The sequence below is a fragment of the Agathobaculum sp. NTUH-O15-33 genome (assembly GCF_033193315.1).
In the GTDB taxonomy this organism is placed as follows: domain Bacteria; phylum Bacillota; class Clostridia; order Oscillospirales; family Butyricicoccaceae; genus Agathobaculum; species Agathobaculum faecihominis_A.
On the sequence record NZ_CP136187.1, the window covers coordinates 1,080,487 to 1,303,777 of the forward strand.

248 protein-coding genes, 1 tRNA gene, 1 other RNA gene, 3 pseudogenes and 1 other annotated feature (2 of these 254 running past the window's edge) are annotated in these 223,291 nt (G+C 56.4%); of the genes and pseudogenes, 180 read left to right on the plus strand and 73 right to left on the minus strand.

Annotated features, from left to right (window positions below; genetic code table 11):
* From RWV98_RS05545 to RWV98_RS05560, 4 genes are all read left to right on the plus strand, one after another.
* Nucleotides 1-191, plus strand: partial view of a hypothetical protein gene (locus RWV98_RS05545; protein ID WP_317864336.1) — the 3' portion only. 142 nt of this gene lie to the left of the window's left edge; only the last 191 of its 333 coding nucleotides appear in the window; its start codon lies off the left edge, out of view; it ends in the stop codon at nt 189-191.
* Between the two features lie 32 nt (nt 192-223).
* Nucleotides 224-487, plus strand: coding sequence for a hypothetical protein (locus tag RWV98_RS05550; protein WP_317864338.1), 264 nt, complete (start codon nt 224-226; stop codon nt 485-487).
* Nucleotides 463-690 carry a hypothetical protein gene (locus tag RWV98_RS05555; RefSeq protein ID WP_317864340.1) on the plus strand — a complete coding sequence of 76 codons (228 nt, stop codon included), beginning with the start codon at nt 463-465 and terminating at the stop codon, nt 688-690. Before RWV98_RS05550 ends, RWV98_RS05555 begins: the two co-directional genes overlap by 25 nt.
* A 278-nt stretch (nt 691-968) precedes the next feature.
* Nucleotides 969-1,259, plus strand: a complete 291-nt coding sequence (locus tag RWV98_RS05560; protein ID WP_317864342.1) for a hypothetical protein — start codon at nt 969-971, stop codon at nt 1,257-1,259.
* A gap of 596 nt (nt 1,260-1,855) precedes the next feature.
* Here the strand turns inward: RWV98_RS05560 and RWV98_RS05565 are convergent.
* Nucleotides 1,856-3,010: an AbiH family protein gene (locus RWV98_RS05565; RefSeq protein WP_317864343.1), complete on the minus strand. Its 1,155-nt coding sequence runs from the start codon at nt 3,008-3,010 to the stop codon at nt 1,856-1,858.
* 111 nt (nt 3,011-3,121) lie between these two features.
* Between RWV98_RS05565 and RWV98_RS05570 the strand changes: the two genes are divergently transcribed.
* From RWV98_RS05570 to RWV98_RS05640, 15 genes are all read left to right on the plus strand, one after another.
* Nucleotides 3,122-3,916 carry a rolling circle replication-associated protein gene (locus RWV98_RS05570; RefSeq protein WP_317864345.1) on the plus strand — a complete coding sequence of 265 codons (795 nt, stop codon included), beginning with the start codon at nt 3,122-3,124 and terminating at the stop codon, nt 3,914-3,916.
* A 324-nt stretch (nt 3,917-4,240) separates the two neighbouring features.
* Complete coding sequence (locus tag RWV98_RS05575; RefSeq protein ID WP_317864347.1) at nt 4,241-4,639, plus strand: hypothetical protein; 399 nt, start codon at nt 4,241-4,243, stop codon at nt 4,637-4,639.
* A 193-nt stretch (nt 4,640-4,832) separates the two neighbouring features.
* Nucleotides 4,833-5,441 (plus strand): recombinase family protein, encoded by a 609-nt coding sequence (locus RWV98_RS05580; protein WP_317864349.1) that lies wholly within the window; start codon nt 4,833-4,835, stop codon nt 5,439-5,441.
* A gap of 120 nt (nt 5,442-5,561) precedes the next feature.
* Entirely contained in the window at nt 5,562-6,059 is a 498-nt protein-coding gene (locus RWV98_RS05585; protein ID WP_317864351.1) for a helix-turn-helix domain-containing protein, read from the plus strand.
* Complete coding sequence (locus RWV98_RS05590) at nt 6,059-7,408, plus strand: phage terminase large subunit (RefSeq protein WP_317864353.1); 1,350 nt, start codon at nt 6,059-6,061, stop codon at nt 7,406-7,408. Before RWV98_RS05585 ends, RWV98_RS05590 begins: the two co-directional genes overlap by 1 nt.
* 4 nt (nt 7,409-7,412) lie before the next feature.
* Nucleotides 7,413-7,655: a hypothetical protein gene (locus tag RWV98_RS05595; RefSeq protein ID WP_317864354.1), complete on the plus strand. Its 243-nt coding sequence runs from the start codon at nt 7,413-7,415 to the stop codon at nt 7,653-7,655.
* The gene (locus RWV98_RS05600) at nt 7,652-9,328 is read left to right on the plus strand and encodes a hypothetical protein (protein WP_317864355.1); all 1,677 of its coding nucleotides are present in this window, start codon (nt 7,652-7,654) and stop codon (nt 9,326-9,328) included. The genes RWV98_RS05595 and RWV98_RS05600 overlap by 4 nt, the downstream gene beginning before the upstream one ends.
* Before the next feature lie 132 nt (nt 9,329-9,460).
* On the plus strand, nt 9,461-10,420 hold the full coding sequence (locus RWV98_RS05605; protein ID WP_317864357.1) for a hypothetical protein: 960 nt from the start codon (nt 9,461-9,463) through the stop codon (nt 10,418-10,420).
* A 54-nt stretch (nt 10,421-10,474) separates the two neighbouring features.
* Entirely contained in the window at nt 10,475-11,557 is a 1,083-nt protein-coding gene (locus tag RWV98_RS05610; RefSeq protein WP_317864359.1) for an FN3 associated domain-containing protein, read from the plus strand.
* A 56-nt stretch (nt 11,558-11,613) separates the two neighbouring features.
* The gene (locus RWV98_RS05615; protein WP_317864361.1) at nt 11,614-12,015 is read left to right on the plus strand and encodes a hypothetical protein; all 402 of its coding nucleotides are present in this window, start codon (nt 11,614-11,616) and stop codon (nt 12,013-12,015) included.
* A 3-nt stretch (nt 12,016-12,018) separates the two neighbouring features.
* On the plus strand, nt 12,019-13,854 hold the full coding sequence (locus RWV98_RS05620) for a hypothetical protein (protein ID WP_317864363.1): 1,836 nt from the start codon (nt 12,019-12,021) through the stop codon (nt 13,852-13,854).
* Between the two features lie 27 nt (nt 13,855-13,881).
* Nucleotides 13,882-16,353: a hypothetical protein gene (locus RWV98_RS05625; protein WP_317864365.1), complete on the plus strand. Its 2,472-nt coding sequence runs from the start codon at nt 13,882-13,884 to the stop codon at nt 16,351-16,353.
* A 17-nt stretch (nt 16,354-16,370) separates the two neighbouring features.
* Nucleotides 16,371-16,979 carry a DUF4376 domain-containing protein gene (locus RWV98_RS05630; protein ID WP_317864367.1) on the plus strand — a complete coding sequence of 203 codons (609 nt, stop codon included), beginning with the start codon at nt 16,371-16,373 and terminating at the stop codon, nt 16,977-16,979.
* Between the two features lie 88 nt (nt 16,980-17,067).
* Nucleotides 17,068-17,376: a putative ABC transporter permease gene (locus tag RWV98_RS05635; protein ID WP_317864369.1), complete on the plus strand. Its 309-nt coding sequence runs from the start codon at nt 17,068-17,070 to the stop codon at nt 17,374-17,376.
* Between the two features lie 3 nt (nt 17,377-17,379).
* Nucleotides 17,380-18,795 carry a hypothetical protein gene (locus RWV98_RS05640; protein ID WP_317864371.1) on the plus strand — a complete coding sequence of 472 codons (1,416 nt, stop codon included), beginning with the start codon at nt 17,380-17,382 and terminating at the stop codon, nt 18,793-18,795.
* On the opposite strand, the gene RWV98_RS05645 is transcribed toward RWV98_RS05640, so the two are convergent.
* Nucleotides 18,777-18,977, minus strand: a complete 201-nt coding sequence (locus RWV98_RS05645) for a hypothetical protein (protein ID WP_317864373.1) — start codon at nt 18,975-18,977, stop codon at nt 18,777-18,779. The two genes, RWV98_RS05640 and RWV98_RS05645, sit on opposite strands and share 19 nt — an antisense overlap.
* A gap of 885 nt (nt 18,978-19,862) precedes the next feature.
* Entirely contained in the window at nt 19,863-20,126 is a 264-nt protein-coding gene (locus RWV98_RS05650; protein WP_317864375.1) for a hypothetical protein, read from the minus strand.
* A 22-nt stretch (nt 20,127-20,148) separates the two neighbouring features.
* Here RWV98_RS05650 and RWV98_RS05655 point away from each other — a divergent pair, with 22 nt between their 5' ends.
* Genes RWV98_RS05655 through RWV98_RS05665 form a run of 3 tightly spaced genes read left to right on the plus strand, consistent with a single transcriptional unit; the run spans nt 20,149 to nt 25,669 of the window.
* On the plus strand, nt 20,149-24,423 hold the full coding sequence (locus RWV98_RS05655) for a M23 family metallopeptidase (protein WP_317864377.1): 4,275 nt from the start codon (nt 20,149-20,151) through the stop codon (nt 24,421-24,423).
* Between the two features lie 16 nt (nt 24,424-24,439).
* Nucleotides 24,440-24,892, plus strand: coding sequence for a phage holin family protein (locus RWV98_RS05660; RefSeq protein ID WP_317864379.1), 453 nt, complete (start codon nt 24,440-24,442; stop codon nt 24,890-24,892).
* A 3-nt stretch (nt 24,893-24,895) separates the two neighbouring features.
* Nucleotides 24,896-25,669: an N-acetylmuramoyl-L-alanine amidase gene (locus tag RWV98_RS05665; protein WP_317864381.1), complete on the plus strand. Its 774-nt coding sequence runs from the start codon at nt 24,896-24,898 to the stop codon at nt 25,667-25,669.
* Nucleotides 25,670-25,771: 102 nt separating this feature from the next.
* On the opposite strand, the pseudogene RWV98_RS05670 reads toward RWV98_RS05665, so the two are convergent.
* The 4 genes and pseudogenes from RWV98_RS05670 to RWV98_RS05685 all read right to left on the minus strand — a co-directional run.
* Nucleotides 25,772-25,906, minus strand: a pseudogene (locus tag RWV98_RS05670) (manganese catalase family protein); the annotation flags it as partial.
* Nucleotides 25,907-25,922: 16 nt separating this feature from the next.
* The gene (locus tag RWV98_RS05675) at nt 25,923-27,380 is read right to left on the minus strand and encodes a recombinase family protein (RefSeq protein ID WP_317864383.1); all 1,458 of its coding nucleotides are present in this window, start codon (nt 27,378-27,380) and stop codon (nt 25,923-25,925) included.
* A 51-nt stretch (nt 27,381-27,431) separates the two neighbouring features.
* On the minus strand, nt 27,432-27,968 hold the full coding sequence (locus RWV98_RS05680) for a hypothetical protein (RefSeq protein WP_317864385.1): 537 nt from the start codon (nt 27,966-27,968) through the stop codon (nt 27,432-27,434).
* Nucleotides 27,969-27,994: 26 nt separating this feature from the next.
* Entirely contained in the window at nt 27,995-28,486 is a 492-nt protein-coding gene (locus RWV98_RS05685) for a hypothetical protein (protein ID WP_317864387.1), read from the minus strand.
* Between the two features lie 144 nt (nt 28,487-28,630).
* Here RWV98_RS05685 and RWV98_RS05690 point away from each other — a divergent pair, with 144 nt between their 5' ends.
* Nucleotides 28,631-28,819, plus strand: a complete 189-nt coding sequence (locus RWV98_RS05690; RefSeq protein WP_317864389.1) for a helix-turn-helix transcriptional regulator — start codon at nt 28,631-28,633, stop codon at nt 28,817-28,819.
* 157 nt (nt 28,820-28,976) lie between these two features.
* Here RWV98_RS05690 and RWV98_RS05695 read toward each other — a convergent pair whose 3' ends face one another.
* A complete protein-coding gene (locus RWV98_RS05695) occupies nt 28,977-29,333 on the minus strand; it encodes a helix-turn-helix domain-containing protein (RefSeq protein ID WP_317864391.1) in 357 nt (118 codons plus the stop codon).
* A gap of 145 nt (nt 29,334-29,478) precedes the next feature.
* On the opposite strand from RWV98_RS05695, the gene RWV98_RS05700 reads away from it, so the two are divergent.
* From RWV98_RS05700 to RWV98_RS05885, 39 genes and pseudogenes are all read left to right on the plus strand, one after another.
* On the plus strand, nt 29,479-29,682 hold the full coding sequence (locus tag RWV98_RS05700) for a helix-turn-helix transcriptional regulator (RefSeq protein ID WP_317864393.1): 204 nt from the start codon (nt 29,479-29,481) through the stop codon (nt 29,680-29,682).
* A gap of 54 nt (nt 29,683-29,736) precedes the next feature.
* Entirely contained in the window at nt 29,737-30,192 is a 456-nt protein-coding gene (locus tag RWV98_RS05705; protein WP_317864394.1) for a helix-turn-helix domain-containing protein, read from the plus strand.
* A 39-nt stretch (nt 30,193-30,231) separates the two neighbouring features.
* Nucleotides 30,232-30,510 carry a hypothetical protein gene (locus RWV98_RS05710; RefSeq protein WP_317864396.1) on the plus strand — a complete coding sequence of 93 codons (279 nt, stop codon included), beginning with the start codon at nt 30,232-30,234 and terminating at the stop codon, nt 30,508-30,510.
* Nucleotides 30,511-30,668: 158 nt separating this feature from the next.
* Entirely contained in the window at nt 30,669-30,857 is a 189-nt protein-coding gene (locus tag RWV98_RS05715; RefSeq protein ID WP_317864398.1) for an ArsR family transcriptional regulator, read from the plus strand.
* Complete coding sequence (locus RWV98_RS05720; protein WP_317864400.1) at nt 30,854-31,675, plus strand: hypothetical protein; 822 nt, start codon at nt 30,854-30,856, stop codon at nt 31,673-31,675. Before RWV98_RS05715 ends, RWV98_RS05720 begins: the two co-directional genes overlap by 4 nt.
* Nucleotides 31,663-32,979, plus strand: coding sequence for a replicative DNA helicase (locus RWV98_RS05725; RefSeq protein ID WP_317864402.1), 1,317 nt, complete (start codon nt 31,663-31,665; stop codon nt 32,977-32,979). Before RWV98_RS05720 ends, RWV98_RS05725 begins: the two co-directional genes overlap by 13 nt.
* A 3-nt stretch (nt 32,980-32,982) precedes the next feature.
* Nucleotides 32,983-33,189, plus strand: coding sequence for a hypothetical protein (locus tag RWV98_RS05730; protein ID WP_317864404.1), 207 nt, complete (start codon nt 32,983-32,985; stop codon nt 33,187-33,189).
* Nucleotides 33,190-33,203: 14 nt separating this feature from the next.
* Nucleotides 33,204-33,647: pseudogene (locus tag RWV98_RS19400) on the plus strand (ParA family protein); the annotation flags it as partial.
* Nucleotides 33,648-33,732: 85 nt separating this feature from the next.
* Entirely contained in the window at nt 33,733-34,128 is a 396-nt protein-coding gene (locus RWV98_RS05735) for a hypothetical protein (RefSeq protein WP_317864405.1), read from the plus strand.
* The gene (locus tag RWV98_RS05740) at nt 34,125-34,322 is read left to right on the plus strand and encodes a hypothetical protein (RefSeq protein ID WP_317864406.1); all 198 of its coding nucleotides are present in this window, start codon (nt 34,125-34,127) and stop codon (nt 34,320-34,322) included. Before RWV98_RS05735 ends, RWV98_RS05740 begins: the two co-directional genes overlap by 4 nt.
* An 87-nt stretch (nt 34,323-34,409) precedes the next feature.
* Complete coding sequence (locus tag RWV98_RS05745; RefSeq protein WP_317864407.1) at nt 34,410-35,333, plus strand: hypothetical protein; 924 nt, start codon at nt 34,410-34,412, stop codon at nt 35,331-35,333.
* 129 nt (nt 35,334-35,462) lie between these two features.
* On the plus strand, nt 35,463-36,314 hold the full coding sequence (locus RWV98_RS05750) for a rolling circle replication-associated protein (RefSeq protein WP_317864408.1): 852 nt from the start codon (nt 35,463-35,465) through the stop codon (nt 36,312-36,314).
* Nucleotides 36,311-36,469 carry a hypothetical protein gene (locus RWV98_RS05755; RefSeq protein ID WP_317864409.1) on the plus strand — a complete coding sequence of 53 codons (159 nt, stop codon included), beginning with the start codon at nt 36,311-36,313 and terminating at the stop codon, nt 36,467-36,469. The genes RWV98_RS05750 and RWV98_RS05755 overlap by 4 nt, the downstream gene beginning before the upstream one ends.
* A 64-nt stretch (nt 36,470-36,533) precedes the next feature.
* Nucleotides 36,534-36,743, plus strand: a complete 210-nt coding sequence (locus tag RWV98_RS05760) for a hypothetical protein (RefSeq protein WP_317864411.1) — start codon at nt 36,534-36,536, stop codon at nt 36,741-36,743.
* A complete protein-coding gene (locus RWV98_RS05765) occupies nt 36,727-37,107 on the plus strand; it encodes an HNH endonuclease (RefSeq protein ID WP_317864412.1) in 381 nt (126 codons plus the stop codon). The genes RWV98_RS05760 and RWV98_RS05765 overlap by 17 nt, the downstream gene beginning before the upstream one ends.
* Before the next feature lie 129 nt (nt 37,108-37,236).
* Nucleotides 37,237-38,532: a site-specific DNA-methyltransferase gene (locus RWV98_RS05770; RefSeq protein ID WP_317864413.1), complete on the plus strand. Its 1,296-nt coding sequence runs from the start codon at nt 37,237-37,239 to the stop codon at nt 38,530-38,532.
* A 2-nt stretch (nt 38,533-38,534) separates the two neighbouring features.
* Entirely contained in the window at nt 38,535-39,050 is a 516-nt protein-coding gene (locus RWV98_RS05775) for a phage terminase small subunit P27 family (RefSeq protein WP_317864414.1), read from the plus strand.
* A gap of 159 nt (nt 39,051-39,209) precedes the next feature.
* Complete coding sequence (locus RWV98_RS05780; protein ID WP_317864416.1) at nt 39,210-39,584, plus strand: hypothetical protein; 375 nt, start codon at nt 39,210-39,212, stop codon at nt 39,582-39,584.
* A gap of 134 nt (nt 39,585-39,718) precedes the next feature.
* On the plus strand, nt 39,719-41,383 hold the full coding sequence (locus RWV98_RS05785; RefSeq protein ID WP_317864418.1) for a terminase large subunit: 1,665 nt from the start codon (nt 39,719-39,721) through the stop codon (nt 41,381-41,383).
* A 178-nt stretch (nt 41,384-41,561) separates the two neighbouring features.
* On the plus strand, nt 41,562-42,785 hold the full coding sequence (locus RWV98_RS05790) for a phage portal protein (RefSeq protein WP_317864420.1): 1,224 nt from the start codon (nt 41,562-41,564) through the stop codon (nt 42,783-42,785).
* Nucleotides 42,782-43,513: a Clp protease ClpP gene (locus RWV98_RS05795; RefSeq protein ID WP_317864422.1), complete on the plus strand. Its 732-nt coding sequence runs from the start codon at nt 42,782-42,784 to the stop codon at nt 43,511-43,513. The genes RWV98_RS05790 and RWV98_RS05795 overlap by 4 nt, the downstream gene beginning before the upstream one ends.
* Nucleotides 43,514-43,552: 39 nt before the next feature.
* Nucleotides 43,553-44,824 carry a phage major capsid protein gene (locus tag RWV98_RS05800; RefSeq protein ID WP_317864424.1) on the plus strand — a complete coding sequence of 424 codons (1,272 nt, stop codon included), beginning with the start codon at nt 43,553-43,555 and terminating at the stop codon, nt 44,822-44,824.
* A gap of 16 nt (nt 44,825-44,840) precedes the next feature.
* Nucleotides 44,841-45,251 (plus strand): hypothetical protein, encoded by a 411-nt coding sequence (locus RWV98_RS05805; RefSeq protein ID WP_317864426.1) that lies wholly within the window; start codon nt 44,841-44,843, stop codon nt 45,249-45,251.
* Nucleotides 45,248-45,580 carry a head-tail connector protein gene (locus RWV98_RS05810; RefSeq protein WP_317864428.1) on the plus strand — a complete coding sequence of 111 codons (333 nt, stop codon included), beginning with the start codon at nt 45,248-45,250 and terminating at the stop codon, nt 45,578-45,580. Before RWV98_RS05805 ends, RWV98_RS05810 begins: the two co-directional genes overlap by 4 nt.
* Entirely contained in the window at nt 45,564-46,184 is a 621-nt protein-coding gene (locus RWV98_RS05815) for a hypothetical protein (RefSeq protein WP_317864430.1), read from the plus strand. The genes RWV98_RS05810 and RWV98_RS05815 overlap by 17 nt, the downstream gene beginning before the upstream one ends.
* The gene (locus tag RWV98_RS05820) at nt 46,184-46,642 is read left to right on the plus strand and encodes a hypothetical protein (RefSeq protein ID WP_317864432.1); all 459 of its coding nucleotides are present in this window, start codon (nt 46,184-46,186) and stop codon (nt 46,640-46,642) included. Before RWV98_RS05815 ends, RWV98_RS05820 begins: the two co-directional genes overlap by 1 nt.
* Nucleotides 46,643-46,645: 3 nt before the next feature.
* Nucleotides 46,646-47,104 (plus strand): phage tail terminator family protein, encoded by a 459-nt coding sequence (locus RWV98_RS05825; protein WP_317864434.1) that lies wholly within the window; start codon nt 46,646-46,648, stop codon nt 47,102-47,104.
* Between the two features lie 4 nt (nt 47,105-47,108).
* On the plus strand, nt 47,109-48,173 hold the full coding sequence (locus tag RWV98_RS05830) for a phage tail sheath subtilisin-like domain-containing protein (RefSeq protein WP_317864436.1): 1,065 nt from the start codon (nt 47,109-47,111) through the stop codon (nt 48,171-48,173).
* A gap of 15 nt (nt 48,174-48,188) precedes the next feature.
* Complete coding sequence (locus RWV98_RS05835; protein ID WP_317864438.1) at nt 48,189-48,632, plus strand: phage tail tube protein; 444 nt, start codon at nt 48,189-48,191, stop codon at nt 48,630-48,632.
* 18 nt (nt 48,633-48,650) lie between these two features.
* A complete protein-coding gene (locus tag RWV98_RS05840; RefSeq protein WP_317864440.1) occupies nt 48,651-49,055 on the plus strand; it encodes a phage tail assembly chaperone in 405 nt (134 codons plus the stop codon).
* Nucleotides 49,056-49,078: 23 nt separating this feature from the next.
* Nucleotides 49,079-49,258, plus strand: coding sequence for a hypothetical protein (locus RWV98_RS05845; protein ID WP_317864442.1), 180 nt, complete (start codon nt 49,079-49,081; stop codon nt 49,256-49,258).
* The gene (locus RWV98_RS05850) at nt 49,251-51,443 is read left to right on the plus strand and encodes a tape measure protein (protein ID WP_317864444.1); all 2,193 of its coding nucleotides are present in this window, start codon (nt 49,251-49,253) and stop codon (nt 51,441-51,443) included. The genes RWV98_RS05845 and RWV98_RS05850 overlap by 8 nt, the downstream gene beginning before the upstream one ends.
* A 372-nt stretch (nt 51,444-51,815) precedes the next feature.
* Nucleotides 51,816-52,487, plus strand: coding sequence for a LysM peptidoglycan-binding domain-containing protein (locus RWV98_RS05855; protein ID WP_317864446.1), 672 nt, complete (start codon nt 51,816-51,818; stop codon nt 52,485-52,487).
* Nucleotides 52,488-52,497: 10 nt separating this feature from the next.
* Nucleotides 52,498-53,502, plus strand: a complete 1,005-nt coding sequence (locus RWV98_RS05860; RefSeq protein ID WP_317864448.1) for an XkdQ/YqbQ family protein — start codon at nt 52,498-52,500, stop codon at nt 53,500-53,502.
* Nucleotides 53,502-53,768 carry a hypothetical protein gene (locus RWV98_RS05865; protein ID WP_317864450.1) on the plus strand — a complete coding sequence of 89 codons (267 nt, stop codon included), beginning with the start codon at nt 53,502-53,504 and terminating at the stop codon, nt 53,766-53,768. The genes RWV98_RS05860 and RWV98_RS05865 overlap by 1 nt, the downstream gene beginning before the upstream one ends.
* A gap of 3 nt (nt 53,769-53,771) precedes the next feature.
* A complete protein-coding gene (locus tag RWV98_RS05870; RefSeq protein ID WP_317864452.1) occupies nt 53,772-54,212 on the plus strand; it encodes a DUF2634 domain-containing protein in 441 nt (146 codons plus the stop codon).
* Complete coding sequence (locus tag RWV98_RS05875; RefSeq protein ID WP_317864454.1) at nt 54,202-55,344, plus strand: baseplate J/gp47 family protein; 1,143 nt, start codon at nt 54,202-54,204, stop codon at nt 55,342-55,344. Before RWV98_RS05870 ends, RWV98_RS05875 begins: the two co-directional genes overlap by 11 nt.
* Entirely contained in the window at nt 55,337-55,864 is a 528-nt protein-coding gene (locus tag RWV98_RS05880) for a putative phage tail protein (protein ID WP_317864456.1), read from the plus strand. Before RWV98_RS05875 ends, RWV98_RS05880 begins: the two co-directional genes overlap by 8 nt.
* Before the next feature lie 12 nt (nt 55,865-55,876).
* Entirely contained in the window at nt 55,877-56,782 is a 906-nt protein-coding gene (locus tag RWV98_RS05885; RefSeq protein WP_317864458.1) for a pyocin knob domain-containing protein, read from the plus strand.
* 4 nt (nt 56,783-56,786) lie between these two features.
* On the opposite strand, the gene RWV98_RS05890 is transcribed toward RWV98_RS05885, so the two are convergent.
* Together RWV98_RS05890 and RWV98_RS05895 are read right to left on the minus strand one after the other, a co-directional pair.
* On the minus strand, nt 56,787-57,377 hold the full coding sequence (locus tag RWV98_RS05890; RefSeq protein ID WP_317864460.1) for a hypothetical protein: 591 nt from the start codon (nt 57,375-57,377) through the stop codon (nt 56,787-56,789).
* 83 nt (nt 57,378-57,460) lie between these two features.
* Nucleotides 57,461-58,060 carry a hypothetical protein gene (locus RWV98_RS05895; RefSeq protein ID WP_317864462.1) on the minus strand — a complete coding sequence of 200 codons (600 nt, stop codon included), beginning with the start codon at nt 58,058-58,060 and terminating at the stop codon, nt 57,461-57,463.
* A gap of 69 nt (nt 58,061-58,129) precedes the next feature.
* On the opposite strand from RWV98_RS05895, the gene RWV98_RS05900 reads away from it, so the two are divergent.
* The 4 genes from RWV98_RS05900 (at nt 58,130) to RWV98_RS05915 (ending at nt 59,461) form a co-directional block, all read left to right on the plus strand.
* Entirely contained in the window at nt 58,130-58,522 is a 393-nt protein-coding gene (locus tag RWV98_RS05900; protein WP_317864464.1) for a hypothetical protein, read from the plus strand.
* Nucleotides 58,515-58,655 carry a hypothetical protein gene (locus RWV98_RS05905; RefSeq protein WP_317864465.1) on the plus strand — a complete coding sequence of 47 codons (141 nt, stop codon included), beginning with the start codon at nt 58,515-58,517 and terminating at the stop codon, nt 58,653-58,655. Before RWV98_RS05900 ends, RWV98_RS05905 begins: the two co-directional genes overlap by 8 nt.
* On the plus strand, nt 58,652-58,789 hold the full coding sequence (locus RWV98_RS05910; protein WP_317864467.1) for a hypothetical protein: 138 nt from the start codon (nt 58,652-58,654) through the stop codon (nt 58,787-58,789). The genes RWV98_RS05905 and RWV98_RS05910 overlap by 4 nt, the downstream gene beginning before the upstream one ends.
* Nucleotides 58,790-58,867: 78 nt before the next feature.
* A complete protein-coding gene (locus tag RWV98_RS05915; protein ID WP_317864469.1) occupies nt 58,868-59,461 on the plus strand; it encodes a hypothetical protein in 594 nt (197 codons plus the stop codon).
* A gap of 4 nt (nt 59,462-59,465) precedes the next feature.
* On the opposite strand, the gene RWV98_RS05920 is transcribed toward RWV98_RS05915, so the two are convergent.
* Nucleotides 59,466-60,005 (minus strand): pyocin knob domain-containing protein, encoded by a 540-nt coding sequence (locus RWV98_RS05920; RefSeq protein WP_317864471.1) that lies wholly within the window; start codon nt 60,003-60,005, stop codon nt 59,466-59,468.
* A 128-nt stretch (nt 60,006-60,133) separates the two neighbouring features.
* On the opposite strand from RWV98_RS05920, the gene RWV98_RS05925 reads away from it, so the two are divergent.
* The 4 genes from RWV98_RS05925 (at nt 60,134) to RWV98_RS05940 (ending at nt 62,630) form a co-directional block, all read left to right on the plus strand.
* Nucleotides 60,134-61,096, plus strand: a complete 963-nt coding sequence (locus RWV98_RS05925) for a tyrosine-type recombinase/integrase (RefSeq protein WP_317864473.1) — start codon at nt 60,134-60,136, stop codon at nt 61,094-61,096.
* Between the two features lie 96 nt (nt 61,097-61,192).
* Nucleotides 61,193-61,663, plus strand: coding sequence for a phage holin family protein (locus RWV98_RS05930; protein ID WP_317864475.1), 471 nt, complete (start codon nt 61,193-61,195; stop codon nt 61,661-61,663).
* The gene (locus RWV98_RS05935; protein WP_317864477.1) at nt 61,650-62,339 is read left to right on the plus strand and encodes a peptidoglycan recognition protein family protein; all 690 of its coding nucleotides are present in this window, start codon (nt 61,650-61,652) and stop codon (nt 62,337-62,339) included. The genes RWV98_RS05930 and RWV98_RS05935 overlap by 14 nt, the downstream gene beginning before the upstream one ends.
* A gap of 165 nt (nt 62,340-62,504) precedes the next feature.
* Complete coding sequence (locus RWV98_RS05940; RefSeq protein WP_317864479.1) at nt 62,505-62,630, plus strand: hypothetical protein; 126 nt, start codon at nt 62,505-62,507, stop codon at nt 62,628-62,630.
* Nucleotides 62,631-62,754: 124 nt separating this feature from the next.
* On the opposite strand, the gene RWV98_RS05945 is transcribed toward RWV98_RS05940, so the two are convergent.
* From RWV98_RS05945 to RWV98_RS05975, 7 genes are all read right to left on the minus strand, one after another.
* Nucleotides 62,755-63,096: a helix-turn-helix domain-containing protein gene (locus RWV98_RS05945; RefSeq protein WP_317864481.1), complete on the minus strand. Its 342-nt coding sequence runs from the start codon at nt 63,094-63,096 to the stop codon at nt 62,755-62,757.
* Nucleotides 63,097-63,130: 34 nt separating this feature from the next.
* Complete coding sequence (locus RWV98_RS05950; RefSeq protein WP_317864483.1) at nt 63,131-63,634, minus strand: hypothetical protein; 504 nt, start codon at nt 63,632-63,634, stop codon at nt 63,131-63,133.
* Nucleotides 63,603-64,022 carry a hypothetical protein gene (locus tag RWV98_RS05955; protein ID WP_317864484.1) on the minus strand — a complete coding sequence of 140 codons (420 nt, stop codon included), beginning with the start codon at nt 64,020-64,022 and terminating at the stop codon, nt 63,603-63,605. The genes RWV98_RS05950 and RWV98_RS05955 overlap by 32 nt, the downstream gene beginning before the upstream one ends.
* Nucleotides 64,023-64,156: 134 nt before the next feature.
* A complete protein-coding gene (locus tag RWV98_RS05960) occupies nt 64,157-64,321 on the minus strand; it encodes a hypothetical protein (protein ID WP_317864485.1) in 165 nt (54 codons plus the stop codon).
* A complete protein-coding gene (locus RWV98_RS05965; RefSeq protein ID WP_317864487.1) occupies nt 64,318-64,857 on the minus strand; it encodes a hypothetical protein in 540 nt (179 codons plus the stop codon). Before RWV98_RS05965 ends, RWV98_RS05960 begins: the two co-directional genes overlap by 4 nt.
* Before the next feature lie 263 nt (nt 64,858-65,120).
* A complete protein-coding gene (locus tag RWV98_RS05970; protein ID WP_317864488.1) occupies nt 65,121-65,465 on the minus strand; it encodes a hypothetical protein in 345 nt (114 codons plus the stop codon).
* 124 nt (nt 65,466-65,589) lie between these two features.
* Complete coding sequence (locus RWV98_RS05975) at nt 65,590-65,724, minus strand: hypothetical protein (protein ID WP_317864489.1); 135 nt, start codon at nt 65,722-65,724, stop codon at nt 65,590-65,592.
* Nucleotides 65,725-65,931: 207 nt separating this feature from the next.
* Here RWV98_RS05975 and RWV98_RS05980 point away from each other — a divergent pair, with 207 nt between their 5' ends.
* Nucleotides 65,932-66,138: a helix-turn-helix domain-containing protein gene (locus RWV98_RS05980; RefSeq protein WP_317865704.1), complete on the plus strand. Its 207-nt coding sequence runs from the start codon at nt 65,932-65,934 to the stop codon at nt 66,136-66,138.
* Nucleotides 66,128-66,361 (plus strand): hypothetical protein, encoded by a 234-nt coding sequence (locus RWV98_RS05985; protein ID WP_317864491.1) that lies wholly within the window; start codon nt 66,128-66,130, stop codon nt 66,359-66,361. Before RWV98_RS05980 ends, RWV98_RS05985 begins: the two co-directional genes overlap by 11 nt.
* A 55-nt stretch (nt 66,362-66,416) precedes the next feature.
* Here the strand turns inward: RWV98_RS05985 and RWV98_RS05990 are convergent.
* The 3 genes and pseudogenes from RWV98_RS05990 to RWV98_RS06000 form a co-directional block, all read right to left on the minus strand.
* A pseudogene (locus RWV98_RS05990) lies at nt 66,417-66,512 on the minus strand (manganese catalase family protein); the annotation flags it as partial.
* Nucleotides 66,512-66,769: a spore coat protein CotJB gene (locus RWV98_RS05995; RefSeq protein ID WP_280960964.1), complete on the minus strand. Its 258-nt coding sequence runs from the start codon at nt 66,767-66,769 to the stop codon at nt 66,512-66,514. The pseudogene RWV98_RS05990 and the gene RWV98_RS05995, both read right to left, overlap by 1 nt.
* Entirely contained in the window at nt 66,766-66,963 is a 198-nt protein-coding gene (locus tag RWV98_RS06000; protein WP_280960965.1) for a spore coat associated protein CotJA, read from the minus strand. Before RWV98_RS06000 ends, RWV98_RS05995 begins: the two co-directional genes overlap by 4 nt.
* A 139-nt stretch (nt 66,964-67,102) precedes the next feature.
* Between RWV98_RS06000 and RWV98_RS06005 the strand changes: the two genes are divergently transcribed.
* From RWV98_RS06005 to RWV98_RS06015, 3 genes are read left to right on the plus strand one after another with little or no spacing between them, the layout of a single operon-like run.
* Nucleotides 67,103-67,663, plus strand: coding sequence for a TIGR01440 family protein (locus RWV98_RS06005; RefSeq protein WP_317864493.1), 561 nt, complete (start codon nt 67,103-67,105; stop codon nt 67,661-67,663).
* A 7-nt stretch (nt 67,664-67,670) separates the two neighbouring features.
* On the plus strand, nt 67,671-68,375 hold the full coding sequence (locus RWV98_RS06010; RefSeq protein ID WP_280960967.1) for an HAD family hydrolase: 705 nt from the start codon (nt 67,671-67,673) through the stop codon (nt 68,373-68,375).
* A gap of 24 nt (nt 68,376-68,399) precedes the next feature.
* Entirely contained in the window at nt 68,400-68,654 is a 255-nt protein-coding gene (locus RWV98_RS06015) for a TIGR03905 family TSCPD domain-containing protein (RefSeq protein ID WP_280960968.1), read from the plus strand.
* Between the two features lie 56 nt (nt 68,655-68,710).
* Here the strand turns inward: RWV98_RS06015 and RWV98_RS06020 are convergent, their stop codons facing one another.
* Complete coding sequence (locus RWV98_RS06020; RefSeq protein WP_280961048.1) at nt 68,711-69,361, minus strand: 4'-phosphopantetheinyl transferase family protein; 651 nt, start codon at nt 69,359-69,361, stop codon at nt 68,711-68,713.
* 129 nt (nt 69,362-69,490) lie between these two features.
* Between RWV98_RS06020 and RWV98_RS06025 the strand changes: the two genes are divergently transcribed.
* Complete coding sequence (locus tag RWV98_RS06025; protein ID WP_317864495.1) at nt 69,491-71,290, plus strand: glycerophosphodiester phosphodiesterase; 1,800 nt, start codon at nt 69,491-69,493, stop codon at nt 71,288-71,290.
* On the opposite strand, the gene RWV98_RS06030 is transcribed toward RWV98_RS06025, so the two are convergent.
* The gene (locus tag RWV98_RS06030; RefSeq protein WP_317864497.1) at nt 71,283-72,740 is read right to left on the minus strand and encodes a GntR family transcriptional regulator; all 1,458 of its coding nucleotides are present in this window, start codon (nt 72,738-72,740) and stop codon (nt 71,283-71,285) included. The genes RWV98_RS06025 and RWV98_RS06030 overlap by 8 nt on opposite strands.
* 160 nt (nt 72,741-72,900) lie before the next feature.
* On the opposite strand from RWV98_RS06030, the gene RWV98_RS06035 reads away from it, so the two are divergent.
* On the plus strand, nt 72,901-75,291 hold the full coding sequence (locus RWV98_RS06035; RefSeq protein ID WP_317864499.1) for a hybrid sensor histidine kinase/response regulator: 2,391 nt from the start codon (nt 72,901-72,903) through the stop codon (nt 75,289-75,291).
* A 71-nt stretch (nt 75,292-75,362) separates the two neighbouring features.
* Here the strand turns inward: RWV98_RS06035 and RWV98_RS06040 are convergent, their stop codons facing one another.
* The 3 genes from RWV98_RS06040 to RWV98_RS06050 form a co-directional block, all read right to left on the minus strand.
* Nucleotides 75,363-75,572 (minus strand): tautomerase family protein, encoded by a 210-nt coding sequence (locus RWV98_RS06040; protein WP_317864501.1) that lies wholly within the window; start codon nt 75,570-75,572, stop codon nt 75,363-75,365.
* Between the two features lie 16 nt (nt 75,573-75,588).
* Complete coding sequence (locus RWV98_RS06045) at nt 75,589-75,990, minus strand: cupin domain-containing protein (protein ID WP_280960973.1); 402 nt, start codon at nt 75,988-75,990, stop codon at nt 75,589-75,591.
* 65 nt (nt 75,991-76,055) lie between these two features.
* Nucleotides 76,056-76,196: a hypothetical protein gene (locus RWV98_RS06050; protein WP_317864503.1), complete on the minus strand. Its 141-nt coding sequence runs from the start codon at nt 76,194-76,196 to the stop codon at nt 76,056-76,058.
* Between the two features lie 192 nt (nt 76,197-76,388).
* Here RWV98_RS06050 and RWV98_RS06055 point away from each other — a divergent pair, with 192 nt between their 5' ends.
* From RWV98_RS06055 to RWV98_RS06065, 3 genes are all read left to right on the plus strand, one after another.
* Nucleotides 76,389-77,717 (plus strand): ABC transporter substrate-binding protein, encoded by a 1,329-nt coding sequence (locus tag RWV98_RS06055; RefSeq protein WP_317864505.1) that lies wholly within the window; start codon nt 76,389-76,391, stop codon nt 77,715-77,717.
* 92 nt (nt 77,718-77,809) lie between these two features.
* Nucleotides 77,810-80,350 carry a transporter substrate-binding domain-containing protein gene (locus RWV98_RS06060; protein ID WP_317864507.1) on the plus strand — a complete coding sequence of 847 codons (2,541 nt, stop codon included), beginning with the start codon at nt 77,810-77,812 and terminating at the stop codon, nt 80,348-80,350.
* Entirely contained in the window at nt 80,325-80,603 is a 279-nt protein-coding gene (locus RWV98_RS06065) for a response regulator (protein ID WP_317864509.1), read from the plus strand. The genes RWV98_RS06060 and RWV98_RS06065 overlap by 26 nt, the downstream gene beginning before the upstream one ends.
* Nucleotides 80,604-80,728: 125 nt before the next feature.
* Here the strand turns inward: RWV98_RS06065 and RWV98_RS06070 are convergent.
* Nucleotides 80,729-80,804, minus strand: a tRNA-Arg gene (locus RWV98_RS06070).
* Nucleotides 80,805-81,106: 302 nt separating this feature from the next.
* On the opposite strand from RWV98_RS06070, the gene RWV98_RS06075 reads away from it, so the two are divergent.
* The 8 genes from RWV98_RS06075 (at nt 81,107) to RWV98_RS06110 (ending at nt 87,211) form a co-directional block, all read left to right on the plus strand.
* The gene (locus RWV98_RS06075) at nt 81,107-82,489 is read left to right on the plus strand and encodes a pyruvate carboxylase subunit B (RefSeq protein WP_317864510.1); all 1,383 of its coding nucleotides are present in this window, start codon (nt 81,107-81,109) and stop codon (nt 82,487-82,489) included.
* 3 nt (nt 82,490-82,492) lie between these two features.
* Nucleotides 82,493-82,825 (plus strand): OadG family transporter subunit, encoded by a 333-nt coding sequence (locus RWV98_RS06080; protein WP_280960978.1) that lies wholly within the window; start codon nt 82,493-82,495, stop codon nt 82,823-82,825.
* Nucleotides 82,826-82,840: 15 nt separating this feature from the next.
* Nucleotides 82,841-83,215, plus strand: coding sequence for a biotin/lipoyl-containing protein (locus RWV98_RS06085; RefSeq protein WP_317864513.1), 375 nt, complete (start codon nt 82,841-82,843; stop codon nt 83,213-83,215).
* 15 nt (nt 83,216-83,230) lie between these two features.
* Complete coding sequence (locus RWV98_RS06090) at nt 83,231-84,400, plus strand: sodium ion-translocating decarboxylase subunit beta (RefSeq protein ID WP_280960980.1); 1,170 nt, start codon at nt 83,231-83,233, stop codon at nt 84,398-84,400.
* 120 nt (nt 84,401-84,520) lie between these two features.
* Entirely contained in the window at nt 84,521-84,928 is a 408-nt protein-coding gene (locus RWV98_RS06095; protein ID WP_442872105.1) for a DUF3795 domain-containing protein, read from the plus strand.
* 91 nt (nt 84,929-85,019) lie between these two features.
* Nucleotides 85,020-85,595 (plus strand): hypothetical protein, encoded by a 576-nt coding sequence (locus RWV98_RS06100; protein ID WP_317864517.1) that lies wholly within the window; start codon nt 85,020-85,022, stop codon nt 85,593-85,595.
* Between the two features lie 130 nt (nt 85,596-85,725).
* Complete coding sequence (locus tag RWV98_RS06105; protein ID WP_280960983.1) at nt 85,726-86,304, plus strand: TetR/AcrR family transcriptional regulator; 579 nt, start codon at nt 85,726-85,728, stop codon at nt 86,302-86,304.
* 634 nt (nt 86,305-86,938) lie between these two features.
* Complete coding sequence (locus tag RWV98_RS06110; RefSeq protein WP_280960984.1) at nt 86,939-87,211, plus strand: sporulation transcriptional regulator SpoIIID; 273 nt, start codon at nt 86,939-86,941, stop codon at nt 87,209-87,211.
* A gap of 56 nt (nt 87,212-87,267) precedes the next feature.
* Here the strand turns inward: RWV98_RS06110 and RWV98_RS06115 are convergent, their stop codons facing one another.
* The gene (locus RWV98_RS06115) at nt 87,268-87,510 is read right to left on the minus strand and encodes an AbrB/MazE/SpoVT family DNA-binding domain-containing protein (RefSeq protein ID WP_280960985.1); all 243 of its coding nucleotides are present in this window, start codon (nt 87,508-87,510) and stop codon (nt 87,268-87,270) included.
* Between the two features lie 94 nt (nt 87,511-87,604).
* Between RWV98_RS06115 and RWV98_RS06120 the strand changes: the two genes are divergently transcribed.
* Nucleotides 87,605-88,198, plus strand: coding sequence for a nucleoside recognition domain-containing protein (locus tag RWV98_RS06120; RefSeq protein WP_280960986.1), 594 nt, complete (start codon nt 87,605-87,607; stop codon nt 88,196-88,198).
* A gap of 129 nt (nt 88,199-88,327) precedes the next feature.
* The gene (locus RWV98_RS06125; RefSeq protein WP_317864520.1) at nt 88,328-88,855 is read left to right on the plus strand and encodes a nucleoside recognition domain-containing protein; all 528 of its coding nucleotides are present in this window, start codon (nt 88,328-88,330) and stop codon (nt 88,853-88,855) included.
* 202 nt (nt 88,856-89,057) lie between these two features.
* Here RWV98_RS06125 and RWV98_RS06130 read toward each other — a convergent pair whose 3' ends face one another.
* The 10 genes from RWV98_RS06130 to RWV98_RS06175 all read right to left on the minus strand — a co-directional run bounded on the left by RWV98_RS06130 (nt 89,058) and on the right by RWV98_RS06175 (nt 99,979).
* Nucleotides 89,058-89,933: a 3-hydroxyacyl-CoA dehydrogenase family protein gene (locus RWV98_RS06130; protein ID WP_317865707.1), complete on the minus strand. Its 876-nt coding sequence runs from the start codon at nt 89,931-89,933 to the stop codon at nt 89,058-89,060.
* Nucleotides 89,934-89,996: 63 nt separating this feature from the next.
* The gene (locus tag RWV98_RS06135) at nt 89,997-90,812 is read right to left on the minus strand and encodes an enoyl-CoA hydratase-related protein (RefSeq protein WP_442872106.1); all 816 of its coding nucleotides are present in this window, start codon (nt 90,810-90,812) and stop codon (nt 89,997-89,999) included.
* 214 nt (nt 90,813-91,026) lie between these two features.
* A complete protein-coding gene (locus RWV98_RS06140) occupies nt 91,027-92,217 on the minus strand; it encodes an acetyl-CoA C-acetyltransferase (RefSeq protein ID WP_317864524.1) in 1,191 nt (396 codons plus the stop codon).
* 205 nt (nt 92,218-92,422) lie between these two features.
* On the minus strand, nt 92,423-93,979 hold the full coding sequence (locus tag RWV98_RS06145; protein WP_280960989.1) for an acyl CoA:acetate/3-ketoacid CoA transferase: 1,557 nt from the start codon (nt 93,977-93,979) through the stop codon (nt 92,423-92,425).
* 5 nt (nt 93,980-93,984) lie between these two features.
* Nucleotides 93,985-94,269 (minus strand): hypothetical protein, encoded by a 285-nt coding sequence (locus tag RWV98_RS06150; protein ID WP_280960990.1) that lies wholly within the window; start codon nt 94,267-94,269, stop codon nt 93,985-93,987.
* A 167-nt stretch (nt 94,270-94,436) separates the two neighbouring features.
* Complete coding sequence (locus RWV98_RS06155) at nt 94,437-95,882, minus strand: 4-hydroxyphenylacetate 3-hydroxylase family protein (RefSeq protein ID WP_317864528.1); 1,446 nt, start codon at nt 95,880-95,882, stop codon at nt 94,437-94,439.
* Between the two features lie 130 nt (nt 95,883-96,012).
* Nucleotides 96,013-97,194, minus strand: coding sequence for a 4-hydroxybutyrate dehydrogenase (locus RWV98_RS06160; RefSeq protein WP_280960992.1), 1,182 nt, complete (start codon nt 97,192-97,194; stop codon nt 96,013-96,015).
* A 290-nt stretch (nt 97,195-97,484) separates the two neighbouring features.
* A complete protein-coding gene (locus tag RWV98_RS06165) occupies nt 97,485-98,273 on the minus strand; it encodes an amino acid ABC transporter ATP-binding protein (RefSeq protein ID WP_317864530.1) in 789 nt (262 codons plus the stop codon).
* 12 nt (nt 98,274-98,285) lie between these two features.
* Nucleotides 98,286-98,972 (minus strand): amino acid ABC transporter permease, encoded by a 687-nt coding sequence (locus RWV98_RS06170; RefSeq protein WP_317864532.1) that lies wholly within the window; start codon nt 98,970-98,972, stop codon nt 98,286-98,288.
* 164 nt (nt 98,973-99,136) lie between these two features.
* Nucleotides 99,137-99,979 carry a transporter substrate-binding domain-containing protein gene (locus RWV98_RS06175; protein WP_317864534.1) on the minus strand — a complete coding sequence of 281 codons (843 nt, stop codon included), beginning with the start codon at nt 99,977-99,979 and terminating at the stop codon, nt 99,137-99,139.
* Nucleotides 99,980-100,397: 418 nt separating this feature from the next.
* Here RWV98_RS06175 and RWV98_RS06180 point away from each other — a divergent pair, with 418 nt between their 5' ends.
* The 3 genes from RWV98_RS06180 (at nt 100,398) to RWV98_RS06190 (ending at nt 103,047) form a co-directional block, all read left to right on the plus strand.
* Nucleotides 100,398-101,741, plus strand: coding sequence for a butyryl-CoA:acetate CoA-transferase (locus RWV98_RS06180; protein WP_280960995.1), 1,344 nt, complete (start codon nt 100,398-100,400; stop codon nt 101,739-101,741).
* A 335-nt stretch (nt 101,742-102,076) separates the two neighbouring features.
* Nucleotides 102,077-102,289: a helix-turn-helix domain-containing protein gene (locus RWV98_RS06185; RefSeq protein WP_280960997.1), complete on the plus strand. Its 213-nt coding sequence runs from the start codon at nt 102,077-102,079 to the stop codon at nt 102,287-102,289.
* A 206-nt stretch (nt 102,290-102,495) separates the two neighbouring features.
* Entirely contained in the window at nt 102,496-103,047 is a 552-nt protein-coding gene (locus tag RWV98_RS06190; RefSeq protein WP_317864537.1) for an ECF transporter S component, read from the plus strand.
* Between the two features lie 60 nt (nt 103,048-103,107).
* Here RWV98_RS06190 and RWV98_RS06195 read toward each other — a convergent pair whose 3' ends face one another.
* Nucleotides 103,108-104,418 (minus strand): peptidoglycan DD-metalloendopeptidase family protein, encoded by a 1,311-nt coding sequence (locus RWV98_RS06195; protein WP_317864538.1) that lies wholly within the window; start codon nt 104,416-104,418, stop codon nt 103,108-103,110.
* Between the two features lie 132 nt (nt 104,419-104,550).
* On the minus strand, nt 104,551-105,453 hold the full coding sequence (locus tag RWV98_RS06200) for a hypothetical protein (RefSeq protein WP_280961000.1): 903 nt from the start codon (nt 105,451-105,453) through the stop codon (nt 104,551-104,553).
* A 264-nt stretch (nt 105,454-105,717) separates the two neighbouring features.
* Here RWV98_RS06200 and ychF point away from each other — a divergent pair, with 264 nt between their 5' ends.
* The 3 genes from ychF (at nt 105,718) to RWV98_RS06215 (ending at nt 109,305) form a co-directional block, all read left to right on the plus strand.
* Nucleotides 105,718-106,821 carry a redox-regulated ATPase YchF gene (gene ychF, locus RWV98_RS06205; RefSeq protein WP_317864540.1) on the plus strand — a complete coding sequence of 368 codons (1,104 nt, stop codon included), beginning with the start codon at nt 105,718-105,720 and terminating at the stop codon, nt 106,819-106,821.
* A gap of 191 nt (nt 106,822-107,012) precedes the next feature.
* The gene (locus tag RWV98_RS06210) at nt 107,013-108,293 is read left to right on the plus strand and encodes a LysM peptidoglycan-binding domain-containing protein (RefSeq protein WP_317864541.1); all 1,281 of its coding nucleotides are present in this window, start codon (nt 107,013-107,015) and stop codon (nt 108,291-108,293) included.
* Between the two features lie 169 nt (nt 108,294-108,462).
* Nucleotides 108,463-109,305, plus strand: coding sequence for a CAP domain-containing protein (locus tag RWV98_RS06215; protein WP_317864543.1), 843 nt, complete (start codon nt 108,463-108,465; stop codon nt 109,303-109,305).
* Nucleotides 109,306-109,397: 92 nt separating this feature from the next.
* On the opposite strand, the gene RWV98_RS06220 is transcribed toward RWV98_RS06215, so the two are convergent.
* The 5 genes from RWV98_RS06220 to RWV98_RS06240 form a co-directional block, all read right to left on the minus strand.
* Nucleotides 109,398-110,435 (minus strand): hypothetical protein, encoded by a 1,038-nt coding sequence (locus RWV98_RS06220; RefSeq protein WP_317864545.1) that lies wholly within the window; start codon nt 110,433-110,435, stop codon nt 109,398-109,400.
* Nucleotides 110,432-110,914, minus strand: a complete 483-nt coding sequence (locus RWV98_RS06225) for a sigma-70 family RNA polymerase sigma factor (RefSeq protein ID WP_317864546.1) — start codon at nt 110,912-110,914, stop codon at nt 110,432-110,434. Before RWV98_RS06225 ends, RWV98_RS06220 begins: the two co-directional genes overlap by 4 nt.
* Nucleotides 110,915-111,238: 324 nt before the next feature.
* The gene (gene cysK / locus RWV98_RS06230) at nt 111,239-112,171 is read right to left on the minus strand and encodes a cysteine synthase A (protein ID WP_317864548.1); all 933 of its coding nucleotides are present in this window, start codon (nt 112,169-112,171) and stop codon (nt 111,239-111,241) included.
* Nucleotides 112,172-112,400: 229 nt separating this feature from the next.
* Nucleotides 112,401-113,006: a glycoside hydrolase family 3 N-terminal domain-containing protein gene (locus tag RWV98_RS06235; RefSeq protein ID WP_317864550.1), complete on the minus strand. Its 606-nt coding sequence runs from the start codon at nt 113,004-113,006 to the stop codon at nt 112,401-112,403.
* The gene (locus tag RWV98_RS06240) at nt 112,891-113,550 is read right to left on the minus strand and encodes a hypothetical protein (protein ID WP_317864552.1); all 660 of its coding nucleotides are present in this window, start codon (nt 113,548-113,550) and stop codon (nt 112,891-112,893) included. Before RWV98_RS06240 ends, RWV98_RS06235 begins: the two co-directional genes overlap by 116 nt.
* Before the next feature lie 110 nt (nt 113,551-113,660).
* On the opposite strand from RWV98_RS06240, the gene gluQRS reads away from it, so the two are divergent.
* The 5 genes from gluQRS to iolG all read left to right on the plus strand — a co-directional run bounded on the left by gluQRS (nt 113,661) and on the right by iolG (nt 118,338).
* Complete coding sequence (gene gluQRS, locus RWV98_RS06245; RefSeq protein ID WP_317864554.1) at nt 113,661-114,578, plus strand: tRNA glutamyl-Q(34) synthetase GluQRS; 918 nt, start codon at nt 113,661-113,663, stop codon at nt 114,576-114,578.
* A gap of 272 nt (nt 114,579-114,850) precedes the next feature.
* On the plus strand, nt 114,851-115,903 hold the full coding sequence (locus RWV98_RS06250; RefSeq protein ID WP_317864556.1) for a LacI family DNA-binding transcriptional regulator: 1,053 nt from the start codon (nt 114,851-114,853) through the stop codon (nt 115,901-115,903).
* Nucleotides 115,904-115,927: 24 nt separating this feature from the next.
* A complete protein-coding gene (locus tag RWV98_RS06255) occupies nt 115,928-116,131 on the plus strand; it encodes a hypothetical protein (protein WP_317864558.1) in 204 nt (67 codons plus the stop codon).
* 347 nt (nt 116,132-116,478) lie between these two features.
* Complete coding sequence (locus tag RWV98_RS06260; RefSeq protein ID WP_317864560.1) at nt 116,479-117,264, plus strand: TIM barrel protein; 786 nt, start codon at nt 116,479-116,481, stop codon at nt 117,262-117,264.
* A 63-nt stretch (nt 117,265-117,327) separates the two neighbouring features.
* Nucleotides 117,328-118,338 carry an inositol 2-dehydrogenase gene (gene iolG, locus RWV98_RS06265; RefSeq protein WP_280961013.1) on the plus strand — a complete coding sequence of 337 codons (1,011 nt, stop codon included), beginning with the start codon at nt 117,328-117,330 and terminating at the stop codon, nt 118,336-118,338.
* A 143-nt stretch (nt 118,339-118,481) separates the two neighbouring features.
* On the opposite strand, the gene RWV98_RS06270 is transcribed toward iolG, so the two are convergent.
* A complete protein-coding gene (locus RWV98_RS06270; protein ID WP_317864561.1) occupies nt 118,482-119,900 on the minus strand; it encodes a GntR family transcriptional regulator in 1,419 nt (472 codons plus the stop codon).
* A gap of 282 nt (nt 119,901-120,182) precedes the next feature.
* Between RWV98_RS06270 and RWV98_RS06275 the strand changes: the two genes are divergently transcribed.
* Together RWV98_RS06275 and RWV98_RS06280 are read left to right on the plus strand one after the other, a co-directional pair.
* Entirely contained in the window at nt 120,183-121,880 is a 1,698-nt protein-coding gene (locus RWV98_RS06275) for a methyl-accepting chemotaxis protein (RefSeq protein ID WP_317864563.1), read from the plus strand.
* An 83-nt stretch (nt 121,881-121,963) separates the two neighbouring features.
* The gene (locus tag RWV98_RS06280) at nt 121,964-123,784 is read left to right on the plus strand and encodes an ATP-binding protein (RefSeq protein ID WP_317864564.1); all 1,821 of its coding nucleotides are present in this window, start codon (nt 121,964-121,966) and stop codon (nt 123,782-123,784) included.
* Nucleotides 123,785-123,845: 61 nt separating this feature from the next.
* On the opposite strand, the gene RWV98_RS06285 is transcribed toward RWV98_RS06280, so the two are convergent.
* Together RWV98_RS06285 and RWV98_RS06290 are read right to left on the minus strand one after the other, a co-directional pair.
* Nucleotides 123,846-125,492 (minus strand): M56 family metallopeptidase, encoded by a 1,647-nt coding sequence (locus tag RWV98_RS06285; RefSeq protein WP_317864566.1) that lies wholly within the window; start codon nt 125,490-125,492, stop codon nt 123,846-123,848.
* Nucleotides 125,476-125,868: a BlaI/MecI/CopY family transcriptional regulator gene (locus RWV98_RS06290; protein ID WP_317864568.1), complete on the minus strand. Its 393-nt coding sequence runs from the start codon at nt 125,866-125,868 to the stop codon at nt 125,476-125,478. Before RWV98_RS06290 ends, RWV98_RS06285 begins: the two co-directional genes overlap by 17 nt.
* Nucleotides 125,869-126,803: 935 nt before the next feature.
* On the opposite strand from RWV98_RS06290, the gene RWV98_RS06295 reads away from it, so the two are divergent.
* From RWV98_RS06295 to RWV98_RS06310, 4 genes are all read left to right on the plus strand, one after another.
* A complete protein-coding gene (locus RWV98_RS06295; RefSeq protein ID WP_280961016.1) occupies nt 126,804-127,931 on the plus strand; it encodes a Gfo/Idh/MocA family protein in 1,128 nt (375 codons plus the stop codon).
* A 15-nt stretch (nt 127,932-127,946) separates the two neighbouring features.
* Nucleotides 127,947-128,825, plus strand: a complete 879-nt coding sequence (locus RWV98_RS06300) for a sugar phosphate isomerase/epimerase family protein (protein ID WP_280961017.1) — start codon at nt 127,947-127,949, stop codon at nt 128,823-128,825.
* 171 nt (nt 128,826-128,996) lie between these two features.
* Nucleotides 128,997-130,598 carry a solute:sodium symporter family transporter gene (locus tag RWV98_RS06305; protein ID WP_317864571.1) on the plus strand — a complete coding sequence of 534 codons (1,602 nt, stop codon included), beginning with the start codon at nt 128,997-128,999 and terminating at the stop codon, nt 130,596-130,598.
* 308 nt (nt 130,599-130,906) lie between these two features.
* Complete coding sequence (locus RWV98_RS06310) at nt 130,907-131,881, plus strand: sugar ABC transporter substrate-binding protein (protein ID WP_280961019.1); 975 nt, start codon at nt 130,907-130,909, stop codon at nt 131,879-131,881.
* Between the two features lie 1,010 nt (nt 131,882-132,891).
* Here the strand turns inward: RWV98_RS06310 and RWV98_RS06315 are convergent.
* Nucleotides 132,892-133,725 (minus strand): AraC family transcriptional regulator, encoded by an 834-nt coding sequence (locus RWV98_RS06315; RefSeq protein ID WP_280961020.1) that lies wholly within the window; start codon nt 133,723-133,725, stop codon nt 132,892-132,894.
* Nucleotides 133,726-133,804: 79 nt separating this feature from the next.
* Nucleotides 133,805-134,302 (minus strand): thiol peroxidase, encoded by a 498-nt coding sequence (tpx, locus tag RWV98_RS06320; RefSeq protein WP_317864573.1) that lies wholly within the window; start codon nt 134,300-134,302, stop codon nt 133,805-133,807.
* A 149-nt stretch (nt 134,303-134,451) separates the two neighbouring features.
* Between tpx and RWV98_RS06325 the strand changes: the two genes are divergently transcribed.
* From RWV98_RS06325 to RWV98_RS06370, 10 genes are all read left to right on the plus strand, one after another.
* Complete coding sequence (locus RWV98_RS06325) at nt 134,452-135,486, plus strand: SPFH domain-containing protein (RefSeq protein ID WP_317864575.1); 1,035 nt, start codon at nt 134,452-134,454, stop codon at nt 135,484-135,486.
* A gap of 36 nt (nt 135,487-135,522) precedes the next feature.
* A complete protein-coding gene (locus RWV98_RS06330; RefSeq protein ID WP_280961023.1) occupies nt 135,523-135,696 on the plus strand; it encodes a TA system antitoxin ParD family protein in 174 nt (57 codons plus the stop codon).
* A 112-nt stretch (nt 135,697-135,808) separates the two neighbouring features.
* Nucleotides 135,809-136,069, plus strand: a binding site (T-box leader).
* 60 nt (nt 136,070-136,129) lie between these two features.
* A complete protein-coding gene (locus tag RWV98_RS06335) occupies nt 136,130-137,590 on the plus strand; it encodes an anthranilate synthase component I family protein (protein WP_317864577.1) in 1,461 nt (486 codons plus the stop codon).
* Complete coding sequence (locus tag RWV98_RS06340) at nt 137,587-138,174, plus strand: anthranilate synthase component II (RefSeq protein ID WP_317864579.1); 588 nt, start codon at nt 137,587-137,589, stop codon at nt 138,172-138,174. Before RWV98_RS06335 ends, RWV98_RS06340 begins: the two co-directional genes overlap by 4 nt.
* The gene (gene trpD / locus RWV98_RS06345) at nt 138,174-139,190 is read left to right on the plus strand and encodes an anthranilate phosphoribosyltransferase (protein ID WP_317865709.1); all 1,017 of its coding nucleotides are present in this window, start codon (nt 138,174-138,176) and stop codon (nt 139,188-139,190) included. Before RWV98_RS06340 ends, trpD begins: the two co-directional genes overlap by 1 nt.
* Entirely contained in the window at nt 139,187-139,969 is a 783-nt protein-coding gene (trpC, locus tag RWV98_RS06350) for an indole-3-glycerol phosphate synthase TrpC (RefSeq protein WP_317864581.1), read from the plus strand. Before trpD ends, trpC begins: the two co-directional genes overlap by 4 nt.
* Nucleotides 139,966-140,577, plus strand: a complete 612-nt coding sequence (locus RWV98_RS06355; RefSeq protein WP_317864583.1) for a phosphoribosylanthranilate isomerase — start codon at nt 139,966-139,968, stop codon at nt 140,575-140,577. The genes trpC and RWV98_RS06355 overlap by 4 nt, the downstream gene beginning before the upstream one ends.
* A complete protein-coding gene (gene trpB, locus RWV98_RS06360) occupies nt 140,574-141,758 on the plus strand; it encodes a tryptophan synthase subunit beta (protein ID WP_317864585.1) in 1,185 nt (394 codons plus the stop codon). The genes RWV98_RS06355 and trpB overlap by 4 nt, the downstream gene beginning before the upstream one ends.
* On the plus strand, nt 141,751-142,530 hold the full coding sequence (trpA, locus tag RWV98_RS06365; RefSeq protein ID WP_317864587.1) for a tryptophan synthase subunit alpha: 780 nt from the start codon (nt 141,751-141,753) through the stop codon (nt 142,528-142,530). The genes trpB and trpA overlap by 8 nt, the downstream gene beginning before the upstream one ends.
* A gap of 1 nt (nt 142,531) precedes the next feature.
* Nucleotides 142,532-142,876 carry a cupin domain-containing protein gene (locus RWV98_RS06370; RefSeq protein ID WP_317864588.1) on the plus strand — a complete coding sequence of 115 codons (345 nt, stop codon included), beginning with the start codon at nt 142,532-142,534 and terminating at the stop codon, nt 142,874-142,876.
* Nucleotides 142,877-143,309: 433 nt separating this feature from the next.
* Here RWV98_RS06370 and RWV98_RS06375 read toward each other — a convergent pair whose 3' ends face one another.
* A complete protein-coding gene (locus RWV98_RS06375) occupies nt 143,310-143,987 on the minus strand; it encodes a TIGR00266 family protein (protein ID WP_317864590.1) in 678 nt (225 codons plus the stop codon).
* Between the two features lie 149 nt (nt 143,988-144,136).
* Between RWV98_RS06375 and RWV98_RS06380 the strand changes: the two genes are divergently transcribed.
* Nucleotides 144,137-144,685, plus strand: coding sequence for a GerMN domain-containing protein (locus RWV98_RS06380; protein WP_317864591.1), 549 nt, complete (start codon nt 144,137-144,139; stop codon nt 144,683-144,685).
* Nucleotides 144,686-144,867: 182 nt separating this feature from the next.
* Here RWV98_RS06380 and RWV98_RS06385 read toward each other — a convergent pair whose 3' ends face one another.
* The 5 genes from RWV98_RS06385 to RWV98_RS06405 are packed head-to-tail and all read right to left on the minus strand — an operon-like array spanning nt 144,868 to nt 147,516.
* On the minus strand, nt 144,868-145,125 hold the full coding sequence (locus RWV98_RS06385; RefSeq protein ID WP_317864593.1) for a TfoX/Sxy family protein: 258 nt from the start codon (nt 145,123-145,125) through the stop codon (nt 144,868-144,870).
* Nucleotides 145,118-145,762, minus strand: a complete 645-nt coding sequence (gene thiE, locus RWV98_RS06390; protein ID WP_442872107.1) for a thiamine phosphate synthase — start codon at nt 145,760-145,762, stop codon at nt 145,118-145,120. Before thiE ends, RWV98_RS06385 begins: the two co-directional genes overlap by 8 nt.
* A gap of 17 nt (nt 145,763-145,779) precedes the next feature.
* Entirely contained in the window at nt 145,780-146,502 is a 723-nt protein-coding gene (locus RWV98_RS06395) for a nitrilase-related carbon-nitrogen hydrolase (protein WP_317864596.1), read from the minus strand.
* Nucleotide 146,503: 1 nt separating this feature from the next.
* Entirely contained in the window at nt 146,504-146,974 is a 471-nt protein-coding gene (locus RWV98_RS06400; RefSeq protein WP_317864598.1) for a YbaK/EbsC family protein, read from the minus strand.
* A gap of 26 nt (nt 146,975-147,000) precedes the next feature.
* Complete coding sequence (locus RWV98_RS06405) at nt 147,001-147,516, minus strand: DUF1836 domain-containing protein (protein WP_317864600.1); 516 nt, start codon at nt 147,514-147,516, stop codon at nt 147,001-147,003.
* 159 nt (nt 147,517-147,675) lie between these two features.
* Between RWV98_RS06405 and RWV98_RS06410 the strand changes: the two genes are divergently transcribed.
* From RWV98_RS06410 to RWV98_RS06450, 9 genes are all read left to right on the plus strand, one after another.
* Nucleotides 147,676-148,911, plus strand: a complete 1,236-nt coding sequence (locus RWV98_RS06410) for a polysaccharide deacetylase family protein (protein ID WP_317864602.1) — start codon at nt 147,676-147,678, stop codon at nt 148,909-148,911.
* A gap of 166 nt (nt 148,912-149,077) precedes the next feature.
* On the plus strand, nt 149,078-149,734 hold the full coding sequence (gene trhA / locus RWV98_RS06415) for a PAQR family membrane homeostasis protein TrhA (RefSeq protein WP_317864604.1): 657 nt from the start codon (nt 149,078-149,080) through the stop codon (nt 149,732-149,734).
* A gap of 292 nt (nt 149,735-150,026) precedes the next feature.
* Entirely contained in the window at nt 150,027-150,620 is a 594-nt protein-coding gene (locus RWV98_RS06420) for a hypothetical protein (RefSeq protein WP_280961040.1), read from the plus strand.
* Between the two features lie 161 nt (nt 150,621-150,781).
* Nucleotides 150,782-151,360, plus strand: a complete 579-nt coding sequence (locus RWV98_RS06425) for a xanthine phosphoribosyltransferase (protein WP_280961041.1) — start codon at nt 150,782-150,784, stop codon at nt 151,358-151,360.
* Nucleotides 151,360-151,698 (plus strand): winged helix-turn-helix domain-containing protein, encoded by a 339-nt coding sequence (locus RWV98_RS06430; protein WP_317864606.1) that lies wholly within the window; start codon nt 151,360-151,362, stop codon nt 151,696-151,698. The genes RWV98_RS06425 and RWV98_RS06430 overlap by 1 nt, the downstream gene beginning before the upstream one ends.
* Before the next feature lie 535 nt (nt 151,699-152,233).
* The gene (locus tag RWV98_RS06435; protein WP_317864607.1) at nt 152,234-153,286 is read left to right on the plus strand and encodes an ABC transporter substrate-binding protein; all 1,053 of its coding nucleotides are present in this window, start codon (nt 152,234-152,236) and stop codon (nt 153,284-153,286) included.
* A gap of 19 nt (nt 153,287-153,305) precedes the next feature.
* Entirely contained in the window at nt 153,306-154,322 is a 1,017-nt protein-coding gene (locus RWV98_RS06440; RefSeq protein WP_317864608.1) for a FecCD family ABC transporter permease, read from the plus strand.
* Entirely contained in the window at nt 154,306-155,085 is a 780-nt protein-coding gene (locus RWV98_RS06445; protein ID WP_317864610.1) for an ABC transporter ATP-binding protein, read from the plus strand. The genes RWV98_RS06440 and RWV98_RS06445 overlap by 17 nt, the downstream gene beginning before the upstream one ends.
* Before the next feature lie 114 nt (nt 155,086-155,199).
* Nucleotides 155,200-156,606: a uracil-xanthine permease family protein gene (locus RWV98_RS06450; protein WP_317864612.1), complete on the plus strand. Its 1,407-nt coding sequence runs from the start codon at nt 155,200-155,202 to the stop codon at nt 156,604-156,606.
* A 684-nt stretch (nt 156,607-157,290) separates the two neighbouring features.
* Here RWV98_RS06450 and RWV98_RS06455 read toward each other — a convergent pair.
* Complete coding sequence (locus RWV98_RS06455) at nt 157,291-157,608, minus strand: helix-turn-helix domain-containing protein (protein ID WP_317864614.1); 318 nt, start codon at nt 157,606-157,608, stop codon at nt 157,291-157,293.
* A gap of 893 nt (nt 157,609-158,501) precedes the next feature.
* On the opposite strand from RWV98_RS06455, the gene RWV98_RS06460 reads away from it, so the two are divergent.
* The 15 genes from RWV98_RS06460 (at nt 158,502) to RWV98_RS06530 (ending at nt 174,629) form a co-directional block, all read left to right on the plus strand.
* On the plus strand, nt 158,502-159,293 hold the full coding sequence (locus RWV98_RS06460) for an FAD binding domain-containing protein (protein ID WP_317864616.1): 792 nt from the start codon (nt 158,502-158,504) through the stop codon (nt 159,291-159,293).
* Nucleotides 159,294-159,296: 3 nt separating this feature from the next.
* Nucleotides 159,297-159,755, plus strand: a complete 459-nt coding sequence (locus RWV98_RS06465) for a (2Fe-2S)-binding protein (protein WP_317864618.1) — start codon at nt 159,297-159,299, stop codon at nt 159,753-159,755.
* 5 nt (nt 159,756-159,760) lie between these two features.
* Nucleotides 159,761-162,058, plus strand: a complete 2,298-nt coding sequence (locus tag RWV98_RS06470; RefSeq protein ID WP_317864619.1) for a xanthine dehydrogenase family protein molybdopterin-binding subunit — start codon at nt 159,761-159,763, stop codon at nt 162,056-162,058.
* Entirely contained in the window at nt 162,051-162,638 is a 588-nt protein-coding gene (locus tag RWV98_RS06475; RefSeq protein WP_317864621.1) for a nucleotidyltransferase family protein, read from the plus strand. The genes RWV98_RS06470 and RWV98_RS06475 overlap by 8 nt, the downstream gene beginning before the upstream one ends.
* A gap of 119 nt (nt 162,639-162,757) precedes the next feature.
* Entirely contained in the window at nt 162,758-163,141 is a 384-nt protein-coding gene (locus tag RWV98_RS06480) for a Fur family transcriptional regulator (protein ID WP_317864623.1), read from the plus strand.
* Between the two features lie 65 nt (nt 163,142-163,206).
* A complete protein-coding gene (rbr, locus tag RWV98_RS06485) occupies nt 163,207-163,746 on the plus strand; it encodes a rubrerythrin (protein ID WP_317864624.1) in 540 nt (179 codons plus the stop codon).
* A 433-nt stretch (nt 163,747-164,179) separates the two neighbouring features.
* A complete protein-coding gene (locus RWV98_RS06490; protein ID WP_317864625.1) occupies nt 164,180-165,364 on the plus strand; it encodes a pyridoxal phosphate-dependent aminotransferase in 1,185 nt (394 codons plus the stop codon).
* A 484-nt stretch (nt 165,365-165,848) separates the two neighbouring features.
* A complete protein-coding gene (locus RWV98_RS06495; protein WP_317864627.1) occupies nt 165,849-166,769 on the plus strand; it encodes a DMT family transporter in 921 nt (306 codons plus the stop codon).
* Nucleotides 166,770-167,189: 420 nt separating this feature from the next.
* Nucleotides 167,190-168,047, plus strand: a complete 858-nt coding sequence (locus RWV98_RS06500) for an AraC family transcriptional regulator (RefSeq protein ID WP_317864629.1) — start codon at nt 167,190-167,192, stop codon at nt 168,045-168,047.
* A 403-nt stretch (nt 168,048-168,450) separates the two neighbouring features.
* Complete coding sequence (locus RWV98_RS06505; RefSeq protein ID WP_317864631.1) at nt 168,451-169,983, plus strand: sugar ABC transporter ATP-binding protein; 1,533 nt, start codon at nt 168,451-168,453, stop codon at nt 169,981-169,983.
* A complete protein-coding gene (locus RWV98_RS06510; RefSeq protein ID WP_317864633.1) occupies nt 169,970-170,971 on the plus strand; it encodes an ABC transporter permease in 1,002 nt (333 codons plus the stop codon). The genes RWV98_RS06505 and RWV98_RS06510 overlap by 14 nt, the downstream gene beginning before the upstream one ends.
* A 63-nt stretch (nt 170,972-171,034) precedes the next feature.
* Nucleotides 171,035-172,033, plus strand: a complete 999-nt coding sequence (locus RWV98_RS06515) for a sugar ABC transporter substrate-binding protein (RefSeq protein ID WP_317864635.1) — start codon at nt 171,035-171,037, stop codon at nt 172,031-172,033.
* Nucleotides 172,034-172,052: 19 nt separating this feature from the next.
* Entirely contained in the window at nt 172,053-172,925 is an 873-nt protein-coding gene (locus RWV98_RS06520; RefSeq protein ID WP_317864636.1) for a TIM barrel protein, read from the plus strand.
* 30 nt (nt 172,926-172,955) lie between these two features.
* Nucleotides 172,956-173,972 carry a Gfo/Idh/MocA family oxidoreductase gene (locus RWV98_RS06525; protein WP_317864638.1) on the plus strand — a complete coding sequence of 339 codons (1,017 nt, stop codon included), beginning with the start codon at nt 172,956-172,958 and terminating at the stop codon, nt 173,970-173,972.
* Between the two features lie 159 nt (nt 173,973-174,131).
* Nucleotides 174,132-174,629 carry a DUF6530 family protein gene (locus RWV98_RS06530; RefSeq protein ID WP_317864639.1) on the plus strand — a complete coding sequence of 166 codons (498 nt, stop codon included), beginning with the start codon at nt 174,132-174,134 and terminating at the stop codon, nt 174,627-174,629.
* Nucleotides 174,630-174,819: 190 nt separating this feature from the next.
* Here the strand turns inward: RWV98_RS06530 and RWV98_RS06535 are convergent, their stop codons facing one another.
* Nucleotides 174,820-175,632: an alpha/beta fold hydrolase gene (locus RWV98_RS06535; protein WP_280963102.1), complete on the minus strand. Its 813-nt coding sequence runs from the start codon at nt 175,630-175,632 to the stop codon at nt 174,820-174,822.
* Between the two features lie 114 nt (nt 175,633-175,746).
* On the opposite strand from RWV98_RS06535, the gene RWV98_RS06540 reads away from it, so the two are divergent.
* A complete protein-coding gene (locus tag RWV98_RS06540; protein WP_317864641.1) occupies nt 175,747-176,328 on the plus strand; it encodes a sugar O-acetyltransferase in 582 nt (193 codons plus the stop codon).
* Between the two features lie 7 nt (nt 176,329-176,335).
* Here RWV98_RS06540 and RWV98_RS06545 read toward each other — a convergent pair whose 3' ends face one another.
* A complete protein-coding gene (locus RWV98_RS06545) occupies nt 176,336-176,512 on the minus strand; it encodes a DUF6472 family protein (RefSeq protein ID WP_280963104.1) in 177 nt (58 codons plus the stop codon).
* Nucleotides 176,513-176,593: 81 nt separating this feature from the next.
* Here RWV98_RS06545 and RWV98_RS06550 point away from each other — a divergent pair, with 81 nt between their 5' ends.
* The 5 genes from RWV98_RS06550 (at nt 176,594) to RWV98_RS06570 (ending at nt 178,919) form a co-directional block, all read left to right on the plus strand.
* Nucleotides 176,594-176,809, plus strand: coding sequence for a hypothetical protein (locus tag RWV98_RS06550; RefSeq protein ID WP_280963105.1), 216 nt, complete (start codon nt 176,594-176,596; stop codon nt 176,807-176,809).
* A 392-nt stretch (nt 176,810-177,201) separates the two neighbouring features.
* Nucleotides 177,202-177,483 carry a hypothetical protein gene (locus RWV98_RS06555; protein WP_317865821.1) on the plus strand — a complete coding sequence of 94 codons (282 nt, stop codon included), beginning with the start codon at nt 177,202-177,204 and terminating at the stop codon, nt 177,481-177,483.
* Nucleotides 177,428-177,622 carry a TIGR04076 family protein gene (locus RWV98_RS06560; RefSeq protein ID WP_317865711.1) on the plus strand — a complete coding sequence of 65 codons (195 nt, stop codon included), beginning with the start codon at nt 177,428-177,430 and terminating at the stop codon, nt 177,620-177,622. Before RWV98_RS06555 ends, RWV98_RS06560 begins: the two co-directional genes overlap by 56 nt.
* Before the next feature lie 83 nt (nt 177,623-177,705).
* The gene (locus tag RWV98_RS06565; protein WP_317864642.1) at nt 177,706-178,191 is read left to right on the plus strand and encodes a hypothetical protein; all 486 of its coding nucleotides are present in this window, start codon (nt 177,706-177,708) and stop codon (nt 178,189-178,191) included.
* A 218-nt stretch (nt 178,192-178,409) separates the two neighbouring features.
* Nucleotides 178,410-178,919 carry a helix-turn-helix domain-containing protein gene (locus RWV98_RS06570; RefSeq protein WP_317864644.1) on the plus strand — a complete coding sequence of 170 codons (510 nt, stop codon included), beginning with the start codon at nt 178,410-178,412 and terminating at the stop codon, nt 178,917-178,919.
* 914 nt (nt 178,920-179,833) lie between these two features.
* On the opposite strand, the gene RWV98_RS06575 is transcribed toward RWV98_RS06570, so the two are convergent.
* Nucleotides 179,834-180,028 carry a ribbon-helix-helix protein, CopG family gene (locus RWV98_RS06575; RefSeq protein WP_317864646.1) on the minus strand — a complete coding sequence of 65 codons (195 nt, stop codon included), beginning with the start codon at nt 180,026-180,028 and terminating at the stop codon, nt 179,834-179,836.
* Between the two features lie 207 nt (nt 180,029-180,235).
* Between RWV98_RS06575 and RWV98_RS06580 the strand changes: the two genes are divergently transcribed.
* Nucleotides 180,236-181,336 carry a hypothetical protein gene (locus RWV98_RS06580; protein ID WP_317864647.1) on the plus strand — a complete coding sequence of 367 codons (1,101 nt, stop codon included), beginning with the start codon at nt 180,236-180,238 and terminating at the stop codon, nt 181,334-181,336.
* Between the two features lie 177 nt (nt 181,337-181,513).
* Nucleotides 181,514-182,401, plus strand: a complete 888-nt coding sequence (locus tag RWV98_RS06585) for a fumarylacetoacetate hydrolase family protein (protein WP_317864648.1) — start codon at nt 181,514-181,516, stop codon at nt 182,399-182,401.
* Between the two features lie 64 nt (nt 182,402-182,465).
* Here RWV98_RS06585 and trxB read toward each other — a convergent pair whose 3' ends face one another.
* Nucleotides 182,466-183,377: a thioredoxin-disulfide reductase gene (gene trxB, locus RWV98_RS06590; RefSeq protein ID WP_317864649.1), complete on the minus strand. Its 912-nt coding sequence runs from the start codon at nt 183,375-183,377 to the stop codon at nt 182,466-182,468.
* A 207-nt stretch (nt 183,378-183,584) separates the two neighbouring features.
* Between trxB and smpB the strand changes: the two genes are divergently transcribed.
* The 4 genes from smpB (at nt 183,585) to RWV98_RS06610 (ending at nt 186,980) form a co-directional block, all read left to right on the plus strand.
* Nucleotides 183,585-184,052, plus strand: a complete 468-nt coding sequence (gene smpB / locus RWV98_RS06595) for an SsrA-binding protein SmpB (RefSeq protein ID WP_280963115.1) — start codon at nt 183,585-183,587, stop codon at nt 184,050-184,052.
* Between the two features lie 52 nt (nt 184,053-184,104).
* Nucleotides 184,105-184,463, plus strand: a transfer-messenger RNA (tmRNA) gene (gene ssrA, locus RWV98_RS06600).
* Nucleotides 184,464-184,662: 199 nt separating this feature from the next.
* The gene (locus RWV98_RS06605) at nt 184,663-185,484 is read left to right on the plus strand and encodes a DNA adenine methylase (protein ID WP_317864650.1); all 822 of its coding nucleotides are present in this window, start codon (nt 184,663-184,665) and stop codon (nt 185,482-185,484) included.
* 89 nt (nt 185,485-185,573) lie between these two features.
* Nucleotides 185,574-186,980, plus strand: a complete 1,407-nt coding sequence (locus RWV98_RS06610; protein ID WP_317864652.1) for a hypothetical protein — start codon at nt 185,574-185,576, stop codon at nt 186,978-186,980.
* A 67-nt stretch (nt 186,981-187,047) separates the two neighbouring features.
* Here the strand turns inward: RWV98_RS06610 and RWV98_RS06615 are convergent, their stop codons facing one another.
* The 4 genes from RWV98_RS06615 to RWV98_RS06630 form a co-directional block, all read right to left on the minus strand.
* Nucleotides 187,048-187,698 (minus strand): S-layer homology domain-containing protein, encoded by a 651-nt coding sequence (locus RWV98_RS06615; protein ID WP_317864653.1) that lies wholly within the window; start codon nt 187,696-187,698, stop codon nt 187,048-187,050.
* Between the two features lie 13 nt (nt 187,699-187,711).
* The gene (locus RWV98_RS06620; protein WP_317864655.1) at nt 187,712-188,644 is read right to left on the minus strand and encodes a WG repeat-containing protein; all 933 of its coding nucleotides are present in this window, start codon (nt 188,642-188,644) and stop codon (nt 187,712-187,714) included.
* 151 nt (nt 188,645-188,795) lie between these two features.
* Nucleotides 188,796-188,978 carry a hypothetical protein gene (locus RWV98_RS06625; protein ID WP_317864656.1) on the minus strand — a complete coding sequence of 61 codons (183 nt, stop codon included), beginning with the start codon at nt 188,976-188,978 and terminating at the stop codon, nt 188,796-188,798.
* Nucleotides 188,979-188,994: 16 nt separating this feature from the next.
* Complete coding sequence (locus RWV98_RS06630) at nt 188,995-189,900, minus strand: SHOCT domain-containing protein (RefSeq protein ID WP_317864658.1); 906 nt, start codon at nt 189,898-189,900, stop codon at nt 188,995-188,997.
* A 123-nt stretch (nt 189,901-190,023) separates the two neighbouring features.
* On the opposite strand from RWV98_RS06630, the gene RWV98_RS06635 reads away from it, so the two are divergent.
* Nucleotides 190,024-190,254 (plus strand): helix-turn-helix domain-containing protein, encoded by a 231-nt coding sequence (locus tag RWV98_RS06635; RefSeq protein WP_317864659.1) that lies wholly within the window; start codon nt 190,024-190,026, stop codon nt 190,252-190,254.
* Between the two features lie 47 nt (nt 190,255-190,301).
* Here the strand turns inward: RWV98_RS06635 and RWV98_RS06640 are convergent, their stop codons facing one another.
* The 3 genes from RWV98_RS06640 to RWV98_RS06650 all read right to left on the minus strand — a co-directional run bounded on the left by RWV98_RS06640 (nt 190,302) and on the right by RWV98_RS06650 (nt 193,180).
* A complete protein-coding gene (locus RWV98_RS06640) occupies nt 190,302-191,285 on the minus strand; it encodes a replication protein (protein WP_317864660.1) in 984 nt (327 codons plus the stop codon).
* Nucleotides 191,286-191,410: 125 nt separating this feature from the next.
* A complete protein-coding gene (locus RWV98_RS06645) occupies nt 191,411-192,592 on the minus strand; it encodes a type IV secretory system conjugative DNA transfer family protein (protein ID WP_317864661.1) in 1,182 nt (393 codons plus the stop codon).
* Nucleotides 192,593-192,802: 210 nt separating this feature from the next.
* Complete coding sequence (locus RWV98_RS06650) at nt 192,803-193,180, minus strand: hypothetical protein (protein WP_317864663.1); 378 nt, start codon at nt 193,178-193,180, stop codon at nt 192,803-192,805.
* A gap of 522 nt (nt 193,181-193,702) precedes the next feature.
* Here RWV98_RS06650 and RWV98_RS06655 point away from each other — a divergent pair.
* The 3 genes from RWV98_RS06655 (at nt 193,703) to RWV98_RS06665 (ending at nt 196,313) form a co-directional block, all read left to right on the plus strand.
* Nucleotides 193,703-194,248 (plus strand): helix-turn-helix domain-containing protein, encoded by a 546-nt coding sequence (locus tag RWV98_RS06655; RefSeq protein ID WP_317864664.1) that lies wholly within the window; start codon nt 193,703-193,705, stop codon nt 194,246-194,248.
* Nucleotides 194,245-195,798, plus strand: coding sequence for a recombinase family protein (locus RWV98_RS06660; protein ID WP_317864666.1), 1,554 nt, complete (start codon nt 194,245-194,247; stop codon nt 195,796-195,798). The genes RWV98_RS06655 and RWV98_RS06660 overlap by 4 nt, the downstream gene beginning before the upstream one ends.
* Nucleotides 195,799-195,992: 194 nt before the next feature.
* The gene (locus RWV98_RS06665; RefSeq protein WP_317864668.1) at nt 195,993-196,313 is read left to right on the plus strand and encodes a DUF6291 domain-containing protein; all 321 of its coding nucleotides are present in this window, start codon (nt 195,993-195,995) and stop codon (nt 196,311-196,313) included.
* Nucleotides 196,314-196,814: 501 nt separating this feature from the next.
* Here the strand turns inward: RWV98_RS06665 and RWV98_RS06670 are convergent.
* Nucleotides 196,815-197,027, minus strand: a complete 213-nt coding sequence (locus RWV98_RS06670) for a cold-shock protein (RefSeq protein WP_280963144.1) — start codon at nt 197,025-197,027, stop codon at nt 196,815-196,817.
* A 660-nt stretch (nt 197,028-197,687) separates the two neighbouring features.
* Here RWV98_RS06670 and RWV98_RS06675 point away from each other — a divergent pair.
* Nucleotides 197,688-198,005, plus strand: coding sequence for a helix-turn-helix domain-containing protein (locus RWV98_RS06675; protein ID WP_280963145.1), 318 nt, complete (start codon nt 197,688-197,690; stop codon nt 198,003-198,005).
* A 645-nt stretch (nt 198,006-198,650) separates the two neighbouring features.
* Nucleotides 198,651-198,860: a hypothetical protein gene (locus tag RWV98_RS06680; RefSeq protein WP_280963146.1), complete on the plus strand. Its 210-nt coding sequence runs from the start codon at nt 198,651-198,653 to the stop codon at nt 198,858-198,860.
* Between the two features lie 52 nt (nt 198,861-198,912).
* Here the strand turns inward: RWV98_RS06680 and RWV98_RS06685 are convergent, their stop codons facing one another.
* Complete coding sequence (locus RWV98_RS06685) at nt 198,913-199,620, minus strand: DUF305 domain-containing protein (RefSeq protein ID WP_317864670.1); 708 nt, start codon at nt 199,618-199,620, stop codon at nt 198,913-198,915.
* Between the two features lie 372 nt (nt 199,621-199,992).
* Here RWV98_RS06685 and RWV98_RS06690 point away from each other — a divergent pair, with 372 nt between their 5' ends.
* From RWV98_RS06690 to RWV98_RS06700, 3 genes are all read left to right on the plus strand, one after another.
* Nucleotides 199,993-200,712 (plus strand): hypothetical protein, encoded by a 720-nt coding sequence (locus tag RWV98_RS06690; protein WP_317864672.1) that lies wholly within the window; start codon nt 199,993-199,995, stop codon nt 200,710-200,712.
* 412 nt (nt 200,713-201,124) lie between these two features.
* Complete coding sequence (gene uppS / locus RWV98_RS06695) at nt 201,125-201,766, plus strand: polyprenyl diphosphate synthase (RefSeq protein WP_317864674.1); 642 nt, start codon at nt 201,125-201,127, stop codon at nt 201,764-201,766.
* Nucleotides 201,767-202,275: 509 nt separating this feature from the next.
* A complete protein-coding gene (locus tag RWV98_RS06700; protein ID WP_317864676.1) occupies nt 202,276-202,566 on the plus strand; it encodes a hypothetical protein in 291 nt (96 codons plus the stop codon).
* Nucleotides 202,567-202,612: 46 nt separating this feature from the next.
* Here RWV98_RS06700 and RWV98_RS06705 read toward each other — a convergent pair whose 3' ends face one another.
* Both RWV98_RS06705 and RWV98_RS06710 read right to left on the minus strand, forming a co-directional pair.
* The gene (locus tag RWV98_RS06705) at nt 202,613-202,855 is read right to left on the minus strand and encodes a hypothetical protein (RefSeq protein ID WP_317864678.1); all 243 of its coding nucleotides are present in this window, start codon (nt 202,853-202,855) and stop codon (nt 202,613-202,615) included.
* Nucleotides 202,852-204,804 (minus strand): sensor domain-containing diguanylate cyclase, encoded by a 1,953-nt coding sequence (locus RWV98_RS06710; RefSeq protein WP_317864680.1) that lies wholly within the window; start codon nt 204,802-204,804, stop codon nt 202,852-202,854. The genes RWV98_RS06705 and RWV98_RS06710 overlap by 4 nt, the downstream gene beginning before the upstream one ends.
* A gap of 236 nt (nt 204,805-205,040) precedes the next feature.
* Here RWV98_RS06710 and RWV98_RS06715 point away from each other — a divergent pair, with 236 nt between their 5' ends.
* From RWV98_RS06715 to RWV98_RS06740, 6 genes are all read left to right on the plus strand, one after another.
* Complete coding sequence (locus tag RWV98_RS06715; protein WP_317864682.1) at nt 205,041-205,667, plus strand: flavin reductase family protein; 627 nt, start codon at nt 205,041-205,043, stop codon at nt 205,665-205,667.
* Between the two features lie 127 nt (nt 205,668-205,794).
* Nucleotides 205,795-206,235, plus strand: coding sequence for a MarR family winged helix-turn-helix transcriptional regulator (locus tag RWV98_RS06720; protein WP_317864684.1), 441 nt, complete (start codon nt 205,795-205,797; stop codon nt 206,233-206,235).
* A 128-nt stretch (nt 206,236-206,363) separates the two neighbouring features.
* Complete coding sequence (locus RWV98_RS06725) at nt 206,364-207,695, plus strand: MATE family efflux transporter (protein ID WP_317864686.1); 1,332 nt, start codon at nt 206,364-206,366, stop codon at nt 207,693-207,695.
* A gap of 42 nt (nt 207,696-207,737) precedes the next feature.
* Nucleotides 207,738-208,148, plus strand: a complete 411-nt coding sequence (locus RWV98_RS06730; RefSeq protein WP_317864688.1) for a DUF3788 domain-containing protein — start codon at nt 207,738-207,740, stop codon at nt 208,146-208,148.
* A gap of 38 nt (nt 208,149-208,186) precedes the next feature.
* Entirely contained in the window at nt 208,187-208,393 is a 207-nt protein-coding gene (locus RWV98_RS06735; RefSeq protein WP_317864690.1) for a hypothetical protein, read from the plus strand.
* 281 nt (nt 208,394-208,674) lie between these two features.
* Nucleotides 208,675-209,997: an MATE family efflux transporter gene (locus RWV98_RS06740; RefSeq protein WP_317864692.1), complete on the plus strand. Its 1,323-nt coding sequence runs from the start codon at nt 208,675-208,677 to the stop codon at nt 209,995-209,997.
* A 97-nt stretch (nt 209,998-210,094) separates the two neighbouring features.
* Here the strand turns inward: RWV98_RS06740 and RWV98_RS06745 are convergent, their stop codons facing one another.
* On the minus strand, nt 210,095-211,840 hold the full coding sequence (locus tag RWV98_RS06745; RefSeq protein ID WP_317864694.1) for a sensor domain-containing diguanylate cyclase: 1,746 nt from the start codon (nt 211,838-211,840) through the stop codon (nt 210,095-210,097).
* A gap of 377 nt (nt 211,841-212,217) precedes the next feature.
* On the opposite strand from RWV98_RS06745, the gene RWV98_RS06750 reads away from it, so the two are divergent.
* The 11 genes from RWV98_RS06750 to RWV98_RS06800 all read left to right on the plus strand — a co-directional run.
* Nucleotides 212,218-212,478: a TfoX/Sxy family DNA transformation protein gene (locus RWV98_RS06750; protein WP_317864696.1), complete on the plus strand. Its 261-nt coding sequence runs from the start codon at nt 212,218-212,220 to the stop codon at nt 212,476-212,478.
* A 13-nt stretch (nt 212,479-212,491) separates the two neighbouring features.
* A complete protein-coding gene (locus RWV98_RS06755; RefSeq protein WP_317864697.1) occupies nt 212,492-213,241 on the plus strand; it encodes a GNAT family N-acetyltransferase in 750 nt (249 codons plus the stop codon).
* Nucleotides 213,242-213,299: 58 nt separating this feature from the next.
* Nucleotides 213,300-213,725: a VOC family protein gene (locus RWV98_RS06760; protein WP_317864699.1), complete on the plus strand. Its 426-nt coding sequence runs from the start codon at nt 213,300-213,302 to the stop codon at nt 213,723-213,725.
* Nucleotides 213,726-213,762: 37 nt separating this feature from the next.
* The gene (locus tag RWV98_RS06765; protein ID WP_280962793.1) at nt 213,763-214,347 is read left to right on the plus strand and encodes a sugar O-acetyltransferase; all 585 of its coding nucleotides are present in this window, start codon (nt 213,763-213,765) and stop codon (nt 214,345-214,347) included.
* 95 nt (nt 214,348-214,442) lie between these two features.
* Nucleotides 214,443-214,886 carry a GNAT family N-acetyltransferase gene (locus tag RWV98_RS06770; protein ID WP_317864701.1) on the plus strand — a complete coding sequence of 148 codons (444 nt, stop codon included), beginning with the start codon at nt 214,443-214,445 and terminating at the stop codon, nt 214,884-214,886.
* A 680-nt stretch (nt 214,887-215,566) separates the two neighbouring features.
* Nucleotides 215,567-217,318, plus strand: a complete 1,752-nt coding sequence (locus RWV98_RS06775; RefSeq protein ID WP_317864703.1) for a cache domain-containing sensor histidine kinase — start codon at nt 215,567-215,569, stop codon at nt 217,316-217,318.
* Entirely contained in the window at nt 217,315-218,262 is a 948-nt protein-coding gene (locus tag RWV98_RS06780) for a substrate-binding domain-containing protein (protein ID WP_317864705.1), read from the plus strand. Before RWV98_RS06775 ends, RWV98_RS06780 begins: the two co-directional genes overlap by 4 nt.
* Nucleotides 218,259-219,806 (plus strand): response regulator, encoded by a 1,548-nt coding sequence (locus RWV98_RS06785; protein WP_317864707.1) that lies wholly within the window; start codon nt 218,259-218,261, stop codon nt 219,804-219,806. The genes RWV98_RS06780 and RWV98_RS06785 overlap by 4 nt, the downstream gene beginning before the upstream one ends.
* 311 nt (nt 219,807-220,117) lie before the next feature.
* On the plus strand, nt 220,118-221,638 hold the full coding sequence (locus RWV98_RS06790; RefSeq protein ID WP_317864709.1) for a sugar ABC transporter ATP-binding protein: 1,521 nt from the start codon (nt 220,118-220,120) through the stop codon (nt 221,636-221,638).
* Entirely contained in the window at nt 221,631-222,620 is a 990-nt protein-coding gene (locus RWV98_RS06795; RefSeq protein WP_317864711.1) for an ABC transporter permease, read from the plus strand. Before RWV98_RS06790 ends, RWV98_RS06795 begins: the two co-directional genes overlap by 8 nt.
* Before the next feature lie 68 nt (nt 222,621-222,688).
* Nucleotides 222,689-223,291: the 5' portion of a sugar ABC transporter substrate-binding protein gene (locus RWV98_RS06800; RefSeq protein WP_280962786.1), read on the plus strand. The gene runs 348 nt beyond the window's last position; only the first 603 of its 951 coding nucleotides appear in the window; it begins with the start codon at nt 222,689-222,691; its stop codon lies beyond the right edge, outside the window.

Here is a 223,291-nt window from a genome sequence, read left to right on the forward strand (position 1 = left end):
AGATCAGCATTTGCGCAAGATTGCCGGGAGAAGAAACGGCCACATCTGACACCGCGAGCGGCGGCACAGAATGCACGTGGAGCGCCAGCGGAAACCAAGAAGCAGAAACGCGCGTGCGGCGGCTGGTGAACCTGCTGGAAGACGCTGTTTCAGCGGGTGTGCAGATCGGCCGCGACAGTATGCGCAAATGAGCCGGGCATGGGGCGGCGTGGAGGTGCGGCCGGTGAACCGACTGACACAATTCCCCCGCGTGAAGATCGACCGGGTACAGGTACGCTATTATGAAACCGTGCAGAATGAAGCATTTTTCGTTGTGGAAGGAAGCCGAACGGGCGATTCCGTTTGGTATCCGCTTTGCGAGCCGACCAAGGAGCGGCACACGGCATGGATGGAAAAAGAAGCGTTTGAACGCCTTTTTCGCGCGGAAAGAACAAAATTTCAGCATGAACAGGAGAAAACGAAGTGGGAAGAAAAATGCAGGCGGTAAGCTCGCTGGCCCTTGATGCGTATATTGCGAAAAAGCTTGGAATTTCCTACGGGGAATACTCGGCGGCGGTTACGCCAAAGGAGCGGCGCACGCTGGAGGAGAAGCACTGGCCCGCGTTCCGCAAGGCACAGGGGCGGGCGTACACCAAGGCAAAGCGCGAACAAAGTGCACTTGGAAAAGGGCAAATGAAAACCGGCCTATAGAAAGTGGGGCTTTCTATAGGCCGGAAAACGAGAATGTTTTGTGTGCTTATTATAGCACGGCGGCATGGAAACCGCAAGGAGGTTTTAAAACAAGGTGATGTATTACACGGCGTACGACCCTAAGACGGATTTCCCGGTTGCATGGGGGTTTGCCCGCGACTGCGCGCGGATGCTGGGCGTAACAGATCACACCTTTCGTATTATGTTGACCCGATACCGGGAGGGAGAATACAAGCGATACGAGTTTACACAGGAGCGCGTAAGCAAAGGAGAAGTAAATGCTTGATGGGATTGTAAGGAACTGCTGTCCGATATGCGGCGCGCCTATCACGGCGAGTTCGCTGTGCCAATATTCGCTTGACTACAAGATTTTAAAAAGTGGACGGATGTCGAAGCGGTACCGCAAAACGGATTGCAGTTCTATGGAGGTTTGGCTTGCCTGCTGTTCCGCACAATGTGGTGCAATATGGGAGGAAGGCGATTTCGCTTGGGACGGCCGCGACCGGTTTTTGGATATGAAATACACCGATGAACAGAACGGGACAAGCGTGAGGGAATATGACTATTAATGAGATTGTGCAACTTGCACCAGAAAACGAGTTAATCAGAAATACTTTAAAAAAGGCAAGCACAAAGCAGCCGCTCGGCCGGAACATAGAATTACGCTTTTATGGGGAATTAAAGCCTATCGTTGTCAATACGGAAAACTTCGGGTGCGCGGGGAAGACAAACACAAAATTGATTTTGCCGAAAAGGCTAAGGCGTGAAGAAGATGAATAAGGTGTTATGCGCGGCCTGTGCGCGGGAGCTGGGAGAGCAGCGGAAGGCGATCAAGCGATCAAAAAATAGTTTATGGCTTGTGTGCCAGCGGTGCGGGAAGCGCGGATTCTGCGCACGGTATGACGTAGGGCAGCGGAGACGTGCTTGATCTAGGTATTGTTTACTTGCGATTTTATCAAGCGTTCGGGCGGTTTCCCAGTGATGAAACAGGGAATCGGCTGCTCGTGGCGCTAAAAAACGGCGTGTATCCGTCAGAGATCGCAAACGTGATAACGGCGATGGGTCAAGAGGATGTAGCGCGGGCGGATGAAAAACTGTTACAGGAAGTAAGGCGGATATACCTTGTAAAGCAGGAGAAAAGGCAGGGCGCTAGGAGCGTCCTGCCTTAGAAACCTGAAATCATTTCTAATTCATGAAACGTAATGGTTTCGTTATAATATAGTTCTTCAAATGTGTCACGGGAAAGAACTTTTAAAAGATTGATTACTTTTTGCTCATAATCGGATTGCGAATAGTAGTAAATTTTTACGCTGTTGGTTGCTTTATTGCATATACATTCGCGCAAAATGTCTTGGTCTGTTGTATCAAGGGAATGCCCAATAATATAGAAATTGAGTGATTTTGCTGGTGATGGATCGTTGTATAGATTTGCTGCACGAAACCATTTTTTATATGTATTACCGGTGCGTTGTTGAATGCGCTGAAAATGCTTTTTAAAATAAATGATATCGTAGACATCTTCTCGATTAGTAAATGCATCTCGAATACCGAGCACTATATTATGACTGGGCTTCTCAGATTGAAAAACTGAGTGATGTCCATGAATATGATGAATACATTTAGAAGACAGATGAATTCCTGTTTCAGAGTATGTAGTGGTGTAATTAAAAGAGAGTATATTTGAGATTTCAAGATCATAAAGGCATTTCATTTTCTTTCTTATGGGGAGGTTGGAAACGAAATAAGTGAGATAATAATCCAAAGCGATAATAAGACCATTAAGGTCATCTTTTAAGACGTCAAAAAACGCAGTTTGTGAAAGAGATTCTCTACCGTTTAAAATACAATTTAATCTCGCAAACTTACCATCAATATCGCCTAAACGGCTCAAATTAAACGGAGAAGCGTCTTGGAAGTATTCAAACATTAATCCGATAAGCGATTCGATTTCTGCTTCAAAATCAATCCAGCCCTCTTTAGCGTATGGCGCTTCAAAAAAGTATTGTAGAAGAGCATTGTTATTCCTAAGAGAATCTAATTTTTTGTGAGCATTATAATATGGTTGCGCACCTTCTTTAGGAAAGCAATAATTAAAAAAATCCCGTACAGTTCGCTTGGACTTAGCAGGGTCTTCTTCCATGCTTTTATCTTTACTGATATATAATTTGGAAAAGGAAGAAGTGTTTATTTTTGAGGAATTGTGAGTACTGGAGTATTTGGGAAGGTATTTCATAAAAGTAATGAAATCGACATATCGAGTGGGTAGACCAAGAGCAAGATCAAATCCGTTTCCTATAATTAGAATATTCTGCTCACTCATTTTTATTATACCCCCAAAGTATCTTTGCATATAGGATACAGCAGATTGGAATGAAAAGCAATTAAAACTCGAATTATGTAATGTAAGCTAAGCAACGGGAGATTCAATAAGATGTCTAAAATTATGAAGGAACAGGCGTGCGGGATACTGTACGAAGCGAGCGCCTACACGCATACGATCATGCCGAACGACCCGCCAAAAGTGCGGGAGAAGAAACAGCAGGCGATCACCGCCGCAAAACGCGAGATCAACAAGCGGCAGGCGGAATTAACCATGATGCGGTACATCTGCCTAAACTATCGTGCCGGGCGGGACTGGTTTTTAGGGGTGGACATTGCTGGCCCGCCGCCCACGAGGGACGAAGTTAAGCAACATTTATCAAAATTTCTGCGCGATATGCGCAGGGAATACAAGCGGCATGGAAAAGAACTGAAATACATATGGGTGATCGAAGAACATGACCGCGAGGGCATAGGCGTGCGAATGCATGCGCATTTAATTATTAACGCGCTGGGATACGACGCGGACGGACGGCCGCTTGATCACGCCGCTTTCGCGAAATGCTGGACGGCGGGAGATTATACAGCGCGTCGGCTGGACGGGGCGGACGATGTGTTTCGCGATACATGCGAGTACATGTTAAAAACTTATAAGGACAAGCCCCACGGCGCGCGCTGCTGGTCACATTCCAAGAATTTGATCAAACCGGATAAGCCGGTACGCGAATGGGTGCCGGATACGGCGCGGCTTGAGGTACCGCCCGGCGTGAAGCTGATACGCAGGTTTGGCGACGAAAACCAATTTGGCGGATATGAGTACATGATCGGGCGCATTGTTGATATAAAAGCCTTTCGGCGGTATTGCAATAAGCGCGACCGGATGCGAAACAAGCGTCGCAACAGGTGAAGAAAGTTAATAAATGGATGCGGCGAAGGGGCCGCATTGTGGGCTTGGAAACGGTCTATCTTTCCGACAGGCAAAACGGCGCGAGACGGGACGATGCGGGACAGGGGTTGCAATAGGATTGCGGGGAGCGGGGGTGCGGGCGGGCGCTGGGGGCGCGCTGCGCGTGGAACTTCATGCGAAAAGGCCGGATGTGCGGCCGCGAGCACAAAACCGCTGTGCTGCATTTTGCTTTCTTCCTTTTGGGTGCTTGGATCAAGAAAACCAAGGAGTTTGGCAGTCGGTACAAAATGGCGGGATGCGTCCCGAAATCAGGAGGGCGAGAACGTGACGAAGGCAGAGCTGGAACAGTTTTTGAAACTGAAAAATGAAATACTCGTGCTGGAATATCAGCTTGCAAGCCTACGAGACAAGGCGGAAGAAGACAGCCGTATCTATGGGCTGTACTCGCTGACGGGCGACCCGGAAAGCGAGATCGAGCGCCGAGAAAACGAGCTGGAACAGATGAAAACCGAGTTTACGCGGCAGCTTCGCGCGGCAGAACGGTTTATAGACGGAATCGAGGAGAGCCGCACGAGAACCGTTTTTCGCCTACGCTACATGGAGGGCTGGCCGTGGCTTCCGATCGCGTTCCAGATCGGGTATAGCGATGAACAGCGGCCGCGCAAGATACACAATGGATATTTGATGCAGCAGGCGGACGAACAGAAGCGGGGAAGCGCTTAAAAGGGTGTTCGCAAAAGTGTACCTTTGCGGCGGGCGAAAAGCGCGGGCTATTTTTATGTCTGTGGCGTTCGTAAAGGTGCCAAAACTAAAAACGAACGTGCGCGAATGGGGCGCGGCTTTTACGAACACAAAACGCTGGGATTTAACCGTTTTTACCAAATGAAGCATTTTTGTAAACCGAGGAGGAAAGACAATGGAAAAGATTTACGGATATGCGCGCGTCAGCACGCGGGAACAGAACCTTGACCGGCAAATTTTGGCGCTGCGGCAATATGTGAAGGACGATCGCGACATCATTACGGACAAAGAAAGCGGCAAGAACTTTGACCGGCCGGGGTATCGGTCGTTACGCGATACACTGTTACGGGCGGGCGATACGCTCATTGTTAAATCACTCGACCGACTTGGCCGTAACAAAGAGCAAATGAAAAATGAAGTACAATGGTTTAATACGCATGACATCCGCCTAAAGGTGATCGATCTTCCCACGACCATGACCGACCTTCCCGACGATCAAAAATGGATTATCGAAATGGCGAACAATATTATGATCGAAGTACTGTCCAGCATTGCAGAACAGGAGCGCGAAACGATTCGGCAGCGTCAGGCCGAGGGGATAGAAGCCGCGCGCCAGAAAGGCAAACACTTGGGGAGAAACCCTGCGCAATACCCGGAACGATGGGCCGAGGTTTACAGCGCGTGGAATGCGGGCGGAATCACGGCAACGCAGGCCATGAAAACACTTGGGTTAAAACGAACGACGTTTTATAAGCTGGCGAAATGTATGGCGAAAAAAGATTAAGCATGAGGAAGCTCACTGGAAACGGTGGGCTTTTTCTCTTTTCTGCATTTAGGACGAAAAAGACGATTTTTTTATTTTACCCTAAAATACAGAAGAATCAATGAGAAGGGGGCGGCAACAGTGGCAAAAAAGGCACAGCATAGCGACGAAGAAAAACAGCGTGCGCTTGCCATGCTCGCCGCGAACGTGGGCGTAAGCGAAGTGGCGGCAAGGCTGGGTATTCCCAAACAAACAATTTCCCGGTGGAAGACCGAGGGGCAAAACGATGAAGCGTTTGCAGCACAGCAGCGCAAGAACAAGGCGCGGCTGGTTGACGCTTCGTGGGAAGCCATTCACGACGCGGCGGAAATTACCGTTCGGAGGCTGAAAGCGGCGCGCACGGATGAAAGCGCATTTATGACGCTGCTTGACCAGATCGAAGAAGACGAAGAAATAAGCGAAACCAAACGGGCCGAGTTGTACCGTAAATTCAAAAAGCTTTCCGTGGCCGATCTATCCGACCTTTCCAAGGTGATTTCGGTACTATACGACAAGCAGGCACTGGCGGCGGATGAAGCAACCGCGATCATGGGCGGCGAAGGAAAACTGGAAGTCTGTTTGAAGGTTGTGGAAGGGTAATGCAGCGAATCAATTTTGAAATATCGCCAAAGCAACGGCTTTTTATTGAAGCGGGCGCGGATGAAATCATGTTTGGCGGCGCGGCGGGCGGCGGAAAAACCTTCGTGCAGATCATCGACGCACTTTTGAAGGCGCTGCAATATCCGGGAAGCCGTCAACTACTGTTACGTAACGCATTCCCGGAACTGAAACGAACGGTCATTCCGCTTGCGCTGGCACTATATCCGCAAGAACTGGCGCGGTATAACAAGTCAGATCACATCTGGACATTTGTCAACGGTTCCACGATCGAGTTTAACTTTGTGACCAGCGCACAGGACGCAATGAAATTTAAGTCTGCGGAATTTGATATTATCCGGTTCGACGAACTGACACACTTTGATTTTGACAGCTATATTTACATGATGTCGCGTTTGCGCGGTGCGAACAATTACCCGAAGCAGCTTAAAAGCAGCACCAATCCGGGCGGCAAGGGGCATTACTGGGTAAAGGCCCGCTTTATCGATGTGGGCGCGCCGCTGGTGGAATACCCGGCATACAACGACGACGGCGAACATGTTTCAAACGTGCTGTTTATTCCCGCCAAGATCGACGACAACGTTTTTATCATGCGCACTGACCCGGACTATAAAAACAAGCGCATGAAGGCGCTTTCCAAGGATGACCGGCGCGCGCTGGGCGAGGGCGATTGGGACGTTTGGCAGGGGCAGTATTTCGGCGAGTTCCGGCGTGAAATTCACGTGTTAGAACCGTTTGTCATTCCGGGTCAGTGGCGGCGATACCGTGCGCTGGACTATGGCCTTGATATGCTGGCGTGCTACTGGGTTGCGGTTGACTTTTTGGGGAGGGCCTATGTATACCGCGAACTGTACGAAAGCGATTTAATCATTCCACAAGCAGCGGCGCGTATATTGGAGCTGACCGAGGACGGCGAAGAAATAGAAGACACGTTCGCCCCGAAAGACCTATGGAGCCGAACAAAGGACACGGGCGTTAGCATAGCCGAACAATTTGAAAACTGCGGCGTGAGGTTTACGAAGGTATCCAATCCGCGTGTGGCTGGGTGGTACGCGCTGAAAACGTGGTTAAAGCCGACGATAGATGAATTCGGAAAACCGGCCGCGAAGCTGCGCATTTTTTCCACCTGCGCCAACCTGATACGAACGCTTCCGGCGCTGACACACGATGAAAAGCATGTAAACGATGTGGCGACAGAGCCGCACGAACTGACGCACGCGCCCGACGCAATCCGGTACTTTATCGACGGACAGCCAGAACCGGCTTACATTCCGCCGCCGTACGAATCGGACGACGAAAGCGGCGTAAACTTTTGGGAGTATGGAGGTTGAGAACATGGAAAGCATGATAACCCTGTTTGCTTGCCTGTGCGGGTTTGCACTTGGATGGCTGGCATTTGGACGGCAACACCACGAGCGGGAGAAGCCGCGCCGCGTATGGCGCCGCCGCGAGCGGGTACGGGTGCGGGAGCCGACCGAAATGGGATACGCTTCGCAAGGCTTCACAAACGACGAATTTGAGCGCGAGCTTGCGGAACTAATGGCGTATGACGGCGACGCTGGGGAGGATAGCGAATGATTCAGATCAAAAAAGACCCGCGCGGCATCTGGCAGGAATACCAGCAGGGCGTACAGTATAACGATTCGCTGAACTGGTATGAACAGGTGAAGAAGAACGAGAACTTCTTTATCGGCCGCCAGTGGGAAGGCGTGAAGGCCAAACGGCTTGCAAAGCCGCAATTCAACATTCTGCGCCGCGTGGTCAATTATTTTGTATCCACGGTGGTTTCGGACAATATCGCGGCGAATATTCGGCCGTTCATCTCTGAGGACAGCGAACAAACCGCGATTTTTACGAAGATTATTTCCGCCGAATTTGACCGCATTTTTGAAATGTGCCAGATGAAAGACAAAAACCGCGTTTGGCTGCGCAATGCGGCGGTGCACGGCGATTCAACGGCGTATTTCTATTTCGACCCGGACGCGGAAAGCGGGCAGATCGCCGAAGGCCGGGTATGCTGTGAGATCATCGACACGACCGAGATCATACCGGCAAACCCATATTCGACGGACATTCAAAAGCAACGCTATTTATTGCTGCTTTCCCGCCGCGAGGTGGAGGACGTGCGCGAAGAAGCGCGGGCAAACGGCGTGCCGGAGGATGCGCTATCAACGATACAGGCGGACGTGAACCAAGAGGATAAAACATCCGTTGGCCTGCCGGATACCGACCGCGTGACCGTGGCAATAAAGCTTTGGAAGGAAAACGGCACGGTACACGCGCTGAAAACCACGCAAACCTGCATTATTATGCCGGAACGCGATACCGAGTACACGCTTTACCCTGTGGCTTTTCTGCAATGGGAGGCGGTGCGAAATCAATTTCATGGAGCGGGCGCAATCGCCGGAGAGATACCGAATCAAATCTTTATTAACAAGATGTATGCCTATACGATGGCCTGCTTGGAGCGGAACGCATTTCCCACGATCATTTACAGCAAAAAGGCGTTGCCGAAAGGACTTTCCGACGACCCTACAGAAATATACGGTGTGCCGGACGACCCGACAAAAGCGCTCTTTGTGCAAACCGGCGTGCAAAACATGTCTACACAGGTAGCGGAGTTTATCGACAAAACGATCGCTTACACGCGGGACACAATGGGCGCGAGCGACGCGGCGTTAGGCAACATCAAGCCGGACAATACTTCCGCGATCGTGGCGGTACAAAAGGCAAGCGCGGCACCGCTGGAATTGCAGCGGATGGCGTTCTACCAATTTATTGAGGATTACGTGCGGGTGATCATCGATATCATTTCCACTGACTACGGTACGCGACAGGTCAGCTATACGGATGAAAACGGTGAAGAAGTCATAACCGACTTTGACTTTTCACAGCTCAAGGGCATGCATTTGCGCGTGAATATCGATATTGGCAGCGCGGCTATGTGGTCAGAAGTAAGCCAGATGCAGACGATCGACAACTTGTTCAACAAGCAAATCATTTCTGACCCGATTTTGTATTTGGAATCCTTACCGGATGGTGTTTTGACGAACAAGGGCGATTTAATTGCCAACCTCAAGCAGCAGCGAGCCAAGGCGGAACAGCAAATGCAGATGCAGCAGGCCCAGCAAATGCAGCAGGGGGCAGCGGTGAACCCGGAAAACGTACTTGCACAGCTTTCGGAAGAGGAACGGGCGCAACTTGCCGAGCATCCCGAAATTGCCGAGCAGGTTTTGGGCGGTATGGCGTAGTAAAAACACCTTTCGGCGTTCTGACAAGCGGGTTTAGCCTGCCTGCTTGGTTTCACCTCCGGCAGGCGCGCCGCGCGAAACGGGGCGCGCTTGTCAGAGCGCCGAAGGGCTGAAAGAAAAGGAGAAAGAAGCATGAACAGAAACGAAACGGCAGGCGCGGAGGAACGCGCGCAAATCGGCATTCAGTTTTTCGCCGAGGGCGAGCCGGGCGGCATAGCCGACGCGGCCCCGATGGAAGGCGCGGGATTGGGCGGCGAGAGCGGCTCTGATGGCGACCGTGGAACGGAAGGCCCGGAGGGTATTCCCGGCGCGCCTTTGCCAGAAGGAATTGCGGCCGAATATGCGGCCGGCGACCCGTTAGAAGCTATTTTCGCGGGGGAGAGTGACGGAGAAGACGCATTCGGCGCAGAAGAGAGCGACGACGGCGAGCCGGTAGAGCCACAGCCGCCCGTCGCAGAGGAACAAACTTTCGCGGTACAGATCGGCGGAGAAACCGTGCAAATGACCGCCGCGCAGATGGCCGAACAGCTTGCGGCCGCACAGCCGCCGAGCCAAGAACAATTACAAGCAATCGTGCAGCAGCAGCTTGTACAGAACCCGGCAATGCAACTGATCGAGCGCAAGGCGGCAAATTCCGGCATGACCGTGGAACAGTACGTTGCCGCGATGGAACAGCAGGAACGAACCCGCGAGGTGCAGCAGATCATGCAGCAAACCGGGCTTTCGCAGGAAATGGCCAGCGAGCTGGCCGAAAGCCGCCGTTTCCGTCAGCAGATGGAAAACGAGCGGGCAGAACAAGCGGCACAGCAGCAGGCCAAAGAGACCCGGAACAGCATGTTCAGCAATTTTATGCAGTCATTCCCCGCCGTAAAGGCTGAAAACGTACCGAGCGAAGTATGGCAAAGCGTTGAAAATGGCATGGATTTAACCGCGGCATATGCGCTGCATCGTGTGGGCGAGTTGAAACGAGAAAACGCGGCGCTCAAGCAAAACGCGCATGCGCGGCAAAAAAGCATTGGCTCGGCTTCCGGCGTTGAGCAGACGGGCGGACGCGACCCTGTGCTCGACGGGCTGAACGGTATTTCGTATTGACCGGGGAAAAACTATATAAGTAAGAACACATAAAAGAAAGAGAGGAATTAAAAAATGCCAACTATTAACCTACATGTGAAGTATGCACCGGCGCTGGAAGGCGTGTTCTCTAAGGGCAGTTTTGTAAAGGGGAACACGAATAACCACGTGGATTTTACGGGCGCGAAAACCGTGAAGATATCCACCCTTCAGACGACAGAAATCAACGACTATAAGCGAAGCGGTACGAACCGATATGGTACGCCCGAAGAGATTGGCGAGGACGTACAGGAATTGACCATGACGCAGGATAAGTCTTTCACCGGCACGGTGGATAAAGGCAATGCATCCGATCAGGTGATAAAGAATAAGGCCGCGCTGTGGCTGCGCGAGGAAATTCGCGTCAAGGCAACACCCAAGGCGGACAAGTACGCTTTGGGTCAGTACGTCAGATATGCGCATATCGCGACGGTCTCGGAAAAGCCGACCAAGACCAACATCATTGAAGAGATCGCTAACGCAACGGAATATTTGGACGACCACCTTGTACCGGAAAGCGATCGCGTGCTTTATGTCACGGCTGAAATGTACAAGCTGATTCGATTGGCACCGGAATTCCTCGGTGTGGACAAGCTGGGAGAAGCGAGTCTTACCAAGGGCACGGTTGGCGAGTTGGGGCAGGGCATGAAGGTGATCAAGGTGCCTAGTTCCTACTTGCCTGCAAACTGCTATTTCCTTGTCACGCACAAGGAAAGCGTTATCTACCCGTACAAGCTGAACGAAAGCAAGGTACATACCGACCCGCCCGGCCTGTCCGGCGCTTTGGTCGAGGGGCGACAGTATTACGATGCGTTTGTCATGGCGGCCAAATGCGACGGCGTTTATGCGCTGGTCAAGGAATCGGAAAAGCTCGCCGCGCCGACGCTGGCGTGCGAAACGCCCGGCACGACACCGGTAACGATCACCTGCGAAGGTGCAAGCGAAATCCGGTACACGCTGGACGGAAGCGACCCGCGTTTCTCTGATAAGGCGGTTTCGGCGGCGACCATTCCGGCCGACAAGGTAGGCGCAGACGGAAAGCTCACGGTGCGCGCGGTGGCGTACGCGGATAATAAATTTACTTCGGATATCGCAGAACAGACCTTTACCAAGGCGTAACGGCTTGCGGGGCGGCAGCACGCCGCCCCGCGTTTTTTATTCAAGGAGGAACCCACATGGCGGAAGAAAAACGGACAGGAAACACGGTGAATGAAATCTACCAGACCGCGCTTTGCCTGATGTATGAGAACACCAAAAACACGAAGGACTACGACCCGTATTTATTCAGCGTAATCAATGTGCTGCTCGCTGAAAATTACGAGCTGAACAACACATACCGGGAAGCATACGGCATAAAACCGCTGGACGCAATGCCATATGTGACAGAGAAAAGCGACACAGTGCCATATGAACCGGTATTTTGCAGGCAGATAATCCCCTATGGGATGGCTTCGCATTTCTTTGTTGATGATTCCATGAACAAACACGCGGATTTTTACGCGCTGTACAATAATGCGCGCGTAGACGCGGAACGAGCGGTCATTACATCGTACCCCGCAGAGGATGAGGAGGAATAAGACGTGGGCCAAAAAATGAACATGCCCGCTTATGCCGATGAACCGATTTATGGATGGGCCTGCGAAGCGCTTTCGGGCGGGTTGAATCTCGCGGATTTGGAATACAAGTTAAGCGATAACCAATCTCCCAATGTGCTAAATATGTGGTACAAAAACCGGACGCTTTGTAAGCGAAACGGTCAGGCGTGGTATTCGGCGGCGCTGGGCGCTGATGTGCTCGCGGCCTATACGAAACTGTATAAGGGAATGTTCGTGGTACACGCGGGAACGAGAATTTTCACGGTGAGCCGTGACGGAAAAACGATCACCGAGCGTATGAACGGGTTGACGGCACAGGGAGGGTCGTTCCTGCTGTTTGCAAACAAGCTGTATTACCGCAACGGCGCGGAGTATGTCGTCTTTGACGGCAGCACCTGCGCGCGGGTCATGCCTACCGTGCCCAATGTGGTGATCAACCGTGCGCCGGATGGATCGAAGGGTGACGCAACAGACCCATATAATTTGATGGGTGCAGGGTTTTCAAACACCTTCAACGGCGACGGAACCACGACGGTTTACCAGCTTACGGACACCGGACTTGACGCGGCCACAGTGACCGCAACCGTAGGAACCGCGCATTACACCGAGGGCGACGGGAATTTCTCCGTTGATCGCGCGGCGGGAAAGGTGACGTTCTCCACCGCGCCGGGCGCGGGGCAAAACAACGTGTGCATTACGGCTTACAAAACCGCGCAGGACGAAATAAATAGTATTCTGCATTGCAGATACGCGGCGACTTACGGCGGGCAGAACAACAGCCGTATTGTCATAGGCGGTAACGGTACAAGCACGTTCTTTATCTCGGAACCGCTCGACCCTGCATATTTCCCGGCAAACAATGATTTTACCGTAGCGAATAACAGTGGCGATATTTACGGGTTCGGCGAGCAATACGACATTCTTTGTGTGTTCCTCGAACGGTCGATTTATGGGCTATCCTACGAATTCGCAGAGAGCAAGGGCATGTTCTCCACGGTATGCATTAACCCAAATGTGGGATGCGACATGCCGGGCAGTATTCAGCTTGTAGAAAACCGGCTTGTGTGGTGCAACAGCTATGCGGGCGTGCATACGCTGGTTTCGACACAGATCGAAAACGAACGCAATGTGCAGCCGATCAGCCGAAATATAAACGGCAATGTGGCGCGGCCGGGACTGTTACAGGAGCAGGGGCTTGTAACGGCGATATCGTGCGATTTTGACGGGCGGTATTGGCTATGTGTCGGCGGGTATGCGTATGTGTGGGATTACGGCGTTTCTCCCTATAGTTATTCAGGAGACACGGACGCGGACGCGCTGCGCCTATCGTGGTGGCGGTTTGACAATATCGTAGGGCGAGCGCTATGCGAAGACGATGGAACGCTTTATATATGGCGGCAAAACCGCATGGTGCGGTTCCAAAATGATTTTGAAGATTTCGGCGGCGCGATACATGGCATTTATCAAATGCCGTTACGAAACTTTGGACAAAACGACTATTTGAAAACCGTTATAGAATGCTGGATAACCGTGCGCGCGGACACGGCAAGCCGCATACGGCTAAAGTACATTACGGAGAACGACCCGAACGGTGAATATGATACGGAGGATATCATTGTACCAAGTAAGATGTGGAAGGGGTTTCTATGGAATGCGTTTCAGTGGACGGTGATCAACTTTGCAAAATCATTTCGCAGAAAGCCCAACAAGAAAAAAGTATTTTTATTCGGTATTTTGCTTGAAAACAACGAAGAAAGCCGCGATCTAAGTATTTCGGCTATTACCATGACTTGGCGAAGCGCTAAGAAAATAAAATCATAGAAGAATCATAGAAGGGAGAGCCTTTACTTGAACAGGATGAATTTTGACCCGCAAAATGGGTTTGCCGATACGGTTGCATTCCCTGATCCGGCAAACGAAGAGGAAGTACGCGAACAGCTTATGCGGCCGTCAAAGCAGCTACAAGAATTTCTAAATCAGTACTTGGTGCCGCTGCTTACCGGCGCGGGGGGCGCTGGCGAGATCGGCACGAGCGCCGGGAAAAGTGTACAGGTGGAATTAAACGAAACGGTACGATACGGTACGCAGGACGTGCGGTTTATCCGCGTAAATGCAGATCGGGTGCTTGAAACCTCGGCAGACGGGCAAGTTTGGCAGGCCACGGGTTCAAGCGGCCATATCATTTTAGACAAATTCGGCAATGCGCTTGCACAGCGCGGCCGGATGCAGTTTGATAACTGCGAGGTATCCGACGATGGCACAAAGACCATTGTGCACGGCGTAAAGGGTGATAAAGGCGATAAGGGAGACACGGGAAACACTGGGCCGCAGGGCGTGCAAGGCGACAAGGGCGACAGGGGTTCCGCGATCGTGCCGCAAGTAGATATCAACGGCATTATGTCGTTCCGCGAGCAGGATACGGTGGAGCTTCCGCAGGCGGTCAATGTACGTGGCCCGCAAGGCCCGGCAGGCGTACAGGGCGCGCAGGGTGTGCCCGGCGCGGCGGGGCCGCAGGGCATACAGGGGCCGACCGGATTACAAGGGCCGAAGGGTACAACCGGCGAGAAAGGCGACCACGGCGAACGCGGACTGCAAGGCCCGCAAGGGCCGCAAGGCATACAAGGCAAGCAGGGCGAACCGGGTGTTACCGGCGCGGTAGGCCCAGCAGGGCCGCAGGGTTTGCAAGGCAGCCAAGGCGCGCAGGGCGCGCAGGGCATCCAAGGTGAACCGGGGCCGCAAGGCCCAGTAGGCCCGGCAGGCGCGCAGGGTGTACAAGGACAGATCGGCCCAAAGGGAGACACGGGCGAGCCGGGACCGCAGGGTATTGTAGGCCCGGCTGGCGCGCAGGGCATTCAAGGGCCGATGGGGCCGCAGGGCCTAAAGGGCGACGACGGCGCAGACGGGCGGAGTTTTACCATTCGGGCTATTTACCCGACACTGGCGGCGCTGCAAATAGCGCATCCTACCGGCACGGGCGGCGACGCTTACGCGATCGGCACGGCTGAAAACAACGTTATCTATATTTGGGATACAGATACGGCGGCATGGACATTGATTGGCGAGCTGCGCGGCCCACAAGGCCCGCAAGGCATTCAGGGAATACAAGGCCCGCAAGGGGATACCGGCCCGGCAGGTCCGGCAGGCGCGCAGGGGCCGAAGGGTGACACAGGCGATACCGGCCCGGCAGGCGCGCAGGGTGAAAAAGGCGGTCAGGGCGAACCCGGCCCACAGGGGCCAGCGGGGCCAGTTGGTCCGGCAGGGCCAGAGGGGTCGGAAGGGCCGCAGGGGCCAGCGGGTGCGACTGGCGAAACTGGCGCACAAGGGCCGCAGGGTATCCAAGGGCCGCAAGGGTTACAGGGGCCAGCGGGAAACACCGGCGCGAAAGGCGAACAGGGCGAAACCGGCCCGGAAGGGCCAGTGGGGCCGCAGGGGCCGCGCGGTGTGCAGGGCGAACAAGGCGTGCAAGGCCCGGCAGGCGCGAACGGCAAAAGCGCATACCAAACGGCGGTTGAAGCGGGGTTCGCGGGAACGGAAACGGCGTTTAATACTGCAATGGCGAGCACGCCGGGACACCTTGACAGCCGCGAAAATCCGCACGGAGTTACAAAGGCGCAGGTTGGACTACCGAACGTGGAAAACCAAACGCCCGACCAGATCAGGCGCGGCGGCGGTAAGCATTTGGCCGGACAGGGTACGGCAAACGGCTATTCCTTCACCGGCGATTCTGGTGAGGATACCGGCATGTTCTCGGATTCGGATGGCGAGCTATATTTTTTGAAGAATGGACAGAGATTTAGCTCGCAGGATTTTTTCACGCCGGATGGGTCGAAATCTGTTAACTACGCAAATAGTGCAGGAAACGCCAACCGGTTGATCGGCGCGGGTTGGAACTGGAGCGGACAAGGCGGCCAGCCGTCGTGGCTTTGGGGCGGTAATGATGGTCAAAACATGTATGTGTACAATCCAGCCAATTTCAGCGTCAACCATGCGAACACGGCGGGGAATGCGAATACAGTTGGCGGACATGATGTAGTTAGCGCATTAATAGCGGGAATGGGTATTCATTACGGGACTTATACAGGGAACGGGAGTTTAAATAGGCGAATCAGCCTTGCATATGATCTTTCTGCCGTACTGATTCTTACTGATTCAATTCACGGATTTGCGGCAAGAATCGGTGGAACCGACAATCACAATATTTTCTTAACTCACGCAGACGCTGATAAACGAAACTTTATTGTGAGCGAAAACTTTAATGAGTCAAATATATATTACTATTATATTGCAATAAGTTCCTACTTCAGTGAAAATATGAAATAATTCGAGGTGTTAAATTTATGACAACCATAATTCATAATGAAAACAAATGGATACAATCACAAAGTCACCGAGAACTCGGAGAAAATTGGGAAGGTGACGAATGGATCAGCGTTCCCGAAGAATTGGCAGCCAAAGCGTTTGAATATGCGCCGTGGTGCGATCTTGTTATTGAAAACGGCGTGCTGGTAGATATTGTTCCCGTGGAGCGGCCGCTTGACGACGAACTCCGAGCGGACAAGCTCCGCGAATTGTCCAAAGCGTGCAACAATACGATAACGGCGGGCTGTGATGTCACCTTGATCGATGGCACCAAGGGGCACATCGCATTAACGTTGGAAGATCAAATGAATTTGTCCACGGCAAAAAGTGCGGTGGACGGCGGTGCAACACAGTATCCATACCACATCGATGGGCAGCTTTGCGGTGTTTTCGCGGCGGCTGATATCATTACCATGGCACAGGGCGCGATGGCGCACAAGCTGTATCATACGACGTATTACAACCATCTGGCCAAGTGGGTGCGCCGGTGCGAAACAGTGGCCGAACTGAATGTAATCACCTACGGCACAGCGTTGCCAGATGATCTCGCGGAACATATGGCGGGGGTGCTGGGCAGCGGTGCGTAAGGTACTATTACATATCCCGATTGCCTTAATAGGCGGGCTGTTGTACATGGGCGTGGAACTGCTTTGGCGTGGCCGGACGTACTGGTCTATGGGAGTGCTTGGCGGCGTGTGCTTCGCGCTGATTGGATTGCTGGACGAATGGCAACACCGCCCGCCTTTGTGGGTGCAAATGATTGCGGGCGCGGTGATCGTCACGGCGTTAGAGTTGGCGGTTGGGCTGATCGTTAATGTGTGGTTAGGCTGGGCCGTGTGGGACTATTCGGACATGCCCGGCAACCTGATGGGGCAGGTGTGCCCGCAGTTTGCGGCGGCGTGGGTCGGGTTGTCGTGGGTTGCGATACAAACAGAAAATGTGATACACCGCATTGCGCGGTTTGTCAAAAGCAAAGGAGTGTAGATAATGGGTATTGGCGGATTGCTGGGCGGGATTGTAGGCTCGGTGGTAAGCGGTGTTGCAAACGCCGTAAAAAATAATGCGAATAAGGGTTCTTCGGGGTCGAAGGGGTCGAGTTCTTCTGGTTCCTCCGGGTCTTCGGGGTCAAAGGGGTCGGGCGGGTCTTCTGGCGCTTCCGCTTATGCGGGCGGGTACTATGACAAAACCACCGACTACGAAGCACTGATTAATAACTCGGTGAAAAACGGCGATTTGTCAGCGGCGGCACAGTATGAACAGTTCCGCAACAATAAGATCACAAGCGAAGGATTAGGCTATGAAACGACCGACCGGTTTTCTTCCTACTTGCCGAAGTCACAGCAGCAGACCACGACAGAGAACGTACAGGATTCGGGCTATGTACCGGGACAGGGTTTTGAATCAAACGATCGATACATAAACGAAATGTACGAAGCGCAGAAGGAAGCCCAAAAGGCGGAGCTAAACAAGCAATATGATTCTTTCAAGGCGCAGAATCAGGCGGACACGGCAGCGCTTCCACAACAATATCAAGGCGTAAAAGACCAAAGCGAGCTTGAACGGTGGAAGGCAAACAAGGCGCTCAAACAGCAGATGGCGGACAGCGGCACAATGTACAGCGGGCAGGGACGGCAAGCCACGCTGGAAGCGGAAACCACATCGGCAAACCGGCTGAACGACATCAACACCGCCGAGCAGGACGCGGCAAACAATCTGCGCCTTGCGCTGCAACAGGCGCAGATCGCAAGAGACAGCGGCATAGCAAGCGCCAACGCAAACGCGGATGCTTCCGCATCACAAGCGTTGTTAAACGACCTGTACCGGAAACAGGACGCGGCCCGCGAGGATTACTGGAATTCCAAGAATTTCGATTTATCGCAGGCGGGCGTTACCGGCTATTACAACGGCAGTAAAACGTTGCAATCGCAGTATCAGGATTACCAGATTGAAACCGACAAGCGCGATTATGAGCTGCGCAAACGTGAATTGGAGGACAAACTCGCAACGAACCAGATCACACGCGCACAGTATGAAGAAGAATTGAAAGCCTTGCAACGCGAAAACAAGATCGGCGACAAGTACGACGACAAAAAAGCAGCCGCCGAGCTGGCCGCGCTGCAAGCGAGCGCGTCAGGGCGTTCTTCGGGCGGGTCGGGCAGCAGGACATACCAGAGCAGCGTAAACACAGGCAGTTACACGCGGCAGGGTTCGACCGCCACCGCGAACAACAATAGTAACGCAAGCGGAAGCGGAACGAAAACCGAAGCCGAAAAATCATGGGTGTATGTGCCGGGATACGGTCGACAAGGTTGGGGTGAACTACAGGTTCTTGTAGATAGCGGAAAAGTACAGGAGATATACGACCCTGTAACCGGAAAATACAGCTACAAAAAAATAAAGTAAGGGGGCTTTCGCATGGCAAGCGAATTCTTGCGCAATAAAGCCGCGGAACGAGCAAAAAAAATTGATGAAGAATATGGCCCGGATGCATATGGTGGCAGTGGATGGATTGAAAAAACCGTAAAGCAAAACCAAGCAAAGGCACAAAGTAAAACCAGCGGCTCAAATCCGATCAGGCGTACCATTACGGAAGCCTCTTCAGGCTACCTGACCGGAACAAAAGAGGGGCGGCTACTTTCGGCAGACGAACGGGTACAAAATAGACGAACGGCGGAACGCGCGGCTTCCTCCTATGCGGCGGCGGCCGGGATTACAGACCCCGAAGAGCAAAAGCGTGTGCAGCAGGGTATAGAAAGCGCCGCCGCAAAGCGGAAAGAAGCCAAGGGCGCGCCCGCATGGGAAGACATGTTTGCCAAAGACCGCAATTATGTTGATCTTGCGAAGGCGGGAGACCTGACGGGCGCGGCCGCGAATTTCATCGGCACTGGATTGCAGGCGGCGCAATCACTTTATCTGAACGCCATAAACGCGGGAACCGATCTTGCAACAGGCAAGAAGCCGGAATTTCATTACAATATGGATTATTCGGATTACGAAAAAGAGGTTGCGGACAAAACCGGGCAAGAAAAAACGATCAGCGAGAAAATTAGTGATCAGAATAAGGGGGCAGGCGCGCTCTTCTCGCTGGCAATGGAAACCCTCACAGACCCTACAGAGTATATCAGCGGCGGTATGTTTAATGACGCAGCAAAGGCGCTGGGTAAAGCAAAGCCGGGTTCGGCTGAATACATGAAAGCGCTGCAAAAGGGCACGTTCTCACAGGTGCCCAAACCGAACATTAACACAAATGCCGCAGACACGGCGCAGGATGCACGCAAGGGAACGCCTGAACTGGACGATCTGCCAGAGATTACGAGCGAACAGGGGCGCTCTATCACGCAGGAAATGGATAATGCTGCACAGGCAACAAAGACCGCCGACCCATTTGAGCAGCAAGCAATAAAGATAGCCGATGCCCGGCAAGCAGCGGAAGCCGAATTGGAAGATGCAAAGGCCGGGTTCCGGCAATATTACGCGGAATACAGAAGCACCACGCCGGAGACCCGCCGCGCAGACCTGCTCACGGATGCGGAAACGGCGAAAAAGAAGGTAGACGCGGCGCAGGCCGAGGTTGACCGACTGGCAAAAGCGACAGACGACCTTGAAACAGCACGTATGGCGCGGAAAACAGCGGAGAGCGAAGCCGAAGCCGCCAAGCTGGCGGCGGCAAAGGAAGCCGAAGCGGCGCGCACGCGAATGCAGCAGACAAGGCAGATCGCGGACGGCATGGACACGGCGACCGTACACCGCGCGGATTTGGACGCGCTGAACGAAATAGGGGTAAACGACCCTGTTATTGCAGCTATGCGCAGAAATTACGGGCAAGGCGAGGTGCAGCAAGCCGCGCTTTACAGCCTGTACAAAAAGCTGGATGAAGCGGATTCGCTCGAAGATGCGCTGAAAATCCGCGAGCAAATAACGACGCTGGAAAAACAACTTGATGGAACGGCCGATCTTCTGACACACTCCCAGCAGAAATTTATAGAAGGAGCCAAACAGCCCGCCGTGCTGGATTCGCTGGACTTGGACGAAACGGCCCCGGCGACCACCACGAAAACAAACCCTACCGTACTCAAGAAGGACGGTGCCGCCGATGGGTTCAGCACGGGCGCGCGCGTTTGGGCTGGTGATCGCAACAACTACGGGACGATTCAACAAAAGAATGCGTCCGGGACGTATGATGTTTTATTTCACGATACGGCAACGGGACGTAACAAAACGGTAGAAATGCCCGGCGACATTTTGCAGGCGGTCGATCAAAACCCGCCGCGTGCAAAGTTGGATGAATTGCCGGACTTCGCTTCCTCCAATGCGGCAAGCGCCACCGCGCAAACAGCGGAAGGCGATAGCGCAAAATGGCGGCGGGTATGGTCGGCAGATGAAACACCGGCAGCGGAAGCGGCAAAGCCGCCCATAAGCGCCGCCGATGAAGCGCAGAAAGCACAGGTAGCGGCGAGGAACGCGGATGAAGCAGACCCGCGAGAATTGGAAACGGCAAAGGCGCTTGTAGATGAAATCGACCCGGACACAGCCACGAAAAGCGGACTGGAAAGCTTGCCCGAAGATACGTTTTGGCAACTGAAAAATCCCAAAGGCGCGCACAACAAGGATATTTCGCGTGTGCTGGATTCCGTGGCGGGAAAAGATACCAAGGTGCGCGAAGTGCTGCGGAAATACATTGAGCGCCCGATCATGGAAGCGAAAAACCGGTATGCGCACAGCGTACAGAATAAGCTTGACCAGTACTATGAAGCCACGAAAGAACTTGGCATTAAGCAGGGGAGCCGCGAAAGCGCGGCGGTGCAATGGTATGGAGAGGGATACCGGCGCATCAAAACCAAGGGTAACATTGAGGAAATACCGTATACGCTGGCTGACCTGCAACGGGACTTTCCCGACACATGGCAGAACATCCAGCAGATGGACAACATTAATCGCCGGGTTTATTCGGACTACCTCGACCAGTTAAACGGCGTGCTGGGGAAAATTTATCCCAATGTCGAAGAAAACGCAAAGGAAAGTCTAACACTCTTACAAGCCCAACGCGATGGACTACAAAATAAAATCCGCACACTGCAAGAGGGGTTACAGGCGGCGCCGGAATCTAAACAATACGCGGGAGAGCTGCAAAGCTTAATGCAGCAGGTACAGACAAACGACAAAGAAATCGTTAAGCTGCAACGTGCAATAGAAAATGGCGAGATATTCCGCAACAAGCGCGTGTTTGCACGAAAGGACTATTATCACCACTGGCAAGAGATGGACGACGGGTTTTCCGCGATCAAAAACATTTTTCAGACATCGGCCGATATTGACCCGCGTCTTGTCGGCGTTTCCGACTGGACAAAGCCGAAAACCAAGTGGGCCGGATTTATGCAGGCGCGAAAAGGAATTGACAGCGCGGAGGATTCCGTGGGCGGCATGGTCAAATACATACAGGCGGCGGAATACAAGATCAATATTGACCCGGAAATTACGCGGCTGCGCGTGACGGTGCGTGACCTTCAAAACGGCACGGCGGAAACCAAGAACGCAAACGGGTTTATTGAATGGCTCACCGATTACGCGAATGACCTTGCGGGCAAGACGAACCCGTTAGATCGCGGCGTTCAAAAAACTGTGATCGGGCGCGCTACAATGAAAAAACTACGCTGGCTGAATAACCGAGTAAAAGGCAACGCGGTAATGGGTAATTTAAGCTCGGTCGTTTCACAGGTTTATAACCTGCCTAATGTAGTGGGATATGTGAAAAATCCGGTTGACCTTGCGACGGGCATGGCGGACACGGCGCGCGTGAGTTTGGGCGATAAGAAAATGAAAAATCTATTATCGCAAAGCGGTTTTCTAACCGAGCGTTATTTAGACCATTCCGTGCGACAATTCGATGAGGGGATTTTAAAAACGCCGGAAAAGCTCGCTTCGTGGATGATGGAAATTGGAGATCGCAAGGTTGCGGAAATGTCTTGGTTTTCGGCATACCGGCAAGCAGAGCGTAAGGGCCTTCAAAATGCGGTTGAGTACGCGGACGATTTGACGCGGCGCGCGGTAGCCGGGCGCGGAATCGGCGAAATACCGCTAAACCAAAAATCAGAGATCACAAAGTTAATCGCGCCTTTTCAGGTGGAAGTAAACAATGCGTATCAAATGCTAAAGGAAAAGATGAAGCAAAAGGACGCGCTTTCCCTGATTGAGGTTTTCGGCACTACTTGGATTTTAAACGAGTTGCGGAAAAATGTAATTGACGGCAGGGAAACGGGTTTTGACCCGATTCATGCAGCACAAGAGGTGCACGGAGATATTGCGGCAGAAGAGGCGGTAGGGAAAACACTGAATATAGGGCAAAAGGCCACGCGATATGGCGGCCGAATGCTTGGAGAGTTCCTTTCTAATGTGCCGGCCGGGGACCAGCTTGCAAGAACTGTATTGGGACTTGACGAAACGACCGCAAAAAACCTCTTTGGCGAGGGAGACCCGACCAGATTCGGAACGGGCAATATCGGCCTTTCGGCAATTACTACACCGCTGGCGAACCTTGCAACAGGAAAGCAAGTGGACTATCTCGAACCACTTACAAACATTGCGTTACCGTTTGGCGGTGCGCAGGTTAACAGATCACGCAAAGCAGCCGAAGACCTTGATTTCATCCCAAAGCTGCGCGCCAATAGCACAGAGGGATTTACCGCCAAGGAACAGCCGACAGCGGGCGCTTACACGGCGGATAATTCACGGCTGAAATACTTGATCGATACAGGCGACCCATTGAATGTGGCGAAAGCCATTGGATTTGGCTCGACAGCAACCAAAGAGGGACAAGCATATCTTGCAAACGGGAATAAAATGTATTCCGAAAAGGATACGCAAAACTTCGATGCGCTGCTTGAGTTAGGCCATGAACCGCAAAGCACCCTTGATACGCTGAATGAAATACACGGCATGCAGCCAACCAAGGACGCAGAAGGTAAAACCGTAGAGACCGCGCCGCAAAAGTCGCGCGAGTACATCATGTCGCTGGATATTGACCCGCGTCAAAAACAAGAGCTTGACCGCATTCTGATTGCTGGAACGGAACGGACAGAAGACGGAACCCGGTTCACAAAACGCATACCGGACTATTCATCTGAAAGCGCGGTTGATGCCTTTAACAATTTGTCGGAAGCCGCGTATAACGAAGCAACCGAAGCCCGTAAACAATCGGGAATTGAGTACGACGTTTACCTGAAAGCCTACAATGCAATGAAGGAGATCGACCGAAAGAATGAAAACGGGGAGCTTGGGAACCGCACGTTAAGTGATGCAAAGCGCGGCGCACTTGCAAGTATGGATATTTCAGATGAAGACAAGGCGGTGCTTAACGATCTTCTTGTATCGAACCGGAAACCTACGTCTTATTCTGACTTTTCCGTTGCTGATTTGACAGAAGCAGCACAAAACAAATGGCCGAAGGCAAAAGCGGCAGGATTCACAGAAACGGAATTCGGCGACGTGTGGCGCACAATCGGTAAATATACCAAAACAAAAGATCGGCTTTCCGCTGTTGTCGCTCTGGGATTCCCGGAAGCCGATGCAGAATTTTTTGTAAAGCTTTATACGGAAAAAACGGCAGAATCAAGCGGCGACTGGAAACTACCGGTTACACCGGGCGAAAACGTTTGGATATCCTCTAACTATGGGCCGCGTGATGCGCCCACGAACGGCGCGTCAACGTTCCATCCCTCGGTTGACATTGCAGCAAACGCAGGTGAACCAGTTTTTGCGACAAAGAGCGGTATTGTTACAGCAGTCAACAAGCGTGGCAATGGTGGAGGGTATGGAACTTGGGTGCAGATCGACCACGGCGACGGCTATGTAACGCAGTACAATCACATGCAGGAAGGCTCTGCCGATGGGCTGAACCTCGGCGATATAGTAAAGGCAGGGCAAGAAGTTGGTCTGGTTGGCTCTACCGGCACAAGTACCGGCCCGCACCTTGATTTCAAAATGCTGTACAACGGGCAGACAATCGACCCGTTACAGGAACTATACGGATACTAAAAAAGGAGAAAAAGACATGGACAAGCTGTTAGAGACTAAACTTTGGTTTACCGGAATTGCGGGGGTAATTGCTGTCAAGTTGGGCGCGGCGTTCTGGCCTATCCTCATCATGATCGGTTGCTCCATTTTTGACTACGCAACGGGGCTAATCGCGGCCCCGTTCCGTGGAACAAAAATCGATAGTGAAACCGGCATGAAGGGCATTGCAAAGAAAGTATGCATGTGGATGCTGGTATTGGTGGGCGCGGTGCTGGATTGGATGCTGGTATTTATGGGCCTTGATTTGCCGGTATCCTCCCCAATCGCAATTATCGTAGCTGTTTGGATTATTGCAAACGAACTGATATCTATTTTGGAAAACCTGCATGATGTGGGTGTGCCTATGCCAGATTTCTTGGTACAGCTCGCAGAAATGGTCAAAACCAAGGCAAAAATAGATGTACCGGACATGCAGAAAAAGGAGAAATGACATATGAAAATTCTATTGATTTCGGGACACGGCGGAACCAAGCACTATGACCCCGGCGCGGAGGGATGCGGATACCGGGAAGCAGTATTGACCCGCGAGCAGGCGCGACTTGTGCAGAGCGAGCTTGCCAAGTACGAAGTAGAGATTGCGCTATACGATCAAAACAAGGATGCCTATCAAGAACTGAAAAACGGCGGCAAGTTGCCGCTTTCCGGGGTGGGGTATGTGCTGGAATTCCATTTCAATGCATGTGTCAATGATGAACGGGGCGACGGGCGAACAACAGGAACCGAAGTGCTGGTAAGATCGAATGAAGCATCTGTAAGCGTTGAACAGGGAATAGTGAACGGCATTGCGGCATTTGGTTTGAAAAATCGTGGTGTAAAGCGAAATAACGGTTTGCTTGTGATGAACACGGTTAAGCGCGCGGGCATTTCGCACGCACTGGTAGAAACGTGCTTTATTGATGATCGCGATGATATGGTTATCTATAGCGCAAAGAAAAAGGAGATCGCGGCCACAATCGCGCAGGCCGTAGCAAATGGATTTGGACTAAAAATAAAGGAGGAAAACGACGTGTTTACATATGAGGATTTTAAGGCATTCCTGAGCCGTTATGAAAAGGAGAGGGAATCACTGCCCGCAAGCAAGTTTGCGAATGACGCATGGGCGGCACTCAAAGATGCGGCCTTGACCGATGGAAGCGCACCACGCGCACCGCTTACCCGCGAACAGTATGCGGTATTGGAACAGCGCGCCGGGAGAATCGGTAAGTAAATAGGGCTTGACCACAACGGCGATTTGTGATATAAAAAGTGTAGAAAAGCAAAGAAGCCGCGGGTTTTCGCGGCTTCTTTGTCATGTATAAGTTTGTTGTGCGAGTTCTTCGGTGCCGACATCGGTCAAGATACCCTTGCATTCCTTATAGGGCATGGCGTAACGCTGGTTGAGGTAGCGCATGGATGCGCCCAGTTCGCCGTCCGGCCCCCCTAATTGCAAAAACAGATAGCACAATGGCTATCTGTTTTCTTTATGCGTAATATTGGATTGTAAACGTACTATTTTTGCGGTCGAAGATGATATTGCGAACAAATCCACGTAAACTGTCGTTCTTTTGTTCCTCGCTTGCTTCTGCGTCGCGGAGCAGGTCAAGGTCGGATTTATGGGCGGCTGCGAAGCCGGCAGGGGTGATGGATTCAGTCGGGGGAGGGGCGCTTGCGTCGATGGCTGCGATGCGGGCCTCGATCGCGGCCTTGCGTTCGCGGTACTCGTCCAGCGTATCAATTCCAGCTTCGTAGGCTTCGCGGATGCGTTCGAGCTTTTGCATTTCCCTCGCCCGCTGGCGGGCTATTAGTTCGGCGCTGTTATCACTTTTCAGGTGTTTTCCGTCCGCTGCCATAATGCCAAAATCCAGCCGAGAAAAATCATCTTCGATCTGTTGCAACACGGCAGCGGTAAAGACCGCGATCGAAATGCTGTGCGATTCAGGGCAGCTGCCACGGGAATAATTGTGACACTGTAACGATGGGCCGCCCTTGCCGGTCGCGCGGCCCTTTTGGCGGGTCAGTGTTGCGCCGCAGCACGAACACCGTACTAGTCCCTTCAGCGCGAATGGTTGGCCGTCCTCGCGGGCATAGCGGCCATGTTTTATTTCGCGTTCATCTAGCAATCGCTGGGCGGTTTCATATGCTTCCGCTGTGATGATAGGGGGATGATCGCTATCTATGGTTAGTGTATCGGGATTGTCCCATTTGCGACGTGTTCGTCCTGATGGCGTCCAGCGCACCTTGCCCAGATATACCGGATTGCGCAGGATATACTTTATTGCGCGGTTGTCGATTGGATTGCCGAACCGCGAGCGGACACCTAGCGCTGTTAATTCGTGCGAAATCGTAAGTATCCCTTTTCCGGCGATAAAATCATCATAAACCTTGCGGACGATCGGGGCGGTGTCAGGGTCAATCGCGTATTGTCCATCTATCATTCTATAGCCAATAGGGGCGTAAGAGTTGGGCTTGCCCTGCTTGGCACGCTGGGTCATACCTCGGCGCACTTCCTCGGCCAAATTGATGCTATAATATTCGTCCATCGCTTCTATTATCGCTTCGATGATGATGGACATTTTATCATCTCCAACCGGCTCGCTGATCGATATTACATCTATGGCCAGATCGCGTCGGAGCATGGATTTATACAGTATGCTGTCCTCGCGCGAGCGGGCGAAACGACTGAACTTCCACAGTAATATCACATCAAAAGGTTTCGGTTTGGTCTTGGCCGTTCCGATCATGCGGTTAAACTCTGTGCGTTTGTCTGTTGTGCGCCCACTGATACCTTCGTCCACGAATATAAATTCATTAGGCAAAAGGATATCATGCGCTTTTGCGTATTTTCGTATCTCGTCCAGCTGGGAAGCGGGCGAGTATTCTAGTTGGTCGTCGGTCGATACGCGGATATAAGCCGCGCCAATGCGTAAATCTGCCACCATACGGTACAGCCTCCTTTCTACGGGAAAGCCCGCCCCTAGTGGGCGGGCCTCTTAATCCAAATTCACGAAAGGCGGTACAATCATTATTTCGCAACGCCAGTCATGATTATAGTTTTGATATGTGCGAGAAACGGTTATTGAATAGGGCAATTCGTGTTGTATAAACAAAATAAGTAAGTCTTTATGTTGTCCATTGCGGGGATACCACCCAACATATTTACTCTCAGGCGTTAATATCTTTAGTGCAGTTTGGTCATAGGGATTATTGACATCCCAAATCATGTATAACTGTTGCAAGGTATTTAAGCTAGTAATGACTTTCTGCGGATCGTAACCATCATGTTTATGCGTAAAGCCGGTAACCTGTTCGAGCCAAGCATGATCAAAATCAAGCTTTTTAAAATAGTCTTCATCTACTTGTCCGCGTGATTCAATATCCATTTGCAATAAGCTTTTGCAACGAGGGCACAGTCCGGCCCAAGAAGCTTTCTTTGAATCGATAGCGTGATAGCAATGGGGACATTGCACTACAGCCTTACCGGTTCTTACATCGTTTTCCTTAGGAAAAATAAAATCCAAGAACCCCATAATTACTATTTATCCTTTTCTCTAAATCACTGCTGATTTTGATCAGCAGAAAAAATTATGCGATTTGCGTTTTCAGAAATGTGTAGGTATTTTACAGACGTGTTATTGCTATCCCAAACCATGCTGGTGGTACTATCTAACGCTTCGCCTACTTCATCAGCAATTTCTGGTGTCAGTGCATTTAAAAGCACACTGGCGTAAAAACCAGCGGTATACCCGCTTTCGGGGCTAAAGCTTGTATTATACCAATATAGGTTGATTTCATCAAGCAGATTATCCTCCCCCGCCGTAAAACTAATTCTCAAATAAGCAGTAACACCAATTTCGTCAGTCTCTGAGGTGTCAGGGATGGGCAACACCAAATTATTATCAGTTTCACTAACAACCCCGTTTATATAATCAATAATTTCGCTGGCAGAAAAGTCTTGCATTTTCTGGTTTTGTTGCTTGGGCTCGCCACAACCTGATAGGGCAAACAGCATAAGGCAACATATCAAAAAAGAAAAGGATCTTTTCATTTGCCCCTCCTACGTTTCGCGGTGTTCAAATTGAACACCGTTTTTTGATTTTTTGTATTTCGTGCCTGAAACTACGCATCCTATGCCGATAAGTGTTTCGATATCGAAACTTGACTTAACAAATCGGTCGAAAGGGTGTAAGATATGGAAAATCAGGTAAGGTATTATCGAATTATGCGTAGGTTAACACAAGACGAGCTGTCCGCGCGCGCTGGTGTGTCCAAAGCGACGATCAGCCAGATTGAGACAGGTAAACGCATCCCCGGCGTAGATATCGCATTAATGCTGGAAGCAGCACTGCATGCAGATGTGCACGACCTATTTCGACTATAGTAGTCGCTGTTGTGCAATTTGCCACTTTACAAATCGTGTCAGCGGTTGTATTATATAAGACACAAAGACACGAACAAGTGTTCGATTTTGGGAGGCGGTCACATGACAGAACAACAACGGCGTGTAGCCGAAATTATGCGGGATGCTGACGACGAGGTTATCGACCGTCTTTATTGCGTTGCTGCTGCCATAATTGGTATTCAGCTTGACGAACCATTTCGTCCTGCTGTTCAGTCGTCATCTGATCCATCATTTCAAGAATTTTAATTTGTTTGGGCGATAGGCCGCTTATTCCATCAGGAATAGGCGGCTTTTTTTTGTCTGTTCGGCCCATTAAATACTCTACAGATACCCCAAAATAATCAGCGAGCCGACAAATAGTATCAAAGTTGGGTTCGCTGTCGCCTGTTTCATATTTATTATAAGTGCTTCGGTCGACACCGAGAAAAAATGCGACTTCTTTTTGTGTTGGTTTACGGGGGTCGTTTGCCCGCGCTGCTCTTAAATTGTTCACGGTATCACCTCTAGTGTAATTGTAAGGGAAGAAACTTCACATTTCAACAAAAGTGAAGAAAAATCATGATACGTATTGACAAGTGAAGAAACGTCACCTATAATATAGGCACGAGGTGAACATACTTCATGTGGAGGTGAAGAAAATGAAATCTATGCAGAATCGTCGTGAATCCCTCGGTGTTACCCAACAAGCTATGGCTGATAAGTTGGGGGTTGATCGTAGTACCGTATGTAAATGGGAGGCCGACGGAACATATCCAAGACCTAAGTTTTTACCAGCCATTGCAAACTATCTAAACTGCACTATAGATGATCTATATCGCGAAGAATCCGCAAAGGAGGCGTGAAAACCACATATCAACTATTAAGCATTATACCACGAAAAAGGGGATGTTAACACGATGCAGGATTACCAGAATATTTACCAAAGTGCCCGAGAGGGCGCGAATTTAACCCAAGAAGCCGCAGCGGAGCGGTTGGGCTGGTCAGTGCGATGCTTGCAAGACATCGAGCAAGAGATCCGCGAGCCGTCGCCTGAGAAGGTTGCAGCTATGGCAACCCTATATCGCGCACCATGGTTACGGGGATTTTACTGCAATCGCTGCCCGCTGGGACACTGCATGCGGCGGCCCGAAAGCAACGTTGAACTGCAACAGCTCGCGCTGGAAGTGGAACTTGAAGCCGCGGACTATGAGCAGGAACGCCGCGACGCGCACGATCTGGCCCGTATTGCGCTTGACCGCAAGATCGATGATGCAGAGTACCCACGCTATCAGGCCATAGAGCAGCGAATGTTGCGCCGGGCGTATTTAAGCGAAATGGCCCTGATAGCTGGCGAAACACAGGTGGAAAGATAGACAACCCATAGCGAATAGGATGCAGCGAGGGGGTGCGTGATGGCGCGCAAAACGATGCCGCTGCGCGGGCGCAGCGAGTTTATTTGTCCCGATGGCACGATCTTGCCGGTGCGGGACTATGACGGGACATTGCTTATGCCTGCGGAAGAGTGGGAGCGGTGTAAAGCAAAGATAGCCCAAAATCTTGGCGAAACAGTATCGCAAATGGCCGCCACGCAGCCAGAGCTGCGGGCTGTGCTTGGCCTGAAAGCTGGGCAAACGCGCGCCACTGTATCGCTGGGTGATTTACTGGGTTTTGGGAAGGAACGGCCGGACTGACACCCGGCCTGAAAGGAATGGGGACAAGCAATCATGCAATGGCAAACAATAGCTTTTGGTTTTGGCGCGCCCTTGCTGGCGCTGGCGGGTGTTTTCATACTGATAGCACGGGCGGCTGACGAATGGCTGCGCCGCCCGAATGAAGGGAGGGGTGCGCGGTGAAAACTTGCGAATCGCGGCAGTGTGCGGCCACACGGCAGCGCTGGACGCCCGAATGCACGGTGCGCCTGATCGGCCTGTACGGGGCGAATTATACGATCGGCGAGATCGCGGAAATCCTTCGCGTTTCGTCCAGTCAAATCTCCCGGCAGCTGGCAAAGCTGCGCGAGCGGGGCGGTATGGTATGAATTACCTGCAAGTGGATATCGCGCTCGCACAATGGTTACGAGAGCAAAAGATAGGTGGCTTGGACGAGGCCGCTTTTATCAGCGAGCTGCGAAGGTGGATCGAGAAAAATGCGGCGAATGGCAGACATGAACATGATGGGCGTTACTGGACGTATAACAGCATTCGTGCGCTATGCCGCATGTATCCGTGCTGGACAAAGCGACAGGTTGAGCGCATCATAGGAAAGCTGCGTGATGCGGGGCTAATCATGACTGCAAACTACAGTAAAGACCCCAGCAATACCACGCTTTATTATTCCGTCGCGGAAGAAAAGATACCCGTTTCCCCGTTTGGTGGTACCCTGTCCCCGAATGGGGACACCCCGTCACCACATGGGGACGATAAGCCGTCACCGAACGGGGACGACCTGTCCCCAAACGGGGAAACATTAAAGGAACAGAATAAGACCATAGTAATAGCAGCAGCTAATAAGCAAGATAAGCAACCGTCTCCGCGCTGGGTCATGGAGCAATATAACACGATCTGCACGAAGCTTAACCCGTGTATTCGCATGACGGACAAGCGGGCCAAGGCGGTACGGGTGCTGCTTGGCAAAGGCTACGCAGCCGATCAGTTGGTCAGTGCTTTCCACTTGGCGCAAGCCAGTAACTTGTGTACCGGTGGCGGCAGCCGAGGCTGGAAAGCGGACTTTGATTGGCTGACCAAGGAGGACAACTTGGTGAAGGTGCTCGAGGGAAAATACACTGATCATTCGTCGCAGAAACCCGAAGAGCCGCAAGTATATCTCAAGGAGGACGAATACCCATGGCTGCAATGACTGAGGAATCCATCCAGCTTTATCGGGATGCAGAACAAAGCGTACTTGGTGCACTGATCGCGGACGCGCCACTGAACGCGGCAGACGTTTTTAGCCGTGTAAAGGCCGAGGATTTTATAACCGGCGATTATCGTTATATTTTTGAGACCTGTCGCAAGATGTTCGTTAACAACGACACGGTAGACCCGATCACTGTTCGCAGCGCTTGCGGCACAGAGTATATCTCGCTGATAAAAAAATTGGCAGATATGATGCCATCGCCTTGGAATTGCAAATCGTATGTGCGCCAACTACTTGATTGCTCGAAGCGTACACAGATCGACGCCCTTCTGCGGGAAACGCTGGGTCATGTTACATATTCATCGCCAATACCTGAAATCGCTGCGAAAGTGCAGCAAATGGAAAATGTGCTGGCACGAGAAAGCGAATCGCGGGGCAGCGATATGTCTGATTTGTTATTCGAGTTTTTCAATAATTGGGACGAAAAACCTAAATTTTTGGATTGGGGCTTTCCGTCTGTAACTCGTGCAACACAAACCGAGCTTGGGCAGTACGTGATTATTGCAGCAGAACCTTCTGCGGGGAAAACTGCTTATGCGCTTAACGCCGCTCAAACCCTTGCTGCAAAAAACAGAGTGGTTTTTTACACTTTGGAGATGTCCAGAGAGCGTTTAATGCAACGCATTATGGCCCGCACCGCGCTGGTTGACCTGAACAAGATCAAGGCGCATGAAGCCGACCCTGACGAATGGGAAGCCATAGTGCATGCAAAATCCAAATTAATCAATCTGCCTTTCCGCATTGTGGAAGCGCATGCGATGACCGCCGAGGAAATCCGTGCGGATGCAATTAGGTCGCACGCAGAGGTGATTATTGTAGATTACTTGCAGCTTATACCGCCGAGTAACCCGCGCATGTCCGAGTATGATACCATTACAGCAAATACAAAGGCGCTGCAACAACTGGCGCGAACAGGCATTTGCGTAGTTGCGTTAAGCCAACTAAGCAACGAAGGTAAATTGCGCGGATCGAGACAAATTAATCAGGACGCAGATGTGGTTTTGCGTATAGGTATCCCGGACAAAGACAAGCTGAAAACGCCAGAGCAGCTGCGCGCTTTTGCTGACGATAGCCTACGAGTGGTTAAAATCGCAAAAAACCGTGATGGCAGTAGAATTACCCTACCATTTTGGTTTGAAGGGAAATACCAACGTTTCGTTGAGGAATGGAACGGATTCTACACCTCGAAAATCGAAGAAATGAAAGAGCCACAGCCAGAGCAAGTGCATATGCCGGGCGCATAGAACATGGATAACAGCGGAAAGGGAATTACAGCAATGGGCAAGAAAAAAGATACGACCAAGACCGAACAGCAAACGGTGGAACGCTGGGTGCACCCAAAGCGCCGGTTTGTTTGTATTATAACGCGCGGCGTAGGGCTGATGACCGGCACGCCATATGTGATTCGCGAATGCTATAAAATGCTGCCGGACGGCAGGATTTTGGACGATTGAAAGGAGAAAATCAAATGAAAACCATTAGTATTGTCAATTTGAAGGGCGGCGTTGGTAAAACGATCACCGCCGTAAACATGGCTGCGATCCTTGCGACCGAGTACGGAAAACGTGTGTTGTTGATCGACGCAGACCATCAAGGAAATTCCACGCGGTTTTCCCGTGTTCCCCCGGAGCCAGCGACGTTAGCCGACTTACTTGAGGGGACGTACACCAATCCAGATGATATCATCCAGCAGACGATCTACCGGGGGCTGGACGTTATTCCGGCAGATATGTCGCTTGCGTCGCTGGATATTGCAACCGGGTTCTCTCGCGAGGTAGCCATGCGAGCGGTAACTGCCTTGCGGGACGCGCTGGCCGAGGATGACAGCTATGATTACATGATTGTGGATTGTCCCCCCGCCTTTTCAATCGCGTCGATCTCGGCGATCGCGGCGACGGACGACGTTGTAATCCCGATCAAAACAGGCATGTTCGAGCAGGACGGCGTGGCCGAGCTGACAGAGCAAATTTCGGCAGGAATACGGCTATATTACCCGCATGGGCAGTCATGTGTTCTTCAACGGCATGGCGCTGGGCGAAACCAATCAAATCATGATCGAGGATGGCAAAACGCTGGTCGTCAAATATCTCGGTCTGGGCGACCAGAACGAGGACGGCATGCGCAGCGTCCTGTTCGAGCTGAACGGTATGCGGCGCGTCGGTTGTATTGGTTGTCCGATGGCAGGCCGCAAGGGGATGCGGTTTGAATTTGCACGATACCCGACCTATGAACGGGCATACATTAGGGCGTTCGACGCGATGCTGGCAGAACGACAGCATAGGGGCAGGTTGGATGCTACATGGCGTATCGGGCACACAGGACGCGATATCATGCACTGGTGGATGGCGGACGGCGTATTGCCGGGGCAGATGGAGATGGAGGAGGTTGTATGAAGGACGATAAAATTACCGCCGCTGTGATGGGCGACGCAAAGCCTGACCTGATAGACAGGGCGGAAACGATAGACGCTATTAAACGGCTGGGAGACGGCTATGAACCACGAGGGTACCGCACAGCGCTGCGAGATGCGGTTGAAGCAATCGAACAGGTGGATGCCTTCCGCGCCGAAGGAGGAAAACGACCATGATTGATCAGGACAACCCCGCATCTGCGAGGTGCTGGGGCAATGCCACCCCCGGGGGTATGGGGCGGTTCAGCAAGGAGGACACAGTCAATGCCTAAAATCAAATATGTGCCAAAGGCATTCCGCGGAGAGCGCCTAGAACTCATCCAGCGTGTAAACACCGTGATCTCAGAATACGAAAAGCAAGGCTTTAGCTTAACGTTACGACAGGCGTATTACCAGATGGTTGCTAGGGCCATAATCCCCAACAACGAGCGCAGCTATAAAAACCTTGGTGCGCTGATCAACGATGCTCGGCTGGCGGGCATGATTGATTGGAACGCCATTGAAGACCGTACCAGAAACCTTCGTGGAAATTCGCATTGGCAAAACCCCGGAAGCATTATTCGTTCGGCAGCGTGGTCGTATCACCGCGACCACTGGCAAGGCCAGCGATACTATGTGGAAGTGTGGGTCGAAAAGGACGCTTTGGTCGGTATCGTAGGACAAATATGTGAGAGACTTGATGTCAATTACTTTTCATGTCGGGGATATGTATCGCAGTCTGAAATGTGGACGGCAGCTCGTCGCTTGCGAGATCGGCAAATGAAGCAGCACCAGAGCGTTGTGCTGTTGCATCTTGGCGATCACGATCCGAGCGGGAAAGATATGAGCCGCGATATTGTTGACCGCCTTGACCTGTTTGGCGTGTTGGCCGTAGATTTTAAACGGCTCGCGCTGAACATGAATCAAATAGAACAGTACAACCCGCCACCGAACCCGACGAAGTTGACAGATAGCCGAGCCTCGGGGTATATACAAGAATTTGGCGGCGAGTGCTGGGAGCTTGACGCACTAGAGCCGCAAGTAATAAGTGACCTAATCGAATATAATGTGCGACGATATCGCAATGAAAGGCAGTATAAGGCAATCGTAAAACAAGAGCGCGAAGAGCAAAACATGCTTGAAAGCGTTGCGGAAAACTGGCCCGGCATTGCTGCGCACTGGGACGAAATACGAGCAGAGTATTGTTAATCCGGTCTAGCTGCTTGACAAAAGCGCAATTAACCCATATTCTATTAAGCAAACGAACGTTCGATGAAGTAAAAAGCGTGATAGGGAGACTGCGGTCTCCCTATCGGTGTTTCTGCGGGAGGTGCCGATTTGAAACGACGAAAAACAGTACGCGCAGGTCGTTTGGTATGGGATATTGTATATCCCGTACCAAACCCGCGCGATGATGAATATGTGCGCAAAAAGAAAAAACAAATAAGTGCGCGGGCCATGGAGCTGACTAACTGCAATTCGGCACAACGGAAGCTGGAGCTGCGCATGGCGGCAGCGTTTGACCTGTCTGATCTGGTCGTAACGCTTACTTTTGGGGATTGGGCGCTACCAAGTGACTGCAAGGCGGGGCGAAAGCTGCTGAGTAAATTCTTACGCCAACTTCGCGAATATAGGAACGCGCGCGGACAAGAACTATTTTATATCATCTGCCCTGAAGGATTGCACGGCGATCATAGATTGCATTTTCACTTGATACTAAACCAAACGGAAAATGATCTCGAAGTTATCCGCAGTCTTTGGCCGCATGGTGACCAAATAGATTTACGGCATATATATGATAAAACCGGATACGGCGAATCAGGGTATAGCGGCTGGGCCGGATACCTATCTAAGGAACGAAGGGAAGCATCCCTAAATGGTAAGCGGATGTTTACCTGCTCCCGAAACTTGCCAAAGCCTAAAGTTACTTATGACTGGGTGGATGACGGTTCAACCGTCGAAGCGCCGCCCGGCGCGACGAATGTGGTCGAGAGCGGCGACCGCAACGAGTTTGCATCATTCAAAGCTGTTAAATACCTGCTGCCAAAGGCGGCGGTCAAATCGTCCGTTTCTTTTATTTCTGGCTCGAAGCTACCATTAACTAAGGGACGCGGGCGTAGAAAAGTAGAAAGACGGGTAGACAAACCAAAGCAAAAACGGTACAATAAGAGACAAGGAGAAGCCGTATGATTAAAAACGGTTGGTACTGCTGCCCGCAGTGTGGGCGCAAGCTTTTCCCGGTCAGCGACAAGACGCTGATTAAAGACCTGCTTTTTCAGTGTAAGCACTGTAAGGCAAAAGTGAATATTGAAATCGAGCCACGAGCCTACGAGCTAGGAGCCTAAACACAAACCGGATTGCCGGTATGTGTTTGGGCTCTTTTTTGTTTGCCTGAAAGGGGGCGATGCAGTGAAGACGCTGGAAGAAATGGCCGAAGAGTACGAGCGCAATCTCGTGCCGCTGCGCCGCCGTAGAGATGCGTTGCGAGAGAAGGTCAAGCATGTTTGGTCACGGGACGAACGCAATTTGCTATGGCGACGCATTGGTATTTTGGACGGCATGATCACCAGCAGTGCCCAAGATATTGCGCAAATGCGTGGTGATGCCCACGGCATCTAAGCCACTAAGGCCGTGCCGTCATCCGGGGTGCGCTGTGCTGGTGCGCGGCGGCTATTGTGATCAGCATAGGCCGCCAGAGCGTCGCAGCGAGCAAAGCCGCGCTTGGCATAGCTGGTACAGCCTGCCGATATGGACGGACGACCTGCGGCCCACGCAGCTGCTACAAGAACCGTTCTGCCGCGAATGCGCTGCACATGGCCGCCGCCGCGTGCAAGCAACGGACGTTGACCACATCGTAGACCATCAGGGCGATTGGGCAAGGTTTACCGATCGTAGCAACTTGCAAAGTCTGTGTCATAGCTGCCATAGCCGCAAAACTATGGCGCAAATCATACGAAAACGCGCTAAAAAATCGTGCCGATAGCGGCGCTACTGGCCGAACGTTTGGACGCTGGTGCGCACCGACGCGGCGCGCGACTTTGGCGATAAATCCATGGATTTATCGGGATACCCCCCGATCAAAAAAGTTTGCGATCGAGGGGCGCAAGACCGCATGGCCTCCTCTGCACAGGATTTTTTCCCAATGGAAGGAGAAGCAAAAGTGAGTGAAAACAAAATGCCGGGAACGGCGGGGCCGGGCGAGCTGGCGACGGCGATAGAACCGGCGTGGTTTATGCCGGAAAAAATACTGCTGGTACCGATTGATGAGCTGGTGCCCTATGCTCGCAATGCCAGAACGCATAGTGATGCGCAGCTTGCACAGCTGCGTGCAAGCATTCGTGAATTTGGATTTGTAAACCCGGTGCTTATCGACAGTGACAGAAATATTATTGCTGGTCGGGGACGCATACTGGCAGCGAAAGACGAAGGTATGCGCAATGTACCTTGCGTGCTGATTGAGCACCTGACCGATACGCAGCGGCGCGCCTATATATTGGCCGACAATCGGTTGGCTGAGCTGGCTGGTTGGGATATGTCCCTTGTTGCAGCCGAATTAAGCGAGTTGCAGGACGCGGGTTTTGACTTGGACATTACCGGGTTTTGCCCGGATGATCTGCAAATGGAGCCAGTGGAGGTAACACAGGACGAGGTGCCGGATGCGGTTGAGCCACGCACTAAGCGCGGGCAAGTATGGCGGTTGGGCGTCCACCGTCTGATGTGTGGAGATTGCACGGATAAGACAGCAGTTGAGCGCCTAGTTGATGGGGGCACCCCGACCTGTATAGTAACAGACCCGCCGTATTGCTCGGGCGGATTTCAGGAATCCGGGAGGGGCGAGGGCAGTATAGGCACGCGCGACAACATTATGATTGCAAACGACACGCTATCTACACGGGGTTATGCGGCTTTAATAAAAAGCATGTTGCAAAACGTATGGGATGCTGGAATCGCTTACATCTTCACCGACTGGCGAATGTTCGGCACCCTGTTTGATTGCGCGGAATCGTCTGGGTACGGTGTGCGAAATATGATCGTATGGGATAAGGGCGCTCCGGGCTTGGGGTGCGGTTGGCGTGCACAGCATGAAATTTGTTTGATGGCATCACGCACTAAACATAAATTTAACCGGCATAAGGCGCAGGGGAATGTGATTACATGCCCTCGGTCGGGAAATGTAAACCACCCTACGGAAAAGCCGGTTGATCTTATTGCAAAAATAATTGATGTGACGGATTTTTGCAGCGAGATTTTCGACCCGTTTGGTGGGAGCGGAACAACCCTGATTGCATGCGAGCAACTGGGACGGCGCTGTTACATGATGGAACTTGAAGCGCACTGGTGCGATGTCATTATTGCCAGATGGGAGCGGCTTACTGGTAAAAAAGCAGAATTACTTGAGGAGGAATAACCATGCCAGCTAAAAAGCCGTTGCCTAGGGGGCCGGATGGGACGGTCAATATCAAGGACGCGCGAAAGCAAATGAAGGGGCACCGAACGAACAAAGAAATCGAAGAGCGAGCAAAGAACGAGGTGACGGCAGACGCGCCAAAGCGGATTGTGCCACCCAAGTACTTGCCGGATTCGATGCATGCGGAATTTCGCAAAATCGCAAAGCAGCTGATCGACTTACATATTTTTGCGAGCCTTGACTTTGATGTGCTGGCGCGTTATTTGATCGCACGAGCGGCGTGGACACGGACGCAAGCCAACGCCAACCACGCAATTATGGCGATGGATTTAAAAGACAGCCTAGCGTGGGCCAAGGCGGCGAATATCTATTTCGGGCAGTGTCACGCTTGCGCACAGGCGTTGGGGTTATCGATTTCCAGCCGGTGCAAGCTGGTGGTGCCGCAGGCTCCAAAGGAGGAAGAGGACGCGATGAGTAAGACCTTACGCGAGCGAATGGAAAGGCGGCAGAAAGCTTGAGCGCGCCGGTGATGATGTGCCCGCTTACGTGCCCGATGATCAACAAATACGGATTTTGTGAGAGCGCGATGCGGCGAGTTGAGAAAGTGCGGGAGTGTCCGCACGGGAAGATGCGTAAGCAGCTGTCCAAATTGAACACCGAAAGAAAGGTAAGCGACAATGACACAATGGTATAGAGCCGCATGGTTACAGATGGAAGAGTGTGAACCAAGACCGCTTGAGATTGCGGTGTTGAGCCGCAGTATGGAAAAAGCACGAAATTACATAAAGAATCTTGCTTTGCAAAACGGAGAAAAGATTGTTTCTTCTAGTCGAAGGCACCTTAAACTAGCAGACGGCACAGTAATCCACTTTTTTTCGCCTAAATCGCATTCTATTCATGGATTGCGTATCGATCAGCTGATCGTTGATATCAGCACAATTTCAAAAGAATGCAAATTGGCAGCGCATATGTACGATGTCTTAAAAGCTAACTTTGCATGCTCTTTGGTGCCAGACGATTATCTTGTTCAGTATGTAAATATGGGCGACTGAATTTGTTGCTGACTCGGCGCTGTGACGGGCGGGCTTTCCCTCCGCCCGGAAATTTCCTTCCTTTCGGCGGTGCGGGCGGCAAGAGCTGCCCGCGTCCGTCAGAGCGCCGAGGTTAAGAAAGGAGGTGCGGCAGCATGTTTGACGCCGAGCAGGCGTCGTTTGTATGTGACTTTATCGAGTGCTTGCAGTGCTCCAACGGCGAGCCGTTTGCATTGATCAACTGGCAACGCGAATCCGTAGAGGAATTTTACGGAGAGCTGATTGAGGACGAGGACGCTGATACGGCGGGCAGCTACATGCGCCGGTACCAATACCTGTACTTGGAGATCGCAAAGAAAAACGGCAAAAGCGAGTTGGCCGCCGCACTGGCGGTTTATCATCTGTACGCGGACGGCGAGATAAACGGCGAGGTGTACGTGGTCGCGGCTGACCGGGACAACGCGGGCATTGTCTTTGCGGCGGCAAAGCATATGGTCGAAACGTGCCCGACGCTTGCAAAGCGCAGCCGCATTGTGGACAGTACCAAAACGATTTATGACAACGTGAGCGGCAGCAAGCTTAAGGTGATGTCCAGCGAGGCGTACAGCAAGCACGGCTACAAGCCGAGCTGCGTGATCTTTGACGAGCTGCACGCGCAACGTAACCGTGACCTGTGGGATGTTATGACCTTCGGTGCAGGCGACGCACGGCAGCAGCCGGTGTGGATCGTGCTGACGACGGCGGGCGACGATCCCGACCGTAACAGCATCGGCTGGGAGATACACTGCAAGGCGCTTGCTATCCTGCGGTACCGCAATGGCCGCCGCACCGAGCGGGACTATGACGACCCGCGCTGGCTGCCGATCATGTACGGGCTGGGGCTAATTGAGGACGAAGACGAGCTGGCCAAGATCGATATCTATGATGAGGACTTGTGGCGACGGTGTAATCCGTCCATCGGAAAAACGATCAAGATGCGATCTATCCGCGCGGAAGCGCGGGAAGCCAAGCAGAGCGAAGCCGCCGAGCGGCTGTTTCGCTGGCTGCGGCTGAACCAGTGGATTGCAACAAAATCTGTTGGGTGGATACCCCTTACGATTTACGACAAGACGCAGTGGAACCCGGAGGGGTGCAAGCATTGGCGTGACGCAGTGGAGCTTTTGCGCGGTAAACGTTGCTTTGGCGGCGTAGACCTTTCCAAAAGTACAGACCTTACCGCGCTTGTGCTTTTGTTCCCGCCGCAAGACGGGCTGGAAAAATGGGTTGCGTTGTTCCAAGGGTGGGTGCCGCTGGATGACATGGAGGACCGGGAAAAGCGCGATCACGTGCCTTTTCGTGACTGGATACGCGCGGGCTTTTTGCATGGATGTGAAGGTGACATTATCGATTTTGAGGATGTCATCGGCACTATTGTACAAGCGGCCAAGGACTACGACCTGCGCATGGTAGGGTTTGACCCGCATCTGGGCGCTACCGTAATGCAGCGAGTGAGCAAGGAGTTTACCGACTGCCACTGTGGCGCACAGGTAGTTGAGATACCGCAAGGGATTCAAAGCATTTCGCCGCCGATGAAAGAACTTGAGAGGCTGATTCGATCGCACGAAATGTTGCACATCCATAACACGGCGGCCCGCTGGTGCTTTGGCAATGTGCGCTGTGTGACTGATGACCTTGAGAACATAAGGCCAACAAAAAAACGGTCGATTGGACGCATTGATATTACGGTTGCGTGGATAATCGCGTTTGCAACATCGTTTTTGGAGCAACACCCCAGCATCAATGAAAAGGTGCAGGCAGAGGAATGGAGTTTACTATGTTAAAAAAACTAAAACAAAGCCTTGCAGTGTATTTGGACGACCTGCTGCTAATTGCTGGCGGCGTGTGCTTTGTCGCGGCTGCCGCATGCTATGGCCGTGCGCAGGCCCTTGGTGTTGCCGGAGCGTGTCTGATCGCCTACGGGCGACTGGTTGCACGTGCCAGTCTGGGGAGGTGGCGTAAATGATTGCAAGCCGAGCTATGGCCGCCGGGCAATCTGTTACATACACCGAGATGGATTACGACGCAATGCTTAAACGCATCGAGCGCATTTTTTCATTGGACGCCGATGACCCGGAAAAATCCGTAGCTGGTGCGGAACGCTTGTCGCCAGTGGCCGGAGCGCACCGCATTTTCACATCGGCCATGAGCGTGATACCGATTGCGCTGAAACAGAAAAAAGATGGTCAACGGTTGGACGTCTGTGACCCGTATCTTGATCGCGTGTTACATGTACGAATGAACGACACAATGAGTCCGGCATTAGGGAAAAAGGTTATCGCGTCTCAATCATTTTGGCATGGTTTGGGGGCTGCGTATATCGAACGGGACGGTCTAGGGAATGTGATCGGGTTGATTCCATTGCCAAGCGACGGCTACCAGTACATGAAAGACTCGGACAGCGGGCAGGTATGGTATGCATTCAGTGTGGATGGCATGACGCGAAAGTTTCAACCGGGCGAGCTTATCCTAACCTTTTTTGAGACCTATGATGCTAAAAAAGGCCGCGGCGTTCTTGATCTGGCACGCGACACCATAGCGACTGACCGCGCCGCACAACGATATCTGCGCAAGTTTTATGCCAATGGTGGACGGCTTTCCGGCGTGCTTGAGGTGGACACGGACGCCGACAAGACTACTCGCGAGCGAATCCGCGATGAGTTTCAACATTATGCGTCTGGCATGGACAACGTGTTTAAGGTTGCGCTGCTTGACCGAGGCATGAAGTATACTTCCCTCGGCATTTCGCAGGCTGACGCGCAATTTATTGAAAGCCGCGGTTTTTCGGTGGAAGAGATCAGCCGCTTTACCGGCATCCCGGAGTTTATGCTGCAAAGCGGCAAACAGTCGTACAACTCGAACGAGCAGCAGCAGCTGGTGTTCGTTACGAACGCGATCGTGCCACATGTGACGCAATGGGAACAAGAATTTGCTTATAAGCTATATCACGAATCGCAGTTAAATGATGGCTGCTATATGCGCGCTAACGTATCGGCGTTGATGCGCGGCGATGACGCGACGCGCTCAAAGTTTTATCAGACGATGGTGTACAGCGGGATTTTGAATCCAGACGAATGCCGAGCATTGGAGGAACGTAACCCGCAGCCGAATGGCGTGGGCGGTCATTTCTTCATCACAAAAAATCTGGACACCATCGATCATGTTGTGAAGGGGGTGAATGAATGAGAACGCAAATGAATGGCTATGTGGTGGCAGACGAGGACGCGGAACTGTACCGATGGTGTGGCTATACCGTTATATCCCCACAGGACGTGCGGCAGGCAATCGCAGATAATCCAGCGGGCGAAACGCTGACGTTTGAAGTAAACTCGCCGGGCGGTAATATGTTCGCCGGATACGAAATCTATAGCGTGCTTAAGGGCGCTGCCGTGCCGACCGAAGCTGAGATACAATCGCTGTCCGGTTCGGCTATGTCGGTGGGTATGCTGGGTGTCGACGTCATCAAGGCATCGCCGGTGGCACAAACAATGATCCACTTGCCGGCACTATCCACATCGGGCGATGCGGTGGAGCATGGCCGCAGTTTGCAGGCGCTGAAAAGCTTCACCGAAAGCGTGCTAAATGTCTACGAACTGCGGTGCAAGGGCAAAAAGACGCGCGCTGAACTGGCTGCCATGATGGAAGCTGAAACATGGATGACTGCGCAGGACGCGCTGGCTACTGGCTTTGTGGACGAGGTGCTTTACGATGACGACGGCATTATTGCTGCGCAAGTAGTAATGTGTGTTGGCAACGGCATTCGGGCGCTGGTTTCAACAGGCGGTTTGCCGGACGCCGCCGAGCTGCGCGCACGCAAAGCAGCGACGGAGCACAGTGCCATTACGCAAAAGAATAACGACAAAGCAGCGCTGGCGTTGCAGCGTGCACGTCTTAACCTACTAAAAAACATATAGGCCAACGGAAGGGCACAGCCCGGAAAGGAGTATCCATCAATGGGTATGGATTACAGCAAGAAAATTACAGAGTTGAAAGCAACAAAGGGGACTCTTGTTGCTCAGGCGGAAGCGGCGCTTGATGCGGGTGATGCTGAAAAACTCACCGAATTAAATGTTAAAATTTCTGAAATCAACAACCAGATTACGCAGACGGCCGAGCTGCGTAAGGCATCGTCTGACGCTGCGGAGCCGGAGGGTGTTGATCCGGACGCCGCCCCGGAAAACAAGAAGAAGGTTTCCCCTTTTAATTCTCTGGGCGAGCAGCTACGCGCGGTCAAACTGGCGGCAAACGGCGTATCCGATAAACGCCTACACGCCGTAAACGAAGCGCAGGGTATTAGTACCGGCATTGGCACGGACGGAGCCTTTGCAATTCAGGAGGACTTTGCGGGCATCATCCTTGATACGGCGGCGACTACGGGTGATATTCTGTCTCGCGTTGACAGCTACACCTCGTCTTCCGCTTCCAATTCAGTGCGTTTTATGACCTGCGACGAAACTGACGTATCCGAAAGCGTATATGGCGGCGTGCAGGCGTATTGGGCAAGCGAAGCCGCGACAGTCGCAGCTTCTAAGCCGCATTTTTACGAAACCAAGATTGATCTTGATAAACTTATGGCGTTTATCTACATTACAGACGAGGCCATGGAGGATATGGCGTTTATTTCTGGGCTATTAAATAATGCAATGGCAACGGCAGCTAACCGACTGCTGGAAGGTTCAGTCATTGACGGCGACGGCGTAGGCAAGCCGTTGGGCATCTTAAACTCTCCGAACCTTGTTGCAGTGGATACGGAGAAAGACCAAAAGGAAAAACTGCTGTTTAAAAACATCGCTCGCATGCATGGTCGTATGCTGCCCCGCAGCAAGGCGAACGCCGTATGGGTCATGCACCCCGACATGGCCGAAGAACTGCCGTTTATGACGCTGCCGATCGGCACAGGCGGTGTGCCTGTGTACCTACCGCCCACGGGTGCAACCGGTTCTCCCTATGCAACGTTATACGGCAAGCCTATTATCGAAACCGACCATATGGCGGCGGTCGGTCAGGAGGGTGATATCGGCTTGTTCGACATGAAGCAGTATATGCTGCTTCGCAAGGGTACGGTCAAGCAGGATATGTCCATCCACGTTGAATTTTTGACTGCACAGAACTGTTTCCGCCTCCAACTGCGAGCGGGCGGCGCGCCAAAGGGGAAAAACCCGATCAGACTGAAACACTCCACCATTCTGCGCTCGCCGTTCGTTGTGCTGAATGCTCGCGGTTAAGAAAGGAGCTGTCAAAATGAATTGTGAAAGATTTGTTGTTTCCTCAGCCGTTGTCCCACAGCCGTTGACCGGGGGCAGCAATGTAACGACCACGTTTGTCGACATGAACAACCGCGTGCATTACAGTTTTTTGGTGCAGGTGGGCGCGTTGGCAGGAAGTAAGGGAGTAAAGGTTGCGCTGCTAGGTGCGAATGCCGATGATGGAACCGATGCTGCCGTAATTGGCGATACAACATATACCGCACCAGAAAGCGGGTCGAGCGGGCGCATGATTGCGGTTCGCGGCAGGGTTACCCCCAATTACCGATATCTAGCCGTTCGGGTGTCCAATTTGGACGCGGCATCCGCAACGACCGCTGCCGTTGCACTGGTATCGGACGGGCTACATGTGCCGGATGATAACGGTATTACCGTTTTGCAAGTATGAGCACAGCAGGAAAGACCGCCGAGGAATTGGCAGCTGAGCGGCTAAAAGCGTGCAAGCAGTACATGCGGGTGGATTTTGAAGATGATGACGAGATCATTTGCGGGCTGCTGGATGCGGCTGACGGGTATCTGGATGGCGCGGGCATAGACCGCGCCGTCAACCCGGCGCAGTATGATTTGATCGCCTACGCGATGACGCTGCAAATGTATGATAGCCGCGACGCGGACAGCCCCGAACAGGCGGCGACATCGCGGCTGGTGCGGCAGATGATTACGCAGTTAAAAATGCGCAGCGGATACGGAGGTGCGGACGATGGTGCGAGTGGGTGAAATGCGGGAGCGCGTGACGATCCTGACATTGACAGAAAAAGCGGACAGGAGCGGCTGGGAGTGGACGCCCACTAAAACGACGTGGGCCAAATCCGAAAAGACCGGGCGGCTTTCGCTGTTTTCGACCGTTGGCGCGGGGCAGGAAGGTTATACCTTCACCCTGCGCCGTCACCCGCTGACACCAGCGCAGGCGCTTCGCTGGCGGGGCCGTTTTGCGTTTGTGACCGATCTGTCTTACCCCGATCGCGGGCATATCGAGGTAGGATGCGCCATGATTGAGCCTATGGTCTGCACGGTAACGCGTACAGATATCAAGAAAAACGAGCTTAACCGGCCTACCCTGACGGAGGCTGTGAAGCTATCTTTCCCCGCGTGCATCGTGGAAAAGTACGCGGGATTTACCGCGGGCGATATCCACGACACCACGACGCAAACGCTTGTGGCGGTGTGCCCGAAAGCGGTCAAGCTTGCGCCGGGCGAGATCGTTGCCGTGGGCGGCATTTTGGACGACGACGGCGAACCATGCCGTTACCGGGTACAAGTGCCGCACGAGCTGAGCGAGTGGAAAAACGAATATGAACTGACGCGGGAGGCTGATGCCTAATGCAAGATGCATTGATCTGGCTTGACAGATTCGGAAAAGTCTGCGCGCAGGAGGTGCAGCGTAAGCCCGCCGATCAGCGCGCTATCCACGAAAAACTAGGCGCGCGAATGCTGACCGGCTTGCGCGGCAATGTGTCCGGGATGCTGAACGACGCACACGGGCATGTGGCCGGGTGGCAAACAAAATATGTTGGTTCGGGCGGCGGCTATGCGGCGGTGCGCGCGATCGATAGCTCCACCGGCCCCAACAGTCCCGGCGCGATCACCAACTACCTTGAAAACGGACACGCAATCCGGCGACCGCGCGGCAGAAGTCCGGGATACCGCCCGCGTGTTCGTGTGCTGTATGTGTCCGGCCACGGGTTTTACGATGCTTACCGCGGGCAACTTTCCAAGATGCTACAAGCCGAGGTTCGGAATTGGGGCCGCGAGGTAACGTCGCGAATATCGGGGGTATAACAAATGCTGACTGTAAGACAAATCACAGACGGGGTGAACGCGGCGCTGGTGCGGCTGTATCCAGACCGCACGGTGTATGTGGAGGCGCTGCCGGAGAAATTCGCGCGCCCCTCGTTTTTCATTCGCCCGGAGGGGCGGACAATTACGACGCTGAACCGCGATAACGTGCAGGTGCAACAGATGGTTACCGTGCAGTGCATTGATACAGTGGATGATCACTATGCAGCCAGCACCGACCGCCTGTATGAAGTGGCCGACCGGCTGACCGCTGCGCTTTTGCAGCGCGGCGCGATCGTATGCGGCGGGCGTAAGCTGACCGCCGAGCGGGTGGACGTTTCACGCGCGCTGGACGTGGCCGATGTGACCATATCCATGCTGTACGAGGACGCGCGCCCGGCAGACCCGGAAACGCTGCCGCTGATCGAGAGCGTGCAGACGACGACAAAGCCAAAGGAGGGCTAACAATATGGGACTACCGTCCATTGATATTACATTTAAAACGGCGGCGTATGCCGCAATCAATATGAGCGACAAGGGGTATTTGGGGCTGATCGTTCGCGACACCAAGGCAGCGGGCAAGCACCGTTTGACCCGCGCGGCGCAAATCCCCGAAACACTGAGCGCCGACAACAAGGCGTATATTCAGCGCGCCTTTACGGGATATGTAAACCCGCCCAAGGCGGTGTATGTGTTCGTGACCGGTGCGGACGATACCAACCTTGCCGAAGCGCTGGCGTATTTCGCGACGCAGGAGGTTGATTATCTATGCGGGCCGCCCGACATGACCGAGGCCGAAACGACGGCGCTGCTGCAATGGGTAAAAGATCGCCGGAGCGAGCACAGCCACGTAAAGTGTGTGCTGCCGAATAACACGGCCAACTATGACCCGGCTATCAACTTTGTTGCGACCGGCATGACGGACGGTGAGGTGACCTATACGACCGCCGAGTATTGCTCGCGCATTGCGGGTATTCTCGCGGGCACACCGTGGACGATGTCGGCGACCTATGCCCCGCTGCCGGAGCTGACCGACGTTGACCGGATGGATACCGAGACCGCCGACGCCGCGATCGACGCGGGCAAGCTGATTCTAATCCACGATGGGCGACAGGTGAAGATCGGCAGGGCGGTCAATTCATTGACCACGGTGCTGCCTGATCACGGTGAGACCTTTAAAAAAATCAAAATCCTTGAGGTGATCGACCGGGTTGACGCGGATTTCCGGGCGACGATCGAGGACACGTTTATCGGCAAGTACGCCAACAGTTACGATAATCGCATGCTGTTGATCACAGCCGGACGGGTGTACTTACAGCAGCTCGAGGCCGCGGGAATTTTGCAGCAGGGGGCGAGCGTGCTGGATATCGACGTGGACGCGGTGCGTTCGTACCTTGATACGCACGGCACGAACACTGACGACATGGACGATGACGCGCTGCGGCACGCGGATACCGGATCTAACGTATTCTTGACCGGTACGTTTAAGGTGCTGGACGCGATCGAGGACGTCACTATTAAGATCACGGTATAAGGAGGGCAAGCAACAATGAGCAACAGCATGGATTCTGCCGCGCGCGTCATGTCCGGCACGCACGGCGAGGCATGGATGGATGGCGAAAAGTGCGGCGAGACGCTAGGTTTTCAAGCCAAGATAACCAAAAACAAGGAAAGCGTTGCTATGTGCGGGCAGATCATGGTGGATAAAAAGGTGATGAGCTGTGAGGGCACAGGGTCTATCCGCTTCCACAAGGTCAATTCGCGTATGGCGGTTGCGTTGTCGGACAGTATTCAGGCGGGACGCGATAAGCGCGTTAAGCTGATCAGCAATCTTAACGACCCCGACGCTTACGGCTCGGAGCGCATCGTCGTTTATGATGCGTCGTTCGACGATCTGACGCTGGCCGACTGGGAAGCGGGGCAGAAAGGGCAAATCGAATGCCCCTTTACGTTTACCAAGTGGGACTACCTTGATACGGTCAGTCCGAAATAATGATAGGAGGAAATAAAAATGGCACAGGAAACAGCAGAGGTAAGCACGGTGGAGCGGTTGTTGGGCGTATGCAAAAGACCGCCCGCGGAGCAGCTGCTGACATTTAACAGCTGGCGCGACGATAAGGGCAAACCGGTGGCATTCCACGTCCGGGCGCTGACCTATAACGAAGTCGAGGAAATTAATGAAATGAACCGCGGTAACAGCGGCAAGATCGCGGCGGCGATTATTTGCAAGGGCGTGATCGCGCCCGACCTGCGCGACGAGCGCTTGCAGCAGGCGCTCGGCGTGGCAACGCCCTACGAGGTTGTGACGAAAATGCTGCGCGCCGGTGAAATCGTCGATTTGCAGATTGCGATCGAGAAGCTTTCCGGATACCGGCATTCCACCATTTCGGTCGTGGCGGACATCGAAAAAAACTGAGAACGGACGACGAGACGTATTTGATGTATCTGCTGTTTAAGCAGCATCACGTCTTGCCGTCCGAATACCTGAAAATACCGCCCGGCGAGCGCATGGTGTTAAAAACCTTTCTACTGGCCGAGTGTGCGCCAAAGCAGCTTGAGGGCATCCGCTGGCAGGCCGAAAGCGAGCGGATGACAAGGGAGGAAATGAAGCATGCCTGACGTATCAATCGCGCTATCCGCAAAGGACAATTTTTCGGACACGCTGAAAAAGTTGGCCAACAACGCCAACACGAGCGTGAAGGACGTCGACGCGCTGCAAAAGTCTCTGGATAGGCTTAACGGCACAAAAGTAAACCTGCGCACCAACATGGATAAGGTCAAGGCCGAATTATCGACGGCAAAAAAGGCGTTTTTAGAGCTAGGTGACGCCGAGAGCGAAGCGGCCTATAAAGCGAAGCAATCCGAGTATGACACGCTGTCCAGCCAGCTAAAGGCAGTATCCAATTCGGCCAAGCAGGCAGAGCGCGACATGCAGTCGCTTGCCGGTACCAACAGCAAATTGACCAACCGGGCAGGCATGGGCGAAAGCAGCGATGCGGGCGGTATGGGCGGATCGATGCTGGGAACGGTCGGCGGCGCGCTGGCTACCGCGGGCTTTGGTAAAATGCTGGCGGGCAGTTTGCAAGGCGCGGCCAACACGTTTATTGGCTCGTACTTTGGCGATATGGCCGGTTCGGCGGTCTCGTCTGTTTTGGGCGAGGGGCTATCCGGGGCGGCCATGGGCGCGGCTGCCGGGTCGATTATTCCCGGCGTGGGCACGGCGATCGGCGCGGCTGTTGGCGGCGTGATTGGCGCTGTGTCCGGCGGTATCACAGCTGCAAGCGAGAATTTCCAGAAGAAAGACGATGCTTACAAGGGGTACGTGCAAGGACAGGTCGAAGCCGTGCAGCAAAAGCAGGCCGAAGACTTGACCGGGGGTAGCGGGATCGCCGCCCAGCGCGAGACCGATCTAACATCCTTTTCAACCTTGTTCAGCAGTAAAGATATTGCACAGAACTATTTAAACGATTTGAAAGACATGGCAAACAGCACGCCGTTTTTATACGGGGACTTGACCGCCATGAGCAAGACCTTAAAGACCTTTGGTTATGGCGTCGACGAAATGATTCCGACCTTGACCAAGGTTGGCGATACGGGCGCGGCGCTCGGCATGACGACATCGGACATGGTCGAAATATCCAAAGGTGTCGGGCGCATGAAAAACATGTCGACCGTCACGCGCGAGCCGCTGGACATTCTGCGCGATCGCGGCGTGGATGCTTACGGGTTCCTTGCCAACGCAAAGGGCGTAAGCAAGGGCGAGCTGGATAAACTGATATCCACCGGCAAGATATCGGGCGAGGAGGCTGCGTCCATCATACTTGACGCGATGGGGGAATCTTTCGGCGGGGCCATGGAGCAGCAGAGCAAAACCTTTGCGGGCCTGACCTCCACGTTGGAGGGCTGGAACCAAGAGACCCAGAACGCAATGGGCGAGGGCTACAACGAAGGCCGAAAAGAGGGCTTGACCAATCAGATCGACTTTTTGCAAGGCGACGCGGGCACCAAGATGCAAGAGGTTTACGCCGAGATGGGTACGCTGCAAGCTGATCTGGAAAACATGCAAGAGGGCATGTACCGTGATATCGTGGACGGCATGTTTAGCGGCGATATCGCAGCCGGCATGGACGAAAAAATTACCGAGCAGGTGCAGACCATGCACGACCGTTACCAGCAAGCGATGGCGACCCTTGACAGCAGCACGGCGAGCGATGCAGACAAAGTTGCCGCCCGTGCGGAGCTGGGCGCGCTTATGGGAGAAGCCCAAGCATTGGCTGAAAGCGAATATTATAACTCCGAGGCTGTGACGACACTGACCGAAGCGAACATCACGATGGCAGACGGCATTGCCTCTGGCGCCGGAAGTGCCTATGAAAACGCGGGCTTTACACTGGGACAAAAACTGACAACCGGTCTAGGTCGGCAAATTTCAAGCTATTCACCGCCGACGATCCGCGTGCCGGTGACAACTTACTTGACCGGTGGCTCGGTACCCGGGCTGACAACGGGCAATAGCATAGGAAAAGATACTACAACCTACCGTGCATCCTCCTATCTGACCGGCGGCCCCACGGCTTTTGGCGAGGATCGCGTGCCGCACGATAACATGCTGTATCTGCTGCACGAGGGCGAGCGGGTACGGACGGCGCAGCAGGCCCGTCAGGATGATATGGCGGGCGGCGGGGTCACGATCAACATTACCGGGGGCAACTACTCGGTGCGGCAGGACAGCGACATCGATGCGATTGCAGATAGGGTGGCGCGCAGGGTTGCGCAGGAGTTTCAAATGCTTAAGCCCCGGTAACAAAAAAAGCCGCCCCCGGAGGGACGGCGAAAATTGACATAAGACGGCGCTTTATGCTATGATATGGGCAAGGCGCTGCTATATAACGGCGGTCAGTCATTTCCCCCGGCGCATTAAAACGCGAGGGAGGTGATGCGGATGTGGAAAAAAGCCTTACGGCTATCGATATGCACGGCATTTGTGCTGTACATACTATCCACAAAAGCGTGTTGACCGCCCGGCCAGCACCCGAGCGGTCAACGATTTGTTGGCATAGCTAGGGACTGACCGCCATGATAGCAGCGCCCCTTTATGCCCTTATTATAACGTGCTGCCCCGTCTTTGTCAAGCGACAAGGACGGGGCTTTTTTATTGCATGGGAGGCGGTGACATATGGCAAAACGGCGCATTATTTTTGTGAATTTAACCACGGGGCAGGAAATCGTCATGCCGGTGACGCCGCAAAAGTACGAGATCACGTTAAGCGCGGATATGCAGACGGTGAGCCTGTTGGGGTTTGGCGACGTGAACCTCGCAGGGGAGCGCAAGCTATTTGCAACAACGCTGGGGCCGTTTCTACTGCCCACGCAGGCGTACCAGTTTAACGACCCGACTGCGGTGCTGAATCCGTACTATTATATATCGTTTTTTGAACTGGCGAAGGACAACAAGCAAGCGCTGCGCCTGATCGTATCGGACACGCCGACGCAGTACGAAGTGCTGATCGAGGACGCGCTGTTTGCCGAGCAGGACGGAACCAACGACCTGTATTTGACGCTGAAAGTGCGCCAATACAGGCAGCCCCAGCCCATGACGGTATGCGGCGGGCAAAAAGAAGCGGCCAAGGCCGTGATCGCTGCGCCTGCGCGGGCGACCGCCACGCCGCAGCAAACCGATGTGCGCAGCCACACGGTGGGGCCGGGGGACACGCTGTCCGGCATTTGCCGTACGTACTACGGAAACGCCAATCTATACCCCAAACTGGCGACGTACAACGGGATCAAAAACCCCGATCTGATCTACGACGGCAGCACGATTAAAATACCGCCCGCGGGCGCGCTGTGAGGTGGCGGGCATGGGTAATTACATAGCGCCGGTGCTGCGTGTGCGCAACGAGCAGGGCGAATGGGATATTTCGCAGATGGTACAAAGCATTGCGTGGTGGGGCGACATCGACACGGTATGCCGCATGGTTTCTTTTGAAATGATCGTTTCGGCAACCGACCCCAAACTACCGTATGTGTATGTGCCGCTTAGCGGGGGCGTATCCCTGACGCTGGACGGCAAAACGGTATTTGTGGGTAACGTGATCGAAAAGACCAAGTCAACCGATTCGGGCACGATGTCCGTGGACTGCTGCGATAAGGGGCGGTACCTAAAGGCCAGTCAGGCCACGCGCAAGTATAGCAGCGAAAGCCCGGAAACGATCACACGGCAGCTGTGCAGCACTTATGGCGTGGGCGTGAAAACGCTTGCGTCGACGGGCGGGTTTGCGGTGAAGCGCAAGTTTTCCGCGACGCCGATTTATCAGATCATCGACACGGCGTACACGCTGGCCGGTCGGAAGAACGGCAAGAAGTACCTGCTGCGATTTGATGGGCCGGATTTGGAGGTGGTGGAACGCGGGGTTACGCCGCAATCCATCATTTTAAAGCCGGGTAGCAATATCACGGCGGCCAGCTACAGCGAAAGCGTGGAGAGCATGGTGAACCGGGTGCTGATCGTGGACGAGGACGGCAACCAAATATCCAGCGTATCGGACGATGCGGCGGTGAAAAAGCACGGCCTTTTAGCCCATGTGATCACGCAGGGGGAAAAGGACGACGCGCAGGCCGAGGCAAAAGAAATTCTTGAGGACAACGGCGTCGAGCGGCGCGTGACGATCGATTGCCTTGGGCACCCCAAGCTGATCACCGGCAACACCGTATACCTGCATGAGCCGTACACCGGGCAGATCGGCACGTTTTGGATTGACAGCGACAAACACAAGTGGTCACGCGGGGTGTACACCTGCCAAGTGACGCTAAACCGCAAAAATACGATGCGCGAGGGCGAAAGCGGGAGCGAGGTGGATGAATAATGGAAGGTAACCCATATGCCGCAATCGCACAAGCTCTTCTTTCCAGCGCCCCGGACGCGGGCGGCGGACTGCTCGGCGGGGTGGTCACAAAGGATCTGGAACACGACGGCGCGGTCGTGATACAGGGCGACGGGCTGCCGCTTGACGGCGACGATCTATTGTTTGCCTACGGCTTGCGCCGCGAGCTGATGCGGGGCGACCGGGTATTTATGGCGCGGTCGTCAGACCGGCAAACCTATTACGTGTTAGTCAGATTGGAGGGGTAGCGGGTGGCCGAGCAAAATATTTTCCCGTATTTGCAGCCGACCGCGGCGACGGCTGCGGCAGAGCTGCCGGTCATGCGAGAGGTTGCGTGGGACTTTGATAAGGACGCGCCTATCCTCCGCGGCGGGGTGCCGGTCATGGTCGAACGCGAGCAAGCGGTACTGGTGTGGGCGTGGAACGCGCTGCACACCGAGCGTTTCCGCTGGGCGTGCTTTTCCCCGGCATATGGCAACGAGACCCCGGCGCTGATCGGCCAGACGTACCAGCCAGAAACCAAACGCGCGGAGGTGCAGCGATACATTGAAGAGTGCTTGATGGCGTGTCCGTATATTAAGGCGGTATCCGGCGTTACAGTCGAGACCGCAGGGGATATGCTGCTTGTTACGGCGGGCATTGTAAGCGTGTACGGTGAAATCAAGATGGAGGTGGAGCAAATTGTCGGATAGCTGGCGCGACACACTGCAAGCGCAGCTGGACGCCTTAAAGGATAGGCTGCTGGCACAGGATTTTGACAGCATCACACCGGAGGGGCTGCTTGAGGATATGACCGCGTTTGTTGCGGACGATCTCGGCCTGTACGCGGGTGAGGGCGGGCTGGTGGATATTATTCTTAGGCCGGGTGCTTACGTGCACTGGGAAGCGTTACAGGCGTTGCGCGCGCTGGTGCCCGTGGCGTTTGTGGACGAGACCAGCGGGCCATGGATTGCACGCGCGGCGGCGGCTTACGGCATTACCCCAAAGGCGGGTGTGCGGGCCGCGGTAAAGATCACCTTTACGGGCGGCGCTGGGGCGGTCGTGCCTGCCGGTACGCTTTGCGTAACAGCGGACGGACTGGCCTTTGAGACTGACGCCGCACTGACGCTGGGCGCGGACGGAGCAGGCACGGTACCCGCCACAGCCGACGAGGTAGGGGCGCGGTACAATGTGCCTGCGGGAACGATCGTGACGACGCAGGAAGCGGTGACCGGTGTAACGGCGGTTACCAATGCGGCGGCAGCGGTAGGCGGCACCGACCCGGAGAGCGACGCCGCGTTATTCGCCCGTCTGGACGCGCGCCGCAAGACCCCCGCGACAAGCGGCAACGAATACCACTACAAAGAATGGGCGCTTGAGGTAAACGGCATCGGTGCGGCATCGGTTATCCGCTGCTGGAATGGGCCGGGTACGGTGAAGGTAATCGTAGCCGATATGGAGATGCGCCCGGTTGCAGATTCTTTATGCAACGAGGTAAAGGCGTACATCGAAGGAAAGCGCCCTGTGACAGCAGAGGTTACGGTGGTAACCGCTGCCGGGGTTGGTATCGCAGTGGCCGCGACCATTATCGCAGATGGCACAGTTGATGTGCAGACGATGCAAAAGGCGTTTACGCAGCTATTGGGGGATTACCTTGGTGTGCTGGCGTTTCAGCCGAGCGCAAAGGTGGTATATGCGCGGGTGCTGTCGATGCTGATGGGCCTGCCCGGCGTTGTCGATTGTTCGGCGCTGACCATCAACGGCGGCACGGCGAACGTGGCGCTGGACAGCGCCGAGGTACCTATTCTTGGCACGGTGACGGTGGGGGTGGCAAGCGGTGCGTAAGCTATCCGATTTGCTGCCGGAGCGGTATTTTAACAGCCGCGAGCTATCCGCTGCCGCTGGCCTTGTGTGGGTGCTGGGCGAGGTATTCCGCGAGCGTGTCCTCGATCTGCTGCGGCAGTTAGACCTAGATCAAGCGACGTGGGGGCTTGATCTATACGAGCGGGACTATGACATATCCTCGCAGGCTACGGATACGCCGGACGAGCGGCGCGGGCGTATCCGTGCCAAGATGCGCGGGGCGCAGACGGTAACCACTGGGATGATACAGGCGATCGGCGAAAGCTATGTGGACGGCGAAAACATTGTGACCGAGTACCCGCGAGACAACCGGGTAACAGTGCAATTTTGTGGGCCGTTCGGCGTGCCTACCAACATCCCCAGTTTGACGGCGGCGTTGCTTGAAGTAATGCCTGCGCATGTGGTTTTTGATTATCTGTACCGGTATCTGCTTGTACGGGAAGTGCAGGAAATGACGGTTGAAGAGCTGCAAATGCGCGAAATTGGCGAGTTTGCATTTTGAGAGGTGATGAAATTGAGCGTATTATCCAAGGTGTTAAGCCTTTTTAAATATGACCCGGTTGCGGATAAAGCAAAAACGTTTAATATTAAGCAGGCGCTTAATGACAACTGGGGCGAAATCGAACGCAGCGTGTCCGAATTGGACACGGCGATCGAAGCGGAAACGACACGGGCGACGGGGCAGGCCAACACAGTGCAGGGCAACCTGCAAAAGCATATTATAGATGCGGTTGTGCACATGTCGCAGGCCGAGCGTGACGGGCTGGCGGCGAAACTGGCGGAAATGTCGGCGGCGATATCCGCGAATAGTTCGTCTTTGGCGAATAAGGTGGAGAAAGTAACTGTGCTTCCATCTGGCACCGACCTAAATACTGTTATCGAATCGGGAATTTATCGACTGAATGGTAACGGCGAAACATTCACAAACGGGATTGGCTCGGATTGCGGGTGGGGCATCATGGTCGTTGGAAGCTATATCGATACGACGTTTCAAGAACTTTATACCTTAGCAAATAGATCATTCACAAGAATGCGAGCATCAGATGTTAATTGGTCTTCTTGGGCGCGCCTTGCCACCGCCACCCCGCCGCAGGAATATGCACTGCCGCTGGCCGCAGGAATTGTAAACATCCCGGACTATACATCAACCTACAGCAAAGATCAGTTTGGGCGTGTGATGATCAATCTGTATTTAGACCGCGCGGACGGGTCAGCATTTACGACGTGGCACGAGATGCTTGCGATTTTGCCAGAAGGATACCGACCTGCAAAGGATGCAAATGCAATCGGTAGCGCAACGTCAAGCACAACGAGTGGGCCGGTAGGCCTTGCGGTCAATCATGACGGCGCACTCCGTGTTTATCCTTATACGCACACCGAAACCCGCGTGTCATGCACGTTTATTTTTCAGGCATCTTAGAGCTCTAAGCCGCGGGAAACGACGCGCTACCCAAAATCCAGCTGACATTCGCATTTACGTGAAATACAGTGATAGTACCGTCTTCATAGATATAGACTTCTGCCCCTAACACACCATTTCCCGAATTTATACCGTCTCCAATAGCACAGATCGGAAGCCTACTTTTTGGCCGATATCCTTCGGGAAGTGTTGCAAATACGGCAAAAGGTTCAAACGGAACGGCATTCATGCGCTGAATGCAAAAGTTTAAATGTACGATACCGTCTTGTGTCTTATAGTATTCACAGCGATATCCCGAACCGGAATACCCCGCCGCCAGTGGCAGATCGTACACGGCGGGTTTGGTGGCGGTGGCTATTTTGACCCAGTCAGACCAGACACTGTCATGCTTCCACCGGACGTACAGTTCCCGGTGGAAGGAATAAGGCAGCGATGCAATCTGTGTCATACGGTTCCTTGATTTGTCATTATCAATTACTATTAAATTGCACCATGGTCTGTCAACACGCGGGGCGTGATACTCGGGTAATTCATGATCATATTGCAGGTTATATATTCCCGTTCCAACAAGGCCGTCCATATCTACATCGGACATTGTGGGAATTTGATCCACCTTATTCGCCTAAGACTGACGTAATTGTGGGCATGAAAAAGCCGCCCCGAAGGGCGGCATGAAGTTTAGATTTGGTAAAACCAAAGTGATTCTTCAATGTGTGCATTATCCTGTAATGCAGATGAATAGATGTATCCATCTTCCCTAAACAAAAGAGTAGTTGACACGCTCGTGGTTGACTCCATCCCTATTAGGTCTTTTTTTACAGGACGTAATGGGCGAAAGCCCTCTGGGAGAACCGCGATGTTTGTTAAAGCAGCTGGGATGGTGATATTGGCATAAATCAATACAATTCCGCAACTCAACCTTGCATACTTCATGTAACCATATGAATCGCTGTGCATAGGTGCATTGTACCAATAACCACCATCTACAATCTGGCGAGTTTTGTACTGTGAAAGCTCGGATTCAACAGCGGCTAATCTTGTGTCAAGCGATTTGATAAGTTTTTCCTGTTCTTCGCTTTTATCAAATATCGCTTTAGCTTCCTTGGTGCCTTCGGCGATCCCTTTTGAAACGCGACCTTTAAGGTAAACTGTACAGCTTGCAACAATGACGGCAATAAGGGCGGCAAGTAAGCCGCATATAAACATAAGCCAAAATTCCGCAGAATCAAACCGAGCTGTCAAAGATGAAAGCTGTTGAGCAATTTCCTGTAAATTCACAAAACCACACTCCTTTTATCTACTATACCATATTTAGTATGAAAAATCCACAAAGAAAGGGTGATGAAAATGAATGACTATAAAACCTGTTGTGTTATAGACAAAGATAGCTACTACGTGGATCTTGTCATAGTCCATATGGAATCTGATCCACAGACAGGCGAGACCGTAGAACGCATTGAAAAGCATGTGCTACAGGAAGGCGAATCATTAGTCCTGCGCACGGATGATATCCGACAGCCCACGCTGAGGACTCATGCAGGACAAACTGGATTTATCCGGCCACGGTGGGACGATAACGGATGGGTCGAGGGCTGCACAGAAGCGGAGATTGCGGTTTGGGAAGCGGAGCACCCGGCCCCGGAAATTCCGCCCAAACTACCCACGCAAGGGGATATAAATTCGCAAGCCATTGCCGAGCTGTCAATTTTAATTGCATCAGGAGGTGTGGAAAATGTTTGATGAGAACAGCGGCCTTGTCCGTATTTGGGTAAACCTTGTGCAAGCCGGTACATATACCGGTGCGGAGGTGCCGCCCATTAGCAATTTGCAGGAGGTCGTTAAAAGCGTTCTGGAAGGAGGTGAAAATACATGATTTTCGACAAAAACAGCGGTTTGGTAAAGGTGTGGGTTAGTTTGGTATTGACCGGCAGCTATACCGTCGAACAGGTGCCGCGTCTGTTTAACCTGCGGGATGCAGTCGGCGAAGTCGTAGGCGGGCTGGTGTAGTCCAACGGCGGCGGGCGGCCCCGAATAGGGGCCGCTGGTTCGCCCTCGGCGAATAAGATCGACGCAGGCGGAAATAGGGTGCCACTTGGAACAGACATATTATCGCTTGCTCCCGGTCGATACAATATTGATGGTGTGACCACAGAGTGGGAAACCATGAATCTACCTCTGTCGGCTTGGCACTACGAAATTGTTATCTACGCCTCGGAAAACAAGGCAGGGTTGACGCAAAATTACAAGGTCGTCGTTGTGTATCCGGCGTATTCCAGCGAGGAATATACCAACCGAATGGGTTATGAGGGCAGCTGGACAGGTTGGGTTAAAACCGCCACCGCCACCAAGCCCGCCGTATACGATCTGCCGCTGGCGGCGGGCTGTCAGCGCGCATTGCCTGAACCCTGTGAATATCGTAAATCACAAGAAGGGCGCGTATATGTAACAGCATGGATAATTCGGACAAGCGGTAATTTCGCAGAAAACGAGCATATCGCTACTTTGCCCGAAGGATATAGACCCGCTGTTGAGATTGTACGCCATGCTGATTGTGCTAACGGTGGATCGCCAAGCGGTTATTGTCATGCTCACATAGCACCAAGTGGCGGTATCACAATCGCAGGGGTTCAACAGATTTCAAACTGGCTGATGCTTGATTTCGAGTTTTGGGCAGCTTAGAGCTTTAAGCTGCAATAAACGCGATAGTCGCACACGCAAACGCTTTCCCTGATGGGATATCGTAAAGCACATATAATCCGCCTGATGGGTCTGCTATTGCCGTACCTGCACATCTGCCCGCTGAGTGCATAATGGACGCAGGGACTTCTATATTTTTTGACGGTCTGTATCCTTCTGGCAAAACGGCCACCAAAAATGCACCCATGTCTTCACTTTTTACAAAATCGAGTCCAAAACTCGCTGTTACTTCGTCAAACTGGGTTTTATAGTAATTGCATTGATTTAGTTCGTGTTGGCTGACCCCCGCCGCGAGCGGCAGATCGTACACGGCGGGTTTGGTCGCGGTGGAGATGGGTACCCAGTCGCTCCACGTTCCCGGACCTCCTACGTTGGGCGGATTCCCCGATCGCAGATAGGCCTGATTATAGTTGTAGTCAAAGTACACTTGGGCAATTGTATCGCCATCTCCGTGAATCACCAGCATCTGCCCATAGCCGTAGATATCAGGCGGTGTATTTGTGCATCTGTCTTGTACACGATACATGCCGCTGACCGTCACGGTGTTTAGATCGACAGCGTTTACATACCCGCATCCAATCGCCTTATTCGCCGAGGGTTAACTTGATAGACTATTTATGCGCCTGTATACTAGGGAAAGGAGGTGCAATCATAATGGATTTAAAAAGTGAGCTTGTAGAGCGGCTTTGCGCTGAATTTCCGGGCAATGAGGACAAAATACGTGATATTATAAGCGGATATGCGATCAGCAAAGAATCTGAACAAATGCGCAGTAACTTGAAAAAGCGCGTAGCGTCATTTCTGGCCGCGAAAAAAATAGACGGATTGTCGGCAAAAACGCTTAAAAATTACCGCGATATGTTGGGGCAATTTATCGTACAGGTGGACAAGCACGTTGCGAGGATTTCTACGGATGATATCCGGGGATATATCGGTTTTCTGGCCGAGCGTGGGCTAAAAGACAGCTCCATCCAAACACATATTAACTGTCTACGCTCTTTTTTTTCATGGCTGGATGTGGAAGATATTATCCGCAAAAACCCTATGCGCAAGATAAAATCCTTGAAATTCGACCGGATGCGGTCACGTAGGCCATTAAGCCCGGAGGAATTGGAACAGCTACGTGATGGGTGCCAAACGTATAAACAAAAGGCTTTGATCGAATTTTTAGTATCGTCTGGGTGTAGATTGGGCGAGATCGTTGGGCTGCGTGTGGATCAGGTGGATTGGCAATCTCGCAGCGTTGTGGTGACAGGTAAAGGCGATAAAGACCGGACGGTTTATTTTAGCGTTCGAGCAAAAATGATGCTGAAATCGTACCTTGCCCAACGAAAAGTCGGTCACGCGCTGTTTGCAAGCTCGCGCACACCGTATGACGCTATGGGTGCGGCGGCTATTCAAAAGCTTGTACGCCAAATTGGCGTACAGGCGCACGAGCCACGGCGCATACATCCTCATATTTTGCGGCACACGTTCGCTAGCAACGCGGTTAATGGCGGCATGAAAATAGCGACTATACAACAGCTTTTAGGGCATTCAGACCCTAAAACGACCTGTATATATGCGGAAATGTCACCCAAAGCGGTGCAATACGAGTACGAACAGATTATAGCTTGATATCGGTACAATCGGCAGACCCGGCAAAACGGGATTTTGGCCGGGCTTGTTTACTATACGCATTTTTAAGGTCGAAAGGCCGGAAAGGAAATAAAAATGGAACATATCAATACGGTAAAGGCGGCAGTTGCATCGGCACTGGCGGTGCTGACTGCCTTATGGGGGTGGTTTGGTTGGCTTGTGGTGCTGTTCGTTTGCTGCATGGCGGCAGACTACCTGACCGGCTCGGCGGCGGCCATCCGGCGCGGTGAGTGGTCGTCCCAAGTAGCACGGGATGGCATTTGGCATAAAACCGGCAGTATCCTTGTTGTGCTAGTCGCTGGGGCGGCTGATCTACTTATCGGCACAATTTTAGACCACTTGCCGGGCATTGCACTACCGTTTCAATATTCGGTACTTATTTGTCCCATTGTGGTGATTTGGTATGTACTAACCGAATTGGGTAGCATCCTTGAAAATGCTGTTGCCTTGGGCGCACCAGCCCCCGCATGGCTGGCAAAAATTTTGGCAATGACCAAAGACGCGGTAGACAAGGCTGGAGGGGACGAAACAAATGAAAATCATTGAATGCAACCTGCCCCGCAACGGGCCGTACACGCGACGCAGCGAGACGAGGGCCGTTGTACTGCATCACGCCGAAGCGTCCAGTGCGACGGTGTGGGATATCAATAGCTGGCATCTCGACCGGGGATTTAACGGCATCGGATACCACTACTATGTGCGCAAGGACGGCAGCATCTACCGTGGTCGGTCGGAATGGGCGATTGGCGCGCACGCGATCGGCGCGAACGACTGGTCAATCGGCGTGTGTTGCGAGGGCGCGTACATGACCGAGACCATGCCAGCGGTGCAACTTTCGGCGCTAAAAGCCCTGCTGCGGGATATCATGGCGCGAAACGGGAGATTGTCGCTTGTGAGACACAAAGATGTAAGCGAAACAGACTGCCCCGGCAGCAAATTCCCGTGGGCAGAGGCACAAAAATACGAGGAGGATGACGAAATGAATGAAAAGCAAGTGCGCGAGATTTTTGACGAAATGTTTAATGCGCGACTTCCGCGACACAAAAGCGTGGATGAGTTTTCCGGTACGGTAAAGACCGAGCTGCAAGACCTGATTGCGGATGGCAGCCTGAAAGGCAAGGCCGGCAGCGACGCGGCCAAGGGCCTTGATCTAACAGACGATATGGCGCGCGCGCTGGTGATCGCAAAGCGCTATACGGACGGCGTGTTTGACGCGGAATAACAATCAGCGTCCAATTTGGACACACAAAAGCCCCGGCCTGTTGGCTGGGGCTTTTGGCATAGGAAAACATTACTGATTGCATCTACAATCCCAATATGATAATGTTTTTGTGTGGAAATCTTAATATTTGTAAAGGGTAACTGAATGTGCGCGTGGCTTGAAAAAATGGTAAAATTTTTTAAAAAAGAAAAAGATGATAAAGCACCAGACGACCAGCGCGCAGAGTTAATAGCGGAGCTGGAAGAAATGATTGCACAGTATAAAAAGGATATCGAGGATAAGAACATTTGATATTGGTGTGGACATGCAAAAGCCTCCACGGCTAGGCCGGGAGGCTTTTTGCAATTCACGGTAAATCCTACCGAATTAAATTGTTACAATCCACACCCCGATATGGGGTGACTTGATAATATTATTATACATCACATTTATTCTGTGTCAACCTCTTTTTTTCACGGCATCGACGAATTTTCAGAGCGTTTTTTGTGGGGTATTCTGCATTGTATGCTCCTTTTTGGTACGGTAGATAGCTCAGTATCGTATTTTCAGCCATGTTTAGCGCGCTGGCTATTTCTTTAATCGACATGCCGCGCGCGTACATGTCTTGGATGTTGCTGCTTTGCGACGTTGAATATTGCCCTAGCGTGATCAATATTTTTCGCACCTTCTGTTCGGATATGCCGACACGCCGTGATATTTTTTTCATCGCAATATTTTGACTGCCCAAGCGTGACACGGCTTCGATTGTTGCATCCATAATATCACTTCCTCAGGTCAAATAATGTAGTATATCAATTTTTGCTAACAGCCATTTCAACGATTTGATCAGTGGTATACAGATCCATAATTCGGGCAATACGCATATTGTACTCGCTGCGTGATCCCAAGTTTGGTTGATTATAAACTGCGGTTAACAGATCGTTTGTAAACTGGGTGCTTAGACCGATAATCTTTTGAGCACATAATATACCTGTCGCAGCGTCGATTAGCATGGCGTGCAGCGCAAGGCCATAACCCTCCGTCGGACGCTCCAAAGTGTATTGACTTAGCGCCCTATTATATGGGCTATCCATCCAGTTAAGCATCCCGAAACGTGATAGGAAAAAAATAACTCCATCCACATCGGCAAATTTAAACTGTGGTAATCCGTTCTTAAATTCGCGTTTTTCTTTCGCAGTAGGGTTTCCAAGCTTTAAGAGTAACAGCGCGCCGTCACTTGTCAGGTCGAACACAGCGCCGTCTGGGCACGGTGTGCAGACATGTTCACCGACCACATATGATGTAAAATTGTTCATCTTTTATTCTCCCACATCTTTTTTTATTTGCTGCCTTGTGGCATACTGTGTACATCGTCGTGTATTCATCTGTAAATAACGGATTGTCCTTGTGTTCTAGGCACCATGCATCTACTTCATGGGCCGTCCCAGTAAATATTTCAATCGGGGGGAAGAAAACCATACCTGTGTTTGACCTCTCAAGGACTACCCATTTCGTTGGGGGCATTTTGCAAATAAGCTGGAGCCGAAAGCAATAGCCTGACATATATTTTATGATATCCTGTTTGTAATTTCGTATTTCAGCCAAGACTTCGGACGAAACATCCTTTTTAACTTTTAGTTTTCCATCGATAATAGTAGCTCCGGCAGCGGTTGCTAGTTCGTAAGCTCTCTTCTCTGTTAACATAATGTTTCCTCCTAGCGTTGTATCTATTATAATATGTTTTTTGCGGGTTGTCACGTTTTACACGATATTTTTGCGTGGTCTGCCCTCGTAACCTCCGGGGCGGGTTCTTCCGGTCAGGCTGGCAGGGCGGGTGGTTATCTGCACATACGCCGCCACGCCGCAAGTGCGGCTTGTCGGTTGCTGTGCGTACTATCTTTCATTTTTTTGCCGCTTTGGTCGCGGACGATCAGGCGGGCGGTCCCGGCGGCCTGATCTGCGATACTGGCGGTAATGCCATAGTCTTTATAGTAGGTTTTCATCTCGTCTCGCTCCTTTCGCTGCTGGGCCAATGCCCGCCGGTGGAGTAGTCCCATTCGATGGTCCCGTCCGGGTACATGGTGATGACGTGCGCCTCCAGTGTCCAGCCGTCCTTGACCCGTTCCATGACGTAGCATCCCGGCTCTCGGACAGTTTTACATAAATAGTCACTGCCGTTGTGATTGGTGTAGACCTTGCCGGTTGCCAGCGCAAAGTGTCGGGTTGGGTGCAAAAGGTCTTCTTTATCGGCAACAATCCATACCTCGTAAATTTTATCAAATTCGCTGTATAGAGGGCTTCCTTTGATGTATGCAGTGCTGCAACGGCAGCTGATATTTGCTTTAACGCCCCCTTTTGCCCCGAAAATTCCATCAGACCATTTTAATTTAACATCTTTTACCGACAAGACCTGCTCATTCGACGATCTAGACATTTTTGCAAGATATAACGCTTTTTCGCTAACAGCTTGCAAAAGCGTTTTTCCAACAATATATTCACCATCCCGATCATCGCGAATGTATACTTTCCAACTTTTCATTTTTATTCACTCCATTTCTGTTTCTGCCGGTCAGTCCGGCGGGGCGGGTATCGATGTTAAATACTGTCTGCGTATTTTCTGGCTTTTTCTATGGATTTGAAACTGTCAAGTATTACGTCTGTGTCATTGACAGCGTAGTATACGTAGGTACGGCCTTTTGGCTCCATTGTGATAGGATCGATCTGACGATCCTCCTCGCGGCTGATTGTGTATCTGCCCCGAGTCTCTAACACCTCGCACTTTACGCATCTTGTCATTTTGTCTTACTCCTTTCGCCGCTGGGCGGTTTGCTTGTATCGCTCGATAACGGCATTTGCCGTTTTGCATTCTTCGTTCGTTGATCTGATAATGCTTTCGATATGTACTATGATCGCATCGGTGGTCATTTCGTCTTGATTATTTGGGTTTTCTTTAATTTGATCGATTATGTGGTTAAGGTATCGCCACACAAGCGCGTTAGCGTATGCGATCTGCCTTTCTGCTCCGGTCAACTGGATTTCGTTTTCAGCTATTAATATCTCGTTGCAGTTCAGTGGATTTATGCACCAGTAAAATTTGCTTTCTAGCAACTCTTTGTGCGCTTCAAAGGTGTTTGCAATAATTTTCATTGTGTTACCCCTTTTCTTTTTACCCTGCCTTGTGATATAATAGGGGCACTAAATGGCAGGCTTTAGTGCCCCCCGTTTGGTCTCTTAGGCTCCCTGTGCTGTGGTAGGTGCTGGGGAGCCTATTTTATTTAAGGGCTTCAATTTTCTTGCGTATGATTTCGGCGGCTTCCTTTGCGGTGCTGGCCTTGATCTCGATGTTTTCCGCGAGGGTTTCAAGTAGTAAAATCAGTTCGGCTTGCGTCATGCTGTCTTGCTCCATTTCGTGACCTCCTGCCCGGTGTATTTGCTGGGGTGCTGTCCTCCTTTCCTTTAGTATGGTTATATTATATCACTAGAATTGGTGATGTTCAATAGGCAATATCACTAATATTTGTGATGTTTTTTATTGATAACAACACTTGTTCTAGTGACATAACTAAGATATAATATATAGGGAGGTGTTTACATGCCTATAAGTTATGAAAAAATGCTAAAGCTCTTTGCGGAGCGAGGTATCACAAGCTATACCGTTAGACGAGACAATGTTATTGGTCAAGCGTCATATCATAAAATTATGGAAGGTGGACACATAGATACAAGAACGATAGAACGCTTATGTAAATACTTGAATTGCCAGCCCGGCGATTTGATGGAATACCGACAAGACGAGAAGGTGCTAAACCATGCCGACTAAAATATATGTTGATGTCCTTGCCTTGTGGGACAAGAACGGAAAGATCGTCCCCAGAGCGCTAAAGATAGATGACGTGCGTTACAATATCGACAAGGTACTTGATACACGCCCGGCAACATCGCTTAAAGCGGAGCTGCCGGGAACGCGCTATACAATCCGGGTGGAGGGCAGAGATAGCCATTTGTTTTTTGATGGTACGCAGTGGTTTGTTTTTGTGGATTAAGGGCGGCCCAGCTGGCATTGCTGGGCCGCCCTTAAGGTTATCTGTTTTTACACTTTGGCCCGCCAAGCTGCGTAATAACTATTTTGGCGGCTTGCGGGTCCGGATTTTTGATTTTGACGGGGAATTGTAATCTTTTATCGTATGACCACATCAGTTATCCTCTCCTTCCCAAGGCCACGGGTCGTCGATCCAGCGCCAAGTGCCGGTGCGGGTGTCGACCTCGCGCGCGGTCAGCGGGCCGAATTGATCTTCGTATTCGGCGGCAGCCTTGTCAAAGGCTGTGCGCATTTTACTATAGTAGGCGAGCGCGGCGCTGTTTTTCGGGTGGCCGTCGAGATACTCGATCACATCGACCAGCGCGAAATCATACATGCGCACACGGTTTAAAAGCTTCTCACGTTCAGTCATCGCGGCACAGCCTCCTCACCTAGGAAAGGTTTATCCAGCGCCGGAAATATCGTGCCGCGGGAAAGCGCGAGCGCCGGTTCGTACGGCGTATCAAAGCTCTGCGCGGGGACAAAGCCCATTGCCAGAGATAGCAGACGCGGATCGATGCTGTCTGCCGGCAGCGCCTGATCCGGGCCTGTGTATTGCATATTCATAACGAGTTGCTCCTTCAGCTTAGACGGTATTGAGGGGTAACCTCACTGTCAGTGTATGCCGGATAAAAAAATGGCGTGAAAGCGTGCGCCCATGTTCATTCTGTGGTATACTGTTTCTATCAAAAGGAGGCGAAAAAGCATGGAGCTTAACGAGATACAGGCTCAGTGCGCGCAGGCGGCCGCCGAGGTATGCGATCAGGCAAAGCTGCGCGCGGGCGATCTGCTTGTAGTCGGCTGTTCGTCAAGCGAAATATCGGGTGAGAAGATCGGCACCCATTCCAGCGTAGAAGTGGCCGAGGCCGCGTTTGAAGGCATATACGGCGTTTTGCGCGAGCGCGATATTTATTTGGCCGCGCAGTGCTGCGAGCATTTGAACCGCGCGCTCATCGTCGAGCGCGCCGCGTACGAACGCTTTGCGCTCGATGAAGTAAACGTTGTGCCGCAGCCCAAGGCGGGCGGTTCGTTCGCAACGACGGCGTACCGGCGCTTTGCGGATCCGGTCGCGGTGGAAAGCGTGCGGCAGAACGCCAAAGCGGGTCTGGATATCGGCGGTACGCTGATCGGCATGCATATCAAGCCGGTGGTCGTTCCGCTGCGGATCAGCCTAAAGCGCATCGGCGAAGCGACGCTGATCTGCGCGCGCCGCAGGCCGAAATTCGTCGGCGGCAGCCGCGCGGTATACAACGAAAATTTGCTGTGAGGAAAAAATGGGATTAAAAGCGGTATTTTTTGATTTAGACGATACGCTGTACGCCAGCTTTATGGCGGGCGACGCTTACGCGTACGAACAGCTGGCCCGCTTTGCGGAGGAAACGCTCGGCGTAAACGGACAGGAATTTGTCGCGGCCTTTGCCGCCGCGCGTAAAAAGCTGGCGCGTATGCAGCCGGGCATGCCGCCGCTGCACGACCGCGTGCTGGCCGCGCAGGGCGCGCTCGAAAGCATGGGCTTGAACGCGGTGCGCTATGCGCGCGCGGTATTTTCGGTTTATTGGAACGCGGTGTTTGATAAAATGGAGCGCCGCCCGGGCGTGCCCGAGCTGCTGCGCGACCTGCGCGCCGCCGGAGTAAAAACCGCCGTGTGCACCGATATGCTGGCCGATATTCAGCTTGATAAGCTGGACCGGCTGGGCCTTGCCGATCTGATCGATTTCCTCGTTTCGAGCGAGGAGGCGGGGCGCGACAAGCCCGCGCCGCCCATCTTTCAGCTGGCGCTGCAAAAATGCGGCTGCCTGCCGGAGGAGGCGGTCATGGTGGGCGACAACTTCCTGCACGATGTGCAGGGCGCGTACGACTGCGGCATACCGGGCGTTTGGCTCAACTGGACCGGGCTGGACCGCCCGGAAAACGCCTGCCCCCACACGGAGGCGGCGGATTTTATCGAGGCCGCGCGCTATATCCGTACGCTGCTGTAAGACAAAAGGAGACTACAACCGACAATGAAGCATTTTGACTACAAGCCGCGCGGCGTGTGCTCCATGCGCATTTCATTCGACATGGAGGGCGACACGGTGCACAACGTATCCTTTATGGGCGGGTGCAACGGCAATCTACAGGCGATCAGCCGCGTGGTAGAGGGCATGACGGTCGAACAGATCGAGGGATATTTTAAAGGCATTTCCTGCAACGGCAGAGGCACCTCGTGTTCCGACCAATTAGCGACCGCGGTGCGCGCGGCGCTGGAGAAAAATTAAAAGCATACAAAGCCGCCGGGACCATGGTCCCGGCGGTTTTTGTATGCTTTTCATGATCAATCCATGATTTCCAGCACCGGCGCTTTGGCGTTTGCTTCCTCGGTGCAGACCGCCAACCGGTACGAAGGATCGGAAAAGGGGACGAGCGCGAGCGAATACGGGCGATCCGCTTCGTCGTATTCGAGCGTGGGCACGTCCGCCCGCAGACGAATACAAAAGCTGCGCAGCGGCAACAAAAGGCCCCGGCCGGTCGCCTTGACAAACGCTTCCTTGAGCACCCAGAGCGAGTAAAACGCATCCTCGCGCCGGTACAGGGGCAGACTATCGAGATAGCGCACCTCTTCCCGGTGGAAAAAGCGCGCGGCGATATCGCGGCGGCCGGGCTCGCGCCGCTCAATGTCGACGCCGACCGGATGGTCGGACACCGCGCAGACCGCCCACGCGCCCGAATGTGACAGGCTGAAATGCACGCCGGGCTGCGCGACGAGGCAGGGCTTGCCCCCCTCGGCCACCGAGATGGCGAGCGGGTGCGGGATGGACGGGAACAGCTTTGCCACCGCGTATTCCAGCAGCAGCGTCGCGGCAAAGCCCTGCGCGCGGGCGGGGCCGTGGCGGCGGTCCAGCTCCTCCAGCCGGTCGGGCGCGATTAGAGAACGGGCGGACGGGTCGTCCGGATCGGTTTTGGTCACAGGTATCGCATAAATCACGGTCAAGGCAAGATCCCCCCTTTGTGCTGCCGCGCGGTACGTGCCGCAGCGCCCTGATCTTTAATGAAATGCCAAAGCTTATTTTAGCGCATTTTGAATGGAAAAACAAGAGAGAAAGGAGCAAAGCGAATGAGAAAGCGTGTGGCCGAAGTGTTTGGCATGGTGCTGCGCAACTGGGATACGCTCATTGGCTTTGCGGTGATCTATAAAACCATAGGGTATGCCTTCCTTTTCCCGGAAATCCGCGTGCAGCTTGCCATCTTGCCGCGCCTGCTCGGCTTGCCGCATGTGGGGCAGCAGGACATCGGCGCGTTGCTCCGGTCGCCGCTGGCGCTGCTTTTGATCGCGGCCACGCTGCTTCTGCTCGCGTTTTACCTTTTGTTTGAGGTGGTCGCACTGCTGATGTATTGCGAAGCGGGGTGGGAGCGGCGGCGTATCACGCTTTGGGATATGTGGAAAGAGGGGGGCAAGCGCACCGCCGGATTGTTCCGCCCAAAAAAGGTCGCGGTGCTTTCTTTGGCGCTGCCGCTGCTGCTTTCTGTTTTTTCCATGGCGAGCGGCTGGCTGCAAACGGTGCGGGTACCCGAATTTGTTGCGGAATACCTGCGGTCCACGCCCCGGCTGGCGCTGTCGTACGCGGCTATCATCATAGCGTGCAACCTGCTGCTGTTCGGTTTTGTGTTCGGCATGCCGGCGATGTTGCTGCACGGCGCTTCTTTCCCGGCGGCATGGCGCGAAAGCCTGCGGCTCATCCGGGGGAGAAGGGCCAAAACGGGCGGGACCATGCTGCTGCTTGGCGCGCTGCTGGCCGCGACCGTTCTTTTCGCGGCGGCGGTGGCCGTGATTCTGGTGGCCGCCGGCTGCCGGATCTTGTTTCCGCCCGCGCAGGCGCGCGTGCGCTTTGCGTTTTATATGGTGATTTTACAGCGGCTTAATACCGTGAGCATGGGCGCGGTGGTCTCTGTGTTACTATGCGCCGTCATCATCTCACTATACCATGCTTACCGCGCAGAAAAGCGCCCGGCAAAGGAAAAACGCCCAAAAAAGCGCGCGAAAAAGCTGATTTGGCGAAGCCTGTTTGCGGCGGCGGCGGTCGTAATGCTGCTTTTTATGAGCGAGACCGAGCTGGGCGGCGCGTTTTTCAGCGCGGGAGAGCATGAAACGCAAATCGTCGCGCACCGGGCGGGCGGCCTGTTCGCGCCGGAAAACACCGTGGCGGCGCTGCATAACGCGATAAGGGACGGAGCGGACGCGGCCGAGATCGATGTTCAGCAGCTGCGCGACGGCACGCTCATCGTTTTACACGATTCTGACTTCCGTCGAACGACCGGCGCGGACCTGACGGTGCGGGCGGCCGCGTGGCCGGAGGTGCGTCCGCTCGACGCGGGCGCTTCTTTTTCTCCCGCCTATGCCGGCGAGCCGGTGCCCACGCTGGCGGATATGCTGCGCGCGGCCAAAGACCGCATCGATTTGATGATCGAACTGAAAGGTCCCGGCGGGATGGAACGGGCCGTGCTGGACACGATCCGGCGATACGGCATGGAAACCCAGTGCAGCATCGCCTCGATGGATTTGGAAACGCTGCGCCGCGTCAAACAGCTGGCTCCGGAAATAGAAACGGTCTATATCTCCGCGCTGCTGATCTCCGACCGCTACGACCTGCCGTATGTGGATAGTTACAGCGTGGAGACCAGCTCGCTTTCGCTGGAAACCGTGGCGGACGCGCACGCCCAGCACAAAAAAATCTATGGCTGGACGGCAAATTCGATCAAGACCCTGAACAAACTGCTGCGCTGTCAGGTGGACGGCCTTGTGACCGATAACGCCTTGCTCGCGGCATATTGCATGGAGACCAACGGCGCGGATCTGTGGATGGACGATCTGACCGCGCTGTTTTTCGGCGAGCCGGAGCAAAGCGGCGTCAACTGAAACTCGCGGGGAGCTGAGCGGCAAGCGTGGGATGCCGCCGCAGCCGGTTGCGGGAATGATGATAAGCCGCCTGAAAAACGGCCTGAAAACAGGCGGAGAAGCGATGCAGATCGTTTTGCTGGAGCGCGTCGCACAGCGATGAAAAGGCCTGCGTGATCTGCTGTGTCAAAGCTTTTTGCTCTTCGGGAGCGGGCGCCAACCGGTTTAGGTAATGGCCCCAAATCAGAATATCGTCGAACTGCCGGACGATGGTGCGCAGACAGTGATACGGCGCGTGCCGCCGCAAAAATTCCAACAGCATTTGCACGATGTGTGTGGTGCGCCGTTCGACCGAATCGCGCCACATAGCGGCGAGCGCCTCCGCCTGCCGCGCGTCCAGCGTGGCGGCGGCGGCATGGGAAAGCCGGTTTGTGCAGACGGAGAGGATCTGCATCACATCCAAATATAAAACAAGGTGCTCGCAGATCACCGGAATATCCAGCCGAAGCGGCGCCAGCGCGCCGCCTACCCGCCGTTCGATGCCCTTTTTATCCAGCACGCGGACGGCGCCGATGTCGCTGAGCAGCGCAACGGCGTTGCAGGCGGTCGATTTGGAGATTTCATAGGTGTTCATCAAGGCGGGAACGGAGGGCAGGTAGGCGCTTCCGTCAAACGCGCCGGCTTCCATGCGTTTATAAAGGCTGCGGGCCACGACGGTGTACAGCGGAACGTGTCCCTTTCCGCAAAACCACTGATAAGCGACTGCGGGGCGCTCGGCGGGATACCGCTGGTTCAGCCCGTCTAGATAGACGGCGGCGCGCGTTGCCCCGTCGCGGTACAGCTTTTCCAGCCGCCGCGTCAGCGCCGCGGGGTCGCGCTGTTCAATCGGCTGCAAGATGCTTGCAAGGGTGGCTTCCGCCAGCGCGACGCTTGTCGAAAAGGGATTGGCGAGCCGGGAGGAGGGCAGGTACGGAAGGCGCGCGTAATGCTCCATGTCCGCCCGCAGATCCATGATGACCGGATTTTGACAAGGCAGGAGCAGCGTGGTGAGAAAACGCGACACCTGCCTATGGATGCGGAATTCCTCGGTTTCTTGGCGCAGGTCGCGTATCACGGCGTAAAGCGCGCCGATATCGGCGCGCTGCGCCCCTTTGGCGTATAGCGGCGGCATAATCAGCTCCAACCCGCCATAAAGATCAAGGATGCTCTCGCGCCGCTGGAGCAGCGCGGATACATAGCCTTCATCCGTTTCATCAAAACAAACGACCGCGCGCTTGCCCGGCGCGGCGTGGATATACCCATCCGCTTCCAGCATGCGGATGACCCTTCTGACCGTGGTGATGCCCGCGTGATACTGGCGGCAGAGCTCCCGCTGGGAGGGCAAGCTTTGCCCGCAGCGGATCGCGCCGCTGTAAAGCTGCGTGAGGATGGATTGATACAGCGTTTCGTATAGAATGTTTTCCCCTTTCACCGGTCGCCCTCCCTTGGCCTGATCTGCAACCAGTATACCATAGTTTGGCGCGGTACAAAACACTTGCTTATTCATTAGAGAAGGAATAAAATAAACCTATAGTCAACACGAGAAAGACAGGCGGAAGCGAATTGCGACCTGAAAAAGGAAAGGCTTCAATATGGATATGACGACCCAAGGGAAGGATTATGAATATGCAACGCTGATGAATATGCTGCATGTCAGCGTCAGCAAGCATCTTTTGGATGAACATTTTACAATGGTGTGGGCCAACTCGTTTTATTATGATCTGATCGGCTACCCCAAAGAGGAATACGAAGCGCTATACCACAACCATTGCGATACTTATTATGTGAACGACGCGCTCGGCATACACGATGACAAGGAGCTTGCGGAATTGACGGACGCCGTCATGAAGGCGCTGTCCACCGGAAGGAACGGCTACACCCTCACTTCCAGAATGCGCCGCAAGAGCGGGGAATACATTTGGGTACAGATGACGGCCACCTTCACGGATGAATACATCGACGGCCGGCAGGTCTCCTATACCGTTATGACCGATGTCACGGAAAGCATGCAGCAGCGGATCGAGCAAACGGCCGCCTATGACAATTTGCCCGGCTTTGTGGCAAAATACCGGATTGACCCGGAAATGCATATCCGAATCATGGAAGTAAACAGCCAGTTCAATACGTTTTTCGGCGCGGGAAGCAGCCGGATCGACACGGCCGCCGTTATTTTTCAAAACAACCTGAAGCAGAACGAGGAAGTCATCCGAGCCCACCGGCAGGAGCTGACCGCGGGAAAACCGGTGCATTTTGTGATCCATGTGGAAAACAGCGCGGGCAAGACCTTTTGGCTGCAAGTCAACGCCTCCTGCGTCGACCGGCAGGGCGGGGACTATATCTATCTGGCGATTTTTATCGACATCACGAACGAGACCGAATTGCGCAGTATGCAGGAAAAGCTGGAGCAGCAGGCGCGCGAGCTACAGCAGGCGCTCGAACTGGCGGAACATGCGAGCCGGGCCAAAACGGATTTCCTATCCCATATGTCGCATGATATCCGCACGCCCATGAACGCGATCGTCGGCATGACGGATATTGCCAAGGCGCACCTGAACGAGCCGGAAAAAATGCTCGACTGCCTTGGCAAGATCGAGCTGTCCAGCCGCCATTTGCTGGGCCTGATCAACGATGTGCTGGACATGAGCCGGATCGAAAACGGCAATATCGCGATCAATACCGCGCCGGTATCCCTGCCCGAGCTGCTGGAAAACGTGGTAACGATCACACAGCCGAGCATCAAGGCGAGGGAGCAGCAGTTTGCCGTGCAGCTGCATCATGTGCGGCACGAGCGCTATTGCTCGGACGCGCTGCGCCTGCGGCAGATTCTGATCAACCTGCTGTCCAACGCGTCCAAATTCACGCCGTCCGGCGGCGCGGTGACGGTGGATATCGAAGAGTTTCCGGGGACAGCGCCGGCCGGCGCGGAACTGCGCATTCGGGTGGCGGATACGGGCATCGGCATGAGCGCAGGCTATCTCGAACACATTTTCGATCCCTTTTCCCGCGAGCAGGACAGCCGCGTGGATAAGACCGAGGGCAGCGGGCTGGGCATGGCGATCACCAAACGTCTTGTCGAGCTGCTGGGCGGCAGCATCGAGGTGCAGAGCGAGGTGGGCGTTGGCACGACCTTTGTCGTCCGCCTGCCCATGGAGATCGACGATACCGCGACGGAGCTTTGCCGGTTCCCGGAGCTAAAGGTCCTCGTGGTGGACGACGGCGCGTACACGCTGGAATATTTGGAGCAGCTGCTCGGTGAATTGCAGGTCAAAGCGGAATGCACCTCCAGCGGAGCGGACGCGGTGGAAAAGGTCGTGCGGGCCAGCCGGGAAGGGCGCGATTACGACGCGGTCATTTTGGATTGGAAAATGCCCGAGCTGGACGGCCTGCACACCGCCGAGCGTATCCGCGAGAAGGTGGGCCGTCAATTCCCCATCCTCATCATGTCCGCGTATGATTGGAGCGATATCGAGGATGTCGCAAAGCGGGCGGGCGTCAACGGTTTTTTGCAAAAGCCGATTTTTCGCTCCACGCTGTGCTATGGGATTAAAAGATACGTTTTGCAGCAAAAGGCGGAAAAAAGCGTGCAGCCCACTTATGATTTTTCGGGCAAGCGCCTGCTTCTGGTAGAAGATAACGAACTGAACCGTGAGATCGCGGTTGAGCTGTTGCAGCGGACCGGCGCGATCGTCGACACGGCGTGCAACGGCAAGCAGGGGATAGAACGGTTTGAAAACGTTCCGGAAGGGTATTACGCGCTGATCCTGATGGACATTCAAATGCCGGTGATGGACGGTCTGGCCGCGACCCGCGTCATCCGCGCGCTTTCCCGCGCCGACGCGGCGACGGTACCGATTATCGCCATGACCGCCGACGCGTTCGCGGAGGACGTCGTCGCGGCGAAGCAAGCCGGCATGACCAGCCATCTGGCCAAGCCGATCGACGTGGCCGAGCTGTACCGTGTGATACAAGCCTGTCTTGCATAATAAATGGTCCGGCAAGGGTGCGCCGCCATCAGGCGAGCTCCTTGCCGGACCGTTTTTTTATGCGCCCCCGGTCAGGCCTTGGGCTTGATGAATTGGGTATCCTCTTCAAATGCGGCCATGTGCTCGGCCCATTTGTCCTTGGGGATATCACGGATGGATACCGATACGACTCTTTCCTCTATGCCAAGGTCCTGTGCGATAAAACGCTGTACCTTTTGCGCGAGGGCGGCTTTGGTGTCATGATCCCGCCCGGGGAACATGGTGATGTCGATATGTGGCATGGTAAAAAGACTTCCTTTACGTTAATTGATCGTATTCCTCGTTGCCGACCGGTTCGAGCCACTCGTTGGAAGCGCCTTCCGCCGGTACCTCCACCGCAAGGTGCACGAACCAGCTGTCGCGCGCGGCGCCGTGCCAGTGCTTGGTCTCGGGCGGGATGTTGACAACGTCGCCCGCGTGAAGCTCGCGCGCGGGCCGGCCCCATTCCTGATACCAGCCGCGTCCGGCGGTCACCAGCAATATCTGCCCGCCCTTGTGGTGGATGTGCCAGTTATTGCGGCAGCCGGGCTCAAACGTCACGTTACCGATGCCCACCCCCTCGGTTGTGAGCATGTTCAGATAACTTTGGCCGATAAAATACTGGGCATAGCCTGTGTTTGCGGGACCTCTTTCAAAAATTCCTGATTTGGGTTCGGTCAATGATCGCGCCTCCTTTGCATCGTGTTTGTCCTACCGACATCTTATCACTTGGAGTAAACTCCATGTCAAGAGAAAATTTGAAATTTATTGTAAGCGGAAAGCGCCAACGTTTTACTCAGCAGATTGACGCCGTTCGACAGCAAGGCTTCGGTGTTGTGGAAAGCTTCGCACGCGCGGCGCAGCCACTGTGTGAAGATAAAATTCATTGAATCTCCTTCTTTCATCCGGTATAATGATAGTAAAATCAGGCGCCCTGATGAAGATGCGGCAGGGGCGGCCTGTCCGTTCGGACATAACCCGTCGAAAGCTTGGGTGGGGGGTCGCCCTGTCTAGCTCGGTTTTTCTCATGCAGATCATCGCCATGACGGCGGTATTAAAGCGATACGGGGGGAGTTATCATGAAAAGAAAGCTTACAAAAGCGGGGCTGCTGGTCGCCCTTACGGTTTTGGCCCTAGTGGGGGCCGGCTGCGGAATGGGACAGACAGATCCCGAGCTCTATCTGGACCACAGCATTCCGGAAACGCCCATCACGATTTTCACGCAGAACGAAGAGGTTTCGGACGCCATAGAAGATTGCTGCAAAACAGTCCTGAATCAGGACGGAAGCACCAATATCATGGTTTACAGCGATTCCGCCAACTTTTACGCGGACGAGGGCCTTTCCTACAGGGAGCTTCTGCTCAAACGCCTTTCCTCGGGGACGGCGGACGACCTCTACCTGATCCCGGCGGAGGACGTGCTGGAATTTGACGAGAAGGGCTATATCTACGATATGTCCGATCTGGATTTCACGGGGAACCTGTCTCAGGACGCGCTGATACAGAGCACTTATGACGGGAAGGTATTCTCCCTTCCGCTGTCCTACACTTGTTTCGGCTTTATATGGAATGTGGATATGCTGCGCGAGTATGGCCTGAACGTGCCGGAAAATCTGGAGGAATTCCTGCACGTATGCCAAACGCTGAAGGAAAACGGAATACTGCCCTATGGCGCCAACAAGGACTTTGCACTGACGGTCCCGGTGATGTGCGCAGGCCTATACGACCTCTATCAGGGGGAGGGCTGCGCGCAGAAGGTGGAGGCCGTGTCGAACGGCGCTACGCCCGTCAGCACCTATATGGAAAAGGGCTTTGCATTCCTCCAAATGCTGATCGACAAGGGGTATATGGACCCGGAGCGGGCGCTAGACACGCTGCCATCCCGGGAAGAAGAGCGGGAATTTTTCGCGGAGAGGAACTGCGCCTTTATTTGCGCCCTCTATCGCGGCAAGGCCTTCCGCGGCTATCCGTTTGAAATCCAAATGACGCCCCTGCCGGTGCTGGAAGGCGGCTCTATCTGCGTTGTGGGCGCCGACCAGAGGCTGGCGGTCAACCCGGGCTCCCAGCATCTGGACGCGGCCGTCGCCATCGTGGAGGCGCTGGGCCGGACGGAAACGCTGGATTCCTTCGCCAACAATCAAGGGAAAATCTCTTCTTCCCGAAATGCCACGGCCCCGGACATTCCCCAGTCGGATTTGCTGATTGCCTGCGTGGCTGAGGGCGGGCAGATTCCTAATCAGGACTTTCGCCTGCATTTTAACGTGTGGGATACCGTGCGGGAGCTGAGCCAGCAGCTCTGTCAGGGGCGGAGCGTGGCGGAAGTGACGGCGGAATACGACGCCATACAGCGGGAGGAGATCTCCAAATATGGGGGCGCCGCCGTGGGGGAAGGTTGGACAGACGATTGATTTTATGGTAACATAATAAGGCGTATCAGCTTGTATCAACGGGTAATGTAACGATAAGCCGGGAGTACCGTCCCGGGAAAGGGGAGCGCAACATGAGCAACTTAAGACGGGCAGTCTTGCGGTGCGGGGCCCTGCTGCTGACCCTGACCGTCGCGTTTGTATCCGTCTTTTGTGGCGGCGTCCGGGCGGCAGCGGCGTCGGAACGGATTTTAAAGGTTCCGTTCCCGCAGGTGCCCGGGTTCACGGAAACGGACGAATTCGGCAACCGGCACGGCATCGTGGTGGACTATCTTAACGAAATTGCCAATTACACCGGCTGGAAATATGAATATGTGGATATGGACAGCGACTCGGCCCTCTCGGGCTTTATGAACGGGGAATACGACCTGTTGGGCGGAGCCTACTATCAGCCCGCGCTGGAGCAGTACTTCGCCTACCCGGACTACAACGCGGGTTATACCAAAGCCTTTCTGCTCTCCCGCAGGGACGATGAGAGCATACGGGCTTACGACTGGGAGAGCATGGCAGGAAAGACCATCGGCGTCTACGACCGCGCCGAGGAGAATATCCATAGGCTGCAAAGTTTTCTTACCATCAACCAAATCGATTGCACCATCGTCTACTACAGCGGCGAGCAGATGTCCGAGGAAGGGAACCTGTACCACTATTTGAAGGATGGAGAGGTCGACATGCTGCTGGGCAACAGCTCGGACAGCGACGAAGCCTTCCGCCCGGTGGCCGCGTTCGATTCCCAGCCCCATTATATCGTCACGACGCCGGACCGCCCGGACATTCTGGCCGAGCTCAACATGGCGCTGGAGAAGATTGCCGACGCAAGCCCCAGCTTCGCGCAGGACCGCTACGACGCCAACTTCACAGACAGCGGCATCGCCAGTATTTTTTTAAACGAGGAGGAAATGGCATACATTCGCCGGAAGCAGACCGTATCGGTGGCGGTGGTGGACCAGTGGCACCCCTTTTACTGCTTGGAGTCAGCCAACAACCTCCACAATGGGCTGATCCCGGACGTTCTGGACCGGGTGGCGGCGTACACCGGCCTTACCTTTACTTATGTGACCGCGGATAGCTATGCCGAGGCCATTGAGCTGGTGCGCCGGGGCGAGGCCGATATGCTCGGCGCCTTTCTGGGTACGACGGATGAGGGCGTGGAGCTGGATATGGCCCTGTCCAGCACCTATGCCACCCTCAACGACATCGTCGCCCGGAACAAGTCGGTCAGCTTCCCCGCCGAGGGGCTGGTGGGCGCGGTCATGGAGGGGCGGCATATCCCCGCCAGCATACGGGCCGCCGAGGAGCGGACCTACCGCAACGTGCCGGATGCCCTTGCGGCCGTAAACCGGGGCGAGGTGGACTTCGTTTACGGCCTATCCGCCCGGATCGAGCAGGTCATTCAGGAGCACCACTTTTCCAACGTCGTGCCCAACACCCTCGTCAACAATCGCAACGACATTTGCTTTGCGCTGCCCCGGCCCACCACGGTGGAGCTGCTCACCATCTTAAACAAGGCCGTTAACAGCCTGAGCAGCGAGGACAAGGTCACGCTGGTCAATCAAAACCTGATTTCGGTGGGGGCGGGCCACCTCTCCGTGGTGGAGCTGGTCTACGCCAATCCCTTTCTTTTCGTGTCCCTATGCGCCGGCATCTTCCTGCTGCTGGGCGTGCTGCTGCTGGTGGTCGCCCGCTCCCGCATCCGCGCCGCCCGCATGATGGGCGAGCTGGAGCGGGCGGAGGCCGCCAGCCGGGCCAAGGGAGAGTTCCTCTCCCGCATGAGTCACGAGATCCGCACCCCCATGAACGCCATCGTGGGTCTGAGTGAGCTCACCTGCCGGAGAGAGGATGTCTCGGAGGGCGTGCGGGAGAATCTGTTGAAGCTCCGCGCCTCTTCGCACTACTTATTAAGCCTCATCAGCGACATTTTGGATATGAGCCGCATTGACAACGGCATGATGACGGTCTCGAGCGAGCCCTTCTCTCTGGAACGGCTCCTGACCGATCTGGAGAGCATGATGGCCTCGGAGGCCGGCCGGCGTGAAATCAGTTTTTCGGTGGTGCGGGACCTCGCCGACGACGCCGTGCTGGGGGACGCTGTGCGTCTCAAGCAAATTCTGACCAATCTGGTTTCCAACGCGTTCAAGTTTACCCCCTCCGGCGGCTGGGTCCGCCTTACCGTCACCGAGACGGAACAGGGCGACGGGCGGGCGAGCTACCGTTTTCAGGTGGCGGACAGCGGCGTGGGCATCGCGCCCGAGCATCAGGAGCGAATCTTCGGCGCCTTTGAGCAGGTGGGCCCCAATCTGGCCAAGAGTCAGGGAACCGGCTTGGGCCTTGCCATCAGCCGAACGCTGGTGGAACTGATGGGCGGGGAACTGAAAATTAGGAGTGCGCTGGGTCAGGGCAGCGAGTTTTACTTCACGGTGTCTCTCCCTCTGGGCGGCGAAGCGTCCGCGCCGGAGTCCTCCGGGCAGTCGCAGTCCCTGAACGGGCTGCGTATCCTGCTGGCCGAGGACAACGACCTGAACGCTGAGATCGCCACCGAGCTGCTGGAGCTTCCAGGGCGCCAAGGTGAGCCGGGCCGAAAACGGGGCGGTGGCCGTTGCCCTCTTCCGGGATAGCGCGCCCGGGGAGTTTCAGGCCGTCCTCATGGATATCCAGATGCCGGAGCTGAACGGTCTGGATGCCGCGCGGGAAATCCGGGCCATGGACCGGCCGGACGCCGGAAGCCTTCCCATCATCGCCATGACGGCCAACTCCTTTCAGGAGGACGTGGACGCGGCCATGAAGGCGGGAATGAACGGCTTCGTGACGAAACCGGTGGACGCCGACTATCTCTATCAGGTGCTGCATCAGGCGGTAAAGCGCCGCTGAGCCGCCGCGATCCAGTAAGACAATTTGGATGACGCAGGGCACCACAATGATTGGCGCTTTGGGTTGCTTAGAAAATAGGAAAAAGCCGCACGTCTTGATTTCTCAAGACGTGCGGCTTTTCCTTTTGGCACCCCGAAGACGATTCGAACGTCCGACCTACCGCTTAGGAGGCGGTTGCTCTATCCCCTGAGCTACCGGGGCGTATGATTTTTTTTCGCGGCGCGCGAGAATATGGAATGAAAAACTGGTAAGGGACGGCAAAAATCACATACTAGGCTTATGCGGTCCGCGCTTTTTATGATACCGCACAACGAAGGAAAAGTCAATCGAGAATGAGAATGGAAAATATAAAGCCCGAATATTTATGAATTTCGGCAATTTCCACAAGAATGCCATTGCACCGGCTCAATAAAAATGATAGAATACAAGTAATTAAAATGGGTCAGTAGGGGGCTTTTCCCACCGAAGGCCTATTTTAGCGGTTAAAAGGAGGGCATCGAAACGTGAAACAAATGCACATTACGGAAACCGTGCTGCGCGACGCGCAGCAGTCGTTGATCGCCACCCGGATGCCGTTTGCGGATTTTGAAGCTGTGCTGGACGAGATGGATCAGGCCGGCTATCACTCGGTGGAATGCTGGGGCGGGGCAACGTTCGATTCCTGCCTGCGCTATCTGCACGAGGATCCGTGGGAACGGCTGCGGAAGATCAAATCGCACATGAAAAACACAAAGCTGCAAATGCTGCTGCGCGGTCAAAATCTGCTCGGTTATCACCATTATTCCGACGATACCGTGCGCCGCTTCGTGCGAAAAAGCATCGAAAACGGCATGGATATCATCCGCATATTCGACGCGCTGAACGACATGCGCAATATCGAAGTCGCGGTACAGGAATGCATCGCCGCGGGCGGCCACGCGCAGGGCTGCATCTGCTATACGCTCAGTCCGATCCACAACCTTGATTTGTTCGTCTCGCTCGGTAAGCAGATCGAGGAAATGGGCTGCCACAGCCTTTGCATCAAGGACATGGCGGGCATCATGAGCCCGAAGGAATGCTTTGAGCTGGTCAGCGCGCTGCGGGAGAATATCAGCCTGCCGATCTACGTGCACACGCACGCGACCACGGGCCTTGGCTACATGACCTATCTGAAGGCGGCGGAGGCGGGCGCGGCCGGGATCGACTGCGCGACCTCGTGCTTCTCGGGCGGCACCAGCCAGCCCGCCACGGAATCGCTTGTCTATACGCTGGCGCAGATGGGCTTCGACTGCGGCGTGGATACCAAGATCCTGAAAAAAGTAAACGACTTTTTCATTCCCGTGCAGCAAAGATTCGCGGCGAGCGGCGTGTTCGATCCTTATGTGCTGTCGACCAAGACCGATGCGCTCGTCTACCAGATTCCGGGCGGCATGCTGTCCAATCTGGTCGCGCAGCTCAAGGCGCAGAACGCGATCGACAAGCTGGACGCGGTGCTGGCGGAAACGCCCCGCGTGCGCGAGGATCTGGGCTATCCGCCGCTCGTAACGCCGCTTTCCCAGATGGTCGGCGTGCAGGCGACGGTCAACGTATTGCTCGGCGAGCGGTATAAGTCCATCGGCAAGGAAATCAAAAGCTATATCCGCGGCGAATACGGCAAAGCGCCCGGCAGCATCGACGCCGCGCTGGCGGAAAAGGTGCTGGGCGGCGAACAGCCGCTCACCACGCGCTATGCCGATACGTTGGAGCCTGAGTTCGACAAGGCGAAGGAATACCTCGGCGGCCGCGCGGAAAGCGAGGAGGACGTGCTCAGCTACATCGCCTTCCCGCAGCAGGCCGAGCAGTATTTTGATATTCGCGACGCGGAAAAGCCTTTTGTCGCGCAGTACACCATCAGGGAGGTAGGGTAAACCATGTTGATCGGCAATATGACCACGGAATCGCTGATGATCGCGGTATCCGGTATTGTAATCGTTTTCATCATGCTGGCGGTGCTCTCCATCATCATCGTGGCGATTTCCCGCGCGGTCGGTTCCATCGCGGGCAGCATGTCCGCCGCGCCGGCAGCCGCAGCGCCCGGCCCCGCGCCCGTTCGCCCGCCCGTGCCCGCGCCCGCCCCGGTGGCGGCGCCGGTGCAGCTTTCCGGCGTGAACGACTTGACCGCGGCCTGCATCATGGCCATTGTCAGCGACGAGCTCGGCGTGACGCCGGACCAGCTTGTTTTCAAATCCATTCGAGCACTGTAAAAGGGGGTAATCGACATGAAGTATATCGTAACGCTGAACGGCAAGCAATATGAAGTAGAAGTGGAAAAGGGGCAGGCCACCGCCGTGCTGAAGGGCGACGCACCGGCGGCTCCCATAGCTCCCGCAGCGCCGGCCGCAGCGCCCGCAACGGCGGCTCCGGCGGCAGCGCCCGCCGCGGGCGGCGAGACCGTGGCGGCGCCCATGCCCGGCACCATCCTAGACGTGCGCTGCGCTGTCGGCCAGCAGGTCAAGGCGGGCGACGTGCTGTTCATCCTCGAAGCGATGAAGATGGAAAATGAGATCTGCGCGCCGCATGACGGCGTCGTCTCTTCGGTCAGTGTGCAAAAGGGCGCGGCCGTAGATACCGGCGCTGTTCTGTGCGCGCTGTAACAGGGGGCGTCGAATATGGGAGACTTTTCCTTCATCGGTGTGCTCGAAAAAATCATTACCGAATCCGGCTTCGCCGCCATGGTACAGGACCCGCGCAGCCTTGTGATGATCCTCATCGCGTGCGTGCTGCTCTATCTCGGCATTGGTAAGAAGTTTGAGCCGCTGCTGCTCGTGCCGATCGCGTTCGGCATCCTGCTGGCCAACTTTCCGCTCACCGGCCTTTTAAACGGTCCGGTCGTCGCGGCGGACGGCACCATGACCAGCCCCGGCATGCTGTGGGTGTTCTATCAGGGCGTGCAGCACGCGATCTATCCGTCCATCATCTTTCTCGGCATCGGCGCGATGACCGACTTTGGCCCGCTGATCGCGCGGCCCTCCTCCATGCTGCTCGGCGCGGCCGCGCAGTTCGGCATTTTCTCCGCGTTCCTGCTCGCGCTCGCGCTCGGCTTCCCGGAAGCGGTCGCGGCGGCGATCGGCGTAATCGGCGGCGCGGACGGCCCGACCGCTATCCTGACGGCCTCCAAGCTCGCCCCGGCGTTCCTGCCCGCGATTGCGATTGCCGCTTATTCCTACATGGCGCTGATCCCGCTGATTCAGCCGCCGCTCATGCGCGCGCTGACGACGCAGAAGGAGCGCGAGATCAAAATGGAGCAGCTCCGTCCGGTATCCAAGGCGGAAAAGATCGTGTTCCCGGTCGCGGTCACGATCATTGTCGTCGGCCTGATCCCGGAAACCGCGCCGCTGATCGGCATGCTGATGCTGGGCAACCTGTTTCGCGAATGCGGCGTGGTGGACCGTCTGTCCGATACGGCGCAAAACACACTGATCAACATCATCACGATCTTCCTCGGCCTGTCTGTCGGCTGTAAGGCGGTCGCGGAGACCTTCCTGTCTTGGGATACCATCAAGATCATTGTGCTTGGCTTGCTTGCGTTCATGCTGTCCACGGCGGGCGGCCTGATCTTCGGCAAGGTGATGTGCAAGCTGTCCGGCGGCAAGATCAACCCGCTGATCGGCTCGGCCGGCGTTTCCGCCGTGCCGATGGCCGCGCGCGTCGCGCAGGTAGAGGGCCAGAAGGCCAACCCGGCTAACTTCCTGCTCATGCACGCCATGGGCCCGAACGTGGCCGGCGTCATCGGCTCCGCTGTCGCCGCGGGCTTTATGATCAAGGTGTTCGGCGGCTGATCAAAGAAAAGAGTAATAAAAACGGCTGTGCAGCTTGTGCGCGGCCGTTTTTATTGCGCAACGTGTGAAAAAGCGGTATGATACTCTAAACGGCGATACAGAAAGGGGAAGCGTATGAAAATGCCGCAACGGATGGACCCGAGGATGTTCGCGCCCTGTGGGATGAACTGCACGGTCTGCTATAAGCATTGCTACCATAAGAAGCCCTGCCTGGGCTGCCTGTACAGTGACGAAGGCAAACCGGAGCATTGCAGGGCCTGCAAAATCAAGGACTGCGTCCGCGAAAAGGGCCTTTCGTATTGCTATCAGTGCGCGGAATATCCCTGTCAACGAATCAAGAACCTTGAAAAGAGCTATCATAAGCGCTATCATGCCAGCTTGATGCAGAATAGCCGGACGGTGGAGGCGGAAGGGCTGGAGGCGTTTATGCAAAGCCAGCGCCAAGCGTTTACCTGCGCCAAATGCGGCGGCGTGATATCCCTACACGACGATGAATGCAGCGAATGCCAAGAGCCAAAGGGCAAATAATGTACAAAATTGCATAAGTTCGTGCGGTTTTGTTGCATGATAAGGCAATTTGCGGTATGATAGTCCTATCAGAAATAGGGGAGGAAGCTTTATGGAACTGGACGGGTTATCGGGGATTATGCTCGCGTTCGGTATTATTTTTGCACTGGTCAACTGCTTTCTGGGGTATCGGCTGCAGCGTGTTTGGATCGCGGCGACCTGCTTTGTGATCGGCTTTATTGTGGGCGGCGTGATTAGCTCGCATTTTGCGCTGCACATGGCGCTGGGCGTACTGCTCAGCATGGCGCTCGGCGTTCTGCTGGTGCTTGTTTCATTTAAACTGTATCTGGCGGGCGTATTCGTGTTTACCAGCGGGCTGACGCTGCTGCTTTGCCGCATGCTGATCGAAACGACATGGCTCGGCTGGACGGTGGGCGCGCTGGCCGGCCTGCTGATCGGCATTGCGTCGGTCAAGGCGACGCGGGTGGTCATGATCCTTGTCAGCGCCGTCAGCGGCGGCCTGAACGCGGGCCAGATGCTGATCTCGCTCATGCCGGGGGCTGCGACAGGGTCGGCGTGGATGCCGCTTCTGGTGGGCGTTCTGCTGGCCTTATCGGGCGTCGCGTTTCAGTTCGCCACGACGAAAGACCGGCCGCATGTGCCCAAGGTGACGGCGGAAGACAAATAAAACGAAAGCGCGAGGCGCGTATTCCGGCGGCAGAAACGCCGGAATATTTTTTGCCGAGGAACCGGGGTTCGATTGACATTTGGTCGATATTTGATATAATAGATACAGAAATGAATGGGTGGTCTTTATTATGCAGACGTTGAAGGATGAGCTGCGCCACAAGATTTTGCTGGAATCACAGCACCTTTTTCTGGAGCGGGGTTATGCGCGTACATCGCTGCAAATGATTGCGGATAAAGTGAATATCAGCAAAAGCAACATGTACCATTACTTTAAAAGCAAGCAGGATTTGTTCTATGAGCTGACGGATAACGCGGCCGACGGCCTGCGCAGCGTGGTGCTGCGCCTGCGAGACAAACGGTTCGATCCAGCGGTCGGCATGCCGGAATATCAGCTGCTGGTGGACGAAGCGTTTATCCAGCTTTGCCTGAACGAAAAATACGGCCTGCTGTTGATCATGGAGCAGGCGCAGGGCACGCGGTACGAAGGGCTTAAGGCTACGCTCATTGACATTCTGGCGGCCAAGACGGAGCCGCTGCTGGCCGACGACGATGACCGCGAGCTGCTCGCAAAGATCATTGTACATAACCTGATCGACGGCCTCATACAAATTCTGAAAAGCCGCGTCCGGCCGCGCGGGGTGCGGCGCAGCATCACCCTGCTGGTCGATTACCACACGCACGGCATCGGCGCGCTGATGAGAAGATAGCTAAACAGCCGGGAAAGCATGTCGAAAAAGTCCTCACGCCGCAGCGTGCATAAAATTGGATTTTGCCGCTTGCGGCAAAATTCATAAAAACCGGGAGCATGTATCCAATGTCATTAAGTTAAGGTCAGACAAGACAAAAAGGTATCGCAAGCACAGAACATGTAGGGCGCGACGCCCTCGGCGCGCCGAGAGCGAAGCACCGGGGTAAGTGAGAGCATCAAACAGGCTGGTACGGCCGAGCGAAGGGACATGGTTTCTCAGGAAGTGTTACGTCCCTTCGAGATGGCGCGCCGAGGCGTCGCGCCCTACTAGCTCGGTGAATCCCTTGTTTTTTCCTGTGCGCTTCCCTTATCTTAGTGACATTGAGCATGTATCTCGGTTTTTTTACAAACCGACTTCAAGTGCGGCCCAGGCCGGCTTCTATTGCCCCAAAGGGGCAATTCACCTTCTGCCTGTAAGGCGCGCGCAGAAGCCGGAATACTCGATCGAAATGGGGCTTTGTTTCGACAGCCTCACAGCCGGGAAAGCAAGCTACGCTTGCTTTCCCGGCTGTTCTTTATTTCGCGGGTCTACCCGCCGGACGCCCTGCATACAGTGTTAGTAACGACAGTGCGAAACGGCAGGGGGGACGACGGTGAAAGGCTTACCCGAGGAGCGGGCGATCCAGCTCGCACATTATATGATCGAGCATGAGGCGACCGTGCGGCAAACGGCGGCGCGGTTCGGTATTTCTAAATCAACCGTACATAAGGATATTACCACGCGGCTGAAAACGCTGAACCGTGAGCTGTTCGACGGCGTGCAGGCCGTGCTGCGCAAGAATAAAAACGAACGCCACATCCGCGGCGGCATGGCGACTCGGGAAAAGTACCGCGTAAAAGCGGCTTCACCGGCAGGCAGGCCATAAAAAGGCGGCCGCCCTTCCTTTGGCGGAGGGGCGGCCGTAAATATGCCGGGGGAATCTTACAGGCTGGCGATTTCCTTCATGCAGGCTTTGCAGACGTTCTTGTTCTTGTAATGGATAACGTCCTTCGCGTTGCCGCAGAAGACGCAGGCGGGCTCGTACTTCTTCAGGATGATCTGGTTGCCGTCCACGTAGATTTCGAGCGCGTCCTTTACGTCGATATCCAATGTTCTGCGCAGCTCGATGGGGAGAACGATTCTTCCGAGTTCATCGACCTTTCTAACAATGCCGGTGGATTTCATGTGTAACACTCCTTCATTTCTTTGTTGGGTCTTTTCATTTCTATCACCAAGCCCTCAAAAGGGACTTGCGTGCGAGGGAAAGGGGGAAAGCCAGGTGCTTTCCGTTGTATGGGTCTGTTTTTTGGTGCTTTCGCTGGTCTGTGGCGTTGCCACCGGCCGGTTGGACGCGGTAACGGCGGCAGTAAGTACGGGAGCGGCGGAGGCGGTAACGCTTGCCATCAGCATCGCCGGGCTGATGTGCTTTTGGAGCGGCCTGATGGAGCTGATCAGCGCGTCCGGGCTGGCGGAAAAGCTTTCGCGTTTGCTCATGCCGGTGCTTCGCCCTCTGTTCGGCGCGGCGTCGCGCGATAGAGAGGCGATGGAGGCGGTCAGCGCCAATGTAACGGCCAATTTGCTTGGCTTGTCGAATGCGGCTACCCCGCTGGGGCTTAAGGCGGTGGACCGCCTGTACACCCTTGAGGGGCGGCGCGGCTCTCCGGACACGGTGCTGACGCTGATCACGCTGAACACCGCTTCGATCCAGCTCATTCCATCCACCGTGGCGGCGGTGCGAGGCGCCTGCGGCTCCGCGGCGCCGTTTGACATTATGCCGGCGGTATGGGTGGCATCGATTACATCTGTTGCGGCGGTATTGATCAGCGGGCGGCTGATGCGCCCTTTGTTCCCGGAGAAAAATCGGGGGAAATAGCGGACCCAATTACATTTTGTATTATTGCACATGGAAAGCGAAAAATTTGTCGAAATGCAAAACATTTCCTAAAGTATTTCCTAAAAATTGAATAGCTCGTCAAATCAGGAAAGGGTGAAGTGCAAAACCATGCGTTTAATGCAAGCCGGGTTGGTGCCGCTTATGCTGGCCGCCGTTGGATTATACGCACTGTATAAAGGTGTGGATGTATTCCCAACGTTCCTGCGGGGGGCGAAGAGCGGGTTGCAGACAGCGGTAAGCATACTGCCCACCATGGTGGGCATGCTTACCGTTGTATACATGCTGCGCGCTTCCGGCGCGATAGACATAGCCGCGGCCGCGCTGGCGCCGGTGCTGAATCTGTTTGGGATACCGCAGGAGTGCGCGGCGCTGACGCTGCTAAAGCCGATCAGCGGCGGCGGAGGGCTGGCGCTGGGCAGCGAGATTATGCAGCGATGCGGACCGGATAGCTACGCCGGCCGCGTCGCGGCGGTGATGCTGGGTTCTTCAGAGACTAGTCTATATACCATCAGCGTATATAGCGGGCACTTGGGGCTATCCAAAATGCGTTATATGGTGTTTGCCGCTCTTTGCGCAGACTTGACGGCTTTTGCCGTTTCGGCCGCCATGGTGCGCGTCATGTTTCCGTACAAATGACATTATATCTCTTTTTTTCGACAAAATCCATAGAATGACAGGAAGTTTGTCGAAACAAACAAAATAATCTATAATCGCTTGTGCAAATAGTGATAACTTTTTAGCGCAATGGTAATATATTCACACAAAAATAGGAAGAAAAAATCCCCGTCAGGAAAAACCTGACGGGGATTTTGCCGTTGTTGGAAATCGGCCAAGGGGCTTACTTGATGATCTCCTTGCCGAACGGGCCGTCGTAATCGAAGAAGCCCTTGCCGGTCTTAACGCCCAGCCAGCCCGCGCGCACCATCTTGCGGAGCAGCGGGTGCGGGCGGTACTTGGTGTCGCCGGTCTCGTGATAAATGTTTTCCATAATAGCGAGGTTTACATCGTGGCCAACCAGATCCGCCGTGTGCAGCGGGCCGGACTTCATGCTCGCGCCGAGCTGCATCGCGATGTCGATATCAGCAGGGCTGGCGATGCCGTCCGCGTAGATGCCGATGGCTTCGTTCATCATCGGGATCAGCATGCGGTTTACGACAAAGCCCGGGCCTTCGTCCACGGCGACCGGCGTCTTGCCCAGCGCGGCCATCAGGTCGTATGCAAACTGGAAGGTCTCGTCAGAGGTCTGGATCGCGCGAACGACCTCGACCAGCTTCATGATCTGTGCCGGGTTGAAGAAGTGGCAGCCGATAAACTTGTCGGCGCGGTGCGGGATGGAAGCGGCCATCTCGGTGATGGACAGGCCCGAGGTATTGGAGGCGAAGATCGTGTGGGGCGGGCAAATGCCGTCCAGCTCCTGCAGCAGGTCGATCTTGAGGTCCATGCGCTCCAGAATGACCTCCATGACGAACTCGGCTTCGCAGGCGTCCTTGCGGTTCACCGTGGTGGAAAGGCGGCTCAGGCGCTCAGCCTTGTCGGCCTCGGTGATCTTTTCTCTGGAAACCAAGAAGGACAGATCCTTCTCGATGATCGAAACGCCGCGATCGAGGAAATCCTGCTTGATGTCGAACAGCTTGACATCGTGACCGCCGTTAAGAAATACCTCAGCAATGCGCGCACCCATGTTGCCCGCGCCAAATACACAAATTTTCATTATGAAAAACCTCTCTTCTCTCTCGTTGCAGCTCTCTCTTACTGCTTAGATGGATGGCGAAACGGTTTACTTGTTCTTGAACTCCTTGGCGGGCTTGTCGCGGTTCTTATCGAGGAACCAAGCCATGCCGTACTTCTGATCCTCGGTAGCGAAGCACTGGCCGAAGACGTTGCCTTCAAACTTCAGGGCGGAGTTCAGATCGGTCTGCATGCCGACGTTAACGGCTTCCTTGACCAGCGAAACAGCGATCGGCGCCTGCGCGGCGATCTCTTCCGCCAGCTTGACGGCTTCGTCCAGCAGGTTTTCAAGCGGGTATACGTAATTGACAAGGCCCATTGCCAGCGCGTCCTGCGCGGTGTAATTGCCGCGGGCGGTGTAGAGCATTTCCTTTGCCTTGCCAAGGCCCACGATGCGGGCCAGACGCTGCGTGCCGCCGCAGCCCGGGGTGATGCCGAGGCCGACTTCGGGCTGGCCGAACGCGGCGTTCTCGGAAGCGAGGCGGATGTCGCAGGCCATGGCGAGCTCGCAGCCGCCGCCCAGACAGAAGCCGTTAATCGCGGCGATGACCGGACGCTTGAAGTTTTCGATCATCCAGCAAACGCGGTTGGATTCGTTGCCGAAGAACTTGCCTTCCTCAACGGTCTTGGTGGACATCTCGGCGATGTCCGCGCCGGCCACAAAGGAGTTGACGGTCTTGCCCTTCTTGTTGACGGTGGAGGAACCGGTCAGAACGACGGCGTAAACGTCGTCCATCTTTGCGACTTCACCGAACGCCTCTTCGAGCTGCGCATACATGTCGGTGGAGAGCGCGTTCATAGCCTGCATGTGCTCGATCTTAACGATCGCTACATGACCCTTTTTTTCGATCACTACATCGGTCATTTCCAAATACACCTCTTGTTAATTAGTAATTAGGAATTAGTAATTAGAAATTACGAACGCCTAATCATTTACGATATGGATATGTTTGATACCAGAAACGAATGGGGGCGGAGCGCTGATTTGAACCGGCACTCCGCATGGTTTGCCTCCAATAATTACTAACTACTAATTACTAATTTGCAGACAGTTTTCCCATTTCGTTCTTCTAAAAGAATTACTTGCAGAGCTCGTCGCGCTCGACGATGATGGCTTCGCCCATGCCGCCGCCGATGCACATGGTGGCAAGGCCGATGGTCAGGTCGCGCTTGATCATTTCGTAGATCAGCGTGGTGGTGATGCGGCAGCCTGCCGCGCCGATCGGGTGGCCCAGCGCGATCGCGCCGCCGTTTACGTTGACCTTCTCCATATCGAAGCCCAGCTCGCGGTTAACGGCGGCAGCCTGCGCGGCAAACGCCTCGTTGGACTCGATCAGGTCGAGGTCGGCAACGGTCAGGCCGGCGCGGGACAGCGCCTGACGGGTGGACTCGATCGGGCCGATGCCCATGATGGACGGATCGCAGCCGACGGAGCCGAACGAACGGACCTTAGCCAGCGGCTTCAGGCCGTTTGCCTTGACGTAATCCTCGGAAGCGATGATCATCGCGGCGCCAGCGTCGTTGATGCCGGAGGCGTTGCCCGCGGTAACCGTGCCGCCGTCCTTCTTGAAGGCGGGGCGCAGCTTGGCCAGACCCTCGAGCGTGGTCTGCGGACGGCAGTGCTCGTCGGTGTCGAATACGACCTCGGTCTTCTTCTGCTTGACGGTGATCGGAACGATCTCGTCCTTGAAGCGGCCGGTCTCGATGGCCTTGGCGGCCTTCATCTGGGAATCGTAGCCGATCTGATCCTGCATCTCGCGGGTGATGCCGTACTTCTCGGCAACGTTTTCCGCGGTGATGCCCATGTGGTACTGGTTAAATACGTCGAACACGCCGTCGTAAACCATCATGTCCACGAACTTGACGTCGTTCATACGAGCGCCCCAGCGCATGTTGCGGGAGATGTACGGCGCGCCGGACATGGATTCGCAGCCGCCGACCAGCATCAGCTGGTTTTCGCCGGAACGGATGACCTGAGCGCCCAGCGAGATCGCGCGCATGGAGGATGCGCAGACCTTGTTCAGCGTCATAGCCGGGGTGGTGAGGGGCAGGCCCGCGCCCACCATAACCTGACGGGCTACGTTCTGGCCCACGCCGCCCTGCAATACCTGACCGAACAGGACTTCGTTGATCGCGGCCTTGTCTACGCCGGCGCGCTCGATGGCGGCGTTAGCGGCGGCAATACCGAGCTGAGCGGCGGGCACGTCGCGCAGAGCGCCGCCATAGGTGCCGATCGCGGTGCGGGCGGCAGAACAGATGTAAACGTTCATTGATGGTTTCTCCTTTTCTTCTCTCATACGGGCGCCGGAGGGTGACCGGCGCGTTTTAAACATATGGAAATGGGTCACATCGTTAATATTTTATCAAATTATTTTCAATTTGCAAGGGGTTTTGAAAAAGTATGTGAAAAGATTAACAACATACCCATAACCTTCACAGAATAGATGCAAGATAGGCCAGCAATACGAGCGGCTTTTACTCGTGCTTCAAGCCCATCAGCTCATCCTTGAAGATGCGCTCGTCCATGGTCTTCAGATCGTCGGCGATCTTGGGGACGAACTCCATCTGGTCGAGGATCTGGGTTTTCAGATCGATGCCGGGCGCGATTTCTACCAGCGTGACGCCTTCATGGCGCAGCTCGAACACGCAGCGCTCGGTGATGTACAGAACGGGCTGGTGCACCTTGTTGGCGTAATCGCCGGAGAAGGTGATGTGCTCGACCGAATTAACAAACTTCTTCTTCGCGCCCTCCTGCGTGATGACGAGCTTGCCGTCGACACAGTCGGTCTTGAGGCCCTTGGCCGTGAAGGTACCGCAGTAAACGACCTTCTTGGCGTTTTGGGTGATATCGATGAAGCCGCCGGCGCCGGCCAGACGGGTGCCGAACTTGGAAACGTTCAGGTCGCCGTTGGGCGCGGTCTCCGCAAGGCCGAGGAACGCAACGTCAAGGCCGCCGCCCTGATAGAAGTCGAACTGTACGTTGTGCGGGATGATGCACATCGCGTTCGCCGCGGCGCCGAACTGGGTACCGCCGTAGGGAACGCCCGCGATGGAGCCTGCCTCCACGGTCAGCGTCATGTTATCGGAAATGCCTTCTTCTGCGGCGACGTTGGCGATCTTTTCAGGCGCGCCGGTGCCGAGGTTGACGATCGCGTCCTTGGGCAGCTCCATGGCGGCGCGGCGGGCGATGATCTTCTTCGCGTCCATCGGGATGGGCGGAATCGCGTCCACGGGGATGCGGAACTCGCCGGTCAGCGCGCCGTCATACGGCATGCCGAGGCACTGCATGTTCTCTTCGTCCGAACCGACGACGACGGAATCGACGTAGATGCCGGGAATCGCCACGAGCTTGGGATCGAGCGTGCCGCCCTGCACGATCTTTTCGACCTGCACGATGACCTTGCCGCCCGAGTTCTTGCACGCCTGCGCCATCGCGGTGACGTCCAGCGGGCCGATCTCTCTATGTACGGTGCAGTTGCCGTATTCGTCGCAGTAGGAGCCGCGCAGGAACACGACGTTGATCGGGAAGCCCTTGTACAGCAGGCGCTCCTCGCCCTCGATGTTGACGATCTTGACGAGGTCCTCGGTGGTGCAGTCGTTGAGCTTGCCGCCGCCGTTGCGGGGATCGGCAAAGGTGTACAGGCCGACGTGGGTGATGGTGCCGATGTTGTGGGCGGCGATATCGCGGTACATATGCGAGATAACGCCCTGCGGCAGGTTGTAGGCTTCGATCTTGTTCGCAAGCGCCAGATCGCCCAGCTTGGGCGCGCGGTCCCAGTGGCCGCCGATGACGCGCTTTACCATGCCTTCATGGCCGTAGTGGTCGCCGCCGGTGCCGTCGCGGTGGCCCTGACCGGCCGCAAAGAACAGGGTCAGGTTGCTGGGGTGTCCGGTCTCCAAAAAGCGCTTTTCCAGCGCGCCGGAGAGGGCCTCCGGGCAGGCGCAGCTTACAAAGCCGCCGGTGGCGATGGTATCGCCGTCCTGTACCTTCAGGGCGGCTTCCTCCGCTGTGATGATGCTTACTTTCTTCATCTTTATCATCCTCCTCTTTTGTCAGACGGAATCTGCTTTATTTGTTCTATGACAGCCGGGACGTCGGCCGCGTTTTCGATGAGCAAACGCCGGTCGGCGTCTATTTCCTCATAGCGGTATTCGCAGCCGGTGCAGCCCCGGATGATCAGCAGTACGTCGTAATGTACGCCGTCCCTCGGCAGTTCAAAGACGGCGGCTTGAGATAGGGAGGTGCGCACGGCGTCATAGGCCTTGCCGCGGTCATACCGCGGGTTGCAGCCGCCGCAGAATTTTACGGTGCAGCGCAGCATGGCGCCAATTTCCCCCTTTTACAGTGGTTTCAGTATGGAAAACAGCCGGTTCGCCGCCTTCCACACCGCCCCCACTGTCGTGTAACTGCAAACATAGGCACCCACAGAAGAGCTCCATGAGTGCCTATGGGGTAGGGCCGTGTTCATCAGACGGCCCTGCAGGAAGATCAGTCGATACGAGCGATCTTCTTCGCCAGTTCCTTCTTCATTTCGAGGTTGGACTGACGGGCAATCATGATGCGCTGTGCCTGCGGCGAGCCGGCGCCGTGCATGGACTCGGGCAGGTAGCCGACAGCGGCGGTGCCCATGGTCATGTTTTCGATCAGGCGCAGTACGCGCATGCGGTCCTCGGTCGGAACGGAGGCGACGCCGCGGCAATACTTATCGATGTAGTCATGCAGCTTGGGGTTGCGGTAGTCCGCCTCGGAGGGCAGGGTAACCATCAGGCCGCCCGCCAGATCCTGCGCCAGACGCGCGATCTCGTACGGGAAACGCGTGACGTTCTGCTTGCAGACGTTGGCCAGCAGCAGATCGATCAGGTAGTTGCCGGACTTGGTCTTGGTGCCCTGAGAAGAGCACGCGATACCGCAGCAGTACAGCGTTTCGTTCAGGTGGGTCATTTCGATCAGCTTATCCTTGACGTGGCTGGCCTTGGCGGAACCCGCCATGTCGCCCGCCAGCGCGGTAGCGCCGATCAGCACGTCGCCCACGCCGACCTTGCAGCCGCCGTAGGACTGACGGTGGTAGCCCGCGAAGCGCTCGACGATCATGCCGGCGAACTTGATCTCGCCGTTGAGGAAGATGCGATCGTTCGGTACGAATACGTGGTCGAAGATAACGAGCACTTCGTGGCCGCCGTATACCTTGTTGCCCACGTCGATGTCGTTATACTCCTCGATCTTGCGGGTGTCGCAGGACTGGCGGCCGTAGATCAGCGTGATGCCGTCGGAATCGGTCGGGATCGCAAAGGAGATCGCGTAGTCCTCGTCGCCCTCGCGCATGGCGATGGTGGGCATAACGAGCACTTCGTGGGAGTTGATGTAACCGGTCTGGTGCGCCTTCGCGCCGGTGACGTACACGCCGTCGGCGGTGCGCTCTACCACGTGCAGGAACAGGTCGGGATCGGCCTGCTGCGAGGGGGACAGGCTGCGGTCGCCCTTGACGTCGGTCATCGCGCCGTCAACGCCCAGATCCTCGTCCTGTACGCGGGTCAGGAACTTCACAAAATTCTCATGGTACTTGGTGCCGCAGGCCTCATCGATCTCGAAGGTGGAGGAGTAAACGGCGTTCATGGCGTCCATGCCCACGCAGCGCTGGAAGCAGGCCGCGGTCTTCTGACCGAGCAGGCGCTGCATCTTCACCTTTTTAACCAGATCGTCGGTGGACTGGTGCATGTGGGTGAAGCGGTTGATCTTGTGGCCGGTCAGGTGGCTGGTGGCGGTCATTAGATCTTCGTACTGCGGGTCCTCGGCCAGCTCATAGGTGGCGGCAAAGGAATTGAGCGAGGGACGCATGATCGGGTTCTCGGTCGGGTTCTCAACCTTTTCGCCAAAAACGTACAGGTTAAAGTTGAGCTTCTTCAGAGACTCGATATACTGGTCTTTCGTCATCATAATATATCAATATCCTTTCTCTTTTCGTTCCGCGCCGCTTGGCGCGGAAATCCGGAGGAACAAATATAATGCGCCGTTAGGCCTTGTTTAAAAGATAGGGGGCATTTTTTGGATGCCCCCTATGCGTTTTTTAGAAGCACTCGCGGTAAACGCGCTCCATCAGCTCCTTGGTCATCGGGACGTAGGAGTTGGTGATCAGGCGCTGCTGGTTGATCATGACGGATTCCGGGAAATCCTTGATGTCGGATTCCTTGAAGCCGTACTCATGCAGCGGCTTGAGCGGCAGAACCTTCTCAAGCAGAGCGTTCAGGGTCGGGATAGCGTCCTTGGCGTCGCAGCCCAGAATGCGGCCGACCAGCTTCTTGAAGTTCATCAGTTCGCCTTCCGGCTTGATCTCGTCGTAGATTTCGAGGATCTTGCCGAACAGGGCGTAGTTGGATTCGCCGTGCGGTACGTGGTAGGTGCCGCCGAGCGGGAAGGACATGCCGTGCACGGTGGCGCAGCCGGCCTTCAGGAACGCAACGCCGGCGTACAGCGAAGCGGTAACATACTCGTCAAGGTAGTCGAGGCGGGCGTCGGGGCCCTTTTCGCCGATCTGGCGGAAGCCTTCGAGGATCATCTCCATGGCCTTGACGGAGAACACTTCGCTCGTCATGGTCTTGCGCGAGGGCGACAGGTAGGACTCGGTCGCGTGGATCAGCGCGTCGATCGCGGAGGAAGCGAAGGGCTTGTAGGGCAGGGTCTTGAGCAGGTCGGGAATCAGGCAGACCTTGTTCGGGATGATATCGTCGGATACGAGGCCGAGCTTGGTCTCGCCGCCGGTCAGCACGCCGTCCTTCTCGTCCTTGACGATCGCAACGGAAATGTTGGTGACTTCGGAGCCCGTGCCGCAGGTGGTCGGGATGGCGATAACTTCCTTCTCGTGCTCAACCGGGAAGCGCTTGAAGTACAGGTTATGTACGGAATCCGGGCGCTTGCAGCCGAGCAGCTTGCAAAGGTCCATGATGGCGCCGCCGCCGATGGCGATAACGCGGTCGTAGGACTCGTAGGGGATCGCCTCGTACATGGTCTCGATCATTGCCTCGGAAGGCTCGCCGACACCGAACTTCTCCTGGAACACATAGGTGCAGGAAAGGTTGTACTGCTCCATAAAGGGCTTATAGATAAACTCGTTGGTCAGGACGACGTCCCGCTCGCCGAGAGCGAACTCCTGAGCGAACTCACCAAAATTGGCGAACTTGTAAATGGTCGGGGCGATGATGATCTCTCTCTTGTCCTTCATCAGGGATGCGCTGAAAGAATCCATAGCCATGTTGAACATCTCCATTCATTTAGAATAATTTTTTTTATAAAAGGCCGTGCGGCTTTTTATTTCGTTTTCACGGGGGTTTCCCCTTGCGCTCTTATTGTATCAAAGATGTGCCAAGACTTCAACAGGATTGAACAAAAAAGTCACCAAAATTTAACCACGGTTCACTGTACAATTAGTCAATGAAAGGTCATACTTTCATGCCCGCGTGACTATTCTATCGCATTTTTTGGGATTTGTAAACCGCCGCTTCGGTAAATGTGCCGAAAAGTTTTTAGCGATATTTCCGATGTTTAGCTGTTTTGCGAATACCGTGACAGAAAAGCGCGGGTTCGTTCGTTCTGTGTATTGCCAAAAACGTCCTCCGGCCGGCCCTCCTCCACGATCAGGCCCTCGTCCATAAACACCACGTGGTCGGCCACGTCGCGCGCAAATTCCATTTCGTGGGTCACGATGATCATGGTGGTATGCTGATCGGAGAGCTCGCGGATTACGCGCAGCACCTCGCCGGTCAACTCGGGGTCGAGGGCGGAGGTCGGCTCGTCAAAGCAGAGGATGTCCGGGCTCAGGGCGAGCGCGCGGGCGATCGCCACGCGCTGCTGCTGGCCGCCGGATAGCTGATGCGGGTAGTGCGACATGCGGCCCGACAGGCTCATCTGATCGAGCAAACGAATGGCGTTTTGCTCAATTTCCGCGTGGATTTCCTTTTTGTTTTGCTTATAATCGGGGCGCTCCTGCGCGAGAAGCAGGCTGGCCAGCATCACGTTTTCCAGCGCCGTGTACTGCGGAAACAGGTTGAAGGATTGGAACACCATGCCGAAATGCAAACGTTTTTTGCGAATCGCGGCGTCCGATTGGCCCGCGGGGTCGTTCGCGTCAAACAGCGTTTCGCCGTTTACGATGATCTGGCCCGCGTCCGGCGTTTCCAGAAAGTTCAGGCAGCGCAACAGCGTCGTCTTGCCCGAGCCGCTCGATCCGATGATTGCGAGGGCCTGTCCGCGTTCAAGAGAAAAGCTGATATCCTTTAATACATCGGTCGAGCCAAAGCTTTTGTTGATATTTTTTATTTCTAAAATAGGCATATGGGCCCTCCCTTAGCGGAAATAATCGAGTTTTTTCTCCAACCGGCTGAGCAGCACGGTGAGCACGCCGTTAAAGATCAAATAGTATATCGCGGTGAAGAATAACGGCCATATCGCGCCCGAAATGCCCTGCGAGCCCTTCATAAAGGCCTGTCCGGCCCAGATGATCTCTTGCAGCGCGATGATGCGGGCGAGCGAGGTGTCCTTGACCAGCGTGATGATTTCGTTGGACATGGGCGGCACGATGCGCTTGATCATTTGCAGCAGCGTGATGCGAAAGAAAATCTGGCTTCTGGTCATGCCGAGCACCAGCCCGGCTTCCTGCTGGCCCTTGGGCACGCCCTGAATGCCGCCGCGGTAAATTTCGGAAAAATAACAGGCGTAATTGATGATGAAGGCCACGGAGGAGGCGAAGAAACGGCCGCCCTCGCCGCCGCCCCAGATCGGGTTTTTCAGCACCAGACCGGGGAAGTAATAAATAATCAGCAGCTGGATCATCAGGGGCGTGCCGCGGATGATCCACACGAAAACCTTTGTGAGGTAGCGCAGCGGGCGGAAGCCCGACATGGAGCCGAAGGAGATGATGAGACCCAGCGGGATCGCGCCGAGCAGCGTGATGAAAAACAGCTTGAGCGTTTGCAAAAAACCGATATTCAGCGCATGCGTCACGATGGGCAATTGATCGAGAATCGTTTGCATGGGTTCCTCCTGTCTTGTCGTATTTTTGCGGGACGTGGAAAAAGGGCGCGTTGCAAAATCAGTTGCAGCGCGCCTTTGCTCGTAATTGTCATCCAGAGCGAAGCGTAAGGAGCGCGCGCGGACGCGCGGCCCTTATTGCAACGCTTTCTGTAGTCGATCCGTCTTTACTGCTCGATGAGCATCGCCTGTACGCTGTAGGTCTCGGCGGTTTTCTGGATGCTGCCGTCCGCGTAGCTGGCGGCGAAGAAATCGTTCAGCGCGGCGGCAAGGTCGCTGCCCTTGCGGAAGCCCACGCCGTACTCTTCGCTGTTCAGGCCCACGGTATAAGTAAGGTTGGCATAGCTCGTGCCTTCGCCCACCATCGCGGCGGCCATCAGGGAGTCGATCACGGCGGCGTCCGAGGTGCCGGCGGCAACCTCCATCAGCGCGTCGGCCTGCGCGGTAACGGGCGTGTAGTTGTAGCCCAGCGCGCTGACCTCGGCCTCGCCCGCGGAACCGGATTCCACGGCAAAGTTCAGATCCTTGCAGCTTTCCACGGTCTGGTACTGATCGGCCTTGTCCGCGGGAACGACCACAACCTGCGCGTTGTTGCAGTAGGGCTTGGAGCATTCCATGCTGCTGGTGACTTCGTCCGTCAGCGTCATGCCGTTCCAGACACAGTCGATGGTCTTGCCTTCCAGCTCCATGATCTTATTGTCCCAGTTGATCTCGCTGAACTCTACCTTAACGCCAAGGCTCTCGGCAAAGGCGGTTGCCATGTCGGCGTCAAAACCGATCCAGTTGCCGCTGTCGTCCTTGTAGTCCATCGGCTTAAAGTCGGTGATGCCGACAACGAGCGTGCCCTTGTCTTTAATGTAAGCGAGATCGCTGTCGGCCGCGGTAGTGTCCTCCGGCTGGCCCGCGTCCGGCGCAGTGGCGTCCTCGGCGGGCTTGGAGCCGCAGCCGGCGAGCAGGGTCGCGCACATCGTGCCCGCGAGCAGCAGGCTCAGAAATTTCTTGGTCTTCATAAAGTCCTCCTATTGATGTTTTCCGTAAAAGTCATTTATCATTGTACCACTTTACCGGAGAAAATCAAGCCTTTTCTGCATTTTGACGCTTTTATGCGTCCGGCTCAAGAACCCCCGCGCCGCAGCGCGCGATCAAATGGAAAATTGAAGCGAAGCTTTAATTTGACAAAAAAGCGGGAGCGTGTATCTCGCTTTTTTAACAAACCGGCGGAGAAGTGTGTCCCAAAGGGCGCGCGCCGGAGCCGGAATGCTCGATCGCAAGCGTGGTTGCGATCGAAGGCTGGAGAAAATCAAGCCTTTTCTGCATTTTGACGCTTTTATGCGTCTGTCCGCAAGATATCCGCTTGACCGTGCAGGGGGAGCGAGTATAATAAGTAGCACATGGATTGTTAAATAAAAAACGAGGAGGCTTTTTTGCATGGACTATAAGCAAATGTACCAGAACAAACTGACCACAGCGGCCGAGGCCGCGCGGGTCGTCAAGTCGGGCGATTGGGTCGATTACGGCTGGTGCACGGGTACGCCGGTAGCGCTGGACAAGGCGCTGGCCGCGCGTATGGACGAACTGAGCGATATCAATTTTCACGGCGGTATTTTAATGTGGCAGCCCGAGGTGTTCAAGATCCCGCACGTGGAGGACAAGATCACGTGGAACTCTTGGCACATGGGCGGCATCGAGCGCAAGGCCTGCACGGCGGGCTTCGGCTACTATGCCGCGCTGCGCTATTCCGAGCTGCCGCGCTGGTACCGCGAAAACGTGCGGCATAACGATGTGGTCATGATCCAAGTCGCCCCGATGGACGATCACGGCTATTTCAGCTTTGGCCCGAACGCCTCCCATTTAAAGGCCGTATGCGAAATATCCGATACCGTCATCGTCGAGGTCAACCGGAACATGCCGCGCTGTTTGGGCGGTTTTGAGGAAGCGGTGCACATCACGGATGTCGATATGATCGTCGAGGGCGAAAACCCGCCGATCGCCGAAATGGGCGCGGGCGGCGCGCCGACCGACGTCGACCGCAAGGTGGCCGAGCTGATCGTGGAGGAAATCCCGAACGGCGCGTGCTTGCAGCTGGGTATCGGCGGCATGCCGAATACCGTCGGTTCGATGATCGCCGAATCCGATCTTAAGGATCTGGGCGTACATACCGAGATGTATGTGGACGCGTTTGTGGATATCGCGAAGGCGGGCAAGATCAACGGCTCGCAAAAGTCGATCGACAAGGGCCGTCAGGTGTTCGCCTTCGGCGCGGGCACCAAGAAGCTTTACGACTATGTCAATAACAATCCCCAGTGCATGGCGGCGCCGGTGTCCTATACCAACGATTCGCGCGTCATTTCGCAGATCGATAACTTTATTTCCATCAACAACGCGGTGGACGTCGACCTGTTCGGTCAGGTCAACGCGGAGACCGCGGGCGTCAAGCAGATCTCCGGCGCGGGCGGCCAGCTCGATTTTGTGCTGGGCGCGTACCTGTCCGAGGGCGGCAAGAGCTTTATTTGCTGTTCCTCTACCTTTCAGCAAAAGGACGGTTCGCTGGCCAGCCGTATCCGCCCGACGCTGGCGGACGGCTCGGTCGTCACGGACGCGCGCCCCTGCGTGCACTGGTTCGTCACCGAGTACGGCAAGGTCAATTTAAAGGGCCTGTCCTCCTGGCAGCGCGCCGAAGCGCTCATTTCGGTCGCGCACCCGGATTTCCGCGAGCAGCTCATTCAGGACGCGGAAAAAATGCGCATCTGGAAGCGTTCCAATAAGCGGTAAACTGATTTAATACGAAAGGAGCTGCGACGAAACGAGTTTCGTCGCAGCTCCGGTGTTTTGGAGGCTCACTGTGCTCGCAATATCATGCGCGGCAGTAGCCGCGAGAGAAACTTTGCGCCGCCCTTTTGTGATACAACCCATTTGCCATGGTACCGTACCGGGAGCCAAGGGACTGACGTGGACGGGCGCTCCGCTCGGCCGGACCGGCCTGTTTCACGCGCCCACGTTTGCTGGCGCTTCGTTTTCGGCGGGCTGGGTCAGCCCGCCCTACCCGATAGGCGGGCGGCTCGCCTTTCAGTGTATAATTTGTAGCATGTAGATGGAGGATTACACAAATGGGTATGGCAAAGAAAATCAGAACGGTGCTGTTGGAGCGGGATATGACGATTAAGGAGCTTGCCACAAGGATTGGGACGAATGGAAACAACCTGAGCAATAAGCTGGCACGTGATAATTTTTCTGAAAAAGAGCTTCGCGAGATCGCGGCAGCGTTAGACTGTGATTATGATGGGATTTTTACGCTGAAAGATAGCGGAAAGACGATATAAAGCGATGCGGGGGCTGCGACGAAACGAGTTTCGTCGCAGCCCCCTTATGAATTCCTCCTCTTTTCTTGGCGCTTCGTTTTCGGCAAGCCGCGCGGCCTTTTACACAATACTGGCATTACGAAAAATGCACGAACTGGCGTTTTACAAGGGGCCAAATGCGCGCTAGAATGGAGACAGTAAAAAAACACGAAAAGAGGGTGATTGGTGTGCAATCCCAAAAGACGAAGCGAATCGTGCAGGCGGCGCTGCTCGCGGCGCTTACCACAGTGGCCACCATGGTGATCCGTATCCCGACGCCGACGCTGGGCTACATCCATCTGGGCGACGGCATGGTGCTGCTGTGCGGCATCCTGCTCGGCCCCGGTGTGGGCGCGGCTGCCGCGGGCATCGGTTCCATGCTGGCCGATCTGTTTTCCGGCTATATGGCTTGGGTGCCGGGCACGCTCGCCATCAAGGCGGCCACCGCCTTTGTGGGCGGCCTGCTGTACCATCGTGTGGCGCGGCGCGCGGCCCATACGCCGGTGCGCACGGTGCTCGCCGGTATCCCGGCGGAGGTGCTGATGGTGTTCGGCTACTTTGTGTACGAGATCGGCCTGTCCGTCGTTTCCGGGAGCGGCTTTGCCGCGGCGGCGACGGCGTCGGCAGCGGGTATCCCGTTCAATCTGGTGCAGGGCGCGGCGGGCGTGATTCTATCCGCGGTACTGCTGCCCGTGCTTTCCCACGCCAGCGGCGACATGGCCGAAAGGATCAAAACCTGAGCGCATCACATAACCAAAAGAGCCGGTACGCAGGAATTTCACCTGCGTACCGGCTCTTTTTCAGCTAAAACTTAAATAGATTTGCGGGTCTACCTTCTCATCGTCCACGATGGTTTCAAAGTGTACGTGGGGGCCGGTCGAGTTGCCGGTGTTGCCGGACAGGGCGATCCGGTCGCCCTTGGCCACCACGTCGCCCACGCTGACAAGCAGCTCGGAGTTGTGGCCGTACAGCGTTTTCATGCCGTTGCCGTGGTCAAGAATGATATAGTTGCCGTAGCCGTCGCCCGAGCATTCCGCGAGGATGACCTTGCCGTTGTCCGCCGCGTAAACGGGCGAGCCTTCGGGGGTGGCAAGGTCCACGCCCGAATGCAGGCGGCCCCAGCGCCATTTGAAGGCGGAGGTAAAGGTATAGCTGGTCAGCGGGTAATCGAGCGTGCCCGTGCCGATGCCGACGTTCTTGGTGCCCACCTCGACGATCTCGTTCGTCGCTTGACTCAGTACGGTGCGTTCCAGTATGGTGCGGCCGTGCTCCTGACCGTCCACCGTGGTGATCTCGGCGGTGACGACGGCCTCGCCCTCGTGGCCGGGTTGCAGGGTCGCCTGATAGGTCTGGTCGCGTTCATCGTTTTCGCGGGTGATGGTCTCGTAGGGGATTTGCTCGGTATAGGTGACGTTTCGCGTCGCGGTCACGTCCAGCCGGGGGGAGAGGTACTCGTACAGCTCGCCGAAGTCCGAGGTGTATTCCACCGGCGCGATCACGTTTTGCACATGCACGGCCTGCATGAACTGCGCGCCGTCGTCCGAAGCGGTGGTGTACTTGGCCTTGATGCGGTCAAGCAGCGTCTGCGCGTCCTCCGCCGTGCGGCATACGCCCGCCTGCTCGCCGTCCACGGTAATGACGGCCAGCGTGTCCAGATCGGGCGTGGCCTCCACCAGCGCGGACTTGAGGCCGTCGGATGTAAGGAAACGGCTTTCCGGCGCGCGGGTTTCGGTGCAGTTGATCGAAATAGGAAGGGTGTAGCCGTCGCCCGCGAGTATCTTTGCGTCTGATTCGATCTCGGCAACGGCGGCGGTGAGCTCGTCCGCATTTTCAACCACGCCGAGCGGGCGGCCGTCCACGGAGACCATCGCGCCCGAGCGGGTCAGCATTGCGCCCGGCAGTAAAAAGAACGGCAGGAAAGCGCAGATCGCGCAGGCCGAGCGGCGGCGGCGCAGCGCGCCGAGCAGGCCGCCGATCCGGCGCCATACCGGCAGGCTGCAAATTCGGTCGATCAGCGCGTCCAGCAGCAGCACGGCGCGCATCATCACATACAGCAGGCCGGAAAGCAGGCCGCCTAAAATAGAAAACAGATTTCGCATGTTCGTTCGCACAGAAGAGCCGCTTGGGAAACGCTCTTCCGTGTTCCTCCTTTCAGTATCCAATGTTACAAATTGGTAACAATGGATAGGATAGGAGATTTGCGGAGCGAAGTCATACGAAATCTGTCGAGCAGATCGCGTTTTTTATTTTTCTGGTTTCTTGCCGGTAAAATCGGTGGGGAAAAAGCGCGGATCGAGCGGTTTATTCTGATAATATCTGCTGAGTACCGCGCGCTGGAGCGAAACGGCGAGCGGAACAGCCGCGTCGAACAGGTCAAAGAAGGATTCCGTGCGTTCGACGCCGTTCGACAGCCACGGGCGGTGCTCCATGTTCGCGCAGTCCGCCGCGCCCGGTTCGTTCGGCCGGATCAGCGAGGAGGCGAGCCCCGCCTTGCCGCACATGCGTTCGAGCGCTTGCAGGTGGCCGCGGGCATGGCTGCCGCTGTGCGCCAAGTGGAGCACGCGGCGCATATCGTGCAGCGAGCGATAGACGGCGGCGGGCGACAGGCGCGCGCCGTAGGCGGTTTTGCAAGCGTTCGCCAGCACGCGGGAAAACACGGTGCATTCGGCGGCGTTCGGGTCAAGCAGGCGGTACGCCTCGAATCCGGCCGGTTCGCACGAAATATACTCGGAGATCATGGTGGCGTCCAGATCGGACCAGACCAGACCCAGCCGCGCTGCGGCGGAGTAGCCCGGCATATAAAGATGCAGCCGGTCGGCCGAGGCTTCGATCAGCGCGTGCGTCACGCGGTCGAGCGCGTAGTGCGTGCAGAAGCCGAACACATAGGACAGCGCCGCGATATCGTGCTGCTGCTGCGCGGCGGCGCACAGCGCTTCAAACAGGGCGGCGGGCGGTTCGTCGTGGATGCGGCGCGCCAGCGCGGAGATCGGGCCGGGGAACGGCGCGTGATAATAATAAAGCGGATCAGGGCCCTGCGCGCCCCAGCGATAGGCGGCGGGATAAAGCGCGGCCGTGTGCGCGGCCGCGTCCCCGGTCACACGCTGCACGGTCGTGGCGAATATATGATGGGTGACATAGTAGGGCATAACACAACCACCTTGTTTTAATTAGTAGCTCATCGGTCAGTTAGGAGTGAGGAGGTAGGAAGTAGGAGGTGATCGTGGCCGCCGTAGGCGGCAATAAAAATATCGCGCTTTGCGCGATACCGCAACTCCTCACTCCTCACTTCTAATTCCTCACTTGATTATACGCCAAATCGTTGCAAAAAGCCAGAAAAAGCAGTATACTATTTTCAGCCAAAAAAACAGGGGGATCGGTTCCTCCTGAACAGACGCAGGAGGAAAACAGATATGAAACTCGGCATCGTCGGTCTGCCCAATGTGGGCAAGTCAACGCTGTTCAACGCGATTACCCAAGCGGGCGCGGAAAGCGCCAATTACCCGTTTTGCACCATCGATCCCAACGTCGGCATGGTCGCCGTGCCGGACGAACGGCTCGCCAAGCTGACCGAGCTGTACCACGCGAAAAAGACCACCCCGGCGGTGGTGGAATTTGTCGATATCGCGGGCCTTGTGCGCGGCGCGTCCAAGGGCGAGGGTCTGGGCAACAAGTTCCTCAGCCATATCCGCGAGGTAGACGCGATCGTTCATGTGGTGCGCTGCTTTGAAAATGAAAATATCGTGCATGTGGAAGGCTCTGTCGATCCCGCGCGCGATATCGAAACGATCAATCTGGAATTGGTACTTGCCGATATCGAGCATTTGGAGCGCCGCTTGGACCGCACGCGCAAGGCCGCCAAGGCGGATAAAAAGCTGCAAAAGGACGTGGACGTCCTCGAACAGATCAAGGCCCATCTGGAAGAGGGCAAGACCGCGCGCACCTTCCCCGGCTTTGAGGACGACGAGGACGTGCGGCGCGTCATGGAGGAAAGCGACCTGCTTTCCTCCAAAAAGGTGATCTACGCCGCCAATATGGACGAGGCCGGCTTTACCGGCGACAAGACCGAAAACGAGCGCCTTGCCGCCGTGCAGCAGATCGCCGCGAGCGAGGGCGCGATGGTTTTGCCCATTTGTGCCAAGCTGGAAGAGGATATCGCCTCCATGGACGAGGAGGAAAAGGAGATGTTCCTTTCCGAGCTCGGCCTGCACGAATCCGGTTTGGACCGTCTGATCAAGGTCTGCTACGATCTGCTCGGCCTGATGAGCTACCTGACCGCCGGCGAGCCCGAGGTGCGCGCGTGGACGATCAATAAGGGGACCAAGGCCCCGCAGGCGGCGGGCAAGATCCACACCGATTTCGAGCGCGGCTTTATCCGCGCCGAGGTCATCAGCTATGACGATCTGATCGCGCTCGGCTCGCTCGCCGCGGCCCGCGAAAAGGGCCTTGTCCGTTCCGAGGGCAAGGAATACGTCATGCAGGACGGCGACGTCGTGCTGTTCCGTTTCAACGTTTAAATCGCACCCAAAGCGCCTGTTGCAAAGTGAAAGGATAGGCTTGGTTTCTGCCATTCCAAACGAGTGGAAGAATGACGGCCTGCTGTTCTTTTCTTGTGCAGCAGGCTCTTTTTTATGCTTTATGACAAGCGCAATCGGTGGCAGCGGGGCATATGGCCGCATAGAATAGCAGTGTGAAAGGTGGTATTTCTATGGTCATTCATGTTGTCAGGCCGGGGGACTCGCTCTACCGCATTGCGCAAGCGTATGGCGTATCGGTGCAGTACCTCGCCCAACAGAACGAACTGCGCGATCCCAACCGGCTGACCCCGGGGCAGACGATCGTCGTGCCGCAGCCGGCGGAAACATACGTGGTCAAGCGCGGAGACACGCTTGGCGATATCGCGGCCAAACACGGCACGAGCGTTATTTCGCTTTGGCAGAACAATCCGCAGCTTGGCGGCACCGACCGCATCTATCCCGGGCAGACGCTCACCATTGCGTTTGCGGAGCCGAAGCTGGGCACGCTCGCGGTCAACGGCTATGCCTATCCCAATATCGACCAGCGCATCCTGCGGCGCACGCTGCCGTATCTGACTTACTTATCGGTTTTCTCCTATGGGTTTGACGCTTCGGGCCGTATCATCCCGCAAAACGCCGAGCTGCTCACCAAAATGGCAAAGCAGTACGGCGTAAAGCCGCTGCTGGTGCTCACAACGCTGGGGGAGGACGGCCAGTTTTCCGGCGAGCGGGCGCACGCCCTGCTGCGCGATCCCAGAGCGCGCGGCGTGCTGCTGGAAAGTTTGGATCAGGTTTTGGCCAATCAGGGCTTTGCCGGTGTGGATATCGACTTTGAGTATATCCCGCCCGAGGACGACGAAGTATACGCCTCGTTTGTAAATGAAGTGCGCACGCGGCTCGCCCCGCAGGGCATGACGGTCATGGTGGCCCTCGCCCCCAAAACCTCGGCCGAACAGCGCGGCCTGCTGTACGAAGCGCACGATTACCGCGCCCTTGGCGCATCGGCGGACGATGTGCTATTGATGACCTATGAATGGGGCTATGCGTTGTCCGCGCCCATGGCGGTCGCGCCGATTGATAAGGTGGCGCAGGTGGTGTCGTTCGCCACGTCGGTCGTGCCGCCGGATAAAATTTTTATGGGCATTCCGAACTACGGCTATGATTGGACGCTGCCATACGTACAGGGGCGGTCGCGTGCGCGCAGCCTTGGCAATGTGCAGGCGACCGAGCAGGCGATCCAAGTCGGCGCGCCCATTCAGTATGATGAAACGGCGCAGTCGCCGCACTATAACTATTGGCGCGAACGGGCCGAGCACGAGGTCTGGTTCGAGGACGCGCGTTCCATCCGCGCCAAGCTGGCGCTCGCGGGCGAGTTCCGGCTGAGGGGTGTAAGCATTTGGAACATCATGCGGTATTTCCCGCAGCTTTGGCTGGTGCTGAACGAGTTATACAACATCGAAAAGCTGGATTAAATATGGGGAAACCGGCCGGAATATTCCTGTTCCGGCCGGTTTTTGGCGTGTGTTGGGCGAATGGGTGGGTATTTCCATTGCAAAACGGTTACAAAGTGCACTATACTTTGGGTCATGGAGCAAAGGCATCCAGCAGTGCTCCGCAGAAACAACCAAGGAGGTATCTACCATGAAGATGAAGAAGATGATCCCGCTCGCGCTCGCGCTCACCGTTGTCGCGACCAGCTCGGCGGGCGCGGCATACCGCCCGATTACGGTGCGGCCGAACGGACAGCACAGTCAGGTGATCACCAATCTGAAAAATAAGACGCTGCAGGAGTTCTGCGAGAAGTACGGCTTCTCTTTCTGCGGCAGCCAGTGGAACTGCCCGGTGGTTAAGCCGGAGCAGAAGCCGGACGTAAAACCGGACGAGACCCCGGACGTGAAGCCCGAGGAAAAGCCCGACCAGACGCCGGACGTGAAGCCGGAAGAAAAGCCCGACCAGACGCCGGACGTGAAGCCGGAGGAAAAGCCCGACCAGACCCCGGACGTCAAGCCGGAGGAAAAGCCCGACCAGACCCCGGACGTCAAGCCGGAGGAGAAGCCCGACCAGACCCCGGACGTCAAGCCCGAGGAAAAGCCGGACGGCGGCCAGACGCAGGGCAACTACGCCGCCGAGGTCGTACGCCTCGTGAACGCGGAACGCGCCAAGCAGGGCCTTTCGGCGCTGAAGGTATCCACCACCGTGCAGTCTGCGGCGCAGGTCCGCGCGAAGGAGATCAAGCAGTCGTTCTCGCACACGCGGCCGAACGGTTCCTCCTGCTTTACCGCGCTGACGGAGGCGGGCGTTTCCTATCGCGGCGCCGGTGAGAACATTGCATACGGCCAGTCCACGCCGGCGGCGGTCATGAACGCTTGGATGAATTCCGAGGGTCACCGCGCCAACATTATGAACGGCAGCTTTACGACGATCGGCGTAGGCTACACGGTCATTAACGGCACGCCGTACTGGACGCAGATGTTTACATCCTAAAAGAATACCGATGCTAAAATGGGGGAACGCTGCAGCTTTTGCAGCGTCCCCCATTTTGTTTCTACACCGGCTTTTAAAGAGAGGAAGGCGGGTTAGGCGGTAAGCGGGTACTCGGTATCGTTCAGCACGACGGACTGTACGTTTTCCAGTTCAAAGGTCTTGGCAAGCACATAGGTGCCGACGTCGTAGCCTTCGCCGGCCGAGCCGCTGCCTTGACCAAGAACGTACAGCGTGCGGTCTATGCTGTTTTGTTTGTCCTGAATGACCAGCTCCGTGCCGTCCTTCATATGGACCGCGATATAGTCAAGCTCGTCCACCACGCAGTTCATCTCCGGGTCGCCCACGCGCAAGCCGATTTGCGACAGGGTGACGAGTCCGTCGGCGCTCTGGTAATACGGCAGGGGCGTAAATGCGGGCAGTGTGACGGTTAGAAGCGGCGAAGGCCGCGTCATGCCGTCGTCGTCGACCGTGTACTTGCCTTGCTCGCCGACCTCAAGCCGCAGCGAGCCGTCGGACGCGGTATAATTGCCCACGGGAATAAACGCGCCTTCTATATAATAGTCGTTTGGCGTGGAGCGCGCTTCATTTAAATAGAACTTACCGGCGCACCAGTCGGATTGACCGAACCAGACGTCAAATGTCAGCTGGCCGTCCTCGTTCGCCATGCATTCGGCCAGATCACTCCAAACGATGTTGTCTCCCTTATATTGTTCCAGCGTGCCGGTGGTGGAGAACGGCATCACGCCGTCCTTCTTTTTGTTTTCAAGGTGCAGGCTGACCACGCCCGTGCCCGCGCTCTCGTCAAACAGCACGGATTCGACGGAGACGCGGTATGCGTCGTTTTCGTCCACAAGCGCGCCCGGCGCGGGGGTGATGGTATGCCCGTTCAGCAGTTGCTCGTCCGCGCCCTGAAAGAGCAGAGAAAAATGCCGCTGTATCTGCTGCGGCAGGTCGCTGGCCGCGAACGCGGTTCCGCCGATACAGAGGGCGGCCGCCGCGCCGACGGCGATCAGCGTGCGAAACGGTCTGCGCCGCGCGCGCTGCGGCTGTGCGGGCAAGTCTTGCAGGGTCTGCCGCACGCGGCGGTCAAAATCCTCGGTCATTTGGGGCAGGTCGGTATGGTTCATCATGCAAAGCACGCTCCTTCCAAGCTTTCACGCAGCAGCTTCCGCGCGGCGGACAGTCTGCTTTTTATCGTCCCTTCGGGCAGGTCGAGCAGGCGCGCGATCTCGCGCGTTTTAAAGCCCTCCCAATAGTACAGCACCACGGGCAGACGGTATTTTTCCTCCAATGTGCCAAGCGCGGCGTACAGGTCGCTGTGATCGTCCGGCGCGGGGGCGGGTATGGCGGCGGCGAGCGCGGGCTCATACGGCGCTAGGCGCTGCCGCCGGCGCAAAATCGCCGTGCATTCGTTGATTAAAATGCGCGTCAGCCACGTTTTAAAGTATCGGGCGCTCCGCAGCGACGGCAGCTGCTCCCACGCGCGCAGGATCGCCTGCTGCGCCGCGTCGGCGCAGTCCGCCTCGCTTTGCAGCATGGCCTTGGCCACGCGGTAAAGCGTCGGTTCGGCTTCCAGCACCGCGTCGGTAAATGCGGTTTTGTCCATCATGGGCGTTCCGTCCTTTCTGAAAGCTTCAGGCGGCCGCCAAAACTTTGCTTTCATGGATTAGATGGAATAGCGTTGCTTTTGGTTCAGTGTAAAACAAAAAAATCCCTCTGTTGAGCAATGCCATTCAGTTAAAGCATTTCCATATGTCTGTCATCCTGAGCGAAGCGAAGGATCTCGCGCGAACGCGCAATCCTTACCGAAAATCGCGCGTTCGCGCGAGATTCTTCGGACTGTTGGCCTCAGAATGACAATACTAGGAAGCTTAGCTGAATGATATTGCTCTGTCGAGGGATTTTTTTATGTTAGGAGAGAAAAGAAAATGGTTTACTCGGTTACGAGCGGGGTGGAGAGGTAGCGGTCGCCGGTGTCGGGCAGCAGGGCGACGATGGTCTTGCCCGCGTTCTCCGGGCGCTTCGACAGCTCGACGGCGGCGTGCAGCGCCGCGCCGGAGGAAATGCCGACAAACAGGCCTTCGCTGTGGGTAAAGGCGCGCGCGGCCGCAAAGGCTTCCTCGCCCTTGACGCGCACGACCTCGTCGTAAATCTTGGTATCCAGCACGTCCGGTACAAAGCCCGCGCCGATGCCTTGAATCTTATGCGGGCCGCCGCGGCCCTCGGTCAGCACGGGGGATTCGTCCGGCTCGACCGCGATAATCTGAACGTTCGGGTTCTTCTCCTTTAAATAGGAGCCGACGCCCGTAATCGTGCCGCCGGTGCCGATACCCGCGACAAAGATATCGATCTTGCCGCCGGTCTGCTCCCAGATCTCCGGGCCGGTGGTCGCGCGGTGCGCGGCCGGGTTTGCCGGGTTGACGAACTGGCCGGGGATAAAGCTGTTCGGGGTCTCCTTCGCCAGCTCCTCCGCCTTGGCGATCGCGCCGGTCATTCCCTTGGAGCCCTCGGTCAGCACCAGCTCCGCGCCGTAGGCCTTGAGCATGTTGCGGCGCTCCACACTCATGGTTTCGGGCATGGTGAGAATGATCTTGTAGCCGCGCGCGGCCGCTACCGCCGCAAGGCCGATGCCGGTGTTGCCGCTCGTCGGCTCGATAATGGTCGCGCCGGGCTTTAAAGCGCCGCTCGCTTCGGCCTGATCGATCATGGCGTTCGCAACGCGGTCTTTAACGGAGCCCGCCGGGTTAAAATATTCGAGCTTCGCTAGGATTTCGGCCTTTGCGCCGAGCTTTTGGGCCATTTTATCCGCCGCGTAAAGCGGGGTGTTGCCGATCAGTTCGGCAAAGCTTCTTTTAATATCAGACATTGGGTAGTACCGCCTTTCTTGAATTCACCTAATTCATATATGTTTAATATGAATTAAGCATACAACCCTTTCCCGGATTTGTCAAGGGGGAATTTTCAAAAAATAAAAAAGCCCGCGCGGCGGCGTGCCGTGCGGGCAATGAATTTTCACCGTGAAAGGTACCATACAGCGGGATCATCGTCTGTTTGCGTGTCGTTCGGATAATATTTACCACATAGATGAAGCTTCTTTATGCCTCGATCAGTCCCAAATCCATTTTCCAGCGGATGACGCGCAGGGCGGCGGCGCGAATCTGCGACTGGTCCAGCTCGCCCGAAGAGAGGGCGGCCAGCACCGCGCCGTACTGCGTGACAAAATCCGAGGAAATGAGCATATCGTTGCCCGCTTTGACGGCGAGAACCGCGGCGTCCGCGCCGTCGGTATACGCGGTGATCGCATCCATGATTAGGTCGTCGGTCATGGCGACGCCGTCAAACGCAAGCTCGCGTCGCAGCAGCTCATGCACGGCGGGAGAGAGGGAGGCGGGCAGATCGGGGTCAACATTGGTGATGACGTTGTGGCAGACCAGCACCGCGCCCGCGCCCGCCTGAATGCCGCTTGTAAACGGCACGAAATCGCCGTCGCGGAACCCGGCGAGCGGGCGCTCGTCAATCGCGATACCGGTGTGCGTATCGATATTGGAGCCGTAGCCGGGGAAGTGCTTGAGCACCGCGCCCATGTTATCCGCCCGCATTTGGCGCACAACGGTTTTCACATAATCCCCGGTTTCGGCGGCTCCCTGCCCAAAGGAGCGGGCGTTGATGAAATCGCCGGGATCGGTCGAAACGTCGCACACGGGCGCAAGGTTCACATTGACGCCGATCGAGGAAAGCAGCGCGTCCTTTTTCCTTGGTGTCGCTGGTGATCAGCTCCATGCCGCCCTCGCGGTAGAGCGCCTGCGGCGACAGAAACTTGCCCGCGCGGAAATTGGGGTTCGAGCTGACGCGGACCACCGTGCCGCCTTCCTCGTCCACGCCGATCAGCATGGGCGTTTTCACGGCGGCCTGATAGCTTTCTATGGTTTGCTTGACCGAATCGGGCGTTTGCCCTTCAAAATCGCGGCCAAACAGGATGTAGCCGCCGATATTGTATTGCCCCGCGAGCGCGGCGGCTTCGGTTTCCGGGCAGCGCGCAAAAAACATCTGCGCGACCTGCTCCTCGGCGGACAGGCTGTCCACATAGGTTTCCGCCGGGTCGGCCGGCGGCTCGGGGGCGGGCGGGATATCGGCGGTTTGCTGGTTTTCCGCCTGCGGGGGCGTATCCTCTCCGGTCGCGGCGGGCTGGCCGCAGGCGCCGAGGCAAACCAGCGCCAGCGCAAGGCAAAGCAGTCTTTTCTTCATATGGATTCTTCCTCCTAAAACAGTATTTTTATTATAACACGGTGTGCGCCGCCATTGCAAAGCCTATCACATATATGGTAAGATAGGGGACGAATAGGGGGAGAGGGACCTTGGAAACGATAGGCCGGTTTGCGCCCAGCCCGAGCGGGCGCATGCATCTGGGCAATGTGCTGTGCGCGCTGCTCGCGTGGCTGTCGGCGCGCAGGCAGGGCGGCGCGTATCTGCTGCGCATCGAGGATTTGGACACCATGCGCTGCCCGCGCAGCTTTGCGGAGCTCATCATAGACGATCTGCGCTGGCTCGGTCTGGACACGGACGGCGAGGTGCTTTACCAATCCGAACGCACCGCAATATATGAGGAATATGAGGCGATCCTGCGCGAAAAAGGGCTGCTGTACCCGTGCTTTTGCTCGCGCGCCGCGCTGCACGCGGCGTCCGCGCCCCATCTGTCCGATGGGCGCGTGGTATACGCGGGCACCTGCCGTGAACTGACCGAAGCGGAGACTGCGGAAAAACGGAAAACCCGCGCGCCCGCGACCCGTGTGCGCGTGCCTCATGAAACGATCTCGTTTACGGACGGCGTATACGGCCCCTACCGGGAAGCGCTGGCCGAGGAATGCGGCGATTTTATCATTCGCCGGTCGGACGGCGTGTTCGCTTACCAGCTCGCCGTTACCGTGGACGATGCGCTTTCAGGCGTGACCGAGGTGGTGCGCGGAAGCGACCTGCTTTCCTCCGCGCCGCGCCAGATCTGGCTGCACCGGCTGTTCGGCTTTACGCCGCCCGCGTTTGTGCATATCCCGCTGCTGTGCGATCGGGATGGACGGCGGCTGTCCAAGCGGGATGAGGATCTCGACCTCGGCCTGCTGCGGCGGCGCTGCAAGCCCGAGCAGGTGGTGGGCTGGCTGGCCTTTGCCGCTGGGCTGATCGATTCGCCGGAGCCGGTCGCGGCGCGCGAATTGATCGACCATTTTGCGTGGGAGCTCGTGCCGCGGCACGAGCTGCGCTTGCCCGATGTGATAGGCTGAATGAAAGACCGGTGCGCTGCAAAATAAAAGAATGCTCCAAGCCCTTGTCATTCTGAGGAGCGAAGCGACGAAGAATCTCGCGCGAACGCGCGGATTTTACGTGAATTCCGCGCGTTCGCGCGAGATTCTTCACTTCGTTCAGAATGACATATGGAAAATCTTTTATTTTGCAGCGCACCGATTTTTTTTCCCCAAAAAAGAAGCGGAGAGGGTCTGTGCAAACACACAATTCTGTGCTATACTAGAAAAAACGGAGCAAGGCGGGTGAGACCATGGGGAAGAGACCGACGATCCTAATGGTTGCCGAGCGCGCGGGCGTATCGCGCGGCACGGTGGATCGGGTGATTAACGGCCGCGCTTATGTGCGCGGCGACGTGCGGGAACGGGTGATGCAGGCCATGCGGGAGGTCGGCTATGTGCCGCTGCGCATGGACAAGGCACAGGCGCTTGGCATGGTGCCCGCCGCAAGACCGCTGACGCTGGGCGTGCTGCTGCCCGATTGGAGCGGCCACTTTTTAAAAGAGGTGACCATGGGCATCGAGGAGGCGCGCCGCCTGCTCGCGGATTTCGGCGTGCGCATTCTGGTGGACCAGTGCGAGACCGAAATACCGGACGAATGCTTGGAAAAGCTCGACAAGCTGCTCGCCGGGGGCGCGGAGGGCGTGGCCCTGTGCACCAAGGACCACCCGGCCATCCGCGCGCGAATCGACGAGCTGGCCGAACGCGGCGTGCCGGTCGTCACCTTCAATTCCGACGTGCCGATCAGCCGCCGTGTGTGCTTTGTCGGGCAGGATGTGCCGCGCAGCGGCAGAGTCGCGGGCGAATTGATGAGCAAATGCGTGCCGCCCGGCAGCCGGGTGCTGGCCGCCGTGGGCAATTTGGAGTTTGACGGGCACAAGCAGCGGCTGATGGGCTTTTTGGATCAAATGGAGGCGCGCGGCTTTGCCCGTGAACAGATCGAGGTCGTGCAGACCTATAACGATTTTGCCATGAGCTATGAGCGCGTGCGGGGCGCGCTGCGCCGCCTGCCCGATATCGCGGGCGTTTACATGGCCAACCATTCGGTGACCGGCTGCGCCGAAGCCATCCGGGAGGAAGGGCGGCAGGGGCGGATCCGCGTGGTCAGCCACGATGTGACGGGCGGTTCGCGCCGCCTGCTGCGCGACGGCGCGCTGGATTTTGTCATTGCGCAGGATCTGCGGCGGCAGGGCTACCGCCCGCTGACGCTTTTGTACGACCTGCTGCGCCGCGAGGAACAGCCGGGCGAGCTGAGCGAATCGCCGAGCCTGCGCATCGTGTGCTCGCAGAATCTGGATGATAATTGACCGGCCTTTTCTGTGCTTTTTCCTGTGAAAAGCACAGAAAAAAGCACAGGCGGCCGCGCCGCCCGGACGGAAAAAAAATTTAAAAGCGCCGCGCGCGGAACGAAAAAACATATCGCGCGTAAAACCGCCGGAATATCGTCGATATTCGGCGGTTTTTGTCATATAATCGACGCTATTGAACAATCAGCCAAAAAAGTGGCCGCCGGTTTGTGCGAAATAAAGTATTGACAAATCGTGTGTGCGAAAATATAATAAAGATGCAAAAGCACAGAGGGGCGAATGACCGAGCATTTGCCTTTCAAGGGAACGGATGAACGCGCGCTTTCGCCCACCGCCGACAGGGAATGACCGAGCATTTCCAAACCGGCGCGCGGCGCGGGCAAGCGGAGATCCGCCGGTTCGGAAGGACGGATGACCGAGCATCCGCACGGACGAAGGGCAGGTTTGACCGAGCAAACCGGCCCCCCATCCGGCAGGTGCTCGTGCATTTTCCCTTTATGGAGGAAAACCAATCACCCGGCGATCGCCGCGGCCCAAAGCCGCCCGGTCCCAACGTCAAAAAGGAGGAAGAACATATGAAACTCATGCGTTCGGCTTGCATCGAACCGATGTACTCTGAAATCCCCTTCCTTGATCGTTTTCAGGCGGCCAAGGACGACGGCTTTGAATTTGTTGAGTTTTGGAGCTGGACCGACAAGGACCTTGACGCGGTCAAGGCGGCGGCCGAAAAGGCGCAGATCGGCATTTCCGGCTTCAACGGCGACGCGGATTTTTCGCTGATCGATCCCACCCATAAGGAAAAGTACTTAGAATTTTTGAAGCAGTCGGTCGCGGCCGCCAAGAAGATCGGCGCGCTGTCCGTCACCATCCACTCCAACGCGCTGGGCGACGGCGGCGTGGTCGTCAACCACTACGACGAGCTGTCCGACACCGTCAAGATCTGCTCGATGTACGACATGCTGCTCGAGTGCGCCAAGATCGCGGAGGAAAGCGGCGTCGCCATGAACCTTGAGCCGCTCAACATCACGACCGACCACGTGGGCAACTTCCTCGCGCACACCCAGATGGCCGCCGAGATGACCCGCCTGATCGGCTCCCCCAAGCTGAAGGTGCTGTACGACGTGTATCACATGCAGCTCAACGAAGGCTCGATCTGCGACACGATCGTGAAGAACGTCGACCAGCTCGGCCACATCCACGTGGCCGACGCGCCGGGCCGCCATGAGCCGGGCACGGGCGAGATCAACTACCACAAGGTGTTCGAGTGCCTCGAAAACGCGGGCTACACCGGCAGAGTCGGCTTTGAGCTGTTCCCGCTGACCGATACCAAGACCGCCGCGAAGGCGATCATGTCTTACTAATGCTACTGTCCCGGACAGTTGTGATTTAGACGAACCCATAGAAGAAGAAAGAAGGAAAATGAAATGAAAGTAGGTATTATCGGTGCCGGCCGTATCGGCAAGGTGCACGCGAAGAACATATCGATGTTCGTACCTGAGATGGAGATCAAGACGATCGCCGACCCGTTCATGAACGAGGAGACCGAAAAGTTCGCGAAGCAGTGCGGTATCCCGAATACCACCAAGGACGCGAACGACATCCTGAACGACCCCGAGATCGAAGCCGTTCTCATCTGCTCCTCGACCGACACGCACTCCAAGTACATCATCGAGGCCGCCCACGCGAAGAAGCACATCTTCTGCGAAAAGCCGGTCGATTATGATCTGAACAAGGTGCACGAGGCGATCAACGCCGCGAACGAAGCGGGCGTTAAGCTGCAGATCGGTTTCTGCCGCCGCTTTGACCACAACCACCGCGCCGTGTACGACATGGTACGCGAAGGCAAGGTTGGCAAGGTCAACATCATCAAGATATCCTCCCGCGATCCCGAGCCGCCCCCGGTATCCTACGTGAAGGTTTCCGGCGGTATCTTCTACGACATGATGATCCATGACTTCGACATGGCGCGCTTTCTGGCGGGCAGCGAGGTCACGGAGGTAAGCGCCATCGGTTCCGTGCTGGTCGATCCCGGCATCGGCGAGGCCGGCGACGTGGATACCGCGCTCGTTACCCTGAAATTTGAGAACGGCGCCATCGGCGTGATCGACAACAGCCGCAAGGCCGTTTACGGTTACGACCAGCGCGTCGAGGTGTTCGGCTCCGAGGGCTGCGCCCAGAACGAGAACGACACCCCCAACACCGCTGTCCTGTCCACCGCGGACGGCGCGGTACACGGCGTGGCCTACAAGGTCATGTGGGATCGCTATACCGGCGCGTTCGTTGCCGAGATGCAGGCGTTTGCCGATGCGATCGCAAACAACAAGGAGACCCCGGTCACGGGCATCGACGGCCTGTACCCGGTGCTGATGGCAGCCGCCGCGACCAAGTCGCTGCATGAAGGCCGCCCGGTCAAGATCTCCGAAGTGGAAGTGTAATTCCTAAAGCTACTCTCAATCTTTCTCTCCTTAATAAAGAGCGCCCCGATCGTGGATTTTACCATGATCGGGGCGCTTTAGCTTGTCAAAGAACCTCTCGCGCCGCAGGGCTTTACGTGTTTGGCAGCAACCCTCCGCCAACTTTACTGTATGCCATGCGCGGCAAGCTGCTCGGTCACGGCCCCGACCTCGTGGGAAAAGATTTTCTCCAATTTGGCGGCAAAGGCCGCCGCGTCGCCTTGTTCCAAGGCGTTGACCAAGAAACGGGAATGCGGCAGGTAATTCGTGTGAATGGTTTGCTGTGTGCCCTTCATACCTCGGAACGGGACGCCCCAGAAAAGCTGTTTATATAATTCGGTATAAACCGTCTTGATCGTTTGGAAGGGGGCGGCTACGGCGATCAGTTTTAAAGAAACCGTAGGGATCAGATCCGATTTGCCCATGCGAATACAGCCGTACAGCGCTTCAATCCATTGCGCTTTGGTTGCAGCGTCTAGCGCGGCTATGGTGACAGTGGCCACACTCCGGCAGGAAAGCGCGAAGAGCTGAAGGCTTTGCTTGTAATCCAATAGGCGCTTTTTAACGGTCGGGCTTGATAAGTTGCAATTCTCGCAAACCTGATCCAAGGAAAGGATCTGCGTGCCGATACCGTTTATGGTTTTGATGATGCCCAGATCGTTCAGCAAGGCGAGCGTGTGGCGGATCGTGCTGACCGATACATGCTTTTCCTCCGCAAGAAGCTTGAGGGAGGGCAAAAAGCTTCCTTCGGCATACTCGCCATAGACGATCGATCTTAAAATCTCAAATGCCACGGAATAGCAAAGCTGAGAAGTCTTTTTGTAGCTGCTCCACGTAAAAGGGATTTGCTTCTCGGCGGCGGGCATGGTGATGTAGTTCTGAAAGAACTGCTCGATAGCAATAGAATAACCGTTCATATGCGCTGTAATATGCGATGAAAGCGCCGCCCAGTCCTTTTGCCTGCAAAGCTGTATTTGGCATGGGATAGAAGAAAACTCTTTGCGTATGTGCAACGCGCGTTCCCCCAAATTTAAGAATGGCAATAAATAGGCGATATATACCATGCGTATCAGGAAAAGAAGCATGTCGTTCTTTAAAGAGCCATACACCAAATGCAAAAAAAGAATCGCCGAATAGGAGAATGACTTGTGCTTTGTCGTAAGCATGGCCGGCATTTGGGACAGCGCTTCGGGCGAAATATTTTTCCAAGCCGTCAACTGGATGCCGCCAAACAGATACGGCATGGAGTGGCAAAAATCAAGCAGGCTGTCTTTGTGCTGTGCAAAGAAGGTTTGAATATTGTGTTCGATGTCCTCCTCGTCGTACTTCACTTTTACCACGGTGCCGATGCTTTTTAAAAGCGTGATATATCCTTCGGTTTGCAGTTTGCGGTACACATGGCGGATAGTATCAATAGAAACCAAATGCAATTCCGCCATGTCTTCCATGGTCGGAAGGTGCTCGCCATAACCGTAGGTGCCGAATTCAATTTGTATTTTTAAGTTGTTATATACGATTTGGTTCAATTCCAGCAATTCTTTCAAGCGAATGCCTCCTATGGGGCCAGTCATTATGCTAATAATCTATAATAGTATAACATTGCGCGGGGCGGAATGCCATATGTTTTCCAAGGTATTGCTGCGTTTTGGTTGCTAAATTCCTTGTCGTTTGTTATACTTTTAAGTAGGTATATAAACAAGGTGGATGTAAACAAGGTGGGGCGGAAAGCTTTTTGCAACCCTTCTCAAGAACCCCCGGCGCGGGCGTGGGGGCCAAGTACGGGGGCAGAATATATAACCGCTGTTTAGGAGAAGGGGGAAACCAACGTGCTCAAGAATGTAAAGATTAGAACGAGGCTGCTGATATCCTATGCGATCATTATTCTGCTTTGTTTATGCGCCAGTATCGTGGGGCTTTTTCTGTTGGATCAGATCGGCGATAATCTGACCAGCTTTTATGACAACAATTATACGGTGACCGTCAATGTAGCGACCGCGCAGCGGGAAATGCAATCCGCGCGGGGCGATATATTGCGGGCGATCATAGAACCCGATCAAGATATCACGGAACAGATGATCGATCGAGCCAGCGCCAGCCTTGCCACCATGCGCGGGACGTTTCCGGTCATCCGCGGGGTATTCAAAGGCGATATGACGCTGATGGACGAGGCGGACGAGATTTTGGAAAAAGCGGTCGTCTATCGCGATCGGGTGTTTGAATTGACGCGGGCAAACCAAACGGAGCAGGCATTTTCTGTCATGAAGGGCAGCTATGTGCCGCTTTTAAACGATATGGCGAATACGCTGCAAAGCGTTGCGGACGCCGCGGGGAAGAATGCTCAAAAGATGGTTCAGCAGGGCCGGCATGCGCAGGAAACGGCGATCGTGCTTGTGGCGGTCATTCTATTTTTGAGTATTGCTCTGGCGGTCATTATCGGATTGTACATATCCAACACGGTGCGCAAGCCAATCCACCAAATTGAAAAAGCAACGCAAAAGCTGGCGGAGGGGGAACTGGAAGCCGCGTGGGTCGATTATCATGCGAAAGACGAACTGGGCGAGCTGGCCGATCATATTCGCAGCTATATTGGCGCCCAAAAGGAGATCATTTTTGATATCGCCCATGTGCTGGGCGACCTGTCCAAGGGCGATTTTACCACCCGGCCAAACGCATTGGAATCGTATCTGGGCAGCTATAAAGCGATACTGAACGCTATGAAAGAACTGCGCGATAAGCTGAGCGACACGCTCCTGCAAATCAATTCTTCCGCCGATCAGGTATCGATAGGCGGCGAGCAGGTGGCCGCCGGTTCGCAGACACTGGCGCAGGGCGCGACCGAGCAGGCTTGTTCCGTGGAGGAGCTGGCGGCGTCCATTGCCGAGATATCCGAGCAGGTATCCAAAACCGCCCAAAACGCGCAGGTGGCCCGTGAGCAAACCATGCAGACCGGCAGCTCCGCCGCGGATTGCAACCAGCAAATGAAAAAGATGATTGCGGCAATGGATGAGATCAACCGTTCGTCCTATCAAATTGAAAAGATCATTCACGCAATGGAGGAGATCGCCTTCCAAACGGAAATATTAGCGCTCAACGCGGCGGTGGAAGCGGCCCGCAGCGGCGCGGCCGGCAAGGGCTTTGCCGTGGTTGCGGATGAGGTGCGCAGACTGGCCAATCAATCGTCGGACGCATCAAAAAACACAGCCGTTTTAATCCGAAGCTCGATAGAAACCGTGAAAAACGGAATGGATATTGCCGCTGAAACGGCGCAGGCGCTTTCGCAGGTGGTGCAGAGCACGCATATCGCTTCCGCCACTGTGGACAGCATCGCGGATGCCGCCAAGCAACAAGCCGCCTTTATCACGCAGTTGACGGCAGGGGTCGAACAGATCTCCCACGTGGTGCAAAACAACACCGCGACTTCGGAAGAAAGCGCCGCCGCCAGTGAAGAGCTTTCCGGGCAGGCGATGCTGCTGAAAAGTCTGGTGGAGAGCTTTAAGCTGCGCGGCGACCAAGCGCTCTCCTGATGCAGCGCCGCGCGGATAAGGCGGGGACCTTGGGCGCCGTGATACAAAGGAAATCATATTGGGGGGGGAAGAAAAGGTACGGTATGAAAGATAGAACAAAAGCAGGTTTATCAAGGCTTACGCTCCTGATCTGCATCGTTACGCTCCTGTTTGCGATAATCAGCGTATATACGGCCGGAAGGATGCGGGATACCGCGCAAAACGTATATGAGCACCCCTATGCCTCCAGCAACAGCGCGCGGGGTATGCGCTCGCGTCTGCTGGATATGAAACGGTTTGTCAACATATTTTTGACATATGATTTCAAGGGGGCGCAAAATACCCGCGCGCTTTTTCAGGAACGGTATGATATGCAGATAGAAGCGATTCATACCCTTTATGAAAAGTATTCAGGCCCCAAAGAGGATGTGGACGCTTTGCAGGCGGCGATGGACGAGCTGATCGCAAAGCAAGACAAGGCCATTGACTTTGCCATGGACCATACGGAAGACGAAACCGCGGAATATATCACGCGGTATGTGTACCCCCAATATGACCTGATCAGCGACCGGCTCACGACGATCATAGACTTTGCCGATCAGAAGATTTGCGAACTGACAGAGACCTCGCGGCGTACCGCGATGCTTTCCATGCTGGTCGCGCTGCTCCTCTCAACGGGCATTATTTTTCTAAGCGTCTATTCAAACTGCCGGGAGCAGAAGGATATTGAAACCCTGAAGAACCGGGAGCATGCGCTGCAAGACGCGCTGTTGATGGCGCAAAAGGCCAATAGCGCCAAAAAGGATTTCCTTTCGTGTATGTCCCACGAGCTCCGAACGCCGCTGAATGTGATTACTGGAATGACCGCGATTGCGGGCGCGCATCTGGACGACCGCGACCGCGTGGAGGATTGCCTTTCCAAGGTCACATTTTCTTCGCGGCATTTGCTGAGTATTATCAACGATGTGCTCGATATGGCCAAAATGGAAGAGGGTAAGCTATCCATCAACAACGAGCCGTTTCAATTACAGCAGCTGTTGGAACCGCTGGCCGATTCTTTTAACGCGCAGGCGGCGGAATTGGGCCTGCAATTTACGTGCGATAACAAAGCTGATACGGGCCAGACCTATATAGGAGATTATAGGCGAATCGATCAGATTTTACTGAATCTGCTTTCCAACGCAATGAAATTTACGCCAAAGGGCGGGCAGGTCCGGTTGGAGGTACAGCAAATGCCGGCCCAAAATGGCGAGACATGGCTCCGGTTTATCGTCAGCGATACCGGCATTGGTATAAAGGAAGACTTTTTAGAACATATTTTCATACCGTTTGAACAGGCTGACAGCAGCACATCCCGAAAATATGGGGGAACCGGACTGGGTATGGCGATCACCCATAACTTGACCAGCCTGATGCGGGGTACCATTCAGGTGCAAAGCAAGCCGGGCGAAGGCTCTGCCTTTACGGTGGAGCTGCCGTTCAAGACGGTAACGGAACAGGAGTGCAAGGCGGACGAGCCCGGCGCGCCCACGATTCCGCAGTGCGCGGGTATGCGTTTCCTTTTGGCGGAGGATAATCTACTAAACCGTGAAATCGCGGTGGAGATTCTCGCGGCGACGGGCGCGGAAATAGACGGCGCGGAAAATGGAAAAGAAGCGCTGGAACGGCTGCTTGCCGCGCCGGCCGGTTATTATGATTTGGTATTCATGGATATACAAATGCCTGTTATGGATGGATACGAAGCCGTAAAACGCTGGCGCGCAAGCGCCCATCCGGATGCGAAAACCTTACCGGTGATCGCAATGACAGCCAACACCTTGCAGGAGGATGTCACAAACGCGCTGGCCGCGGGTATGAACGGACATATTGCAAAGCCCATTGATATAACGGTGCTGTTTCAAATAGTAACGGACAACATAAAGTAAAAAAAGCCAAGCCCGAACGGTATGCGAGAGATACCGTTCGGGCTTGGCTTTTTGTCGCGGGTTAGGCGTTCGCACCGTCTGTGCGCTCGGTAAATTCCACGCCCGTGTAACCGGTCAGCGAAATTTGCAGGCGGTTCGCGGCGGCGCCGTTCCGGTAGGTAAAGCCGGTTTCGGTTTTGGTAAAATAATCTGGGTATTCCAGCATGTCGTACCGGGTGTATTCCTCTTCCGCCGCGGTGAGCGCAATATCGCTGTTTTGGAATCCGTTCGGGGAGGAAATCTGAATGCCGGAATCGGCGGCGGTGACAAGGATATTGTCCGCCGCGTTTTCGGGCAGGTCATAGCGAAAGTCGCCGTAAAGCACGTTTACGTTCAGCTCCCGCTGGGCGCCGGGCACATGCAGCTGGACAAAGTCCGTCTCGCCCATCTTGGCGACCTTGCCGGATACGGACACGGCCCACCGGCCGTCGCGCTCGGTCATGCGCACGTCGTAATAAGCGCTGTCGTAGCTTGCGGTGATCTCGTTTTCGGCGGCGGGCAGCAGCTCCACGCCGCCGCTGTAAATGTCCAGATCGATCGGGGGACATTGCGCGCCGTCCGGCAGGAGACCGCTGCCGGTCTGCATACCGGCGACGGCCGAACCGCCGGGCGCGGGGGTGGTTTTTCCGGCGGGCGCCGCCGCGTACGCGCCGATCGCCGTCGCGCCGACGCCCAGCGCCAGCGTGATCGCGAGCGCCAGCGCGCCCGCCGCCTTGGAGGGTTTACGATAGCTCATAATCGCTTCCAACCTTTCTTTTAAAAGCGCGCCGCTTTCGCCCAGCGTGACGGAGGAAAGCGAATCCCGATAGCCGCCGCCCGCGCCGACGGCGTGAAGCAGCGTGTCGCCGTAGGCGCGCCGGTTATCGCCGTCCAGCGAGCGGACGACAGCCTCGTCGCAGGCAAGCTCGCACGCGCGGTCTATTTCCCGGGCCATGACGTGGACGAGCGGATTGAACCAGTGCAGGCACAGCGTGAGCTGCACCAGCCATTTATAAAACAGATCGCGCCGCCGGTAGTGCGTCAGCTCGTGCAGCACGGTATAGGAAAAATCCGCTTCCGACAGCGCGGCGGTGGGCAGCACGATGCAGGGCCGGAAAAAACCGATCAGCAGCGGCGAGGAGATCAGGCTGTTCACGCATAGCTCCATGGGTCTTTTCACGCCCGCCCGCTCGCCGAGCAGCGCCAGCCTATCCAGCAACGCGGGATCGGCTACCGCCGTGTTGCCCGCCTTCAAGTAGCGCGCAAAGCTCTGATAAATGGTGACCTTGCGAAGAAGCAAAAGCAGCGCGCCCGCCAGCCAGACCGGCCAAAGGTATGGCGTGATCGGCCTGACCGCCCACAAGGCCCGCCGGAGAACGGCGGCGGCCCGCGCGCCGCCGCTGTCCGAAACGGCGGGGGCTTCCGGCCGCGGCGCGGGCGTTTGGCTGAGGGAAGGGGAATGGGCCGTTTGCACGACCGGCAGGCGGCCGCTTTGCTGAAACAGCGCATCTATGGGGCTGCCCTTTGCCCCAAAGGGCAGAAGCAGGCGCAAAATGACCGCCAGCCAGATATAATACTGCCACCGCTTGCCGGCCCGGCCCCGGAGCAAGGGTTTTATAAGAAGAAGGAGCAGGATCAGCGCCGAGCCGGCGAGCGAGAGCGATAAAACGGTTTTAAGTATCTCGTTCATGGCCGTCGCCGCTCCCTTCCCAGAACCGTTTCAGCTCCTCGTAATCCTTTGGGGTGAGCATTTCTTTTTGAATCAGCGTGGAGATCAGTCCCTTGGCGTTGCCCTCGTACAGCTTATCGAGCAGGTCCTTGGTCTGCGCCGCCTGATAATCCGTTTCAGTCACCACCGCGGTGTATTCGTTGCGCCGCCCAATCTTATTGGTTTGCAAAAGCCCCTTGTCGACTAGGCGGGACAGCAGAGTGATGACCGTGTTTTTCTGCCAGCGGTTGCCCGCCGCGGCAAGCTGCTCCATGATGCGGGCGTAAAGCGCCTTGCCGCCCTCCGCCCAGATGATCTTCATGAGCGCAAGCTCGGAATCCGATACCTGTACAGTCATGCTTCTCTACCTCCTAAGATAACGGTTTGTAGTCCTAACCTTAAGATAACACTTTGTAGGCCAAATGTCAACCCAAACAATCTTGGGGCCAATGGATTTAGTTAAGAAAAGCTGACTCCTATGCAACATAGCGCCGCCCTTTGGGCCTCCCCGCGACGAGGGCATAGGCGTAAACTGAAGCAGCGTATGCATTTGAGCTTCCCCCGACGAGGGGAAGCTGGGCCGCGCGAAGCGCGGGTCTGATGGGGGGCGTAAGAACCATTGGTATTGATGTGCGCAGTAACCTTCCAATGCGCCATTCGTTACGCCCCCCATTCGTCACGCGCCTACGGCGCGCGCCACCGCTCGCATATAAATGCCACACCGTGGCAAATAAAGGAGCGAGGGCTACGGCCTCCCCTCGTGGGGGGAAGGCCAAAAAGCGCTCTGTGCGCGCCGTCTCGAAGGGACGTAACACTTCCTGAGAAACCATGTCTCTTCGCTCGGCCGTACCGGCCTGTTTGATGCACTCACTTATCCCGGTGCTTCGCTCTCGGCGCGCCGAGGGCGTGGTCCAGACCAGCTTCTCTTGGCCTTCGGCCAATTCACCTTCTCGCGCCCTACATGTTCGGTGCTTGCGTTACTTTTTTCTCTTGCCTGACCTTATCTGAATGACATTGGCCTTGGGGCGAGGTCTTTTGTTGACCGGCGCGTTTTTATATACTTTGCCCAATCGTTGGGGGGCCGCGTTGTACAAGCCGTCGAACCGGTTTTGACAGAAAGTAATTTATGTATAGAATAAGAGCATTCGTTGAAATGACAATGCACGAAAAAGGCCGTATAATACAGTCAAACAGAAGAACACGGGGAGAAACAAGAACAAAACCGGCCGGTAGTTCGCCGCGTTCTTTGTGAAAATTAAAATTATCATATAACATTTTTGGGAGGAAATCGTCATGAAGGAAATCAGAATCGGTTTGGTAGGCTCCGGATGGATGGGCAAGGCGCACTCCTCGGCCCTCAAGGACGCGGAAATGCTGTTCGGCCCGGAATACGGCGTGGCTTCGTACGAGATCGTGGCGGACAACAACGAAGCGGCGGCGAAGGCCGCGCAGGAAAAGATCGGCTTTCGCCGCATGAGCACCGATTGGCGCGATGTGGTGACCGATCCGAACGTTGATCTGGTCGACATCGCCACCCCGAACGCGTTCCATTACGACGTGGCCAAGGCCGCGCTGGAAAACGGCAAGAACGTTTACTGCGAAAAGCCGCTCAGCCTGTCCGCGTCGCAGTCGGCCGAGCTGGCAAAGCTCGCAAAGGAAAAGGGCGTGATCAACTACGTCGGCTACAACAATGTGATGAACCCGGCGAACGCTTACGTCAAGGACTTGATCGAATCCGGCGCGCTGGGCAAGATCATGCGCTTCGTCGGCTCGTACGATCAGGATCAGCTGCTCGATGAGAGCCTGCCCCTCGTATGGCGGCATAAGAAGGCGCTGGCGGGCGCGGGCGCGCTGGGCGACCTCGGCTGCCACCTGATGAGCATTTCGCAGTACTTAATGGGCGATGTGAAGAACGTGAACGCGCTGGCCTCCACCGTGTTCCCGAAGCGCCCGGTCGCGCCCGGCTCCACGGAAATGGGCGACGTGGAAAACGAGGATATCATGCAGTTCATGGCGGAATACGCGAACGGCGCGATCGGCCAGATCTCCTGCTCGCGCGTGGCCACCGGCCGCAAGAACTACCTGTGCTACGAAATTCAGGGCACCAAGGGCACGGTGCGCTACGATTTGGAGCGCATGGGCGAGGTGCAGGTTTACTTCCAAGGCGATAACGAGCGCGACCGCGGCTTCCGCACGGTGCTGCTCAACCCGCTGATGAAGGGCTACAACGCTTTCCAGCCCGCGGGCGGCATCTCCATCGCGTATAACGATATGAAGATTCTGGAGGTTCACGAGCTGTTCTCCGCAATCACCAAGGGCGCGCCCTATGTTTGCGATTTTGAGTTCGGCTATAAGATCGACCGCACCGTTGACGCTGTTCTGGCATCCGCCGAAAAGCGCCAGTGGGTCGAAGTAAAGTAAGGGAGGAGCGGAATTATGTCTATTAAAGTAGGTATCGCGCCCGATTCTTGGGGCGTATGGTTCCCGCAGCACGAAAAGCAGACCCCATGGCAGCGCTGCATGGATGAAATGCGGCAGGCGGGCTACGACGGCGTCGAGCTTGGCCCTTGGGGCTATTTCCCGAACACCAACCCCGAACTGAAGGACGCGCTGGCCGCGCGCAGCCTTTCGCTGGTCGCGGGCACGGTCGGCGGCGACTTCTTGGACGACGCCTCGATCGACGCGATGTGCGAGACCATTGACGATATCGCGGGCCTGCTCGCGGATTTCCCGGAGGCGCGGTATATCGTGCTGCTGCCCGCCATGTACACCGATTTGGAGACCGGCGCGCCCGTGTGCGACCCCAACCTGACCGACGCGCAGTGGCAAACCTATTGCAAAAACGTGCAGCGCGCGGCCAACCGCGTCGCCACCCACGGCCTGATCGGCGCGTTCCACCCGCATGTGGACTGCCATGTCCAGACCGAGGCGCAGATCGAGCGCCTGCTTCGCGATACCAATGTGATGCTGTGCTTCGATACCGGCCACCATGTCTACGGCGGCGGCGAGCCGGTATCGTTCTACTTAAAGCACGCGGACCGCATCCCCTATATCCATATCAAGGACTGCGACCTTGCGGTAAAGGCCAAGATGGACGCGGAAAAGTGGTCGTTCGCCAAGGCTGTCACCGAGGATATCATGGTGGAGCCGGGCAAGGGCAGCATCGACTTTGCGGGGCTGCACGACGCGCTCGTCGAAAAGGGCTATGACGGCTGGGTCGTCGTCGAACAGGACCTGTTCCCGGTCAAATCCTTTGACGTACCGCTGCCGATCGCGCGCCAAGGCCGTGAAAACCTGAAAAACGCCGGTTTCTGAGCCGCCCGCGCTTGCTAAACACCGCCTGATTCTCATTTCTTCTCTTTCCGTACAGCGCCCCGCATCCCTTAGCCGCTATAGCGACGAGAGATGCGGGGCGGCTTTATCAGATGGACTGAGAAACTGTTACAATTATGCAAGATACCGTAAGATAAAAGAAGGGGGAAAGCTATGTTTGCACTGATCACCTTTGTCGGGTTCACCGCGCTGGTCGCGCTAATCTCGTGGCTCAAAACCAGAGGGGACAACGTATCCACCAAGGAGGGCTACTTCCTCGCGGGGCGCGGGCTGTCGGGCGTCGTCATCTGCGGCTCGCTGATGATGACCAACCTATCCGCCGAGCAGCTCGTCGGCCGGAACGGACAGGGCTACGCCGCCGGTATGACGGCCATGGGCTGGGAAGCGATCTGCCCGATCGCGCTGACGCTGATGGCGCTGTTCTTTTTGCCGCGCTACCTAAAGCTCGGCGTTACGACCATACCGGAATTTTTGGAAACACGCTACGACCGTAAAACCCGCGTTTTGGTCTCGTTCATTTTTCTGGTGGCCTATATCGTCACCATGCTGCCGCTGGTGCTGTATTCCGGCTCGGTGGTGATGGAGCAGATATTCGGCGTGTCCGAGCTGCTTGGAACCGACCGCTTTGTCGGCATCACGCTGATGTGCGTGGCCCTCGGCGTGATCGGCGGCATCTACGCCATTTTCGGCGGCCTCAAGGCGGTCGCCGTGTCGGATTCGCTGAACGGCGTCATCTTTATCGCGGGCGCGGCGCTGCTGGTGCCCATCCTCGCGTTCGTCGCGCTGGGCGACGGCAGCTTGATCGAGGGCGTGCGCGCCTTTGCCTTCCATACGCCCAAGGGTCACTTAAATTCCATCAGCCCGGTGGACGCGCTGCCGCCGTATATCCCGTGGCCGATGATGCTGATCGGCTGCACGATCAACCACGTTTCCTACTACTGCACCAACCAGTCGATCATGCAGCGCGTGCTCGGCGCGAAAAGCTTGGCCGAGGCGCAAAAGGGGTCGCTCTTGTCCGGTATTTTGCTGGTGTTCTGCCCGCTGTTTCTGGTGGTGCCGGGCATCATCGCGTTCGTCATGTCAGGGGGCGGCCTGCCCTCGTTCGATCAGGCGTATCCGTGGCTGCTGCTGCAAATTTTGCCCAAACCGCTGGTCGGCTTCTTCGCCGCCGTCATGTTCGGCGCGATTTTATCGTCCTTTAACTCGGTGCTCAACAGCTCGATGACGATGTTCACGCTCGACGTGCTGCCGGTGTTTTCGGGGAAAAAGCGCGATGATTTGCAGCTCATCCGGCTGGCCAAGCGTTTCGGCATCATCCTGTGCCTGCTTTCCATCGCCATCGCGCCGTTTTTGATGTATCTGCCCGCCGGTATTTCCACCTTTCTCAACCAAATGTGGGGCTATTACGGCGTGCCGGTGCTCGCCGTCGCCGTGATGGGCATGCTGAACCGGCGCGTGCCCAATATCGCGCCCAAGGTCACCATCGCCGTGCATATTGTTTGCTATGGGCTGATGATGCGGCTGCTGCCGAACGTGCATTTCCTGTACTTTGAGACCGCGAGCTTTGTGATCGACATTGTGCTGCTGGCGCTGTTCGCGAAATTTTATCCGCGCCCGGCGGCTTATGAGCTGCGCACGGATCAAAGCGCCATCGATATGACCCCGTGGAAATATCGCTACCCGGTCATTGCCGTGACCTTCGCCGTCATGGCCGGTATGTACGCGCTGTTTTCGCCCATCGGTCTCGCCCGTTAGGGGCGCGCGAAAAACCGCCTTTGCCCGCCGGGCGAAGCGCGGTTTTTTTTGTGCTACCAAGCGCTTTGGGAACTTTGAACAAGCGGCGAAACGCTTTGTTGTACATGTCGCATAAGCGGGAGAAACACAAAGTAATTTATGTATAGAATAGGGGCGCTGAATGAAATGACAACCGCGCTCCGGGGCGGTATAATACAGTCAATCAGAGGAACAAGGGGCGAATGGAGAACAAAACCGGCCGGTTTTGCGCCGTGTTCCGCGAGAGGAAGAAAGATGATCCCGTGAGATTTTAAGGAGGAAAAAAGCACATGAAAAAAAGAACATTATCCGCGCTGCTCGCGGCGGCGATGGCATTCTCCCTTTCGGCCTGCGGCGACCAGCCCGATCAGGCGGACCCCGCGGCGGACGGCGCGGCGGAGGGCAAGACGACCGTCGGCTTTGTGGTAAAGGCGCTGGACGATCCGTATTGGATGCTGATGAAGGCGGGCGCGGAGGACAAGGCGGCCGAGCTTGGCGTGGAAGTGAAATTCATCGCCCCCAATTCGGAAAGCGACGTGCAGGGGCAGGTAACCAGCATTGAAAACCTGATCGGCAACGGCATCAACGCGCTGTGCTGCGCGCCGTCCTCGCCGGACGCGGTGCTCCCCGTGTTTGAGCGCGCCGACAAGGCGGGCATTCCCGTGCTGGCCGTGGACACGGATACGACCTTCGCGGGCAAAAAGACGTTCATCGGCACCGGCAACGAATCGGCCGCCAAGCTGGGCGGCGCGTACGTCGCGGAGCAGCTGGGCGAGGGCAAGAACGCGGTCATCATCCGCGGCCGCTTGGGCGATACCACGCACGACGAGCGCGAAGCGGGCTACCGCGCCGCGCTGGAAGAAGCGGGCTGGACGATCATCGAGGTAAAGGCGGCCGATTCGGACGCGGAAAAGGCGATGAACATCACGCAGGACATCATCCAGCGCTATGACAATATCGACGCGATTCTGGCCACGGCGGATCATATGGCGCAGGGCGCGCAGCGCGCGATCGAGGCCGCGGGGAGCGACATCGCGGTGCTGGGCTTCAACGGTTCGGCTTCGGCTGTCGAGCTGGTGCTGCAAGGCAAAATGCTGGGCAGCGTCGCGCAGGCCCCGTATGAAATGGGCGCTTCGGGCGTGGAAAACGCGGTAAAGGCCGCGAAGGGCGAAACGCTGGAAACGCGCATCGAGACCGGCGCGGAGGTCATCACCGCGGAAAACGGGCAGGCCTATCTGGACGAAATCAGCGAACTGAGCAAGTAAATAATGCAGAAGCGGCGTTCCCAGCCGATGGGGAACGCCGCTTTTGCTCGTTGAGGCTCGCTTCGCTCGCGATAAAATGCGCGGCGGTAGCCGCGGAGGTACGTCGCGCCGCCCGGCGCGGGGGCCAAGGGGAAGGGAACACCTGACGGTTTTCCCTTCCCCTTGGAACTCCATTCTTTTCCCTTCTCCTGTATGAGGGCGGGGCGTGCCGCCCTTTGAGTTGTCGTGCGGTTTGGGGGTGTGCCGGGTCGGGTGCCTAGGGATTCAGTGGATGGGTGCCTTCGCTCGGCCGGACCGGCCTAGTTTCGCGCGCCCACATTTGCTGGCGCTTCGCTTTCTGCGGGCTGACCGCAGCCCGCCGAGCGCGAAGCACCCGGGTGTGTGGGCGCGCAAAACAGGCCGGTTCGGCCGAGCGGAGTAGCCCGTCCACTGAATCCCTAGGCAGCCGAAATTGCACGCCGCAACTTATACGCAAAACAACAGGGCGGCAAACGCTGTCCAAGTCAGGGGCAAGGGAAAGCGTGGAAGTCAAGAGGGCGAGGAAACCGTTAGGTGTCCGCGCCCTTTTGCCCCTGCGCCGGGCGGCGCACTATGATAGCGAAGCGCTGGGCCGCGCACATCATGAACGCACGCCCTTACGCCCCCCATCAGTCACGGCTTCGCCGCGCCAGCTTCCCCTCGTCGGGCATAAGCGTAAACTTAAGCAGCGTATGCATTTGGGCTTCCCCCGACGAGGGGAAGCTGGGCCGCGCGAAGCGCGGGTCTGAAGGGGGGCGTAAGAACCATTGGCATTGATGTGCGCAGTAACCTTCCAATGCGCTATTCGTTACGCCCCCCATTCGTCACGCGCCTACGGCGCGCGCCACCGCTCGCATATAAATGCCACACCGTGGCAAATAAAGGAGCGAGGGCTACGGCCTCCCCTCGTGGGGGGGAAGGCCAGATCGCGTGCGCTGCTTAAGTTGACGCTTATGCCCTCGTCGGGGGAAGCCCAAATCATGCACACCGCGTTAAAACTGCACCCGCCGAAATTCGGAGGGCGTCATGCCGTTGCTTTTGCGGAAGGCGCGGGCAAAGTGCGAAGCGCTGTTGAAGCCGCATTGCTCCGCGATCTGCTCAATGGAAAGCGGCTGCGCCACCAAAAGCTGCTTGGCCTGTTTCAGGCGGTAGGATAGCAGGTATTCGTGCGGCGTGCAGCCCGCGTACTTGCGGAAGCAGCGGATAAAGTGCGAGGTGCTCAGGCGGCACAGGGCCGAAAGCTCGCTCAGCTCCACCGGCTCCGCAAAGTGTTCGTCGATATGGCGGATGGCGGGGTAAAGCAGCGCCGACATGGCGACGGCGTGCTCCTCCGGCGCGGCGAGCTTGCTCAATATGCGGTGCAGGTTCAGCGAGATCTGGTGCTCGTCCGTCGGGGTGGACTGGGCGGCGGCGATCACGGTCTCGAAGCTCTGGCGCAGCGCGGGGATGCGCTCGCCGGAAAAGACGATGCCGCTCTGCTCGATCAGGTAGCGGGTGTAGGGCGCGCTCGCGTTCCCGTAAAAGTGCAGCCAAAGAAATTCCGCCCCCTCCGAGCAGTAGTAGCGGTGCGGGCGGCGGCAGTCCAGCAGTACGATCTCGCCCGCGGAGGCGGCGTCGCGCCGCCCTTCGGCCTCCAAATGGAGCGAGCCGCCGCACATATACACCAGCAGGAACAGCTCAAGGTGCTCGCGCGCGATGTTGTACCCGTCGGTGCAGTAAAAGTGGCCGAACTGCGGGCAATAGTACAACGCGCTTTTGGCAAAGTCCGATGGAATGGAAAAATCCATAAAGGAGGTTCCCAGCACGCCGGTATCGACGATTTTCAAAGCGTATCCCTTCTTTCGGCGGCAATTATGGATAGCTTTATTATACGGGCTTTGCGCGGCGCGCGCAAGCGGTTTTCCGTTAAACGAACTGCGTTTTCAGGCAGCCGATCGCGGCGGCATAATCCGGGTGGTCGGCCACCTCGGGCACATACTCCGCGTAAGCGATTTTGCCCGATTGGTTGACGATGAAGACCGCGCGGGTCAGCAGGCCCAGCTCCTCCAGCCGGGTGCCGGTGGCGCGGCCAAAGCTATGGTCCTTATAGTCGGACAGGACGCGCACGTTTTTCACGCCCGCCGCGCCGCACCAGCGCGCGGCGGCAAAGGGCAGGTCCATGCTCACCGCGAAAACCGAAACGCCGGGCAGCGCGGCGGCCTCCTCGTTAAAGCGGCGCACCTCCGCGTCGCACACGTCGGTATCAAGCGAGGGAACGGTCAGAAAAACGCGCACGCCCGCAAGCGCGGCGCCGCGCACGGTGGCGAGCGACGAATCGGTCAGCGAAAAATCGGGCATGGCGTCGCCCACGCGAAGCGGCTTGCCGGTAAGCGCGACGGGTTTTCCCTTAAATGTGATCTCCATGGCGGATCATCTCCTTACTTTTTTAAAAGTATGTCCAGTTCGGCGTAAATTTGTGCGCGCGCAAATATTTGTTTTTTCCCTATTGACAACGGGCTATCATAGGAATATTATAGTGATATCAAAATGATATTAGAAACGAGGGATAAACAATGGTACAACATGATGGGCGGTACGAGGAAAAGCTCCTGAAAGCGCCGAACGGTCTTGCCGTGCTGTTTCTCAATATTTTGCTGATGATCGTTACGGTCGGCGGCATGGTATGGGGCGGTTTTTTGGTCGGCGGCGAGTCGAAGGGTCTGGTCGCGTGGGGCGTTGTGCTTCTGGTGATATGCATTCTGTACTGGTGCTTGCCGTGCTGGCTGATCTTTGCGGGCGTGAAGGTGCTTAAGCCGAACGAAGCGCTGGTGCTCACCCTGTTCGGCAAGTACATCGGCACGCTCAAGGGCGAAGGCATCTTCTTTGTCAATCCGTTCTGCTCGGCGGTCAACCCGGCGGCGGAATCCGCGTTCGCGGCCGCGGCGGAGGAAGCGGCGGAGACGGCCGCGCGCGGCGGAAAGACCACGACCGGCAAGCTCGGCACGAGCGTGCAGCGCGGCAAGCGCCTGTCGCTCAAGACCATGACGCTCAATAACGATAAGCAGAAGATTAACGATCTGCTCGGCAACCCGATCATCATCGGCATTGCGGTCATTTGGCGCATCGAGGACACGGCCAAGGCGGTGTTCGCGGTGGATAATTACCGCGAGTTCCTTTCCATTCAGTGCGACGCGGCGCTGCGCAACACCGTGCGCCTGTATCCGTACGACGTTTCCGAATCGGGCGATGAAAAGAGCCTGCGCGGTTCGGCGCAGGAGATCGCCGCCGTGCTGGCCGAGGAAATTCAAAAGCGCGTGGACTGCGCGGGCCTGCGCATCGAGGAAGCGCGCATCACCACCTTGGCTTACGCGCCCGAGATCGCCGCCGCCATGCTGCAGCGCCAGCAGGCGAGCGCCGTAATCGACGCGCGCAAGATGATCGTCGAGGGCGCGGTCGGCATGGTCGAAATGGCGCTGGGCCAGCTTTCCGAAAAAGAGGTTTGCGAGCTGGACGACGAACGCCGCGCGCAAATGGTATCCAACCTGATGGTGGTGCTGTGCGCCAATAAGGAAGCCCAGCCTATTGTCAATTCGGGCAGTATCTATTAAAATAGAAGCAGGTTTTAAAGAAAGGGGTGAAACGCCGTGGCGGACAAGGAAAAAGCAAAAAAACAGGTGCCGCTGCGGCTTTCCGCCTCGCTGTACGACGAGATCGCCCGTTGGGCCGAGGATGAGTTCCGCTCGGTCAACGGGCAGATCGAATTTCTGCTGACGGAGGCCGTGCGCCGCCGCAAAAAGGGCAAGCAGCAGGACGAATGAAGGCGGGCGCGGCGCGGGGCCCGGCGGCGGCGCGCGGAACCCGCTGCAAAAAAATATCAAATTTGCGCTTGACAAATTATCACGCCGGGCATATACTGTGAAACAGAACAAAGCAAAACCGCAGAGCAGGAGTAAGTAAGAACGAAACCGCGCGTTTCAGAGAGCCGCCCGTTTGGTGCGAGGGCAGCCGTGAAGGACGTTCCGAATGGACCTGTGAGGGCAGCCCCAAACCCGTTGTTTCTTCGGGGAGTAGGCGCTGACGGGGTTCCCGCCGTTACCATGGGAGGGCGCGTGTCGGCGCGTCTGTAGAGCGGGCGTTTTTTATAACGTCAATTTGGGTGGTACCGCAGAAGTTTCGGCTTTTGTCCCATGATGCAATTTTGCACCATGAGGACGAAGGCTTTTTTTATTGCCATTTTTGGAGGGATAACGCATGATAACGCCAAACGCAGACGCGATTTTAGCGCTGGCAAAGGAGTATACGACCATTCCGGTCTCGCGCGAGGTTTACGCCGACGTTGCGACGCCGATCGCCCTTTTGCGGCGGCTGCAACAAAAATCAAACCGGTTTTTCCTGCTTGAAAGCGTGGAGGGCGGCGAAAAATGGGCGCGTTACTCCTTTTTGGGCTACGACCCGGTGCTGCGCGCCCGGTGCAAAAGCGGCGTGGTCACGCTGGAAGGCGCGCAAAACCGCACGGTGGAGACGGATAAACCGCTGGATGTGCTGCGCGAAACGCTGGATCAGTACCGTTCGCCCCGGATCGAGGGCCTGCCCCCTTTCACGGGCGGCTTCGTCGGCTACTTCGCCTACGCGATGATCGGCTACGCCGAACCGACGCTTACGGTGGGGCGCGGCGATTGGGACGATTTCGATCTGCTGCTGTTCGACAAGGTGATTGCGTACGACCATTTGAAGCAAAAGATCGTGCTGATCGCCAACATGAAGACCGACAACGTGCTGGAAAACTACGGCAAGGTCTGCGCCGAGCTGGAAAGCATGGCCGCGCTGGTGGGCGACCAAACGCCGCTGCCCGCGGCGCGCGCGGCGGAAAAGCCGCGGTTCACCTGCAACCTGACCGAGGAGGCGTACGCGCAGATCGTAAACCGGACGCGCGAGCATATCTTTGACGGCGACATTTTTCAGGCCGTGCAGTCGCGGCAGTTCACGGCCCCGTACGCGGGCAGCCTGCTTTCCGCCTACCGCGTGCTGCGCACGACCAACCCCTCGCCCTACATGGTGTTTCTTTCGATCGATGGGGATGAGATCATGTGCTCCTCGCCCGAAACGCTGGTGCGCTTGCAGGACGGACGGCTGACGACCTTCCCCGTGGCGGGCTCCCGCCCGCGCGGCGCGACGGAAGCCGAGGACAAGGCGCTCGAAGCCGAGCTGCTTCGCGATGAAAAGGAGCTTTCCGAGCACAACATGCTGGTCGATCTGGGGCGGAACGATCTGGGCCGCGTATCGAAGGTCGGCACGGTCGATGTGACCGAATACATGATGGTGCACCGCTACTCCAAGATCATGCACATCTGCTCGCAGGTGGAGGGCGACATCCGCGCGGACCGCGACGCGCTTTCGGCCATCGAGGCGGTGCTGCCCGCGGGCACGCTGTCCGGCGCGCCCAAGATCCGGGCGTGCGAGATCATTGAGGAATTGGAGCCCGCGCCGCGCGGCGTGTACGGCGGCGCGCTGGGCTATCTGGATTTCACGGGCAATATGGATACCTGCATCGCCATTCGCATGGCGGCCAAAAAGAACGGCTTGGTTACGGTGCAGGCGGGCGGCGGCATCGTCGCGGATTCCGTGCCCGCAAGCGAATATCAGGAAAGCGCGAACAAGGCGCGCGCGGTCATGGACGCGCTGGAGCGCGCATCGGAGGTGGACGACGGATGATACTGCTGATCGATAATTACGATTCCTTTTCCTATAACCTGTACCAGCAGGCGGCGGCGATTAAGCCGGATATCCGCGTGGTGCGAAACGACGCGGTGACGGAGGAGGAGATCGAGGAGATGAACCCCTCGCACATTCTGCTTTCGCCCGGCCCGGGCTATCCGAAGGACGCGGGCGTGTGCGAGCGGGCGGTGCGAAAGCTTGGCGGCCGCATCCCGATCTTGGGCGTGTGTTTGGGCCATCAGGCCATTTGCGAAGTGTTCGGCGCGGAGATCGTGCACGCGAAGCAGCTGATGCACGGCAAAAAAAGCACGATCGAGGTCGACGCGGCGGACCCGCTTTTCCACGGCCTGCCGCGCGGGCTTGAGGTGGCGCGCTATCACTCGCTGGTGGCAAAGCCGGAAAGCATACCGGAAATCCTTACCGTTTTGGCGCGCGATACAAACGGCGAGATCATGGCCGTTCGGCACCGCGAACAGCCGGTTTACGGCGTGCAGTTTCACCCGGAATCGATTTTGACGCCGCTGGGCGATACGATTATGAGAAACTTTCTTACCATGTCAGTTGAGGAGGCAATACAGTGATGATGCAGCAAGCGATACACGAGGCCATCAACGGCCACGATCTGGATTATGCGACGGCCCGCGCGGCCATGGAACAAATGATGGAGGGCACCGCCACCGAGATCGAGATGGCGACCCTGCTGACCGCCCTGCGCATGAAGGGCGAAACGATCACCGAGATCACGGCCTGCGCCGAGGTCATGCGAGAAAAGGGCGCGCACATCGAGCCCAAGGGTGCGGTGATGGATATCGTCGGCACCGGCGGGGACGAGGTCGGCTCGTTCAATATCTCGACCACGGCGGCCTTTGTCGCGGCGGCGGGCGGCGTGCCGGTCGCCAAGCACGGCAACCGCTCGGTTTCGTCCAAGTCGGGCGCGGCGGACGTGCTGGAAACGCTCGGCGTGGCGCTCGATCTCAGCCCGGCGCAGAACGAGCGGGTGCTCGCGGAGACCGGCATCTGCTTTCTGTTCGCGCAGGGCTACCACAAATCGATGAAAAACGTCGCCCCGGTGCGCAAGGGCATGCGCGAGCGCACGCTCTTCAACGTGCTCGGCCCGCTGTCCAACCCGGCGCGCGCGACCATGCAGCTGCTCGGCGTGTACGATGAAAAGCTTGTATTGCCGATGGCGCAGGTGCTTTCCAATCTGGGCGTGACGCGCGGCATGGTCGTATGCGGCGGCGGTATGGACGAGGCGAGCCTTTTGGGCGAGAACCACGTGTGCGAAATTCGCTTCGGCAAGCTTTCGCCGTATTCGTTCCGGCCCGGCGATCTGGGCCTTCAAAACTGCACGGTGGATGATCTGCGCGGCGGCCTGCCCGCGGAAAACGCGGTTATCACGCGAAACGTTCTTTCCGGCAAGGAGCGGGGCGCGAAGCGGGAGGAAATATTGCTCAACGCGGGCATCGCCCTGTACCTCGGCATTGACGGCTACGAGCTGACCGACGGGATCGCGCGGGCCGCCGAGCTGATCGACAGCGGCAAGGCGTACCAAAAGCTCGAACAATTCATTCGGGCGACGCAGGAGGTGTCCGCGTGATCTTAGACGAACTGGCGCGCCACGCGCAGGAGCGCGTGGCCGAAGCGAAGAAAGCGGTATCTCTTGCGGAGATCATGGCCAAAGCGAAGGCCCTGCCGAAGGGCGATTTCCGCTTTGAAAAGGCGCTTTCCGGGAAGAACACTTCCTTTATCTGCGAGGTCAAGAAGGCTTCGCCCTCCAAGGGCGTGATCGACGAGCAGTTCGACTACCTCGCCACCGCCATGCTGTACGAGGACGCGGGCGCGGACTGCGTTTCCGTGCTGACCGAGCCTAAGTGGTTTTTGGGATCAAACGATATTTTCCGCGCGATCCGCTTGGCGGTCGACCTGCCGCTGCTGCGCAAGGATTTTACGGTGGACGAATACCAGATCTACGAAGCCAAGTGCATGGGTGCGGACGCGGTGCTGCTCATTTGCGCGCTGCTGGATACCGAAACGCTGCGGCGCTACCTCGCCGTGTGCGACGGTCTGGGCCTTTCCGCGCTGGTCGAAGCGCACGACGAGCGGGAGCTATCCTCCGCCGTGCGGGCGGGCGCGCGGGTGATCGGCGTGAACAACCGCAATTTAAAGGATTTTTCAGTCGATCTGACCAACGCGGCCCGGCTGCGCGGCATGGCCCCGGCGGGCACGGTGTTCGTGGCGGAAAGCGGCGTGGCCTCGCCCGAGGACGCGGCGGCGCTGCGCCGGGCCGGGGCGGACGCGCTGCTCGTGGGCGAATACCTGATGCGCGCGCTCGATAAGGAGGGCGCGCTGCAAGGCCTGAAAGAGGCGGTGCGATGAAGCTGAAATTCTGCGGCCTGACGCGCGAGGCCGATATCGAGGCGGCGAACGAGACCGGGCCGGATTACATCGGCTTTGTGTTCGCGGAAAGCCGCCGCCGCGTGTCCGATTTGGACGCGGCGCGTTTCAAAGCGCGGCTGGACCCGGCGATACAGGCGGTGGGCGTGTTTGTAAACGACACGCCGGAACACATTGCCGCGCTCGCGGGCGAGGGGATCATAGCGTTTGCCCAGCTGCACGGCGACGAGGACGCGCGCGTGATTGAACGCCTGCGCCGCTTGACCGACGTGCCGCTCATCAAGGCGGTGCGCGTGAAAACGCGCGCGGATATCGAAAGGGCGCTTGCGCTGCCGGTCGATTACCTGCTGCTCGATACTTATGTGGGCCACGCCTACGGGGGCAGCGGCAAAGCGTTCGATTGGTCGCTGATCGGCGATATCCCGAAGCCCTATTTTCTCGCGGGCGGGCTGCGCGCGGAGAATTTGGAACAGGCGCTGCAAACGGGCGCGTACGCGCTCGACCTGTCGAGCGGCATTGAAACAAACGGCGTGAAGGACCCCGCGAAAATGCGCGCCGTCGCGGAACGAGTAAGGAGTGGAAGACCATGAGTAAAGGACGCTTCGGCGCGCACGGCGGACAGTATATCCCCGAAACGCTGATGAACGCGGTCATCGAGCTGGAACAGGCGTATGACCATTATAAAAACGACCCGGCTTTTAACCGGGAGCTGACAGACCTGTTGAACAACTACGCGGGCCGCCCCTCGCGCCTGTATTACGCCGCGCACATGACGGAAAAACTCGGCGGCGCGAAGATATACCTCAAGCGCGAGGATTTGAACCACACGGGCGCGCACAAGATCAACAACGTGCTGGGGCAGGTGTTGCTCGCCAAAAAGATGGGCAAGACCCGCGTGATCGCGGAGACCGGCGCGGGTCAGCACGGCGTGGCCACCGCCACCGCCGCCGCGCTGATGGGGCTGGAATGCGAGGTGTTCATGGGCCGCGAGGACACCGAGCGGCAGGCGCTGAACGTGTACCGCATGCGGCTGCTGGGGGCCGCGGTGCACCCGGTGGACGCGGGAACGGCCACCTTGAAGGACGCGGTGTCCGAAACCATGCGCGAGTGGACCTCACGCATCGAGGATACGCATTACGTGCTCGGCTCCTGCATGGGGCCGCACCCGTTCCCGACCATGGTGCGCGATTTTCAGGCCGTTATCTCCAAGGAGATCCGCGAGCAGTGCATGGAGCGGGAAGGCCGCCTGCCGGACGCGGTGCTGGCCTGCGTGGGCGGCGGCTCGAACGCGATCGGCGCGTTCTATCACTTTATCGGGGATAAGAACGTGCGCCTGATCGGCTGCGAAGCGGCCGGACGCGGGGTGAGCACCGCCGAAACCGCCGCGACCATCGCGACCGGGCGGCTCGGCATTTTCCACGGCATGAAAAGCTATTTTTGTCAGGACGAATACGGCCAGATCGCGCCGGTCTACTCCATTTCGGCGGGGCTGGACTATCCGGGCATCGGCCCGGAGCACGCGCATTTGCACGATACCGGCCGCGCCGAGTACGTCGCCGTGACGGACGACGAAGCGGTGCAGGCGTTCGAGTACCTGTCCCGCACGGAGGGCGTGATCCCGGCCATCGAATCGGCGCACGCGGTCGCGCACGCGATGAAGCTCGCGCCCACGATGGGCCGCGACCAAATCATTGTTATCAACCTGTCCGGCCGCGGCGATAAGGACGTGGCCGCGATCGCGCGGTATCGCGGGGAGGATCTGCATGAGTAACATAAAAGCCGCCTTTGCAAACGGCAAGGCGTTCATTCCCTTTGTCACCTGCGGCGACCCGTCACTCGAAACGACCGAGCGGCTCGTATACGCCATGGCGGAGGCGGGGGCCGATCTGATCGAGCTGGGCATCCCGTTTTCCGATCCCACGGCGGAAGGCCCGGTCATTCAGGCGGCGAACGTGCGGGCGCTCGCGGGCGGCGTGACGACGGATCAGATTTTCGACATGGCGCGCCGCATCCGTCAAAAGATAGAAACGCCGATGGTGTTCATGACCTATGCGAACGTTGTTTTCTCCTATGGCGCGGAGCGGTTCATCCGCACCGCCGCCGAGATCGGCATGGACGGCCTGATCCTGCCCGACCTGCCCTTTGAGGAAAAGGAGGAGTTTAGCCCGCTGTGCAAGAGATACGGCCTTGATCTGGTCTCGCTGATCGCGCCGACCTCGCACGAGCGCGCGCGCCGCATCGCAAGAGAGGCCGACGGCTTTGTCTACTGCGTGTCCTCGCTGGGCGTAACCGGCGAGCGCGCGGCCATCACGACCGATATCGGCGCGATGGTGCGGCTGGTCAAGGAGGAAAAGGACATTCCCTGCGCGGTCGGCTTTGGCATTTCCACCCCGGCGCAGGCAAAAAAAATGGCCGCCCAGTCGGACGGCGCGATCGTCGGCTCGGCGATCGTGAAGCTGTGCGCGCGGTACGGGGCGGACTGTGTGGAACCCGTCGCGCGGTATGTGCGCGAGATGAAGGCCGCCGTCCGCGAGGCGAACTGAGATGGAACAGAAATTCATCACCCCGCCGAACCACTTCGGCTTTCACGCGGCGCGCCTGTTCGGCGAGCAGGGGCTGCTGCTGGACGGCTCGGTCGCCTATATTGAGCCGGTCGGCGGCGGGCCGGAGCCCGCGCACACCCACGAAACCGATCATTTGTTTTATGTGATCGAGGGCGAACTGGCCGTGCGGTGCGGCGGCGAAACGATCACGATCCGCGCGGGCGAAGCGCGCCGCGTGCCGGGCGCCGTGCCGCACGCGACAAAAAAACCCGGGCGCGCAGATCACCAAGGTGCTCGGCCTGACCATCGCCCCGGCGCGCGGGGATGCGTAGGACAAATGCGATAGGAGCGGCCGCGCGCAATGTCATTCAGATAAGGTAAAAGGTATCGCAAGCACAAAAAATGTAGGGCGCGCCGCCCTCGGCGCGCCGTCTCGAAGGGACGTAGCACTGCTAGTAGGGCGCGACGCCCTCGGCGCGCCGTGCTCGAAGGGACGTAACACTTCATGAGAAACCATGTCCCTTCGCTCGGCCGTACCAGCCTGTTTGATGCTCTCACTTATCCCGGTGCTTCGCTCTCGGCGCGCCGAGGGCGTCGCGCCCTACAATTTCGATGGGTACTGGGCTGAAAAAGGAGCGGCCGCGCGCGAAGCCGCCGTTCACAGCGTTTCAGACATCCGGTATTGCGTCCCCGCGCATAATTAAAAAACACAGGAGCGGCGCGCGCCGCTCCTGTGTTTGATGGAAGAAAAAAGTGCGAAGGTCATGCGCCGCGCGGCGTTAGCCGTTGCCCGTCGGGATGAACGGGCGGATGGCGGCGGCCACGCCGGAGATCGGCATGGTTTGCAGCCAGACCTTGCCCGGGCCGGTCAGCACGGTGTTGAACAGCCCTTCGCCGCCGAGCAGCTTGTTTTTCAGGCCCGGCACCTGCTGGATATCGATCGACACGCCGTTTTCAAAGCCGGCCACGTTGCCGGTGTCCACCACGAGCTGCTGGCCGGCGGCCAGCTCGTATTCGACCAGCTCGCCGTCGATCTCGGCAAAGGCCGTGCCCGAGCCGGAAAGGCGCTGCATGATGAAGCCTTCGCCGCCGAAGAAGCCCGCGCCCAGCTTTTTATTGAAATGGATGGAAAGCTCCACGCTCGTTTCGGAAGCGAGAAAGGCGTTTTTCTGCAAGATCATATCGTGACCGGGCGTGATGGTGAGCGGCAGGATCTTGCCGGGAAAGCTGGAACCGAACGCGATCATGCCCGCGCCTTTCGCGGTGTATATGTTCTGGAACATGCTTTCGCCGGAAAACGCCTTGGAAAACATTTTGCCAAGGCCGCCGCCGCGGGTCTCCATCGCCATATTGGGGGTCATCCAGACCATCGAGCCTTTTTCGGTGATCATCTGCTCGCCGTCCGCCAGCTGGCAGACCACGACCGGGAACACGCCGCCCTTGATTTCGTAATTCATAAATTGCCTCCTTCTCGTTTGGCCGATCATAGCTTTGCTGTGGCTTTATCATACGCGAGCCGCCGCGCGAAGTCAAGTAGGGGAACCGGACTTGTATTGATACCGTCTAATATGGTAGAATAGAATAACAGGAGAGGAGGCGTTTTCTTATGAAAAAACGTACTTGGATCATCGTGCTTGCTGTTATCGTGGCCGTCGCGGCTTGCGTGGGCATATACTTTGCCGTCCGTGGGAACGGGCAGCCGCAGCCGCCGGATCAGCCGGGGCCGGGCACGGTGGAGCCGCAGCCGGGGCAGAACGACAAGCCGGGCAAAACCGTTTCGGTCGTCGTTTACGTGCCGGATGAACAGTCCGAGGTGCTCACGCCGGTCGGCGCGGAAGCGGCGGACGATTCCGATCAGGCGCTGGTGGACGCGCTGGTGTCCGTGGGCGGCCTGCCCGAGGGCTGCGAAGCGCTTGGCAGCGAGACCGTCAAGGAGGGCGGCGCGACGACGCTGAAGCTCGATATGAACGCGGTGTACGGCAACGCGGTGCGCTCTTCCGGCACGGCGGGCGAGACCATGCTGGTCTACGCGCTGGTCAACTCGTTCATTCAGGCGCGCGGGGTGGACAATGTGCTGCTCACCGTCGAGGGCGAGGCGCTGCAAAGCGGGCACGAGGTGTACGATTATCCGCTGGAAATGGATCACACGTCGTAACCAAAAATAAAAGGCCTGTTGCGTAATAAAGAATACTCAAAAGTTTGTCATTCTGAGGAGCAAAGCGACGAAGAATCTCGCGCGAACGCGCGAGTTCTCACGCATATTCCGCGCATTCGCGCGAGATTCTTCACTTCGTTCAGAATGACAATCGAGTATTTTTATTACGCAACAGGCTTTTTTTACAATTTATGCGCCTGATAAAAGGCGCGGAGGTCTTCCTTGGTTTCGGGCGGCAGGTCGGCCTTCTTAACGCCGCGAATCGCGCCCTCCAGCCCCAGCAGGCGGTTGATGCACGCGGAAGCGTCCCGCTGCTGTAAGCGCAGCCACGCTTCCTTCGCGCCCAGCTCGGCCAGCGTGGCGTAATCGGGCACGCCCGCCTCGATCAGCTGCTGTTCGGTATCCTTGCCGATATTCGGCAGCTTTGACAGTTCACCCATGCATATCCTCCTTTCGCATACGCAGCACGCCGTCGCGCAGCGTTTCGGCGGCCTGACGCGGGTCCTCGGCCTTCATGACGGCGGAAACAACCGCCACGCCCGCGATCGGGCTGTTTGCGAGCACGCCCATGTTGTCAGCCGTCAGCCCGCCGATCGCAATGACCGGGATGGGCACGGCGCGGCAAATGGCGTTCAGCGTTTCCACGGGCGTGATCTTGGTGGTCACGTGCGTCGTCGTCGGGTAGACCGCGCCGGTGCCAAGGTAATCCGCGCCCTGCGCGTAGGCGGAAACCGCGGCTTCTATGGTTTTCGCCGTCGCGCCGACGATCTTGTCCGGCCCGAGCAGCCGCCGCACCGCTTCGACCGGGAGATCCTCCGCGCCGACATGCACGCCCGCCGCGTCGCAGGCAAGGGCGACGTCGGCCCGGTCGTCGATAATCAGGGGAACGCCGTACCGGTCGGTCACGGCCTTGACGCGCTCGGCAAGCGCCAGATAGGCGCGGCCGCCCGCGTCCTTTTCGCGCAGCTGCACGAGCGTTGCGCCGCCCGCAAGGGCTTCGTCCACCGTGGCGAGCAGCGAATCCGCCGTATGGTAGGTGCTGTCGGTGATCAGGTACAGGGTGGGGTCAAATTGCATAACGAGGTCCCTTTCTTTCATAGCGTTATGGTGAGTAGGGCTTCGCCCTCTGTCAGCGCGCCCAGCGGTTCGCCGCTCGGCGCGAACGCCGCGGTGCAGCCGGTGAACAGGCCGCGCGCGAATTGGTCCACGCCCAGCGTGGGCAGCCCGGTCTCGATCGCGCGGGCGGCGAGCAGCGTGCGCCATTGCAGGGCCTTGTGTGCGCCCGCCATCCAGCCGGCGGGCACGAAAAGCAGTTCCGCGCCGCGCGCTTTCTGCTCCGCCGCGAGGGCGGGAAAGCGCAATTCGTAGCAGGTGAGCACGCCCAGCCTGCCGGGCGGCGTTTCGATCGGCTCGAACGGCTGCCCGCCCGCGCGCAGCGCGGCGGATTCGGGCTGCGGACCTTGGTCGAACAACTTTTGCTTGCGGTAGGCTCCGCGCCGCTTGCCGGTATCGTCGAAAACCACGGTCGTGTTATAGGGCGCGCCGCCGTCCGGCGCGTCCTCAAACAGGCCGCAGGCGAGCCATAGGCCGTTTGCCCGGCACAGGCGGGAGAGCGCCGCGGCAAAGGGGCCGTCCAGCGGCTCCGCCGCTTGCTGAAATAGAGAACGCTGGTTCACTTTTGCATAAAACATACTGTATTCCGGCAAAAACAGCATGGAAGCGCCGTTTTTCGCGGCTTCCTCCGCAAAGGCCGAAATGCGGCGAAGGTTCAGCGCTTTCTCCGGCAAAGCGCCGAATTGGGCGAGCGAGACCTTCATCCTACTGCCAGCCCTTGCACACGTCGATCCACCCGGCGCTGGCCGAGAAGGTCTCTAACTCGCCGATGGACAGCTCGATGGCCGAGTTGGCGGAGCCGCAGGCGGGGAAGACGGTATCGAACCGGCGGAGCGACTCATCGAGGTAAACGGCCACGCCGTCGTTCACGCCGAAGGGGCACACGCCGCCGACGCCGTGGCCGATCTCGGGTTCGACCTCGTCCGCCGCGAGCATCTTGGCCTTGCAGCCGAACCGGGCCTTGTACTTGGGGTTGTCCACCTTCGCGTCGCCCGCGGCGACGATCAAAACGCACCCTTCGCCCACGCGGAAGGAAAGCGTTTTGGCAATGCGCGCGGGTTCGCAGTCGGCGGCCTCGGCCGCAAGCTCCACCGTGGCCGAGGAGGTGGGAAATTCAATGGCGCGGTCGGCCGCGCCGAACCGCTTTAAATAGTCCTTTGCTTTTTCGATCGACATGTCGGTTTTGTTCCTCCCGTTTTTTGTTATGCGTTCGCGCCGTCGATCAGCTGTTCGCACAGGCGGCGCAGGTAGTCGGAAAGCGCGGCCAGCGTCAGGCAGGCGACAAGGCGCTCGTTCGGGTCGTCCAGCCCGGCGGGCAGGCATTCGGTCAGCGCCGGGGGCGCTTTTTCCCGCATTTCTTCCTTGCTGCGGAGCAGCCGGGCGTAGCAGGCTTCAAAATCCACGTCGTCCCGGCCGGTCAGCGCCTTCACGTCGCTCAGCAGCAGCGTTTGCTTGAGATGGTAGATGCAAAGCAGCTGCATGATCTGCTGGCGGGAATATTTTTTGCCCTTCACGGGCGTTAAAAGCCCTTCTTTGGAATAGTTGTGCACCATGGTCTTGGTCAGCGGCTTGTCCGACGGCGCGCGCAGCGACGCGGAAAGCCCCTCGTCGAACAGGGCGAGCACCTGATCCATATAAAGGTCGAGCCGCGGCACGTCCTCCGGGGCGATGTCGCGGTCGGAAAAGACGGCGTTCAAAAGCTGTTTCAGCTCGGTCATTACCCTTCACCTCGTTTTCTTTTCCATTATAAACGATTGTTTCTCTCCGCGCAAGCGGGTGGACATCGAAGCCTTCCCGTGGTATACTGGTAAGCATATGGAAACGCGGCCCGCCCCGGCACAGGGGGCGGCATATCTAAAAAGGGGACTGGAAAATCAATGAAAGCAAAGTGGCTAAAGCTGATCAGCTGCGCGGTAATCTGCTGTACGATGCTCGTGTCGTTCGGCACCTGCGAGGCGGCGGATACCAAACTGCCTATATTAATGTATCACGACCTGACCGAGGACCCGGCTAAAACCAACAGCATGACCATCACCGGCGAACGCTTCCGCATGGATATGGAGTATTTGCAGCAATTCGGCTATACCGCGCTGCTGCCTTCCGATCTGATCGATATCAAAAACGGCGTGCGCGAAATGCCGGAAAAGCCGATCATGATCACGTTCGACGACGGCTACCGCTCGGGCTACACCATCGCTTACCCCGTTTTGCAGCAGACCGGCATGAAGGCCGCCATCGCGGTGATCGCGTACAACATGCAGACGGAAAACGCCGCCTTGGCGGACCGGCACGCCCTGACGTGGGAAGAAATCTACGAAATGGCGCAGAGCGGCATCGTCGAGATCGGCTCGCATACATATAACCTGCACAACCCGCAGTATAAGGGCAATTCCTCGCCCAACGGGATCGACGGCGTACAGCGCCTTTCCGGCGAATCGCAAAGCGGGTACCACGCTCGCGTGGGCGCGGACCTCAACATGGCGATCGCGATGATCACCCAGCACACCGGACAGCAGAAGGTGAACTATTTTTCCTATCCCTTCGGCGCGTACGACAGCTACATGCAGCAGCTGCTGGACGAAATGGGCGTTTCGGTGAGCACGCTGACCAACCCCGGCGTTGCCAATATCGCCACCGGCCTGCACCGCCTGCCGCGCTACCGCATCACGATGGAGCAGCCGGTTTCCGCGCTGCTGCGGCAGAGCGAAATCGCCGTGCCCGCGCTGAGCAAGGTATCGGTCAACGGCGTGCCCGCCAGCCTGCCCGCGTATATGATCGGCGGCAGCAACTATGTGCGCGTGCGCGACGTGGCCGCGCTGCTCGCCGGTTCGGCGGCCGGGTTCGACGTACAGTGGAACGCGGCGGCGGGCCGGGTCGAGCTGACCTCCTTCACGGCCTACACGCCCCTCGGCTCGGAAAACGCCGTGCTCCCGCCGGAGAGCAAGACCGTGGCTTCCGTGACCGAGCCCACCGTTGTGGACGGCATTTCGTACATGACCGCCGCGTTCAATATCGGCGGCAACTCGTTCTATAAGCTGCGTAGCCTTGGCGACCTTTGCGGTTTCCTTGTCGATTGGGACGCGGAAACGCAGACGGTCAACATCACGAGCTGAACTTTTTTTGAAACTTCCATACACCCGTGAAACTCGCGGGTGTATTTTTTTTACAGCGTGGCATAATGAATTTACAAATCAGGTCTTGTATTTTTTTGAGAAAGTAGTATTATAGAAGATAAGAAGTAGTTTTAAAAACCACATTAGTTCCTTGGGAGGGATTTTCATGCCGCGCGCATTTTTAAAAGCAAGGGAGCCGTTCTCCAGCTATTCGCATTTCGTAGGGGCGGTGCTGTCGGTCGGCGGGCTGTTGGTCATGCTGCTCCGGCTGCTGTTTGACTATTCCGTCACCGGGCAAATGGCCGCGGCCGCGGTCGTTTTTTGCCTGTCGCTAATCGCGCTTTACTCGGCCAGCAGCGTGTACCACTACTGGACGCGGGGGGCCGCCGCGCTCAAGCGCCTGAAAAAGCTCGATCACAGCATGATCTATGTGCTGATCGCGGGCAGCTACACCCCCATCATCCTGCGCTATATGGACCGGCCCCAGAGCTATGTGTTCATCGGCGCGATCTGGGCCATCGCGCTGGCCGGTATCGCGATCAAGCTGCTGTGGATCGACGCGCCGCGCCTGATCGGCACGGTGCTGTATCTGCTGCTCGGCTGGGCGATCGCGTTTGATTTCCGCGTGGTGCTGGCCATGCCCGCGCCCGCCATCGCGCTGCTCGCGGCGGGGGGCGTGTCCTACACGATCGGCGGCGTCATTTATATCATGAAAAAGCCCAATCTGGGAGAAATATTGGGCTTTCACGAACTGTTCCACCTTTTTGTGATCGCGGGCAGCGTGTGCCATTACATGATGGTATTTCTATATGTGGTACGTTAAGCCTGCGTGAAACCGGTTTCACCGCGCAAAATTCACCAAAAATCGACGGCTGGCAAAATAATACTGACTAAATCCGTCCGCGCGCGCCGGAAGAAAACTGCAACTAGTGCACAAAAAACGCGGCAATATACGGAAAACATTTGAAAAACCCGGGGCAAACTTACCAAATCTGGCCAAACGCCATTGCAACGCCGCGCGGGCGCATGTTAAAATGTATCCCAAGAACAAGCGATATGGACAATAATCGTGTCAAACAACAGTGATAAAGTCGCTTCAAAGGAATGTGTGATATATGAAACAAGCGTTGCAAAAGGAAACCGCTGTCGCGATCCGCACGGATTCGCGCGAGGGCTGGCGCCTTTGGCGCACGATCGACGCGGAGAACCAAGCGGAGTACGTGCTTTCCTCGCGCGAAAACAGCGCGTGCGCGGCGGAAGTGATGGGCGAGGCGATCTCGGCCCTGCTCGAAGGTATGAGCGTGGCCCTGCTCCTGTGGGACGGGGAAGGCGAGGGCCGGTTCGGCCAGACCGTCATGCGCCGCATGGGCGACCGGTGGCCGGATTGCCGGCTGATCGCGCGCGCCGAGGGCACGGCGTTCGTCGCCATCGCGGACGACCGCAGCCACGGCGAGGTGATCGGCCAGCTGCTTGCGCTGGCCCGCCATCAGGAAAAGGCGTTTATCCGCGTTGTCGGCTACCGGGGCGCGGTCGCGCCCGAGGTGCGCTTTGCCGACCTGTTCGGCGGCTCGTTCGAGGCCGATCTGGAACTGAGCTATACGAACGCAAATAGGCCCATGCTGCGCATCCGCCGGGACAGCGCGGCCCTGAGCGATTGCGAGATTTGGAGCCGCCTGCACGCCTGCTGGAAGGCGGCCACGGCGGAATAAGAAAGCGCAAAACCAAGCGGCGGCGCCTGCGACATGCGGGCGCCGCCCTTTTGTAACCCTGCCCACAAAATGAGGAAAAGTCGTGAAAAATACTATACAGCGCCCGTTAAAAATGGTATGATTTTAAGTAAAGATATTATGAACGGGCAAGGAAGCGTAATATGGAACTATTGAAAGAGCGGATCAGAAAAGACGGCGTGATCAAAGAGGGAAACGTCCTAAAGGTCGATAATTTCCTGAACCACCAGATGGATATCGCGCTGTTCAACGAAATGGGCAAGGAATTTAAGCGCCGGTTCGAGGGCGTGCCGGTCGATAAGATCCTGACCATTGAAGCGTCCGGCATCGGCATCGCGGCGATCGTCGCGCAGTATTTCGGCGTGCCGGTCGTGTTTGCCAAGAAAACGCAGTCGATCAATCTGGACGGCGAAATGCTGTCCGCGCCGATCGAATCCTTCACGCACAAGCGGCAGTACGAGGTCATCGTGGCCAGCCGGTTCATCCAGCCGGGCGAAAACGTGCTGATCGTGGACGATTTTCTGGCCAACGGCTGCGCGGCCATGGGCCTGTGCCAGATCGCGGAGGCCGCCGGGGCGAACGTCGCGGGCATCGGCATCGTGATCGAAAAGGGCTTTCAGTGCGGCGGCAAAAAGCTGCGCGACCGGGGCGTGCGCGTGGAATCGCTCGCCATCGTGGACGGCATGGACTGCGAAACGCAAACCGTCTATTTCAGGGACTGATGGATGGGCTGCGGTACCGCCTGACCCTGCGCCTGTACCGCGCGGACAAGAGCTTTGGCCCCGGCCCGATGCGCCTAATGCAGGGCGTGCGGGCGACCGGGTCGCTCCAACAGGCGGCGGATCAAATGGGCATGGCCTATTCCAAGGCGTGGAAAACGCTGCGGCAGGCCGAGCGGGAGCTGGGCTTCGCGCTGCTCGTTCGCCATTCCGGCGGCGCGCACGGCGGCGGCTCCGCCTTGACGGAGCAGGGGCGGGCCTTTCTGGAACGGTACGAAGCCATGGTGCGCGAGGTCGACCAAGCGGCGGAAACCGCGTTTCAAAAATATTTCCCGGAGTAACCGCAACGTCATTCAGTTAAGAATGAGCAAGTAATAACTGGGTAGCAAACACCCTTTGGGCTCCCCACGGCGGGCATATGCGTAAACTTAAGCAATGCGCGGGGGCCAAAGACCGCTTTCTGGCCTTCCCCCCACGAGGGCATAAGCGTAAACTTAAGCAACGCGCGATCTAGCCTTCCCCCCACGAGGGGAAGGTGGCGCGCGCCGCAGGCGCGTGACGAATGGGGGGCGTAACGAATAGCGCACTTTAAGGCCGCCACGCGCATCAATGCTGCCAATTCATGCGCCCCCCATCAGACCCGCGCTTCGCGCGGCCCAGCTTCCCCTCGTCGGGGGAAGCCCAAATGCATACGCTGCTTAAGTTTACGCATATGCCCTCGCCGGGGGGAGGCCAAAGGGCGGCGCTATGTTGTTAGCAGTCAGTTATTCTTAACTGAATGACATTGCCGGAATGATCGGAGAATTTTTTTGCAAAGCGTCATTCTCAAACAAGAATGACGCTTTGCGTTTGACAATAGTTAGGGGGAAACCATAAATGAAAAGAGAATGGATGAAGCGGCTGGCCGCGCTGTTTGTATGCGCGTGTCTGGCGGTATCGCTGGCCGCGTGCGGGACGAAGCAGGGGCGGCAGGACGAAAAGCCGCAGCAGGGCCAGTCGCAAACGCAGGAAATTCGCCTGACCGATCAGGCCGGGCGCGAGGTCGTGCTGGAAAAACCGGCGGAAACACTGGTCAGCTGCTATTATGTGACCACCTACGCGACCATCGCCCTTGGCGTGTCAGGCCGCGTGATCGGTTTGGAAAAAAAGGCGGATTCCCGCCCGATCTATAAGCTGGCCGCACCCGGCCTGCTGGAAAAGGCGCAGGTCGGGTCCATGAAGGAGTTTAACGTGGAGGCCGTGGCGGCGCTCGCGCCCGAACTGGTGCTGATGCCCAAAAAGCTGCGCGAGCACGCGGACACGCTGACCGAGCTGGGCATTCCGGTGCTTGTGGTCGACCCGGAAACGCAGGACGGTTTGGAGCAAATGCTCACGCTGATCGGCGCGGCCTGCGGCGTGGAGGACCGGGCGGAGGCGCTGCTCCAATATTACGTCGAAAAGCGCGAAGCGCTGCAAAAGCTGACGGAAGGCGCGGATAAGCCCGCCGTTTATATGGGCGGCAACGCGACGTACCTGACCGCCGCGCCGTCCGGCATGTACCAAAGCGGGCTGATCGAGCTGGCGGGCGGCGAGAACGCCGCCGCGTCGGTCGAGGGCGATTACTGGACCCGCGTATCCTACGAGGATATTTTGACCATGGACCCGGACGTGATCGTCGCCCCCTCCGGCGCGGACTACACGGTGGACGATATCAAAAACGACGCGCAGCTCGCGGGCGTGACGGCGGTGCAAAACGGCGCGGTGTACCAGATGCCCTCCGGCGTTGAAGAGTGGGATTCGCCTATCCCCTCCGGTATTCTGGGCGCGATGTGGCTGACCAGCGCGCTGCATCCCGATCGCTACGCGCTTGACGATTTCACCGCGGACGCGGCCGCGTTTTACGAGACCTTTTACGGCTTCACACTCGACCCGGCGCTGATCACGAAATAAAGGAAAAGGGGAAAGCCCGATGAAACGGATAGACCGAGACCTTGCCGCCGCGCTGGCGGCGTGCGCCCTTTTGGGCGCTATAGCGCTCGTTTCCGTTTGCGTCGGCAGCTTTCCCCTTTCTGTCTCCCAAATCGGGCGGCTGCTCGCGGGCGGGCTGCGGGACACGCTCGAAAGCCGCGTGTTTTGGATGCTGCGCGTGCCGCGCGTCGCCATGGGCGTGCTGGCCGGGCTGGCGCTCGGCCTTGCGGGCGGCGTGTACCAAACGATTTTCCGCAACCCGCTCGCGTCGCCCGATCTGACGGGCGTCGCCTCGGGCGCGTCGTTCGGTGCGGCGTGCGCCATTGTGCTCGGCGCGGGCGGCACGCTGCAAATCATGGCGGGCGCGTTCGCGGCGGGCATGGCGTCGCTTGTGGCCGTGCTGCTGCTGGTGCGCCTGTCGCGCACCGAGCGCACGGGAACCTATATCCTCGCGGGCGTGATCGTGGCGTCGGTCGCGGAGGCGGGGCTGATGGTGCTGAAAACCGTGGCCGACCCCGAGCGCGAGCTTGCCGCCGTGGAGTTTTGGACCATGGGCAGCCTCGCCTCCGTCACGGCGGATAAGGTGCTCGCCGTTTTACCGGGCGTGCTGCCGCCGCTTTTGCTGCTTTTGCTGTTTCGGCGGCAAACGGCCATGCTGTCCCTCGGCGAGGAAAACGCCCGCTGCATGGGGCTGGACCCGGCGGTGTGGCGCACGGCGCTGCTGTCGCTCACGACGCTTTTGGTCGCGTCCGTCGTGTCGCTGACGGGTGTGATCGCGTTCGCGGGCCTCATCGCGCCCCATATCGCGTTTTTGCTCGCGCGGCGGCGCACGGGGCTGTATCTGCCGCTGTGCGGGCTGACCGGCGCGGTGCTGATCGTCGCGGCAGACGTGCTGGCGCGCGGCCTGTCGCCCGGGGCGGAGCTGCCGCTGAGCATTCTCACCATCCTGTTCGCGGTGCCGCTGCTGGCGCTCTTGCTGTGCGGGGGAAAGGGGGAACGGCATGGAAACGATCTTTGAAGTGCGGGGGCTTACGGTGTGGTACGATAGGCCGGTCGTGCGGGGCGTGTCCTTTTCGGTTTCGGCGGGCGAATTGATTGGCGTGCTGGGCCTGAACGGCTGCGGCAAGACCACGCTTTTGCGCGGCATCGTCGGCGCGGCGGGCAGAACGGAGGGCGAGGTGCTGGTGCGGGGCGAGCCTGTGCTGGCTCTGCGCGTGCGCGAGCGGGCAAAGCGCATCGCCATGCTGCCCCAGCGTATCGAGGTGATGCCCGGCGTGCGCGTGGGCGAGGTGATCGGCATGGGCTGCTACGCCCGCGCGGGCTTTCTGGGGCGGCTCGGCCCGCAGGAGCGCGCGCGGGTGCGCGAAGCCGCCGCGCGGTTCGGCCTGACCGCGCTGCTGGAAACGGACTGCGCCCTTCTCAGCGAGGGCCAGCGGCAGCTGACGCAGCTTGCGCGGCTGTTTGTGCAGAACGCGCCCGTGCTGCTGCTGGACGAACCGAACAGCGCGCTTGATTTTTTAAACAGCCACCGCCTGTTCCGCATGGTGCGCGACATGCTGGCGGAAACCGGCGGCGCGGGCGCCGCCGTGCTGCACGATCCCGCGCTCGCGCTGCGCTACTGCGACCGGCTGCTGCTCATGGAGGCGGGCCGATTGATCGGCGCAGCGCGCCCCGCCGCGATGGACGCGCCCGCCTTGCAGGCGGCGCTGCGGCGGCTTTATCCCGGTTTATCGGTCAAACAGGACAAGGCGGGCGGCGCTTTTACCTGCACGCTTGACTGAAATGTAGAAAAAATCATTTTTCGATAGAAATTTGTCAAACCCTGTGGGAGTGAGAAGGATTTTTTGCTATAATAATTATTATTCGTCTCACAAAATTAAACAGGGAGGACAAAAATGGAAAACGAAAAGAACTTTTTCGGCCCGTATAACTTTACGGGCAAAATCCCGCTGGGTCAGGCGATCCCGCTGGGCCTTCAGCATGTGCTGGCGATGTTCGTCGGCAACCTGACGCCCATCCTCATCATCACCAGCGTGTGCGCCGCAGGGGGCGGCGCGGAGGAATTCGCGGCCATTCAGGTATCGCTGTTGCAGAACGCCATGCTGATCGCGGGCATCGTCACGCTGATTCAGCTGTTCGCCATCGGCCCGGTCGGCGGCAAGGTGCCGATCATCATGGGCACCAGCTCGGGCTTCATCGGCGTATTCAAGAGCGTGGCCGACGTGATGGGAGGCGGCATTTTGGGCTACGCGGCCATTATGGGCGCGTCCATTATCGGCGGCTTGTTTGAAACGGTTTTAGGCTTCTTCCTGAAACCCCTGCGCCGGTTTTTCCCCGCGGTCGTCACGGGCACGGTCGTTCTGTCCATCGGCCTTTCGCTCATCGGCGTGGGCGTGGGCTCATTCGGCGGCGGCACGGCGGCTAAGGATTACGGCTCGGTCGAAAACCTGCTGATCGGCCTTGTCGTCATGATCGTCATTCTGGCGTTCAAGCACGGCTGCAAGGGCATGGCGTCCTCGTCGTGCATCCTGCTTGGCATCATCGTGGGGTATATCATCTGCGCTATCCTGCCGATGTTCCTGCCTACCACCGCGATCGGGCCGGACGGCGCCGAATACACCAAGGCGTGGGTGCTGAATTGGAATAAGGTAGCCGAGGCGGGCTGGTTCTCGCTGCCGGCCATCCTGCCGGTAAAGCCGGTGTTTGACCTGCGCGCGATTGTGCCGGTGCTGATCATGTTCATCGTCACCGCGGTCGAGACCGTGGGCGACATCTCGGGCGTGACCGAGGGCGGCATGGGCCGCGAGGCGACCGACAAGGAGCTTTCCGGCGGCATCGTGTGCGACGGCCTCGGCTCCTCGTTCGCGGCGCTGTTCGGCGTGCTGCCGAACACCTCGTTCAGCCAGAACGTCGGCCTTGTCACCATGACCAAGATCGTCAACCGCTTCGCGCTCGCGTGCGGCGCGGTATTCCTCATCCTGTGCGGCCTGTTCCCGAAGCTTGCGGCCGTCATCTCCATCATGCCGCAGAGCGTTTTAGGCGGCGCGGCGGTCATCATGTTCGCCTCCATTGTAATGAGCGGTATTCAGCTCATCACCAAGGAGCCGCTGACCGCCCGCAGCATTTCAATCGTATCGGTCGCGCTCGGCCTAGGCTACGGCCTTGGCGCGAACGGCGCGGCGCTTTCCGGCCTGCCGCAGACCGTGCAGCTCGTTTTCGGCGGTTCGGGCATCGTTCCGGCGGCGTTCGTCGCGATCATCCTGAACATCCTGCTTCCGAAGGACGAGAAAAAGGAAGCGTAACGTTTCAATACAAAACCGCGCCGCATGCGAAATGCGGCGCGGTTTTTTGTATGGTTGGAGGCTCGCTGGCGCTCGCGATTTGATGCGCGGCGGTAGCCGCGGGGGACGAACGCGCCGCCCGGCGCGGGGGCGAACACCCGAGCGAAGTGCATGATTTGGGCTTCCCCCGACGAGGGGAAGCTGGCACGGCGAAGCCGTGACTGAAGGGGGGCGTAAGGGTGGGCGGCCATGAGATGCGTGGCGCGGCGGTTCGCTATTTTTGGTGGCTCGCTGCGCTCGCGATGAAATGCGCGGCAGTAGCCGCGAGGGAACGTCGCGCCGCCCGGCGCGGGGGCCAAGGGGAAGGGAACACCTTACGGTTTTCCCTTCCCCTTGGAACTCCATTCTTTTCCCTTCTCCTGTATGGGGGCGGCACGAGCCGCCCTTTTGTCATATAAACAATTTGTCGCGGTGCCGGATCGGGTGCCGGGGGATTCAGTGGACAGGTTGCTCCGCTCGGCCGGATCGGCCAAGTTTGGCGCGCCCACATTTGCTGGCGCTTCGCTTAATCGGTGGTTCGCTTCGCTCACGATTTGATGCGCGGCGGTAGCCGCGAGCGGCGGCGTGAGTCACGCCGCCCTACGACAGCCTTGTGCATCCCGCTTGTAGGGCGGAGTGACCCACTCCGCCGCTCGGTATGCCAAACTACAGTTGCTCCAATGCACTGCGCACCATAGCGGTCACAATTTGAATTTGAACAGGCGTTGCGCTCTGCCATAGATCCGAAAGTACGCCAAAATCGCTTAGTTCGTTTTCTATCAGCACATCGGTAAGCAAGTAGGTTGGCGATACCTTGAGTTCGTCGCATAAGCTGATAAATACCGGCAGACTGGGCGTCTTTCGCTCTGCTTCGATTTGGCGAAGATAAGTCGCATTGATGTGACATAATTCCGCTAATTGTTCGCCGGTCAGTCCACGGCTGATTCGCGCCGTTTTCACGCGCTGTCCCATCAGAAGCTTCATATTTTATCCCTCTTTTAAGTTCTATTGTATATTCATTATAAATGTTCTTGCATCATTTTGCTGTCTGCGTTATAGAGCTATTGACTAATATTTTGAGCAAACATATAACAATAACGCTCTTGTGCATTGCATAGAGGCATGTCGCCGTAATGCGCAGTCGACCCGACTAAACAAAATGAATATAAAAGAGGAAACTCGCTTTGCTCGCGATAAAATGCGCGGCGGTAGCCGCGTGCGGCGGGCTGGGGCAGCCCGCCCTACAGCCTCGGTGCGTGATCGCCCATTTACGGCAACGCCAACCGTTTAGCGTAGGGCGGAGTGACCGCACTCCGCCGAAAACGAAGCGCCGAGGCATGTGGGCGCTTAAAACAGGCCGGTCCGGCCGAGCGGAGTAACCCGTCCACTGAATCCCTAGGCACTCGGTACGGCACGCAGCAAACCGCATGCATAGCAAAAGGTCGGCAAGCGCCGCCCCCATACAGGAGAAGGGAAAAGAATGGAGGTCAAGGGGGAAGGAAAAGCCGCAGGTTGTTCCTTCCCCTTTGCCCCCGCGCCGGGCGGCGCAATCGTCCTTCGCGGCTACTGCCGCGCATTTCATCGCGAGCGCAGCGAGCCTCCAAAAATAGCGAACCGCCGAGCCACGCACCGCATGAACGCCCGCCCTTACGCCCCCCATCAGTCACGGCTTCGCCGTGCCAGCTTCCCCTCGTCGGGGGAAGCCCAAATCGTGTACACCTCTCAGGTTGTTTCTCCCCCCTTTGCCTCCGCGCCGGGCGGCGCACAATCTTAGGCGCCGCATTTTGTATTTGTCTTATATCAGGGGAAATGCTATAATATAGGCAACAAAGGCAACAATATGTTAGAATATGTACCGGAATGCGGAGGTAAGACGCTTGCTTACGATCAGTCAATATGTGAAGGCCGAAAGCCTCGACGAGGCTTACGAGCTTTGCCAAAAGAAAAACAACGTGGTGCTGGGCGGTATGCTCTGGCTGAAAATGCAGCGGCGGAAGGTCGGCACGGCGATCGACCTTGGCGCGCTGGGGCTGGACACGGTGGAGGAAACCGCGGACGAATACCGCATCGGCGCGATGGTGCCGCTGCGCGCGCTGGAAACCCACGCGGGCCTGCACGCGCTGACGCAGGGCGCGATGGCCGGGGCGGTGGAGCATATCGTCGGCGTGCAGTTTCGTAACTGCGCGACGGTAGGCGGCAGCTTATACGGCCGCTTTGGCTTTTCCGATGTGCTCACGCTGTTTTTGGCGCTGGACGCAAAGGTGGAGCTGCACCGCGCGGGGATCATGCCCCTTGCGGCATTTGTGGACATGCCGCGCACCACGCGCGATATCTTGGTGCGCGTCATCGTGCCGAAAACGGAAAAGCGCGTCGTTTACCTGTCGCAGCGCAATGTTTCCACCGATTTTCCCGTGCTGACCGTGGCGCTCGCCGAGCAGGGCGGGGCGTACACCTGCGCGGTCGGCGCGCGGCCCATGCCCGCCGTGGCGTTTCACGATGATAAGGGCTTTTTCGGGTCCGGCGTGACCGAAGAGACCGCCCGCGCCTTTGCCGAGGACATCGCCGCGCGCTGCCCGGTGGGCGGCAACCGGCGCGCGGGGGCGGCATACCGCCGCGAAATCTGCCGGGTGCTGGTGCGCCGCGCCGCGATACAGCTGGGGGAGGGCTGACGAATGGAGATCAAACTGACACTGAACGGCAAGGCGCTGACCGCGTCCGTTGCCGCGGACACGCTGCTGCTTGATTTTGTGCGCGACCACGGATGTTACAGCGTCAAGCGCGGGTGCGAGACCGCGAACTGCGGCCTGTGCACCGTGCTGCTGGACGGCACGCCCGTTTTATCCTGCTCCGTCCTCGCCGCGCGGGCGGACGGGCGCAGCGTGCAGACGCTTGAGGGCCTACAGGACGAAGCTAAGGATTTCATCGGCTTTATCGCCGATCAGGGCGCGGAGCAGTGCGGCTTTTGCAACCCCGGCTTTGTGATGAACACCATCGCGCTGCTCCGCGAAAACCCCGACCCGACGGACGGGGAGATTCGCGCGTATCTCGCGGGCAACCTGTGCCGCTGCTCGGGGTACGAGGGACAGCTGCGCGGCATCCGCGCTTATTTAGATTTCAGGAAGGAGGGCTGACGGCAATGGAACAAAGCTACAAAACAGTCGGCAAGCCCATCCGCAAAAAGGACGCCATGCGCCTGCTGCTCGGCAAGCCCGCCTATGTGGACGATGTCACGCCGCGGGACGCGCTGGTGGTCAAGGTGCTGCGCTCGCCGCACGCGCACGCGCTGATTGAAGAGATCGACACGGACATCGCCATGAAGGTGCCGGGCGTCGTGTGCGCCTACACCTACCGGGACGTGCCGCAAAAGCGCTTTACCATGGCCGGGCAGACCTACCCCGAGCCGTCGCCCTATGACCGGCTGATTCTCGACCGGCGCGTGCGCTTTGTGGGCGACGCGGTCGCGGTGGTCGCGGGCGAAAGCGAAAAGGCGGTCGATCAGGCGCTGAAGCTGATCCGGGTCAAGTATCAGGTTTTGGAGCCGGTGCTCGATATCCACACGGCCAAGGACAACGCCGTTTTGGTGCACCCGGAGGAAAACTGGCGCTCGCTCTGCCCGGTCGGCGCGGACAACCGGCGCAACCTGTGCGCGAGCGACGCCTGCGAGGACGGCGATGTGGACGCGGTGCTCGCCGCCTGCGACGAGGTGATCGAGCACACCTATCATACCAAGGCGTGCCAGCAGGCCATGATGGAGACCTTCCGCACCTACACGGAGATCGACGCGTACGGCCGCCTGCATATCGTTTCCTCCACGCAGATTGTGTTCCACGTGCGCCGCATTCTGGCGAACGCGCTGGACATTCCAAAGTCCAAAATCCATGTGGAAAAGCCGCGCATTGGCGGCGGCTTCGGCGCGAAGCAAACGGTCGTGGCCGAGGTGTACCCCGCGCTCGTCACGTGGAAAACCGGGCGGCCCGCCAAAATGCTCTATACGCGCGAGGAGTGCCAGATCGCCGGTTCGCCCCGGCACGAGATGGAGGTCTCCGTCCGTCTGGGCGCGATGAAGGACGGCACCATACGCGCGCTCGATGTGTACACGCTGTCCAACACCGGCGCGTTCGGCGAGCACGGGCCGACCACGGTCGGCCTGTCCGGCCATAAGTCGATCCCGCTGTACACCGGCAATCTGGAAGCGTTCCGCTTCGCGTACGATGTGGTCTACACCAACGTGCAGGCCGCGGGCGCGTACCGGGGCTACGGCGCGACGCAGGGCACCTTCGCGGTCGAATGCGCGGTGAGCGAGCTTGCCGGTCGGCTGGGAATTGACCCGGTCGCCATCCGCGAGAAAAACATGGTGCGCGAGGGCCAGCGCATGCCCGCCTACTACGGCGAGCCCGCGAACGCCTGCGCGCTCGACCGCTGCATGGCGCGCGCCAAAACGCTGTTTGACTGGGAAAAGAAGTTCCCCGTGCGCGACATGGGGAACGGCAAGGTGCGCGCGGCGGGCGTGGCCATGGCCATGCAGGGCTCCGGTATCTCCGGGGTGGACGTGGGCTCGGCCACGGTCAAGCTCAGCGACGACGGCTTTTACAACCTGACGATCGGCGCGGCCGACATGGGCACGGGCTGCGACACGATCTTGGCGCAGATGGCGGCCGAGTGTCTGGAATGCCCGGTGGACGATATCGCCGTGTTCGGCGCGGATTCGGACGCTTCGCCCTACGATTCCGGTTCCTACGCCTCCTCCACCACCTATGTGACCGGCAAGGCGGTCGAGCAGGCGTGCGCCGAGCTGCGGGAGCGTATTTGCCGCATCGCCTCCGGCATGCTGAACTGCGCGCCGGACGAGGTGACGTTCGACGGCCGCGCCGTGCACCGGCTGGACGGAACCGCCTTTGTCGCGCTGGGCGATATCGCCGCGAAATCGATGTGCGGCAGCGAAACCGCCGCGCAGGCGACCTGCTCGCACACCTCGCCCGTTTCGCCGCCGCCCTTCATGGTCGGCATGGCGGAGATCGAGCTGGACCGGGAGACCGGCGCGGTCGAGCTGCTCGACTACGTCGCCGTGGTGGACTGCGGCACGCCGGTCAATCCAAACCTTGCCCGCGTGCAGACCGAAGGCGGACTGGTGCAGGGCATCGGCATGGCGCTCACCGAAAATGTGACCTATGACGAAAACGGCCGCATCGCGGAAAATTCGCTGATGGAATATAAGATACCCACCCGCCTCGATATGGGCCGCCTGCGCGTGGAATTTGAATCCAGCTACGAACCGACCGGGCCGTTCGGCGCGAAGTCGATCGGGGAGATCGTCATCAACACGCCTTCTCCCGCGATCGCGCACGCCGTGGCCCGCGCGACCGGCGTTTGGCACCGCGAGCTGCCCATTACGCCGGAAAAGGTTTTGATGGGGATGATGAAACGGGATGCGTAAGCATATCATATATTTAGCCGCCGGAAGCAGCCGCCGCTTTGGCGAAAACAAGCTGCTGCGCAGGATGCGGGGCGGCTGCGAGATGTACAGGTACGGGCTGGAAATGCTCTACCATACCGCCTGTGTGCGGGAGGATACGACGCTTACCGTCGTTACGCGCTATTCCGCGATTTGGCTCGAAACGCGCATCATGCCTCACCTGCGCACCGTGATGTGCCACGAGAGCGAAAAGGGGCTTTCTTATACCATCCGCGCGGGGCTGGACGCGCTGGGGCCGCTGCCGCCGGAGGATTTCGTGGTATTTGCCGTGGCCGACCAGCCGTTCCTGAGCAACACGACCGTCCATAACCTGCTGGACGCGGCCGCGCCCGGCGTGGAGGCGGCCGCGGCGACCTGCGGCAAACGGCGCGGCAACCCGGTGATGTTCTCCGCCGCGCTGGTGCCCGAGCTTTACGCGCTCACGGGCGATCAGGGCGGGCGCGAGGTGCTGCGCCGGCACCCCTATGTTTCCGTTCCGGTGCTAAGCGGCAGGGAGCTGTGCGATATCGACACGCCCGAAGCGATGAAGCTCCTGCGATAGTGGATTTTTTACAACCAAAACGGTTTTTTTCTGTTTTTTCGGGGAACACTTGACAAGAGAGGAAAAGAAGGTTATAATCTTAATTAAGATAAGCTCCTAATTAGAAAGTGGGTGATCCCATGCAAACCAGAAATACTGTTCAGCGGCAAATTGTGCTGCGCACTGTGCAAAGCATGCACGACCATCCGACCGCGGAAACGATTTACGAGGTCGTCGCCAAGGAACATCCCTCGATCAGCAAAGCCACGGTTTACCGTAATTTAAACCAGCTTGCCGCGCAGGGCGCCGTGCGCCGCGTGCCGATTCCTTCGGGCGCGGACCGGTTCGACTTCAATGTGTGCGACCACTACCATGTCCGCTGCACGGGGTGCGGCGCGGTGTTCGATGTACAGATGCCGTATCTGAACGACCTGATCGGACAGGTCGAGGACGCTTCCGGCGTTCAGGTGGACCGGTACGATATTTTATTTGAAGGCGTATGCGCCGCGTGCCGCGGGGAATAATTTCATCAATTAGGCGGGCAAAAGCCGTCTTTGAAATCTATCATAAAAGTGAGGAGAATGCTACAATGGCAAATTTAAAGGGCAGCAAGACGGAGGCCAATCTCCAGACCGCGTTCGCGGGTGAATCCATGGCGCGCAATAAGTATACCTACTTTGCATCCAAGGCGAAGAAGGACGGTTACGTTCAGATCGCTAATATTTTTGAAGAGACCGCAAACAACGAGAAGGAACACGCCAAGATGTGGTTCAAGCTGCTCAACGGCGGCATCGACGACACCGAGACCAACCTGAAGGCCGCCGCCGAGGGCGAGAACTACGAATGGACCGACATGTACGCTACCTTCGCCAAGGAAGCGCACGAGGAAGGCTTTGAGGACATCGCGTTCCTGTTCGAGGGCGTTGCCCGCATCGAGAAGGAGCACGAGGAGCGCTACCTCAAGCTGCTGAGCAATGTGCAGAACAAGCTGGTCTTCTCCAAGGACGGCGACGCGATCTGGCAGTGCTCCAACTGCGGCCACATCGTGGTAGGCAAGGAAGCGCCGCAGGTTTGCCCGGTTTGCGCGCATCCGCAGGCGTATTTTCAGGTCAAGGCCGAGAATTATTAAATTGTATTCGACAGAGACCCGTTGCTTTTCGCAACGGGCCTCTTTTTGCGCTTGCGCATTGACGCGGACGGCACACTATTGCAATCACTGAAAATGTAGGGCGCGACGCCCTCGGCGCGCCGAGAGTGAAGCACCGGGATAAGTGAGAGCATCAAACAGGCCGGTATGGCCGAGCGAAGGTACATGGTTTCAGAGGAAGTGTTACATCCCTTCGAGACGGCGCGCCGAGGGCGTCGCGCCCTACTATCTCGGTGATCGCTTTGTTTATTTGTATGCATTTCCCTTAACTAAATGACATTGGTGAGGGCACCACGCCCTACATAACGCATAACCCACAGCGTGTGTAGCGCTGCTTGACCGCAAGCGGCCGCCGTGCCTTGCAAGGGCTTTCCCACTGTGCTATAATAAAAAAATCCGAAAGGGGAGGAACGATATGGTATCAGAAAGCATGGCGGCGCTGGGCAAAAAGCGCTCGACCATTCGCGAGATTTTTGAATACGGCAACCGCCGCGCGGCCGAGGTGGGCCGCGACAATGTGTTTGATTTTTCACTCGGCAACCCCAATGTGCCCGCGCCCGATTCGGTGCGCCGCGCGATTGAGGAGCTGGCCGAGGCCGACCCGGTGGCGGCGCACGGCTATACCTCCGCGCAGGGCGACGCGGAGGTGCGGCGCACGCTCGCCGAATCGATCAACCGCCGGTTTGGCGCCGCCTACACCGGCGACTGCCTGTATCTGACGGCGGGGGCCGCCGCCGCGCTTTCGGCCGTTTTCAAGGCGCTTACCTGCCCGGGGGACGAATTTATCCTGTTCGCGCCCTATTTTCCGGAATATGTTTGTTTTCTGGAAAGCGGCGCGGGCGCGAAGTGCGTGGTCGTGCCGCCGTGCGAAACGGATTTTCAAATTGATTTCGACGCGCTGGAAGCGCGCCTGTCGCCGCGCACCAAGGGCGTGGTGGTCAATTCTCCGAACAACCCCTCGGGCGCGGTCTATTCGGAAAAAACGCTGCGGCGGCTCGCCGGTCTGCTGCGGGCCAAGGAAGCCGAATACGGCCACCCCATCTATCTGATCTCCGACGAGCCCTACCGCGAGATCGTGTACGACGGCGCGGCGGTGCCCTTCCTGCCCGCGCTGTACGCGGATACGATCGTTTGCTATTCCTACTCCAAATCGCTCTCGCTGCCCGGCGAGCGCATCGGCTATGTGCTGGTGCCGCCCGAAGCGGCGGACGCGGGCGATCTGTACGCCGCCGTTTGCGGCGCGGGCCGCGTGCTGGGCTACGTGTGCGCGCCCAGCCTGTTTCAGCGCGTCGCGGCAAAGTGCGCCGGGGAAACGGCCGATCTGAGCGTCTATGAGGAAAACCGCCGCCTGCTGTACGAGGGGCTCACCGCCTGCGGTTTTTCCTGCGTTAAGCCCGGCGGCGCGTTTTACATGTTCCCGCGCTCGCTCGAACCGGACGACGTCGCCTTCTGCGAACGCGCGAAAAAATACGACCTGCTGCTCGTGCCCGGCGCCGACTTCGGCGCGCCCGGTCATGTGCGCATTTCCTACTGCGTCAAAACCGAAACGATCCGCCGCGCGCTGCCCCTGTTTGAAAAGCTCGCCGCGGAGTACCGTTGATGCTTTGTATGAACTGCATATAAACAAACGGTTAAAACTATGTGAACTGCTGAAACACTTTGTCGATATTGCACAAAATAAAGCTTCTTCTGTTATGCAAGGTTCATAAACTCTGCCGCTTGCATTTCCTTCTTATTCCGGGTATGATAGTACCAGAGATCAGGAAGAGCGATCTCAAGTAAACGGAAGAAAGGAGCGAATGCAGTATGTTTAAGGGTTTCTTTGACGATCTGGTCGCTGCCCGTATGATGGATCTGGACGGCGCTCGCATCAAGACCAACACCCCCCGCAAGGCCCGCCGCGCTTCCAAGTAAGTAAAGTGACGGCAGGGTGATTGCCTGCCCCAGAAGGAGCTTGCAAAACCAATGACAACTGAACAGAGTCAGTGAAAGGCCTACCGATCGATCGTCGATGCGGTAGGCCTTTGTCTGTTGCGAAAAAAACGTAAAAATGGTATACTGCATGCAGGGCGGGGGGATATGGAATGGAACAAAAGAAAATCGCGGGCGATTTGAAAACGCTCGTTTTGCCGGCGGTGCTGTGCACCGCGCTGTGGGGCAGCGCCGCGCCGTGCGTCAAATCGGGCTACCGGCTGTTTTCCGTGGCGGCGGGCGATACCGCTTCGCAGCTCGTGTTCGCGGGCTGGCGCTTTTTGCTGGCCGGGCTGCTGGTGCTGCTGGTGAACGGCCTGCGGGGCCGCCGCGTCGCGCCGAAGCGCACCGAGCTTGCGCCCATCGCCGCGCTGTGCCTTTTTCAAACAATCTTGCAGTATATCTGCTATTATATTGGCCTGTCGCAGACGACCGGGGTCAAGGGTTCGGTGCTTTCGGGCACGCAGACCTTTTTCGCCGTGCTGCTCGCGCATTTGCTGCTGCGGGACGACAAGCTGACGCGCTTTAAGGCGCTCGGCTGCGCCTTGGGCTTTGCGGGCGTGGTGGTGCTGAACGCGGGCGGCGGGCTGGGCGGTTTTTCGTGGGGCGACGGGCTGGTGCTGCTCTCCGCCGTGTCGGCGGGCGCGGGCGCGCTGGTTTCCCGCGTGGTCACGCCCGGCCGCGATCCCATGCTGCTGACCGGCTGGCAGCTCGCCGCGGGCGGCGGCCTGCTGCTCGCCTTCGGCATGGCGCGGGGCGGCGCGCTGGGCACGGTCAGCCCGGCGGGCGTGGCGCTGCTCGGCTATATGGTGGTGCTTTCCGCCGTGGCTTTTTCGGTGTGGACGGCGCTGCTCGGCAAATTTCAGGTGGGCCGGGTCACGCTGTTCAGCTTTTGCATCCCCGTGTTCGGCGCGGTCTTTTCCGCGCTCGTGCTGGGCGAAACCATCTTCACGCTGCGCAACCTCGCCGCGCTGCTCTTGGTGTGCGTGGGCATCGCCGCCGCGAACTACACCCGCGCCAAACCCGCGCGATAGAATTTCATAAACACGCTGAGGGGCTGCGACGAAACGCGTTTCGTCGCAGCTCCTTTTTTTCATTACGCAACGCCGCGCAAAAGTCGAGAGAAAAACGCATAGGAAAGAGGAGAAAATTTAGAAAATCTTGCGATTTGTTCTGAAAACGCGGAAAAACGTGGAATAAATGCTGATAATCCCGGCCAAAGTGCCGGAAAAGGGCGAACAGCGGATGGAACGCCTTCGGTAGGATCGGGCAATGAAACGGCGTGGCCCGTAAGCTTTCAGCCGCCGCGGCCTTGCGCCCCCGGCCGACCCGCCCGAAAATCACAAGTATTTCCTTGCGGCAAGAAAATGGAAACGATATAGTAAAGGTACCGTACGGGCGGTAGGCCGCGCGGGTCGTTTCACAGGATCGCCGAGAGCTGGGAGGTGCTTGCCATGAGCTTTATCGCTTCAAAAACCATGAGAACAACGCCGCGCTTATTGTACGTCGATCACAATGCGCACGATCAGGAAACGCACTACCTGCACATGCACAAAAGCATATTGGAGATCTATTTGGTCTACGGCGGCAACGTCCGCTTTTTCCTGAACGCGGCGCCCTACGCGGTCCAGCGCGGCGACGTGCTGATCGGCAACAGCGGCTGGATTCATGAGGAGACCTTTGACCGGAAAACGCCGTATGAATCCTACTGCATCGGCGTTACCGGGCTGGAAACGGTGGGCCTGCCGGAAAACTGGCTGGTGCCCTCCGACGCAAGCCCGCTGTTCCGCGAACCGGAGGAATTTCAGCAGCTTTTTCAGCTGGCCGACGCGATGTATACCTGCCAGCTCCGTCAAACGCCCTATTCGGAAAGCGCCTGCCAGTTTATGGCCTGCGCCTTGATCGAGCTGATCCAGCAAATGTGCGGCCGCATGCAGCCGCTGCCGCAAAAAAGCACGCCGGTCGATCAGGTGATCGGCTATCTGGATGAAAACTATGCCGATGATATCACGCTGTCGCGGCTCTCCGCGCTGTTCCACATCAGCGAATACCATTTATCGCATCTGTTCAAGCGCGAGACCGGCTATTCGCTGATGCAGTATGTCATTCGCCGCAGGATCGGCGAGGCGCAGTCGCGGCTCACCTATACGCGCAAAAGCATCACGGATATTGCGATCGACAGCGGCTTTGCGGATTCGTGCCATATGAACAAACTGTTTTATAAGTATGTGGGCATGAACCCCACCCAGTACCGGTTGCTCAGCCAGCAATGGCTGTTCCGATCGCAGTACCGGCTGCTCGCGCAAATATAAATAGGCTCTATTTTCGCGCTTTTCCGACATGCGGGCGGGCGGTTTGCCGGCCGGTGAAGCGAAAATAAGCCTGCCGGTTTCATCAATCGCAAGAAAAGACAGCGCGGCCGAGATTTTTTCAAAAATCTCGCCGCGTTTGTTTTTTTTGGCCGCGCCGCCGCTTTTTTTAGGAATTGTCAACAAAACGGGAAGCGACGATTTATTGACATTGGCGGATAGCGCGGGGCCGCGCGCGGGCGCTGTTTTTCGGCGGCCTGAAAAGTGAGCAACTATTTCCTGTTTCTTTGCGCGTCGCTTCGATATGATGAGGACAATCCAAGCTGCAAACGGCAAACAGCGGTGAACAAACGGCAGGACAAATCAAGCAACGGCAGAACGAACAAAAGGGAGGGGGCTGCGCGATATGGAGCAAGCAGGCGAATTTTTGCTGGAGCTGCGCAATATCGTCAAGGTATTTCCGGGCGTGCGCGCGCTGGACGGGGTGTCGCTCCGCATCCGGGCGGGCCGGGTGCATGTGATCTGCGGGGAGAACGGCGCGGGAAAGTCGACGCTGATGAAGGTCATCAACGGCACCTACGCCGCGGACGAGGGCGAGATGCTTTTTCGCGGCAAGCCGGTCGGGCGGCACACGGTATACGATACCATTTCCATGGGCATTGCGATGATCTATCAGGAATTGAACCCGATCCGGGAGATGACGATCGCCGAAAATATCTTTCTGGGGCGCGAGCCGGTAAGGCGCGGGTTTGTGGATTACGATACGCTCTACGGCGACACGCAGGCGTTGCTCGACCGCCTGCACATGCCGTTTCAGGCGCGCCAACGGATGAAGGAGCTGTCGATCGCCGGGCAGCAGTTGGTCGAGATCGCGCACGCGATCTCGATGAACGCCTCGCTCATCATCATGGACGAGCCGACCTCCGCCATCGCGGAGACCGAGGCCGAGGTGCTTTTCCGGCAGATAGCCGCCCTGCGCGAACAGGGGGTGGCCATTATTTACATCACGCACAAAATGGACGAGCTGTTCCGCATCGCGGATGAGATCACGATCATACGCGACGGCAAGTGGGTGGAGACCGGCCCGGTCGGGGCGTACGACGTGAACAAGGTCATCAGCCGCATGGTGGGGCGCGAGATCACCGAAATATTCCCCAAGGACACGGCGGTGCCGATCGGGCCGACGTTGTTTGAGGCGCGGCGGCTGACGCAGAGCAAAAAGGACGGCGGCCGGTTTCGCGACGTCAGCTTCTCCGTGCGGGCGGGCGAAATTCTTGGGTTTTCCGGGCTGGTCGGCGCGGGCCGGAGCGAAGTGATGCGCGCGATTTTCGGGCTGGACCCGCTGAGCGAGGGCGAGATTTTGCTGGAGGGCAAGCCGCTTGCCATCCGCCATACGTCGGACGCGATCCGGGCGGGCGTCGCCATGATCAACGAGGACCGCAAGGGCTACGGCTTGGTGCTGGGGCGGGATATTCACGATAACATCGCGCTGGTCAACCTAGACCGGTTCACGCGCGCCGGCATGTGGGTCAGCGACAAGGAGATCGACCGGGCGGCCGAGGAAATGATCGAGCTGCTGCGCATCAAGGTGCCGCACCAGCGCGTGCAGGCGCGGACGCTTTCGGGCGGCAACCAGCAAAAGGTCGTGCTGGCCAAGTGGCTGATCGGCAAGGTGAAGGTGATGATCTTCGACGAGCCGACGCGCGGCATCGACGTGGGCGCGAAAAGCGAAATACACAAGCTGATGTGCCGGTTCGCGCGGCAGGGCATGGCGATCATCATGGTATCCTCCGAGCTGCCCGAGATCCTCGGCATGTCCGACCGCGTGGCCGTCATGCGGGACGGGCGCATCAACGGGATATTAGACCGCGCGGAGGCGACGCAGGAGCGCATCATGATGCTGGCGACAAAGGGAGCGGATGAAAATGAATGCAAATAGCACGGCAATGGGCAAGCGGCGGTTCAACTTCGGCCGGTTTTACGGAAAATACGGCACGATCCTGCTGCTGGTCCTTCTGTTTATACTGGCAAGCATGTTTGTACCGGGCTTTTTCGCCCAGAAAAACCTGACCAATATTTTGCGGCAGATCGCCGTCGTCACCATACTGGGCTTCGGCGTGGAGTTTGTCATTATTTTGGGGCATATCAACGTCGCGCTGGGGTCGGAGATCGCGCTGCTCGGCTGCATTTCCTGCCTGACCATGGTAGGGCTGCAGGAGCGGCTGGGCGCGGGGCCCGCGCTGGCGCTGTCCCTATGCGCCGCTATGGGCATGGGCGCGGTGATCGGCGGCGTCAACGGCTATGTGATCACCAAATTCAACATCCCCGCATTTATCATGACGCTGGCCGTCACCACGGTGGCGCGCGGCTCCGCGCTGCTCATCACCGGCGGCAAGCCGGTTTCCGGCATGGACGCGGCGTACAAGGTGATCGGGCAGGGCTATATCGGCCCGCTTCCCATTTCGGTGCTCATTCTGGCCGTTCTGTTCGCGGTTTGCTGGATCATTTTGAACAAGCTGCGCTTTGGGCGGCACCTGTTCGCCGTGGGCGGTAATATCAACGCCGCGGAGGCTTCGGGCATCCGATCCAAAAACGTGGTGCGCAAGGCGTTTCTGATCGACGGCCTGATGGCGGCGGTCGCGGGCGTTTTGTTCATGAGCCGCATGGGCACGGCGCAGCCCTCGGCGGGCGTGGCCTATGAATTTGACGCGATCACGGCCTGCGTGGTCGGCGGCACGTCGCTTTCGGGCGGCTCGGGCACGGTGACCGGCACGCTGATCGGCGCGATCATTGTCGGCATCATCAACAACGCGCAAAATCTGCTCGGCATCAGCGCCTATTGGCAGCAGATCGTCAAGGGGCTGATCATACTGGTCGCGGTCATAATCGACGTGGTGACCAAGCAGGCGGCGACGCGGGCCAAGTGAGTGAGCCGGACGCACAGCGTCTTGCCATATCGAAATGAACGGAACAAAAAGGAGGAGACAAACATGGCAAAAGCAAACAAATGGATCGCGGCGGCGCTGGCTGGCGCGATGCTGACGGGCCTGCTGGCGGGCTGCGGCGCGCCGGCGGAAACGGAAGGACAGGGGAGCGGCGCGGGCGCGGACGCGGACGGCGCGCCCACGGACGGCGGCACGTTCACGGTGGCCTATTGCAACGCCAACGACGCGGACACCTTCTGCGCCATCCGCAAGGACGCGCTGATTGAAAAGGTCGATGCGTCGGGCAAGCCGTTTGAACTGCAATGCGCCGACGCGATGGGCGATTCCACCAAGCAGCTCGGCGACGCGGATACGTTTATCGCCGCGGGGGTGGACGTGCTCATCATCAACCCGATCGATTCGGACGCGGTCGTTCCGGCGGTGCAGTCCGCGAACGCGGCGGGCATTCCGGTCGTGCTGGCGGGCGTCAAGGCGACCGCGGGCGATTATATCTATGTCGGCTCGCGCGATTATGAGGCGGGGCACATGCAGGGCGAATTTATGGCCAAGTCGCTGCCGCAGAACGCCAAGGTGCTCTATCTGGCCGGCACCTCGGGCGCGCAGCATTCGGTGGAGCGGCACGACGGTTTTCTCGACGCGCTGGAAGAAGCCGGGCGCGGCGATGTTGAGATTTTAGCCGAGCTGGACGGCAACTACGAAATGGCCAAGGGCATGCAGTTCACCGAGGATTGGATCCAAAAGTACGACCGGTTTGACGCGATCGTCGCCGCGAACGATTCAATGGCGCTGGGCGCGGTCGAAGCGCTCAAGGGCGCGAACCGCCTTGCGGGCGTGCAGGTGACCGGCATTGACGGCCTGAAGGAGGCGTACGCGGCCATACAGGCGGGCGAAATGGTGCAAACGATCTTGCAGAACGCGCCCGGACAGGCCGAAGCGGCGTACGACGTGGCCATGCGGCTGAAAAACGGCGAAAATGTGGACAGCGAGGTGCTTGTGCCGTTTGAATCGGTCACGGCGGACAATGTCGATCAGTACGCATCATAAAACAGGAGGCGAAAACAGCATGAAAACAAAAGTAGGCGTGGCGCCGGATTCATGGGGCGTGATCTATGTAAAGGACGATAAGCAGCCGCCGTGGGAGCAGGTGCTGGACGAGATGGCGCAGGCCGGGTTCGCGGGCGTGGAGCTTGGCCCTTGGGGCTTTTTCCCCAATACCGTGGATACCCTGCACCCGGCGCTGGAAAAGCGCGGCCTAACGCTCGCGTCCGCCACGCTGCCGGTCGAACCGGTGACGGAGGAACGGCTCGCGGCCGCGCTGCGCACGGTGGACGACATGTGCGAGCTGCTGCGCAGCTTCCCGGACGCGCGCCATATCGTACTGCTGCCCGAGGTGATCGCCCGGAGCGATTGGGGCGCGTATTGCGCGGGCTGCCAGAAAATTTACGAGTACGCAAAGGAAAAATACGGCGTGACCTGCGTCATGCATCCGCACCTGACCGACAAGACCTTTTTAAAGGACCCGGAAAACTGGCTGACCATTGAGACCGAGGAACAGATCGAACGCTTTCTGCGGGACACGGCGGTGCCGCTCTGTCTGGATACCGGGCACCATGTTTGCTGCGGCGGCGATCCGGTGGCGTTTTACCGCAAATGGAGCGCGCGCATTCCGTTCCTGCACATCAAGGACTGCGACCGCGCCGTGCGGGATAGGATGCTGCGCGAGCGTTTGACGCCCGTGCAGGCCTCGGGCGAGGGGATTTTCCGCGGCCCCGGCGAGGGGATGATCGACTTTGTAGCGTTTCGCCGCGAGCTGGAAGCGGCGGGGTACGAAGGCTGGCTGATCATCGAGCACGACTGTTATCCGGCGCAGCCGGGCCGCCCCCTGCCCGCCGCCAAACGCGACCGCGAGGCGATGCGCGCGCTGGGCCTTGGCTGAAAAAACGACGATACGGAAAAGAGGACTTGCATGAAAAAAATAAAAATCGGCTCGGCCGGGCTGGGCCGTCTGGGCTATGAGCATGCGTGCAATCTGGCGCGCGAGGTCGTGAACGCCGAACTGGCCGCGATCTGCGACGTGGATCAGGCGCTGCTGGGCCGGGTGGCCGAAGAGCTGGGCGTACCAAAAACCTATGCGGACTTTGAAGCGATGTGCGCGGACCCGGCGCTGGACGCGGTCGCGATCATCACGCCCTCCGCGCTGCATACCGAGCAGATCGAGATCGCCATGCGGCACGGCAAGCATGTGTTCTGCGAAAAACCGCTCGGCACGACGGTGGAGCAATGCAAGCGGGCGGAGCGGATCGTCGAAGCGCATCCGGAGCTGATCTTTCAGCTCGGCTTCAACCGCCGCTTTGACAAAAACTACGCGGAGGCCAAACGCAGGATCGACGCGGGCGAACTTGGCAAGATCATTTTGGTGCGCTCCTACACGCACGACTGCGTTTCCATGATCGAGCAGGCGCTGGCGTTCGCGCCGCATTCCGGCAGCAATTTCCTCGATATGACGGTGCACGATATCGACCTGATCCGGTGGTTCACCGGGTCGGAGATCAAAAACCTGTGGGGCATTGGCGGCGTGTTCGAGTACGATTTATACCGCGAATTGCACGACGGCGACAATATCAGCGCCTTGGTGCAGTGCGATAACGAGGCCATGGGCTTTATGTTCGCCGGGCGCGCGGCCGCGCAGGGCTTCCATTTCGAGACCGAGGTGATCGGCACCAAGGGTTCGCTGCGCATCGGCTCTGTTTCGACGGATACGCAGATCGAGGTGCTCGACGCGCACGGCTACTGCCGCCCGGGCTATCAGGATTTTGTGAGCCGCTGGCACGCGTCCTACGTGGCCGAGCTGATCGGCTTCGCGGACTGTGTGCGGGAGGGCCGCCGCCCCGCGGTCACGGTTTATGACGGTACGGCGGTGTCCGAAGCGGCGTACCGCTGTCTGGAATCCTTTCAAACCGGCCGCATGCTGCCGATCCGCTGAACCGCATTCCCAAAACGATGAAACGGCCCGGCTCCTTCGCGTGGACGAAGGAGCCGGGCCGTTATGCCATGGAACGCCGGGGTTGACAGCCGCTGGATTTGTGGTATACTATAGTTACTAAATTACTAATTTACTAACTATGAAAGAAGGGAAGGACCCATGCAGATACCAACGACACTTAAGCACAAGCCGGTCGTAACGGTGGAAAATTACGAAAACGTGGATGGGCGCAGCGCGTACGAAAGCGACGCGAAGGGCCTGTCGCTGGGCCTAGCCCAGTGGAACGACCGGGGCCGGGTGGATATCTCCGCCAAGGTATGGCGTTACACGGGCGAAAAGTGGTCGCGCCAGTCGGAAGAGCTGCCGCTGCACCGCGTGCTCGATCTGGCGATTTTGACCTGCCGCGCGCGGCAGTATTTTTCGGACGCGTACCGCTATCCCAAGCTGTACAACGAGGACGACCCGCAGATCGACCGCATCGGCTTGCAGGGCGATGCGATGACGGTGGCCGTGTGCAAGAACAACCCCATGATCGACGAGGACATCAAGCTCTTCGCGGACGCGCTCTCGCGCGACGACGAGCTGCTGGCCGAACGGCTGCACGTGCTCGCGAACCTGTTGCAGGATATGGGCTACGGCCGGCGCAAGAAGGACTGACGGAAGTCGCGAGGACGGCGCGGCGCCCTCGGCGCGCCCAGTTTTGCCGGTGCTTCGCTCTCGGCGGGCTGGGTCAGCCCGCCCTACTCGATAGGCGATCGCCCATGTTGTAGGGCGGCGTGACCCACGCCGCCGTACGCGGCTACCGCGTTTGCTGTGCGCAGTTTGGGCGGGCGGTGAAGGGGGCGGTTCAGTTCATCAGGCCGTCGAGGAAGTATTTGTTGAACAGTTCAAGCTGGTCGTACATGATGCCGTGGCCCGAGCAGTCCAGCGTGTACAGGCGCGAGCCGGGAATGGCTTCGTGCTGGTACGCGGCAAGCTCGCTGGAAACGACCACGTCCTTGTCGCCGTGGATGATGGTGGTCGGCACATGTACGCAGTCCAGATCGCGGCGGCCGTCCTCGTCGCGCAGCGCGAAGGCGCTTTGCACCGTGCCCACGCCCGACGCGGAAAGCGCGATCTGCTCGAACCAATCCTTGACCGAATCCGGGTGCGGGCTGGCGAACAGCTGCTCGTGGCTGAACCGGCAGGCGAGTTGGGGCCGGTCGGTCTGCGCCAGCTCGATCAGTTCGTCCACCGCCTCGCGCGTCATGCCGTAGGGGAAGCCGGGGCGCTCGGTCCAGCTCGGCGCGGCGGCGGCAAGCAGCAGCAAACGGCATACGCCGTACCCACGGAATTTGCGCATGTAACGCAGCACGATCGCGCCGCCCATGGAAAAGCCGACCAGCGCGAAGCAGCATAGGCCGAGCGCGCGGACGACGCAGTACAGATCGGCCGCCATCTGATCGTAGCAGTAGCCGTGCGCGGGCGCGTCCGATTCGCCGAAGCCGCGCAGGTCGATGGCGATCACGCGGTAATCGTGCCGGGTGAGCAGCTCGATCTGGTATTCGTAAATTTTGTGGGAAAGCGGCCAGCCGTGAACGAGCACGGCCGTGCGCCGTCCGCAGGGGTTGTATTCAAAAACGGCGATTTTTACGCCGTCCGTCGATCTGACATAAAACATAGGGGGTTCCTCCTTTTTGCGTTTCCCTTCATACTATGCACCCGTGGCAAAAGGCTTGCATCGCCGGGCGGGGCGTGGTATTATCGTTTCGATAGGCCAAAAGGAGGAATTTTTATGACGGAAAAAGAAAAAGCGGCCCTTGGGCTGCTTTATGACGCGAATTACGATCCGCAAATTCTGGCGGACCGCGCACGCGCGCAGGATATATGCCTTGATTATAACCAAACGCGCACCGCGCAGGCGGGGGAGCGCCTTCGTATTTTGCAAGCGCTGCTCGCGCGCTGCGACGAGCATATTATCATCGAGCCGCCGTTTTTCGTGGATTACGGCTACAATATGCGGGTGGGCAAGCATTTTTACGCCAACCACAACCTAACCGTGCTGGACGGCGCGCCCGTTACCTTTGGCGATCATGTGTACCTTTCGCCGAACTGCGGGTTTTACACGGCGGGCCACCCGCTGGACGCCGCCGAGCGCAACGCCGGGCTGGAATACGCCAAGCCCATCACCGTGGGCAATAACGTTTGGATCGGCGCGCACGTTTGCGTGCTGCCCGGCGTGACGATCGGGGATGGCAGCGTGATCGGCGCGGGCAGCGTGGTCAACCGGGATATTCCCGCCGGGGTGCTCGCCGCGGGCAACCCCTGCCGCGTGCTCCGCGCAATCGAGCCCAAGCCCCGCCGCGTCATTCTGTAACGCCGCGTCAGTTTTGGCGGCGCACGATCGCGTAATCGTCGTCCGACCGGTAATAGGGGCAGGCCTTCACATGGCCCGCTTGCAGGCGGTATAGCTCGTCCTGATCGATATAGGCCTCGCAGAAATACGCGTCCGCCTCGTCGTCATAGACGTTCAGGGCGCAGGTATCACAGTTTTGTTCCATGGGAAAATCACCTCGCTCCTATTGTAGCACAGAGCGGCGTCCGGGGCAAATGCATAGAATGCCCACGGAGGTGAGAAACGAATGGATCTAAGAAACGGCCGCGTGACCGTGGGCGAGCTGATGCAAAACGCGCGCGTGCGCGCGCTGCTGATGCAGGAATTTCCCATCCTGCGCGACGCGAACGTGCGCCGCCGGGTGTACGGCATGCCGCTTTACCGCATTTTGCAGATGGGGCGGCGGTTTGTGCCGCAAAGCCGTATCGACGGCCTGCTGCGGCAGGTGCGGGACATGAAATAAGAAAATTAAGCCTGAATGGGGCGCTTTTTGACCGTTTTCAGCCGATGCGTCGGCGTGTCGACCGGTCGGGAAGCGCCCTTGTTGCCGTTCGAGCGCCGCGGTATTTCATCAAGTCGCCGATGAAATACGCGGAACTGCTTGACAGACCGCTCGCTTTTCAGTTAGTGTATAGAAAAGGGCGGATCATGCGCGAGCGCGCACGCGGACAAAGGGAATGGAGGAAACGGTATAAAAGCGCAATTTGGGATAGAACAGGAACAGCCTGCCTTTCCTGTTGTTGTGGACTGATTGACTGGCAAAGCCCGCGTATGAGGAGCAACGGAGTAGCGCGGCGCGGCCTTGCGCGGATAAAACGTACTCAACGAATCGGAATTTGTAAGGAGAGATATGTTATGGAACATAGAGTAAAGGTTACAGTTTTGGACAAAAAGTTATTTCCTGAATTGCAAGCGCAGTATTGCGCTGTACCGGACAGCGGTAAATGTCCTTGCTACAATGTAGGCGATGAATTTATGTTTTATCGAAATGATGAACGAGATGATTATTGGCATATGGGAGCAGGAACACTGATAAAGAGTGGGAAACCAGATGAAGGTGTATTACTTTCTCCTTGGCACAATGCATTGTGGTACAGATGGTGTTCCTTTCTGCTCAGAAGCATGGGACGCAATTAGTAGATATATTTATTCTGCGCTTCAAGGCGGAGCAATAATGCATGGATGGACAAATGATGATAAAATCATGATTGCCTGTTGCAATGATGGTACCAGACCAGTTATTTTCAAAATTGAAAGAATAGATATTGATGACTGATAAATACTGGTTTATCAGGCTTTCAAGCGCGCCTTTTGGGGAAAAGCGTATTCGGAAAATCGGAATTTGAGGGAGAAAAGATAATGGCAAAAGAAAAGGGTTCATTCAAGGAGTTCCTTTCGGCAGTTGCGCCAGAACACCAAGCGTTTGTCGAGAAACTGAATAACCAACTTATGCAACAGGGTTGTGATCTCGTCATCAAAGAAGCGAAAAGCGGTTATGCTGCGTCCTATCAACTAGAGAAGAAAACCGTTATGAATTGGGTATTTCGCAAGTCGGGCATTCTGGCACGGATTTACGGCGACAATGCGAGCAGATATGAGGATATCATCGCTTCCCTGCCCGCCGATATGCAAAAGAAAATGACTGCTTCCCGTGACTGCAAGAGACTTATTGATCCGAATGATTGCAGCGCTACCTGTGTGAAAGGTATTGTCTATGCCCTAAACGGCGATACGCATAAAAAATGCCGTAACGATGGAATGTTCTTCCTGCTGACAAATGAAACAGCGGAGCATATAGCAAAATTGGTTTGTGCAGAGGTGAATGTGCGTAAGGCGGATTCATAGTAGCGAATGAGAAGTTGTATGGAGGGTATGGGGGGAAGCAAGATACTGTAATGAAATCAGGTTATCAAGCGCGCTTTTTGGGAAAAGGCGTACTCGATAAATCGAAAATTGTCTTTCATGACGGCCATAAAGCGTGAATGTTAACATGCGTTGCTTGTAGCAACGGGCAGTTTCTCATACAATAGTGGCAACAACTGAAAGAAAGGAGGTTATCCCGCATGTTAAGCGAAAACATAAAAGCACTCCGAAAGTCAAAAGGACTTTCGCAAGAAGAGCTTGCGATTAAGCTGAATGTGGTACGGCAAACAATCTCTAAATGGGAGCAAGGCTTGTCAGTTCCTGATTCTGATATGTTGATTGCCCTATCAGAGGCGCTTGAAACATCCGCAAGCACGTTGCTTGGAGAAACTGTTACCGAGTCGAAGGTTGACGACATAAAAATGCTTTCCGAAAAACTGGAGATTATAAACTTACAGCTTGCGCGAAGGAAAACCACAAGAAGAAAAATTCTTCATTGGCTGCTGATCTCTTTGTGTATTGTCATAGGAATCCTCGCTGCGGCCTTATTCGTATGCAAGAGTCCTTACTTGGGTTGGAATTATCGTGACCCTGAAACCGCGATTGTCGGAGTAGCTTTTCACGCATTTGAATGGCTGTTTGTCAGGTTAGCGCCGATTGTCCTGATAGGGGCGATCGTTGGAATTTTCTTAACACGGAAAAAAGCATAAAACAGCGCTGCTTTTTGGGTGGCTCGCTTTGCTCGCAATAAAAAGCGCGGCGGTAGCCGCGAGGGATGATGCGCCGCCCGGCGCGGGGCCAAGGGGAAGGGAAAACCGTACGGTTTTCCCTTCCCCTTGGAACTCCATTCCTTTCCCTTGCTCCTGACTTGGGCGGCGCTTGCCGCCCTTTTGTTATATTAACAATTTGCCATGGAGCCGTATCGGGTGCCAAGGGATTCGTCGGAGGCTCGCTTTGCTCGCAATAAAAAACGCGGCGGTAGCCGCGAGGGACGATGCGCCGTCCGGCGCGGGGGACGGTGCGCCGCCCGGCGCGGGGGCAAAAGGGCAAGGAACACCTAGCGGTTTTCCTCGCCCTCTTGACTTCTACTCTTTTCCCTAACCCTGTCCGGGGGCGGCGTTTGCCGCCCTTTTGTTATATCAACAATTTGCCATGAAGCCGTATCGGGTGCCTAGGGATTCAGTGGACGGGTTGCTTCGCTCGGCCGGACCGGCCTGCTTTGCGCGCCCACATATCCCGGCGCTTCGTTTGATCGGTGGTTCGCTTCGCTCACAAATTTCATGCGCGGGGCGGTAGCCGCGTGCGGCGGCGTGAGTCACCGAGCTTGTAGGGCGCGACGCCCTCGGCGCGCCGAGAGCGAAGCACCGGGATAAGTGATAGCATGAAACAGGCCGGTATGGCCGAGCGAAGCGACATGGTTTTTCAGCAAGTGTTACGTCCCTTCGAGACGGCGCGCCGAGGGCGTCGCGCCCTACAAGCTCGGTGACTCACGCCGCCGTACGCGGCTACCGCCGCGCTTTTTATTGCGAGCGAAGCGAGCCTCCAAAATGAAGAAAGAGTGGAACCCTTTTGAGTTCCACTCTTTCTTATTGCCTACTGTCCATTTGAGTTTTTATAATTTGTGTTAATCTTCAATTTTAACCATGGGTATTGCCGATTCTAAGAGAAGATTAATTAATTCATTACGAGAACGATCTGTTTGTGTTGACAGTTCGTCCAACTGTGCAATAGTTTCATCTTTCATGCGTACAGAGACGACTTTATATCCATCATCGCCCTTACGAGGAGCTTTCTTTGTAATTTTAATTTCTTCGGCCATACTACTCACCCCTTATAGTTATATATTAACTTGACAAAATCAATTTTAGTATGTTATAATTCTGTAGTTTTAATATAACTATAGATTTGTAGTTATAAAATATATTTAAAATGGGAACGCGAAGTCGAATTGGGACTAGATCGGATACATATATGTCACGTTGATAATTTTGGTAAAAAACCAAAACGAAAAGTGAGGGAATGACCAATGACAACATGTACTTTCCTCTGTGATGATCCTGTAATAGACACGTATTTTTATACGCGCTTGCAACAAGCTGTATTGGAGATCGCAGAGGTTCACGATGATATCAATTTCCTGTTCCCCTCTGAAACGGGCGAATGCATGCTATTATGCCTGTGTGCTGTGGTGGAAGCTAAACTGGCCTATCCTCATAAACGTATCGAAATAACAACCGTGGCAAATAAATGGCGGCAGAAACGATCGGTGGATGAGGATTGGTATTTTCCGGATTGTATCGTCGACCATCTGGTTGTATCCTCCAGTTTAATGGCATGTGAAAACAATCGTAAATATATACGGCTGCGCAACCGTATAGACCGCTGGGTGATCGACCGGTCCGACTATGTGATTTGCTATCACTATACCGATCTCGCCTCTGACAACCAATTATATCGATACGCCCATCTTTCAAAAGCAAAGCTAATTGATCTTGTACAACAAGACACCTTGCGCTTCATACAAAACTGTATTCCCTGCCTGACGCCTGCGCAACAACAGCTAAAACAACAACGCGATTGCGGTGCAACCCTTTTGGAACTTGCGAATTGCTATAGCCGGTCCACAACAACGATAGGATTACGCCTGAACAAAATCGCGCACGCGTTAACGGGCTATGCAAAATCAAGGGTAATGGAGCGCAGTAGGATAGATGTCGTGTCGCAGCCGGTTATTTGCAGTTTGCTTTTAGATCATACGGTGATTACCGATGAAATATTGTATCATCTAAAACAATTTGTGGGGTTTATCTTACAGCGCTGCAATAGTGCGCTGTTTTTGGTAGATCAGGCAATGGCTGTTTCGGAGCCGGTGGCAATTTTGTCACGCCTCATCAAAAGACATCGATACGCGAAAATGAAGCCGGCGCACATAAGCGTATTTGGCAGGCCGATTCTATGGTCTGAAATACTTGCGGTATCAGATTTTGTAATCTATAACACAGAGCAGCAGGAACGACTGATTACGCTGCACCAAGAATCGATCGCGCTGGAAACGCAAAACATCGTGCCACGGCTGAAGGCCTTCAACATAAGCGGCCCCGCGCCCCACATGATAAGTATAGAGTAGGGGGGACGACCGCCCTTTTCTAACGAGCTGCATAAAAAACAAGTTAAGTTTTGCAAAGGGCGCTTTTAAGAAAGCGTCCTTTGTGCTATGATAAGGTCGATTGATAAAACACGGAAAACGGCGGGGGAGCAAATGCTCCGCGCCCGTTTCCGTAACAGCAGAAAGGAAACGGTAACTATGAAGCTTTACACCTATCAAACAGAGGAGGGGAGGGATCAGCTCGGCGTGGGCTATGCCCAGTGGCCCGGGCTGCTTTGGCCGGTGGAGGCGTTCGGCTTTTCCTTCACCGATATGCTCGACCTGATCCGCCGCATCACGCCCGCGAAGCTGGAACGCCTGCGCGACCCCGAAACGGCGACCGGCGCGCCGCGCCGCATCGACACCGTGCGCCTGCGCGCGCCCATTCCGCGCCCGGAGCAGGATTTGATGTGCCTTGGCATCAACTACGCCGACCACGCGGTGGAATCCGCCCGCTTTCATGAGGACGCGTTTTTGGTCGACCGGAAAAAGCCGACCTATTTCGGCAAGCGCGTTTTCGAGGCCACCGGCGACGGCGACCCCATCCCCGCCTACGAAGAACTGGTGGACAGCCTTGACTACGAAGCCGAGCTGGGCGTGGTCATCGGGCGGGACGCGAAAAACGTTTCGATAAAGGACGCGCCCGACTATATTTTCGGCTACACGGTCGTAAACGACGTGTCCGCCCGCAATTTGCAGACCACCTATAACCAGTGGTATTTCGGCAAAAGTCTGGACGGCTTCACGCCCATGGGGCCGTGCATCCTGACGGCGGACGAAGTCGCGTTCCCGCCCGCGCTGGCGATTTCCAGCACGGTAAACGGCGAAATACGGCAAAGCAGCAACACGGATCACCTGATCCACGGCGTGGACGAGGTGATCGCGGAGCTGTCCTCCGGCATGACGCTCCGGGCGGGCGCGGTCATTGCCACCGGCACGCCCGCGGGCGTGGGCATGGGCTTTACGCCGCCGCGCTTTTTGAAAAAGGGCGATACCGTTGTCTGCGAAATCGGGGCGATCGGTTCGCTGACAAACCGCGTGGAATAAAAAAAGCGCCGCAAGGCGCGGCAAAAGAGCGAGGAACGCCGTTGTACGTTCCTCGCTCTAATATTTATTGCGCGTTGATATAATTCGCCGCTTGATAGGCGGCCACCGCGCCGTCCGAAGCGGCGGTGACGATTTGGCGCAGCGGCTTCTGCCGCCCGTCGCCCGCGGCGAACACGCCGGATAGGTTGGTATGGCAATCCTCCCCGGCGACGATATAGCCCGCTTCGTCCACCGTTACCTGACCCGCGATCAGCGCGCTGTCCGGCTCGTAGCCGATGGCGATGAACACCCCGGCGGCGGGGATGCGCGCGGCCTGCCCGGATACTAGATTCGTGATCTCGACGGCCTCCACATGGCTTTCGCCCAAAATGCGGGTGACGGCGCTCGAATACCGCACGTCTACATTATCGCGCGCGAGCACCGCGTCGGAAAGCTGCTTTTCGCCGCGGAAGCGGTCGCGCCGGTGGACCAGCGTCACCTTTTCGCATAGGTTGGAGAGGAACAGCGCGTCCTCCAGCGCCGTGTTGCCGCCGCCGACCAGCACCACCTGCTTGCCTCGGAAAAACGCGCCGTCGCAGGTGGCGCAGTAGGAAACGCCTTTGCCCGCAAGCTCGGCTTCGCCCGGGCAGCCAAGCTCCCGCCGCTTGACGCCGCCGGCCAGTATGACCGTGCGGCCCTCGTATGGGCCTTGCTCGGTCGAAAGAATTTTCACCGTGCCCGAAAGCTGCGCGCGCCGCACCTCTTCATTTTTAAACGCCGCGCCGAGCGATACCGCCTGTTCGTACAGCCGCTGCGAAAATTCAGGGCCGGAAATAGAGGCGATCGCCGGATAGTTCTCTATTTCAGGCGTGATGATGGTCTGCCCACCGGCAAACCCCTTGTCGAATACGGTGGCGGTCAGGCCCGCGCGCCGTGCGTAAATGGCGGCGGTCAGCCCAGCGGGGCCCGCGCCTAGGATCAATACATCGGTCATCATGCACACACTTCCTTCTTAGCGTTACGGTTAGTATATGTCCGTCCGCCGTGCGCCATGCGGACCGGTTTGTGGACCCAGTATAGGCTATTTTTAAACAAAGCGCAAGAGTATTTCGGCATTTTTACGCGAAATTTGTAACACAGATGACGCTTTACATTATCGCCCGCCCGTGGTATTATAAAATGTACCACGGAAAAGGAGGCTGCCATGGCTGAAAAACAGGGCACAAAGCAAGTCACCGCCAATAAAAAAGCATGGCACGACTACTTTGTCGAGGAAAAATACGAGGCGGGCATCGAACTGGCGGGAACAGAGGTAAAATCCATCCGCCAAGGACAGGTGAACCTCAAGGACTCGTACTGCTCCTTTAAAGAAGGCGAGCTGTTCGTGCGCGGTATGCACATCAGCCCCTACGAAAAGGGCAATATCTTTAATAAGGATCCCCTGCGCGTGCGGCGTTTACTCATGCACAAGCGGGAAATCGCGGGTCTGTACGGCCGCACCAAGCAGGAAGGGTACACCCTTATTCCGCTTGCCGTGTATTTTAAAAATTCGCGCGTCAAGATTCAGCTCGGCCTATGCCGCGGCAAAAAGACGTACGACAAGCGCGACAGCATTGCCGCGCGCGACGCAAAGCGCGAGATCGACCGCGCGATGAAGATGAGAAATCGTTGATCGAAGAAAAATCACCTGCGCTCCGCGCAAACCGGTTTGCCCCACTTTATATGGGGCCGTAACGGGTTCGACGGGGGTGTTGAAGCAGGGATAGCGGGCCGCAGCGGGGCGCTGCGTAAAAAGCTCCAATTTAATTTTTATAAATTAAACAACAACAATTCTAAACTTCTGGCTGCCTAATTAAGGCTTAGCCCGTCAGCCCCGGGAGGACCACGGCCCGGGTGTCTGGCGTCGATTAGTGGTGAACGTGTACGGGGTAAGAGTTGCCCCCGTCATGTAAAATGACTCTACTGAACCTGTCAGCCTGTTTGTCGGCGGACAGCAGAGGGAATGCCAAACGACAAACTGCGCCCGGAGAAGTCACTGTGAATGCGCTTTCGGACAGGGGTTCAACTCCCCTCGGCTCCACCACAAGGGTATTACACGAACACCTATTACTTTAACGGTGGTTTCGCCGTAACGGTGTGGCTGTGATATCAACAAGAAGCGAGCAATCAAGGTTAATTACCTTGGTTGCTCGCTTTTTCTTGACGAATTTTGAGGTGAACATGTAGTTTTCCCTAAATATATATGGTACAATGTAAAAAACAACGTAAGTTGGTGAATTTTTATGGGGATATCATACTCTCCTTTGCGCTATCCAGGTGGAAAAAATCAAATGTACAATATGGTTTTAGATATATTGGAGAAAAACAATCTCCGTGGATGCCATTATGTTGAGCCATTTGCCGGTGGAGCCGGGATCGCAATAAGACTTTTATTTGAGGGTGTCGTTGATGAAATAACTATCAATGACTTTGATATCTCCATATATTCTTTTTGGCATAGCATAGTGCACCAAACGGATGAATTTGTTGCCTTAATCGAAAAAACACCTATTACAATAGATGAATGGCACCGACAAAAATATATATACGCAAATGTCAACGAATTTTCTCTGTTAGAGTTGGGTTTTGCAACCTTTTTCTTGAACAGGACAAACCGTTCTGGAATATTAAAGGCTGGTCCGATTGGTGGTTTAGATCAAAGCGGAAATTACAAAATAGATTGCAGGTTTAATAAGTTAAGGTTAATTGCACTAATTCAAAGGATAGCAGAGAACAGAGCACATATTAATATATGTAATTTAGATGCAAAGTGCCTAATTTCTGATTTTCATAGAGATCATTCATTTTTCTTTATTGATCCGCCCTATTTTAATAAAGGCAAAAAACTTTATACGAACTTTTTTGAACTGGATGATCACAGAGAATTAGCAGCGATTATAGAAGCCAATTTGAAAGATATCCCTTGGATTATTACTTATGACGTTTGTCAAGAAATTAGAGAAATATATGCAAAGCGAATAGTGGACACGGTTTCTCTTAACTACAGCTTGCAAAGTAAAAAGAAAGCAAATGAATTTATATTTTTCAATAAACTGTCGGTTTGAGGTGATGAATAATGGGATCAATAAAGTCTATTTCCATTAAGAATTTGATAGTATGGACCGATAATCCAAGGATGGCAAATGAGCAAATCTTGACTGAAGATGAAGCAATCCAAATTCTTATAGACGAAGTTGGATTAAATAAAATGAAAGTTTTGGCAAGTGATATCTTTAGTCATGGTCTCAATCCTCACCGGCAACCAATTGCGGTCTTAAACGAAAACGGCACCTATAACATTTATGATGGAAACAGGCGAATTTCTGTCATAAAATGTGTTCTGTGGAAAGATACTCGCTTCAAGAAAATCGAAAATAAAATTGATTTGACATTAGATACCGAGATATTAGTATATGTAACAGATGTCGAGGAAGCACTTCGTCTTATTGAGGTAGAACATACCGGAGAAGCAGGGGGGAGAGGGCAAATCCCTTGGGAGGCGTTTCAACGCGACTATGCATTTAGGCAAAATCACAAGCAGGCGATTTACCCATATGCATACGAAGTCAGTAAAATATGTAATTTAAACCGCAAGTCAGATTTCAGGAAGATACCATATACAGATTTGGATACTATTTTTAAAAATGAAATAGTAAAAGAAATATTTGGTGTTGATGACGAGTGGGACTTTACTAATGTAGACTTTATAAAATCGACCTACCAAAAATTACGCGACGCCAAAACACGGGGGCCTTATTCTCGATATCTACCACGTCTAAAGAGCGAAAAGGAATTAGAAGAATTTAAGCAGTTGCTTTTCCCTAATACAGAACATCATGCCACTCCACAGCTTGTATTGCCTTCAGCAGTAGAGGCAAAACAATATGGTGATGATTTTGAGCCTAAGAAAGTATTTCTGCCATCTATTTCAAACCAAGCTGATACTACATCTGATGCTGTGGAGCAATCTGGCCCTATAACTTACACGTCAACTCCCGGATCAGAAAAAAGGAAAAACAACCGATATAAAGTAAATCCAGCACTTTTATTCCAATGGCGTGGAAAAGGCATAAATATAGATCATGCTGTCTTTAAGCCAACCTTAGAATTTGCTATAGGGCTTCAAATAAATACTGATATGGAATTGCGGCGCATTGCAGCTTATCTATATAGGCTTCTGCTCGAAATAGCGTTGCGGTATTGGTGCATTTGGTATCAAGCAAATGAGGGAGCATTTAACACAGGCAGTATAGCAAACTATAATAAAACAAGGGATTGCTTATTCGGAACAACATCAACAGAAGTATCATTTATAAGTGAGAACAAGATAAACCATGTTATTCAAGTGTTAGAAAGTATAAAACATCCAGCTAAAAACCACATGATACGAGACTGTTTCAAGGGGCGATCTGTTCAATCATATTGCGACATGATACGAGAGTTAAACAATATTATACATGGTTCAAAAGAACATATTGATAAAACCACGTTGGAAAAATATGATGATATGGTTTTGAAATATCTCGTAGCTCTATCCATTTCTTTAAATGACCCCATATAATAAAATAGTTAAAGCGAGCAATCAAGGTCTAGCCTTGGTTGCTCGCTTCTCTATGTAACAATATTATTTATTTTGTTAACACATATAGCCGGTAGACAAGCAACACGCTTTGCTCCACCGTGCAACTTGCCTGCGGGGATAGCATTGTTTCTGACGTACCTTTCATCACCCCGTTAGCCGCCAGCACCCCCACCGCGTCCTTTGCCCAGCTTGACACCTGTGCATTATCGGTGTACTTGGAAATATCGGTGCTTTTCACGTCAAGGCCCTTGCCGCCGTTCTGCTCGATATATTGTACAGCCCGATAGAGCATGGCGGCGATTTGTTCCCGGTTGGTGGTCTGGTCTGGAGCAAACGCGCCGTCCCCCACACCGTTGACAATACCAGCGGCGTAGGCTTTCAAAACTGCCGTCTCGGTGCAGTCGGTAAAGATATCTACCGGGGCTGCTGTGATTTCTTTGCCGGTGGCTTTCTCCGCCAGATTGACCGCCAACTCCGCGAACTGGAAACGGGTAATGTCCTCCTTGAAATAATTGTCGGTATGCTCGGTCAGCAGTCCCGCTTCCCGTGCCAACTCAATTTCGGCCTTGGCCCACTCATGGGGCGCGTTGATTTCGGTGATGTCGCCGCCCTCCACGACGGTAAATGCCAGAGCGTTTGTCGCCATTAACGCACAAGCCACAACTACAAAAACGAATGATTTAACCATCTTTTTCATATTCGATTGCTCCTCATTTTAAGTAATCCGCAAAATATTTGTGGACAAAATCGCTTGCCAGTTGATTTTCCGCAATGGTTCGCTGGGATGGATGATAGGTCATATCACGATCCAACACACCGATGCAGTTTTGTTGCAGCAGTTCCATATCGCCCGGCTCCAACTTGATTACTACATATTTGAGCAAATAGGACTCAAATCCCCATTGCGGTCTAAATGAGCCGCGCACGACTTCACCCGGCTGTAGCGTCCGCTCTATTCTTTCAACGGTCAATGGATAGTAGGAATTCGGTGACATGTGATGGCTACCATCAAAATCAAAATCTTCTCCGCGCACACATGGAATAACAACAATATCCACATTATCTATACCAGTAGTGGTGTTTTCCAGCTTATAGTTGACCTGATGATAGGATGCAATCGCATCCCATGACCCAGTCGGATTAACTGTTTCAAAACTGGTGGTTGTGTACGTTGAGAGGTTGCGCGTCCCCACGGTTTGCCGCTTGACGATATAAAGGCCGCCGTTTGGAATGCTGGCCAGCCCTGTGTCAGTACCGCCGAAGCGGGCGGTAAACGTCCCTATGCCGGGAGCGGTGCAGACATCCGGGAATTGCTCTTTCTGTCCCGTTGCCAAGTTAGCGTCTGCAAGACAAAACAGATTGTATTTCTCGACATTTTCACTGGGTATCATCCAATATTCACCCACCGACGCGTCAGGCGAGTAGTCGGTCAGCAGTTTCCCGGCGGTGTCGATCTGCGCCCACCCGCCGCAGGCTTCCATCGCAGAGGAATCGGCACTTGCGCGGAACACCCATGCCTTTCCATCTTTGAACAAAGACGCACAGGGAGATGTGATTTGATTGATCGGCGCGTCAAACTGGCAGGGAATGACCAGCTTACCCGAAGTATCGATATAACCAACCTTGCCGCTATCGTTGATCACAGCAGCCAAGCCTTCCGAAAAGGGATGCATGACCTCAAACCGGCCACGGTTAAGATCGTGAACCGCCCCATCCTCGCCCAAATAGCAGGGATTATTGTCCTGATCGCATATCAGCAGGAACCCATCGGAAAAGGTTTCATAATAATGATCCTCATACGAAAGGCCTTAGCATTGCCACGCCGTAGGCAAAAGTTACCTTAACCCGCTGGAACGAGTATTCCCCGTCTGTGAATTGCTCTTGGCCCACAGACGAAGCCGCGCTTGCAGATGTGGTGCCGCTTGCAATCGTCGCCACACACAGCGCCGCCGTCAGTAGCCGCTTCAGTCTTTTCATCAGTCACAGTCCTCTCTTATTTATTATTGGGCACAAGCTCGGCTTTCATTTTCTGGAATTCTTCATCGGTGATAACGCCGTCCTCTTTCAGCTTGGCATACTCGCGCAGAGCTTCGGCCTTTTCCTTGGCCGCGCCGGTGGCGGTAGGCGGTGCGGTGTAGGCGTGGACGGCAGCGGCAACCGGGGCGGATGTCTCGGTATCTTTGATGGCGGCCATTGCTTGGCGCAGATTTTTCTGGAAACTGTCAACTTCGCTTTTGCCATACCATGATGTGTTAAAGCTGATATTGCCGCCAGCAAATTCGATTGTGAACAGTGTTCTGCGTTTCAGAAAATATAATGCAAGGAATACGCCAAGCGGAAGCAGCCCCAATAGCACCATAAAGAAAAGATTTCGTGTATACTGAAACGCAATGTTGTCTAAAACCGCTGTAATTCCGCCTTTTCCTTTAAATAGGAAGCATAACAGCACAGGCCAGAAAAATGAAGAAATTCCGGAAATCAACATCCACAGTTGACGCATACTTGTATATCCCGTCCCCGTGATGTCTTTAAGGTCAACGGTTTTTTCTTGCATCTGCTTTTTCCAGTGCCCCTTAAAGTCCTTAAAATAGCTTTTGCCCTTGAAATATGCCCGCCGCTGGGTCGCCACAACAAAGCCTTTGGAGATTGCGCCGCCGCCGAGATAGCTTTGGATGAACCCGGAACCTAACTCCGCTTGCGGTGTCTCCGCCGGGTCAACAAAAAATGGATATTTCTTTGCTATCCCTTGACCACCTGCATCTTCTCCGCCATTCGCGCCTATGGGTGGAACCGCCCGTTTTTTTCGCAAGAGAATGATAGCCGTTGCTATAATTGCCGCAAGCACAATTAGAATCAGCATGATTGGCATTGGTGATACACTCGCGCTTTGTCCTGTCATTGTTTTCTCCTCCTGTTACCGTCCAAGTATTTTTTATTATTTATACGGTAATATATATTGCAAGTATAGCAAATAGGAATGGGGATGGCAAGGCCCTATAATAATTTTATAGGGGGAATTGCCGTGCAGGATGAATTTAAAGACTACTACAAAATGATCGGTCTGAAAGTTGCTTACTACCGCAAGTTAAAGGGTTTGACACAGGAGCAGCTTGCCGAGATCATGGGCGTCGGCACCTCCTTTCTCGGACAAATCGAGGCCGTGAATATCGTCAAGCCTATATCGCTTGACACGCTGTTCCGTATTAGCAAGGCTCTGGATGTGCCGCCCCATAAGTTTTTGGACTTCACATAAAAGACGCTGTGTTGCTTTTGTATAGGCAACATAGCGTCTTTTATATTTCAGAACGGCAACGGTTCGTGGTCGTCGATCTCGGTGAACTCCGACAATTGTTCCTGCGCTAGCGGTATGGTCGCTTCACCGTTGCATCCCTCCGTCGAATATTCAATAACTTTGTGGATGCGCCGCCGAAACGCCGCCCACGTTGCCGGTTCGTCATACTGGATGTTTTTATATTGTTGTTCAAGAGAGATATTGGATATGATGTAGACTTTCGTGTAACACGCGGTACGATTGGCGTACCGACAAGGCAATTGTAACGGGTAGCCATCTAAGTAGTTGAGCATTTCAAACATCTTGAGTTGGCTTCTGTATTCATCGAAAATCAATACGTCTTCGCCGTGGTACTTCTCGAAAGGGTGGTCGTAGTCAGTCACGCGGCAGACCTTATCGTATCCGTATTCTTCCATTACACCGCGCGTCTTGCCTGTGCCAGTTGGCCCCCAGATATAGGTCACTTCCAGCGGACGAAATTCCACGGCATACCGCTCCGCTTTTAGCGTTTGCCGCACGCGCTCAATTTTGTCGAGATACATCATAGCTCGTGGGTATGCTTCCAAAATTTCAAGATCGCTTGCCCCCTCCTTGACCATCTCGTAAAGATAATCAATGTCTGTGCGCCGTCCCTGCTGTTCGGCAGGGATTTCACCCCATTCCTCGAATGTCCCCGCAATCTTGGTGCCGTGCTTCTTGTCGGCCGTCCATTTTCCTTCTTTACAGATATAATCTCGATTTTGTGCTGAGGAACCCCGCGCAACTTCTAGGTGTGCTTCTGGAAAATGAGCCTTCAGCGTGGAAAAGCGGACGGCACTGGAAAAGGCGGCGTAGGCATGGGTGTGGTGAGTCTGCCCCGCTTCATCTGCCATGCAGTAGTAGACAAGGGACTTCAGCGAGTGAAGTTCCTCCGTAATTCTTGTATGTGTAAACCCCTTATCCAAGGGATTATTAATTGTAATTTGCCACTTGCGGCACTGAGTGTCGCTCATAGAATGCCCCCATTTCACTATGTAGTATTTATTGCGACTTGCGACGAAAGTAAGCAAGGGGTAATACTGCGCCCTTGCAAAAAGCGGGGAGGGACAAGCCCTCCCCGCAGCCGCTCCGCCGTCGCTTACGCTTCGCTCGCGCCGTCGGACGGCTTGGGTTCAAAGTGTCTGGAAATTTCCCCTTCTACCTTGTCCATGTTCACCGTGCAGACTTGGATTGGGATAGGGTCACCGCCGTTGATTGCGGCGTAACCTGTTCCTTGTGTCTGTGTGAGCTCAATGCTGTCCTTATAGCCCCTAAAAAACATATCTCTGCTCTCGGGAGATAGATTGCCGAGAGCGACTACTAGGCCAAAGTTGTCTCGTGCTGTGCTAAAATACTGCGCATCGCCACGCTGTTGGGATACCAGCACATGACATCCAAAGGAACGGCCTAGCATAAGTAGGGTGGCCAGTTTCTTCATTTCAGCTTCGCCTTGCTTCTTGTCAAGTGATTGTATGTACGAGGCCCACTCATCGAACACGAGCAGTCGAAAATCTCGGCTTGCGTCTATACCAGCTTGACGAGCAGTAAAAAGGTCGTAGAAAGCCCGTAAACCCGTCGCGCAGTCAAGGTATGAATAGTAGCCGGTATAGTCGGATAGGAAACGAAAATCGTCCGCTTTGAAGTCACAGACGATGACGGCAGCATTGGGTACACGCTCAAGCACACGCCAAATTGTCTGCTTTACAAAGTAGGTCTTTCCGCTCCCGGTTCCGCCAATTACAACGCCGTGCGGTGCAAGTTCATAAGGCCATTTGACCGGGCGTTGGTCGCCGTCTACAAGTAGTTCTTTGTGATAGGCTAAAGGGATAAATGGCGTGTCTGTGGCTGGACGTGCCGCTGTTGGCTTCGCTGTAAGTGTGTTTTTCGAGTGGCGCTGTTCGTTGATATAGACTTGTCCGCCCTGTATGGTGCGCTGGTCGTAACCGAGCACCACCTCAATAGTAAGCGTTGCGCCCTCGTCGGCTATGCCGGTCACCTGTACGCGCGGTTCTATGCCACCGTTTGCATACCACTCTTGTACGATATTGTTAGCATGGTAGAAATGACGTACAAGGCGGCTTTGGAGTACGCCGGTTAGGCTGTGTAGCTCATCCGGGTCTGCAAGGCTCGTACTCTGCTTATAGATATCGAAGTAGCATACCACAGCGTCCCCAATCACACGATAAGTAGGATCGTGGAAAATTTCTTGTAAATATGTCGGCGGAAGTGCTGATAGTTGTCGTGCGCTCGTGCGTAAGACGTAGCACATGGACAGCGCCAAGGCCTGTAGGAGGGCCTCGGGAGGCCATACAGGCGGAGGTAGCGTTGGAATGCTGATACAAACAGCGGCAACTATCGCCAGAGCCAGTACATAGCGCAATACTCCGGTAATCGCCAGAAATATAATGACAGCAGCACTGAACACACACGCTGCGATCTTGGTGGCCAGGATAATTCCCCGGCCAGTTTCTTTGCTTGTTCAAGTAGTGACTTAACTTTTCCCATGATGCGCCACCGCTTTTGTATCAAATAATACTGCCTTGTCTGCTTTGCAAGTAAGACCTATTTCTCCTCTTATTGAGTAAAGACGAGCCGTAAAGCCCTCAAAGGTGATAAGTACCGGCTCATCTGCCGAATCAAGCACCTCTTGCGCTACGATTGGATCAGCGTTAGGGACTTTTACAGTAACCGTCAGATACTGCATTTTAGGACAAACCACATTGTATTTTGTCCCCAGTTTTTTGCCGGTGGATTTGCCGTCAACATACTCCATGTCGTCGGACACGCTGGTCAAAATCGCATAATCTGCGCCAAAAACTTGAAACATAGTCAAAATTAACAACTTAATAAAAACATTAATTGCATTCATAATAATAATCCTCCATTTAAATAATAATTTATCTCGCCTTTCGGCGGCCGTGGGATGCATATGCCTTCCCGTGTTCGTTTCGTGTCGGTGTGTGGTACAGCACTAATGCGGTGACGGTGTTCGTACCGTAGTGACTGTACTGTATGTGATAGCCGTGTCAAGAACCTTGTGCCGCTTCGGTTGACAGGCTAGTAGTGTTGGTGTCCTCGCCGGAATATGCGTTCAGAAACGCGGTATACTCGTCGGGGTGGTCAAGGATATACGCGCGTATGTCCTTGGCAATGCAAACTGCAATCGTATGCGCCTGCATTGTCGAGATTTTTAATTTATCTGATAAATTTATATTTTTCCTTTCCTTTATTCCATTTTAATTATATTATATATAAATTATATTGTCAATAACTACGCAAAAATAATTTTAATTTTGATTTATTGTTGCTATATCAATGTTTTGATGAAATTATATTGACATTTCCAATACTATGGTGTAAAATATTTTTAAAGGAAGTAAGGAGGACGGATATGAAAGACAACTATTTTAAAAAAGGGTTTGCTGACCGCTTATACAACACAATAGAACAAAGGGACATTACACGACGGGAATTGTCTGACGCTATCGGGGTAAGCTATCCCGCACTTGCTTCCTATCTGGCGGGCCGGGAGGAGGGCAAGGGCGCATTGCCGCCCCTCGAAACTGCCGCAAAGCTAGCGGATATTCTCGGTGTTTCACTCGACGAGTTGTGCGGGCGCGTGCCCTCGACAGCCCCCCCGCTACAGCGGACATTAGCGGAACCGCCTACCCCAATTACCACGACAGACGCGCAGCAACGACTGAAAGACATTTATGAAGCGTCAGTTGCCCTCCATTTTAGCGTCAGCCTGAACGATGGTGAGGCCGTCGCCCTAACGAGTAGCAACCGCTTTGTCAGAATGTTCTTCGAGCAAATGCAAGAGAGCGAGAGCCTTGACGCCACACTCGGCGTATTCAGCGATCTTCAAGTATATGACGGTGAATTGGTTGACCCTGTTACCTTTCGGATCATGAAGTCAAAGGAGGGACGTGAATGAATCTCGTTGTTTACGCCCGGTATTCCAGCCACAGCCAGACAGAGCAGTCCATTGAGGGGCAGCTACAAGCCTGCTATGACTTCGCCAAGGCAAATGGGCATACCATTATTAAAGAGTATATTGACCGCGCCATGACCGGCAAAACGGACAAGCGCCCCAACTTCCAGCGTATGATTACCGACAGCGCCAAGCGTCAATTCGCGGGTGTCTTGGTCTACCAGCTTGACCGTTTCGCGCGTAACCGCTACGACAGCGCTACCTATAAGAGCAAGCTGAAAAAGAATGGCGTCCGGGTCTTGTCTGCGCGGGAGAACATCGGAGAGGATGCCAGCGGTATTCTCATAGAGGGCGTACTGGAAAGCATGGCGGAATATTACTCGGCGGAGTTAGCGCAGAAAATCCAGCGTGGCATGGATATCAACGGCTCGAAATGCCTTTCTATCGGCAGTAACCCCGGTTTTGGTTATCGGGTGATTGACAAACATATTGTTCTTAATCCCGATACCGCGCCCATTGCCAAAGAGATTTTCGAGCGGTACGCCGCCGGGGAGACAGTAGCGGAGATCACCGCATGGCTGAACAGCCGTCAGATAAAGACCACAAAAGGAGGTGCATTTAACAAGAACAGTCTTCACGCCATGTTCCGCAACAAGCGGTATCTTGGTATATACACATACAAAGGAGTAGAAACGCCTAACGCTATCCCTCGCATTGTGAGCGACGAGCTTTTTGAGGCGGTACAAATCATATTGAACAAAAATAAAAAAGCCCCTGCCCGAGCACGGGCAAAGGCTGAATACTTATTGACGACAAAGCTATTTTGCGGGCATTGCCGCGAGATGATGACCGGCTATTCCGGCACATCCAAGACCGGAACGGTACACAACTACTACGCTTGCAACGGCAAGTTGAAAAAGAAATGCACCAAAAAAACCGTGCAGAAAGCCTACATTGAAGATATGGTAGTCGCCAAGTGCCGGGAACAACTGACCGATAGCAACATTAAAAAGATTGCAAAAGAGGTTGCCGCCGTGTGTGCCGCCGACTATGACGGTTCCGAATTGAAAAGACTTCGCGGTTGTCTGAAAGAGACTGAACAGGCAATAGAAAATCTACTAAAGGCACTGGAACTTGGACAGGCCGCCGATACCATCGCCGCCCGTTTGAGTCAGCGCACGGAAGAAAAGCAAGACCTTGAAAAGCAAATCGCCATTGAACAGCAAAACCAAATCCCGCTATCCGAACAAGACATTCTTTTCTTCCTCAGCGCGCTTAAAAAAGGCGACGCAAACGACACTAAATACCGTCGTATGCTGATTAACGTATTTCTAGTTGCCGTCTACCTCTACGACGATAAACTTACATACATCCTCACCGTGGGCGATAAGACAGTCACCATCACAGATAGTCTACTATCCGACATCGACCAGAGCAACGCCGACTACATGAGTTCGTGTATGAGCGGTGACGCTCCACCAATGGCGAGCTGTACGAACACCCGCCAGCTATTTATATGGTTGGCGGCGTGTTTGTACTGGTTTGCTCGCTAGCATTTCAAAAGTAAGAAAAGGCTACCGTTGAGAGTTTCTCAATGGTAGCCTTTTTTTCGTTATCATCTAACAGAATACGTGATTGCGTAAATTTACGTTGACAAGTAAAATGTATTGTCGTACAATAGAGATATAAATACTTGATAAAGTAATTTCGGCCGGTTTTACTGGCAATAGAAACGGGGGAGGACATAATGGCGGGACGCAAGGCATTTATGCTGTATTTCGATTACCGGGAGCATTTGGAGCTGCTGACCGACGCGGAGCGCGGCGCGCTGCTGACGGCGCTTTTTGAGTACGCGGAGCATGGCAGGGAGAGCGAACTTGCCGGGGCGGCTAAGATGGCGTTTTCCTTCATTCGGGCGCAGCTCGACCGCGATGCGGACAAGTACAGCGAGCGGTGCGAACGAAACCGGGAAAACGGCGCCAAGGGGCGGCAGGCCGCCGCACGGCGACGGCAAGCCGGAGAAACCCAAAACAAGCGAACGGTTTTCCGCGAAGCCCAAAAAACCTGATACAGAGAAAGAGAAAGAGACAGATACAGAAAAAGAAACAGATATTAAAAACCCCCTTACCCCCTTAGAAGCCCGTTCGCCAGCGCTTTTGGAGGCGGCGAACGAGTGGCTGCGCTACAAGCGGGAGCGCAAGGAGGACTACAAGCCGACCGGCCTAAAATCGCTGGTGGCCAGCATCCGCAAGCACGCGGAGCAGTACGGCGACGAGGCGGTGGCCGCGCTGATCCGCGAGTGCATGGCGGCGGGCTGGAAGGGGATCATCTGGGACCGGCTGGACAAGCGCGGCAGGGACCAGCCCGGCGCGCCGCCGCACAAAACGGCCCAACTGACCGACTGGGAGAACGAGTGGGCGGCGCGGGTCAAGGCGCACAGGCGGGAGGCGGGCCATGACTGACACGCTATGCGGGCGCCGCGCCAACCGCTGTAAGCACGCGGAAAGGGAGACCGGCATCATAAAACAAAACCGCCCCGGTTAGGGGGCGGTCATGGCAAATATTTTGCTTAGGCGAGGCAGACGTTGACAGCGCGCATCTTGCTGCTGTTCTTGGGATCAACCTCGGACTCGAACGAAACGCGCTGGCCTTCGTTCAGGGACTTGTAGCCTTCGGACTGGATGGCGGAGAAGTGAACGAACACATCATCGCTGCCGTCGTCGTTCTGGATGAAGCCAAAGCCCTTTTCTGCATTAAACCATTTTACGATACCGTTACTCATAAACGTGTACCTCCTAAATTATGTTATTCAAAATTGTGCAAATAAAAAAACTACAGCATGTTAAGTCAAAAGAAAAATTGACTTACACCTGTAGCATCAATTAGTACATTTAGAATACTTGTTCAGTATACACCATAAAACTTTAAATAGCAAGGTTTATTTTCGCCATTTGTTTGGAGGGGGTAGGAGCACCATGGTTATTGGACAAGTAAATAAAAAGGGATGAAGGAAGTAGCCCCGATAAAATACGCGGAGAAGTATGGCGTGGGGCAAGCGAGCAACGCAGGCCGCATCACCCCCGAACGACATACACCGGAGGAACTAAAGCCCATCCGTCCCTATACGCCTCGACATAACCGAAAGGTCGGGCGTGGTCGTCGCGAGGATCAGAGGCACGTTTCGATGGGGGCGGCGTTGTATAGGTGGTCGCGCTTGAGATGCTCAAGCTCGTGGCGAGGGCGGCTTGCTGCTTGGCCGCGCAGTATGATCGGGAAAAAGACAAAGGGGTATAAATAGTCAGGTATGGAACTACCTCGCAGAATTTTACAAAATAATGTAAAATAGCTCCTATAAAAACGGCGGGCATGGTAAAATAATAGTAGTGTTTCTTCGCGTGCAACGCCGCCCACAAGGAGCTTACTATTTATGAACCTAGGGGACATGATTAGATCTTACAGAACCGAGCGGGGCTGGTCGCAAGCAGAGCTTGGCGACAGGTCCAAAGTAGATCCCGCCCAGATCGGTAGGTTTGAGCGTGGTGTGGCGGAGCCGGAACTGAAAACATTGCGCAATATAGCGGACGCGTTCAATCTGGAATGCAGCGAGCTGTTGGACGACGCCCCCAAATCGTGCAGGCGGCAGCAAATTAATGAAGCAAGCGAAAAATTTGCGGACACATTGGAGCGACATACCGGCGATTCGAGCTATATGGTCAAGGAATTTAATCAGCTTATGAGAGTTGTGAAAGAAAACCTATAAAGATTCCCGCAATGTCATTTTGTGAAGGGAAACGAAAAGGAAAAAACAAGGGATTCACCGAGCTAGTAGGGCGCGAGAAGGTGAATTGGCCGAAGGCCAAGAGAAGCTGGTCTGGACCACGCCCTCGGCGCGCCGTCTCGAAGGGACGTAACACTTCCTGAAAAACCATGTCCCTTCGCTCGGCCGTATCGGCTTGTTTGATGCTCTCACTTATCCCGGTGCTTCGCTCTCGGCGCGCCGAGGGCGTCGCGCCCTACTTGCGTTACCTTAGCTAAATGACATAGAAGATCCCCCCGGCTTCCTTGGAATGGGAAGTCGGGGGATCTTTTATGTTCAGGCGCATGCAGTCTCGTACAAGAGGGCGCAAAAGACAGCGGCACCGCCCCTACTTCGCGCGGCATACACGCATGCGACCGGATGGGCAAGGCGCGATTTCTTTCGTGCATTTCATCAAAACAAACCGCGGCATTTTTGTGAAACTGCACATAAATACGCGAACGAGTAATTTTACGTTGACAAGTATAGAATGGTGTACTATAATAGGTACATAAGATACTTGATAAAGTAATTTGCGGGCCGGTTCGATTGGTGCGGCAAGCCTTGCGCGACGCCAACATAGAATAGCCGCATGGAGGTGACGGGGAAATGGAGCTGCGTTGGGAACCGGCGACCGAGCCCGCGGCGCGGGCCGATCAGGACAGGATCAACCGTTTTTACGACATGGCGGAAGGCCAAGCCGCGATAGAAATGTTTTTGGAGGACTATAAAAAGCTGTTTCCGCAAGAGATCCGCGCGTTTTTGCTGGATCTTTCATTAGCGGTGCAGGATGAAGCGCTGAACCCGGAGGAACCGTAAAATAGGGAAAACGAGCGAAAAAAAGCCGCCCCCAATAGGGGCGGCGGCAGGGTCAGGACTTTTGCAGCTCGTTCAGCACGTCCTGCATATCGGATATTTCCTTCTCTTGGGTCTCCACGATGGTCTGGGCCAGCTTGGTGACTTCTTCATCCGACGTGTGGGGCAGGATGGCGTTCGCCATGTCCACGGCCATCTGGTGGTGCATGATCATACCCTCGGCAAAGGCGGCGTCAAGGCTGTCTGCCGAAGCGTGGGACATGGAGTGGTTCATCAAATCGGCATAGGCTTCTAAATATGCCTTGGCCTGCGCTTCGTCGGCGGCTTCGCCCGATCGCAGCCGTTCAATCATGCCTTTCATCTGCTCGATTTCATCCGTCTGCGCCGTGATGATCTCCTGCGCCAACGGCGCGAGCACTTCATGCGCGCCGCCGTACTTTTGATAGCTTTGCGCCATTGCGATAGCGGATTCATGGTGGGGGATCATGCCCGCCAGAAAATCAATGGCGGCGTTGCCGGAGTGTTCGATATTTTCCATATCCGTCATCATGGTCGCCATAATCGCGTCCTGCTCATCGAGATAGCCGCGCAGGTTGGGGTCCTCCGTATCCGTGGACGAACCGTGATCCATGCCGCTGTGGTCCATCTGCCCGCCGTTTGCATCGCCGGACGGGGTTTCCGGAGCGGTAGCGTTCCAAATGAGCGCGGCGATAATCGCGACTGCAAGGATACCAAGGCACCAATACCATACCTTTTTGTTCATAAGCTCCTCCTAATCGGGCTTTGATAGCCGAATTTCTCTTCATAGGATTTGCATGGACAAAGATTTTATACCAATCGCGCGCGGTTTACAGCCGCTTGACAAGGCGTTTGACCCGCGCGTTCCATGATAGAAAAGGAACAAAACGGCCGCGTAAGCGGTGGGATAATCCAAATGTTTCATGTTTTCTACGCGACCCACCTTACGGTGGCAGCGTGGCAATATGCCGATGTTGGGTACACAGTGCCGTGCAATAGGGCGCGGAGGCGGCGGTTCAATTCCGCTGATCGGCAGCGGCGGGCGATGCTGCAGAATCGCTTGGCGCAAAAGCAAGCAGAGGAAGTTTCAAACAACGTATGAAAAGGAGTGCATAACATGGCAGCAACTATTTATTACTACGCTTATTTAAACGAACAGGATATCGTGGAGCAAATCTTTGATATGCCCGCGCCGATCACGTCCGATCAGTATATCTCGATCCCGTCGCATGACGAGACGCTGATTGGCAAGCGGTACAACCGCACGACCGGCCAGTTTGAGGTGGTCGTCAACTACACGCAGGTGACGGAGGATGACAAGCGCCTGTGGAACAATACACCGCTTACCTCGTTTATGACCCGTCAGTACGGCATCAAGATCAACGGCGGCGAGGAGCACACCGTTACCATTCCGTTTGACACCGGCAAGCCGGGTTACATGCCGAGAAAGGTACGTCTGCAATTTGAGCAGATCAGCGGCGGCGGCTTTAGCGCGGCGCACGATCTGGACGAAAGCGTCATTGTCGTTCTGGAGCGCGACGAGGACGGCGCGCGCCGTCTGTACACCGAGTATTCTGACGATCAGCACCGCCGTGCCAGCGGTTATATCGAGAACGCGGACGCTGAAAACGTATTCTACTTTAAAAAGGATAGCGACGGTACGCTGGGCGGCATCGGCTGCCGCGCGTTTGTCAACGCGATCAACGACAGCAGCGGTAAAATGGGTTATGTCGGCCGGTTCACGTTCAATCAGTCCTCGGTTTCCTATACGATCAAGGTTCCTGCGGAGTATACCTCGGTAACCGGTATGGTACTGGCGAGAACGTTTGTGTATTAAGCGCCGGAGGCATCTTCCGCGAACGGTTTGATACATTGCAAAAGCAGCTTCGTTTCCGAAGCTGCTTTCAGCGTGTCAAAGAACCTTTCGCGCCGCAGCGCGCATTAAATAGGATTTTGCCGCTTGCGGCAAAATTCATAAAAAGCCGCGACATGTGCGTGGCTTTTTATACAAACCGACTTCAAGTGCGGCCCAGGCCGGCTTCTCTTGCCCCAAAGGGGCAATTCACCTTCTGCCTGTAAGGCGCGCGCAGAAGCCGGAATACTCGATCGAAATGGGGCTTTGTTTCGATCGACAGGCTGTCAAAACTTGTTTTTTGACAGCCTGAAAGCAGCTTCGGAAACGAAGCTGCTTTTTCTTTGGATAAAGCCTGATTATATCCAAATACTAATTTTGGAAAGAAGGTGGCGGTTTGAGAATACCGAAACATATTGGGATTATCCCGGATGGAAACAGGCGCTGGGCGCAAGGCGCCGGGATGCACAAGAAGGACGGATACGCGCACGGCTTGACGCCCGGTTTGGAAGTGCTGAAGCTAGCGCGTGACGCCGGTGTGGAGGAAATTACCTTTTACGGCTTTACGACCGACAACTGCGGGCGGCCCGCGGAGCAGGTCGCGGCGTTTTCACGCGCCTGTGTGGACGCGGTGGAATTGATCGCGTCCGAACCGGTTTCGCTTTTGGTCGTCGGCAATACACAGGCCAAAGCGTTTCCGCAAGCGCTGATGCCGTACACAACGCGAACCGATCTGAACGGCGGCGGCACGCGGGTTAATTTTCTGGTGAACTACGGCTGGGAATGGGATTTGGCGGGCTTGGAAGCGCCCGGCAAGGACCGCCGGAAGATTCACGGCGCGCTCTGCTCGCACGATGTGTCGCGGGTCGATCTGGTGATCCGGTGGGGCGGTATGCGGCGTTTATCCGGCTTTCTGCCGGTGCAGGCGGTGTATGCGGATTTCTTCGTCGTGGACCGCCTGTGGCCGGATTTTCAGCAGGAGGACTTCTCGCAGGCGCTCCAGTGGTACCAAAAGCAAGACGTCACGCTGGGCGGTTGAGCGCAAGGGCTTGACGAAAAAGAGCGCGTTGCAAAATAAAAGAAATTCCGTATGTCATTCTGAACGAAGTGAAGAATCTCGCGCGAACGCGCGGAATGAACGTGAAAGCCGCGCGTTCGCGCGAGATTCTACGTCGCTTCGCTCCTCAGAATGACAAGAATTTGGAACATTCTTTTATTTTGCAACGCGCCCTTTTTATGCTCGACTTTTGCCTAAAAAAATGGGGAGACCTACGACCGATCCCAAGCCCTATAAGATCGACGCCCGGCTCAATGAGGAGGATTTCAAGACCTTGATAGATTATTGCCAAAGAAAAGGTTTGAAACGACCGGAGGGCATAAGGGACGGAATTAGGGAACTCAAAAACAAAAAATAAGGAAGCGGCGTCCAACATACGAGTAGCCGCCGCTTCCCCAAAACACGCAACCGCCAAAATGGCAGAGCGCATAAATATTATACACTATGCGTCCTCCATCTTTCAAGCGGTTGTGAAAAGAAAGCGTGATGTTATGGAATGCGGATATCAATCATTTGCTGAGAACTTCAGAGAATGCTGCTTGCGCTCCTGCAACCGTTTAGCATATAAAAGGGAGCAAACAGACCCTGATTACATCGCAGCGTCGGAACAATGCGAGACGCTTTACCAGTCGTTAAAAGAAAGGCTGGAAGGAGACCAACTTTTACTGAACCGGTTTGACGCTGCAAAAAACAATGAAAATGCCATTGCCATGGAGTCTATTTACCAGCAGGGCTTTCAGGACTGCGTTTGCCTGCTGCGTTGGCTTGGCTTGCTGTCATGAAAAAAGGGGCTGCGACGAAACGCGTTTCGTCGCAGCCCCTTAGGCTTTATGCTTCCGCCTGCGTCAGGCGCAGGCGGGCGGCGGCTTCGTCGGGGCAGGGCGCGGCCTGCCCGCGGAGCAGATAATCCACGACTTCCTGCCACTGGGGGAGCGGGTACTTGCCCGGCTCCATGCTGAAAATACAGGCCCGGAACTGCGACGAGCCCAGTTGGCGGTGAAGATCGGATAAATAGGCGCAGCCCATGCGCCGGGCTAGTTCATCCAGTAACGTTACTTGCTGCTGCATCATTGCCGCGTACCTCCTCCGTTTTCGAGCTCCTTTTGATACAGGGTAAAGCGGTGGCGGCCCCGCTTTTTGGATACATACAGCGCCGTGTCGGCGCGCCGGTAAAGCTCGGCAAAGGCCGCGCCGTCCTGCGGGGCAAAGGCCACGCCGATGCTGGCGGTCATGTGCCAAACGCTTTCGCCCTCCGTGTGATCCCGGTCGAGCGCCGCGGTCAGCTCGCGGGCCTTGTCGGCCGCCCACGCCGTGCTGGGAATGGGCAGAAAGGCCACAAATTCGTCCCCGCCGATACGGCCCAGCAGATCGTCGCGCCGGAAGTGCGTGCGGAGGATATCGGCAAAATCCCGGATCACGTTGTCGCCGTAGGCGTGGCCGAAGCGGTCGTTCGCGTCCTTAAACCGGTCGATATCGAAAATGAAAAAGGCGTGCGGCCCCTCCGGGTTTTGGGCAAGCCGCTCTTCGATCGCGCGCTGGGTCGCGGTCTTGTTTAATAGCCCGGTCATTTCGTCGGTGCGGGCGAGCAGCTGCATCTTTTGCTCGCGCCGCTTTTCTTCATCGATGTTCTGCCGGTAGATCATCATATGGAGCGAGCCGTCGCCCTCCGCGACCAAAAGGCGGGCGGTGATCCGCATCCAGTAGTAGCTTTGCCCGTCGTTTGCGATCATAAATTCATAGCGCAGCGATTCCGCGCCCTCGTCGAACGCGCGGAGCACGTGCGCGGGGGAAAAGGTATCCAGATAGCCCTGCCGGAATTCCGGCTTGATCTGCTTTTCCGCGATCATGTGCAGCGCCTGATCGTAGGGCGTGCCGGGCGGCGCGCCGAGGCGGGCGAAGTAAGCCTCGGTCACTTGATCGGATGGGCGGTTGTGCGTGATATCGATCTCGTAGATATCGTCGAAAAGCTGGCCGGTGGCCTTTTCAAACAGCGTTTGCCGTTCCTGCTCGTTGGCGCGGGCCATGGCCGCGATCCGCCGGTCAAAGCCGCGGATGACGCGGGTGATGACCAGCAAAATGATGGCGATAATGGCGACAATGACCGCGATGGAGAGCTTGAGCTGCCGCTGCAAGGCCGCCATGAGCGCGCCGGTGTCCCGCTCCACGACCAGATGCCAGCCGATATCGGGCAGGTAGCGGGTGACAAAATAATCCTGCTTGCGCCCGGCGCCGTCGAACGACCAGAAGCCGGACGCGGCTTCGCTTTCCCGCCAGCCCAGAATGCTGTCGCAGATGGCGGCGCTGTATCCGGCCTGCTCGCGCAGGTTGACGCGCTCGTAGCCCGAGCGGGAGGCGGCAAGCTGGATGACGCCCGCGTCGTCGACGAAATAGGCGCTCACGTCAAAGGAATCCTGATAGCTTTGCAGCGCCTTTTGCAGGTGATCGATGCGCACGCCGACGCCGACCACGCCCAGCAGCGTGTCGCCTTCCCATATCTTGCAGTTGACAAACAGCGTGATCGCGTCCTCCGCGCCCGCCACCTGATCGTTGTCCACATTCATGCTGTATTCTGCGGCGGAGGGCAGGAAATCGTCGAAATACCACGCGTCCTCCGCGTTGCCCGGGGCCAGCACGCGGTCCAGACCGTTAAAATTGTAATAGCGGTTTGAAGCGGCGGAGACAAGGAACACGGAATCGTAAGCATACTTTTGCTGATAGGTCAGCAGGTGCTTTTGCATGGTGCCGATGTACGCGGGGTCGTCCGAATGCGCCGCCTCCCGCGCCAAAAGCGTTTTGAGCAGGCTGTTGTTCGCCATGGTCTGGGAGATGTTCACCGGCTTGGACAGCGCGGTGTTCATCTGGTAATAGACGCCCTCGGACGCAAGATCGGACACCTGAACGATATTTTGGATCGAGGAATGGTAGTTGATCCGGTAGCTGAGCACCGCGGTAAGCAAAAAGCCCACCACGATGACCAGACAGATCGACAGGTTTGTTTTGAGCAATATCTTATTTTTCATGCGGCACCTCGCAGTCGTCTACAGCGGCCCCACGTTGAGGAAAACGGTTTTGCGATGAGGATCATATGCCTTCGCCCCTTCCGGTTAATTATAGTATAGCACAATCGGGCCTGCGCCGGCGTTTCATGATATGTGACGACAGGTTATCGTACGTGCATGGCGCGGGCGCTTGCTTTTGCCGCGGGAAACCGATATACTGTTGCCAGTAGATACTTGGAAAAAGGAAGTGGCTTTGCTTGAGCAAGATAAAATGGAACGGGGGCGCGCTGCTCGCGCCGGTGCCGCCCGCGCTCGTGACGTGCGGGACGATGGAGCGCTCGAACGTATTGACGATCGCGTGGACGGGCATTTTGAACACCATCCCGCCCAAGACCTATATTGCCGTTCGGCCGGAGCGGTTTTCCTACCCCCTGATCGAGCGGCTCGGCGCGTTCGTCATCAACCTGCCCACGGCCAAGCTGGTGCGCGCGGTCGACCTGTGCGGCGTGAAAAGCGGCCGCGATACGGATAAATTCGCGCTGACCGGACTGACTCCAGTACCGGCCGGGGAGGTGCCGTGTCCGCTGATCGCGGAAAGCCCGCTGGCGCTCGAATGCCGCGTCACGCAGAAAATCCCCCTCGGCTCGCACGACATGTTTTTGGCGGATATCGTGGCGGTGGATGTGGAGCAATCGCTCATCGACCGGGCGGGCAAGCTCCATCTCGACCGGGCGGGCCTGCTGGCCTACGCCCACGGCGAATATTTTGAGCTGGGCAAAAAGCTGGGCAGCTTTGGCTACAGCGTGCGCAAAAAGACGCGCCCGCCCCAAAAAAGCCGCGCGGACGGCGCCGGAAGCGCCCGGAAACCAAGGAAGAAGAGATAGACGGAAAAGAACGCGTTGCGGAACCACCCGCAACGCGTTCTTTTTTATATTCGCTTTTTGGGGCTTGACACGAGTACGAAATCGGACTATAATACAGGAGTCCGAAATCGGACAAGGGGGGCTGCGCGTGGATTTTCCGCAAGGGAAGGGCATACGGGAATTTAACCGCTTATATAAGGAGCTGGACGATCTGTACCACGACCTGTCGCTCAAAATGGGTCTTTCGGACAGCGCGTTTATCATCCTTTACGCGATCTGCGAGATGGGCGACGGCTGCTTGCAGCGCGATATCTGCCTGATGTCCTATCTCAGCAAGCAGACGATCAATTCCTCCATTCAAAAGCTGGAACAGGGCGGCTACCTCGTGTTGAAGCCCGGCAAGGGCCGGGACCGCGAGATCTTTTTGACCGGCGCCGGGCGCAGGCTGGCGGAGGAAAAAATCCTGCCCGTGGCGATCATGGAGAACTTGGCGTTTGAAGAGCTTTCGCCCGAGGAAAGCCGCGAGCTGCTGCGGCTGACCGGCAAGTACGTGGAGCGCTTCCGGGCAAAGGCCAAGCAAATTTTATAGCAGTCATCGGAGGACGGTTGGCCGGAGCCAAACCAGTCGGAGAAGATGTCGAGTGCGCTCGGTTATGGGGATAACCGGGCGCTTTTTGTACCCCGCAAGAACAAACGGTTTAGGAGTTTCAGACAAAAATGAAAATACAATTATCCGATCATTTTACTTATAAAAAGCTGCTGCGGTTCGTGCTGCCGAGCGTTGTGATGATGATCTTCACCTCGATCTACGGCGTAATAGACGGCCTGTTCGTTTCCAACTTTGTGGGCAAAACGCCCTTTGCGGCGCTCAACCTCATCATGCCGTTTTTGATGATGATGGCGGCGCTGGGCTTCATGATCGGCACCGGCGGCAGCGCGATCGTCGCGATCACGCTGGGCGAGGGCGACAAGGAACGGGCCAACCGCTATTTTTCCATGCTGGTCTATGTGACGCTCGCCGCCGGTCTGGTGCTGACGGTGCTCGGCGTCGCGGCGCTGCGGCCCATCGCGGCCGCCATGGGCGCGGAAGGCGAAATGCTGGAAAACTGCGTGCTGTACGGCAGGATCATCCTGTTCGCGCTGGCCCCGTTCATGCTGCAAAACGTGTTCCAAAGCTTCTTCGTCACGGCGGAAAAGCCCAAGCTAGGGCTTGCGATGACGGTGGCGGCGGGCCTGACCAACATCGTTTTGGACTATGTGTTCATCGTGCCGCTGGGGTGGGGGCTGGCGGGCGCGGCGCTCGCCACCGCGCTCAGTCAGGTCGTGGGCGGCGTGGCGCCGCTCCTCTACTTCGCGCGGAAAAACGACAGCCTGCTGCGCCTGACCCGCGCCTCGTTCGAGGGCCGCATCCTAATCAAGGCCTGCACCAACGGTTCGTCCGAGCTGATGACCAATATCTCGATGTCGCTCGTCAACATCCTGTATAACTTCCAGCTCATGAGCGTCGCGGGCGAGGACGGCGTGGCCGCCTACGGCGTGATCATGTATGTGAACTTTATTTTCGCGGCCATGTTTTTGGGATACGCGATCGGCAGCGCGCCCGTGATCAGCTACCATTACGGCGCGGCGAACCACGCGGAGCTGAAAAACCTGTTCCGCAAAAGCCTGACCATCGTCGCGCTGGCGGCGTTCACGCTCACCATCGTGGCGGAGGCGCTTGCCGCGCCGCTGGCCACGGTGTTCGTCGGCTACGACGCGGGGCTGATGGAGCTGACGCGCCACGGCTTCCGTTTGTACGCGCTGTCCTTCCTGATGAACGGGTTCAACATCTTCGGTTCGGCGTTCTTCACCGCGCTAGGCGACGGGCTTGTTTCCGCGCTGATCTCCTTTTTGCGCACGCTGCTGTTCCAAGTCGCGGCGGTGCTGCTGCTGCCGCTGGTTTTCGGGGTGGACGGCATCTGGCTCGCCATCGTCGCGGCCGAGCTGCTGGCGCTGCTCGTCACGGTATGGTTTCTTGCGCGCAAGCGGACAAAATATCATTACGCCTGATAGAAAGGGCGCATCACGCACAAAATAAGGGAGGACGCTACCATGTACGAAAGAATGCTGGATAAGCAAACCGCTCCGTCCATCGCGGAAATGACAGCCTACTGCGGCGAAAACGCGGCGCGGTTTACCCTGCTGAACGAATGGCTTTCTCAGACCTACGGGACGGAGCGGCAGATTACGTTCCCCTATGGCAACCGATACGGCTGGGGCGTCGCCCACCGGAAAAAGAAAAAGCTGATATGCAACGTGTTTGCCGAGGCCGGTGCGTTTACCGTGATGCTACGCCTGTCAAACGAGCAGTTTGCCGCCGTATACGGGCAGGTGCGGCCGTATACGCGTGACGAGATCGACCATAAGTATCGGTGCGGCGACGGCGGCTGGCTCCAGTACCGCGTGATCGATCAGCAGCATTTGGACGACATTCAGATCTTGTTAGCCGCTAAATGCAGCTGACCGGTGCAATACAAACACGATCGGAGAGAAGGAGCAAAATGATGGACGAAAACGGTAAAAAGAACAACGCGGCCGTCATATGGATGCTGATCGGAGCGGGCCTTGGCGTCGCGGCCGGGGCAATGGCCGGCCGGGCACAGGGGTCGCAGGGCACGGCGATGTGCTACGGGCTGCTCCTCGGCATGGCGGCCGGGGCCGGCATCGGCGCGCTGATCAAAAGGCGGGGCGGGAACACGCCCAAATGACGCGCGGAAAAAGCGGCTTGAATATGCCCCGGAAATTTGCTACAATACACCTGTAGATGGAATTTACCGGGTGAGCACCTAGGGAGCGTTGCAAAATAAAAGAATGTTTCAAATCCTTGTCATTCTGAGGAGCGAAGCGACGAAGAATCTCGCGCGAACGCGCGAAACCCACGTAAAGTCCGCGCGTTCGCGCGAGATTCTTCACTTCGTTCAGAATGACATACGGAAATTCTTTTATTTTACAACGCTCCCTTTTTCTTTATGGGGGGAGGGCAAGACGCTTGCAGGGGGAGAAAAAGCAAAGCATCGCTTCTATTTTGCTCCGATTCAGCCTGCCGCTGATTCTGAGCGGCGTGCTGCAACAGCTTTATAACTGGGCGGACGCGTTCATCGTCGGCAATGTGAACGGCGAGCTGGCGCTCGCCGCGATCGGCGCGACCGGCACGGTCGTCAATCTATACATCATGGCGATCACGGGATTCACGCTGGGCCTTTGCATCCTGTTCGCGCAAAAGTTCGGGGCCGGGGAAACCGAGGCCATCCCCAAAATCCTCGCCACCTTCGCGGCGCTTTTGGGCGCGGCCTTTCTGGCGCTGGCCGGTGCGGGGATCGGGCTGACGGGGCCGCTGCTCCGCCTGATGCACACGACCGCGGACACCGTGCAAATGGCGCAAAGCTATTTGCGCATCGTGCTGATCGGCGTGCCCTTTTTAGCGGTTTATAACGTATACGCCGCCGCTTTGCGCGGCGTCGGAGACAGCCGCGCGCCCTTTCTGGCGATCGTCTTGTCCTCCGCCGTCAATGTGGCGCTGGATGTTCTGTTTGTCGCGCGGCTGCGCTGGGGCGTTGCGGGCGCGGCGGCCGCCACGGTCGCCGCGCAGGCGGTCATGACCGTGTTTTTGATCGCGTACAGCGTGAAAAAGCACCGCATGCTGCGCTTTCGCCCCGGCAAAAGGGCGCTGGATCGGTGGGCGCTGGCGCAGGGCGTTCGTCTGGGCGTGCCGCCCATGATCCAATCCAGCGTGAGCGCCTTCGGCAGCCTGCTCCTGCAAAACTTCATGAACGGGTTCGGCACGCAAACGGTCGCGGCCATCACGACGGCCTACCGCGTGGATACCATGGTTTTGCTGCCGGTCATCAACCTCGGCTCGGGCATCTCGACCATTGTGGCGCAAAACTATGGCGCGGGCGAGAAAGCGCGCACCAAAAAGGTGTTTGCCGTCGGCGCGGTCATGATGGCCGTGGTATCCCTTTTGCTTACCGCGCTGGTCATCCAAACGGGCGGCCATTTGATCGCCATGTTTGGCGTGGGGCCGGAGTCGACCGAGATCGGCTGGCGCTTTTTCCGCCGCATCGCCAGCTTTTACTTGGTCTTTGGCATGGCCACCGCGATGCGCGGCTATTTGGAGGGGCTGGGCGATGTGCTTTATTCCAGCGCGGCGGGCGTCCTGTCGCTGCTGTCCCGCATTATCCTGTCCTACGCGCTGGCCGGGCTGTTCGGCAACATGATCATCGCGTACGCGGAGGCGTTTTCGTGGGTTCTGCTGCTCCTCCTCTACCTCGCGCGGATGGTATGGAAAAACAAAAGCCCGCCGCCCGCGTAAACCGTAAACAAAAGGGATGCGACGTTTCGTCGCATCCCTTTTGTGATATCGGTAGGATGCTTGCTCTTATTTTCGCAAAGGGTTGGGGGGTAACGGGTCAGTCCCGCCCGTAAAAGGCGGCGCCGTTCCCGCCGGCTCGTTTTACTTGGTACAGGGCCGCGTCCGCGTGCTGGTAAAGCTCCAGAAACGCGCGGCTGTCGCCGGGATAGAACGCCACCCCCAGACTGACCGAAACGGGCGGGATAGTCTGATCGAACTGAGAAGCCTTGCGGATCGCCTGAACCAGCCGCCGCATTTTCTCTTGGATCGCCTGTTCGGATGCGATGCCGGTCAGGAACACGCAGAATTCATCCCCGCCCAAGCGGCCGATCAGATCGTTCTCGCGGAAGTGCTCGGTCAGGTAGGCGGCGACCCAGCGCAGCACGGCGTCGCCCGTCACGTGGCCGAATTGATCGTTGATTAACTTGAACCGGTCGATATCGAGCAGCAAAAACGCGTATTGCCGGTCGGGCTTACACAAAAGGCGGCGTTCCACCTGCTCTTGCATGGCCATGCGGTTGAGCAGGTTGGTCATGGAATCCCGGCTGGCCTGCTCCTGCAGGCTGGCGTTTTCGCGCTTCAGGTCGTTGATATCGGTCAGCAGACCGATCACGTGCACCGGCTTGTTCTCGTCGTCAAAGATGGTCGTCGTCTGGTTCCGGCACCAAAGGTACGAGCCGTCCGCGCACTTGGCGCGGTACTCCGCCGCCGCGTGCGGCACGCCGCTCAGGATTTGCCGGATCATGCGCTGCACCTGCGGCTTATCCGCTTCGTAAATGATATCGAACTCTGTAAGATTGGCGATCGATACGTTTTCCGGCGGGCGAAAGCCGAACATCTTCTCATACATCGGGGAAAAGCGGATCTGATCGTGCACAATATCCCATTCAAACACGGTGTCGCGGGTCTGCTCGGAGATGATGCGGTAGCATTCCTCGTTCAGGGCGATCGCCTTTTTCTGCTTTTGCTCCTCGGTGATATCGGTCAGGATGACCTGCATGGCCATATCGGGATCGGTAAAGCCCGTCAGGCGCGAAGCCTTGGCTAAAATCCACCGCTTTTCGCCCTGCTTGGTGAGGATGCGGTAGCTCAGCGACATGCAGTCCCGCTCGGTTTCGACATAGCGCCGCGCCTTGGCAAGCACATCCGCCCGGTCCGCCGGGTGCACGATGCGCAGATACCGCCGCGCGATCTCGCCGCTGTCAAATTCCGCGGGCGTGTAACCGATCTGGCGGTAAAACTCCTGATTGGCGTATTCAATGGTGATGTCGTCCGCAACGGACGCCCGCACAACGCCCGCCGGGATATTGTCCAAAAGGCTTTGCAAGGCGGCTTGGGTGTTGTGGGGCTCCGTCGTGTCCGCGAAAAATACGTCGATCACCTTTTCACCGTCGATCTCAAGAATGCCGGAGCAGTAGGCGGTGTTCCAAGCGATCGAACCGTCCTTCTTGCGAATGCGATAGCTGACGCTCGCGGCCTTATTGGCCGTAAGCAGTTGCCGCAAGATTTGGGCCACGGCGGCGCGGTCCTGCGGCAAAACAAGGTTGATCCCCCGGCTGTGGACGGGGCCTTTCGCGCTCTCCTCCTCGGAGTAGCCGATCATTTTGTAATACCCCTCCGACGCGGCGATGATGCGTAAGTCGTCCTCAACGGCCAGCCGGGCCGTGCCGCCGATCACGGCGTGGGAAAGCATCTCCAAATCAGCCCGCGCCTTTGTTAAAGCGGCTTCCATTTCGGAAATACGATGCGTCAGGTCCTCAAAAGCGCGGTCCTTTTCCAAGGCCCCTATTTCTCTTTCCCGCATACTTGGAATGCCCCCTTTCTTGCGTTACTATATTAAATATAGCGCAAATTTGCATTTTTAACAAGAGCACATTGTGTGTATGGCGTGACAAGGCTGTGAAATTGGAACAAAGCAAGCCTTGTCCGCGCGATTGTCCGGCCAAGGTGGTTCCCAAGCCCCAGCGTTTGTGTTAAGATGGAAGGGTCAATGTCATTGAGATAAGGTCAGGCAAGACAAAACGGTATCGCCAACACAGGAAATTGTAGGGCGCGAGAAGGTGAATTGGCCGAAGGCCAAGAGAAGCTGGTCCGGACCGCGATTTCTTTTCGACCGCGATCGAAAAGCGAAACGCCGCCCGGCGCGGCGCAAAAGGAATATAGAAAAAGGATGTGATCGGCATGGCCAAATTGGCCTCCATGCGAAACATTGGAAAAGAAATGGAAAGAAAACTCGAAGCGATTGGGATCGGTTCGGCGGAAGAGCTGATACAAACCGGAAGCAAAGAAGCGTTTTTACGTTTGAAAGTGCGGTTTCCGCATGTTTGTCTGGTTCATTTATACACGCTCCAAGGGGCGATTGACGGCATCGAATATAACCGGCTGACCGACGCGGTCAAGCGCGATTTGAAGCGCTTCAGCGACGGCCTGATCGGAACTTGAATCGAGGGCGCACATGAATGAAGAATTTATAACCTTAACTTTGGAAAACCTCGCGGACGAGCATTTATGCTGCATCATCCGCAGCAAAAAGCCCCATCCGGGTGTGGAGGCGAAGCGGCAATGGCTGGCCGAACGCATCAAGGAAGGCCATGTTTTCAGAAAGCTCAGGGAAAAGGCCACGGTCTTTATCGAATACGCGCCGCTTGAAACCGCTTGGGTGCCGGTCACGGGAAAAAACTACGAGTATATCTACTGCTTATGGGCTACCGGCGATTACAAGGGAAAAGGCTACGGCAAGCGGCTGATGGAGCATTGCCTAGCCGACGCCAGAGAAAAGGGCCGGTCCGGCGTTTGCATGCTGGGCGCGAAAAAGCAAAAATCGTGGCTGAGCGACCAGTCGTTCGCGAAGAAATACGGCTTCGAGGTCGTCGATACCACGGCGGACGGCTACGAATTGCTGGCCCTTTCCTTTGACGGTACCGAGCCGTCGTTCGCGCAAAATGCAAAAAAGCAAGCGATTGATAGCCAAGAGCTGACGATCTATTATGACATGCAGTGTCCCTTCATCCGCCAAAACATTGAAAAGGTCAAACAGTATTGCGAAGCAAACGCGGTGCCGGTCTCGCTGCTCCAAGTGGACACGCTGCAAAAGGCCAAGGAATTGCCCTGCGTTTTCAACAACTACGCCGTGTTTTACAAAGGCCGTTTTCAAACGGTGAATTTGGCGGACGCGGCCTATCTCGAAAGAATACTCAAAAAGTAAAACCTTTCCCTTTGTGCGGAAGGCTTTCATTACGACTGCAAAAAAGGAGCGTTACAATATGGATAACGAATTAAAGATCAAAATGTACACGTTTACGGTGGATTGCAAAGACCCTTACGCGCTGGCGAAATTCTACGCGGCGCTGCTCCAGTGGGAAATCCCGTTTCATGATGCGGACTGGGCCTGCGTCGGCGCGCCGGGCACGGAGCAGGGCGCGTATCCGGGCATTCTATTCCAGCGCAATCCGGGATATGTGCCGCCCGTGTGGCCGGACAAGCCCGAAGCGCAGCAGCAAATGGCGCACTTGGACTTTGCCGTGAACGATGTGGAAAAGGCGGTGGTGCACGCGGTCCAGTGCGGCGCGACGATCGCGGAGCAGCAGTTTTCCGACGGCTGGAAAGTGATGCTGGACCCCGCCGGGCATCCCTTTTGCTTGTGCCGGATGAAAGAGATGATTGAAAGCCCCCATTTCGCGCTGCGGTAGTACAGAAAATGAAACTGGTTTTTAGGGAGAATTGGATATGACGGAAAGAGAAAAAATGCTGGCCGGACAGCTTTATGACTGCGGCGATGAAGAGCTTCTGACGCGGTGGCATAAGGCAAAAAATCTTGTGCGCGATTATAACCGGATCGATTCGGAAAATTTAGATGAAAAGCACCGCGTTTTAACGGAACTGCTGGGTGGGTTTGGTTCAAACTTATGGATTACCGCCCCGTTTTTTGTTGATTACGGCAACAATATTTATTTCGGCAATAACTGTGAAGTGAACATGAATTGCACTTTTTTGGATGACAACAAGATCATCATCGGCAATAACGCGCTGATTGCGCCAAACGTGCAGATCTATACGGCTTTTCACCCGGCCAATGCGGCGGAACGGTTTGGAGAGCTGAAAAACGAGGGATCTTTTGAATTTTGCAAAACGCAGACGGCGCCGGTCGTCATAGGAGACAATGTTTGGATAGGCGGCGGGGCAATCATCATGCCGCATGTAACGATCGGCGACAATGTTGTGATTGGCGCGGGAAGTATTGTGACAAAGGATATACCGAGCAACGTGATCGCGCTTGGCAATCCTTGCAAAGTCATACGCGAGAATACGTAGAGCGCCGCCAAACCGCGATTTACTCCGGCGGATGCGTGCGGTCCCGCGTATGAAGCAGGGTATTTGGCGGAATTTTGTGACAGAGGGTAGTGAAAATGCCGGAAGCAGTGATGAGAAAAGCGGCGCGCGCGGATATGCGGCAGATCATGCGCTTGCAGGTAAGCGCCTTTACAGGCGAGCAGCGGATTCCTGCGGGGGATATCGCCTTGCCTGACGAAAAGCAGCCGCAGTGGTGGTGCGCGGAGGCCGGTGGGCGCATCGTCGGCGCGGTCGCCGCGTGGCGGGAGGACGGGCAGGCGCATTGGGGCCGGTTCGTGGTGGACCCCAGCCTGCGCGGCCAACATATCGGCACAAGGCTGGCCGCGCATTCGCTCGAGAGCCTGTTTGCGCAGGGGATCGATCAGATCCATATCGACGCGAGGGAAACGACGGTCAAAATCCTTTGCGCCATGGGCGGCCGGATCACCGGCGCGCCGGTCCCGTTCTATGTGGGCACGGTAACGCCCATGGTTCTGGAAAAGGCGCGGTACCGGGCGTAAGTTCACCCGGCCGCCCAAGCAAGGCGCAAACCGTACAGCGGCGGGGTGAGGTCACCCCGCCCTACGAAGGGGCCCGCTCCGCCCAAATGTAGGGCCGGGTGACTCACCCGGCCGCCCAAGCAAGGTGCAAGCCGTGCAGCGGCGGGGTGAGGTCGCCATAGTGATTCAGATTAGAATAACTGACTCCTATACGGCGTAGCGCCACCTTCCCCTCGTGGGGCATAAGCGTAAACTTAAGCAGCGTATGCATAGAGCGCTCTTTGGGCTTCCCCCGACGAGGGGAAGCTGGCACGGCGAAGCCGTGACTGATGGGGGGCGCATGAATTGGCAGCATTGATGCGCGTGGCGGCCTTAAAGTGCGCTATTGGTTACGCCCCCCATTCGTCACGCGCCTACGGCGCGCGCCACCTTCCCCTCGTGGGGGGAAGGCCAGAAAGCGGTCTTTGGCCCCCGCGCATTGCTTAAGTTTACGCATATGCCTCGCTGAGGGGAGCCTATAGGGTGTTCGCCACCCATTTGCCACTAGATTGCCCGTACCTGACGACATTGCCGCTATGGCCGTCCCCCTCGTTTCGCCCGCGCGGACTGGCGCTTTATAAAAATTTCCTCTATTCTCCTTTACAGGGCACGGAAAATTCCCTATAATTTGTGATAGAAGCGGCGGAAAGGGGGGCGGGCATATGAAATTTCGGGTGCGGCTGATGCTGGCGATCCTGCTGGTGGCGCTGCCTGCGGTCGGCCTGCTGTTCTTTTTCAATTACTATATTTCCGCCGATCTGATCGAGACCAACTACGCCAAGACCGTGACCGAATCGATGGCGCTGCGCGCCGAGCAGATCGACAAGGACCTGCGCAGCGTGTACCAGAAAACGACCGAGCTGAGCGTGCAAAAGGGGCTGAAGCGGGCGGTAGCGGACTATGCCGCGCTGCCCCAGCGAAAGAACGAGGACGTGCTGCGGCTCTCGCGTTACCTGAGCGAGCAGAACAGCCTGCCCGAGCTGGTGGACGCTATTTTTCTCTACCTGCCGGACACGCGGGAGATCGTGTGCTCGCAGGAATACCGCAGCGTCATTTCGGTCGCGGACACGGAGGCGTACCCGTGGATCGGCGGCGGCACGCCGGGCGGGTTCGCCCCTTGGGTGCAGAGCGACATGGGCGCGGGCGAAACCAATTTGATCTATTTGTACGCCAAGCCCGTTTACGCGGCGGAGGGCGAGCTGCTCGCCACCGTGGCGCTCAGCGTCACCGAGCGCAGCCTGTATTACGGCCTTTTGGACGCGCAGGACAGCGCGCAGGATTATTTCCTGCTGACGGGGGACGGGCGGGTGTGCTCGGCGCGCCGCATGTCGGCCTTCGGCATTTCGATCGAGGAGCTGACCGGCAAGGGCCTGCCGCAGACCCGCGTCGAGGTGGGCGATTGCCGCTACCGCGGCGAGAAAAGCATTTACGCCGTCGTGCGCGCGCCGTTTTCCGGCCTGTCGCTGCTCTGCCTGACCGGCCGGGCGCTGCTCATGCAGGACATGCGGCAGACCCAGTGGCTGTTCTGCATCGTGCTCCTCCTCATCGTGCTGCTCATCATGCAGCTTTCGCGCGGCATTTCGCAGTACTTAAACCGCCCGCTGGGCGAACTCGTCGGCGCGATGGAGCGCGTCGGCGCGGGCGATTTTGAAACGCGCACCCCGGTGCGCCGCGAGGACGAGTTCAACCGGCTGGGCACGCAGTTCAACGACATGGTCGCCCGCATCGAGGAGCTGATGCAGCAGGTGCTGGCCGAGCAGGCGCACGCGCGGCAGGCCGAGCTGCACGCGCTGCAATACCAGATCAAGCCGCATTTTATGTACAATACGCTCAATTCCATCCGCTTCGCGGCCATCATGCAGGGCAACGAGAAGATCGCCGAGCAGCTTGCCGCGTTCATCGAGCTGCTGGAAGCCTCCCTAAACAAGACCGGCGATTTCATTCCGCTTTGGCAGGAGATCGAGCTGCTGAAGGATTACACCTCGTTGCAGCGCTACCGCTATATGGACTGCTTCACCTTTACCTATGAGGCGGCGGAGGAGGCGCGGGCGTGTCTGGTGCCGCGCTTTCTCTTGCAGCCGCTCATTGAAAACGCGATCTTGCACGGCATGGACGCCAAGCGCGGCGACAATGAAATCCGCGTGGAGGCGCGCCTGATCGGCGGCATGCTGCACATCGCCGTTAGCGACAACGGCAAGGGCATGACGGAGGACGAGCGGGACCTGCTGCTGCGCAAAAACCCGGATGAAAAGCGGCAGTTCAACGGCATCGGCGTGTCCAACACCGTCGACCGGCTCCGCTTGTTTTACGGCGCGAGCATGCGCTTTGAGCTATATACCGCGCCGGGCGAGGGCGCGCGGTACGTGATCGAGCTGCCCGCGAACCGGGGCACGGAAGGGGAGGACGCGCCGTGAAGCAACTGAAAAGGGCGCTGATAGCGCTTCTCTGCGCCGCGCTGCCGCTCGTCTGCACCGGCTGCGCGGAGGGCACGCTGCTGAGCGAGGACCACACGCGCCGCATCGGCGTGGTGCTCAAAACCATGGACAGCGAGCATTGGCAGGAGATACGCTCGGGCATGGAAAACACGGCCAAGGAGCATGGCGCGGCGCTGACGCTTCTATACCCCAGCAACGAATGGGCGGAAGAGGAACAGGCGGTGTTCATCCGCGATATGCTTGCCTCCGATATCGACGCGCTGATCGTCGCGCCCTGCAATTCGACGAGCACCGGCTGGTTTGCCGATCAGGCGGCGGAACAGGGCCTGCCGCTGTTCACCGCGGATACCCGCGCGATCGACCGCGATATCCCGTATATCGGTTCGGATAACAAGACCGTGGGCGCGATGGCGGCGGATTATCTGGTGGAGCACGTCGGGCCGGGCGCGTCCTGCGCGGTGATCGCGGGCGCGGCCGTGCAGGCGCAGACCGTCGACCGCGTGGGCGAGTTCCGCCGCCGCATGCAGGAGCGCGAAAGCGCCCCGCTCGCCGTGCGCATGGAAAACAGCGGCTTTGCCGACGCGATGGAGACCACGGAAACGCTTCTGGAACAGGGCGTGCGCGGCATTTTCTGCGCCAGCGCCGCGATGGGCCTCGGCGCGGCGGCCGCCCGGCAGGAGCGGGGCGCGGACGACCTGTGCATCATCGCGGTCGATACGCAGGACGACGCGCTCAAGGCCGTGCAGGAGGGCTCGCTGGACGCGCTCATCACCCAGTCCGGCTATGAGATCGGGGAAAAGGCCATAGAGACCGTGCTGCGCGTGCTGGACGGCGAAAAGGCCGGCAACGTCTATGTGGAAAGCCGCCTGATCACGGCGGACAACATTGCGGACTTTTTAGAGGAACGGGGAAATCAACGATGACCAAGGTATTGATCGCGGACGACGACGCGTTGGTGCGGATGTTTCTAAAGCAGATGATCCCGTGGGAAGCGGACGGCTATCAGGTCGTCGGCGACGCGCGCGACGGGGAGGAGGCGCTCTCCCTGTTCGAGCAGTTTTCGCCCGATCTGGTGATTGCCGACGTATCCATGCCGGTGATGAACGGCATCGACCTGCTGGGCCGCCTTAAGGAGCGCGGGTTTGACGGCGGCGTGATCATGCTCAGCTGTCACGATGATTTTGAGTATGTCAAAACCGCGATGCGGCTTGGCGCGGACGAATATCTGCTGAAAAACCACTTGAGCCCGGACACGCTGCGCACCGCGCTCGCCGCCGTGGCGGAAAGCACGCAAAAGCGGCAAAACAAAGCGGGCAAGCAGGGCGAAATGGACGCGATACTGGAAAAGGGCCTGCGGCAGGCGCGGCGCGAAGCGCTCCAAAAGCTGCTGGCCATGGACCGGTGCCCGTTCGAGGAGCAGCTCGCCATGATCGAGGCCGCGCGCTTTTCCGGCTCCTACCGCCAGTGCGTGGCCGTGCAGGCGCGCCTTGCGCAGGCCGAGGCGGAGAAGGCGCCGCGCTTTTTCGAGCTGTGCCAGCAGGTGGCGGTGGGCAACCACGCGGACGCGGTGCCCGTGCGCAAAACGGCCTGCGTGTTTCTTATGGATATGACCGGCTACCCTTCCCGGAGCCGCCAGCAGGAGCTGGCCGATACGCTGTGCCACGTGATAGACAGCTACGCGTGGCAGTATTTGCAGCTCCGCGTGAGCTGCGGGGTCAGCTCGCTTTGCGACGGGGACGGCTCGATCGCGCGCGCCGTCCGTCAGGCCGACCGCGCGCTCTTGGCCGCGTTTTACCGCGAGGGCGTTTGGCGGTACGAGGATACGCGCGCCATGACGGACGGCTGCCCGCCCGAAGCGGAAAGGCTGGCCCGCGCGCTGCCGCGGCTGCTGGAAGCGGGCGGCGAGCCCGCGCTTAACGAGGCGGTGGAGCGCGCCGCCGAAGCGGTGAAAAAAGCGCGGGTGATGCCGGGCGCGGCGGTTGATTGGCTGCGCCGGTGCGACGCGGCGGCGGGGCTGGCGCGCCAGCAGGCGGCGTACGCGCAGATCGACAGCTTCGCGGCCCTGCGGCGCGCGCTGGACGAATACGCGGGCCTGTTGCGGCAAGGCGGCGGGGCGGCCCTGCCGGGCGAGGTCTCGCCCGCGGTTGCCGAGGCGGCGCGGTATTTGCAGCAGCATTTCGCGCAGCCCGTCACCCTGTCCGAGGTCGCCGCGCGCGTTTCACTGTCGCCCAACTACCTCAGCGCGCGCTTTAAGCAGGAAATGGGCGCGGGCTTTGTCGAATACCTGACCGAGCTGCGCCTTGCGCAGGTGCGCGAATTGATGCGCAAAAACCGGTGGGACACGGTGAAGAGCATTGCGCGGCAGGCCGGGTTTATCGATTACCAGCATTTTTGCAAGGTGTTCAAGCGCAAGACCGGGCAGAGCCCGAACGCCTACCGGAAAAAGCTGACCGGGCAGGACGAATAAGGCCTATCCCATGGTCATCCTTCGTTTCGCTCGGGATGGCGCCGGAGAAAAGCGTAGAATAAGACAACAAATTAGAAAAACACACACCAAAACGTGGATGCGCATGGGCGCGCGGCGGGTGGTGTGTGTTTTTTTATGCCTCATCGCGGAAAAGTGCGTAAGGAATGACAGGCTTTTCGAGAATCCACCGGATTTTCGGCGCGCCCCCGCGGCCCTATAATAAGACCATAAAGAAGAGGCCGGTACCCAAAACCGCATGCAAACCAAACAAACCGGCCGCGTTCAAACGATAAGAAGGAGGGAGAAATTTCGTGAGCAATCAGCAGCCGTATGTGCTGGAAATGCGGAATATCGTCAAGATTTTCCCGGGCGTCCGTGCGCTGGACGGGGTAAACCTCAAGGTGCGGGCCGGTAAGGTGCACGTCATCTGCGGGGAGAACGGCGCGGGCAAGTCGACCCTGATGAAGGTGATCAACGGCAGCCACGACGCGGACGAGGGCGAGATGTTCTTCGAGGGCAAGCCCGTCGGCAAACACACCATTCAGGATACCATGAAAATGGGCATCGCGATGATCTATCAGGAGCTGAACCCGGTGCTTGAAATGACCATCGCGGAAAACGTGTTCCTCGGCCGGGAACCCAAAAGCGGGCCGTTCGTGGATTTCGCGAAAATGATAAAGGACACGCAGGCGCTGCTCGACCGGCTCCAAATCCCGTACGACGCGCACCAGAAAATGCGGGAGCTGTCGATCGCCGGTCACCAGCTGATCGAAATCGCCAAGGCGATCTCGATGAACGCCAAGGTCATCATCATGGACGAACCCTCGTCCGCCATCGCGGACGCCGAAATCGAGGTGCTGTTCGGGCAGATTTTCAGCCTTAAGGAGCAGGGCGTCGCCATTTTGTACATCACCCATAAGATGGACGAGATCTTCCGCATCGCGGACGATATCACCATCATCCGCGACGGACAGTGGATCGAATCCGGTCCCGCCACGGACTACGACGCGAACAAGCTCGTTTCCCGCATGGTCGGCCGCGAGATCACCAACGTGTTCCCCAAGGAGGACGACATCCCGATCGGCGACGTGGTGCTCGAAGTGAAAAACCTGACGCAGGAAAAGCAGGACGGCGGAAGGTTTGAAAACATCAGCTTCACGCTCCGGCAGGGCGAAATTTTGGGGTTTTCCGGTCTGGTCGGCGCGGGCCGCAGCGAAGTGATGCGGGCGGTGTTCGGTCTCGACCCGTATACCTCGGGCGAAATCCTGATGGAGGGCAAGCCGGTCTCCATCCGCAACACGGCGGACGCGATCCGCGCGGGCATCGCCATGGTGTCGGAGGATCGAAAGGGCTACGGGCTGGTGCTCGGACGGAACATCCGCGACAACATTTCGCTCGTCACGCTGCGGGACTTTGTGAAAAACGGCCTGATCGACGACAAGGCGATCGTGAAGCGCGCCGGTGAAATGGTCGATATGCTGAATATCAAGATCGCAAACCTCGACGTGGCGGCCTCCACGCTTTCGGGCGGCAACCAGCAAAAGGTCGTTTTGGCCAAGTGGCTGATCGGCGACGTGAAGGTGATGATTTTGGACGAGCCGACGCGCGGCATCGACGTGGGCGCGAAAAGCGAAATTCACAAGCTGATGTGCCGGTTCGCGCGGCAGGGCATGGCGGTCATCATGATCTCCTCCGAGCTGCCCGAGGTGCTCGGCATGGCCGACCGCGTGGTCGTCATGCAGGAGGGACGGATAAACGGCGTTTTGGAACGCCGCGAGGCCACGCAGGAAAGCATTATGAAATTGGCAACAAGGGGGAAGAACCGTGAATAACACCAAGAAAAAGTTTAACTTCGGCGAGTTTTATGGCAAGTGGGGCACGCTGATGATCCTCGTGGTCATCGTGATCCTATCCGCCCTGTTCGTTCCGAACTTTGTCAAGCCGCGCAACATCTCGAACATCCTATTGCAAAACGCGGTCGTGGCCATGCTGGCCTTCGGCGCGACCTTTGTCATCATTTTAGGGCATATCAACGTCGCTTACGGCTCGGAGCTGGCCTTCATCGGCTGTATCGCGTGCCTGTCCATGAACAGCCTGCAAACCATGATGCCGCCGGTCGCGGCGGCCGTTATCACCGTGCTCATCGCGATGCTGGTCGGTCTGGTGATCGGCGCGCTGAACGGTCTGGTGATCACCAAATTCGGCATCCCGGCGTTTATCATGACGCTCGCCGTCACAACCATCGCCCGCGGCGGCGCGCTGCTGCTGACGGACGGCACCCCGGTATCCGGCATGAACGATGCGTTCAACTGGTTCGGTCAGGGCTTCATCGGGCCCATCCCGACCTCGGTCCTCATCATGGCCATCCTGTTTATCGTCACGTGGGTGCTGCTGAACAAGACCTGCTTCGGCCGCCACATCTACGCGGTCGGCGGCAATGAAAACGCGGCTATCGCGTCCGGCATCAAATCCAAGAACGTGGTCAAGCGCGCTTTTATCCTCGACGGCCTGATCACCGGCCTTGCGGCCGTGGTGTTCATGGCGCGGCAGGCTTCCGGCACCCCGGCGGGCGGCTTGCAGTACGAGTTTGACGCGATCACGGCGGTCGTCGTCGGCGGCACCTCGCTTTCGGGCGGCTCGGGCAACGTCGTCGGCACCATCATCGGCGCGGTCATCGTCGGCATCATCAACAACGTGCAGAACCTTCTGCATATCAACACCTACTGGCAGCAGGTCGTCAAGGGCCTTGTCATCCTCTTCGCCGTCATCATCGACGTGGTCACCAAGCAGGCCGCGGCCAAGGCGAAAAAGTAAGTTTTCTTAGTGGAAATGCGCCTTGGCGCACCAACATAACAAAAAAGAAGATACGGGAGGAACTGAAAATGAAAAAGTACTTATCTCTGGCGCTGGCCGGTACCATGCTGCTCGGCGCGCTCGCGGGCTGCGGCGCGGGCGGCGGCTCGGACGAGGGAAGCGCGGCGGGCGATGTGTTCACCGTGGCCTACTGCAACTCCGGCGACTCGGACGTGTTCGACAAGCTCAAGAAGGATACCTTTAACGAACTCGTGGCGGGCGACGCGACGATCAAGGTCGTCAACTCCGAAGCCAATATGGACCCCCAGAAGCAGCTCAACCAGATCGACGACGCGATCATGCAGGAGGTCGACGCGATCATCGCGGTGCCGATCGACTATTCCGGCATCACCCCGGGCGTTAAGGCCGCGAACGACGCGGGCATCCCCGTGATCTGCCTCGGCATTGAATCGGAGGGCGGCGATTACACCTTCGTCGGCTGCCAGAACCGCGACGCGGGCGTGATGCAGGCCGAATACATGGCCGAGGTGCTGCCCGAAAACGCCAAGGTGCTCTACCTGTCCGGCACGCCCGGCCTGTACCACTCCGTGCAGCGGCACGACGGCTTCTACGAGACCATGGCCGAAAAGCGCCCCGACGTGGAGCTGATGGCCGAAATGACCGGCGAGTAC

What these genes read in the sequence shown, in the direction of transcription:
- RWV98_RS05560 (WP_317864342.1), top strand. Translation starts at nt 969, where the DNA reads ATGCTTGATGGGATTGTAAGGAACTGCTGTCCGATATGCGGCGCGCCT.
- RWV98_RS05565 (WP_317864343.1), bottom strand. Translation starts at nt 3,010, where the DNA reads ATGAGTGAGCAGAATATTCTAATTATAGGAAACGGATTTGATCTTGCT.
- RWV98_RS05570 (WP_317864345.1), top strand. Translation starts at nt 3,122, where the DNA reads ATGTCTAAAATTATGAAGGAACAGGCGTGCGGGATACTGTACGAAGCG.
- RWV98_RS05580 (WP_317864349.1), top strand. Translation starts at nt 4,833, where the DNA reads ATGGAAAAGATTTACGGATATGCGCGCGTCAGCACGCGGGAACAGAAC.
- RWV98_RS05590 (WP_317864353.1), top strand. Translation starts at nt 6,059, where the DNA reads ATGCAGCGAATCAATTTTGAAATATCGCCAAAGCAACGGCTTTTTATT.
- RWV98_RS05595 (WP_317864354.1), top strand. Translation starts at nt 7,413, where the DNA reads ATGGAAAGCATGATAACCCTGTTTGCTTGCCTGTGCGGGTTTGCACTT.
- RWV98_RS05600 (WP_317864355.1), top strand. Translation starts at nt 7,652, where the DNA reads ATGATTCAGATCAAAAAAGACCCGCGCGGCATCTGGCAGGAATACCAG.
- RWV98_RS05605 (WP_317864357.1), top strand. Translation starts at nt 9,461, where the DNA reads ATGAACAGAAACGAAACGGCAGGCGCGGAGGAACGCGCGCAAATCGGC.
- RWV98_RS05610 (WP_317864359.1), top strand. Translation starts at nt 10,475, where the DNA reads ATGCCAACTATTAACCTACATGTGAAGTATGCACCGGCGCTGGAAGGC.
- RWV98_RS05615 (WP_317864361.1), top strand. Translation starts at nt 11,614, where the DNA reads ATGGCGGAAGAAAAACGGACAGGAAACACGGTGAATGAAATCTACCAG.
- RWV98_RS05630 (WP_317864367.1), top strand. Translation starts at nt 16,371, where the DNA reads ATGACAACCATAATTCATAATGAAAACAAATGGATACAATCACAAAGT.
- RWV98_RS05635 (WP_317864369.1), top strand. Translation starts at nt 17,068, where the DNA reads ATGGGAGTGCTTGGCGGCGTGTGCTTCGCGCTGATTGGATTGCTGGAC.
- RWV98_RS05640 (WP_317864371.1), top strand. Translation starts at nt 17,380, where the DNA reads ATGGGTATTGGCGGATTGCTGGGCGGGATTGTAGGCTCGGTGGTAAGC.
- RWV98_RS05645 (WP_317864373.1), bottom strand. Translation starts at nt 18,977, where the DNA reads ATGGTACGCCTGATCGGATTTGAGCCGCTGGTTTTACTTTGTGCCTTT.
- RWV98_RS05660 (WP_317864379.1), top strand. Translation starts at nt 24,440, where the DNA reads ATGGACAAGCTGTTAGAGACTAAACTTTGGTTTACCGGAATTGCGGGG.
- RWV98_RS05665 (WP_317864381.1), top strand. Translation starts at nt 24,896, where the DNA reads ATGAAAATTCTATTGATTTCGGGACACGGCGGAACCAAGCACTATGAC.
- RWV98_RS05675 (WP_317864383.1), bottom strand. Translation starts at nt 27,380, where the DNA reads ATGGTGGCAGATTTACGCATTGGCGCGGCTTATATCCGCGTATCGACC.
- RWV98_RS05680 (WP_317864385.1), bottom strand. Translation starts at nt 27,968, where the DNA reads ATGGGGTTCTTGGATTTTATTTTTCCTAAGGAAAACGATGTAAGAACC.
- RWV98_RS05685 (WP_317864387.1), bottom strand. Translation starts at nt 28,486, where the DNA reads ATGAAAAGATCCTTTTCTTTTTTGATATGTTGCCTTATGCTGTTTGCC.
- RWV98_RS05690 (WP_317864389.1), top strand. Translation starts at nt 28,631, where the DNA reads ATGGAAAATCAGGTAAGGTATTATCGAATTATGCGTAGGTTAACACAA.
- RWV98_RS05700 (WP_317864393.1), top strand. Translation starts at nt 29,479, where the DNA reads ATGAAATCTATGCAGAATCGTCGTGAATCCCTCGGTGTTACCCAACAA.
- RWV98_RS05705 (WP_317864394.1), top strand. Translation starts at nt 29,737, where the DNA reads ATGCAGGATTACCAGAATATTTACCAAAGTGCCCGAGAGGGCGCGAAT.
- RWV98_RS05710 (WP_317864396.1), top strand. Translation starts at nt 30,232, where the DNA reads ATGGCGCGCAAAACGATGCCGCTGCGCGGGCGCAGCGAGTTTATTTGT.
- RWV98_RS05720 (WP_317864400.1), top strand. Translation starts at nt 30,854, where the DNA reads ATGAATTACCTGCAAGTGGATATCGCGCTCGCACAATGGTTACGAGAG.
- RWV98_RS05725 (WP_317864402.1), top strand. Translation starts at nt 31,663, where the DNA reads ATGGCTGCAATGACTGAGGAATCCATCCAGCTTTATCGGGATGCAGAA.
- RWV98_RS05730 (WP_317864404.1), top strand. Translation starts at nt 32,983, where the DNA reads ATGGATAACAGCGGAAAGGGAATTACAGCAATGGGCAAGAAAAAAGAT.
- RWV98_RS05735 (WP_317864405.1), top strand. Translation starts at nt 33,733, where the DNA reads ATGGGCAGTCATGTGTTCTTCAACGGCATGGCGCTGGGCGAAACCAAT.
- RWV98_RS05740 (WP_317864406.1), top strand. Translation starts at nt 34,125, where the DNA reads ATGAAGGACGATAAAATTACCGCCGCTGTGATGGGCGACGCAAAGCCT.
- RWV98_RS05745 (WP_317864407.1), top strand. Translation starts at nt 34,410, where the DNA reads ATGCCTAAAATCAAATATGTGCCAAAGGCATTCCGCGGAGAGCGCCTA.
- RWV98_RS05755 (WP_317864409.1), top strand. Translation starts at nt 36,311, where the DNA reads ATGATTAAAAACGGTTGGTACTGCTGCCCGCAGTGTGGGCGCAAGCTT.
- RWV98_RS05765 (WP_317864412.1), top strand. Translation starts at nt 36,727, where the DNA reads ATGCCCACGGCATCTAAGCCACTAAGGCCGTGCCGTCATCCGGGGTGC.
- RWV98_RS05770 (WP_317864413.1), top strand. Translation starts at nt 37,237, where the DNA reads ATGGCCTCCTCTGCACAGGATTTTTTCCCAATGGAAGGAGAAGCAAAA.
- RWV98_RS05775 (WP_317864414.1), top strand. Translation starts at nt 38,535, where the DNA reads ATGCCAGCTAAAAAGCCGTTGCCTAGGGGGCCGGATGGGACGGTCAAT.
- RWV98_RS05780 (WP_317864416.1), top strand. Translation starts at nt 39,210, where the DNA reads ATGACACAATGGTATAGAGCCGCATGGTTACAGATGGAAGAGTGTGAA.
- RWV98_RS05785 (WP_317864418.1), top strand. Translation starts at nt 39,719, where the DNA reads ATGTTTGACGCCGAGCAGGCGTCGTTTGTATGTGACTTTATCGAGTGC.
- RWV98_RS05790 (WP_317864420.1), top strand. Translation starts at nt 41,562, where the DNA reads ATGATTGCAAGCCGAGCTATGGCCGCCGGGCAATCTGTTACATACACC.
- RWV98_RS05795 (WP_317864422.1), top strand. Translation starts at nt 42,782, where the DNA reads ATGAGAACGCAAATGAATGGCTATGTGGTGGCAGACGAGGACGCGGAA.
- RWV98_RS05800 (WP_317864424.1), top strand. Translation starts at nt 43,553, where the DNA reads ATGGGTATGGATTACAGCAAGAAAATTACAGAGTTGAAAGCAACAAAG.
- RWV98_RS05805 (WP_317864426.1), top strand. Translation starts at nt 44,841, where the DNA reads ATGAATTGTGAAAGATTTGTTGTTTCCTCAGCCGTTGTCCCACAGCCG.
- RWV98_RS05810 (WP_317864428.1), top strand. Translation starts at nt 45,248, where the DNA reads ATGAGCACAGCAGGAAAGACCGCCGAGGAATTGGCAGCTGAGCGGCTA.
- RWV98_RS05815 (WP_317864430.1), top strand. Translation starts at nt 45,564, where the DNA reads ATGGTGCGAGTGGGTGAAATGCGGGAGCGCGTGACGATCCTGACATTG.
- RWV98_RS05820 (WP_317864432.1), top strand. Translation starts at nt 46,184, where the DNA reads ATGCAAGATGCATTGATCTGGCTTGACAGATTCGGAAAAGTCTGCGCG.
- RWV98_RS05825 (WP_317864434.1), top strand. Translation starts at nt 46,646, where the DNA reads ATGCTGACTGTAAGACAAATCACAGACGGGGTGAACGCGGCGCTGGTG.
- RWV98_RS05830 (WP_317864436.1), top strand. Translation starts at nt 47,109, where the DNA reads ATGGGACTACCGTCCATTGATATTACATTTAAAACGGCGGCGTATGCC.
- RWV98_RS05835 (WP_317864438.1), top strand. Translation starts at nt 48,189, where the DNA reads ATGAGCAACAGCATGGATTCTGCCGCGCGCGTCATGTCCGGCACGCAC.
- RWV98_RS05840 (WP_317864440.1), top strand. Translation starts at nt 48,651, where the DNA reads ATGGCACAGGAAACAGCAGAGGTAAGCACGGTGGAGCGGTTGTTGGGC.
- RWV98_RS05845 (WP_317864442.1), top strand. Translation starts at nt 49,079, where the DNA reads ATGTATCTGCTGTTTAAGCAGCATCACGTCTTGCCGTCCGAATACCTG.
- RWV98_RS05850 (WP_317864444.1), top strand. Translation starts at nt 49,251, where the DNA reads ATGCCTGACGTATCAATCGCGCTATCCGCAAAGGACAATTTTTCGGAC.
- RWV98_RS05855 (WP_317864446.1), top strand. Translation starts at nt 51,816, where the DNA reads ATGGCAAAACGGCGCATTATTTTTGTGAATTTAACCACGGGGCAGGAA.
- RWV98_RS05860 (WP_317864448.1), top strand. Translation starts at nt 52,498, where the DNA reads ATGGGTAATTACATAGCGCCGGTGCTGCGTGTGCGCAACGAGCAGGGC.
- RWV98_RS05865 (WP_317864450.1), top strand. Translation starts at nt 53,502, where the DNA reads ATGGAAGGTAACCCATATGCCGCAATCGCACAAGCTCTTCTTTCCAGC.
- RWV98_RS05890 (WP_317864460.1), bottom strand. Translation starts at nt 57,377, where the DNA reads ATGTCCGATGTAGATATGGACGGCCTTGTTGGAACGGGAATATATAAC.
- RWV98_RS05900 (WP_317864464.1), top strand. Translation starts at nt 58,130, where the DNA reads ATGAATGACTATAAAACCTGTTGTGTTATAGACAAAGATAGCTACTAC.
- RWV98_RS05905 (WP_317864465.1), top strand. Translation starts at nt 58,515, where the DNA reads ATGTTTGATGAGAACAGCGGCCTTGTCCGTATTTGGGTAAACCTTGTG.
- RWV98_RS05910 (WP_317864467.1), top strand. Translation starts at nt 58,652, where the DNA reads ATGATTTTCGACAAAAACAGCGGTTTGGTAAAGGTGTGGGTTAGTTTG.
- RWV98_RS05920 (WP_317864471.1), bottom strand. Translation starts at nt 60,005, where the DNA reads ATGTATCGTGTACAAGACAGATGCACAAATACACCGCCTGATATCTAC.
- RWV98_RS05925 (WP_317864473.1), top strand. Translation starts at nt 60,134, where the DNA reads ATGGATTTAAAAAGTGAGCTTGTAGAGCGGCTTTGCGCTGAATTTCCG.
- RWV98_RS05930 (WP_317864475.1), top strand. Translation starts at nt 61,193, where the DNA reads ATGGAACATATCAATACGGTAAAGGCGGCAGTTGCATCGGCACTGGCG.
- RWV98_RS05935 (WP_317864477.1), top strand. Translation starts at nt 61,650, where the DNA reads ATGAAAATCATTGAATGCAACCTGCCCCGCAACGGGCCGTACACGCGA.
- RWV98_RS05940 (WP_317864479.1), top strand. Translation starts at nt 62,505, where the DNA reads ATGGTAAAATTTTTTAAAAAAGAAAAAGATGATAAAGCACCAGACGAC.
- RWV98_RS05945 (WP_317864481.1), bottom strand. Translation starts at nt 63,096, where the DNA reads ATGGATGCAACAATCGAAGCCGTGTCACGCTTGGGCAGTCAAAATATT.
- RWV98_RS05950 (WP_317864483.1), bottom strand. Translation starts at nt 63,634, where the DNA reads ATGAACAATTTTACATCATATGTGGTCGGTGAACATGTCTGCACACCG.
- RWV98_RS05955 (WP_317864484.1), bottom strand. Translation starts at nt 64,022, where the DNA reads ATGTTAACAGAGAAGAGAGCTTACGAACTAGCAACCGCTGCCGGAGCT.
- RWV98_RS05960 (WP_317864485.1), bottom strand. Translation starts at nt 64,321, where the DNA reads ATGAAAACCTACTATAAAGACTATGGCATTACCGCCAGTATCGCAGAT.
- RWV98_RS05965 (WP_317864487.1), bottom strand. Translation starts at nt 64,857, where the DNA reads ATGAAAAGTTGGAAAGTATACATTCGCGATGATCGGGATGGTGAATAT.
- RWV98_RS05970 (WP_317864488.1), bottom strand. Translation starts at nt 65,465, where the DNA reads ATGAAAATTATTGCAAACACCTTTGAAGCGCACAAAGAGTTGCTAGAA.
- RWV98_RS05975 (WP_317864489.1), bottom strand. Translation starts at nt 65,724, where the DNA reads ATGGAGCAAGACAGCATGACGCAAGCCGAACTGATTTTACTACTTGAA.
- RWV98_RS05980 (WP_317865704.1), top strand. Translation starts at nt 65,932, where the DNA reads ATGCTAAAGCTCTTTGCGGAGCGAGGTATCACAAGCTATACCGTTAGA.
- RWV98_RS05985 (WP_317864491.1), top strand. Translation starts at nt 66,128, where the DNA reads ATGCCGACTAAAATATATGTTGATGTCCTTGCCTTGTGGGACAAGAAC.
- RWV98_RS05995 (WP_280960964.1), bottom strand. Translation starts at nt 66,769, where the DNA reads ATGACTGAACGTGAGAAGCTTTTAAACCGTGTGCGCATGTATGATTTC.
- RWV98_RS06000 (WP_280960965.1), bottom strand. Translation starts at nt 66,963, where the DNA reads ATGAATATGCAATACACAGGCCCGGATCAGGCGCTGCCGGCAGACAGC.
- RWV98_RS06005 (WP_317864493.1), top strand. Translation starts at nt 67,103, where the DNA reads ATGGAGCTTAACGAGATACAGGCTCAGTGCGCGCAGGCGGCCGCCGAG.
- RWV98_RS06010 (WP_280960967.1), top strand. Translation starts at nt 67,671, where the DNA reads ATGGGATTAAAAGCGGTATTTTTTGATTTAGACGATACGCTGTACGCC.
- RWV98_RS06015 (WP_280960968.1), top strand. Translation starts at nt 68,400, where the DNA reads ATGAAGCATTTTGACTACAAGCCGCGCGGCGTGTGCTCCATGCGCATT.
- RWV98_RS06025 (WP_317864495.1), top strand. Translation starts at nt 69,491, where the DNA reads ATGAGAAAGCGTGTGGCCGAAGTGTTTGGCATGGTGCTGCGCAACTGG.
- RWV98_RS06035 (WP_317864499.1), top strand. Translation starts at nt 72,901, where the DNA reads ATGGATATGACGACCCAAGGGAAGGATTATGAATATGCAACGCTGATG.
- RWV98_RS06040 (WP_317864501.1), bottom strand. Translation starts at nt 75,572, where the DNA reads ATGCCACATATCGACATCACCATGTTCCCCGGGCGGGATCATGACACC.
- RWV98_RS06050 (WP_317864503.1), bottom strand. Translation starts at nt 76,196, where the DNA reads ATGAATTTTATCTTCACACAGTGGCTGCGCCGCGCGTGCGAAGCTTTC.
- RWV98_RS06055 (WP_317864505.1), top strand. Translation starts at nt 76,389, where the DNA reads ATGAAAAGAAAGCTTACAAAAGCGGGGCTGCTGGTCGCCCTTACGGTT.
- RWV98_RS06060 (WP_317864507.1), top strand. Translation starts at nt 77,810, where the DNA reads ATGAGCAACTTAAGACGGGCAGTCTTGCGGTGCGGGGCCCTGCTGCTG.
- RWV98_RS06080 (WP_280960978.1), top strand. Translation starts at nt 82,493, where the DNA reads ATGTTGATCGGCAATATGACCACGGAATCGCTGATGATCGCGGTATCC.
- RWV98_RS06085 (WP_317864513.1), top strand. Translation starts at nt 82,841, where the DNA reads ATGAAGTATATCGTAACGCTGAACGGCAAGCAATATGAAGTAGAAGTG.
- RWV98_RS06090 (WP_280960980.1), top strand. Translation starts at nt 83,231, where the DNA reads ATGGGAGACTTTTCCTTCATCGGTGTGCTCGAAAAAATCATTACCGAA.
- RWV98_RS06095 (WP_442872105.1), top strand. Translation starts at nt 84,521, where the DNA reads ATGCCGCAACGGATGGACCCGAGGATGTTCGCGCCCTGTGGGATGAAC.
- RWV98_RS06100 (WP_317864517.1), top strand. Translation starts at nt 85,020, where the DNA reads ATGGAACTGGACGGGTTATCGGGGATTATGCTCGCGTTCGGTATTATT.
- RWV98_RS06105 (WP_280960983.1), top strand. Translation starts at nt 85,726, where the DNA reads ATGCAGACGTTGAAGGATGAGCTGCGCCACAAGATTTTGCTGGAATCA.
- RWV98_RS06115 (WP_280960985.1), bottom strand. Translation starts at nt 87,510, where the DNA reads ATGAAATCCACCGGCATTGTTAGAAAGGTCGATGAACTCGGAAGAATC.
- RWV98_RS06125 (WP_317864520.1), top strand. Translation starts at nt 88,328, where the DNA reads ATGCGTTTAATGCAAGCCGGGTTGGTGCCGCTTATGCTGGCCGCCGTT.
- RWV98_RS06135 (WP_442872106.1), bottom strand. Translation starts at nt 90,812, where the DNA reads ATGACCGATGTAGTGATCGAAAAAAAGGGTCATGTAGCGATCGTTAAG.
- RWV98_RS06140 (WP_317864524.1), bottom strand. Translation starts at nt 92,217, where the DNA reads ATGAACGTTTACATCTGTTCTGCCGCCCGCACCGCGATCGGCACCTAT.
- RWV98_RS06145 (WP_280960989.1), bottom strand. Translation starts at nt 93,979, where the DNA reads ATGAAGAAAGTAAGCATCATCACAGCGGAGGAAGCCGCCCTGAAGGTA.
- RWV98_RS06150 (WP_280960990.1), bottom strand. Translation starts at nt 94,269, where the DNA reads ATGCTGCGCTGCACCGTAAAATTCTGCGGCGGCTGCAACCCGCGGTAT.
- RWV98_RS06155 (WP_317864528.1), bottom strand. Translation starts at nt 95,882, where the DNA reads ATGATGACGAAAGACCAGTATATCGAGTCTCTGAAGAAGCTCAACTTT.
- RWV98_RS06160 (WP_280960992.1), bottom strand. Translation starts at nt 97,194, where the DNA reads ATGGCTATGGATTCTTTCAGCGCATCCCTGATGAAGGACAAGAGAGAG.
- RWV98_RS06165 (WP_317864530.1), bottom strand. Translation starts at nt 98,273, where the DNA reads ATGCCTATTTTAGAAATAAAAAATATCAACAAAAGCTTTGGCTCGACC.
- RWV98_RS06170 (WP_317864532.1), bottom strand. Translation starts at nt 98,972, where the DNA reads ATGCAAACGATTCTCGATCAATTGCCCATCGTGACGCATGCGCTGAAT.
- RWV98_RS06175 (WP_317864534.1), bottom strand. Translation starts at nt 99,979, where the DNA reads ATGAAGACCAAGAAATTTCTGAGCCTGCTGCTCGCGGGCACGATGTGC.
- RWV98_RS06180 (WP_280960995.1), top strand. Translation starts at nt 100,398, where the DNA reads ATGGACTATAAGCAAATGTACCAGAACAAACTGACCACAGCGGCCGAG.
- RWV98_RS06185 (WP_280960997.1), top strand. Translation starts at nt 102,077, where the DNA reads ATGGGTATGGCAAAGAAAATCAGAACGGTGCTGTTGGAGCGGGATATG.
- RWV98_RS06200 (WP_280961000.1), bottom strand. Translation starts at nt 105,453, where the DNA reads ATGCCCTACTATGTCACCCATCATATATTCGCCACGACCGTGCAGCGT.
- ychF (WP_317864540.1), top strand. Translation starts at nt 105,718, where the DNA reads ATGAAACTCGGCATCGTCGGTCTGCCCAATGTGGGCAAGTCAACGCTG.
- RWV98_RS06210 (WP_317864541.1), top strand. Translation starts at nt 107,013, where the DNA reads ATGGTCATTCATGTTGTCAGGCCGGGGGACTCGCTCTACCGCATTGCG.
- RWV98_RS06215 (WP_317864543.1), top strand. Translation starts at nt 108,463, where the DNA reads ATGAAGATGAAGAAGATGATCCCGCTCGCGCTCGCGCTCACCGTTGTC.
- RWV98_RS06220 (WP_317864545.1), bottom strand. Translation starts at nt 110,435, where the DNA reads ATGATGAACCATACCGACCTGCCCCAAATGACCGAGGATTTTGACCGC.
- RWV98_RS06225 (WP_317864546.1), bottom strand. Translation starts at nt 110,914, where the DNA reads ATGATGGACAAAACCGCATTTACCGACGCGGTGCTGGAAGCCGAACCG.
- cysK (WP_317864548.1), bottom strand. Translation starts at nt 112,171, where the DNA reads ATGTCTGATATTAAAAGAAGCTTTGCCGAACTGATCGGCAACACCCCG.
- RWV98_RS06240 (WP_317864552.1), bottom strand. Translation starts at nt 113,550, where the DNA reads ATGAAGAAAAGACTGCTTTGCCTTGCGCTGGCGCTGGTTTGCCTCGGC.
- RWV98_RS06250 (WP_317864556.1), top strand. Translation starts at nt 114,851, where the DNA reads ATGGGGAAGAGACCGACGATCCTAATGGTTGCCGAGCGCGCGGGCGTA.
- RWV98_RS06260 (WP_317864560.1), top strand. Translation starts at nt 116,479, where the DNA reads ATGAAACTCATGCGTTCGGCTTGCATCGAACCGATGTACTCTGAAATC.
- iolG (WP_280961013.1), top strand. Translation starts at nt 117,328, where the DNA reads ATGAAAGTAGGTATTATCGGTGCCGGCCGTATCGGCAAGGTGCACGCG.
- RWV98_RS06280 (WP_317864564.1), top strand. Translation starts at nt 121,964, where the DNA reads ATGAAAGATAGAACAAAAGCAGGTTTATCAAGGCTTACGCTCCTGATC.
- RWV98_RS06285 (WP_317864566.1), bottom strand. Translation starts at nt 125,492, where the DNA reads ATGAACGAGATACTTAAAACCGTTTTATCGCTCTCGCTCGCCGGCTCG.
- RWV98_RS06290 (WP_317864568.1), bottom strand. Translation starts at nt 125,868, where the DNA reads ATGACTGTACAGGTATCGGATTCCGAGCTTGCGCTCATGAAGATCATC.
- RWV98_RS06295 (WP_280961016.1), top strand. Translation starts at nt 126,804, where the DNA reads ATGAAGGAAATCAGAATCGGTTTGGTAGGCTCCGGATGGATGGGCAAG.
- RWV98_RS06300 (WP_280961017.1), top strand. Translation starts at nt 127,947, where the DNA reads ATGTCTATTAAAGTAGGTATCGCGCCCGATTCTTGGGGCGTATGGTTC.
- RWV98_RS06305 (WP_317864571.1), top strand. Translation starts at nt 128,997, where the DNA reads ATGTTTGCACTGATCACCTTTGTCGGGTTCACCGCGCTGGTCGCGCTA.
- RWV98_RS06310 (WP_280961019.1), top strand. Translation starts at nt 130,907, where the DNA reads ATGAAAAAAAGAACATTATCCGCGCTGCTCGCGGCGGCGATGGCATTC.
- tpx (WP_317864573.1), bottom strand. Translation starts at nt 134,302, where the DNA reads ATGGAGATCACATTTAAGGGAAAACCCGTCGCGCTTACCGGCAAGCCG.
- RWV98_RS06325 (WP_317864575.1), top strand. Translation starts at nt 134,452, where the DNA reads ATGGTACAACATGATGGGCGGTACGAGGAAAAGCTCCTGAAAGCGCCG.
- RWV98_RS06335 (WP_317864577.1), top strand. Translation starts at nt 136,130, where the DNA reads ATGATAACGCCAAACGCAGACGCGATTTTAGCGCTGGCAAAGGAGTAT.
- RWV98_RS06340 (WP_317864579.1), top strand. Translation starts at nt 137,587, where the DNA reads ATGATACTGCTGATCGATAATTACGATTCCTTTTCCTATAACCTGTAC.
- trpD (WP_317865709.1), top strand. Translation starts at nt 138,174, where the DNA reads ATGATGCAGCAAGCGATACACGAGGCCATCAACGGCCACGATCTGGAT.
- RWV98_RS06355 (WP_317864583.1), top strand. Translation starts at nt 139,966, where the DNA reads ATGAAGCTGAAATTCTGCGGCCTGACGCGCGAGGCCGATATCGAGGCG.
- trpB (WP_317864585.1), top strand. Translation starts at nt 140,574, where the DNA reads ATGAGTAAAGGACGCTTCGGCGCGCACGGCGGACAGTATATCCCCGAA.
- trpA (WP_317864587.1), top strand. Translation starts at nt 141,751, where the DNA reads ATGAGTAACATAAAAGCCGCCTTTGCAAACGGCAAGGCGTTCATTCCC.
- RWV98_RS06370 (WP_317864588.1), top strand. Translation starts at nt 142,532, where the DNA reads ATGGAACAGAAATTCATCACCCCGCCGAACCACTTCGGCTTTCACGCG.
- RWV98_RS06375 (WP_317864590.1), bottom strand. Translation starts at nt 143,987, where the DNA reads ATGAATTACGAAATCAAGGGCGGCGTGTTCCCGGTCGTGGTCTGCCAG.
- RWV98_RS06380 (WP_317864591.1), top strand. Translation starts at nt 144,137, where the DNA reads ATGAAAAAACGTACTTGGATCATCGTGCTTGCTGTTATCGTGGCCGTC.
- RWV98_RS06385 (WP_317864593.1), bottom strand. Translation starts at nt 145,125, where the DNA reads ATGGGTGAACTGTCAAAGCTGCCGAATATCGGCAAGGATACCGAACAG.
- thiE (WP_442872107.1), bottom strand. Translation starts at nt 145,762, where the DNA reads ATGCAATTTGACCCCACCCTGTACCTGATCACCGACAGCACCTACCAT.
- RWV98_RS06395 (WP_317864596.1), bottom strand. Translation starts at nt 146,502, where the DNA reads ATGAAGGTCTCGCTCGCCCAATTCGGCGCTTTGCCGGAGAAAGCGCTG.
- RWV98_RS06400 (WP_317864598.1), bottom strand. Translation starts at nt 146,974, where the DNA reads ATGTCGATCGAAAAAGCAAAGGACTATTTAAAGCGGTTCGGCGCGGCC.
- RWV98_RS06405 (WP_317864600.1), bottom strand. Translation starts at nt 147,516, where the DNA reads ATGACCGAGCTGAAACAGCTTTTGAACGCCGTCTTTTCCGACCGCGAC.
- RWV98_RS06410 (WP_317864602.1), top strand. Translation starts at nt 147,676, where the DNA reads ATGAAAGCAAAGTGGCTAAAGCTGATCAGCTGCGCGGTAATCTGCTGT.
- trhA (WP_317864604.1), top strand. Translation starts at nt 149,078, where the DNA reads ATGCCGCGCGCATTTTTAAAAGCAAGGGAGCCGTTCTCCAGCTATTCG.
- RWV98_RS06420 (WP_280961040.1), top strand. Translation starts at nt 150,027, where the DNA reads ATGAAACAAGCGTTGCAAAAGGAAACCGCTGTCGCGATCCGCACGGAT.
- RWV98_RS06425 (WP_280961041.1), top strand. Translation starts at nt 150,782, where the DNA reads ATGGAACTATTGAAAGAGCGGATCAGAAAAGACGGCGTGATCAAAGAG.
- RWV98_RS06430 (WP_317864606.1), top strand. Translation starts at nt 151,360, where the DNA reads ATGGATGGGCTGCGGTACCGCCTGACCCTGCGCCTGTACCGCGCGGAC.
- RWV98_RS06435 (WP_317864607.1), top strand. Translation starts at nt 152,234, where the DNA reads ATGAAAAGAGAATGGATGAAGCGGCTGGCCGCGCTGTTTGTATGCGCG.
- RWV98_RS06440 (WP_317864608.1), top strand. Translation starts at nt 153,306, where the DNA reads ATGAAACGGATAGACCGAGACCTTGCCGCCGCGCTGGCGGCGTGCGCC.
- RWV98_RS06445 (WP_317864610.1), top strand. Translation starts at nt 154,306, where the DNA reads ATGGAAACGATCTTTGAAGTGCGGGGGCTTACGGTGTGGTACGATAGG.
- RWV98_RS06450 (WP_317864612.1), top strand. Translation starts at nt 155,200, where the DNA reads ATGGAAAACGAAAAGAACTTTTTCGGCCCGTATAACTTTACGGGCAAA.
- RWV98_RS06455 (WP_317864614.1), bottom strand. Translation starts at nt 157,608, where the DNA reads ATGAAGCTTCTGATGGGACAGCGCGTGAAAACGGCGCGAATCAGCCGT.
- RWV98_RS06465 (WP_317864618.1), top strand. Translation starts at nt 159,297, where the DNA reads ATGGAGATCAAACTGACACTGAACGGCAAGGCGCTGACCGCGTCCGTT.
- RWV98_RS06470 (WP_317864619.1), top strand. Translation starts at nt 159,761, where the DNA reads ATGGAACAAAGCTACAAAACAGTCGGCAAGCCCATCCGCAAAAAGGAC.
- RWV98_RS06475 (WP_317864621.1), top strand. Translation starts at nt 162,051, where the DNA reads ATGCGTAAGCATATCATATATTTAGCCGCCGGAAGCAGCCGCCGCTTT.
- RWV98_RS06480 (WP_317864623.1), top strand. Translation starts at nt 162,758, where the DNA reads ATGCAAACCAGAAATACTGTTCAGCGGCAAATTGTGCTGCGCACTGTG.
- rbr (WP_317864624.1), top strand. Translation starts at nt 163,207, where the DNA reads ATGGCAAATTTAAAGGGCAGCAAGACGGAGGCCAATCTCCAGACCGCG.
- RWV98_RS06490 (WP_317864625.1), top strand. Translation starts at nt 164,180, where the DNA reads ATGGTATCAGAAAGCATGGCGGCGCTGGGCAAAAAGCGCTCGACCATT.
- RWV98_RS06495 (WP_317864627.1), top strand. Translation starts at nt 165,849, where the DNA reads ATGGAACAAAAGAAAATCGCGGGCGATTTGAAAACGCTCGTTTTGCCG.
- RWV98_RS06500 (WP_317864629.1), top strand. Translation starts at nt 167,190, where the DNA reads ATGAGCTTTATCGCTTCAAAAACCATGAGAACAACGCCGCGCTTATTG.
- RWV98_RS06505 (WP_317864631.1), top strand. Translation starts at nt 168,451, where the DNA reads ATGGAGCAAGCAGGCGAATTTTTGCTGGAGCTGCGCAATATCGTCAAG.
- RWV98_RS06510 (WP_317864633.1), top strand. Translation starts at nt 169,970, where the DNA reads ATGAATGCAAATAGCACGGCAATGGGCAAGCGGCGGTTCAACTTCGGC.
- RWV98_RS06515 (WP_317864635.1), top strand. Translation starts at nt 171,035, where the DNA reads ATGGCAAAAGCAAACAAATGGATCGCGGCGGCGCTGGCTGGCGCGATG.
- RWV98_RS06520 (WP_317864636.1), top strand. Translation starts at nt 172,053, where the DNA reads ATGAAAACAAAAGTAGGCGTGGCGCCGGATTCATGGGGCGTGATCTAT.
- RWV98_RS06525 (WP_317864638.1), top strand. Translation starts at nt 172,956, where the DNA reads ATGAAAAAAATAAAAATCGGCTCGGCCGGGCTGGGCCGTCTGGGCTAT.
- RWV98_RS06530 (WP_317864639.1), top strand. Translation starts at nt 174,132, where the DNA reads ATGCAGATACCAACGACACTTAAGCACAAGCCGGTCGTAACGGTGGAA.
- RWV98_RS06535 (WP_280963102.1), bottom strand. Translation starts at nt 175,632, where the DNA reads ATGTTTTATGTCAGATCGACGGACGGCGTAAAAATCGCCGTTTTTGAA.
- RWV98_RS06540 (WP_317864641.1), top strand. Translation starts at nt 175,747, where the DNA reads ATGACGGAAAAAGAAAAAGCGGCCCTTGGGCTGCTTTATGACGCGAAT.
- RWV98_RS06545 (WP_280963104.1), bottom strand. Translation starts at nt 176,512, where the DNA reads ATGGAACAAAACTGTGATACCTGCGCCCTGAACGTCTATGACGACGAG.
- RWV98_RS06550 (WP_280963105.1), top strand. Translation starts at nt 176,594, where the DNA reads ATGGATCTAAGAAACGGCCGCGTGACCGTGGGCGAGCTGATGCAAAAC.
- RWV98_RS06555 (WP_317865821.1), top strand. Translation starts at nt 177,202, where the DNA reads ATGGAACATAGAGTAAAGGTTACAGTTTTGGACAAAAAGTTATTTCCT.
- RWV98_RS06560 (WP_317865711.1), top strand. Translation starts at nt 177,428, where the DNA reads ATGCATTGTGGTACAGATGGTGTTCCTTTCTGCTCAGAAGCATGGGAC.
- RWV98_RS06565 (WP_317864642.1), top strand. Translation starts at nt 177,706, where the DNA reads ATGGCAAAAGAAAAGGGTTCATTCAAGGAGTTCCTTTCGGCAGTTGCG.
- RWV98_RS06570 (WP_317864644.1), top strand. Translation starts at nt 178,410, where the DNA reads ATGTTAAGCGAAAACATAAAAGCACTCCGAAAGTCAAAAGGACTTTCG.
- RWV98_RS06575 (WP_317864646.1), bottom strand. Translation starts at nt 180,028, where the DNA reads ATGGCCGAAGAAATTAAAATTACAAAGAAAGCTCCTCGTAAGGGCGAT.
- RWV98_RS06580 (WP_317864647.1), top strand. Translation starts at nt 180,236, where the DNA reads ATGACAACATGTACTTTCCTCTGTGATGATCCTGTAATAGACACGTAT.
- RWV98_RS06585 (WP_317864648.1), top strand. Translation starts at nt 181,514, where the DNA reads ATGAAGCTTTACACCTATCAAACAGAGGAGGGGAGGGATCAGCTCGGC.
- trxB (WP_317864649.1), bottom strand. Translation starts at nt 183,377, where the DNA reads ATGATGACCGATGTATTGATCCTAGGCGCGGGCCCCGCTGGGCTGACC.
- smpB (WP_280963115.1), top strand. Translation starts at nt 183,585, where the DNA reads ATGGCTGAAAAACAGGGCACAAAGCAAGTCACCGCCAATAAAAAAGCA.
- RWV98_RS06605 (WP_317864650.1), top strand. Translation starts at nt 184,663, where the DNA reads ATGGGGATATCATACTCTCCTTTGCGCTATCCAGGTGGAAAAAATCAA.
- RWV98_RS06615 (WP_317864653.1), bottom strand. Translation starts at nt 187,698, where the DNA reads ATGAAAAAGATGGTTAAATCATTCGTTTTTGTAGTTGTGGCTTGTGCG.
- RWV98_RS06625 (WP_317864656.1), bottom strand. Translation starts at nt 188,978, where the DNA reads ATGAAAAGACTGAAGCGGCTACTGACGGCGGCGCTGTGTGTGGCGACG.
- RWV98_RS06630 (WP_317864658.1), bottom strand. Translation starts at nt 189,900, where the DNA reads ATGACAGGACAAAGCGCGAGTGTATCACCAATGCCAATCATGCTGATT.
- RWV98_RS06640 (WP_317864660.1), bottom strand. Translation starts at nt 191,285, where the DNA reads ATGAGCGACACTCAGTGCCGCAAGTGGCAAATTACAATTAATAATCCC.
- RWV98_RS06650 (WP_317864663.1), bottom strand. Translation starts at nt 193,180, where the DNA reads ATGAATGCAATTAATGTTTTTATTAAGTTGTTAATTTTGACTATGTTT.
- RWV98_RS06655 (WP_317864664.1), top strand. Translation starts at nt 193,703, where the DNA reads ATGAAAGACAACTATTTTAAAAAAGGGTTTGCTGACCGCTTATACAAC.
- RWV98_RS06660 (WP_317864666.1), top strand. Translation starts at nt 194,245, where the DNA reads ATGAATCTCGTTGTTTACGCCCGGTATTCCAGCCACAGCCAGACAGAG.
- RWV98_RS06665 (WP_317864668.1), top strand. Translation starts at nt 195,993, where the DNA reads ATGGCGGGACGCAAGGCATTTATGCTGTATTTCGATTACCGGGAGCAT.
- RWV98_RS06670 (WP_280963144.1), bottom strand. Translation starts at nt 197,027, where the DNA reads ATGAGTAACGGTATCGTAAAATGGTTTAATGCAGAAAAGGGCTTTGGC.
- RWV98_RS06675 (WP_280963145.1), top strand. Translation starts at nt 197,688, where the DNA reads ATGATTAGATCTTACAGAACCGAGCGGGGCTGGTCGCAAGCAGAGCTT.
- RWV98_RS06680 (WP_280963146.1), top strand. Translation starts at nt 198,651, where the DNA reads ATGGAGCTGCGTTGGGAACCGGCGACCGAGCCCGCGGCGCGGGCCGAT.
- RWV98_RS06685 (WP_317864670.1), bottom strand. Translation starts at nt 199,620, where the DNA reads ATGAACAAAAAGGTATGGTATTGGTGCCTTGGTATCCTTGCAGTCGCG.
- RWV98_RS06690 (WP_317864672.1), top strand. Translation starts at nt 199,993, where the DNA reads ATGGCAGCAACTATTTATTACTACGCTTATTTAAACGAACAGGATATC.
- RWV98_RS06700 (WP_317864676.1), top strand. Translation starts at nt 202,276, where the DNA reads ATGGAATGCGGATATCAATCATTTGCTGAGAACTTCAGAGAATGCTGC.
- RWV98_RS06705 (WP_317864678.1), bottom strand. Translation starts at nt 202,855, where the DNA reads ATGATGCAGCAGCAAGTAACGTTACTGGATGAACTAGCCCGGCGCATG.
- RWV98_RS06710 (WP_317864680.1), bottom strand. Translation starts at nt 204,804, where the DNA reads ATGAAAAATAAGATATTGCTCAAAACAAACCTGTCGATCTGTCTGGTC.
- RWV98_RS06725 (WP_317864686.1), top strand. Translation starts at nt 206,364, where the DNA reads ATGAAAATACAATTATCCGATCATTTTACTTATAAAAAGCTGCTGCGG.
- RWV98_RS06730 (WP_317864688.1), top strand. Translation starts at nt 207,738, where the DNA reads ATGTACGAAAGAATGCTGGATAAGCAAACCGCTCCGTCCATCGCGGAA.
- RWV98_RS06735 (WP_317864690.1), top strand. Translation starts at nt 208,187, where the DNA reads ATGATGGACGAAAACGGTAAAAAGAACAACGCGGCCGTCATATGGATG.
- RWV98_RS06745 (WP_317864694.1), bottom strand. Translation starts at nt 211,840, where the DNA reads ATGCGGGAAAGAGAAATAGGGGCCTTGGAAAAGGACCGCGCTTTTGAG.
- RWV98_RS06750 (WP_317864696.1), top strand. Translation starts at nt 212,218, where the DNA reads ATGGCCAAATTGGCCTCCATGCGAAACATTGGAAAAGAAATGGAAAGA.
- RWV98_RS06755 (WP_317864697.1), top strand. Translation starts at nt 212,492, where the DNA reads ATGAATGAAGAATTTATAACCTTAACTTTGGAAAACCTCGCGGACGAG.
- RWV98_RS06760 (WP_317864699.1), top strand. Translation starts at nt 213,300, where the DNA reads ATGGATAACGAATTAAAGATCAAAATGTACACGTTTACGGTGGATTGC.
- RWV98_RS06765 (WP_280962793.1), top strand. Translation starts at nt 213,763, where the DNA reads ATGACGGAAAGAGAAAAAATGCTGGCCGGACAGCTTTATGACTGCGGC.
- RWV98_RS06770 (WP_317864701.1), top strand. Translation starts at nt 214,443, where the DNA reads ATGCCGGAAGCAGTGATGAGAAAAGCGGCGCGCGCGGATATGCGGCAG.
- RWV98_RS06775 (WP_317864703.1), top strand. Translation starts at nt 215,567, where the DNA reads ATGAAATTTCGGGTGCGGCTGATGCTGGCGATCCTGCTGGTGGCGCTG.
- RWV98_RS06785 (WP_317864707.1), top strand. Translation starts at nt 218,259, where the DNA reads ATGACCAAGGTATTGATCGCGGACGACGACGCGTTGGTGCGGATGTTT.